The sequence below is a fragment of the Pseudomonas sp. B21-047 genome (assembly GCF_024748775.1).
In the GTDB taxonomy this organism is placed as follows: Bacteria; Pseudomonadota; Gammaproteobacteria; order Pseudomonadales; family Pseudomonadaceae; genus Aquipseudomonas; species Aquipseudomonas capeferrum.
In genome coordinates, this window is record NZ_CP087169.1 from 1,199,252 (window position 1) to 1,423,044 (window position 223,793).

General features: G+C 63.5%; 214 protein-coding genes, 2 tRNA genes, 1 pseudogene and 1 riboswitch (2 of these 218 running past the window's edge). Of the genes and pseudogenes, 127 read left to right on the forward strand and 90 right to left on the reverse strand.

What is annotated here, in order from left to right; translation table 11 throughout:
• The 7 genes from prfB to LOY26_RS05515 form a co-directional block, all read left to right on the forward strand.
• The gene (gene prfB, locus LOY26_RS05485) for a peptide chain release factor 2 (RefSeq protein ID WP_143500723.1) occupies window positions 1-149 on the forward strand; it begins 947 nt to the left of the window's first position. Within the gene, window positions 1-149 belong to an annotated coding region that runs on past the window's edge; the region does not span the whole gene.
• Between the two features lie 72 nt (window positions 150-221).
• Window positions 222-1,724, forward strand: coding sequence for a lysine--tRNA ligase (gene lysS, locus LOY26_RS05490; RefSeq protein ID WP_033700926.1), 1,503 nt, complete (start codon window positions 222-224; stop codon window positions 1,722-1,724).
• 143 nt (window positions 1,725-1,867) lie between these two features.
• Window positions 1,868-2,572, forward strand: coding sequence for a TetR/AcrR family transcriptional regulator (locus LOY26_RS05495; RefSeq protein ID WP_186654680.1), 705 nt, complete (start codon window positions 1,868-1,870; stop codon window positions 2,570-2,572).
• Between the two features lie 30 nt (window positions 2,573-2,602).
• Window positions 2,603-3,151: a lipoprotein gene (locus tag LOY26_RS05500; protein WP_033700924.1), complete on the forward strand. Its 549-nt coding sequence runs from the start codon at window positions 2,603-2,605 to the stop codon at window positions 3,149-3,151.
• A 33-nt stretch (window positions 3,152-3,184) separates the two neighbouring features.
• A complete protein-coding gene (locus tag LOY26_RS05505; RefSeq protein WP_033700922.1) occupies window positions 3,185-4,462 on the forward strand; it encodes a flavohemoglobin expression-modulating QEGLA motif protein in 1,278 nt (425 codons plus the stop codon).
• Window positions 4,434-5,357, forward strand: a complete 924-nt coding sequence (locus LOY26_RS05510; RefSeq protein ID WP_047581562.1) for an alpha/beta hydrolase — start codon at window positions 4,434-4,436, stop codon at window positions 5,355-5,357. Before LOY26_RS05505 ends, LOY26_RS05510 begins: the two co-directional genes overlap by 29 nt.
• Window positions 5,354-5,680, forward strand: coding sequence for a hypothetical protein (locus LOY26_RS05515; RefSeq protein WP_033700920.1), 327 nt, complete (start codon window positions 5,354-5,356; stop codon window positions 5,678-5,680). The genes LOY26_RS05510 and LOY26_RS05515 overlap by 4 nt, the downstream gene beginning before the upstream one ends.
• A 153-nt stretch (window positions 5,681-5,833) precedes the next feature.
• Here the strand turns inward: LOY26_RS05515 and LOY26_RS05520 are convergent, their stop codons facing one another.
• The 4 genes from LOY26_RS05520 to LOY26_RS05535 all read right to left on the reverse strand — a co-directional run bounded on the left by LOY26_RS05520 (window position 5,834) and on the right by LOY26_RS05535 (window position 8,309).
• Window positions 5,834-6,118, reverse strand: a complete 285-nt coding sequence (locus LOY26_RS05520) for a type II toxin-antitoxin system Phd/YefM family antitoxin (protein ID WP_258714472.1) — start codon at window positions 6,116-6,118, stop codon at window positions 5,834-5,836.
• Window positions 6,119-6,435: 317 nt separating this feature from the next.
• Window positions 6,436-7,224: an OmpA family protein gene (locus LOY26_RS05525; RefSeq protein WP_033700919.1), complete on the reverse strand. Its 789-nt coding sequence runs from the start codon at window positions 7,222-7,224 to the stop codon at window positions 6,436-6,438.
• Between the two features lie 50 nt (window positions 7,225-7,274).
• Window positions 7,275-7,688, reverse strand: coding sequence for a DUF4398 domain-containing protein (locus LOY26_RS05530; RefSeq protein ID WP_186654392.1), 414 nt, complete (start codon window positions 7,686-7,688; stop codon window positions 7,275-7,277).
• A gap of 276 nt (window positions 7,689-7,964) precedes the next feature.
• The gene (locus LOY26_RS05535) at window positions 7,965-8,309 is read right to left on the reverse strand and encodes a pilin assembly protein (RefSeq protein ID WP_186654394.1); all 345 of its coding nucleotides are present in this window, start codon (window positions 8,307-8,309) and stop codon (window positions 7,965-7,967) included.
• Window positions 8,310-8,490: 181 nt separating this feature from the next.
• Here LOY26_RS05535 and ppc point away from each other — a divergent pair, with 181 nt between their 5' ends.
• The 7 genes from ppc (at window position 8,491) to LOY26_RS05570 (ending at window position 15,643) form a co-directional block, all read left to right on the forward strand.
• Window positions 8,491-11,118, forward strand: coding sequence for a phosphoenolpyruvate carboxylase (gene ppc / locus LOY26_RS05540; protein WP_258714473.1), 2,628 nt, complete (start codon window positions 8,491-8,493; stop codon window positions 11,116-11,118).
• Window positions 11,119-11,375: 257 nt separating this feature from the next.
• Window positions 11,376-12,026 carry an adenylate kinase gene (gene adk, locus LOY26_RS05545; protein WP_186654400.1) on the forward strand — a complete coding sequence of 217 codons (651 nt, stop codon included), beginning with the start codon at window positions 11,376-11,378 and terminating at the stop codon, window positions 12,024-12,026.
• 86 nt (window positions 12,027-12,112) lie between these two features.
• A complete protein-coding gene (tsaB, locus tag LOY26_RS05550) occupies window positions 12,113-12,787 on the forward strand; it encodes a tRNA (adenosine(37)-N6)-threonylcarbamoyltransferase complex dimerization subunit type 1 TsaB (RefSeq protein WP_033700915.1) in 675 nt (224 codons plus the stop codon).
• A gap of 131 nt (window positions 12,788-12,918) precedes the next feature.
• The gene (locus LOY26_RS05555) at window positions 12,919-13,215 is read left to right on the forward strand and encodes a hypothetical protein (protein ID WP_186654412.1); all 297 of its coding nucleotides are present in this window, start codon (window positions 12,919-12,921) and stop codon (window positions 13,213-13,215) included.
• A 3-nt stretch (window positions 13,216-13,218) separates the two neighbouring features.
• Window positions 13,219-14,088 carry a DUF72 domain-containing protein gene (locus tag LOY26_RS05560; protein ID WP_033700913.1) on the forward strand — a complete coding sequence of 290 codons (870 nt, stop codon included), beginning with the start codon at window positions 13,219-13,221 and terminating at the stop codon, window positions 14,086-14,088.
• 28 nt (window positions 14,089-14,116) lie between these two features.
• On the forward strand, window positions 14,117-14,947 hold the full coding sequence (locus LOY26_RS05565; RefSeq protein ID WP_186662965.1) for an oxaloacetate decarboxylase: 831 nt from the start codon (window positions 14,117-14,119) through the stop codon (window positions 14,945-14,947).
• A 6-nt stretch (window positions 14,948-14,953) separates the two neighbouring features.
• Window positions 14,954-15,643, forward strand: a complete 690-nt coding sequence (locus LOY26_RS05570; RefSeq protein WP_258714474.1) for an extensin family protein — start codon at window positions 14,954-14,956, stop codon at window positions 15,641-15,643.
• A gap of 12 nt (window positions 15,644-15,655) precedes the next feature.
• On the opposite strand, the gene LOY26_RS05575 is transcribed toward LOY26_RS05570, so the two are convergent.
• On the reverse strand, window positions 15,656-16,276 hold the full coding sequence (locus LOY26_RS05575) for a hypothetical protein (RefSeq protein WP_033700909.1): 621 nt from the start codon (window positions 16,274-16,276) through the stop codon (window positions 15,656-15,658).
• 103 nt (window positions 16,277-16,379) lie between these two features.
• Between LOY26_RS05575 and LOY26_RS05580 the strand changes: the two genes are divergently transcribed.
• Window positions 16,380-17,156 (forward strand): class I SAM-dependent methyltransferase, encoded by a 777-nt coding sequence (locus LOY26_RS05580; protein WP_258714475.1) that lies wholly within the window; start codon window positions 16,380-16,382, stop codon window positions 17,154-17,156.
• Window positions 17,157-17,191: 35 nt separating this feature from the next.
• Here LOY26_RS05580 and LOY26_RS05585 read toward each other — a convergent pair whose 3' ends face one another.
• A complete protein-coding gene (locus tag LOY26_RS05585; RefSeq protein ID WP_186654423.1) occupies window positions 17,192-17,833 on the reverse strand; it encodes a TetR/AcrR family transcriptional regulator in 642 nt (213 codons plus the stop codon).
• 293 nt (window positions 17,834-18,126) lie between these two features.
• Between LOY26_RS05585 and LOY26_RS05590 the strand changes: the two genes are divergently transcribed.
• A complete protein-coding gene (locus tag LOY26_RS05590; RefSeq protein ID WP_186654426.1) occupies window positions 18,127-19,227 on the forward strand; it encodes an efflux RND transporter periplasmic adaptor subunit in 1,101 nt (366 codons plus the stop codon).
• 6 nt (window positions 19,228-19,233) lie between these two features.
• Entirely contained in the window at window positions 19,234-22,299 is a 3,066-nt protein-coding gene (locus tag LOY26_RS05595; protein WP_186654428.1) for an efflux RND transporter permease subunit, read from the forward strand.
• A gap of 76 nt (window positions 22,300-22,375) precedes the next feature.
• Here the strand turns inward: LOY26_RS05595 and LOY26_RS05600 are convergent, their stop codons facing one another.
• From LOY26_RS05600 to plsB, 3 genes are all read right to left on the reverse strand, one after another.
• Complete coding sequence (locus LOY26_RS05600; RefSeq protein ID WP_258714476.1) at window positions 22,376-23,065, reverse strand: DUF4197 domain-containing protein; 690 nt, start codon at window positions 23,063-23,065, stop codon at window positions 22,376-22,378.
• Between the two features lie 33 nt (window positions 23,066-23,098).
• A complete protein-coding gene (locus LOY26_RS05605; RefSeq protein WP_033700902.1) occupies window positions 23,099-23,497 on the reverse strand; it encodes a YbaY family lipoprotein in 399 nt (132 codons plus the stop codon).
• A gap of 76 nt (window positions 23,498-23,573) precedes the next feature.
• A complete protein-coding gene (gene plsB, locus LOY26_RS05610; protein ID WP_033700901.1) occupies window positions 23,574-26,060 on the reverse strand; it encodes a glycerol-3-phosphate 1-O-acyltransferase PlsB in 2,487 nt (828 codons plus the stop codon).
• 232 nt (window positions 26,061-26,292) lie between these two features.
• On the opposite strand from plsB, the gene LOY26_RS05615 reads away from it, so the two are divergent.
• A complete protein-coding gene (locus tag LOY26_RS05615) occupies window positions 26,293-26,502 on the forward strand; it encodes a cold-shock protein (RefSeq protein WP_027595776.1) in 210 nt (69 codons plus the stop codon).
• A gap of 90 nt (window positions 26,503-26,592) precedes the next feature.
• Here the strand turns inward: LOY26_RS05615 and LOY26_RS05620 are convergent, their stop codons facing one another.
• The 4 genes from LOY26_RS05620 to LOY26_RS05635 all read right to left on the reverse strand — a co-directional run bounded on the left by LOY26_RS05620 (window position 26,593) and on the right by LOY26_RS05635 (window position 31,636).
• Window positions 26,593-26,970 (reverse strand): hypothetical protein, encoded by a 378-nt coding sequence (locus LOY26_RS05620; protein WP_258714477.1) that lies wholly within the window; start codon window positions 26,968-26,970, stop codon window positions 26,593-26,595.
• A 17-nt stretch (window positions 26,971-26,987) separates the two neighbouring features.
• The gene (locus LOY26_RS05625; protein WP_258714478.1) at window positions 26,988-27,800 is read right to left on the reverse strand and encodes a putative RNA methyltransferase; all 813 of its coding nucleotides are present in this window, start codon (window positions 27,798-27,800) and stop codon (window positions 26,988-26,990) included.
• Window positions 27,800-28,951, reverse strand: a complete 1,152-nt coding sequence (gene dapE / locus LOY26_RS05630; RefSeq protein ID WP_186662969.1) for a succinyl-diaminopimelate desuccinylase — start codon at window positions 28,949-28,951, stop codon at window positions 27,800-27,802. The genes LOY26_RS05625 and dapE overlap by 1 nt, the downstream gene beginning before the upstream one ends.
• Window positions 28,952-29,044: 93 nt before the next feature.
• Window positions 29,045-31,636 (reverse strand): glycosyltransferase, encoded by a 2,592-nt coding sequence (locus LOY26_RS05635; protein ID WP_033700895.1) that lies wholly within the window; start codon window positions 31,634-31,636, stop codon window positions 29,045-29,047.
• Window positions 31,637-31,769: 133 nt separating this feature from the next.
• Between LOY26_RS05635 and tcdA the strand changes: the two genes are divergently transcribed.
• Window positions 31,770-32,579, forward strand: a complete 810-nt coding sequence (gene tcdA / locus LOY26_RS05640; protein WP_095064085.1) for a tRNA cyclic N6-threonylcarbamoyladenosine(37) synthase TcdA — start codon at window positions 31,770-31,772, stop codon at window positions 32,577-32,579.
• Between the two features lie 95 nt (window positions 32,580-32,674).
• Here the strand turns inward: tcdA and LOY26_RS05645 are convergent, their stop codons facing one another.
• The 6 genes from LOY26_RS05645 to LOY26_RS05670 form a co-directional block, all read right to left on the reverse strand.
• Window positions 32,675-33,085 (reverse strand): SufE family protein, encoded by a 411-nt coding sequence (locus tag LOY26_RS05645; RefSeq protein ID WP_186662970.1) that lies wholly within the window; start codon window positions 33,083-33,085, stop codon window positions 32,675-32,677.
• A complete protein-coding gene (locus tag LOY26_RS05650; protein WP_186654462.1) occupies window positions 33,082-34,287 on the reverse strand; it encodes a cysteine desulfurase in 1,206 nt (401 codons plus the stop codon). Before LOY26_RS05650 ends, LOY26_RS05645 begins: the two co-directional genes overlap by 4 nt.
• 78 nt (window positions 34,288-34,365) lie before the next feature.
• Window positions 34,366-35,400, reverse strand: a complete 1,035-nt coding sequence (dapD, locus tag LOY26_RS05655; RefSeq protein WP_186654464.1) for a 2,3,4,5-tetrahydropyridine-2,6-dicarboxylate N-succinyltransferase — start codon at window positions 35,398-35,400, stop codon at window positions 34,366-34,368.
• Between the two features lie 42 nt (window positions 35,401-35,442).
• Window positions 35,443-35,790 (reverse strand): ArsC family reductase, encoded by a 348-nt coding sequence (locus tag LOY26_RS05660; protein ID WP_077068598.1) that lies wholly within the window; start codon window positions 35,788-35,790, stop codon window positions 35,443-35,445.
• 118 nt (window positions 35,791-35,908) lie between these two features.
• On the reverse strand, window positions 35,909-36,208 hold the full coding sequence (gene graA, locus LOY26_RS05665) for a type II toxin-antitoxin system antitoxin GraA (RefSeq protein ID WP_186662972.1): 300 nt from the start codon (window positions 36,206-36,208) through the stop codon (window positions 35,909-35,911).
• Window positions 36,209-36,216: 8 nt separating this feature from the next.
• Window positions 36,217-36,495 (reverse strand): type II toxin-antitoxin system RelE/ParE family toxin, encoded by a 279-nt coding sequence (locus tag LOY26_RS05670; RefSeq protein WP_186654474.1) that lies wholly within the window; start codon window positions 36,493-36,495, stop codon window positions 36,217-36,219.
• Window positions 36,496-36,732: 237 nt separating this feature from the next.
• Between LOY26_RS05670 and LOY26_RS05675 the strand changes: the two genes are divergently transcribed.
• The gene (locus tag LOY26_RS05675) at window positions 36,733-38,379 is read left to right on the forward strand and encodes a Na+/H+ antiporter (protein ID WP_186662974.1); all 1,647 of its coding nucleotides are present in this window, start codon (window positions 36,733-36,735) and stop codon (window positions 38,377-38,379) included.
• Window positions 38,380-38,416: 37 nt separating this feature from the next.
• On the opposite strand, the gene dapC is transcribed toward LOY26_RS05675, so the two are convergent.
• Genes dapC through map (LOY26_RS05690) form a run of 3 tightly spaced genes read right to left on the reverse strand, consistent with a single transcriptional unit; the run spans window position 38,417 to window position 43,158 of the window.
• The gene (gene dapC / locus LOY26_RS05680; RefSeq protein ID WP_033700888.1) at window positions 38,417-39,613 is read right to left on the reverse strand and encodes a succinyldiaminopimelate transaminase; all 1,197 of its coding nucleotides are present in this window, start codon (window positions 39,611-39,613) and stop codon (window positions 38,417-38,419) included.
• 22 nt (window positions 39,614-39,635) lie between these two features.
• Window positions 39,636-42,338: a [protein-PII] uridylyltransferase gene (locus LOY26_RS05685; RefSeq protein WP_033700887.1), complete on the reverse strand. Its 2,703-nt coding sequence runs from the start codon at window positions 42,336-42,338 to the stop codon at window positions 39,636-39,638.
• 37 nt (window positions 42,339-42,375) lie between these two features.
• Window positions 42,376-43,158 (reverse strand): type I methionyl aminopeptidase, encoded by a 783-nt coding sequence (gene map, locus LOY26_RS05690; protein WP_033700886.1) that lies wholly within the window; start codon window positions 43,156-43,158, stop codon window positions 42,376-42,378.
• A gap of 346 nt (window positions 43,159-43,504) precedes the next feature.
• Here map (LOY26_RS05690) and rpsB point away from each other — a divergent pair, with 346 nt between their 5' ends.
• The 23 genes from rpsB to ispD all read left to right on the forward strand — a co-directional run bounded on the left by rpsB (window position 43,505) and on the right by ispD (window position 69,430).
• Window positions 43,505-44,242 (forward strand): 30S ribosomal protein S2, encoded by a 738-nt coding sequence (gene rpsB, locus LOY26_RS05695; protein WP_027595792.1) that lies wholly within the window; start codon window positions 43,505-43,507, stop codon window positions 44,240-44,242.
• A 186-nt stretch (window positions 44,243-44,428) separates the two neighbouring features.
• The gene (tsf, locus tag LOY26_RS05700; RefSeq protein WP_033700885.1) at window positions 44,429-45,292 is read left to right on the forward strand and encodes a translation elongation factor Ts; all 864 of its coding nucleotides are present in this window, start codon (window positions 44,429-44,431) and stop codon (window positions 45,290-45,292) included.
• Between the two features lie 176 nt (window positions 45,293-45,468).
• Window positions 45,469-46,212 carry a UMP kinase gene (gene pyrH, locus LOY26_RS05705; RefSeq protein WP_016392310.1) on the forward strand — a complete coding sequence of 248 codons (744 nt, stop codon included), beginning with the start codon at window positions 45,469-45,471 and terminating at the stop codon, window positions 46,210-46,212.
• Window positions 46,209-46,766: a ribosome recycling factor gene (gene frr, locus LOY26_RS05710; RefSeq protein ID WP_186654479.1), complete on the forward strand. Its 558-nt coding sequence runs from the start codon at window positions 46,209-46,211 to the stop codon at window positions 46,764-46,766. Before pyrH ends, frr begins: the two co-directional genes overlap by 4 nt.
• A 15-nt stretch (window positions 46,767-46,781) precedes the next feature.
• On the forward strand, window positions 46,782-47,537 hold the full coding sequence (uppS, locus tag LOY26_RS05715; RefSeq protein ID WP_186654481.1) for a polyprenyl diphosphate synthase: 756 nt from the start codon (window positions 46,782-46,784) through the stop codon (window positions 47,535-47,537).
• Window positions 47,537-48,352: a phosphatidate cytidylyltransferase gene (locus LOY26_RS05720; protein WP_186654483.1), complete on the forward strand. Its 816-nt coding sequence runs from the start codon at window positions 47,537-47,539 to the stop codon at window positions 48,350-48,352. The genes uppS and LOY26_RS05720 overlap by 1 nt, the downstream gene beginning before the upstream one ends.
• Window positions 48,349-49,539 (forward strand): 1-deoxy-D-xylulose-5-phosphate reductoisomerase, encoded by a 1,191-nt coding sequence (ispC, locus tag LOY26_RS05725; protein WP_033700880.1) that lies wholly within the window; start codon window positions 48,349-48,351, stop codon window positions 49,537-49,539. The genes LOY26_RS05720 and ispC overlap by 4 nt, the downstream gene beginning before the upstream one ends.
• A gap of 60 nt (window positions 49,540-49,599) precedes the next feature.
• Window positions 49,600-50,952, forward strand: coding sequence for an RIP metalloprotease RseP (rseP, locus tag LOY26_RS05730; RefSeq protein WP_258714479.1), 1,353 nt, complete (start codon window positions 49,600-49,602; stop codon window positions 50,950-50,952).
• Window positions 50,953-51,026: 74 nt separating this feature from the next.
• Window positions 51,027-53,375, forward strand: coding sequence for an outer membrane protein assembly factor BamA (gene bamA, locus LOY26_RS05735; RefSeq protein WP_186654487.1), 2,349 nt, complete (start codon window positions 51,027-51,029; stop codon window positions 53,373-53,375).
• A 44-nt stretch (window positions 53,376-53,419) separates the two neighbouring features.
• On the forward strand, window positions 53,420-53,923 hold the full coding sequence (locus tag LOY26_RS05740; protein ID WP_027595800.1) for an OmpH family outer membrane protein: 504 nt from the start codon (window positions 53,420-53,422) through the stop codon (window positions 53,921-53,923).
• 1 nt (window position 53,924) lies between these two features.
• The gene (lpxD, locus tag LOY26_RS05745) at window positions 53,925-54,980 is read left to right on the forward strand and encodes a UDP-3-O-(3-hydroxymyristoyl)glucosamine N-acyltransferase (RefSeq protein ID WP_033700876.1); all 1,056 of its coding nucleotides are present in this window, start codon (window positions 53,925-53,927) and stop codon (window positions 54,978-54,980) included.
• 113 nt (window positions 54,981-55,093) lie between these two features.
• On the forward strand, window positions 55,094-55,534 hold the full coding sequence (gene fabZ / locus LOY26_RS05750) for a 3-hydroxyacyl-ACP dehydratase FabZ (RefSeq protein ID WP_008094893.1): 441 nt from the start codon (window positions 55,094-55,096) through the stop codon (window positions 55,532-55,534).
• Complete coding sequence (gene lpxA, locus LOY26_RS05755) at window positions 55,531-56,307, forward strand: acyl-ACP--UDP-N-acetylglucosamine O-acyltransferase (protein WP_033700874.1); 777 nt, start codon at window positions 55,531-55,533, stop codon at window positions 56,305-56,307. The genes fabZ and lpxA overlap by 4 nt, the downstream gene beginning before the upstream one ends.
• A 1-nt stretch (window position 56,308) precedes the next feature.
• Window positions 56,309-57,436 carry a lipid-A-disaccharide synthase gene (lpxB, locus tag LOY26_RS05760; RefSeq protein ID WP_047581622.1) on the forward strand — a complete coding sequence of 376 codons (1,128 nt, stop codon included), beginning with the start codon at window positions 56,309-56,311 and terminating at the stop codon, window positions 57,434-57,436.
• A 1-nt stretch (window position 57,437) separates the two neighbouring features.
• Entirely contained in the window at window positions 57,438-58,061 is a 624-nt protein-coding gene (gene rnhB / locus LOY26_RS05765) for a ribonuclease HII (RefSeq protein ID WP_033700872.1), read from the forward strand.
• Window positions 58,062-58,168: 107 nt separating this feature from the next.
• The gene (dnaE, locus tag LOY26_RS05770; protein WP_186654489.1) at window positions 58,169-61,693 is read left to right on the forward strand and encodes a DNA polymerase III subunit alpha; all 3,525 of its coding nucleotides are present in this window, start codon (window positions 58,169-58,171) and stop codon (window positions 61,691-61,693) included.
• A gap of 105 nt (window positions 61,694-61,798) precedes the next feature.
• A complete protein-coding gene (locus tag LOY26_RS05775; protein ID WP_033700869.1) occupies window positions 61,799-62,746 on the forward strand; it encodes an acetyl-CoA carboxylase carboxyltransferase subunit alpha in 948 nt (315 codons plus the stop codon).
• Between the two features lie 55 nt (window positions 62,747-62,801).
• Entirely contained in the window at window positions 62,802-64,085 is a 1,284-nt protein-coding gene (tilS, locus tag LOY26_RS05780; RefSeq protein WP_258714480.1) for a tRNA lysidine(34) synthetase TilS, read from the forward strand.
• Between the two features lie 268 nt (window positions 64,086-64,353).
• Window positions 64,354-65,982: a CTP synthase gene (locus LOY26_RS05785; protein ID WP_033700866.1), complete on the forward strand. Its 1,629-nt coding sequence runs from the start codon at window positions 64,354-64,356 to the stop codon at window positions 65,980-65,982.
• A 3-nt stretch (window positions 65,983-65,985) separates the two neighbouring features.
• A complete protein-coding gene (kdsA, locus tag LOY26_RS05790) occupies window positions 65,986-66,831 on the forward strand; it encodes a 3-deoxy-8-phosphooctulonate synthase (protein WP_033700864.1) in 846 nt (281 codons plus the stop codon).
• Window positions 66,832-66,985: 154 nt separating this feature from the next.
• Window positions 66,986-68,275 (forward strand): phosphopyruvate hydratase, encoded by a 1,290-nt coding sequence (gene eno / locus LOY26_RS05795; protein WP_033700863.1) that lies wholly within the window; start codon window positions 66,986-66,988, stop codon window positions 68,273-68,275.
• Between the two features lie 169 nt (window positions 68,276-68,444).
• Window positions 68,445-68,726 carry a cell division protein FtsB gene (ftsB, locus tag LOY26_RS05800; protein ID WP_004375443.1) on the forward strand — a complete coding sequence of 94 codons (282 nt, stop codon included), beginning with the start codon at window positions 68,445-68,447 and terminating at the stop codon, window positions 68,724-68,726.
• Window positions 68,723-69,430 carry a 2-C-methyl-D-erythritol 4-phosphate cytidylyltransferase gene (gene ispD / locus LOY26_RS05805; RefSeq protein ID WP_186654500.1) on the forward strand — a complete coding sequence of 236 codons (708 nt, stop codon included), beginning with the start codon at window positions 68,723-68,725 and terminating at the stop codon, window positions 69,428-69,430. The genes ftsB and ispD overlap by 4 nt, the downstream gene beginning before the upstream one ends.
• Before the next feature lie 2 nt (window positions 69,431-69,432).
• Here the strand turns inward: ispD and LOY26_RS05810 are convergent, their stop codons facing one another.
• Window positions 69,433-70,329 carry a LysR substrate-binding domain-containing protein gene (locus tag LOY26_RS05810; protein WP_186654503.1) on the reverse strand — a complete coding sequence of 299 codons (897 nt, stop codon included), beginning with the start codon at window positions 70,327-70,329 and terminating at the stop codon, window positions 69,433-69,435.
• 107 nt (window positions 70,330-70,436) lie between these two features.
• Between LOY26_RS05810 and LOY26_RS05815 the strand changes: the two genes are divergently transcribed.
• The 8 genes from LOY26_RS05815 (at window position 70,437) to rpoS (ending at window position 77,583) form a co-directional block, all read left to right on the forward strand.
• Window positions 70,437-71,549 carry an S-(hydroxymethyl)glutathione dehydrogenase/class III alcohol dehydrogenase gene (locus LOY26_RS05815; protein ID WP_033700860.1) on the forward strand — a complete coding sequence of 371 codons (1,113 nt, stop codon included), beginning with the start codon at window positions 70,437-70,439 and terminating at the stop codon, window positions 71,547-71,549.
• Window positions 71,550-71,557: 8 nt separating this feature from the next.
• Entirely contained in the window at window positions 71,558-72,412 is an 855-nt protein-coding gene (gene fghA, locus LOY26_RS05820) for an S-formylglutathione hydrolase (protein WP_258714481.1), read from the forward strand.
• A gap of 64 nt (window positions 72,413-72,476) precedes the next feature.
• Window positions 72,477-72,950: a 2-C-methyl-D-erythritol 2,4-cyclodiphosphate synthase gene (ispF, locus tag LOY26_RS05825; RefSeq protein ID WP_033700858.1), complete on the forward strand. Its 474-nt coding sequence runs from the start codon at window positions 72,477-72,479 to the stop codon at window positions 72,948-72,950.
• Complete coding sequence (truD, locus tag LOY26_RS05830) at window positions 72,947-74,005, forward strand: tRNA pseudouridine(13) synthase TruD (RefSeq protein WP_047581644.1); 1,059 nt, start codon at window positions 72,947-72,949, stop codon at window positions 74,003-74,005. Before ispF ends, truD begins: the two co-directional genes overlap by 4 nt.
• The gene (surE, locus tag LOY26_RS05835; RefSeq protein ID WP_033700856.1) at window positions 73,993-74,742 is read left to right on the forward strand and encodes a 5'/3'-nucleotidase SurE; all 750 of its coding nucleotides are present in this window, start codon (window positions 73,993-73,995) and stop codon (window positions 74,740-74,742) included. Before truD ends, surE begins: the two co-directional genes overlap by 13 nt.
• A gap of 35 nt (window positions 74,743-74,777) precedes the next feature.
• Window positions 74,778-75,416 carry a protein-L-isoaspartate(D-aspartate) O-methyltransferase gene (locus LOY26_RS05840; RefSeq protein WP_186654682.1) on the forward strand — a complete coding sequence of 213 codons (639 nt, stop codon included), beginning with the start codon at window positions 74,778-74,780 and terminating at the stop codon, window positions 75,414-75,416.
• A 193-nt stretch (window positions 75,417-75,609) separates the two neighbouring features.
• Window positions 75,610-76,467: a peptidoglycan DD-metalloendopeptidase family protein gene (locus LOY26_RS05845; protein WP_047581647.1), complete on the forward strand. Its 858-nt coding sequence runs from the start codon at window positions 75,610-75,612 to the stop codon at window positions 76,465-76,467.
• A gap of 108 nt (window positions 76,468-76,575) precedes the next feature.
• Window positions 76,576-77,583, forward strand: a complete 1,008-nt coding sequence (rpoS, locus tag LOY26_RS05850) for an RNA polymerase sigma factor RpoS (RefSeq protein ID WP_033700853.1) — start codon at window positions 76,576-76,578, stop codon at window positions 77,581-77,583.
• A 500-nt stretch (window positions 77,584-78,083) separates the two neighbouring features.
• On the opposite strand, the gene fdxA is transcribed toward rpoS, so the two are convergent.
• Both fdxA and mutS read right to left on the reverse strand, forming a co-directional pair.
• Window positions 78,084-78,407, reverse strand: coding sequence for a ferredoxin FdxA (gene fdxA, locus LOY26_RS05855; protein WP_027595821.1), 324 nt, complete (start codon window positions 78,405-78,407; stop codon window positions 78,084-78,086).
• A gap of 140 nt (window positions 78,408-78,547) precedes the next feature.
• Window positions 78,548-81,121, reverse strand: coding sequence for a DNA mismatch repair protein MutS (gene mutS, locus LOY26_RS05860; RefSeq protein WP_033700852.1), 2,574 nt, complete (start codon window positions 81,119-81,121; stop codon window positions 78,548-78,550).
• 184 nt (window positions 81,122-81,305) lie between these two features.
• Here mutS and LOY26_RS05865 point away from each other — a divergent pair, with 184 nt between their 5' ends.
• From LOY26_RS05865 to recX, 4 genes are all read left to right on the forward strand, one after another.
• Window positions 81,306-82,373, forward strand: coding sequence for a hypothetical protein (locus LOY26_RS05865; RefSeq protein WP_186654513.1), 1,068 nt, complete (start codon window positions 81,306-81,308; stop codon window positions 82,371-82,373).
• Window positions 82,374-82,427: 54 nt separating this feature from the next.
• On the forward strand, window positions 82,428-82,910 hold the full coding sequence (locus tag LOY26_RS05870) for a CinA family protein (protein WP_033700850.1): 483 nt from the start codon (window positions 82,428-82,430) through the stop codon (window positions 82,908-82,910).
• Window positions 82,911-83,013: 103 nt separating this feature from the next.
• Window positions 83,014-84,081, forward strand: coding sequence for a recombinase RecA (gene recA, locus LOY26_RS05875; RefSeq protein WP_033700849.1), 1,068 nt, complete (start codon window positions 83,014-83,016; stop codon window positions 84,079-84,081).
• A gap of 22 nt (window positions 84,082-84,103) precedes the next feature.
• Complete coding sequence (recX, locus tag LOY26_RS05880) at window positions 84,104-84,574, forward strand: recombination regulator RecX (protein ID WP_186654519.1); 471 nt, start codon at window positions 84,104-84,106, stop codon at window positions 84,572-84,574.
• Between the two features lie 307 nt (window positions 84,575-84,881).
• Here the strand turns inward: recX and LOY26_RS05885 are convergent, their stop codons facing one another.
• A complete protein-coding gene (locus LOY26_RS05885) occupies window positions 84,882-86,000 on the reverse strand; it encodes an LOG family protein (RefSeq protein ID WP_033700846.1) in 1,119 nt (372 codons plus the stop codon).
• Window positions 86,001-86,304: 304 nt separating this feature from the next.
• Between LOY26_RS05885 and LOY26_RS05890 the strand changes: the two genes are divergently transcribed.
• Entirely contained in the window at window positions 86,305-86,517 is a 213-nt protein-coding gene (locus tag LOY26_RS05890) for a hypothetical protein (protein WP_033700845.1), read from the forward strand.
• A 9-nt stretch (window positions 86,518-86,526) separates the two neighbouring features.
• Here the strand turns inward: LOY26_RS05890 and LOY26_RS05895 are convergent, their stop codons facing one another.
• Window positions 86,527-86,946, reverse strand: a complete 420-nt coding sequence (locus tag LOY26_RS05895) for a quorum-sensing-regulated virulence factor family protein (protein ID WP_033700844.1) — start codon at window positions 86,944-86,946, stop codon at window positions 86,527-86,529.
• A gap of 217 nt (window positions 86,947-87,163) precedes the next feature.
• Between LOY26_RS05895 and LOY26_RS05900 the strand changes: the two genes are divergently transcribed.
• From LOY26_RS05900 to LOY26_RS05910, 3 genes are all read left to right on the forward strand, one after another.
• On the forward strand, window positions 87,164-87,874 hold the full coding sequence (locus LOY26_RS05900) for a tRNA-uridine aminocarboxypropyltransferase (RefSeq protein ID WP_033700842.1): 711 nt from the start codon (window positions 87,164-87,166) through the stop codon (window positions 87,872-87,874).
• A 223-nt stretch (window positions 87,875-88,097) separates the two neighbouring features.
• Window positions 88,098-88,748, forward strand: coding sequence for a response regulator transcription factor ErdR (gene erdR, locus LOY26_RS05905; protein WP_027595831.1), 651 nt, complete (start codon window positions 88,098-88,100; stop codon window positions 88,746-88,748).
• A gap of 73 nt (window positions 88,749-88,821) precedes the next feature.
• A complete protein-coding gene (locus LOY26_RS05910; protein WP_027595832.1) occupies window positions 88,822-89,184 on the forward strand; it encodes a diacylglycerol kinase in 363 nt (120 codons plus the stop codon).
• Here the strand turns inward: LOY26_RS05910 and finR are convergent.
• Window positions 89,181-90,107, reverse strand: coding sequence for a LysR family transcriptional regulator FinR (gene finR / locus LOY26_RS05915; RefSeq protein WP_033700841.1), 927 nt, complete (start codon window positions 90,105-90,107; stop codon window positions 89,181-89,183). The two genes, LOY26_RS05910 and finR, sit on opposite strands and share 4 nt — an antisense overlap.
• 120 nt (window positions 90,108-90,227) lie before the next feature.
• On the opposite strand from finR, the gene fpr reads away from it, so the two are divergent.
• Window positions 90,228-91,007, forward strand: coding sequence for a ferredoxin-NADP reductase (gene fpr / locus LOY26_RS05920; protein ID WP_033700840.1), 780 nt, complete (start codon window positions 90,228-90,230; stop codon window positions 91,005-91,007).
• Between the two features lie 89 nt (window positions 91,008-91,096).
• Here fpr and LOY26_RS05925 read toward each other — a convergent pair whose 3' ends face one another.
• Together LOY26_RS05925 and LOY26_RS05930 are read right to left on the reverse strand one after the other, a co-directional pair.
• Entirely contained in the window at window positions 91,097-91,591 is a 495-nt protein-coding gene (locus LOY26_RS05925) for a SprT family zinc-dependent metalloprotease (protein ID WP_186654522.1), read from the reverse strand.
• Window positions 91,592-91,731: 140 nt separating this feature from the next.
• Window positions 91,732-92,331: a Yip1 family protein gene (locus LOY26_RS05930; protein WP_033700838.1), complete on the reverse strand. Its 600-nt coding sequence runs from the start codon at window positions 92,329-92,331 to the stop codon at window positions 91,732-91,734.
• 262 nt (window positions 92,332-92,593) lie between these two features.
• Here LOY26_RS05930 and ttcA point away from each other — a divergent pair, with 262 nt between their 5' ends.
• Window positions 92,594-93,418 carry a tRNA 2-thiocytidine(32) synthetase TtcA gene (gene ttcA / locus LOY26_RS05935; protein WP_033700837.1) on the forward strand — a complete coding sequence of 275 codons (825 nt, stop codon included), beginning with the start codon at window positions 92,594-92,596 and terminating at the stop codon, window positions 93,416-93,418.
• A gap of 4 nt (window positions 93,419-93,422) precedes the next feature.
• On the forward strand, window positions 93,423-94,094 hold the full coding sequence (locus tag LOY26_RS05940; RefSeq protein ID WP_186654525.1) for a DNA-3-methyladenine glycosylase I: 672 nt from the start codon (window positions 93,423-93,425) through the stop codon (window positions 94,092-94,094).
• A gap of 30 nt (window positions 94,095-94,124) precedes the next feature.
• Here LOY26_RS05940 and LOY26_RS05945 read toward each other — a convergent pair whose 3' ends face one another.
• Genes LOY26_RS05945 through arsC form a run of 3 tightly spaced genes read right to left on the reverse strand, consistent with a single transcriptional unit; the run spans window position 94,125 to window position 95,486 of the window.
• On the reverse strand, window positions 94,125-94,538 hold the full coding sequence (locus LOY26_RS05945) for a DUF2069 domain-containing protein (protein WP_186654529.1): 414 nt from the start codon (window positions 94,536-94,538) through the stop codon (window positions 94,125-94,127).
• Complete coding sequence (gene wrbA / locus LOY26_RS05950) at window positions 94,531-95,136, reverse strand: NAD(P)H:quinone oxidoreductase (protein ID WP_033700833.1); 606 nt, start codon at window positions 95,134-95,136, stop codon at window positions 94,531-94,533. Before wrbA ends, LOY26_RS05945 begins: the two co-directional genes overlap by 8 nt.
• Window positions 95,133-95,486, reverse strand: a complete 354-nt coding sequence (arsC, locus tag LOY26_RS05955) for an arsenate reductase (glutaredoxin) (protein ID WP_033700832.1) — start codon at window positions 95,484-95,486, stop codon at window positions 95,133-95,135. Before arsC ends, wrbA begins: the two co-directional genes overlap by 4 nt.
• Window positions 95,487-95,571: 85 nt before the next feature.
• Between arsC and LOY26_RS05960 the strand changes: the two genes are divergently transcribed.
• Window positions 95,572-96,036, forward strand: coding sequence for a TlpA disulfide reductase family protein (locus LOY26_RS05960; RefSeq protein WP_033700831.1), 465 nt, complete (start codon window positions 95,572-95,574; stop codon window positions 96,034-96,036).
• Window positions 96,037-96,069: 33 nt separating this feature from the next.
• Here the strand turns inward: LOY26_RS05960 and LOY26_RS05965 are convergent, their stop codons facing one another.
• From LOY26_RS05965 to LOY26_RS05980, 4 genes are read right to left on the reverse strand one after another with little or no spacing between them, the layout of a single operon-like run.
• Window positions 96,070-96,474, reverse strand: a complete 405-nt coding sequence (locus tag LOY26_RS05965) for an META domain-containing protein (RefSeq protein WP_186654544.1) — start codon at window positions 96,472-96,474, stop codon at window positions 96,070-96,072.
• Window positions 96,471-96,908, reverse strand: a complete 438-nt coding sequence (locus tag LOY26_RS05970) for a hypothetical protein (RefSeq protein WP_033700828.1) — start codon at window positions 96,906-96,908, stop codon at window positions 96,471-96,473. Before LOY26_RS05970 ends, LOY26_RS05965 begins: the two co-directional genes overlap by 4 nt.
• A 31-nt stretch (window positions 96,909-96,939) precedes the next feature.
• Entirely contained in the window at window positions 96,940-97,929 is a 990-nt protein-coding gene (locus LOY26_RS05975; protein WP_186654546.1) for a 2-hydroxyacid dehydrogenase, read from the reverse strand.
• A 48-nt stretch (window positions 97,930-97,977) separates the two neighbouring features.
• On the reverse strand, window positions 97,978-100,734 hold the full coding sequence (locus tag LOY26_RS05980; protein WP_033700825.1) for a response regulator: 2,757 nt from the start codon (window positions 100,732-100,734) through the stop codon (window positions 97,978-97,980).
• 195 nt (window positions 100,735-100,929) lie between these two features.
• On the opposite strand from LOY26_RS05980, the gene LOY26_RS05985 reads away from it, so the two are divergent.
• The 7 genes from LOY26_RS05985 (at window position 100,930) to LOY26_RS06015 (ending at window position 109,185) form a co-directional block, all read left to right on the forward strand.
• Window positions 100,930-101,646 carry a response regulator transcription factor gene (locus LOY26_RS05985; RefSeq protein WP_186662985.1) on the forward strand — a complete coding sequence of 239 codons (717 nt, stop codon included), beginning with the start codon at window positions 100,930-100,932 and terminating at the stop codon, window positions 101,644-101,646.
• A 3-nt stretch (window positions 101,647-101,649) separates the two neighbouring features.
• The gene (locus tag LOY26_RS05990; protein ID WP_186662986.1) at window positions 101,650-103,047 is read left to right on the forward strand and encodes a sensor histidine kinase; all 1,398 of its coding nucleotides are present in this window, start codon (window positions 101,650-101,652) and stop codon (window positions 103,045-103,047) included.
• An 87-nt stretch (window positions 103,048-103,134) separates the two neighbouring features.
• The gene (gene cysM / locus LOY26_RS05995; protein ID WP_186662987.1) at window positions 103,135-104,034 is read left to right on the forward strand and encodes a cysteine synthase CysM; all 900 of its coding nucleotides are present in this window, start codon (window positions 103,135-103,137) and stop codon (window positions 104,032-104,034) included.
• Window positions 104,035-105,393 carry a 23S rRNA (uracil(1939)-C(5))-methyltransferase RlmD gene (gene rlmD, locus LOY26_RS06000; RefSeq protein WP_258714482.1) on the forward strand — a complete coding sequence of 453 codons (1,359 nt, stop codon included), beginning with the start codon at window positions 104,035-104,037 and terminating at the stop codon, window positions 105,391-105,393.
• Between the two features lie 96 nt (window positions 105,394-105,489).
• Window positions 105,490-107,730, forward strand: a complete 2,241-nt coding sequence (gene relA, locus LOY26_RS06005) for a GTP diphosphokinase (RefSeq protein WP_033700819.1) — start codon at window positions 105,490-105,492, stop codon at window positions 107,728-107,730.
• A 57-nt stretch (window positions 107,731-107,787) separates the two neighbouring features.
• Window positions 107,788-108,621 (forward strand): nucleoside triphosphate pyrophosphohydrolase, encoded by an 834-nt coding sequence (gene mazG, locus LOY26_RS06010; RefSeq protein ID WP_095064094.1) that lies wholly within the window; start codon window positions 107,788-107,790, stop codon window positions 108,619-108,621.
• 24 nt (window positions 108,622-108,645) lie between these two features.
• Window positions 108,646-109,185, forward strand: a complete 540-nt coding sequence (locus tag LOY26_RS06015; protein WP_033700817.1) for a DUF2058 domain-containing protein — start codon at window positions 108,646-108,648, stop codon at window positions 109,183-109,185.
• A 45-nt stretch (window positions 109,186-109,230) separates the two neighbouring features.
• Here the strand turns inward: LOY26_RS06015 and LOY26_RS06020 are convergent, their stop codons facing one another.
• The 4 genes from LOY26_RS06020 to purM form a co-directional block, all read right to left on the reverse strand.
• Entirely contained in the window at window positions 109,231-109,413 is a 183-nt protein-coding gene (locus LOY26_RS06020; RefSeq protein WP_033700816.1) for a hypothetical protein, read from the reverse strand.
• Between the two features lie 173 nt (window positions 109,414-109,586).
• Window positions 109,587-110,297, reverse strand: a complete 711-nt coding sequence (locus tag LOY26_RS06025; protein WP_186654554.1) for a DUF3108 domain-containing protein — start codon at window positions 110,295-110,297, stop codon at window positions 109,587-109,589.
• 8 nt (window positions 110,298-110,305) lie between these two features.
• Entirely contained in the window at window positions 110,306-110,959 is a 654-nt protein-coding gene (gene purN / locus LOY26_RS06030) for a phosphoribosylglycinamide formyltransferase (RefSeq protein ID WP_186654555.1), read from the reverse strand.
• A complete protein-coding gene (gene purM, locus LOY26_RS06035) occupies window positions 110,959-112,017 on the reverse strand; it encodes a phosphoribosylformylglycinamidine cyclo-ligase (protein ID WP_033700811.1) in 1,059 nt (352 codons plus the stop codon). Before purM ends, purN begins: the two co-directional genes overlap by 1 nt.
• Before the next feature lie 385 nt (window positions 112,018-112,402).
• On the opposite strand from purM, the gene LOY26_RS06040 reads away from it, so the two are divergent.
• The 5 genes from LOY26_RS06040 to LOY26_RS06060 all read left to right on the forward strand — a co-directional run bounded on the left by LOY26_RS06040 (window position 112,403) and on the right by LOY26_RS06060 (window position 116,847).
• Window positions 112,403-113,458, forward strand: a complete 1,056-nt coding sequence (locus LOY26_RS06040) for a DUF2066 domain-containing protein (protein ID WP_258714483.1) — start codon at window positions 112,403-112,405, stop codon at window positions 113,456-113,458.
• 12 nt (window positions 113,459-113,470) lie between these two features.
• Window positions 113,471-114,544, forward strand: a complete 1,074-nt coding sequence (locus tag LOY26_RS06045) for an AI-2E family transporter (RefSeq protein WP_186654558.1) — start codon at window positions 113,471-113,473, stop codon at window positions 114,542-114,544.
• Window positions 114,545-114,694: 150 nt separating this feature from the next.
• Window positions 114,695-115,402 (forward strand): DnaA regulatory inactivator Hda, encoded by a 708-nt coding sequence (gene hda, locus LOY26_RS06050; RefSeq protein WP_027595859.1) that lies wholly within the window; start codon window positions 114,695-114,697, stop codon window positions 115,400-115,402.
• 127 nt (window positions 115,403-115,529) lie between these two features.
• On the forward strand, window positions 115,530-116,171 hold the full coding sequence (locus LOY26_RS06055; protein ID WP_033700807.1) for a C40 family peptidase: 642 nt from the start codon (window positions 115,530-115,532) through the stop codon (window positions 116,169-116,171).
• 139 nt (window positions 116,172-116,310) lie between these two features.
• Window positions 116,311-116,847, forward strand: a complete 537-nt coding sequence (locus LOY26_RS06060) for an NlpC/P60 family protein (RefSeq protein WP_033700806.1) — start codon at window positions 116,311-116,313, stop codon at window positions 116,845-116,847.
• Between the two features lie 121 nt (window positions 116,848-116,968).
• On the opposite strand, the pseudogene LOY26_RS06065 reads toward LOY26_RS06060, so the two are convergent.
• Window positions 116,969-117,250 (reverse strand): annotated as a pseudogene (locus tag LOY26_RS06065) (sorbosone dehydrogenase family protein); the annotation flags it as partial.
• 232 nt (window positions 117,251-117,482) lie between these two features.
• Window positions 117,483-117,705: riboswitch (cobalamin riboswitch) on the forward strand.
• A 119-nt stretch (window positions 117,706-117,824) separates the two neighbouring features.
• Between LOY26_RS06065 and cobO the strand changes: the two are divergent.
• The 15 genes from cobO to LOY26_RS06140 all read left to right on the forward strand — a co-directional run bounded on the left by cobO (window position 117,825) and on the right by LOY26_RS06140 (window position 130,327).
• A complete protein-coding gene (cobO, locus tag LOY26_RS06070) occupies window positions 117,825-118,436 on the forward strand; it encodes a cob(I)yrinic acid a,c-diamide adenosyltransferase (RefSeq protein WP_095064096.1) in 612 nt (203 codons plus the stop codon).
• Window positions 118,433-119,728, forward strand: a complete 1,296-nt coding sequence (locus LOY26_RS06075; RefSeq protein WP_186654559.1) for a cobyrinate a,c-diamide synthase — start codon at window positions 118,433-118,435, stop codon at window positions 119,726-119,728. The genes cobO and LOY26_RS06075 overlap by 4 nt, the downstream gene beginning before the upstream one ends.
• Complete coding sequence (bluB, locus tag LOY26_RS06080) at window positions 119,725-120,375, forward strand: 5,6-dimethylbenzimidazole synthase (protein WP_186654565.1); 651 nt, start codon at window positions 119,725-119,727, stop codon at window positions 120,373-120,375. The genes LOY26_RS06075 and bluB overlap by 4 nt, the downstream gene beginning before the upstream one ends.
• Window positions 120,372-121,280, forward strand: coding sequence for an adenosylcobinamide-phosphate synthase CbiB (cbiB, locus tag LOY26_RS06085; RefSeq protein ID WP_033700800.1), 909 nt, complete (start codon window positions 120,372-120,374; stop codon window positions 121,278-121,280). Before bluB ends, cbiB begins: the two co-directional genes overlap by 4 nt.
• A complete protein-coding gene (gene cobD, locus LOY26_RS06090; protein WP_186654569.1) occupies window positions 121,273-122,265 on the forward strand; it encodes a threonine-phosphate decarboxylase CobD in 993 nt (330 codons plus the stop codon). The genes cbiB and cobD overlap by 8 nt, the downstream gene beginning before the upstream one ends.
• On the forward strand, window positions 122,262-123,716 hold the full coding sequence (locus tag LOY26_RS06095) for a cobyric acid synthase (protein ID WP_186654572.1): 1,455 nt from the start codon (window positions 122,262-122,264) through the stop codon (window positions 123,714-123,716). Before cobD ends, LOY26_RS06095 begins: the two co-directional genes overlap by 4 nt.
• A 1-nt stretch (window position 123,717) precedes the next feature.
• Entirely contained in the window at window positions 123,718-124,239 is a 522-nt protein-coding gene (cobU, locus tag LOY26_RS06100; RefSeq protein ID WP_258714484.1) for a bifunctional adenosylcobinamide kinase/adenosylcobinamide-phosphate guanylyltransferase, read from the forward strand.
• Window positions 124,236-125,291, forward strand: coding sequence for a nicotinate-nucleotide--dimethylbenzimidazole phosphoribosyltransferase (gene cobT, locus LOY26_RS06105; RefSeq protein WP_186654574.1), 1,056 nt, complete (start codon window positions 124,236-124,238; stop codon window positions 125,289-125,291). Before cobU ends, cobT begins: the two co-directional genes overlap by 4 nt.
• A complete protein-coding gene (locus LOY26_RS06110) occupies window positions 125,288-125,854 on the forward strand; it encodes a histidine phosphatase family protein (protein ID WP_186654576.1) in 567 nt (188 codons plus the stop codon). Before cobT ends, LOY26_RS06110 begins: the two co-directional genes overlap by 4 nt.
• A gap of 1 nt (window position 125,855) precedes the next feature.
• Window positions 125,856-126,590: an adenosylcobinamide-GDP ribazoletransferase gene (locus tag LOY26_RS06115; RefSeq protein WP_258714485.1), complete on the forward strand. Its 735-nt coding sequence runs from the start codon at window positions 125,856-125,858 to the stop codon at window positions 126,588-126,590.
• Between the two features lie 174 nt (window positions 126,591-126,764).
• A complete protein-coding gene (locus tag LOY26_RS06120; protein WP_258714891.1) occupies window positions 126,765-127,880 on the forward strand; it encodes a glycoside hydrolase family 5 protein in 1,116 nt (371 codons plus the stop codon).
• A 60-nt stretch (window positions 127,881-127,940) separates the two neighbouring features.
• Window positions 127,941-128,345: a MarR family winged helix-turn-helix transcriptional regulator gene (locus LOY26_RS06125; RefSeq protein WP_047581691.1), complete on the forward strand. Its 405-nt coding sequence runs from the start codon at window positions 127,941-127,943 to the stop codon at window positions 128,343-128,345.
• A gap of 62 nt (window positions 128,346-128,407) precedes the next feature.
• Window positions 128,408-129,610 (forward strand): MFS transporter, encoded by a 1,203-nt coding sequence (locus LOY26_RS06130; RefSeq protein ID WP_189673128.1) that lies wholly within the window; start codon window positions 128,408-128,410, stop codon window positions 129,608-129,610.
• A complete protein-coding gene (locus tag LOY26_RS06135; protein ID WP_258714486.1) occupies window positions 129,607-129,729 on the forward strand; it encodes a hypothetical protein in 123 nt (40 codons plus the stop codon). Before LOY26_RS06130 ends, LOY26_RS06135 begins: the two co-directional genes overlap by 4 nt.
• A gap of 46 nt (window positions 129,730-129,775) precedes the next feature.
• Window positions 129,776-130,327 carry a glutathione peroxidase gene (locus tag LOY26_RS06140; protein WP_033700789.1) on the forward strand — a complete coding sequence of 184 codons (552 nt, stop codon included), beginning with the start codon at window positions 129,776-129,778 and terminating at the stop codon, window positions 130,325-130,327.
• Between the two features lie 15 nt (window positions 130,328-130,342).
• Here the strand turns inward: LOY26_RS06140 and LOY26_RS06145 are convergent, their stop codons facing one another.
• Window positions 130,343-130,603, reverse strand: coding sequence for a DUF2798 domain-containing protein (locus tag LOY26_RS06145; RefSeq protein WP_186654582.1), 261 nt, complete (start codon window positions 130,601-130,603; stop codon window positions 130,343-130,345).
• 115 nt (window positions 130,604-130,718) lie between these two features.
• On the opposite strand from LOY26_RS06145, the gene LOY26_RS06150 reads away from it, so the two are divergent.
• Window positions 130,719-131,648 (forward strand): LysR family transcriptional regulator, encoded by a 930-nt coding sequence (locus LOY26_RS06150; protein WP_033700787.1) that lies wholly within the window; start codon window positions 130,719-130,721, stop codon window positions 131,646-131,648.
• A 41-nt stretch (window positions 131,649-131,689) separates the two neighbouring features.
• Here LOY26_RS06150 and LOY26_RS06155 read toward each other — a convergent pair whose 3' ends face one another.
• The 3 genes from LOY26_RS06155 to LOY26_RS06165 form a co-directional block, all read right to left on the reverse strand.
• On the reverse strand, window positions 131,690-132,955 hold the full coding sequence (locus LOY26_RS06155; protein WP_186662997.1) for an OmpP1/FadL family transporter: 1,266 nt from the start codon (window positions 132,953-132,955) through the stop codon (window positions 131,690-131,692).
• A 146-nt stretch (window positions 132,956-133,101) separates the two neighbouring features.
• Entirely contained in the window at window positions 133,102-133,584 is a 483-nt protein-coding gene (locus tag LOY26_RS06160; protein ID WP_047581696.1) for a hypothetical protein, read from the reverse strand.
• Window positions 133,585-133,833: 249 nt separating this feature from the next.
• A complete protein-coding gene (locus tag LOY26_RS06165) occupies window positions 133,834-134,058 on the reverse strand; it encodes a hypothetical protein (RefSeq protein WP_033700783.1) in 225 nt (74 codons plus the stop codon).
• Between the two features lie 952 nt (window positions 134,059-135,010).
• On the opposite strand from LOY26_RS06165, the gene LOY26_RS06170 reads away from it, so the two are divergent.
• Both LOY26_RS06170 and rmuC read left to right on the forward strand, forming a co-directional pair.
• Window positions 135,011-135,430, forward strand: coding sequence for a tetratricopeptide repeat protein (locus LOY26_RS06170; RefSeq protein ID WP_186654586.1), 420 nt, complete (start codon window positions 135,011-135,013; stop codon window positions 135,428-135,430).
• A gap of 213 nt (window positions 135,431-135,643) precedes the next feature.
• A complete protein-coding gene (gene rmuC / locus LOY26_RS06175) occupies window positions 135,644-137,017 on the forward strand; it encodes a DNA recombination protein RmuC (protein WP_186654687.1) in 1,374 nt (457 codons plus the stop codon).
• Here rmuC and LOY26_RS06180 read toward each other — a convergent pair.
• Together LOY26_RS06180 and LOY26_RS06185 are read right to left on the reverse strand one after the other, a co-directional pair.
• Window positions 136,989-140,465, reverse strand: coding sequence for a hybrid sensor histidine kinase/response regulator (locus tag LOY26_RS06180; protein ID WP_033700781.1), 3,477 nt, complete (start codon window positions 140,463-140,465; stop codon window positions 136,989-136,991). The genes rmuC and LOY26_RS06180 overlap by 29 nt on opposite strands.
• Window positions 140,466-140,532: 67 nt before the next feature.
• A complete protein-coding gene (locus LOY26_RS06185) occupies window positions 140,533-140,685 on the reverse strand; it encodes a hypothetical protein (RefSeq protein WP_186662999.1) in 153 nt (50 codons plus the stop codon).
• A 143-nt stretch (window positions 140,686-140,828) separates the two neighbouring features.
• On the opposite strand from LOY26_RS06185, the gene LOY26_RS06190 reads away from it, so the two are divergent.
• The gene (locus tag LOY26_RS06190; protein ID WP_186654588.1) at window positions 140,829-142,706 is read left to right on the forward strand and encodes an MFS transporter; all 1,878 of its coding nucleotides are present in this window, start codon (window positions 140,829-140,831) and stop codon (window positions 142,704-142,706) included.
• Between the two features lie 10 nt (window positions 142,707-142,716).
• On the opposite strand, the gene sugE is transcribed toward LOY26_RS06190, so the two are convergent.
• The 3 genes from sugE to rdgC all read right to left on the reverse strand — a co-directional run bounded on the left by sugE (window position 142,717) and on the right by rdgC (window position 145,155).
• A complete protein-coding gene (gene sugE, locus LOY26_RS06195) occupies window positions 142,717-143,034 on the reverse strand; it encodes a quaternary ammonium compound efflux SMR transporter SugE (protein WP_033700779.1) in 318 nt (105 codons plus the stop codon).
• Between the two features lie 114 nt (window positions 143,035-143,148).
• Window positions 143,149-144,114 (reverse strand): bile acid:sodium symporter family protein, encoded by a 966-nt coding sequence (locus tag LOY26_RS06200; RefSeq protein ID WP_033700778.1) that lies wholly within the window; start codon window positions 144,112-144,114, stop codon window positions 143,149-143,151.
• A 120-nt stretch (window positions 144,115-144,234) separates the two neighbouring features.
• Entirely contained in the window at window positions 144,235-145,155 is a 921-nt protein-coding gene (gene rdgC, locus LOY26_RS06205) for a recombination-associated protein RdgC (protein WP_033700777.1), read from the reverse strand.
• Between the two features lie 217 nt (window positions 145,156-145,372).
• On the opposite strand from rdgC, the gene LOY26_RS06210 reads away from it, so the two are divergent.
• Window positions 145,373-145,448, forward strand: a tRNA-Val gene (locus LOY26_RS06210).
• A gap of 13 nt (window positions 145,449-145,461) precedes the next feature.
• Window positions 145,462-145,538, forward strand: a tRNA-Asp gene (locus LOY26_RS06215).
• 147 nt (window positions 145,539-145,685) lie between these two features.
• Here LOY26_RS06215 and map (LOY26_RS06220) read toward each other — a convergent pair.
• Window positions 145,686-146,462, reverse strand: a complete 777-nt coding sequence (map, locus tag LOY26_RS06220) for a type I methionyl aminopeptidase (RefSeq protein ID WP_186654591.1) — start codon at window positions 146,460-146,462, stop codon at window positions 145,686-145,688.
• Between the two features lie 279 nt (window positions 146,463-146,741).
• Here map (LOY26_RS06220) and LOY26_RS06225 point away from each other — a divergent pair, with 279 nt between their 5' ends.
• The 4 genes from LOY26_RS06225 (at window position 146,742) to pcaQ (ending at window position 155,019) form a co-directional block, all read left to right on the forward strand.
• Complete coding sequence (locus tag LOY26_RS06225; protein WP_258714487.1) at window positions 146,742-150,773, forward strand: bifunctional nitrate reductase/sulfite reductase flavoprotein subunit alpha; 4,032 nt, start codon at window positions 146,742-146,744, stop codon at window positions 150,771-150,773.
• 241 nt (window positions 150,774-151,014) lie between these two features.
• A complete protein-coding gene (nirB, locus tag LOY26_RS06230; RefSeq protein WP_186663002.1) occupies window positions 151,015-153,567 on the forward strand; it encodes a nitrite reductase large subunit NirB in 2,553 nt (850 codons plus the stop codon).
• Entirely contained in the window at window positions 153,567-153,929 is a 363-nt protein-coding gene (gene nirD, locus LOY26_RS06235) for a nitrite reductase small subunit NirD (RefSeq protein WP_033700771.1), read from the forward strand. Before nirB ends, nirD begins: the two co-directional genes overlap by 1 nt.
• Before the next feature lie 157 nt (window positions 153,930-154,086).
• Window positions 154,087-155,019, forward strand: a complete 933-nt coding sequence (gene pcaQ / locus LOY26_RS06240) for a pca operon transcription factor PcaQ (protein WP_033700770.1) — start codon at window positions 154,087-154,089, stop codon at window positions 155,017-155,019.
• On the opposite strand, the gene LOY26_RS06245 is transcribed toward pcaQ, so the two are convergent.
• The 11 genes from LOY26_RS06245 to LOY26_RS06295 form a co-directional block, all read right to left on the reverse strand.
• Complete coding sequence (locus tag LOY26_RS06245; protein WP_186654598.1) at window positions 155,010-156,356, reverse strand: TolC family outer membrane protein; 1,347 nt, start codon at window positions 156,354-156,356, stop codon at window positions 155,010-155,012. The two genes, pcaQ and LOY26_RS06245, sit on opposite strands and share 10 nt — an antisense overlap.
• Window positions 156,326-157,897 carry a DHA2 family efflux MFS transporter permease subunit gene (locus tag LOY26_RS06250; RefSeq protein WP_258714488.1) on the reverse strand — a complete coding sequence of 524 codons (1,572 nt, stop codon included), beginning with the start codon at window positions 157,895-157,897 and terminating at the stop codon, window positions 156,326-156,328. The genes LOY26_RS06245 and LOY26_RS06250 overlap by 31 nt, the downstream gene beginning before the upstream one ends.
• Window positions 157,894-158,958, reverse strand: coding sequence for an HlyD family secretion protein (locus LOY26_RS06255; protein ID WP_186663004.1), 1,065 nt, complete (start codon window positions 158,956-158,958; stop codon window positions 157,894-157,896). The genes LOY26_RS06250 and LOY26_RS06255 overlap by 4 nt, the downstream gene beginning before the upstream one ends.
• A 73-nt stretch (window positions 158,959-159,031) precedes the next feature.
• On the reverse strand, window positions 159,032-159,832 hold the full coding sequence (locus LOY26_RS06260; RefSeq protein ID WP_186654604.1) for a DUF3050 domain-containing protein: 801 nt from the start codon (window positions 159,830-159,832) through the stop codon (window positions 159,032-159,034).
• A 41-nt stretch (window positions 159,833-159,873) separates the two neighbouring features.
• Window positions 159,874-160,845, reverse strand: a complete 972-nt coding sequence (locus LOY26_RS06265) for a fatty acid desaturase (RefSeq protein WP_186663005.1) — start codon at window positions 160,843-160,845, stop codon at window positions 159,874-159,876.
• Between the two features lie 10 nt (window positions 160,846-160,855).
• A complete protein-coding gene (locus LOY26_RS06270) occupies window positions 160,856-161,683 on the reverse strand; it encodes an SDR family oxidoreductase (RefSeq protein ID WP_033700762.1) in 828 nt (275 codons plus the stop codon).
• A complete protein-coding gene (locus LOY26_RS06275; RefSeq protein ID WP_047581711.1) occupies window positions 161,680-162,825 on the reverse strand; it encodes an isobutylamine N-hydroxylase in 1,146 nt (381 codons plus the stop codon). The genes LOY26_RS06270 and LOY26_RS06275 overlap by 4 nt, the downstream gene beginning before the upstream one ends.
• 4 nt (window positions 162,826-162,829) lie before the next feature.
• On the reverse strand, window positions 162,830-163,273 hold the full coding sequence (locus LOY26_RS06280; RefSeq protein ID WP_047581713.1) for a type II toxin-antitoxin system RatA family toxin: 444 nt from the start codon (window positions 163,271-163,273) through the stop codon (window positions 162,830-162,832).
• A 9-nt stretch (window positions 163,274-163,282) separates the two neighbouring features.
• Window positions 163,283-164,539 (reverse strand): aspartate aminotransferase family protein, encoded by a 1,257-nt coding sequence (locus LOY26_RS06285; RefSeq protein WP_258714489.1) that lies wholly within the window; start codon window positions 164,537-164,539, stop codon window positions 163,283-163,285.
• A 3-nt stretch (window positions 164,540-164,542) separates the two neighbouring features.
• Window positions 164,543-165,616, reverse strand: coding sequence for an SDR family oxidoreductase (locus tag LOY26_RS06290; RefSeq protein ID WP_033700757.1), 1,074 nt, complete (start codon window positions 165,614-165,616; stop codon window positions 164,543-164,545).
• Between the two features lie 189 nt (window positions 165,617-165,805).
• Complete coding sequence (locus tag LOY26_RS06295) at window positions 165,806-166,543, reverse strand: AraC family transcriptional regulator (protein WP_033700755.1); 738 nt, start codon at window positions 166,541-166,543, stop codon at window positions 165,806-165,808.
• A gap of 269 nt (window positions 166,544-166,812) precedes the next feature.
• On the opposite strand from LOY26_RS06295, the gene LOY26_RS06300 reads away from it, so the two are divergent.
• The 4 genes from LOY26_RS06300 (at window position 166,813) to LOY26_RS06315 (ending at window position 169,114) form a co-directional block, all read left to right on the forward strand.
• A complete protein-coding gene (locus tag LOY26_RS06300; protein WP_047581718.1) occupies window positions 166,813-167,589 on the forward strand; it encodes an FKBP-type peptidyl-prolyl cis-trans isomerase in 777 nt (258 codons plus the stop codon).
• A gap of 280 nt (window positions 167,590-167,869) precedes the next feature.
• Window positions 167,870-168,310, forward strand: a complete 441-nt coding sequence (locus LOY26_RS06305; protein WP_033700753.1) for a YkvA family protein — start codon at window positions 167,870-167,872, stop codon at window positions 168,308-168,310.
• A 100-nt stretch (window positions 168,311-168,410) separates the two neighbouring features.
• Window positions 168,411-168,749: a helix-turn-helix transcriptional regulator gene (locus LOY26_RS06310; RefSeq protein WP_033700751.1), complete on the forward strand. Its 339-nt coding sequence runs from the start codon at window positions 168,411-168,413 to the stop codon at window positions 168,747-168,749.
• Window positions 168,746-169,114 carry a hypothetical protein gene (locus LOY26_RS06315; RefSeq protein WP_033700749.1) on the forward strand — a complete coding sequence of 123 codons (369 nt, stop codon included), beginning with the start codon at window positions 168,746-168,748 and terminating at the stop codon, window positions 169,112-169,114. The genes LOY26_RS06310 and LOY26_RS06315 overlap by 4 nt, the downstream gene beginning before the upstream one ends.
• Before the next feature lie 70 nt (window positions 169,115-169,184).
• On the opposite strand, the gene LOY26_RS06320 is transcribed toward LOY26_RS06315, so the two are convergent.
• Entirely contained in the window at window positions 169,185-171,266 is a 2,082-nt protein-coding gene (locus LOY26_RS06320; RefSeq protein ID WP_186663006.1) for a carboxy terminal-processing peptidase, read from the reverse strand.
• A gap of 139 nt (window positions 171,267-171,405) precedes the next feature.
• Here LOY26_RS06320 and LOY26_RS06325 point away from each other — a divergent pair, with 139 nt between their 5' ends.
• Window positions 171,406-172,368: an NAD(P)H-quinone oxidoreductase gene (locus tag LOY26_RS06325; protein ID WP_033700747.1), complete on the forward strand. Its 963-nt coding sequence runs from the start codon at window positions 171,406-171,408 to the stop codon at window positions 172,366-172,368.
• Between the two features lie 35 nt (window positions 172,369-172,403).
• Here the strand turns inward: LOY26_RS06325 and LOY26_RS06330 are convergent, their stop codons facing one another.
• The 6 genes from LOY26_RS06330 to LOY26_RS06355 all read right to left on the reverse strand — a co-directional run bounded on the left by LOY26_RS06330 (window position 172,404) and on the right by LOY26_RS06355 (window position 177,695).
• Window positions 172,404-173,057: an HAD family phosphatase gene (locus LOY26_RS06330; RefSeq protein WP_186654614.1), complete on the reverse strand. Its 654-nt coding sequence runs from the start codon at window positions 173,055-173,057 to the stop codon at window positions 172,404-172,406.
• 12 nt (window positions 173,058-173,069) lie between these two features.
• The gene (locus LOY26_RS06335; protein ID WP_186654617.1) at window positions 173,070-174,059 is read right to left on the reverse strand and encodes an ABC transporter ATP-binding protein; all 990 of its coding nucleotides are present in this window, start codon (window positions 174,057-174,059) and stop codon (window positions 173,070-173,072) included.
• Between the two features lies 1 nt (window position 174,060).
• Complete coding sequence (locus LOY26_RS06340) at window positions 174,061-174,852, reverse strand: ABC transporter permease (protein WP_186654619.1); 792 nt, start codon at window positions 174,850-174,852, stop codon at window positions 174,061-174,063.
• On the reverse strand, window positions 174,842-175,681 hold the full coding sequence (locus LOY26_RS06345) for an ABC transporter permease subunit (RefSeq protein ID WP_033700742.1): 840 nt from the start codon (window positions 175,679-175,681) through the stop codon (window positions 174,842-174,844). Before LOY26_RS06345 ends, LOY26_RS06340 begins: the two co-directional genes overlap by 11 nt.
• Window positions 175,678-176,484 carry an alkaline phosphatase family protein gene (locus tag LOY26_RS06350; protein WP_033700741.1) on the reverse strand — a complete coding sequence of 269 codons (807 nt, stop codon included), beginning with the start codon at window positions 176,482-176,484 and terminating at the stop codon, window positions 175,678-175,680. The genes LOY26_RS06345 and LOY26_RS06350 overlap by 4 nt, the downstream gene beginning before the upstream one ends.
• A 146-nt stretch (window positions 176,485-176,630) precedes the next feature.
• Window positions 176,631-177,695, reverse strand: a complete 1,065-nt coding sequence (locus tag LOY26_RS06355; protein WP_033700740.1) for an ABC transporter substrate-binding protein — start codon at window positions 177,693-177,695, stop codon at window positions 176,631-176,633.
• A gap of 328 nt (window positions 177,696-178,023) precedes the next feature.
• Here LOY26_RS06355 and LOY26_RS06360 point away from each other — a divergent pair, with 328 nt between their 5' ends.
• Window positions 178,024-178,737, forward strand: coding sequence for a UTRA domain-containing protein (locus LOY26_RS06360; RefSeq protein WP_186654624.1), 714 nt, complete (start codon window positions 178,024-178,026; stop codon window positions 178,735-178,737).
• Window positions 178,738-178,746: 9 nt separating this feature from the next.
• On the opposite strand, the gene LOY26_RS06365 is transcribed toward LOY26_RS06360, so the two are convergent.
• From LOY26_RS06365 to minC, 7 genes are all read right to left on the reverse strand, one after another.
• The gene (locus tag LOY26_RS06365) at window positions 178,747-180,900 is read right to left on the reverse strand and encodes a mechanosensitive ion channel family protein (RefSeq protein ID WP_033700737.1); all 2,154 of its coding nucleotides are present in this window, start codon (window positions 180,898-180,900) and stop codon (window positions 178,747-178,749) included.
• Between the two features lie 44 nt (window positions 180,901-180,944).
• Window positions 180,945-181,112 carry a hypothetical protein gene (locus LOY26_RS06370; protein ID WP_167334464.1) on the reverse strand — a complete coding sequence of 56 codons (168 nt, stop codon included), beginning with the start codon at window positions 181,110-181,112 and terminating at the stop codon, window positions 180,945-180,947.
• Between the two features lie 144 nt (window positions 181,113-181,256).
• Window positions 181,257-182,546: a M18 family aminopeptidase gene (locus LOY26_RS06375; RefSeq protein ID WP_033700736.1), complete on the reverse strand. Its 1,290-nt coding sequence runs from the start codon at window positions 182,544-182,546 to the stop codon at window positions 181,257-181,259.
• Between the two features lie 88 nt (window positions 182,547-182,634).
• A complete protein-coding gene (locus LOY26_RS06380; protein WP_033700735.1) occupies window positions 182,635-183,270 on the reverse strand; it encodes an RluA family pseudouridine synthase in 636 nt (211 codons plus the stop codon).
• A gap of 151 nt (window positions 183,271-183,421) precedes the next feature.
• Window positions 183,422-183,676 (reverse strand): cell division topological specificity factor MinE, encoded by a 255-nt coding sequence (gene minE, locus LOY26_RS06385; protein ID WP_003252572.1) that lies wholly within the window; start codon window positions 183,674-183,676, stop codon window positions 183,422-183,424.
• 3 nt (window positions 183,677-183,679) lie between these two features.
• A complete protein-coding gene (minD, locus tag LOY26_RS06390; RefSeq protein ID WP_033700734.1) occupies window positions 183,680-184,492 on the reverse strand; it encodes a septum site-determining protein MinD in 813 nt (270 codons plus the stop codon).
• A gap of 99 nt (window positions 184,493-184,591) precedes the next feature.
• Window positions 184,592-185,344 carry a septum site-determining protein MinC gene (minC, locus tag LOY26_RS06395; protein WP_186654631.1) on the reverse strand — a complete coding sequence of 251 codons (753 nt, stop codon included), beginning with the start codon at window positions 185,342-185,344 and terminating at the stop codon, window positions 184,592-184,594.
• Between the two features lie 111 nt (window positions 185,345-185,455).
• On the opposite strand from minC, the gene LOY26_RS06400 reads away from it, so the two are divergent.
• On the forward strand, window positions 185,456-186,391 hold the full coding sequence (locus LOY26_RS06400; protein WP_186654633.1) for a lipid A biosynthesis lauroyl acyltransferase: 936 nt from the start codon (window positions 185,456-185,458) through the stop codon (window positions 186,389-186,391).
• Window positions 186,392-186,416: 25 nt separating this feature from the next.
• Window positions 186,417-187,559, forward strand: coding sequence for a patatin-like phospholipase family protein (locus LOY26_RS06405; protein WP_186654636.1), 1,143 nt, complete (start codon window positions 186,417-186,419; stop codon window positions 187,557-187,559).
• Window positions 187,560-187,676: 117 nt separating this feature from the next.
• On the opposite strand, the gene LOY26_RS06410 is transcribed toward LOY26_RS06405, so the two are convergent.
• Window positions 187,677-188,420 carry a VacJ family lipoprotein gene (locus LOY26_RS06410; protein ID WP_408980766.1) on the reverse strand — a complete coding sequence of 248 codons (744 nt, stop codon included), beginning with the start codon at window positions 188,418-188,420 and terminating at the stop codon, window positions 187,677-187,679.
• A gap of 73 nt (window positions 188,421-188,493) precedes the next feature.
• Window positions 188,494-189,792 (reverse strand): serine/threonine protein kinase, encoded by a 1,299-nt coding sequence (locus tag LOY26_RS06415; protein WP_033700729.1) that lies wholly within the window; start codon window positions 189,790-189,792, stop codon window positions 188,494-188,496.
• A gap of 190 nt (window positions 189,793-189,982) precedes the next feature.
• Between LOY26_RS06415 and LOY26_RS06420 the strand changes: the two genes are divergently transcribed.
• Window positions 189,983-190,345, forward strand: a complete 363-nt coding sequence (locus tag LOY26_RS06420) for a hypothetical protein (protein WP_033700728.1) — start codon at window positions 189,983-189,985, stop codon at window positions 190,343-190,345.
• Between the two features lie 13 nt (window positions 190,346-190,358).
• Here LOY26_RS06420 and LOY26_RS06425 read toward each other — a convergent pair whose 3' ends face one another.
• The gene (locus LOY26_RS06425; protein ID WP_186654645.1) at window positions 190,359-191,927 is read right to left on the reverse strand and encodes a beta (1-6) glucans synthase; all 1,569 of its coding nucleotides are present in this window, start codon (window positions 191,925-191,927) and stop codon (window positions 190,359-190,361) included.
• 197 nt (window positions 191,928-192,124) lie between these two features.
• Between LOY26_RS06425 and LOY26_RS06430 the strand changes: the two genes are divergently transcribed.
• The 3 genes from LOY26_RS06430 (at window position 192,125) to LOY26_RS06440 (ending at window position 195,120) form a co-directional block, all read left to right on the forward strand.
• Complete coding sequence (locus tag LOY26_RS06430; protein WP_033700726.1) at window positions 192,125-192,985, forward strand: glycine betaine ABC transporter substrate-binding protein; 861 nt, start codon at window positions 192,125-192,127, stop codon at window positions 192,983-192,985.
• Between the two features lie 162 nt (window positions 192,986-193,147).
• Complete coding sequence (locus LOY26_RS06435) at window positions 193,148-193,459, forward strand: DUF485 domain-containing protein (protein WP_033700725.1); 312 nt, start codon at window positions 193,148-193,150, stop codon at window positions 193,457-193,459.
• Window positions 193,456-195,120 (forward strand): cation acetate symporter, encoded by a 1,665-nt coding sequence (locus LOY26_RS06440; protein WP_033700724.1) that lies wholly within the window; start codon window positions 193,456-193,458, stop codon window positions 195,118-195,120. Before LOY26_RS06435 ends, LOY26_RS06440 begins: the two co-directional genes overlap by 4 nt.
• A 67-nt stretch (window positions 195,121-195,187) precedes the next feature.
• Here LOY26_RS06440 and LOY26_RS06445 read toward each other — a convergent pair whose 3' ends face one another.
• The gene (locus tag LOY26_RS06445; RefSeq protein WP_012271016.1) at window positions 195,188-195,340 is read right to left on the reverse strand and encodes a DUF3309 family protein; all 153 of its coding nucleotides are present in this window, start codon (window positions 195,338-195,340) and stop codon (window positions 195,188-195,190) included.
• A gap of 206 nt (window positions 195,341-195,546) precedes the next feature.
• On the opposite strand from LOY26_RS06445, the gene LOY26_RS06450 reads away from it, so the two are divergent.
• Both LOY26_RS06450 and csrA read left to right on the forward strand, forming a co-directional pair.
• Entirely contained in the window at window positions 195,547-196,356 is an 810-nt protein-coding gene (locus tag LOY26_RS06450; RefSeq protein WP_258714490.1) for an SDR family oxidoreductase, read from the forward strand.
• 120 nt (window positions 196,357-196,476) lie between these two features.
• The gene (gene csrA, locus LOY26_RS06455; protein WP_033700722.1) at window positions 196,477-196,665 is read left to right on the forward strand and encodes a carbon storage regulator CsrA; all 189 of its coding nucleotides are present in this window, start codon (window positions 196,477-196,479) and stop codon (window positions 196,663-196,665) included.
• A gap of 3 nt (window positions 196,666-196,668) precedes the next feature.
• Here csrA and LOY26_RS06460 read toward each other — a convergent pair whose 3' ends face one another.
• From LOY26_RS06460 to mnmC, 5 genes are all read right to left on the reverse strand, one after another.
• Complete coding sequence (locus LOY26_RS06460) at window positions 196,669-196,896, reverse strand: YheU family protein (protein ID WP_258714491.1); 228 nt, start codon at window positions 196,894-196,896, stop codon at window positions 196,669-196,671.
• A gap of 87 nt (window positions 196,897-196,983) precedes the next feature.
• Entirely contained in the window at window positions 196,984-198,171 is a 1,188-nt protein-coding gene (locus LOY26_RS06465; RefSeq protein WP_186654670.1) for an osmoprotectant NAGGN system M42 family peptidase, read from the reverse strand.
• A gap of 86 nt (window positions 198,172-198,257) precedes the next feature.
• The gene (gene ngg, locus LOY26_RS06470) at window positions 198,258-200,003 is read right to left on the reverse strand and encodes an N-acetylglutaminylglutamine synthetase (protein WP_186654672.1); all 1,746 of its coding nucleotides are present in this window, start codon (window positions 200,001-200,003) and stop codon (window positions 198,258-198,260) included.
• A gap of 3 nt (window positions 200,004-200,006) precedes the next feature.
• Window positions 200,007-201,794, reverse strand: coding sequence for an N-acetylglutaminylglutamine amidotransferase (locus LOY26_RS06475; protein WP_186654674.1), 1,788 nt, complete (start codon window positions 201,792-201,794; stop codon window positions 200,007-200,009).
• Window positions 201,795-202,010: 216 nt separating this feature from the next.
• Window positions 202,011-203,978: a bifunctional tRNA (5-methylaminomethyl-2-thiouridine)(34)-methyltransferase MnmD/FAD-dependent 5-carboxymethylaminomethyl-2-thiouridine(34) oxidoreductase MnmC gene (gene mnmC, locus LOY26_RS06480; protein WP_258714492.1), complete on the reverse strand. Its 1,968-nt coding sequence runs from the start codon at window positions 203,976-203,978 to the stop codon at window positions 202,011-202,013.
• 121 nt (window positions 203,979-204,099) lie between these two features.
• Between mnmC and pap the strand changes: the two genes are divergently transcribed.
• Window positions 204,100-205,593, forward strand: a complete 1,494-nt coding sequence (gene pap, locus LOY26_RS06485) for a polyphosphate:AMP phosphotransferase (protein WP_047581747.1) — start codon at window positions 204,100-204,102, stop codon at window positions 205,591-205,593.
• A 130-nt stretch (window positions 205,594-205,723) separates the two neighbouring features.
• Window positions 205,724-206,689 carry a DMT family transporter gene (locus LOY26_RS06490; protein ID WP_258714493.1) on the forward strand — a complete coding sequence of 322 codons (966 nt, stop codon included), beginning with the start codon at window positions 205,724-205,726 and terminating at the stop codon, window positions 206,687-206,689.
• Between the two features lie 37 nt (window positions 206,690-206,726).
• On the opposite strand, the gene LOY26_RS06495 is transcribed toward LOY26_RS06490, so the two are convergent.
• Window positions 206,727-208,121 carry a class II fumarate hydratase gene (locus tag LOY26_RS06495; RefSeq protein WP_186659270.1) on the reverse strand — a complete coding sequence of 465 codons (1,395 nt, stop codon included), beginning with the start codon at window positions 208,119-208,121 and terminating at the stop codon, window positions 206,727-206,729.
• Window positions 208,122-208,276: 155 nt separating this feature from the next.
• On the opposite strand from LOY26_RS06495, the gene LOY26_RS06500 reads away from it, so the two are divergent.
• The 7 genes from LOY26_RS06500 to LOY26_RS06530 all read left to right on the forward strand — a co-directional run bounded on the left by LOY26_RS06500 (window position 208,277) and on the right by LOY26_RS06530 (window position 216,048).
• Window positions 208,277-208,801 (forward strand): DUF2059 domain-containing protein, encoded by a 525-nt coding sequence (locus LOY26_RS06500; RefSeq protein WP_033700711.1) that lies wholly within the window; start codon window positions 208,277-208,279, stop codon window positions 208,799-208,801.
• A 10-nt stretch (window positions 208,802-208,811) separates the two neighbouring features.
• Window positions 208,812-209,108, forward strand: coding sequence for a BolA family transcriptional regulator (locus LOY26_RS06505; RefSeq protein WP_033700710.1), 297 nt, complete (start codon window positions 208,812-208,814; stop codon window positions 209,106-209,108).
• Window positions 209,109-209,224: 116 nt separating this feature from the next.
• On the forward strand, window positions 209,225-210,157 hold the full coding sequence (locus LOY26_RS06510; protein ID WP_186659271.1) for a rhodanese-related sulfurtransferase: 933 nt from the start codon (window positions 209,225-209,227) through the stop codon (window positions 210,155-210,157).
• 3 nt (window positions 210,158-210,160) lie between these two features.
• Window positions 210,161-210,793, forward strand: a complete 633-nt coding sequence (locus LOY26_RS06515) for a DsbA family protein (RefSeq protein ID WP_033700707.1) — start codon at window positions 210,161-210,163, stop codon at window positions 210,791-210,793.
• A complete protein-coding gene (locus tag LOY26_RS06520; RefSeq protein ID WP_033700706.1) occupies window positions 210,786-212,618 on the forward strand; it encodes an ABC transporter ATP-binding protein in 1,833 nt (610 codons plus the stop codon). The genes LOY26_RS06515 and LOY26_RS06520 overlap by 8 nt, the downstream gene beginning before the upstream one ends.
• 125 nt (window positions 212,619-212,743) lie before the next feature.
• Entirely contained in the window at window positions 212,744-215,200 is a 2,457-nt protein-coding gene (locus LOY26_RS06525) for an EAL domain-containing protein (RefSeq protein WP_186663012.1), read from the forward strand.
• Window positions 215,201-215,262: 62 nt separating this feature from the next.
• Window positions 215,263-216,048, forward strand: a complete 786-nt coding sequence (locus LOY26_RS06530; RefSeq protein WP_258714494.1) for a TenA family transcriptional regulator — start codon at window positions 215,263-215,265, stop codon at window positions 216,046-216,048.
• 66 nt (window positions 216,049-216,114) lie between these two features.
• Here the strand turns inward: LOY26_RS06530 and LOY26_RS06535 are convergent, their stop codons facing one another.
• The 3 genes from LOY26_RS06535 to ubiG are packed head-to-tail and all read right to left on the reverse strand — an operon-like array spanning window position 216,115 to window position 218,270.
• The gene (locus LOY26_RS06535) at window positions 216,115-216,855 is read right to left on the reverse strand and encodes a YciK family oxidoreductase (RefSeq protein WP_186659275.1); all 741 of its coding nucleotides are present in this window, start codon (window positions 216,853-216,855) and stop codon (window positions 216,115-216,117) included.
• 42 nt (window positions 216,856-216,897) lie between these two features.
• Window positions 216,898-217,569, reverse strand: coding sequence for an N-acetylmuramic acid 6-phosphate phosphatase MupP (gene mupP / locus LOY26_RS06540; RefSeq protein ID WP_186659278.1), 672 nt, complete (start codon window positions 217,567-217,569; stop codon window positions 216,898-216,900).
• Between the two features lie 2 nt (window positions 217,570-217,571).
• Complete coding sequence (ubiG, locus tag LOY26_RS06545) at window positions 217,572-218,270, reverse strand: bifunctional 2-polyprenyl-6-hydroxyphenol methylase/3-demethylubiquinol 3-O-methyltransferase UbiG (RefSeq protein ID WP_033700701.1); 699 nt, start codon at window positions 218,268-218,270, stop codon at window positions 217,572-217,574.
• Window positions 218,271-218,380: 110 nt separating this feature from the next.
• On the opposite strand from ubiG, the gene mtnA reads away from it, so the two are divergent.
• The 4 genes from mtnA to pheA all read left to right on the forward strand — a co-directional run.
• Complete coding sequence (gene mtnA / locus LOY26_RS06550; protein WP_186659291.1) at window positions 218,381-219,457, forward strand: S-methyl-5-thioribose-1-phosphate isomerase; 1,077 nt, start codon at window positions 218,381-218,383, stop codon at window positions 219,455-219,457.
• A gap of 302 nt (window positions 219,458-219,759) precedes the next feature.
• The gene (gene gyrA, locus LOY26_RS06555) at window positions 219,760-222,522 is read left to right on the forward strand and encodes a DNA gyrase subunit A (protein ID WP_186659293.1); all 2,763 of its coding nucleotides are present in this window, start codon (window positions 219,760-219,762) and stop codon (window positions 222,520-222,522) included.
• Window positions 222,523-222,646: 124 nt separating this feature from the next.
• Window positions 222,647-223,732, forward strand: a complete 1,086-nt coding sequence (gene serC / locus LOY26_RS06560) for a 3-phosphoserine/phosphohydroxythreonine transaminase (RefSeq protein WP_186659296.1) — start codon at window positions 222,647-222,649, stop codon at window positions 223,730-223,732.
• On the forward strand, window positions 223,732-223,793 hold the beginning of the coding sequence (gene pheA / locus LOY26_RS06565; RefSeq protein ID WP_033700696.1) for a prephenate dehydratase. It continues 1,033 nt past the right edge of the window; 62 of the gene's 1,095 nt are visible here — the first part of the coding sequence; it begins with the start codon at window positions 223,732-223,734; its stop codon lies off the right edge, out of view. The genes serC and pheA overlap by 1 nt, the downstream gene beginning before the upstream one ends.

Consider the following 223,793-nt stretch of genomic DNA (forward strand, 5'->3'; position numbering starts at 1 on the left):
TCGGTTGGGGCCACCAGATCCGCTCGTACGTGCTCGACGCGTCGCGGATCAAGGACCTGCGCACCAACGTTGAGCGCAGCGACTGCAACAAGGTGCTCGACGGCGACATCGACGAATACCTCGAAGCCAGCCTGAAACAGGGCCTGTAAGCTTCACTCCTGCTGAGAAGACCCTCGCCTGCGGGCGAGGGCAATGAATTCCCTGATGGAAGATGTGACCACATGAGCGACCTCAATAGCGCACCGCAAGACCTGCAACAGGAAGAAAACGCCCTGATCGCCCTGCGCAAGGAAAAACTTGCCGCAGAGCGCGCCAAGGGCAATGCCTTCCCCAATGACTTCCGTCGCGACAGCTACTGCAACGACCTGCAGAAGCAGTACGCCGACAAGACCAAGGAAGAACTGGAAGCTGCAGCGATTCCGGTCAAGGTTGCCGGGCGCATCATGCTCAACCGTGGCTCGTTCATGGTCATCCAGGACATGACCGGCCGTATCCAGGTCTACGTCAACCGCAAGACCCTGCCAGAAGAAACCCTGGCCGCCGTCAAGACCTGGGACCTGGGCGACATCATCAGCGCCGAAGGCACCCTGGCCCGTTCCGGCAAGGGCGACCTGTACGTCGAGATGACCAACGTGCGCCTGCTGACCAAGTCGCTGCGTCCGCTGCCCGACAAGCACCACGGCCTGACCGACACCGAACAGCGCTACCGTCAGCGTTACGTCGACCTGATGGTCAACGAAGAAACCCGCCACACCTTCCGCGTTCGCTCGCAGGTGATCTCGCACATCCGCAAGTTCCTGATCGAGCGCGACTTCCTCGAAGTCGAAACGCCGATGTTGCAGACCATCCCCGGCGGCGCCGCGGCCAAGCCGTTCGAAACCCACCACAACGCCCTGGACATGGCCATGTTCCTGCGCATCGCGCCGGAGCTGTACCTCAAGCGCCTGGTGGTCGGTGGCTTCGAGAAAGTCTTCGAGATCAATCGCAACTTCCGTAACGAAGGCGTTTCAACCCGGCATAACCCCGAGTTCACCATGCTCGAGTTCTACCAGGCCTACGCCGACTACAACGACAACATGGACCTCACCGAGGAACTGTTCCGCGAGCTGGCGCAGCTGGTGCTGGGCAGCACCGACGTACCGTACGGCGACAAGGTGTTCCACTTTGGCGAGCCGTTCGTGCGCCTGTCGGTGTTCGACTCGATCCTCAAGTACAACCCCGAGCTGACCGCCGCCGACCTGCAGGACGTCGACAAGGCCCGTGACATCGCCAAGAAAGCCGGTGCCAAGGTGCTCGGCCATGAAGGCCTGGGCAAGTTGCAGGTGATGATTTTCGAAGAGCTGGTCGAGCACAAACTGGAGCAGCCGCACTTCATTACCGAATACCCGTTCGAAGTCTCGCCGCTGGCCCGTCGCAACGACGACAACCCGGCCGTGACCGACCGCTTCGAGCTGTTCATCGGTGGCCGCGAGATCGCCAACGCCTACTCCGAGCTCAACGATGCCGAAGACCAGGCCGAGCGCTTCCTGGCCCAGGTGGCCGAGAAAGATGCCGGTGACGACGAAGCCATGCACTACGATGCCGACTTCGTCCGTGCCCTGGAGTACGGCATGCCGCCGACCGCCGGTGAAGGCATCGGCATCGACCGCCTGGTGATGCTGCTGACCAACTCGCCGTCGATTCGCGATGTGATCCTGTTCCCACATATGCGTCCGCAGGCCTGAGTGATCTGAGAAAGCCGCCTCTAGGGGCGGCTTTTTCGTGCCTGAAGCTTTATGTTGTCAGTGCGCGCTTTTTCGCGGGTAAACCTGCGCAAGGGCCGTCGCAGCCAGCACACCGTCCGTGAGGTAACCCCGTGTCCCCCGTAATCGCCCCGCAAGGCGCCGCCGGCATCGCCACCGCCGTCGCCGAAAGCGTGCAATACCAAGGCCGCAAGACTGCCCGCCAAGGCAGCGAGCAGCGCCGCCAACTGATCCTCGACGCCGCCATGCGCATCGTCGTGCGCGATGGTGTACGTGGTGTGCGCCACCGCGCGGTGGCCGCCGAGGCAGGTGTGCCATTGTCGGCCACCACCTATTACTTCAAGGACATCGAGGACCTGCTCACCGATACCTTCGCCCAGTACGTCGAGCGCAGCGCCGCCTACATGGCCAAGCTCTGGGCCAACACTGAGGTAGTGCTGCGCCAGATGCTGGCCCAGGGTGATGGCAGCCCGCAGGCGAGGGCGCGGCTGGCCGACGAAGTGGCGCGCATGACCGCTGACTATGTGTCCCGCCAGTTGCTCAATCGCCGCGACTTCCTCATGGCCGAGCAGGCGTTCCGCCAGGAGGCGCTGCTGTGCCCACGTCTGGCCGAACTGGTGTGCGCCCACGAGCAGATCCTTCTGCACGGTACCCGACAGTTGCTGCAGGTGGTCGGGTCGCGGCAACCGGAACAGGACGCCCAGATGTTGACGGCGATTATCGAGCAGATGGAATATCAGGGCCTGCTCAAGGATGCGAACGCGCAAGCCGATGGGCAGATGCTCGCTATGCTTACCCGTTACCTGCACCTGGTGTTGGCATTGGCCTGAGCACAGACCTGAATTTTCAAGGAGAACCTGATGAAAGCCTGGCGTGTGGTGTTGTTGACTCTGTCATTCCTGCTGCTAGGCGGTTGTCTGGTGACCTTTCACGAGCCGTTGCCGAGCAACCAGGCCGCGCCCAAGGCTCTGCTCGGCAAATGGAGCAGCAAGGACGCCTGGGGCGAGCCGCTGAAACTTGCGATCAGCCGCAGTGGCGGCGATGCCTACAAGGCCGTGGCCACGGCCAAGGGCAAGGCCCCCGAAGCGTATGTGTTCACCGTGTCGCGCCACGGCAATCGCTGGTACCTCTCGGCCGGCGTGCCCAAGCGCCTGGGCGGTAATTTCCTGATTGGCGGTTTCGAAGTCATCGATGGCAAGGAACTGGTGGTGTACAACCTCGATGTCGAGCAGGTGCAGCAGGCTGTCGAGAAGAAAGAACTGACTGGGCGCAGCACCGAGGTGCCGGAAGACAATGGTGAGGGCGTGCTGATCGACAGCCCATCGGCGCGGGTGCTGGCCTATCTGGACGACCCGGCCAACTCCGACCTGTTCGTCGAGGTGGCGCGCTTCCAGCGCAGCGGCAAGTAGTTGCCTGTACTGCCCTCTAGCAAGGAGTCCTCAGTGGACGAGTACCAACAGACCATCCGTGCACTGTCCGACCGCATCGTCGCGGCGCAGACCCCCATTCGTGTGCTCGACGCGGTGAAGTGGGACGACAACATCCGCCACGGCTTCCTCAAGGCCAAGGGCAAAGAGCCACCTGCCGTAGACCGCGCCTATTACCAGTCGCGCCCGTTGTCGTTCGACTCCAGTGCGGTCAAGGCCGAATTCCAGAGCATCGAGCGCGACATCACCCGCCGGCTGGGCCAGTTCAACCCGGTCGGGCAGATCATGCGGCGCATGTGCAAGGAGTACCGCATGGTGGTGCGCATGCTCGAGGCGCGTGGCACCGAAGACTTCGGGCTAATCTCGCAGGAGCTCTACGGCGCCGCCTCCGACGCCTTCCATGCCGGTGACCCGACCCTGGCCGACCTGGGCCTGATGCTTTCGGACTACCTGAACAACATCGATGGCCGTGGCGACCTCAAGGACGAGCCGAAGAACCTGACCGCCAAGGAGGCCGTGGACATCCTCCAGCGCCGCCTGAACAAGGTGTTCGGCGAGGCCGAAGAAACTATCCGTGTGTTCGAGTCCGACGGCATCGTCGCCGACGCAGCGGCGGGGGCCGACTACATCAAGGTGCGCGCCGACGCCATGTTCAACAGCCGCGACGTGCGTGCGCTGGAGGTGCACGAGGGGCTGGTGCATGTCGGCACCACGCTCAACGGCCTCAACCAGCCGATCTGCACCTTCCTGGCCAAAGGGCCACCCTCGTCGACGGTGACCCAGGAAGGGCTGGCGATTCTCATGGAGGTGATTGCCTTCGCCTCTTACCCCAGCCGCCTGCGCAAGCTCACCAACCGCACGCGCGCCATCCACATGGTCGAGGAAGGCGCCGATTTCCTCCAGGTATTCGAGTTTTTCCGCGCCCAGGGCTTTGAAATGGCGCAGAGCTACAGCAACGCCAGCCGGGTGTTCCGCGGCTCGGTGCCCAATGGGCTGCCATTCACCAAGGACTTGTCCTACCTCAAGGGCTTCATCATGGTTTACAACTACATTCAGTTGGCCGTGAAGAAGGGCAAGCTCGAGCAGATCCCGCTGCTGTTCTGTGGCAAGACCACCCTGGAAGACATGCGCACCCTGCGCCAACTGGTCGAGGAAGGGCTGGTGGAACCGCCCAAGTACTTGCCCGAACAGTTCCGTGACCTCAACGCGCTGTCGGCCTGGATGTGCTTCTCCAACTTCCTCAACCACCTGAGCCTGGATCGCATTGAAGCCGACTACGCGAACATTCTCTGAGCGCTGCCGCCTGCTGGTACTCGGTGTGCTCCTGCTGGGCCTGAGCGGGTGCAGCAGCCTGCTGTTCTACCCCGAGCCGGGCCAACCGTTCACGCCGGAACGGGCCAAGCTGGAATACCGTGACGTTACTCTGACCACCGCCGACGGTTTGCGCCTGCATGGCTGGTGGCTGCCGGCCAAGGCCGGTGTCGAGGTCAAGGGCACGGTGTTGCACCTGCATGGCAACGGCGGCAACCTGGCCGGCCATCTGGGGGGCAGCTACTGGCTGCCGGAGCAGGGCTACCAGGTACTGATGGTCGACTACCGGGGTTATGGGCTGTCTCAGGGCAAACCGGGTTTGCCGGAGGTCTACCAGGACATTGCGGCGGCCATGGGCTGGCTGGACCAGGCGCCCGAGGTCAAGGGCAAGCCACTGGTGCTGCTGGGGCAGAGCCTGGGCGGCGCCATGGCCATCCACTACCTGGCGGCCCACCCCGAACAGCGCCAGCGCTTCAGCGCGCTGGTGTTCGATGGCGTGCCGGCCAGCTACCGTGCGGTCGGGCGGTTTGCCCTGAGTACGTCGTGGATGACCTGGCCGTTGCAGGTGCCGCTGTCGTGGCTGGTGCCCGACAGTGACAGTGCGATCCGTTCGGTCGAGCGCCTGGACGGCCCGCCGAAGCTGTTCTTCCACAGTATCGACGACCACCTGGTGCCGATGGACAACGGCATCCGCCTGTACCAGCACGCGCCACCGCCGCGGGTACTGCAACTGACCCGTGGCGGCCATGTGCAGACCTTCGCTGACCCGGTGTGGCGCCAGGTAATGCTGCGCTTTCTGGACGACCCGAGTCATTTCAACGGCCTACGGCGGCTTGCCGAAGTGCCCAATTACCCTGACGAGAAGAACAAGCAATGAGTGAAGAACGCAACGCCATCCCGCTGATCCTGACCGGCGTCGGCAGCATCATCGTGACGGTGGGGGCCCTCTGGTACTACGGTTACCTGCATTTCGCCAAGCCTGAAGACGCCCTGTTGCTGCAGGATTTCACCATGCTCAAGACCCTGCCAGGCGAGGATTACAAAGTCTCGCTCGACCCGGCCCCACAGGTGGCCCAGTGCGTGGACGGTGTGCTGGTGCTGTTCGATACCCAACAGAAAGGCCTGACCGGCGTGCTGGTCGACGACCGCAAGCGTGCGGTGCGCTGCATGGGTGAGGACACACCGCAGCAGGTGCAGTGAGCTGCGATCTGTGCTTCTGCACCGGCCCTTTGTGGCGTCGAACCGCCGCGTAAGTGCGGGTGCCGGCAACGACATCCCTTGAGTTTTCGCGCAAACTGGATCTGCAATTGGCTTTCCAGTTTTCTGAATTCTTTCTGTGCCCGGATATTGAATTCAAGACCGTGTTTTTTTTCTGCCTTCGGCTTCAGCGATGAGCTCATCGATATCTACTTTCACTGTGGGCTCGCCACGTCGCTGGCGTACCAGCTCAGCCAACTGCATGTCGTCGATCAATTCCATCATCGCTTCGTAGCGTTCTGGAGGTACCGCATAGAACGCCGGCTCGTTGCGATTGAGGATGACCACCGTTTCACCAGCAGCTTCACGGATCGTGCCCATTGGGTCCTTTTTCAGGTCTGTGATGGATGCTGCCAGATCGGCTAGAACCGGGTATGTCATAGTTGTATCAACCCGTGAATGAAGCTATTGATGACACTATTCTAGGTCCTTGGTAAGTGCTTTTAAAGGTGCTTTCAACTTTGCGGGCAAATAAAAACCCCGCCATCAGGGCGTAATGCTGTTCACTTAGGGCTGCTGCGCAGCCCATCGCGGCACAAGGCCGCTCCTACAACGTCAGCGTAAGCCAATATTCAGGGGCTCACGCGGATACTGTAGGAGCGGCCTTGTGCCGCGAAAGGGCCGCAGAGCGGCCCCCGGCGAACTTAAGTGAACAGCATTACGCCATCAGGGCGGGATTTATATGCAGCTAGCCAGCCTTACTGCGCCTGGCTCACCGAGCGCGGTGCCACCGGCTGGTTGTCGTTGGAGATGGTCACCTCTACCCGACGGTTCTGTGCACGGCCCGAGTTGCTGCCGTTGTCAGCCACCGGGTACTCCTTGCCATAGCCCTGAGCGACGATGCGTGCCGGGTCTACGCCTGCACGTACCAGCGCCATGCGCACGGCAGCGGCGCGGCGCTCGGAGAGGGTCTGGTTGTAGTTGGCCGAACCGACGCTGTCGGTGTAGCCCTCTACGATCACCTTGCGCTCCGGGTTTTCCTGAAGGAACTGGGCCAGTTTGGTCACGTTGGGGTAGGCGTTGCTCTTGAGCACGGCCTTGTTGAAGTCGAACAGCACGTCGCCGAAGGTGACCAGCGTACCGCGGTCGGTCTGCTTGGCATTGAGGCTGTCCTGCAGCTTGGCGATCTGCGCATCGCGGGCATCCAGTTTGGCCTGGGCGCGTTGGGCGGAGGCGTTTTTCAGTTCGCCTTCGGCGGTGCGCAGGGCGATGGTCTGCTTGGCGACCTCGACCCGCTGGTTGGTCAGATAGGCGAGTTGGTCGACCTTTTTCTGGTCCTCGCGATCCATGTAGGCCTTGTCGGCTTTGTTCAGCCAGTCCTGGGCATCCTTGGTTTCCAGCGCCGCGACCTTGCTCGACTGCGGGTCGCTCTGCAGCGCGGAGAAGTTGGTGCGGGCCGACTCAAGGTTGGCGTTCGGGTCGTGCGAGCAGGCAGCAAGACCGACGCTCAGGGCCAGCAGGGCGGGAATCATGACGTGTTTGCGCATAGTGTTCATCCTTTGATCGAGTGCGAAGGCTAAGGGAAGTCGGGCAGGGCTCACTGAGCGCTGCGCAGGCCTTCCTCACGTACGTCCTGAACGCCCTGGCGGGCATCCTGCACGGCCTTCTGGGCCTTGGCCGCCTGAGCCTTGCGTTCGGCGAGGCGGGCGTCCCATTCGGCTTGTTCGGCCAGACGCTTGGCGTCGTCGTAGTTCTTGTCATGCATGGCGATTTCAGCCTGCTTGAACTTGTCCTGGGCCGCTTTCATTTCAACGGCGGCGAACTCGGTACCGCCGGCACTGACGGCAGAGTTCACGGCGGACTGGGTAACGGCATACTGCTCGGTGGGCGGGTTGCCCGCACAGCCGGCCAGGACCAGGCTACTGCCCAGGGCCAGCGCGGCCAGCTTGAACCCGCGCACATGAGTGGATGAGGGTTTGAAAGTGCGGGTCTTCATGGTGGTCAGCTCCATTGGATCACTCCTGATAACGACGATGTCCGTAGCAGTCCATCGCTTATTCCCTGACAGTTGCCGTGTACTTCAGCTGAACGGTGCACGAGGGCAGTGTGCAGGGTTTTAGCGTGATGGCTATTTGCTCGGACTCGGGCGTTTTTCGAATAGTTCAGAAAAAAGTGCCGTTGACGGATAACTTTTTCTGACTGATTGGTCAGTGAGGTTTACCTGGAACTTTCAGCGCCATGGGCGGTATTCCGGGCCTTGCAGGCCCGGAAACAGGGGGTGGGGTGGTTATGTTTCGCTGTCATCAGCAGTGCTGCTGAGTTCCTGCAGGTGACGGCGAGACAACGACAGAAAACGCGGGGTAGGGCCGATGTCTTCGAACAGTGGGTCACCTTCTTCATCGGTGGCGATAACCTGGCGCCCCTGTACATAAGGGAAGCTGGCTTCCAGTTCCTCAAGGGCTGCCGCCACCAATTCGCCGAGCAGTTCTTCGGCGGTACGTTTGGGGTACATGTCGATCAGCGCGGCCAGGCGCGCCTCCGACTCCAGGTCCAGATGCAGTACATGGCCGGTACGGCTCAGGGTACCTGCGGCATTCTGTTCCCAGTGCTGGGCGAGTTCACGGATTTTCATGATGACCTCTGTCAACGCCTCGAAAGGCTGCATTGCATCGGAGTGCTCTGCTTGCACTTTAGTTTGCTTTGCCGATCGCGGCTTGGCTGGGGCGCTTGCCATCGACGCTTGGCTGTGGGCACTCTTGGCCCAGTGCTGTTTCCTGAACGAGTGCGCCAAGGCTGCGCCACAGAGAGGGCCAATGACCGATATCGATGTGCGTTTGCGTGAAGATGTCCATGTGTTGGGGGAGTTGCTCGGCGAAACCATTCGTCAGCAGCACGGGGATGCGTTTTTGCAGAAGATCGAAGCCATTCGTCACAGCGCCAAGGCCGACCGCCGGGTGGCTGGCGAGCAATTGAGCTCGACCCTGGCGGACCTGGCCGATGAAGACTTGCTGCCAGTGGCCCGGGCGTTCAACCAGTTTCTCAACCTGGCCAACATGGCCGAGCAGTACCAGTTGATCCGCCGTCGCGATGCTGACCAGCCAGAGCCATTCGAAGCGCGGGTGCTGCCCGAGCTGCTGGCACGCCTGAAGCAGGCCGGGCATGGCAACGACGCCTTGGCCCGGCAGTTGGCCAAGCTCGATATCCAGCTGGTGCTGACGGCCCACCCCACCGAGGTCGCGCGCCGCACCTTGATCCAGAAGTACGATGCCATCGCCGCTCAGTTGGCAGCCCAGGACCATCGCGACCTGACCCCTGGCGAGCGCCAGCAGGTGCGCGAGCGCCTGCGCCGGCTGATCGCCGAAGCCTGGCACACCGAAGAGATCCGCCGTACCCGGCCCACCCCGGTGGACGAGGCCAAGTGGGGCTTTGCGGTGATCGAACATTCCTTGTGGCAGGCCATCCCCAACCACCTGCGCAAGGTCGACAAGGCGCTGCACGATGCCACCGGGCTGCGCCTGCCGCTGGAGGCCGCACCGATCCGCTTCGCCTCCTGGATGGGCGGCGACCGCGACGGCAACCCCAATGTCACGGCCGCAGTCACCCGCGAAGTGCTGTTGCTGGCGCGCTGGATGGCGGCCGACCTGTTCCTGCGCGATATCGACGCCTTGGCTGCAGAATTGTCCATGCAACACGCCAGCAGCGCGCTGCGTGAGCGGGTCGGCGACAGCGCCGAACCTTACCGCGCCGTGCTCAAGCAATTGCGTGAGCGCCTGCGGGCGACCCGCGCCTGGGCGCATGCCGCCTTGACCAGCAGCCAGCCCGCCGGTGCCGAAGTGCTGGTGGACAACCGCGACCTGATCGCGCCGCTGGAGCTGTGCTATCAATCGCTGCATGAATGCGGCATGGGCGTGATCGCCGAAGGGCCGCTGCTCGACTGCCTGCGCCGTGCCGTGACCTTTGGCCTGTACCTGGGGCGCCTGGACGTGCGCCAGGACGCTGCCCGGCACCGCGATGCCCTGACCGAGATCACCGATTACCTGGGCTTGGGGCGCTACGCCGAGTGGGATGAAGAGCAACGTATCGCGTTCCTCCTGGCCGAACTGAAAAACCGCCGGCCGCTGCTGCCGGCGCACTTCCAGCCCCAGGCGGAAACCGCCGAGGTGCTGGCCACCTGCCGGGAGATTGCGGCGGCGCCGGCCGCTTCGTTGGGCTCCTATGTCATCTCCATGGCCGGTGCCGCGTCGGATGTGCTGGCGGTGCAACTGCTGCTCAAGGAAGCCGGGCTGACCCGCCCGATGCGCGTGGTACCGCTGTTCGAGACCTTGGCCGACTTGGACAACGCCGGCCCGGTGATGCAGCGCCTGCTTGGCCTGCCGGGCTATCGCGCCGGCCTGCGCGGCCCGCAGGAAGTGATGATCGGCTATTCCGACTCCGCCAAGGACGCCGGCACCACGGCAGCCGCCTGGGCACAGTACCGGGCCCAGGAAAACCTGGTGCGCATCTGCCGCGAGCATCAAGTCGAGTTGTTGTTGTTCCACGGCCGTGGCGGCACCGTTGGCCGTGGCGGCGGCCCGGCGCACGCGGCGATCCTGTCGCAGCCACCGGGCTCGGTGGCTGGGCGGTTCCGCACCACCGAGCAGGGCGAGATGATCCGCTTCAAGTTCGGTTTGCCTGGCATTGCCGAACAAAACCTCAACCTGTACCTGGCGGCCGTGCTGGAGGCCACCTTGTTACCGCCACCCCCGCCGCAGCCTGCCTGGCGTGAGGTGATGGACCAACTGGCTGCTGATGGGGTGCAGGCGTATCGCAGCGTGGTGCGTGACAACCCCGATTTTGTCGAGTATTTCCGCCAGTCGACGCCGGAGCAGGAGTTGGGGCGCCTGCCTTTGGGCAGCCGCCCGGCCAAGCGCCGCGCCGGCGGCATCGAGAGCCTGCGGGCCATCCCGTGGATCTTCGGCTGGACCCAGACGCGCCTGATGCTGCCAGCCTGGCTGGGCTGGGAAACCGCCTTGAACAATGCCTTGCAACGCGGCCAGGGCGAACTGTTGGCGCAGATGCGCGAACAATGGCCGTTCTTCCGCACCCGTATCGACATGCTGGAGATGGTGTTGGCCAAGGCCGATGCTCAAATCGCCGAGGCCTACGACGAACGTCTGGTGCAACCGGACCTGCTTCCTTTAGGTGTGCACCTGCGCGACCTATTGTCGCAGTCCTGCCAGGTGGTACTGGGCTTGACCGGGCAGCCGGTGCTACTGGCGCACAGCCCCGAAACCCTGGAATTCATCAGCCTGCGCAACACTTACCTGGACCCGCTGCACCGCCTTCAGGCCGAGCTGCTGGCGCGTTCGCGCAGGCGCGAAGCCGCTCTGGACAGCCCGCTGGAGCAGGCCTTGCTGGTCACCGTGGCGGGCATCGCCGCGGGCCTGCGCAACACCGGCTGAGGCCGCGTCTGGTTTGCCAGGCGCAGGTGTGAGGAGGGAGGCCATCAGGAATGGGGAGGGCGGTTGCGCCGAGCGCAACCGCTTGCCGGGCAGGTCGCAAGTGGCGCATTCCTGCAACTTTGGGACGCTTGTCTGGCTGCCGGGCGCTGTGTATCTTGAGCAGCCTTCTGACCGATTTATGGTCATACCCGATTTTCCGGACTTGGCCCTGGTTGCCGAATCCATTGAATTTCATAAAAAAATTTGAGGAGCACGAGATGCGCGTAATTCTGCTGGGAGCTCCCGGGGCCGGTAAAGGTACTCAGGCAAAGTTCATCACCGAGAAGTTCGGTATTCCACAGATCTCCACCGGTGACATGCTGCGTGCCGCCGTCAAGGCCGGTACCCCGCTGGGCCTGGAACTGAAGAAAGTCATGGATGCCGGCCAGCTGGTCTCCGACGATCTGATCATCAGCCTGGTAAAGGAGCGCATCGCCCAGCCGGATTGCGCCAACGGCTGCCTGTTCGACGGCTTCCCACGGACCATTCCGCAAGCCGAAGCCATGGTCGCCGCCGGTGTCGACATCGACGCCGTGGTCGAAATCGCCGTTGACGATGAAGAAATCGTTGGCCGTATGGCCGGTCGCCGTGTGCACCTGGCCTCGGGCCGCACCTACCACATTCAGTACAACCCGCCGAAAGTGGCAGGCAAGGACGACGAGACCGGCGAAGACCTGATCCAGCGCGACGACGACAAGGAAGAAACCGTGCGTCATCGCCTGTCGGTCTACCACACCCAGACCAAGCCGCTGGTCGAGTTCTACCAGAAGCTGTCGGCTGCAAATGCTGGCAAGCCGAAGTACAGCCACATCGAAGGTGTCGGTTCGGTCGACGCCATCACCGCCAAGGTACTGGCAGCCCTGAGCTGATCCATCGCCTTGCATCACAACGGCCCGCTTGCGGGCCGTTGTCGTTTATACTGGCGCTCTTTTCCCTGCACCTGGAAACCCGTTCGATGACCACCCTGCTGGCCCTGGATACCGCCACCGAAGCCTGTTCCGTCGCCTTGTTGCATGACGGCAAGGTAACCAGCCATTACGAGGTGATCCCACGTCAGCACGCGCAGAAGTTGCTGCCGATGATCAAACAGCTGCTGGCTGACTCGGGTGTGGCCTTGAATGCGCTGGACGCCATCGCGTTCGGCCGTGGCCCGGGGGCCTTCACCGGCGTGCGGATCGCCATCGGTGTGGTCCAGGGCCTGGCGTTCGCCCTCGAGCGCCCGGTGCTGCCGGTGTCCAACCTGGCCGCGCTGGCGCAAGGTGCGTTGCGCGAGCAGGGTGCGCAGCACGTGGCGGCCGCCATCGATGCGCGCATGGACGAGGTGTACTGGGGCTGCTACCAGGCCAGCGCTGGCGAAATGCGCCTGGTCGGCCAGGAAGCGGTACTGCCGCCCGAGCGCGTGGCGCTGCCCGACGCCAGCACCGCCGAGTGGTTCGGTGCCGGTACCGGTTGGGGCTATGCCGAGCGCCTGGCTGTGCACGTCGCCGCCAGCAATGCGGCGGCGTTGCCCAATGCCCTGGATATCCTCAGCCTGGCCAGCTTTGCCTGGGCGCGCGGCGAAGCGATCGGCGCCGAGCAGGCGCAACCTGTGTACTTGCGCGATAATGTAGCGACACCCAAGAAGCGCTGAGTGTTGTTCGTCGGTTATCGCCGATGACGCTAAAACCTTTCTCGCGAACTGTGGTCCAGTTATCACTCAAGCATTAGCGACGTAACTCTGATGCTGCTAAATTGCCATCATCGGTTCTGAGTGTTCACGCCATGCGTATCGACGGTTTCTCATCGCAGTCCTACCCGATCAAGCGCACACCGCGCAAAGCGTCGGTGCGCGATGAGGCCATCGAAGATGCCGACATCATCGACAGCGGCGAGCAGGGTGAGCTGGCCCAGGAGGCGGCCGTTCGCCGTCGCAGCGGTGGCCTGCCAGCCCGTCAGCAAGACATGATCTTCCCTCGCGCCCGTGACCGGCGTACCGCCACTGCGTTGGCGAGCTACCTGAGCACGGCCGGTTTTACCGATTGGGACATGGAAGTACTGGGGCTCGACCTGTACATTTGAGGGATGATTCCTTCTCTTCTGCCTTATTTTCTGGGTTGTCCGTCATGGAGCGAAAACGCCTGGCGCGACTACCTGTACCCCGCCGATGCCCGAGCCGCTGAGTACCTTGGCCTGTACAGCCAGGTGTTCAACGCGGTCGAAGGCAATACCACCTTCTACGCCAGCCCCGCACCCGCCACCGTGGCACGCTGGGCGCAGACGATGCCGGCGCACTTTCGTTTCACCGCCAAATTCCCCCGCGAGGTCAGCCATGGGGGAGACCTGCGCGATCAGCTGGACGCGGCCGCTGCCTTCACCCGTTTGATGGCACCGCTGGGTGAACGGGTATCGCCTTACTGGCTGCAGTTGCCTGCGTTATTCGGGCCTTCGCGCCTGGCAGAGTTGAGCCATTTTCTGGATCAAGTGGGTGTGCCGTTGGCCGTCGAAGTGCGCAACGAGGCTTTTTTTGCGCGCGGTGAAGAGGAGCGGCAGCTCAACCGGCTGTTGCTCGAGCGTGGTGTCGAGCGCATCTGCCTCGACCCGCGGGCGTTGTTCAGTTGCACCTCGCGCGAGCCCGCCGTGCTGCATGCCCAGGCCAAGAAACCCAAGGTGCCGCCACGCCCGGCCGCCTTCAGCCAGCATCCGCAGGTACGTTTTATTGGCCATCCGCAGCTTGAAGCCAACGAAGCCTTCCTGACGCCCTGGGTGGCCAAGGTGGCCAGTTGGGTCGAGGAAGGTCGTAGCCCCTACATCTTCCTGCACACCTCGGATAACCGCCTGGCCGCGGCGTTGGCCCAGCGTTTTCATCAACGTCTGATGCAGCGCCTGCCTGGCCTTGCACCTTTGCCGGAATTGCCACGCGCCCCTGAGGTCGAACAACTGGGACTACTCTGACCACTCCTGACTGCCTGAGGTTGAGACCATGGATGTGCAAACCCTGCGAGCCGAAGCCTTCAAGGCACTGCACGAACGCGACAGGGCCTTCGTCATCCCCAACCCGTGGGATGCCGGCTCCGCCAAGCTGCTCGCCAGCCTGGGCTTCGAGGCGCTGGCCACGACCAGCGCGGGCCTGGCGTTCAGCCTGGGCCGACCGGATGCCGAAGGTGCCTTGAGCCTGGACGAAACCCTGGATAACGCCGGGGCTATTGTCGATGCCACGGCCTTGCCGGTAGCCGCCGACCTGGAGAACGGCTTCGGCGACCTGCCCGAAGACTGCGCACAGAGCATCCTGCGGGCCGCCGAGGCGGGTCTTGTAGGGGGTTCCATCGAAGACGCCAGCGGGCGCAGTGAAGCCCCTATCTATGACCATGGCCTGGCTGTGGAACGCGTCCGCGCGGCGGTTCAGGCAGCGCGTAGCCTGCCGTTTCCGTTCACCCTGTGCGCCCGGGCAGAAAACCTGCTGCACGGGCGCCTGGACCTGGATGACACCATCCTGCGCCTGCAAGCTTATGCCGAGGCCGGGGCCGATGTGCTCTACGCGCCAGGGCTGCGCACCGTCGAAGAAATTCGCGCGGTGGTGCAGGCGGTGGCGCCCAAGCCGGTCAATGTGCTGATGGGGCTGGCGGGCGTGACCCTGAGCGTCAACCAGTTGCAAGACCTTGGGGTGCGCCGCATCAGTGTCGGCTCGTCGCTGGCCCGTGCGGCGCTGGGGGCTTTCCACCGGGCCGCGTTGGAGATTCGTGACGAGGGTACGTTCGGCTACGGTGAACAGGCGCTGCCCTTTGCCCAGCTCAACGACCTGTTCCGCCGCTGAATCGCCATGCGTGCCTTGCTGGTACTGTTGCTGGGCCTGTCACTGCTGGCAGGCCTGGCCTGGCATTTTGACTGGCGCCTGCCGGCTGCCTGGAACCCCTGGGCGCCGCTGGACGTGCGCCAGCCGCCGAACCTGCTCACCACCTTCAAGCTGTCGCGCCTGCGCGATGACCCCGCGCTATGCCGTCAGGCACTGGAAACCAGCGATCTGCGGTACCGGGGGCAAGCCGACAGCCCGGCCTCGGCCAATTGCCCGCTGCGCAACGTATGGCGCATCGAGGGCGGTCAGGCGCGGCTCAGCAGCAGCTTCCTGGCCAGTTGCCCGTTGGCGGTGGCTTACGCGCTGTTCGAGCAGCATGGGCTGCAACCGGTGGCGCAGCGGGTATTGGGGCAGCGGGTGACGCAGGTCGACCACCTGGGCAGTTTTGCCTGCCGCAATGTCTATCACCGCAAACAAGGCCGGCTCAGTCAGCACGCCACCGCCAATGCCCTGGACATCAGTGGTTTTCGCTTGCAGGACGGGCAGCGCATCGTACTGGCTCGGGACTGGCAAGCGGGGGGGCAGAAAGCTGATTTCCTACGTCAGGTGCAGCAGGTGGCCTGTGAACGCTTCAGTACCGTGCTGGGGCCAGACTACAACGCCGCGCACCACAATCACTTCCACCTCGATATGGGCCGCTGGCAGATCTGCCGCTGAGCTTGCGCAACCTCAGGCGTGAACGCGAACGTTGTTCAGCACCACCGGGCGCGCCCAGTGGATGTCGAACGCCAGGTCATTCTGCTGCTTGGCCAGCGTGGTTTCGTCGAAAGGCTCGGGGGCCGGGTCCAGCAGGTTCGTCTCGAACTCGGCGATAGGCAGGAACAGCGGGCGCGGGGAGGGGCCTGGGCCGGGCTCGGCAAGCGGGTGACCCTGGCTCATGACCACCGGGCGCAACCAGCTGTTGCTCAGGTCGAGTTCACGCTGCTGCTCTATCAGCTCGATGGCGCTGAACGGCTCGGCGGCGGGCTCCAGCAGGTTAGCTTCCAGTTCGGCCTTGGGCAGGAACAGTGGCTCGGGCGGTGCGATTTCGGTGTCGTGCACCGGCAGCGCACGCTGGGCATCGATCAGCGCCAGCGCCCTGGCACCGCCGACCGGCTCGCCGCTGTGCTGATCGTACTGGACGAACGACTGGCTGACGCTGTCCGCTTCCTCTGCCTGTTGCTCGGCCATGGCGCGGGCAAAGAAATCCTGCCACAGGTGGCTGACGCCCCCGAGTGTCTGGGTATTCTGTTGACCGTAGTGGCCGACAGGCGACAGGTAGGTCAAACCGATGGGAAGAGTATCTGTCATGGCAGTCGCGCGCGTTGTGCTCTGGCAGAATAGCGGGATATTGCCTGTATCGGCCGTGGTTGCCGATTCATAAGGGCGTGGTTTGATTTTTTAGGTGTGGACGATGGAAGAGCAAGGCACGGGTATCAGGGTCGAAGCGATGTCGGCAGAGTATGCGCAACAGGCTACGGCGTGGGCCGAGCGCCTGGGCCTGCCGCTGCAGGACGATGCCGCGGGTTTCGCCGTGCAGGTGGGCGCTGAAGGCTTGCAGATCCACCAACTGGGCCCGCAGGCGCCTGGGCCGGTGCGGGTGGACTTCGTCGAAGGCCAGGCCGCGCATCGGCGCCAGTTTGGCGGTGGCAACGGCCAGATGATCGCCAAGGCAGTGGGCATCGCCCAGGGTGTACGACCGCAGGTGCTCGATGCCACGGCAGGGCTGGGCAAGGATGCATTTGTGCTGGCCAGCCTGGGGTGCCAGATGACCCTGATCGAACGCCAGCCGCTGATTGCCGCATTGTTGGAAGACGGCCTGGCGCGGGCGCGGGCGGATGACGAGGTGGGCCCGATCGTTGGGCGCATGTGCCTGCTGACCGGCAACGCCATCGAGCGCATGCGTGCCTGGGAAGGGGAGCCGCCGCAGGTGATCTACCTCGACCCGATGTTCCCGCACCGGGACAAAAGCGCGCTGGTGAAGAAGGAGATGCGCGTATTCCGGCCACTGGTCGGTGATGACCTGGATGCCCCGGCCTTGCTAGAAGCCGCTTTGGCGCTTGCCAGCCACCGGGTGGTGGTGAAACGGCCACGCAAGGCGCCGATCATCGACGGGCCGAAGCCAAGCCACAGCCTGGAGGGCAAGTCGAGCCGGTATGACATTTACCCGAAGAAGGCCCTGAAGGCCTGACCGGAATGCATGCCGATTCGTGTGTTGTCGGCCAATCAGGGGTGGAAGGCGCGTATGAACACCCCCACCACCTCCCGCACATGCGCCTCGGCTTCATCCCCTTCCAGCGGCCCGGCGCAGCCGAGCAGCAACCGATAATCCGGTGCGCCCTTGACCAGGCAGAAGAAGTGCTCCGCCGCGCGCAACGGGTTGTCGATGCGCAGTAACCCGCGCTCATCCGCCCCGCGCAGCAGCGCTTCCATTCCCGCCAGCACGCGCTTGGGCCCAGCTTCGTAGAAGTACTCGCCAAAGCTTGGGTCCAGGCTGCCTTGGGCCATGATCAGGCGGCTGAGCTTAACTGCTTCGTCACTGCTGATCAGCGCCTGGAAGTTACGGGCAATGGTCAGCAGCACCTCGTCCACCGGTGCCCCCTCGGGGTACTCGAACAGCAGGTCCGGTAGCTGGATCTGGCAGGTGGCCATGACCGCCGAGCAGAACAGCGTCTGCTTGTCGGTGAAGTGGCTGTACACCGTGAGTTTTGAAACACCTGCCGCCGCAGCGACCGCATCCATGCTGGTGTTGGCATAGCCAAGGCTGAGGAACAGTGTCTTGGCCGCTTCGAGGATCGCCTCGCGTTTGGCCAGGTCCTTGGGCCGGCCTGGTCCGATGGGTGCGTCGTTGGGCATTGGAGTCTGCATCTTGTTGAAGAGTCGCCCATCTTAGCGGGTCGGACGCCTTTCGGTGAAAGTGTCCATGCAATACGTGCTGTCTGTCACTGGACAGTTGTGTTGGGGCGGGAGGTGTTTGGCGGGGGATTTATAGCGCTTTTGAGATCGAGCGCCGCCCGCGCGGCGCTCGATCTCACAGGCGCCAGAGGCCTCAAGCCCCACCTTGCAAAAACCACCACAGACACCCTTCCCGGCGCCGATTCCCTGATTTAATATACCCGTCAGTATAAATATTCGATGTGCTCTTCGCGAAAGGATTCATCATGTTGCGCCATGCCTTGTCCATCGCTCTGCCCACTGCCGTCGCGCTGCTCCTTGCGGCGTGCGGCCAGGAAGCCGCGCCACCTGCCGCGCCGCGCCCGGCACTGGTGATTCAACCACAGCCGGCCGAAGCAGCTGCCGACAGCTACCCCGGCGAAGTGCGCGCGCGCTTCGAACCGGAGCTGGCCTTCCGCATTACCGGCAAAGTCAGCAAACGCCTGGTCGAAGAGGGCCAGCGGGTCAAGGCCGAGCAGCCGCTGGCCGAGCTGGACCCACAGGATGTGCGCCTGCAACTGGAAGCCAATCGTGCCCAGCTGGCCGCCGCCGAGGCCAACCTGTCGCTGGTGCGCGCCGAGCGTGACCGCTACCAGAAGCTGCTGGATCGGCAGATGGTCAGCCACTCCCAGTACGACAATGCCGAAAACCTGTACCGCGCTGGCATGGCCCGCCTGAAACAAGCCAAGGCCGAGTTCGATGTGGCCGGCAACCAGGCCGAGTACGCAGTGCTGCGTGCGCCGCAGGCCGGTGTCATCGCCAAGCGCCAGGTCGAAGTCGGCCAGGTGGTCGCGGCCGGGCAGACCGTGTTCACCTTGGCCGCAGACGGCGAGCGTGAGGTGGTCATCGGCCTGCCGGAGCAGCAATTTTCCCGTTTTGCCGTGGGCCAAGGCGTCAGCGTGGAGCTGTGGTCGCACCCAGGCGAGCGCTTCGACGGGCGTATCCGTGAACTCTCGCCGGCAGCCGACCCACGTTCGCGAACCTTCGCCGCACGCATCGCCTTCACCTCGGCCAAGGCGCCCGCCGAGCTGGGCCAGAGCGCACGTGTTTTCATCGCCCATGAAGGGCTGATCCCACTGGCAGTGCCGTTGTCGGCGGTCACTGCAGAAAACGGCCAGGCCTATGTCTGGCGGGTCGGCCAGGACCGCCGCCTGGAGCGCACGGTGGTGCGCCTGGGGCCGTATGGCTCTGACAGTGTACCGGTGCTCGAAGGCTTGAAACCGGGCGACTGGGTGGTCGCCGCCGGGGGCCATGTGCTGCGCGAGGGGCAGGAGGTGCGCCCCGTGGATCGCACCAACCGTGTAGTGAACCTGACGGCCAAGGAGTAAGTCCCGATGGGTTTCAACCTTTCCGCCTGGGCGCTGCGCAATCGCCAGATCGTACTGTTCCTGATGATCCTGCTGGCTGCCATTGGCGCCATGTCCTACACCAAGCTGGGCCAGAGCGAGGACCCGCCGTTCACCTTCAAGGCCATGGTCGTGCGCACCGTGTGGCCCGGCGCCACCGCCGAGGAAGTGTCGCGCCAGGTCACCGAGCGCATCGAGAAGAAGCTGATGGAGACCGGCGAGTACGAGAAGATCGTCTCGTTCTCCCGACCGGGCGAGTCGCAGGTGACCTTCATGGCCCGCGACTCGCTGCATTCCAAGGATATCCCGGAGCTGTGGTACCAGATCCGCAAGAAAGTCGCGGACATCCGCCACACCTTGCCGCCGGAAATCCAGGGCCCGTTCTTCAATGACGAATTCGGCACCACGTTCGGCAATATTTACGCGCTGACCGGCACGGGCTTCGACTATGCGGTGCTCAAGGACTACGCCGACCGCATCCAGATCCAGCTGCAGCGGGTCAAGGATGTGGGCAAGGTCGAGTTGGTCGGGCTGCAGGACGAGAAGGTCTGGATCGAGCTGTCCAACCTCAAGCTGGCGACCCTCGGCGTGCCACTGGAAGCCGTCCAGCAGGCCCTCCAGGAGCAGAACGCGGTCAGCACGGCGGGCTTCTTCGAGACGCCCAGCGAGCGCCTGCAACTGCGGGTCAGCGGCCGCTTCGACAGTGTCGAGCAGATTCGTCAGTTCCCGATTCGGGTGGGCGATCGCACCTTCCGCATTGGTGACGTAGCCGAGGTGCACCGCGGCTTCAACGACCCACCCGCGCCGCGCATGCGCTTCATGGGTGAAGACGCCATCGGCCTGGCCGTGTCGATGAAGGACGGCGGCGACATCCTGGTGCTGGGCAAAGCCCTGGAGGGTGAGTTCGAGCGCCTGGCGCGCAACCTGCCGGCCGGTATGGAGCTGCGCAAGGTCTCTGACCAGCCGGCTGCAGTCAAGGCCGGCGTCGGTGAGTTCGTCCAGGTACTGGTCGAGGCGCTGGTCATCGTCCTGCTGGTGAGCTTCTTCTCTTTGGGCTTGCGCACCGGGCTGGTGGTGGCATTGGCCATTCCGTTGGTACTGGCCATGACCTTTGCCGCCATGCACTACTTCGGCATCGGCTTGCACAAGATTTCGCTCGGTGCGCTGGTGTTGGCGCTGGGCTTGCTGGTGGACGACGCGATCATTGCCGTGGAGATGATGGCGATCAAGATGGAGCAGGGCTACGACCGGTTCAAGGCGGCCAGCTATGCCTGGACGAGCACGGCCTTCCCCATGCTGACCGGTACCTTGATTACCGCTGCCGGCTTCTTGCCGATTGCCACGGCGGCGTCGAGCACGGGCGAGTACACCCGTTCGATCTTCCAGGTCGTGACCATCGCGCTGCTGACCTCCTGGGTTGCGGCGGTGGTGTTTGTCCCTTATCTGGGCGAACGCCTGCTGCCGGACCTGGCCAAGCTGCATGCTGCCCGTCATGGCAGCGATGGGCATGCGCCGGACCCTTACGCCACGCCGTTCTATCAGCGCGTACGGCGTGTGGTCGAGTGGTGCGTGCGGCGTCGCAAGACCGTCATTCTGCTGACCCTCGCAGCGTTCGTCGGCAGCATCCTGCTGTTCCGCTTCGTGCCGCAGCAGTTCTTTCCGGCGTCCGGGCGCCCAGAGCTGATGGTCGACCTGAAGCTGGCCGAGGGCGCGTCGCTGGCCAATACCGCCGAGCGGGTCAAACAACTGGAGGTGCTGCTCAAGCAGCAGGACGGCATCGACAACTATGTGGCCTATGTGGGCACCGGGTCGCCGCGCTTTTACCTGCCGCTGGACCAGCAGCTGCCGGCTGCCAGCTTTGCCCAGTTCGTCGTGCTGGCCAAATCGATGGAAGAGCGCGAACGGCTGCGCAGTTGGCTGATCGATACCGTCGACCAGCAGTTCCCCGACTTGCGCGCCCGCGTCACGCGCCTGGAAAACGGCCCACCCGTGGGTTACCCGGTGCAGTTCCGGGTGACCGGCGAGCATATCGAGAAGGTGCGCGCCCTGGCCCGCGAAGTGGCCGACAAGGTGCGCGAGAACCCGCACGTGGTAAACGTGCACCTGGACTGGGAGGAGCCAAGCAAGGCGGTGTTCCTGGCCATCGATCAGGACCGCGCCCGCGCCCTTGGCGTGAGCACCGCGCACCTGTCGAGCTTCTTGCGCAGCTCGCTGACCGGCACCACGGTCAGCCAGTACCGCGAGGACAACGAACTGATCGAGATCCTGCTGCGCGGCACGCAGAAAGAGCGTGGCGACCTGGCTAACCTGGGCAGCCTGGCGCTGCCCACCGACAACGGCCAGAGCGTGGCGCTGTCGCAGGTAGCGACCCTGGAGTACGGCTTCGAAGAAGGCATCATCTGGCACCGCAACCGCCTGCCAACGGTGACCGTGCGTGCCGACATCTACGATAAGGAGCAGCCGGCGACCCTGGTGCGACAGATCGAGCCGACGTTAAGCGACGTCAAGGCCAAACTGCCGGATGGCTACCTGCTCGAGGTGGGCGGTACCGTGGAAGATTCCGAGCGCGGGCAGAAATCGGTGAATGCCGGTATGCCGCTGTTCATCGTGGTGGTGTTGAGCCTGTTGATGATCCAGTTGCGCAGTTTCTCGCGCACGGTGATGGTGTTCCTTACCGCGCCCCTGGGGCTGATTGGCGTGACCTTGTTCCTGCTGGTGTTCCGCCAGCCGTTCGGCTTCGTGGCCATGCTCGGCACCATTGCCCTGGCCGGGATGATCATGCGCAACTCGGTGATCCTGGTGGATCAGATCGAACAGGACATCGCCTCGGGGATGGAGCGTTGGCAGGCGATCATCGAGGCTACGGTACGGCGCTTCCGGCCGATCGTGCTGACGGCACTGGCGGCGGTGCTGGCGATGATCCCGTTGTCGCGTAGCGTGTTCTATGGGCCGATGGCGGTGGCGATCATGGGCGGGTTGATCGTTGCGACGGCGTTGACGTTGCTGTTCTTGCCGGCGTTGTATGCGGCGTGGTTCAGGGTCCGGAAGGGCTGAGGCCGCTGGGAGGGCTTTGCCCTCCTTTCGCGACACAAGGCCGCTCCTGCGCAGGAGCGGCCTTGTCGTCTTGGCATCACAGTGCGCCAAATACCTTTTTGGCCAGGCTGGTAGCGGCCTCGGCCGGGTTCTGGCGAATGCTCTGCTCCTGCTTGGCGATCATTTCAAACAGGCCATCCAGGGCCTTTTCGGTCACGTAGCTCTCGACATTGGCGCTCTTGGCACTGCCCAGCCCCAGGGCTGAAGCTTGACCGGCAAAGTTGTTGTATTGCTGAACCACGCCAACCTTGTCGGTCGCTGCCTTGACGATCGGCAGGAACTTGGCGCGGATCTGCTCGCGGCTGCTCTTGTTCAGGTACTGGGTGGCAGAGTCGTCGCCACCGCTGAGGATGCCCTTGGCATCGGTCACGCTCATGTTCGTCACCGCATCCACCAGGATTGCCTGGGCTTGCGGTACCGCCGCCTCTGCGGCCTTGTTCATGCTGTCTTCCAGGGCTGTAACCTGGTCACCCTTGCCGAACATCTTCATGGCCTTGGCGGCCTTGCCGAGGTTGCCCGGCAACTCGATGCGCACGTCCGGGTTGTTGCTGAAGCCGCCGGGGGCACTCAGCTGCTTGACGGCAATCTGCGCGCCCTGGGTCAGGGCGTCTTTCAGGCCACCGCTGGCGTCCTTCTGGGTCAGGTCGCCAAGCGACAGGGCCAGCGCGCTGGCCGACAGCAACAGGCCGGCGCACAGGGCGGTGAAACGCAGGGAGGAGCGAATCATGAAGCTTTCCTTTTGAACAGAAATAGGCGGGTATCAGCGCACGGGGTCGACTTTGACCCGTACTGGCTGCACGTCGCTGCCATCCAGCGTGACGCCGTGATGCTCGGTGTTGATGAACAGCAGCTTGCCGTCCAGTTCGATACGGGCACTCACCGCATAGCGGTGGCCAGGCTTGACCTGGGCCGGGTCGTAGGTGAGGTGGAACGGCAGTGGCACGTTGCCTTTGACCGGGCCGGCCTGGCGCGCCAGGGTGACGGCAGGGGCGTCCATCAGCGACACATCCTGCAGCTCCACGCTGAGGGTGGCGGTGGGTGGCAGGGCGATGCGCTGCAGGTAGAAGACTTCACCCTCAAGGCTCGCCTGGGGCGACGGGGTGTGGCTGGAGCAGGCTGCGAGCAGGGATGCACAACACAGCATTACGAGCTTTTTCATGGAATCTCCGTTGTCCGTGGCGTTGGCTTGTGGCCAACGCCAAGGACTTTAACGGATTTGCGCGGTAGATGAAGCCTTAGAGGGCCGAAGTTTCCAGGGCATCGTCGCGATGCAAGGCTACCTGGCGGATCGACAGCCGCAGCTCTGCCGAGAGCACACGCTTGGCGACCCCTTCGGCCAGCTCGGCGAGCTTGTCGTGATAGCCCAGCTTGCCTTGCGCGTCCGCTTGCAGCACCCCTTGCTCGATCAACGTCTGGATGAAGTGGCGGAACAGGCTCTTGTCGAAGAACTCCGGGGCATTCAGGCCATGCAGGATCGACAGGCGCTGGGCCATCATCACGCAGAGGTCTTCCAGTGCTTCGGCGCTCAGGCTGTGTTGGCCGCTGTTGAGCAGCAGCGAGGTGGCCATGTAGAAGCGCTGCAGGGTCTGGGTGATGTTGCGGGCCAGCAAGGTCAGCAACACGAACGGGCGCGAGCTGGGGGCCGGGCGCAGGTATACATCGTTTTCCTGGCGCAGCAGCCCTTGCGCGACCAGCGCCGCCAGCCATTGGTCGATCACCTCGTCCAGTTGCTCGGGTGCCCAGCGCAGGAACAGCTCGGCCTGCAGGTATGGGTACAGCGCTTTGACATACTGGCCAAGCAGTTCACGGCTCATCCGCGAGCTGCTGAGGAAGAAGCTCGCCAGCAGCGCCGGCAGGGCGAAGATATGCAGGACGTTGTTGCGGTAATAGGTCATCAGCACCGCATCGGCTTCATCCAGGTACAGGATGCGGCCCAAGGCGTCCTTCTGCTCAGCCAGCAGCTTCATGCCCTTCACGTGCTCGATCAGCGCCATGCCGTCGCCCTCGGGCAAGGTGGTGTGGGGCGAATACGGTACTTGGCGCAACAGCGCCAGGTACAGGTCGAGCACGCGGCACAGGGCGCGTTCGTCGAGGGCGTGACGGCTGGTGGACAGAAGCGCCAGGGCCACCAGGTTGACCGGGTTGATCGCCGCAGCCCCATTGAGGTGGCGGGCTACGGTTTCACCCAGGCGTGTGGTGGTTTCATTCAACCAGGCTGGGCGGAACTGCGGGCCATGCTCCTGCTCGCGCCAGCCGGGTTGCTGTGCATCGAGAAAGCCGGCCAAACGGATCGGCTCGCCAAAGTTGACATAGACCTGGCCAAAACGCTGCTTGAGCGCGCTGAACACCTTGAAGATGTCGAAGATCGATTCCTTCTTCTTGCTGGCGCCGCGCAACTCGCCCAGGTAGGTGCGGCCTTCGAGCACGCGCTCGTAGCCGATGTACACCGGCACGAAGACGATCGGCGTGCGCGAAGAGCGCAGGAAGCTGCGCAGGGTGATCGCCAGCATGCCGGTGCGCGGCTGCAGCATGCGCCCGGTGCGCGAACGGCCGCCTTCGACGAAGTACTCCACCGGGAAGCCCTTGCTGAACAGCGTGTGCAGGTACTCGTTGAACACAGCGGTATAAAGCGGGTTGCCCTTGAAGGTACGGCGCATGAAAAAGGCCCCGCCACGGCGCAGCAGGCTACCGACCACCGGCATGTTGAGGTTGATGCCGGCCGCCACGTGCGGTGGGGTGAGGCCGTTTTTGAACAGCAGGTAGGACAGCAGCAGGTAGTCGATGTGGCTGCGGTGGCAGGGCACGTAGACGACTTCGTGGCCAGGGGCGATGCCCTGCACCTGCTCGATGTGGTTGACCTTGATGCCGTCGTAGATCTTGTTCCAGAACCAGCTCAGTACCACTTCAAGGAAGCGGATCGCGGTGTAGGTGTAGTCCGAGGCGATCTCGTTGCCATAGCGCAGTGCCTGGGCTTCGGCCTTGGCCAGCGGGATGCCCTCACGCTCGGCCTCATCGCTGATGGCCTGGCGCACCTGCGGGGCATGGACCAGGCCTTTGACCAGGTTGCGTCGGTGCGAGATGTCCGGGCCGATGACTGCCGTCTTGAGGTTGCGAAAGTGCACGCGCATCAGGCGCTGGGCCATGCGCACGGTGCGTTCATGGCCTTTGTTGTGCTGCACCAGTTCGCGCAGGTGGATCGGGGCAGAGAACTGCACGCGGGTCTTGCGCCCCAGTATCAGCACGGTCAGCAGCCGGCGCAGGCGCCCGGTGACCGCCCAGCTGTCGGCGAACAGCAGCTTCCATGGGCTGGACTCACTGGCGGGGGTTTGGCCCCAGAACACGCTCACCGGGATGATCTGCGCATCTTCCTCGGCATGCTGGCTTACCGCTGCGACCAGGCGTTCGAGGGTGGGCGGGGCGCCGCTCTTGTCCTGGCGGCCCAGCCAGTCGGGGTCGGGTGTCAGGTAGAAGAACGCCGCCGGTTCCTGCAATGTGCCCACGGCCACCGGTAGCACCGGGCGTGGCAGCCCCGCTTTGGTGCATTCGCGGTCGAGGACTGCCAGGTCAGTCAGTGAGGGCGAAGGCAGGGCATAGAACACCGGGCGGCTGCGGTCGAGCTTGAGCGTCAGCGACGACTGGTTGATGGTCTCGGAGCGCACCCACAGGTACAACAGGCGACGCAGGGCGCCGAAGATCAGGCGGCGCAGGGGGGAACGGGTCATGGGGTGTGTGCCCTGGGAATGATTTTCAGGTGAGTATCCAGCCATTTAGTCTGCCGTATGTGCGTAAGTTCAGCAAAAATCGGCAAAAAGTGGAGGCGTCATCAATTTTTTTTAATCTGTGTCATATACTCGGCCTGCCACTTGCAGGATATTTCGGCAAGCGGCGTCGGCACGTGGTGATGACTGCGTGCCTACAAGGCGATCTTCACAATAAAAATCCGGAGTAGTTCAGATGTCGTCTCGTGAGACTGGGAATGTAAAGTGGTTCAACGATGCCAAGGGCTATGGCTTCATTCAACGCGAAGGTGGTGCGGATGTGTTCGTCCACTATCGCGCGATCCGCGGTGAGGGGCATCGTACCCTGGTCGAAGGGCAGCAGGTCGAGTACGCCTGCGTGCAGGGCCAGAAAGGCCTGCAAGCCGAGGACGTAGTAGGGCTCTGAGCCTCAAGCTGTAAGCCTCAAGCTGCAAGTGACCGTGTACTTGCAGCCTGATGCGATTCGTCTTGGCGCTTGCAGCTTAAAGCTTGCAGCTCAAGAAGTGCGCCAGGTGATTTCCTCTTCACCGTCGGCGCTGATGCGGACCCAGCGATCGGCATCTTCTTCACCGTCTTCCTCGACCCAGCCACCCGGTGCGCAGCGGACTTCGACGCCGAGTGCGGCGTGCGCCGCGCGGGCGCAGGCGATGTCATCAGCCCACGGGGTCTGCTCGCTTTCCAGGTAGAGGCTGTTCCATTTCCCCACAGCCTTGGGTAACCAGGTGACTGGAATGTTACCGGCCTTGCACTTGAAGGTCTGGCCTTTCTGCTGCCACTCGCTGCACGGGCCCACGGCCTGGGCCAGCCAGTCGGCAATCTGCTTGTGGTCGACGTCGGCGTCCTTCAGGTAAATCTCGATATCAGGTTGGCGCATAAGGGCTCCGGGTGTGCTCAGTCTTGGCGCACGAAATAGTCATAACGCATGGAAACCGTGACCTCGAACGGCTCGGGCTGGTCGATCACCTGTGCCCGTTTTTCGGCGCTGGCGCGCCAGCCGTGCGGGGTCATGGCCAGCAGGTCGGCGCGTGCCTTGGGCGCCGCGAGGCTCAGGCGGAACTCGAGGGTTTCGCTGTGCGCGTGAGCCATGCCCTCCGGCACCAGGGCCAGGTGCTTGTCATCGGCATACGGACGCACTTCATCGTAGAGCACTTCGCGCAGCTCCATCAGGTGGCCGCTGGTCGGGCCGACCCGCATCAAGCCGCCACCGGGGCTGAGCAGGCGTTTGGCTTCGGCCCAGTCCAGCGGGCTGAACACGCTGGCGATGAACTGGCAGCTGGCATCTGCCAGGGGCACGCGGGCCATGCTGGCGACCATCCAGGTAATCGCTGGATCACGCCGGCAGGCGCGCTTGACCGCCTCGCGCGAGATGTCCAGGGCATAGCCGTCGGCATCGGGCAGGGCGTTGGCGAGCTGCGCGGTGTAATAGCCTTCACCGCAACCGATGTCCAGCCAGGCACCGGGCCGGCGCTCGGCGGCCAGCTCGGCCAGGCGGCTGGCCACCGGGGCATAGTGGCCGGCGTCGAGGAAGTCGCGACGGGCTTCGACCATGGCCTGGTTGTCACCGGGGTCACGGCTGTTCTTGTGCTGCACCGGCAGCAGGTTCAGGTAACCCTGGCGCGCACGGTCGAAGCGGTGGCCCGCAGGGCACACCACGCCGTTGTCGAGCGGTGTCAGGGCTGCCTGGCAGAGGGGGCAGGCGAGCATCAGGCGAGCAACCGGACCAGGGTCTGGTAGTAGATCTCGGTCAGCAAGTCGAGGTCGCTGGCCAGGATCCGCTCATCGACCTGGTGAATGGTGGCGTTGACCGGGCCGAGTTCGACCACCTGGGTGCCCATGGTGGCGATGAAGCGGCCGTCCGAGGTGCCGCCACTGGTGGAGGGGTGGGTATCACGGTCGGTGACGGCCTTGATGCTGGCCGACACGGCATCGAGCAACTCGCCCGGTTCGGTGAGGAACGGCAGGCCAGACAGCGCCCACTCGACGCTCCACTCAAGCTGATGCTTGTCGAGGATCGCCGCTACCCGCTGTTGCAGGCCTTCGACGGTCGACTCGGTGGAGAAGCGGAAGTTGAACAGCGCGGTCAGTTCGCCGGGTACCACATTGGTGGCGCCAGTGCCGGAGTTGAGGTTGGAGATCTGGAAGCTGGTCGGCGGGAAGAAGGCGTTGCCTTCGTCCCAGTGTTCGGCCGCCAGTTCTGCCAGGGCGGGGGCGGCGAGGTGAATCGGGTTGCGCGCCAGGTGCGGGTAGGCCACATGGCCTTGCTTGCCACGTACGGTCAGCTTCGCGCCCAGCGAGCCGCGGCGGCCGTTCTTGACCACGTCGCCGAGCAGGTTGGTGCTCGAAGGCTCGCCGACGATGCACCAGTCCAGGCGCTCGTTGCGCGCTTTCAGGCGCTCGACCACGGCCTTGGTGCCGTGGTGGGCCGGGCCTTCTTCGTCGCTGGTGATCAGGAAGGCGACCTTGCCGCGGTGGCCCGGGTAGTCACGCACGAAACGCTCGCTGGCCACCACCATAGAGGCCAGGCTGCCTTTCATGTCGGCGGCGCCACGGCCGCAGAGCATGCCGTCGGCGTCGATCAGCGCTTCGAACGGCTCATGCTGCCACTGCTGCACCGGGCCGGTCGGCACCACGTCGGTGTGGCCGGCGAAGCACAGCACCGGGCCTTCCTGGTTGCCATGGGTGGCCCAGAAGTTGTCGACGTCCTCGATGCGCATGGGTTCGAGGGTGAAGCCCACGGCGCCCAGGCGACTCATCATTTGTGCCTGGCAGTCGGCATCGACGGGGGTGACCGAGGGGCGACGGATCAGGTCGCAGGCCAGTTGAAGGGTAGGCGAGAGCTCGGCAGGGGCCGTCATGGGGAACTCCGGGGCAAGGCAAGGCGGAAAAACGAGGGGCGTTATCTTATATCAAACAAGCGGGCCGATGGGGCGCAAAGCGCCCCCGGATTTTCAGGCCTGCTGTGGCTGCGCAACCTTGTCCGCAGGCTTTGGCAGCGAAGACAGCAACGCCATCACCAACGCCGCCAGATACGGCAACGACTGCACCAGTAACATCGCCACCCAGAAGCGCATGTCCGAGCTTGGCAGCCCTTGCACCAGGAAGATGCCCAGTGCCGCGCCCCAAAGCAGCAACATGATGAACAGCTCTTCACGCGCTTCGGAGAGGGCCACCAACACCCCGTGGCTGTCGGCGTTCTTCGGCGTGCGGAAGAACGGCATGCTGCTGGTGAAGAACCCGTACAACACCGCCTTGGCGATGGTGTGCGACAACGCCAGCCCCGCCAGCGCCGCGGCGAAGGCATCCTTGAGGTTGACCCCGACCGCCCGGCGGTACAGGAAGATGATCTTGCCGACCTTGAAGAAGAACAGCGCCAGGGGCGGGATGGCGAAAATCATCAGCGGCGGGTCGACCCGGTGCGGGACGATGATCATCGCCGCCGACCACAGCAATGCGCCGACGGTGAAGAAGATGTTCATGCCGTCGGCCACCCACGGCAGCCAGCCGGCCAGGAAGTGGTAGCGCTGGCCACGGGTCAGCTCGCTGCCCTTGCCGCGCAGCAGGGCGCCGGCATGGTGCTTGATGATCTGGATGGCGCCATAGGCCCAGCGGAAGCGCTGCTTCTTGAAGTCGATGAAGGTGTCGGGCATCAGGCCCTTGCCGTAGCTGTTGTGGGCGTAGGCGGCCGACAGGCCTTTCTCGAATACCCGCAGGCCCAGTTCGGCATCCTCGCAGATGCACCATTCGGCCCAGCCGAGTTCTTCCAGGACTGTGCGGCGGGTCATGGTCATGGTGCCGTGCTGGATGATCGCGTCACGGTCGTTGCGGGTCACCATGCCGATGTGGAAAAAGCCCTTGTATTCGCTGTAGCACAGCTTCTTGAAGGCGCTTTCGTGCTGGTCGCGATAGTCCTGTGGCGACTGCACCACGGCGATCTTCGGGTCGGCGAAATGCGGCACCATGTGCTTGAGCCAGTTGCGGTCGACGCAGTAGTCCGAGTCGATCACCGCGATCACTTCGGCGTCCTTGGCGGTGTGCGGGAGCAGGTAGTTGAGTGCGCCGCCCTTGAAGCCGGCCAACGGCGCGACGTGGAAGAACTTGAAGCGCTCGCCAAGCTTCTCGCAGTGCGCCTTGAGCGGCTCCCACACGGCCGGGTCCTTGGTGTTGTTGTCGATCACCAGCACTTCATAGTCGGGGTAATCCAGCGCGGCCAGGGCATCGAGGGTCTGCTTGACCATCTCGGGCGGCTCGTTGTAGCACGGTACATGCACCGACACCTTGGGCCGGTAGGCGCTGTCGGCCTGCACCGGCAGGAACTCGCGCCGTCGCTTGTGAATCCATACCGCCTCCGCCAGTTCGTGGGCCTCGGTCATCAGCACGATGAACACGCCCAAGGCCCCCAGCGCCAGCAGCACGCCGACGGTCAGGCTGAACCAGGTGCTGTATTGCTGGCTGTAGTCGTAGGCGATCCACACCAGCACCGACCCACACAGGAAGGTGATGAAGGTCAGGAAGGTGCGGCCACGCTGGCGCAAGGCCGAACCGTCGATCAGCAGCACGGCCAGGGCAATCATCGCCAGTACCACAGACGCCACGGCCAGGGCCCGCCACTGCGGGATGGCGACCACGGGGCCATCGAAGTTGAACTTCTGCTGGCGTTCGGCGTTGAACACGCCCCAGTAGGCGCCTACCGAGCCTTCGTCACTGGCTTTCCAGGGCTGGTCGTAGGCCTCGATGACAAAGTAGTTGTAGCCACGGCGGTTGAGGGTGTTGACCAAGGTGCGCAGGTAGATGGCCTGGTCGGCCTGGGTGGCATCGGCACCGCCGCGCATACGGCCGTTGCTTGGCCAGCCGACTTCCGACAGCAGCAGTGGCTTGCGTGGGAACTGCTGCTTGAGCTCGCGGGCGCGGTCGAGCACGAATTCCACCGAGTCCTTCATCGGCACGAATTCCCAGTAAGGCAGGATGTGCGCGGCGATCAGGTCGACGTGCTTGGCCAGCTCCGGGTTTTCCTTCCAGATGTGCCATTGCTCACTGGTGGTGACCGGCACCTTGACCGCCGCGCGTACCCGGTCCAGGTATTGGATCAAGGCTTGTGGGGTGACTTCTTCGCGGAACAGCGCCTCGTTGCCCACCACTACCCGCACCACACTGCGCGAGGTGTTGGCCAGTTCAATGGCGCTGGCGATTTCGCGCTCGTTGCGCTCAAGGTCCGGGCTGATCCAGATACCCAAGGTCACCCGCAGGCCGAATTCTTCGGCCAGGCGCGGGATATCGGCCTGGGTGCCCTCTACGGTATAGATGCGGATGCTGTCGGTCAGCTTGCTCATCTGCTCCAGGTCCTGGCGCATCTCGTCGTCGTTGGGGTATTGGCCCTTTTGCGGGCTTTCGCCCAGACGGAACGGCGAATACGAGAAGCCGGAGATCTGTTCCGGCCAGGCAGGCGCGGACACCGGGCGGTTGATCAGCGCCCAGAACCCGGTAAATAGCGCAGCGATGGCCAGGACCACGACCAGGTTGAGGCCGAATTTGCGTGATGACATTGTCGTCCAAGTCTGTCGAATTGAGTGAATATTAAAGCAGGATTGGTAGGCACTTTCCTAACGATGGAGGCTACGGGCGCCATTGGCATATAATGCGCGCCGTTTTTTGGGGTATGAGCTTCGGGGTAGCAAGATGAGCACAGAAGATCCACGCTTCGCCGGCGTTGCCCGGTTGTACGGCGACGATGGCCTGCAACGGCTGAAGTTGGCCCATGTAGCTGTCGTCGGTATCGGCGGGGTCGGCTCTTGGGCGGCCGAAGCATTGGCCCGCAGTGGCGTGGGCGAAATCACCCTGTTCGACCTCGACGATGTCTGCGTCAGCAATACCAACCGCCAGGCCCATGCCCTGGAAGGGCAGGTGGGCCGGCCCAAGGTCGAAGTCATGGCCGAGCGCCTGCGGGCGATCAACCCGGCGTGTACGGTGCATGCGGTAGCTGACTTCGTGACCCGCGAAACCATGGCCGAGTACATCACCGAAGGGCTCGACTGTGTCATCGACTGTATCGACAGTGTCATGGCCAAGGCCGCACTGATCGCCTGGTGCAAGCGCCGCAAGATCGCCATTGTCACCACCGGTGGCGCAGGTGGGCAGATCGACCCGACGCAGATCCAGGTCGGAGACCTCAACAAGACCTTCAACGACCCGCTGGCCTCGCGGGTACGCTCGACCTTGCGCCGCGACTACAACTTCTCGCGCAATGTCAGCCGCAACTACGGTGTGCCCTGTGTGTTTTCCAGCGAGCAGCTGCGCTACCCCAAGGGGGATGGCAGCGTTTGCCTGCAGAAGAGCTTCGTCGGTGAAGGCGTGCGCCTGGACTGCTCGGGCGGGTTTGGCGCGGTGATGATGGTGACTGCGACCTTTGCCATGGTGGCGGCGAGCAAGGCCGTGGAAAAGCTGGTGGCAGGTGCCCGGCGGCCTTCGGAGCGGGTCAAGCCCGAGTAAGGCGCACGATCTGTGCAGCATTTTTCGCCCGTTAACTCATTGACGAGCGGGTTCTTGTGGGTGCGGGCTTGCCCCGCGAAGCATCCGACGCCGATTCAACTGACAGAAACCAGCTCGGCCATGCGCTGCAACACCGCATGTAGCCCATTGCTGCGCGAGGGTGACAGCTGCCGTTCTAGCCCTAGCTGGTTGAACCAGGCCCGCAGATCCAGGTCAGCCAGCTCGCTGCTGGCCAAGCCCTGCACCCGCACCAGCAGCAACGCCAGCAGCCCGCGCAACAACCGTGCATCGCTGCTGGCCTTGAACTGCCACTGGCCGTCATGCTGCTCAGCCACCAGCCACACCAGGCTTTCACAGCCATGCACGCGGTTGCGCTCGCATTTGTCCGCATCGCTCAGCGGCTCAAGCCGATCACCCCACTGCATCAGCAGCCGTGCACGTTGTTCCCAGCCACGGGCCTGTTCAAACTGTTCCAGTGCTTCGCGGGCAGGTGTCGGCACATTCATCGCAACAACTCCAGCCCTTGATCCAGCGCCTCGAAGAAGCGCTGCAGGTCATCGCTGTCGTTATACAGCCCCAGCGACACTCGAATCGCCCCCTCCAGCCCCAGCCCCTTGAGCAGCGGCATAGCGCAATGATGGCCGGCACGTACGGCGATGCCTTGTTCGGTCAGCAGGTGGGCGATGTCTGCGTTATGCACCCCCTCGATGACGAAGCTGGCCAACGCCGTCTGCGGTGCACCGAGCACCCGGATGCCATCGCGGTCGGCCAGGCCACGCAGCAAGTGCTGGTGCAAGCTGGACTCATGCCGTTCGACCGCATGGGCATCGAGGCTGGCCAGGTAATCGAGTGTCGCGCCCAGGCCGATAACACCTGCGATGGGCGGGGTTCCGGCTTCAAACCCCAGTGGCGCGGGGCGGAAGCTGGCACTCTGGTACTCGGCCAGTTGCACCATTTCACCGCCAAATTGCCAGTGACGCAGCAACGCCAGCGCCTGGCTGCGGCCGTAGAGCACGCCGACACCTTCCGGGCCGTACAGCTTGTGGCTGGAAAACACGTAGTAATCGCAGGCCAACTGCTGCACATCATGACGGCCGTGCACCACGCCTTGGGCGCCATCGACCACGGTCAGCGCGCCTTGGGCCCGGGCGTGGGCCAGCAAGGCTGGCAGCGGTTGCCAGGTGCCGAGCACGTTGGACAGCTGGCTGACCGCCAGTACCCGCGTGCGTGGCCCGATCAGTTGCAGTGCCTGGTCGAGGTCGATACGGCCCTGCACGTCCAGCGGCAGAATCACCAGGCGCAGGTTGCGTCGCCGGGCCAGCTGTTGCCAGGGCAGCAGGTTGGCATGGTGCTCCAGGGCGCTGACGGCGATTTCGTCGCCGGCTTCGAAGCGGTGTTCCAGGCCGTAGGCCAGCAGGTTCAAGGCCGAGGTGGCGCCGTGGGTGAAGATGATCTGCTGCGAGTCGGCGGCATTGAGCCAGGCGGCAACCTTGTCGCGGCTGGTTTCGAACGCTTGGGTCGCCAGTGCGCCGGGCAAGTGCTGGGCACGGTGCACGTTCGCCGCGCCATGGCCGTAGTAATGGCTCAGGGCATCGAGCAGGGCTTGCGGTTTCTGGCTGGTGGCGGCGCTGTCCAGGTAGGTCTGGTGCTGCCGTTGCAGGGCGTCGATGGCGGGGAAATCGGCACGCCAGGGGGAGGGCTGGAACATGTTCGCGGGGCCTGGAATGAAAAACGGGTCTGGCATTACGCCAGACCCGATCTTATCACTTCAAACCGTGGAAGGTTCTCAGTTATGGGCGTGCAGCGCCTCGTTCAGCTCGATGGCCGACTTGTGGGTCTTGCACTCCACAGCGCCGTTCAGCGAGTTGCGGCGGAACAGCAGGTCGGTCTGGCCGGCCAGGTCGCGGGCCTTGACCACTTTGACCAGCTCGTTGTGCTCGTCCAGCAGGTTCACCTTGGTGCCGGCAGTGATGTACAGGCCGGCTTCGACGGTGTTGCGGTCGCCCAGCGGGATGCCGATACCGGCGTTGGCGCCGATCAGGCAGCCTTCGCCAACCTTGATGACGATGTTGCCGCCGCCGGACAGGGTGCCCATGGTCGAGCAGCCGCCGCCCAGGTCCGAACCCTTGCCGACGAACACGCCTGCCGACACGCGGCCTTCGATCATGCCCGGGCCTTCGGTGCCGGCGTTAAAGTTGACGAAGCCTTCGTGCATGATGGTGGTGCCTTCGCCGATGTAGGCGCCCAGGCGCACACGGGCGGTGTCGGCGATGCGCACGCCGGCCGGGACCACGTAGTCGGTCATTTTCGGGAACTTGTCTACCGAGAACACTTCCAGCAGCTCGCCCTTCAGGCGCGCTTCCAGTTGCAGTTGGGCCAGCTCGGCCAGGTCGACGGCGCCCAGGTTGGTCCAGGCAACGTTCGGCAGCAGCGGGAAGATGCCGGCCAGGCTCACGCCGTGCGGCTTGACCAGGCGGTGCGACAGCAGGTGCAGCTTGAGGTAGGCCTCTGGGGTCGAGGTCAGCGCTGTGTCTTCGGCCAGCAAGGTGGCGACCAGCGGCTTGTGGCTTTCGGCCAGGCGGGTCAGCAGGGCGGCCTGGGCGGCATCGACACCTTTCACGGCTTCGGCCAGTTGCGCCGCTTGCCCGTTGCTGAACGCAATGGCCTGGTTACCGCCTTCGTAGCCCAGGATCGGGGCAACGGCGGCGATCAGGTCGGCGCTTGGGTTGACCAGAGGTTGGGCGTAGAAGACTTCCAGCCAGGTACCCTGGCGGTTCTGGGAGCCGACACCGAAGGCCAGGCTGAACAGAGTATTGGACATGTGATTACCTCGTGCGAAATAGGGTATTGAGCGGTGACGGGCTCAGGCCAGTGCGGCGGCGTACAGGTCCGGCTTGAAGCCGACCAATGTGCGCGTGCCAAGGTCGAGTACCGGACGCTTGATCATCGACGGCTGGGCCAGCATCAGTTCGACGGCCTTGGCTTGGTCAATGTCGGCCTTGCTGGCGTCGTCGAGCTTGCGGAAGGTGGTGCCGGCACGGTTGAGGATGACTTCCCAGCCGTGTTCGTCGCACCAGCGGTTCAGGCTGTCACGGTCGATGCCTTGGGTCTTGTAGTCGTGGAATTCGTAGCCGATGGCTTTGTCTTCGAGCCAGGTGCGCGCCTTTTTCATGGTGTCGCAGGCTTTGATGCCGTAGAGCGTGTAGGTCATTGTGTACATTGAGGCCACAGGCTGCCCCAATCTCTCCATTTTCGAATGTCAGTCGCGGGATTATGCGTGAACGATCCTCGCGGCGCCACGCCCGTGGCGCCCCTGATCAGGGTGTGTCTCAAGCGACCAGGCGCTGTACCGACCCGATGATCTCGTCGCCATGTCGCTGTTCGGCAGTTCGCAGATCAAAAGTACTCTGCAGGTTGAGCCAGAATTCAGGGGTGGTATCCAGGCAGATGGAAAGACGCAGCGCCATGTCGGCAGACACGCCGCCCCGTTCGCGCAGGATATTGTTGACAGTTGGCGTGGCGACGCCCAGCGCCCTTGCCAACGCGGCAGCACTGAAGCCCATTTCTTTCTGAAAGTCCTCACGCAGGACTTCACCGGGATGTATTGGACGCATACCGTTCTTGAGCATGATGCACCTCAATGGTAATCGACTATTTCAACGTTAACCGGACCGTTTTCGGTCCAGATAAAGCACAAGCGCCACTGGTCATTGACGCGAATACTGTGCTGGCCGTCCCGATTGCCGCTCAACGGCTCGAGACGGTTGCCAGGTGGCGAGCGAAGGTCCCGCAGCGCTGCTGCGGCATCGAGCATGGCGAGTTTGCGCTCCACAACAGACTTGATATCCGACCATCGCTGCGTCTTTCCAGTGGTAAAGAGTGCTTCCGTGTCAGCACAACTGAAGCTTCGAATCATCGGGCTTAATGCTTAACGTTATTCGTTATGCGTGAGTATACGTTTATACGGCATCATTTCAAGTCTGCGGGCGCGCATCGGCATCGATACGATAGCCAAGTATCATCATGTTACATATTCAGCCGCTACCTGCGACTATCGTGCAGCGGCCTCGTTTCAGCAGTCCCCGCTAACATATTGTTTCGTGGCGATGTTTCGCCTTGTTTGAGTTCTGGTTCACAAAGGAAGCTTTAACGGATGCAGTCAGCCTATACCGTCCTCATCCTGCTGACGCTGGTAAGCGTGTCAAAACTGGTCGGCCGAATCATTCCGCTGCCGCTGCCCTTGGTGCAGATCGCCGCCGGTGCCTTGTTAGCCTGGCCGACCCTGGGCCTGCACGTGGCCCTTGACCCTGAACTGTTCCTTTTCCTGTTCCTGCCACCGCTGCTGTTTGCCGACGGCTGGCGCATTCCCAAGCGCGAGCTGTGGCGCATTCGTGGCCCAGTGGTGGCGCTGGCCGTGGGCCTGGTGCTGTTCACCGTGGTGGGCGCTGGTTACTTCATTCACTGGCTGCTGCCCAGCATCCCGCTGGCAGTCGCCTTCGCTCTGGCGGCCGTGCTGTCGCCGACCGATGCCGTGGCGGTCTCGGCCATCGCCCAGGACCGCTTGCCGACACCGCTGATGCACATGCTGCAGGGCGAAGCGTTGATGAACGATGCCTCGGGCCTGGTGACGTTCAAGTTTGCCCTGGCCGCAGCGATTACCGGGGTGTTCTCGTTGGCCGATGCCAGCTTCAGTTTCGTCCTGGTTGCCCTCGGCGGCCTGGCGGTCGGCGTTGCGCTGAGCTGGCTGATCGGCCGGCTGCGCACCTGGATGATCGCGCGGGGCTGGGACGACCCGGCTACGCACGTGGTGTTCATGCTGCTGCTGCCCTTTGCCGCTTACGTACTGGCCGAGCGCCTGGGTGTGTCCGGCATCCTCTCGGCGGTAGCTGCCGGCATGATGCAGAGCTGGCTCGACCTGCTGCCACGCCAGACCAGCACCCGCCTGCTCAACCGCAGCGTGTGGTCGTTGCTGGAGTTTGCCTTTAATGGCTTGATCTTCCTGCTGCTCGGCTTGCAGTTGCCGGACATCATCAAGGCCGTGGTGAGCCACGAGCCCACCGTGTGGCCGACCCTGGCCTGGCGCTGCCTGGATGTGCTGGCGATCTTTGCCGCGTTGATCCTGCTGCGGTTCATCTGGGTGCAGAGCATCTGGCGGGCCATCGGGGTGGTGCGCCGTTGGCGCGGCAAGCCGGCGTTGGTGCTGATGCCAACGGCGCGTTCCTGCTGGTTGCTGACCCTTGGTGGCGTACGCGGTGCGGTCACCTTGGCCGGTGTGATGTCGGTGCCGCTGCTGATGGGGGCGGGCAAGGCCTTCCCCGAGCGTGACCTGCTGATTTTCATTGCGGCCGGGGTGATCCTGTTGTCGCTGATCAGTGCCTGTATCGCCTTGCCGATCTTGCTGCGCGGTGTGACCAAAAGCCCCGACGAGCGCCTGCATCAGGAAGTACTGGAAGCCTGGCGACGTACCGCAGAGGCTGCGATTCATGCGCTGGAGGCGGAGGAGGTAATCGACGCCAATGCACCGCAGGATGCGGCCCAGGCGACCTTGGCAACCGAGCTCAAGGCGCGGCTGATGGCGGAGTACCGCGACGAGCTGAACAGTTACAACGACACGGCCGAGGCGCGGGCCCTGGCTGAGCAGATGGACTTGCTTGAGCGGCGTTTGCGCTTGCGTGCGCTGCGGGCGCAGCGTCTGGAGTTGTACAACCTGCATCGCCAGCACCTGGTGGGCGATGAGGTGGTGCGGCAGGTGCTGGGGGAGTTGGATATGAGCGAGGCGAACCTGGGGGCCATCAGGTAGGTAGCGAAAGGGGCGCCAAGCGCCCCCTTCAGCTCAATCAGCGATTCTGCAGGAACGCGCGAATTCGCTCAGCCGCCTCGATGCATTCGGCCAACGGCGCAACCAGCGCCATGCGCACCCGGCCAGCGCCTGGGTTGACGCCATCCACTTCACGCGACAGGTACGACCCGGGTACCACGGTCACATGCTCGGCTTCGAACAGGTCGCGGGTGAACGCAGCATCGCAGCCCGGTACCTTGGCCCACAGGTAGAAGCTGCCATCGGGCCGCTGCACATCCATCACCGGCTGCAGGATATCCAGCACGGCAGCGTACTTGGCCCGGTACTGGTCACGGTTGTCGCGCACATGCGCCTCATCCTGCCAGGCCGCGATGCTGGCCAGCTGGGTTTGCACGGGCATGGCGCAGCCGTGGTAGGTGCGGTACAGCAGGAAGGGTTTGATGATTTCGGCATCACCTGCCACGAAGCCCGAGCGCAGGCCAGGCAGGTTGGAGCGCTTGGACAGGCTGTGGAACACCACGCAACGCTTGAAGTCGCTGCGGCCAAGCTCGGCGCAGGCGCTGAGCAGGCCCGGGGGTGGCGCGTCTTCGTCGAAGTACAGCTCGCTGTAGCACTCGTCGGCGGCAATCACGAAATCGTGCTCGTCGGCCAAAGCGATCAGTTTCTTCAGGGTGTCCATCGGCACCAGCGCGCCAGTGGGGTTGCCCGGCGAGCACAGGAACAGGATCTGGCAACGCTGCCAGACATCCGCTGGCACGGCATCGAAGTCCGGGTTGAAACCGTTGTTTTCAAGGCACGGCAGGTAATGCGGGGTGGCACCTGCCAGCAGGGCCGCGCCTTCGTAGATCTGGTAGAACGGGTTCGGGCTGACCACCAGGCCATCATCGGCGCGGTTGACCACGGCCTGGGTGAAGGCGAACAGCGCTTCACGGGTGCCGTTGACCGGCAGGATGTGGCGGTCGGCATCCAGCCAGCCGGCCGGCACGCCGAAACGACGTTCGCACCACTGGCCGATGGCCTGGCGCAAGGCTGGCAGGCCGAGGGTGCTGGGGTACACCGCCAGCTTGTCGAGGTTGTCGGTCATGGCCTGGGCGACGAACGCTGGCGAGGCGTGCTTGGGCTCGCCGATCGACAGGGCGATGGCGCGTTTGTCCGCCGCAGGCTTTACGCTGCCCAGCAGGGCACGGAGTTTCTCGAACGGGTAGGGCTGAAGCTGGGTCAGGGCATGGTTCATCGGCGCAAGGTCTCGTCAATCGTTAAAAGGTCACGCGGGTAGGGCTGGCATCGCTCGCCTGGCCGGCCTGCAGCTGCTGCACGATAGCCTCCTGCAGGCGGCTGCACAGCTGCGGGTCGGACAGCGGCTGGTTGTCGGCGTCGGTGATGAAGAACACGTCTTCCACGCGCTCGCCAAGGGTGGCGATCTTGGCGTTCTGCAGCGACAGATCAAACTCCAGGAAGATGCGCCCGATCCTGGCCAGCAGGCCCGGGCGGTCGGGGGCGGTGATCTCGAGGATGGTCACCGGCCGCTGGGCATCGTTGAGGATGGTGACCTGCGGCGGGAAGTTGAAGTGCTTGAGCTGGCGCGGCACCCGGCGCTGAATGATCGTCGGATAGTCCTCGGGGTTGCGTAGCGCTTCGGTCAGGCCGTCGCGAATCTGTTTGACCCGCTGCGGGTTGTCGCCGATCGAGCCACCGTCGTTGTCGAGCACGATATAGGTGTCGAGGGTGAACTGGCTGCTCGAGGTGATGATCCGCGCGTCATGGATGTTCAGGTTGAGCTGCGACATGGCCGCCACGGTCACGGCGAAGAAGTCGTGTTGGTCGGGGGCATAGATGAAGATCTGCGTGCCGCCCTCGAACTCGCGCGAGGTGGTTTCCTTGATCAGCACCAGTGGCCCACCGTCAGCGGGCTGCTGGAGGATGGCGTCACTGTGCCAGGCCACGTCGGCAGCGGTGTGCTTGAGGAAGTAGTCGTCACCCAGTTGCGACCAGAGCTGCTCCACGTCGTCCGGGTCGGTGCCCTCGCGGATCAGGATGTCCAGTGCCGCGCTCTGGGTCTGGCGAATCTGCTCTTCACGGTCCAGCGGGTTTTCCAACCCACGGCGCAGCGCGCGCTTGGTTTCGGTGTAGAGCTGGCGCAGCAGGCTGGCACGCCAGGAGTTCCACAGGCTCGGGTTGGTGGCGTTGATGTCGGCCACGGTCAGCACGTAGAGGTAGTCCAGGCGGGTTTCGTCACCCACGTGCAAGGCGAAATCGTTGATCACCTGCGGGTCGGACAGGTCCTTGCGCTGGGCGGTGGTGGACATCACCAGGTGGTTCAGCACCAGCCAGACGATCAGGCGGCTGTCCCAGGCGGGCAACTGGTGGCGCTCGCAGAACGCTTGCGCGTCCACCGCGCCCAGCTCCGAATGGTCACCCTGGCGGCCCTTGCCGATGTCGTGGTAAAGCCCGGCCAGGTAGATAAGCTCGGGTTTGGGCAGGCGGCCCATGAGCTTGCTGGCCAGCGGGAATTTTTCGGAAACCGGCGTGTACTGCAGTTTGCGCAGGTGCTTGATCAGGTTGAGCGTGTGCGCATCGACCGTATAAATGTGGAACAGGTCATGCTGCATCTGCCCGACGATCAGGCCGAACTCCGGCAGGTAGCGGCCAAGAATGCCGTAGCGGTTCATCCGCCGCAGGTTGCGGTGGATGCCGATCTCGCACTTGAACAGCTCGATGAACAGGCTGGTGTTGCGGATATCGTGGCGGAACGTTTCGTCGATCAGGTGGCGGTGTTCGCGCAGCAGGCGCACGGTGTCGGCACGTACACCTTTGATCTCCGGGTGCTGGGCCATCAGCACGAAAATTTCCAGCATGGCGAATGGCGTGCGCTTGAACACGTTCGGCTTGGTCGCTTCTATATAGCCGTCGTGCAGGCGGAAGCGCGCATTCAGCGGCTGAGTAGTGCCACTGTCCTCGTCGGCGAGGATGACTTCCTCGAAGTGCTGGATGATCAGGTCGCACAACTGGCTGATGCTCATCACCACCCGGTAGTACTGCTGCATGAACTGTTCAATCGCGCGCTTGGGGTTTTCGTCGCTGTAGCCCAGCAGCGCGGCGATGCTGCGCTGGTGATCGAACAGCAAGCGGTCTTCGGCGCGCCCGGCCAGCATGTGCAGGGCATAGCGCACTTTCCACAGGAAATCCTGGGACGAGGCCAGCAGTTCGTTCTCGCTTTCCAGCAAGAAGCCTTCGCCTGCCAGTGCGTGCAGGTTCAGGGTGCCGTATTGGCGGCGGGCCACCCACAGCACGGTCTGGATGTCGCGCAGGCCACCGGGTGAACCCTTGACGTTGGGCTCAAGGTTGTACTCGGTGTCGTTGTACTTGTGGTGGCGGGCCTTGAGCTCGGCACGCTTGGCCAGGAAGAACTCCTTGCTCGGCCACATGTGCTCGGTGCTGGTGACTTCGAGCATGCGCTGGCGCAAGGCTTCGGGGCCGGCAATCGTGCGGCTTTCCATCATGTTGGTGATGACCGTGAGGTCCGCACGCGCCTGTTCGGCACATTCGTCGACGGTGCGCACGCTCTGGCCCACTTCCAGGCCGATGTCCCACAGCAGGGTAAGGAAGCGCTCGATGGCCTCGCGGTACTGCTCGTGCTCGGCGGCGCCCAACAGGATCAGCAGGTCGATGTCCGAATGCGGGTGCAGTTCACCGCGCCCGTAGCCGCCCACTGCGACCAGGGCGATACCGTGCTGGTCGCCCCAGTCGAACTGGTTCCAGGCCTGCTGCAGGATGTTGTCGACGAGCCAGGCGCGGTCCTCGATCAGCCGGCGGATCTCGCGGCCATCGCGAAAACGCTTGTCGAGCACCTCGCCAGCCTGGCGGATGGCTTTCTTGAAGGCGGTGATAGGGCTCGCCTTGAGGGCCAGTTCCGCCTGGAACTGGCCGCGGTCGAACAGCTCGGGATCCACCTGGGGCATTGCGTCGCGTTCCTGTCGTGGGGTGCCTGGCGCGGACTCAGGCCGAGGTGCGCGCGATGGTGTCGTCCTTGCGCAGGGTAAAGATCTCGTAGCCGGTAGCGGTCACCACCAGGGTGTGCTCCCACTGGGCCGAGAGCTTGCGGTCCTTGGTGATGGCGGTCCAGCCGTCGCCCAGCACCTTGGTGTCGGCCTTGCCCTGGTTGATCATCGGCTCGATGGTGAAGGTCATGCCTTCTTTGAGTTCCATGCCGGTGCCGGCGCGGCCGTAGTGAAGAATTTGCGGTTCTTCGTGGAACACCTTGCCGATGCCATGGCCGCAGAATTCGCGCACCACCGAGAAGCCGTTCTTTTCAGCGTGCTTCTGGATCACTTCGCCGATGTCGCCCAGGCGGCAACCAGGCTTGACCAGTTCGATGGCCTTGTACATGCATTCCTGGGTGACCTGGGACAGGCGCTCGGCCCACACGGGTACCTTGCCGACGTGGAACATGCGGCTGGTGTCGCCGTGATAGCCGTCCTTGATCACGGTGACGTCGATGTTCAGCGTGTCACCGTCCTTTAGTGGCTTGTCGTTGGGGATGCCGTGGCAGACCACATGGTTGATCGAGGTGCAGATCGACTTGGGGTAGCCCTTGTAGTTGAGCGGCGCCGGGATGGCCTGCTGGACGTTGACGATGTAGTCGTGGCACAGGCGGTCCAGTTCTTCGGTGGTGACACCGGGCTTGACGTGCGCTTCGATCATTTCCAGCACGTCGGCGGCCAGGCGGCCGGCGATGCGCATCTTCTCGATGTCTTCTGCGGTCTTGATGGTGACGGTCATTACAGGCTCTCTACGGCGCCGTGCACGGCGCGAACAAACGGGAAAGGCCGGATTCTAGCAGAGCAGGGCGGCAATCGGTCGGGATAAAGGCGGCCAAGCTGCTGTCTATAGAGGGCATTCTGGCCTGAAAGCCTGGGTGCTGCAAAAGCCGCTGACGGACGCAACAGTATTCGGGTTCCGTTCGCTCGCGGTCTGTGGTATAAAATGCGCCGCTTTCGGGGTAGACCCCGTTAGCCTTAAACCCACACACGTGTCGACACGATGACCTGGGTGCCCCGAATTGCAGAATTTGCGGGTTGGTCATTGGGATGCGTGGAGGCCCAACCCGACTTACCAAGGAACTACCATGTCCCAAGTCAACATGCGCGATATGCTGAAGGCCGGTGTGCACTTCGGTCACCAGACCCGTTACTGGAACCCGAAAATGGGCAAGTACATTTTCGGCGCGCGTAACAAGATCCACATCATCAACCTGGAAAAAACCCTGCCGATGTTCAACGAGGCTCTGGCCTTCGTAGAGCGCCTGGCCCAGGGCAAGAACAAGATCATGTTCGTCGGCACCAAGCGTTCCGCCGGCAAGATCGTCGCCGAGCAAGCTGCTCGTGCCGGTTCGCCATACGTTGACCACCGCTGGTTGGGCGGCATGCTGACCAACTACAAAACCATCCGTGCTTCGATCAAGCGTCTGCGCGACCTGGAAACTCAGGCCGAAGATGGCACCTTTGCCAAGCTGACCAAGAAAGAAGCCCTGATGCGTTCGCGCGATCTGGAAAAGCTGGACCGCAGCCTGGGTGGTATCAAGGACATGGGCGGCCTGCCTGATGCCCTGTTCGTGATCGACGTTGACCACGAGCGCATTGCTATCACCGAAGCCAACAAGCTGGGCATCCCGGTTATCGGCGTTGTCGATACCAACAGCAGCCCGGAAGGTGTTGACTACATCATCCCAGGTAACGATGACGCCATTCGCGCTATCGAGCTGTACATGACTTCGATGGCTGACGCCATCATCCGCGGCCGCAACAACGTTGCTGGCGGCACCGAAGTCTACGCTGAAGAAGCGGCTGCACCTGCTGCTGAGTAATTGACGCCTGGCGTCTACTTGGCACGCAAAAAGGGGGCTCTGCCCCCTTTTTGCCACCTTGAAATCCTGCTGTCAGCAACGGCCCCGCACTATGGGCCTGCTGAGACGAAAACAGCGGATTTGCAGAATTGAACGCCCGTGACGAGCGGGTGGAATGGTTGAAAAACTTTCCAAGAGGATTTTGAAATGGCAGAGATTACTGCGGCGCTGGTCAAAGAACTGCGCGAGCGTACCGGCGAAGGCATGATGGATTGCAAGAAGGCGCTGACCAAGGCCGGCGGCGACATCGAAAAAGCCATTGACGACATGCGTGCCTCCGGCGCCATCAAGGCTGCCAAAAAGGCTGGCAACGTTGCTGCTGAAGGCGCTATCGCCATCAAGGCCGACGAAAAGTCCGCCGTTCTGCTGGAAGTGAACTCGCAGACCGACTTCCTGGCCCTGCAAGACGACTTCAAGAACTTCGTTGCTGAAAGCGTCGAGCAAGCCTTCGCCGAGAAGCTGACCGATGCCGCTCCGCTGATCGCTTCCCGTGAAGCGGCTCGCGAAGCCCTGGTTGCCAAGGTTGGCGAGAACGTCAACATCCGTCGCCTGGTGCGCGTTGAAGGTGACGTTGTCGGTACCTACCTGCACGGCAACAAGATCGGTGTTGCTGTTGTGCTGAAGGGCGGCGACGTTCAACTGGCCAAAGAAATCGCCATGCACGTGGCTGCCAGCAACCCAGAGTTCCTGCTGCCATCGGAAGTCTCGGCTGAGGCTATCGAGCGTGAGAAGGCGGTCTTCCTGCAACTGAACGAAGACAAGATCAAAGGCAAGCCTGAGAACATCGTCGAGAACATGATCAAAGGCCGTATTTCCAAGTTCCTGGCCGAAGCCAGCCTGGTTGAACAGGCCTTCGTCATGAACCCGGAAATCAAAGTCGGCGAACTGGCCAAGAAAGCCGGCGCTGAAATCGTTTCCTTCACCTACTTCAAAGTAGGCGAAGGCATCGAGAAGCCGGTCGACAACTTCGCTGAAGAAGTTGCTGCTCAGCTGGCTGCTGCCAAGCAGTAAGACAGACCCGTCTGTCGCCCCAAAGAGGCTGCCCGCTCACGCGCGCAGCCTCTTTGTCAAAGCGGGAGTGGTTTTCAGAACCGTTCCTCGCTGACGCAGTCGCTGCGTCACGTTAGAGTTACACGCAGGCTCAAACAGCCCGCAGAATTTTACAAACGCCGCAGGAGAGATTCGCAATGGCTCAGCAGGGCAGTGGTTATCAGGCTCGCTATAAACGCATTCTACTCAAACTTAGCGGCGAGGCCCTGATGGGCTCGGAAGAGTTCGGGATCGACCCCAAGGTCCTGGATCGCATGGCGCTGGAGGTCGGCCAGCTGGTCGGCATCGGTGTTCAGGTAGGTCTGGTAATCGGCGGTGGCAACCTGTTCCGTGGTGCGGCGCTCAGTGCAGCCGGCATGGACCGCGTCACCGGTGACCACATGGGCATGCTGGCGACCGTGATGAACGCCCTGGCCATGCGCGACGCGCTGGAGCGGGCAAACATTACCGCCATCGTCATGTCGGCCATTTCCATGGTTGGCGTAACCGATCACTATGATCGCCGCAAAGCCATGCGCCACCTCAATGCCAAAGAGGTCGTGATCTTCGCTGCCGGTACCGGCAACCCGTTCTTTACCACCGACTCCGCCGCTTGCCTGCGCGCCATCGAAATCGATGCCGACGTGGTATTGAAGGCAACCAAGGTCGATGGTGTATACACTGCAGATCCATTCAAGGACCCGCATGCCGAGAAGTTCGATCATCTGACCTACGATGAAGTGCTGGATCGCAAGCTGGGTGTGATGGATCTGACGGCAATCTGTCTGTGCCGCGACCACAAGATGCCGTTGCGCGTCTTCAACATGAACAAACCCGGCGCCTTGCTGAACATCGTGCATGGCGGCGCGGAAGGAACTCTGATCGAGGAAGTTCAAAAATGATCAACGCTATCAAGAAAGACGCCCAGGACCGCATGGGCAAGTCCATCGAGGCGCTGGGTCGCCACCTGGCAGCTATCCGCACCGGTCGCGCCCACCCAAGCATCCTGGACAGCGTCAAGGTGACTGCCTGGGGTAGCGAGATGCCGCTGAACCAGGTGGCTGCGATTTCCGTCGAAGACGCCCGCACCCTGAAAATTGTCGCCCACGACAAGAACCTTAGCGCAGCCATTGAAAAAGCCATCCTGACTTCCGACCTGGGCCTGAACCCGTCCAGCGCCGGTACCACCATCCGCGTACCGATGCCGGCCCTGACCGAGGAAACCCGCAAGGGTTACACCAAGCAGGCCAGCGGCGTTGCCGAAGATGCCAAGGTTGCCGTGCGTAACGTGCGCCGCGATGCCCTCGCCGACCTGAAGAAGCTGACCAAGGACAAGGAAATCAGCGAAGACGAAGAACGTCGCGCTGCTGACGAGATCCAGAAGCTCACCGACAAGTTCGTCGCTGACATCGACGCGGCGTTCAAAGCCAAGGAAAAGGACCTGTTGGCCGTTTAAGGCCGAGGTTTTTTAATGGAAAAGACCAAGCCAGCGGCGCCGTCCTCGGTGCCGCGACACGTCGCGATCATCATGGATGGCAACAACCGTTGGGCGAAGAAGCGCCTGTTGCCCGGTGTTGCCGGGCACAAGGCTGGCGTCGATGCCGTTCGCGCGGTCATCGAAGTCTGTGCCGAATCGGGGGTCGAGGTCCTGACCCTGTTCGCCTTCTCCAGCGAGAACTGGCAACGCCCCGCCGAAGAGGTCGGTGCGCTGATGGAGTTGTTCTTCTCGGCCCTGCGCCGTGAGGCTCGCCGCCTCAACGAGAACAACATCTGCTTGCGCATCATCGGCGATCGCTCACGCTTCCATCCCGAGCTGCAGGCTGCCATGCGTGAGGCCGAAGCGCTGACCGCCGGCAACAAGCGCTTCATCCTGCAGATCGCGGCCAACTACGGCGGCCAGTGGGACATTGCCCAGGCTGCCCAGCGCCTGGCGCGGGAAGTACAGGCCGGCCATCTGCGCCCGGACGACATTACGCCGGGTCTGCTGCAAACCTGCCTGTCCACGGGCGAGTTGCCGCTGCCCGACTTGTGTATCCGTACCGGTGGCGAGCGGCGCATCAGCAATTTCCTGCTGTGGCAGCTGGCCTATGCCGAGCTGTATTTCTCCGACCTGTACTGGCCGGACTTCAAACACGAGGCCATGCGCAATGCCCTGGCCGATTTCGCTTCGCGCCAGCGCCGCTTCGGTAAGACCAGCGAGCAGGTCGAGGCTGGAGCTCGTGCTTAATGCTTAAACAACGCATCATTACCGCGCTGATCCTGTTGCCGGTCGCGCTGGGTGGCTTCTTCCTGCTCAATGGTGGGGATTTCGCCCTGTTCATCGGCTTCGTGGTCACCCTCGGGGCCTGGGAGTGGGCGCGCCTGGCCGGTTTGATGGCCCAGCCGCTGCGCATTGCCTATGCCGCCGTCGTCGGCGGTGCGCTGATGCTGCTGCACCTGATGCCTGACCTGGCGCCCTGGGTGCTCGGTGCGTCGGTGATCTGGTGGGCACTGGCTACCTGGCTGGTGCTGACCTACCCGCGCAGCAGCGAACTGTGGGCCAGTGCGGCCTGTCGCCTGCTGATCGGCCTGCTGGTATTGCTACCGGCGTGGCAGGGCCTGGTGCTGCTCAAGCACTGGCCGCTGGGCAACTGGCTGATCCTGTCGGTGATGGTGCTGGTATGGGCCGCCGACATCGGTGCCTATTTCTCCGGTCGGGCCTTCGGCAAGCGCAAGCTGGCGCCGCAGGTCAGCCCGGGCAAGAGCTGGGAAGGCGTCTATGGCGGCCTGGCCGTCAGCCTGGTCATCACCCTGGCAGTCGGTATCAGCCGCGACTGGGGCATCGGCCAGATTTTGCTGGGTCTGCTGGGCGCAGCGCTGGTGGTCATGGCCTCGGTGATCGGTGACCTGACCGAAAGTATGTTCAAGCGCCGTTCCGGCATCAAGGACAGCAGTAACCTGCTGCCCGGCCATGGTGGCGTACTTGACCGCATCGACAGCCTGACCGCAGCCATCCCGCTGTTTGCGGTGCTGCTGTGGGCTGCCGAATGGGGTGTGATGTGAGTGCGGTGCAACGCATCACCGTGCTTGGCGCCACAGGCTCCATTGGCCTGAGCACGCTGGATGTGATCGCGCGTCACCCCGAGCGTTACTCGGTTTTCGCATTGAGCGGTTACTCGCGCATCGATGAGCTGCTGGCGTTGTGCGTGCGCCATCGTCCCGAGTTTGCGGTGGTGCCAAGTGCCGAGGGGGCTGCACGTTTACGTGACGGCCTGGCGGCAGCGGGTTGTGCCACGCAGGTGCTGGAAGGCGAGGCGGGGCTGTGCCAGGTGGCTGCGGCGGCGGAAGTGGATGCGGTCATGGCGGCAATCGTGGGCGCGGCCGGGCTGCGACCGACCTTGGCGGCCGTCGAGGCGGGCAAGAAGGTGCTGCTGGCCAACAAGGAGGCGCTGGTGATGTCTGGCGCGCTGTTCATGGAGGCGGTGCGGCGCAGTGGTGCCGTGCTGTTGCCGATCGACAGCGAGCACAATGCGATCTTCCAGTGCCTGCCGGGTGACTATGCCCGTGGCCTGAGCCAGGTGGGTGTGCGCCGCATCCTGCTCACCGCGTCGGGCGGCCCGTTCCGCGAAACACCGCATGCGGCGCTCGCCGATGTCACCCCGGAACAGGCCTGCGCCCATCCCAACTGGTCCATGGGGCGCAAGATTTCCGTGGATTCGGCCAGTATGATGAACAAGGGCCTGGAGTTGATCGAGGCGTGCTGGTTGTTCGATGCCTCGCCCGCCAAGGTCGAGGTGGTGGTGCACCCGCAGAGCGTGATCCACTCGCTGGTGGATTACGTGGACGGTTCGGTCCTCGCCCAGTTGGGTAACCCCGACATGCGCACGCCTATCGCCAACGCGCTGGCCTGGCCAGAGCGTATTGATTCCGGGGTTGCCCCGCTGGACTTGTTCGCCATCGCGCGTCTGGATTTCCAGGCCCCTGACGAACAGCGCTTCCCTTGCCTGCGCCTGGCGCGGCAGGCTGCCGAGGCCGGCAACAGCGCGCCCGCAGTGCTCAACGCGGCCAATGAAGTGGCGGTCGAGGCATTTCTGCAGCGGCGTATCCGCTTCCCGGAGATCGCGGGTATGATCGAACAGGTGCTCGATCAGGAGCCCGTAGTGCCACTGGCATCGTTGGACGCGGTATTTGCCGCCGACCAGCGTGCCCGGGAGTTGTCCCGCGAGTGGTTGAGGCGTCACGGTCACTGATGCAGGCCTGCCAGGGCTTGTGCGAAACGTCGTTCTGCTGAACGTCATCTGGAGAAAGATATGACTGCGCTCTACATGATTGTCGGCACCCTGGTGGCGTTGGGTGTTCTGGTCACGTTTCACGAATTCGGCCACTTCTGGGTGGCCCGACGCTGCGGCGTCAAGGTGCTGCGTTTTTCGGTAGGCTTCGGCACGCCGCTGCTGCGCTGGCATGATCGGCAGGGTACCGAGTTCGTGGTGGCAGCGATCCCGCTGGGTGGCTACGTCAAGATGCTCGATGAGCGCGAAGGCGATGTACCGCCTGCGCTGGCCGACCAGTCGTTCAATCGCAAAACCGTGCGTCAGCGCATTGCCATCGTCGCAGCAGGGCCGATTGCCAATTTCCTCTTGGCCATCGTGTTCTTCTGGCTGCTGGCCATGCTCGGCACCCAGCAGATCCGCCCGGTCATCGGTGGGGTCGAGGTAGACAGCCTGGCAGCCTCGGCAGGCCTGGCCGCCGGTCAGGAAATCGTATCCATCGATGGCAAACCGACCAGCGGTTGGTCAGCGGTCAACCTGCAACTGGTGCGCCGCCTGGGCGAGAGCGGCACCCTGCAGGTGGGCGTGCGCGATGAAGGCGCCAGCGCCGAGCGTCAACTGCAGATCAAGCTGGACCACTGGCTGAAAGGCGCTGACGAACCGGACCCTATCCAGTCCCTGGGCTTGCGCCCCTGGCGCCCGGTGATCGTGCCGGTGTTGGCCGAAATCGAATCGAAAGGGCCGGCCGCAGCGGCGGGCCTGAAGACGGGTGACAAGTTGCTGGCCATCGACGGTGCGGTCGTCACCGAATGGCAGCAGGTGGTCGATGCCGTACGCGCCCGCCCGCATGCCAAGGTGGTGGTACGTGTCGAGCGCGACGGCGCTGCCCTGGATGTGCCGGTAACCCTGGCGCAGCGGGGTGAGGGCAAGGCCTCGGGCGGCTACCTGGGGGCAGGGGTAAAAGGTGGCGAATGGCCTGCCAACATGCTTCGCGAAGTCAGCTATGGCCCGCTGGAAGCGGTAGGCGAGGGCTTGTCGCGCACCTGGACCATGAGTGTCCTGACCCTCGAGTCGCTGAAGAAAATGCTGTTCGGAGAGCTCTCGGTAAAAAACTTGAGCGGACCGATAACCATTGCTAAAGTGGCGGGCGCTTCAGCCCAGTCCGGCGTGGGGGATTTCCTGAATTTCCTGGCCTACCTGAGCATAAGCCTGGGGGTTCTTAACCTGCTGCCCATTCCAGTACTGGATGGGGGGCATTTGCTGTTTTACCTGGTTGAGTGGGCGCGCGGTCGTCCGCTGTCGGACCGGGTACAAGGTTGGGGGGTCCAGATCGGTATCAGTTTGGTCATAGGGGTGATGTTGCTCGCCCTGATCAACGATCTGGGTCGACTTTAAAAGCTTCGCTCAATTGCGAACCCGCCGTCTTTTCGCGGCGGGTTGTTTATTGCCAGTTGGAATAAAAGGACTTCATGAAACGTCTGCTGCTAACTGCGGTCCTCTCCGCACTGATGATCGCTGAAGTTCACGCCGAGTCCTTCACCATCTCCGATATTCGTGTCAACGGCCTGCAGCGGGTATCCGCCGGCAGCGTCTTCGGTGCCTTGCCCCTGAACGTGGGCGACCAGGCCGACGATCGGCGCCTCGTGGACTCGACCCGTTCCCTGTTCAAGACCGGTTTCTTCCAGGACATCCAGCTGAACCGCGATGGCAATGTCCTGATCATCAACGTGGTCGAGCGCCCGTCGGTGTCGAGCATCGAGATCGAAGGCAACAAGGCGATCAGCACCGAAGACCTGATGAAGGGCCTGAAGCAGTCGGGCCTGGCCGAAGGTGAAATCTTCCAGCGCGCCACCCTCGAAGGTGTGCGTAACGAGCTGCAGCGCCAGTACGTGGCCCAGGGCCGCTACTCGGCCGAGGTCGACGCCGAAGTTGTGCCGCAGCCGCGCAACCGCGTCGCGCTGAAAATCAAGATCAACGAAGGCACCGTCGCCGCCATCCAGCACATCAACGTGGTGGGCAACAACGTCTTCGACGACGAAGAGCTGTCGCAGCTGTTCGAGCTGAAAACTACCAACTGGCTGTCGTTCTTCAAGAACGACGACAAGTACGCCCGTGAAAAACTGTCCGGTGACCTGGAGCGTCTGCGTTCCTACTACCTGGACCGCGGCTACATCAACATGGATATCGCCTCTACCCAGGTGTCCATCACGCCAGACAAGAAGCACGTCTACATCACCGTCAACATCAACGAAGGCGAGAAGTACACCGTCCGTGACGTGAAGCTCTCCGGTGACCTCAAGGTCCCTGAAGACCAGGTCAAGTCGCTGCTGCTGGTGCAGCCGGGCCAGGTATTCTCGCGCAAGGTGATGACCACCACGTCCGAGCTGATCACTCGTCGCCTGGGTAACGAAGGCTATACCTTCGCCAACGTCAACGGCGTGCCGCAGCCCAACGATGAAGACCACACCGTCGATATCATGTTCGTGGTCGACCCGGGCAAGCGTGCCTACGTCAACCGCATCAACTACCGCGGCAACACCAAGACCGAAGACGAAGTGCTGCGTCGCGAGATGCGCCAGATGGAAGGCGGCTGGGCTTCGACCTACCTGATCGACCAGTCCAAGACCCGTCTTGAGCGTCTGGGCTTCTTCAAGGAAGTCAACGTCGAAACGCCACCGGTGCCTGGCACCGATGACCAGGTCGACGTCAACTACAGCGTCGAAGAACAAGCCTCCGGCTCGATCACCGCCAGCGTCGGTTTCGCCCAGAGCGCCGGCCTGATCCTCGGCGGCTCGATCAGCCAGAGCAACTTCCTGGGTACCGGTAACAAGGTGTCCATCGGCCTGACCCGTTCCGAGTACCAGACCCGATACAACTTCGGCTTCGTCGACCCCTACTTCACTGCCGACGGCGTCAGCCTGGGCTACAACGCCTTCTACCGCAGCACCGACTACGACGACCTTGATGTCGACGTTGCCAGCTATGCGGTCGACAGCCTTGGCGCCGGCGTCAGCCTGGGTTACCCGATCAGCGAGACCTCGCGCCTGACCTACGGCCTGAGCGTGCAGCAGGACAAGATCAAGACCGGCAAATACACCGTTGACGAGATCTTCAATTTCCTCGAAGAAGAGGGCGATAGCTTCCTCAACTTCAAAGCGTCGATCGGCTGGTCCGAGTCGACCTTGAACAAAGGCGTGTTGGCTACCCGTGGTCACTCCCAAAGTTTGACCCTGGAATCCACCATTCCGGGCAGCGACCTGTCGTTCTACAAGCTCGACTACCGTGGCCAGCTGTTCAAGCCGATCAATAACGACTACACCCTGCGCCTGCACACTGAACTGGGCTATGGTGATGGTTTCGGTGGCACTTCCGGCCTGCCGTTCTACGAGAACTACTACGCGGGTGGCTTCAACTCCGTCCGTGGTTTCAAGGACAGCAGCCTGGGCCCGCGCAGCACGCCGAGCAAGGGTACCAACCCGGGCACTATCGAAGACCCGGATCAGGACCCGCTGCCGTTCGGTGGCAACGTGCTGGTCCAGGGTGGTGTAGAACTGCTGTTCCCGCTGCCGTTCGTCAAAGACCAACGTTCGCTGCGCACTTCCGTGTTCTGGGACGTGGGTAACGTGTTCGACACCAATTGCGGTTCCAAGCCTGATTGCGCCAAGGTCGGTTTCTCGGACATGGCCAGCTCCGTGGGCCTGGGTGTGACCTGGATTACTGCGCTGGGCCCGTTGAGCTTCAGCCTGGCGATGCCGATCAAGAAACCGGACGACGCCGATACCCAGGTGTTCCAATTCTCTCTGGGCCAGACCTTCTAAGGTCGGCCCTTGCATAACGACAACGGTTTATCCAGGAGTGCATCGTGCGTAAGTTGACTCAACTGGCCATCTTGGCCGCGGCGCTGGTCGCCACCCCGGCTTTCGCCGAAATGAAGGTTGCCGTCCTGAACTATCAGATGGCCCTGCTTGAATCGGATGCCGCCAAGAAGTACGCGGTCGATGCCGAGAAAAAATTCGGCCCGCAACTGACCAAGCTCAAGAGCCTGGAAAGCAGCGCCAAGGGCATCCAGGACCGCCTGATCAAAGGCGGCGACAAGATGCAGCAGCAGGAGCGTGAGCGCCTGGAGCTCGAGTTCAAGCAAAAGGCCCGCGACTTCCAGTTCCAGTCCAAGGAACTGAACGAAGCCAAGGCCGTTGCTGATCGCGACATGCTCAAGCAGCTCAAGCCCAAGCTGGACGGCGCTGTCGAGGAAGTGATCAAGAAGGGCGGTTTCGACCTGGTCCTCGAGCGTGGCGCGGTCATCGATGTCAAACCTCAGTACGACATCACCCGCCAAGTCATCGAGCGCATGAACCAAGCCCGTTGATATGACCTTGACCATGACGCTTGGCCAGCTGGCCGAAGCCCTCGGGGCCACCCTCAAGGGGCCCGAGGCGCTGCAGATTACCGGGCTGGCCACCTTGCAGGAGGCCGGGCCCGGTCAATTGAGCTTCCTCGCCAACCCGCAGTACCGCAAATTCCTGGATAACAGCCAGGCGGCAGCGGTACTGCTGAAGGCTGCGGATGCTGAAGGCTTTGCCGGCAACGCACTGATCGTCGCTGATCCGTACCTGGCCTATGCACGCATTTCCCATCTGTTCGATCCCAAGCCCAAGGCTGTGGCGGGAGTTCATCCCAGCGCCGTGGTAGCTGAAGATGCGCAGGTGGATGCCAGTGCCAGCATCGGCCCCTTTGCGGTCGTCGAGAGCGGTGCGCGGATTGCGGCCAATGTCAGCATCGGTGCTCATTGCGTGGTCGGTGCCCGCTGCGTCATCGGCGAGGGTGGTTGGCTGGCGCCACGGGTCACCCTGTACCATGACGTGACCATCGGCAAGCGTGTCGTCATCCAGTCGGGTGCGGTGATCGGTGGCGAAGGCTTCGGCTTCGCCAACGAGAAGGGCGTGTGGCGCAAGATTGCCCAGATTGGCGGCGTGACCATCGGCGATGATGTGGAAATCGGCGTCAATACAGCCATTGACCGTGGTGCGCTGTCGGACACGCGCATTGCCGACGGGGTCAAACTCGACAACCAGATCCAGATCGCCCATAACGTCCAGATCGGCGAGCACACGGCCATGGCGGCCTGTGTTGGTATTTCCGGCAGCACCCGCATCGGTAAGCACTGCACCATTGCGGGCGGTGTCGGCATGGTGGGCCATATTGACGTCTGTGATAACGTTTTCGTGTCTGGCATGACCATGGTGACCCGATCGATCACCGAACCGGGTGCCTATTCTTCCGGCACAGCCATGCAGCCATTGGCTGACTGGCGCAAGAGCGCCGCGCGTATCCGCCACCTGGACGACATGGCCAAGCGTCTCCAGCAGGTGGAAAAGCGCATCGATACCGTGACCTCAGGTGGCCAGCCGGCATCAGAAGGCTGATACCATTCCCTGAGCAAGAGTGAACAGACGCTAGCTGGCTCCTCTTTGGACTGCAAAAGGAGCGCGTGGTCAGCACCTGCGCTCCCTATTCTTATTACAGGCTTCCCCCCGAAATGATGGACATCAACGAGATTCGCGAATACCTGCCTCACCGTTACCCGTTCCTGCTGGTGGACCGCGTGACGGATCTGGACTTCGAGGCCCAGAGCATTCGTGCCTACAAGAATGTCAGCATCAACGAGCCGTTCTTCAATGGCCATTTCCCGGCCCACCCGATCATGCCGGGCGTTCTGATCATCGAGGCCATGGCCCAGGCGGCCGGTATTCTCGGTTTCAAGATGCTTGATGCCAAGCCGGCTGACGGCACCCTGTACTACTTTGTCGGTTCCGACAAACTGCGTTTCCGTCAGCCGGTATTGCCGGGTGACCAGCTTGTGCTGGAAGCCAAGTTCCTCAGCCGCAAGAGCATGATCTGGAAATTCGAATGCCGCGCCCTGGTCGACGGCAAGCCTGTATGCTCGGCACAGATCACCTGCGCGGAACGCTCCCTATGAATTCGATTGATCCACGGGCCATCATCGACCCATCGGCCAAGCTGGCCGATGGTGTCGAGGTGGGCCCGTGGTCGATCGTGGGCCCCGATGTCGAAATCGGGGAGGGCACCATCATTGGCCCGCATGTGGTGCTCAAAGGGCCGACCCGTATCGGCAAGCACAACCGTATCTACCAGTTTTCCTCGATCGGCGAAGACACCCCTGACCTCAAGTACAAGGGTGAGCCGACCCGTCTGGTGATTGGCGATCACAATGTGATCCGCGAGGGCGTGACCATTCACCGCGGTACCGTTCAGGACCGTGCCGAAACCACCCTGGGCGATCACAACCTGATCATGGCCTATGCGCACATCGGTCACGACAGTGTCATCGGCAATCATTGCATTCTGGTGAACAACACCGCGTTGGCCGGGCATGTGCACGTCGGCGACTGGGCGATTCTGTCGGGGTACACCCTGGTGCACCAGTACTGCCATATCGGTGCTCATGCGTTTTCTGGCATGGGTACGGCGATCGGCAAGGACGTGCCGGCCTTCGTCACGGTGTTCGGCAGCCCAGCCGAAGCCCGAAGCATGAACTTCGAAGGCATGCGCCGCCGGGGTTTCAGCGACGAGGTCATTCATACCCTGCGGCGTTGCTACAAGATCGTCTATCGCCAGGGCCTGACCGTCGAAGATGCAATCAAGGCGCTGGACGAGCCGGCAGCCCAGCACCCCGAGGTCGAGCTGTTCCGTCAGTCGATCCTGAATTCCGCACGCGGCATCACGCGCTGACATGGCCCAGCTTTGCGTAGCCCTGGTCGCGGGTGAGGCCAGCGGCGATATTCTCGGTTCCGGCTTGATGCGCGCCCTCAAGGCCCGCCATCCCGACGTACGGTTCATCGGCGTTGGCGGCCCCTTGATGGAAGCCGAAGGCCTGCAGTCCTACTTCCCCATGGAACGCCTGGCCGTGATGGGCCTGGTCGAAGTGCTGGGGCGCCTGCGCGAGCTGCTCAAGCGCCGTAAACTGCTGATCCAGACGCTGATCGCCGAAAAGCCCGATGTGTTTATCGGCATCGACGCCCCGGATTTCACCCTCAATATCGAATTGAAATTGCGTCAGGCCGGCATCAAGACCGTGCACTACGTCAGCCCTTCCGTGTGGGCCTGGCGGCAGAAGCGCGTACTGAAGATCCGTGAAGGCTGCGACCTGATGCTGACACTGCTGCCGTTTGAGGCGCGGTTCTACGAAGAGCAGGGTGTGCCGGTGCGCTTTGTCGGTCACCCGCTGGCCGACACCATCCCCCTCGAAGCGGATCGGCAGGCGGCGCGCAGTGAGCTTGGCCTGGGCCATGGCCCGGTGGTTGCACTGATGCCAGGCAGCCGTGGCGGTGAGGTCGGGCGCCTGGGGGCGCTGTTCCTCGATGCGGCCGAGCGCTTGCGCGAGCGGGTGCCAGGTGTGCGCTTCGTACTGCCGTGTGCCAATGCCGCGCGGCGCGCCCAGGTCGAGCAGATGCTCGAAGGGCGCGAGCTGCCGCTGACCCTGCTCGACGGCCAGTCGCACCAGGCCTTGGCGGCCTGTGATGCGGTGCTGATTGCGTCAGGTACCGCCACCCTGGAGGCCCTGCTGTACAAGCGGCCCATGGTGGTGGCCTACCGCCTGGCGCCGCTGACCTACTGGATTCTCAAGCGCCTGGTGAAAAGCCCCTACGTGTCGTTGCCCAACCTGCTGGCCCAGCGTGCGCTTGTGCCTGAGCTGCTGCAGGATGACGCCACCAGCGAAGCCCTGGCGCAGACCTTGGCCCCCTTGGTGGCCGACGGCAGCCAGCAGACCGAACGTTTCGACGAGATTCACCGCACCCTGCGCCGGGACGCCTCCAACCAGGCGGCCGAGGCGGTGCTGGCTTTGCTCAAGGACCGCTGACATGCAAATAGGACTGGATTTCAACCTGGTCGAAGACCTGGTCGCCGGTGTCGATGAAGTCGGCCGTGGCCCGCTGTGCGGGGCGGTGGTCACCGCTGCCGTGATCCTCGATCCGGCACGGCCGATTCTGGGCCTGAACGATTCGAAGAAGCTCACCGAAGCCAAGCGCGAAGCGTTGTTCGACGAAATCTGCGAAAAGGCACTGAGCTTTTGCATTGCCCGCGCCGAGGTCGACGAAATCGACCGCCTGAATATCCTTCAGGCCACCATGCTGGCGATGCAGCGCGCGGTCGAGGGCCTGCACGTTACGCCCAAGCTGGCACTGATCGACGGCAACCGTTGCCCGAAACTCGCAGTGCCCGCGGCGCCGGTGATCAAGGGCGATAGCCAGGTGCCGGCGATCGCGGCGGCGTCGATCCTGGCCAAGGTGACACGTGACCGGGAGATGAGCGCGTTCGAGCTGATCTACCCCGGTTATGGCATCGGTGGGCACAAGGGCTACCCGACGCCGGTACACCTTGAGGCCCTGGCGCGGCTTGGGCCGACGCCCATTCATCGGCGTTCCTTCGCGCCTGTGCGGGCGGCCTGGGAAGCGCGTGAAGGCGTTGTCGATTCCTTGATTTAGCCTGTCAGTGCCGCTGCGCGGCCCTTCGCGGGGCTGCACAGTAGCCGCAAAATACCCTCGCTTTTACGCTACAATCCCGCCCTTGTCGTTCTGCTACAGGATCATCCATGTCGGTTCCCTTCGTTCACCTTCGCGTGCACTCCGAATTCTCGCTGGTCGACGGTCTGGTGCGGATCAAACCGCTGGCCAAGGCGCTGGCGGGGATGAACATGCCGGCGGTGGCGATCACCGACCAGAGCAACATGTGCTCGCTGGTGAAGTTCTACAAGACCGCCATGGGCGCCGGGATCAAGCCGATCTGTGGTGCCGACCTGTGGCTGGCCGGGGCCGACCCGGAAGCACCGTTGTCGCGCATCTGCTTCCTGGCGATGAACCCCACGGGCTACCGCAACCTCACCGAGCTGATTTCGCGGGGCTGGGTCGAAGGCCAGCGCAATGGCCTGGTGATTCTGCAGCGTGAATGGATCGCCCCCGCCAGCGAGGGCCTGATCGCCTTGTCCGCCGGCAAGGAAGGTGACATCGGCGCGGCGCTGCTGGGTGGCAGGGTTGAAGAGGCCGAAGCGCTGCTGCGCGATTGGCTGGGCATGTTCCCCGAGCGCTTCTACGTCGAAGTGCAGCGCACCAACCGCGCGCGCGACGAAGAATACGTGCACGCCGCCGTGGCTCTGGCCGACAAGGTTGGCGCACCGCTGGTGGCGACCAACGATGTGCGCTTTATCAAGCAGGCCGACTACGATGCCCACGAAACCCGTGTCTGCATCGGTGAGGGCTGGACCCTGGACGACCCGCGTCGCCCGCGTAACTACAGTGACCAGCAGTACCTCAAGAGCTCGGACGAAATGGCCGAGCTGTTCAGCGACCTGCCCGACGCCATCGCCAACACCGTCGAAATCGCCAAGCGTTGCAACATCCAGGTGCAGTTGGGCAAGCACTTCCTGCCCGACTTCCCCACGCCCAACGGCATGGGCATCGACGATTATCTGCGCCATGTCTCCCATGAAGGCCTGGAGGAGCGCCTGGCGGTGCTCTGGCCCAAGGAGACCACGCCAGACTATGAAGAAAAGCGCCAGGTCTACCTGGACCGCCTGAAGTTCGAGCTGGATATCATCATCCAGATGGGCTTCCCGGGCTACTTCCTGATCGTTATGGACTTCATCAAGTGGGCCAAGAACAACGGTGTGCCGGTGGGCCCGGGCCGGGGTTCGGGTGCCGGTTCGCTGGTCGCCTACGTGCTGAAGATCACCGACCTCGACCCGCTGGCCTACGACCTGCTGTTCGAGCGCTTCCTCAACCCTGAACGTGTATCCATGCCCGACTTCGACGTCGACTTCTGCATGGATGGCCGCGACCGGGTCATTGAATATGTGGCTGATGCCTACGGGCGTAACGCGGTCAGCCAGATCATCACCTTCGGTACCATGGCCGCCAAGGCGGTGGTGCGCGACGTGGCGCGGGTGCAAGGCAAGTCCTACGGCCTGGCCGACCGCCTGTCGAAGATGATCCCCTTCGAAGTCGGCATGACCCTGGAGAAGGCCTACGAGCAGGAAGAAATCCTGCGTGACTTCCTCAAGGGCGACGAAGATGCCCGCGAGATCTGGGACATGGCCCTCAAGCTCGAGGGCGTCACCCGTGGTACCGGCAAACACGCCGGTGGCGTGGTAATCGCCCCGACCAAACTCACCGACTTCTCGCCGATCGCCTGTGACGAAGAAGGCGGCGGCCTGGTGACCCAGTTCGACAAGGACGATGTCGAGGCCGCCGGGCTGGTCAAGTTCGACTTCCTCGGCCTGCGCACACTGACCATCATCAAGTGGGCGATGGAGACGATCAACCGTGAGCAGGCCAAGCAGGACCTGCCGGACCTGAACATCGACTTCATTCCGCTGGATGACCGCAAGACCTACGAGCTGCTGCAAAAAGCCGAGACCACGGCGGTGTTCCAGCTCGAATCGCGCGGCATGAAGGAGCTGATCAAGAAGCTCAAGCCGGACTGCCTGGAAGACCTTATCGCACTGGTGGCGCTGTTCCGCCCGGGCCCGCTGCAGTCGGGCATGGTGGACGACTTCATCAACCGCAAGCACGGCCGCGCCGAGCTGGCCTACCCGCACCCGGATTACCAGTATGACGGCCTGCAGCCGGTACTGGCGCCGACCTACGGCATCATCCTGTATCAAGAACAAGTGATGCAGATTGCCCAGGTCATGGCCGGCTATACCCTGGGCGGTGCCGACATGCTGCGTCGTGCCATGGGTAAGAAAAAGCCCGAGGAAATGGCCAAGCAGCGCGGCGGTTTCATCGAAGGTTGCGCCAATAACGGCATTGATGGTGACCTGGCAGGTAACATCTTCGACCTGGTAGAGAAGTTCGCCGGTTACGGTTTCAACAAATCTCACTCTGCCGCCTATGGCCTGGTGTCGTACCAGACCGCCTGGCTCAAGACCCACTACCCGGCGCCGTTCATGGCGGCGGTGTTGTCGGCGGATATGCACAACACCGACAAGGTGGTGGTGCTGATCGAGGAAGTGCGCAGCATGAAGCTGCGCCTCGACGCGCCCGATGTGAACACCTCCGACTTCAAGTTCACCGTCAACGACGATGGCCGTATCGTCTATGGCCTGGGCGCGATCAAGGGTGTGGGCGAGGGGCCGGTCGAAGCCATCGTCGAAGTGCGTGCGCAGGGCGGGCCGTTCAAGGACCTGTTCGATTTCTGTGAGCGCGTCGACCTCAAGCGCGTCAACAAGCGCACCCTCGATGCGCTGATCCGCAGTGGTGCACTGGACCGCCTCGGCCCGTACTTCCATGACGAAATCAAGGCCTACCAGGCCAACATCGACCGCAACCGCGCAACCTTGCTGGCGGCGCTGGAAGAGGCGGTCAAGTCTGCCGAGCAGACCGCACGTACCGCCGACAGTGGCCATGTCGACCTGTTCGGCGGGTTGTTCGTGGAGGCCGATTCGGACGTCTATGCCAACCACCGCAAGGTCCGCGAACTCACCCTCAAAGAGCGCCTCAAAGGCGAGAAGGACACGCTTGGCCTGTACCTCACCGGCCACCCGATTGATGAGTACGAAAGCGAGATTCGCCGTTTCGCCCGCCAGCGCATCATCGACCTGAAGCCGTCCCGTGAGTCGCAGACGATCGCCGGCATGATCATTGCCTTGCGGGTAATGAAGAACAAGAAGGGTGACAAGATGGGTTTCGTCACGCTTGATGACCGCTCTGGGCGTATCGAGGCGTCGCTGTTTGCCGACTCCTTCATGGCTGCCCAGTCACTGTTGCAGAACGATGCCATGGTCGTGGTCGAAGGCGAGGTCAGCAACGATGACTTCTCCGGTGGCCTGCGCCTGCGGGTCAAGCAGGTGATGACCATGGAAGATGCCCGCACGCGTCTGGCCGAAAGCCTGCGCCTGAAAGTCGCCCATGACGCGCTCAAGGGCGACCGCCTGAACTGGCTGGGTGAGCTGATCACCCGACACCGCGGCGGCTGCCCGATCACCCTGGAGTACACCGGCAGTGACGCCAAGGCCATGCTGCAGTTCGCCGATGAATGGTCGATCGACCCGGCGGACGGCCTGATTCAGGCGCTGCGTGACCAGTTCGGGCGTGAGAACGTCTTCCTGCAATATCGTTGAATCGACGAATTTTAATCTCGACCTGAATGCGCCCGATCCCTTAAGGTAGGGCGCCAAACGGATCAACCGGCCGGCCGCCTGGCCGTAGACCCAAGACGGATGCCTATGAACCCGAATTTCCTCGATTTCGAACAGCCGATTGCCGACCTGCAAGCCAAGATCGAAGGGCTGCGCCTGGTGGGTAACGACAACTCGCTGAACATCAGCGATGAAATTGCCCGTCTGCAAGACAAGAGCAATACCCTGACCGAAAGCATCTTCGGCAACCTGACCAGCTGGCAGATCGCCCGCCTGGCCCGTCACCCGCGTCGTCCATACACCCTGGACTACCTGCAGCACATCTTCACCGAATTCGAAGAGCTGCACGGTGACCGCCACTTCTCTGACGACGCCGCGATCGTGGGCGGCACCGCGCGCCTGGATGGCCAGGCGGTGATGGTCATCGGCCACCAGAAGGGCCGTGAAGTGCGTGAGAAAGTGCGCCGCAACTTCGGCATGCCACGCCCAGAGGGCTACCGCAAGGCGTGCCGCCTGATGGAAATGGCCGAGCGCTTCAAGATGCCGATCCTGACCTTCATCGACACACCGGGCGCCTACCCGGGCATCGACGCCGAAGAGCGCAACCAGAGCGAAGCGATCGCCTGGAACCTGCGCGTCATGGCGCGCCTGAAGACGCCAATCATCGCCACCGTGATCGGTGAGGGTGGTTCTGGCGGTGCGCTGGCCATTGGTGTGTGCGATCAGCTGAACATGCTGCAGTACTCCACCTACTCGGTGATCTCGCCAGAAGGTTGCGCTTCGATCCTGTGGAAGACCGCCGACAAGGCTGCCGATGCCGCCGAGGCCATGGGCATCACGGCCGAGCGCTTGAAGAGCCTGAACATCGTCGACAAGGTGATTCAGGAGCCGCTGGGCGGCGCCCACCGTGACCCGGCGCAGATGGCGGAAAGCATTCGTGCCGACCTGGTGCAGCAGTTGGACATGCTTGGCAAGCTCGATAATGACGCGCTGTTGGCCCGTCGCTACGAGCGTCTGATGAGCTACGGCCTCTGATGCATCACTGGGGCCGCTTTGCGGCCCCAGCGATTCCAAGCCGTGTGAGGCCCTCATGCTCAACCTCACCCCCTGGCTTCAAGCCCCCGCCTGGCACATCGCTTTCTCCGGCGGCCTCGACTCCACCGTCCTCCTGCACCTGCTGGCCGATTACGCCCGTACTCACCCAGCGCCTCCTCTGCACGCCATCCATATCCATCATGGCCTACAGCCTGCGGCTGACGCCTGGCCTGCGCACTGCACGCATGTCTGCGCGACGCTAGGCATCCCGCTCAGCGTGATACACGTCCAGGTCGCGCCCGGTGCCAGCCTCGAGCAGGCTGCCCGCGATGCCCGTTACGCGGCATTCAAGCAACGGCTCGGCCCCGGTGAAGTGCTATTCACCGGGCAACATCGCGAAGACCAGGCAGAAACCTTGCTCTTTCGTCTGTTGCGCGGCAGCGGCCTGCGCGGTTTGGCCGCGATGCCGGCCCAGCGGGCGCTGGGGCAGGGCACCCTGACCAGGCCATTGCTCGGGATTGCGCGCCAACAGTTGCAGGCGTATGCCCAAATCCAGGGGTTAAGCTGGATTGAAGACCCCTCTAACAGCGACACCGCCTTTGCCCGCAACTATTTGCGCGGCAAAGTGTTCCCCGTGCTGCAGCAGCGTTGGCCGCAGGCCAGCCAGAACCTGGCCCGTTGCGCCGAGCACCTGGGTGAAGCGCTGGGGCTGCTGGATGAAGTGGCCCAGGCCGATCTGGCCAAGGCCGGGGAGGGCGCTGCTGCGCCCTGGGCGCGGCTGGATTCCCTCGACCTTGCAGTGCTCACGGCGCTGACGCCCGCTCGTCAGCGCAATGCCCTGCAATACTGGCTCAGCGTTCGCACCCGGTTGCCCGACGCGCGTCACTGGGCTGGCTGGGCCGATCTGCGTGATGCCGCAGCCGACGCCCAGCCGGTCTGGCGCCTGGCCGACGGCCGGTTGCTGCGCAGCAACGGCCGTATCTGGTGGTTGAGCGGTGACTGGTTGCAGGCACCGCAAGGCGAGTTCGCCTGGCCCGAGCCCTCTGAGGTGCTGACATTGCCAGGCAACGGCAGTGTGCGGTTGACCACGCCCCTGCCCCTGGCCGGGCTGTGCATCCGCTATCGCCAGGGCGGTGAAGTGCTTGAACTTGCAGGGCGCGGTCGGCGCGACTTGAAGCGTTTGCTCAACGCGCTGCAGGTGCCGTATTTCGTGCGTGCGCGCCTGCCGTTGCTCTATCAGGGCGAGCGCTTGCTGGCAGTGGCCAATCTGCCCGAACTCGGTCAGGCGGATTGCCAGCTGCATTGGCTGTCTCCGACGAACGCGCAAGGTTTGAGCTGAAGGGTACATTCCGGTAGACTACCCTCCCTTCTTGATACAACTTCTGTGCGTTCCTCGAAAACACAGCAGTTGCCGATTACCACGCAGTTTTTTGCTGGGCTGATTCTGGAAATGACGAGCGAGCTCCATGCCGGGGATACCCTGGTTTGTACAGACGCGGCAGTTTTTCGAGATGCACTGTGATTGACGCAGGTGATCGGGGGCTTCGGCCTTCCTTCGCTTTCTCCGGCGGCGCTGGCCGCCTTAACGCAGACTTCTAGGGTTTTTCATGACGCGCTACATATTCGTCACGGGCGGTGTTGTTTCTTCATTGGGGAAAGGCATTGCCTCGGCTTCCCTGGCGGCCATCCTGGAAGCGCGGGGGCTCAAGGTCACCATGCTCAAGCTGGATCCGTACATCAACGTCGATCCTGGCACCATGAGTCCGTTCCAGCACGGTGAAGTCTTCGTCACCCATGATGGCGCCGAGACTGACCTTGACCTGGGCCACTACGAGCGGTTCATCCGCACGACCATGACCCAGAACAACAACTTCACCACTGGCCGCATCTACGAGCACGTGCTGCGCAAAGAGCGTCGTGGTGACTACCTGGGCGCGACCATCCAGGTCATCCCGCACATCACCGACGAGATCAAGCGTCGCATCATCAAGGGTGCCGGCGATGCCGACGTGGCCCTGGTGGAAATCGGCGGTACCGTCGGCGACATCGAGTCGCAGCCGTTCCTCGAGGCCATCCGCCAGTTGCGTTTCGAAGTCGGCGCCAAGCGCGCGATGCTGATGCACCTGACGCTGGTTCCGTACATCGCCACTGCTGGCGAGACCAAGACCAAGCCTACCCAGCACTCGGTCAAGGAGCTGCGCTCCATCGGCCTGCAGCCTGACGTGCTGGTATGCCGCTCCGATCACCCGATCGACAGCTCGTCGCGTCGCAAGATCGCCCAGTTCACCAACGTTGAAGAGCGTGCGGTGATTGCGCTGGAAGACGCCGATACCATCTACAAGATCCCGGGCATCCTGCATGCTCAGGGCCTGGATGATTTCGTCACCGAGCGCTTCGGCCTGCAGTGCAACAGCGCCGACCTGTCCGAGTGGGACAAAGTGGTCGACGCCAAGCTCAACCCAGAGCACGAAGTGACCATCGCCATGGTCGGCAAGTACATGGAGCTGCTGGATGCGTACAAGTCGCTGATCGAAGCGATGAGCCACGCCGGCATCACCAATCGCACCAAGGTCAACCTGCGCTACATCGACTCCGAAGACATCGAGAACCAGGGCACCAGCCTGCTCGAAGGCGCCGATGCCATCCTGGTACCGGGCGGTTTCGGCCTGCGCGGTGTCGAAGGCAAGATCACTGCGGTGCAATACGCCCGTGAGAACAAGGTGCCGTACCTGGGTATCTGCCTGGGCATGCAGGTTGCCGTGATCGAGTTCGCCCGTAACGTGATGGGCTGGAAAGACGCCAACTCCACCGAGTTCGACCGCAACAGCGGCCACCCGGTCGTCGGCCTGATCACCGAGTGGGCCGATGCCACCGGTGCCGTCGAGACTCGCACCGAAGCGTCCGACCTTGGCGGCACCATGCGCCTGGGCGCACAGGATTGCCAGATCGTCTCGGGTTCCAAGGTTCACGACTGCTACGGCAAGGACGTGATTACCGAGCGTCACCGTCACCGCTACGAAGTGAACAACAACCTGCTGCCACAGCTGCTCGACGCCGGCCTGGTGGTCTCCGGTCGTTCCGAAGACGGCGCGCTGGTGGAAGTGGTCGAGTCCAAGGACCACCCATGGTTCGTCGCCTGCCAGTTCCACCCGGAGTTCACCTCGACCCCGCGCGACGGCCACCCGCTGTTCAGTGGCTTCGTCAAGGCAGCCCTGGCTCAGAAGAACAAGGCCTGATCAATGACCCAGAAGATCATTCGCGTCGGTAACATCGAGATCGCCAACGACAAGCCGTTCGTCCTGTTCGGCGGCATGAACGTTCTGGAGTCCCGTGACCTGGCCCTGAAGGTCTGCGAAGAGTACGTGCGGGTGACCGAGAAGCTCGGTATTCCGTACGTGTTCAAGGCCAGCTTCGACAAGGCCAACCGTTCGTCTGTGGCGTCCTACCGTGGCCCGGGCATGGAAGAGGGGCTGAAGATCTTCGAAGAGATCAAACGCACCTTCAACGTGCCGGTAATCACCGACGTGCACGAGCCCTACCAGGCCGAGCCGGTGGCCAAGGTCTGCGACATCATCCAGTTGCCGGCCTTCCTGTCGCGCCAAACCGACCTGGTGGTGGCCATGGCCAAGACCGGCGCGGTGATCAACATCAAGAAGGCCCAGTTCCTCGCACCCCAGGAGATGAAACACATCCTGGCCAAGTGCGAAGAGGCCGGTAACGATCAGTTGATCCTCTGCGAGCGGGGTTCGAGCTTCGGCTACAACAACCTGGTAGTGGACATGCTCGGTTTCGGCGTCATGAAGCAGTTCGAGTACCCGGTATTCTTCGATGTGACCCACGCCCTGCAAATGCCGGGCGGCCGCTCGGACTCTGCCGGTGGCCGCCGCGCGCAGGTCACCGACCTGGCCAAGGCCGGCATGAGCCAGGGCCTGGCTGGTCTGTTCCTCGAGGCCCACCCCGATCCGGACAACGCCAAGTGCGATGGTCCATGCGCCCTGCGCCTGGACAAGCTGGAGCCGTTCCTGGCCCAGCTCAAGCAATTGGACGACCTGGTGAAAAGTTTTCCGACGGTAGAAACCGCGTAAAGCTCATTTCTCGGGTAAAGTACCGCCCGTTCTCTCCCTGACCGTTTGGTCAGGGAGTGCTTTTATCAGGCCTGCCTGCTGCATACCCCGCCTGGTGAAGTGCAAGGATTTCCTAAGCTGCGTTGTTTTCGTCAATTCTGGAGTGCTTACAACAATGGCAAAAATCGTCGACATCAAAGGTCGTGAAGTTCTCGATTCGCGTGGCAACCCCACCGTGGAAGCCGATGTACTGCTCGACAACGGCATCATCGGTAGCGCTTGCGCGCCGTCCGGTGCTTCCACCGGCTCGCGCGAAGCGCTGGAGCTGCGTGATGGCGACAAGAGCCGTTACCTGGGCAAGGGCGTGCTGAAGGCCGTCGCCAACATCAACGGCCCGATCCGCGACCTGCTGCTGGGCAAGGACCCTTCCGACCAGAAGGCTCTGGACCGCGCCATGATCGACCTGGACGGTACCGAGAACAAAGCCAAGCTGGGCGCCAACGCCATCCTGGCTGTTTCCCTGGCTGCCGCCAAGGCCGCTGCCCAGGACCAGGACCTGCCGCTGTACGCGCACATCGCCAACCTGAACGGCACCCCGGGCCAGTACTCGATGCCGGTTCCGATGATGAACATCATCAACGGCGGCGAGCACGCCGACAACAACGTCGATATCCAGGAGTTCATGGTGCAGCCGGTTGGCGCCAAGACCTTCTCCGACGGCCTGCGCATGGGCACCGAAATCTTCCATCACCTCAAGGCGGTACTGAAGGCTCGCGGCCTGAACACTGCCGTTGGTGACGAAGGCGGCTTCGCGCCGAACCTGGCTTCCAACGAAGACGCCCTGGCCGCCATCGCTGAAGCCGTGGAAAAAGCAGGCTACAAGCTGGGTACCGACGTGACCCTGGCCCTGGACTGCGCGGCTTCCGAATTCTACGAAGACGGCAAGTACAACCTGTCCGGCGAAGGCAAGTCGTTCGACGCCGAAGGCTTTGCCGACTACCTGAAAGGCCTGACCGAGCGCTTCCCGATCATCTCGATCGAAGACGGCCTGGACGAGTCCGACTGGGCTGGCTGGAAGATCCTCACCGACAAGATCGGCGAGAAGGTGCAACTGGTCGGTGACGACCTGTTCGTGACCAACACCAAGATCCTCAAGGAAGGCATCGAAAAGGGCATCGGTAACTCGATCCTGATCAAGTTCAACCAGATCGGTTCGCTGACCGAAACCCTGGAAGCCATCCAGATGGCCAAGGCTGCCGGCTACACCGCGGTGATCTCGCACCGTTCCGGTGAAACCGAAGACTCGACCATCGCCGACCTGGCCGTGGGTACTGCTGCTGGCCAGATCAAGACCGGTTCGCTGTGCCGTTCCGACCGCGTTTCGAAGTACAACCAACTGCTGCGCATCGAAGAGCAACTGGGTGCCAAGGCGGTTTACCGTGGTCGTACCGAGTTTCGCGGTTAAGCAAGAGATGGTAAAAAGACAGCAGCCGGAGCTGTAGGAACATTCGTACTGAATGTTCCTACACTTCCAACGGGTTTCTGTCGACGAAGCCTGGCCTCGGCCAGGCTTCGTGCTATTCGAGGCCCCGAAGTGAACAGTACGCGGCGGTCTTTTTAACCTGGATACCTTGATGCGCAGTCCCTATTGGTTGTTCCTCGTTCTGCTTCTGCTGTTGGGTGGCCTGCAGTACCGCCTTTGGGTGGGCAACGGCAGCCTGGCGCAAGTGACCGAGCTCAAGCAGCAGATCGCCGAGCAACATGCCGAAAACGAGCGTCTGCTTGAACGTAACCGCGTGCTTGACGCAGAAGTCCTGGAGTTGAAGAAAGGTATGGAGACCGTGGAAGAACGGGCTCGTCATGAATTGGGGATGGTCAAAGAGGGCGAAACCCTCTTCCAGTTGCCGCAAAAATGACTGATACATTACCGGCCTTCTGGGCCGTGATTCCTGCTGCGGGCGTTGGTGCCCGCATGGCTGCCGACCGCCCCAAGCAGTACCTGGAGCTGGCCGGGCAGACTATTCTCGAGCACAGCCTCGACTGTTTTCTTGGCCACCCCACGCTCAAGGGCATGGTGGTCAGCATTGCCGAAGATGACCCGTACTGGCCTGGCCTGCGCTGCGCCAGCGACCCGCGCATCCAGCGCGCGGCGGGTGGCCGCGAGCGCGCCGACTCGGTGCTCAACGCCTTGCTGCTGCTGCATGCGCAAGGGGCTTCGGACAACGACTGGGTACTGGTGCACGATGCTGCGCGACCGAACCTTGCGCGTACCGACCTGGACAAACTGTTGTCAGCGTTGGCCAATGACCCTGTTGGCGGCCTGTTGGCAGTACCGGCGCGCGATACATTGAAGCGTGCCGATGCTACGGGCCGGGTCACGGCCACCGTAGACCGCAGCACCATCTGGCAGGCCTATACACCGCAGATGTTCCGCCTCGGCGCCTTGCACCGAGCGCTGGCCGAGTGCCTGGTTTCCGATGTGGTGGTCACTGACGAGGCGTCAGCCATCGAATGGTCCGGCCAGGCGCCGCGGCTGGTCGAGGGCCGCAGCGACAACATCAAGGTGACCCGGCCGGAAGATTTGGAGTGGTTACGCCAGCGCTGGGCTGGGCGGCGCTGAAGTCAGCCCAGTCGATACTCCGGCAACCCCGCCAGCCCTTCTTTCAGGTAATCCACCAACCGCCGAACCTTCGGCGACAGATGCCGTTGCTGTGGGTACAGCGCCCACACTGCCGTATTCGGTGGCTGATGCGCCTCCAGCAGGGATACCAGCGCACCACTGTTGAGGTGCTCCAGCACGTAATAGTCCGGCAACTGGCACAGGCCCATCCCCAGCAAAGCCGCGTCCAGCACGGCTTGCCCGCTGTTGCAGCGCCAGTTGCCCTGCACCCGCTGGCTGATCTCGCGGCCGTCCTGCAGCAGCGCCCACAGGTCCGAACTGCCAATCAGGCAGTTGTGCCGGGCCAGTTCCGACAGGCTGTGCGGCCGACCGTAGCGCTCCAGGTAAGCCGGCGAGGCGCACAGGAACATGCGCCGCGGTGCCAGGCGGGCGGCAACCAGCCTGGAGTCGGCCAGCCGGCCAAGGCGAATGGCCAGGTCCATGCCTTCATGCAGCAGGTCCAGCGTGCGGTTGCTCAGTTCCACTTCAACCCGCAGTTGCGGGTACTGCGCCATGAAGCGCGTCACCAGTGGCACGATGAAGCGCTCGCCATAGGCCACTGCACAGGTCATGCGCAGCAAGCCCTTGGGCTCGCTGGCCAGGTCGCCCATCGCGCGCAGGGCTTCTTCACGGCCATCCTGCAGGCGTTGGCAGTGCTGCAGGAACGTCTGCCCGGCTTCGCTCAAGGTGACGCGCCGGGTGCTGCGGTACAGCAGGCGCGTCTGCAGGCGCTCCTCCAGCCGCGCGATCTGACGGCTGATATGCGAGGACGACACACCCAGGCGCTCAGCTGCGGCGGTGAACTGACCAGACTCGGCCACCGCAACGAATTCGTCGATGCCTTCCCAGCGGCTGCTCATTGATTATCCCTGCTTGGCAATAATGTTTTGTCTTTGACTGGATTATTCATCAAAAAAGCATGAATTACACTGCGAGACTGAACTGACCTTCTGTCTGGAGACCTTTGATGATCAAGTCCCGTGCTGCCGTAGCCTTCGAAGCCAAGAAACCCCTGGAAATCGTCGAAGTGGACGTGGCCATGCCCAAGGCTGGCGAAGTGCTGCTGCGCGTGGTTGCCAGCGGTGTCTGCCACACCGACGCCTACACCCTGTCCGGTGCTGACCCGGAAGGGATCTTCCCCTCGATCCTTGGCCACGAAGGTGGCGCGATCGTCGAGGCGGTGGGCGAGGGCGTGACCTCGGTGGCCGTGGGCGATCATGTCATTCCGCTCTACACCCCGGAGTGCGGCCAGTGCAAATTCTGCCGTTCGGGCAAGACCAACCTGTGCCAAGCCATTCGCGCCACCCAGGGCAAGGGCCTGATGCCCGACGGCACCACGCGCTTCTCCTACAAAGGCCAGCAGCTGTTCCACTACATGGGCACGTCGACCTTCTCCGAGTACACCGTGCTGCCGGAAATTTCCGTGGCCAAGATCCAGAAGGAAGCCCCGCTGGAGAAGGTCTGCCTGCTCGGTTGCGGCGTCACCACCGGTATCGGTGCCGTGCTCAATACCGCCAAGGTCAAGCCCGGTGATACCGTGGCCATCTTCGGCCTCGGCGGCATCGGCCTGTCGGCGATCATTGGCGCAGTCAAGGCCAAGGCCTCGCGCATCATCGCCATCGACATCAACCCGGCCAAGTTCGAAATCGCCCGCCAGCTGGGTGCCACCGACTGCATCAACCCGAAAGAGTACGACCGCCCGATCCAGGAAGTGATCGTCGACCTCACCGACGGCGGCGTGGACTTCTCCTTCGAGTGCATCGGTAATGTGCAACTGATGCGCGCGGCCCTGGAGTGCTGCCACAAGGGCTGGGGCGAGTCGGTCATTATCGGTGTTGCCGGTGCCGGCCAGGAAATCGCCACCCGTCCGTTCCAGCTGGTGACCGGTCGCGTCTGGCGCGGTTCGGCGTTCGGTGGCGTGCGCGGGCGCAGCGAGCTGCCAAGCTACGTCGACATGGCCGAGAAGGGCGAGATCCCGCTGGATACGTTCATCACCCACACCATGGGCCTGGAAGACATCAACAAGGCCTTCGACCTGATGCATGAAGGCAAGAGCATCCGTAGCGTGATCCACTTCTGAGGTCTGCCATGAGCCTGGACAACATCTCTTGCCAGAAGAGCTTCGGCGGCTGGCACAAGCGGTACCGTCATCACTCCAAGGTGCTCGGCTGCGACATGGTGTTTGCCGTGTACCTGCCGCCACAGGCCGAACAGGGCGCGAAGCTGCCGGTGCTGTACTGGCTCAGCGGCCTGACCTGCACCGACGAGAACTTCATGCAGAAGGCCGGCGCCCAGCGCCTGGCTGCCGAGCTTGGGCTCATCATCGTCGCACCCGACACCAGCCCGCGTGGCGAGCAGGTGCCCGGCGACCCCGACGGCGCGTGGGACTTTGGCCTGGGGGCCGGCTTCTACCTCAATGCCACCCAGCAACCCTGGGCGCAGCATTACCGCATGCATGACTACGTGGTGGAGGAGCTGCCAGCCCTGATCGAGGCGCACTTCCCGGCGTCCGACCAGCGCAGCATCAGTGGCCACTCGATGGGGGGGCATGGCGCATTGGTGTGTGCCTTGCGCAACCGGGGGCGCTACCGCTCGGTATCGGCGTTTTCGCCCATCAGCAACCCGATGGATTGCCCGTGGGGCGAAAAGGCCTTCAGCCGCTTCCTGGGTGACGATCGTGCACGCTGGCGCGAGTGGGATGCCAGTGTGCTGCTGGCGGAAACGCCTGCAGGCAGCTGCCCACCGTTGCTGGTGGATCAGGGCGACCGTGACGACTTCCTCGAGAAGCAGCTCAAGCCCGAGGCGCTGGAGCAAGCGGCGCGCAAAGGTGGGCATGAGCTGACCCTGCGTCTGCAGCCTGGCTATGACCACAGCTACTACTTCATCGCCAGCTTCATCGACGCGCACTTGCGCCATCACGCGGCGGCACTGGGGCGGGTATAAGCGCAGCCCCAATACGGCACAAAGCAGGTAGAATCACGCCCTGACTCAATCAGGGCGTTTTTCTATGCGTATTGGCCATGGCTACGATGTGCACCGTTTCTGTGACGGTGATTTCATTACCCTGGGCGGGGTCCGTATCCCCCACAAACATGGCCTTCTGGCCCACTCCGACGGTGACGTGCTGCTGCACGCCCTCAGCGATGCCTTGCTCGGTGCCGCTGCGTTGGGTGACATTGGCAAGCACTTCCCCGATACCGACCCACAGTTCAAGGGCGCCGACAGCCGTGCGTTGTTGCGCCATGTGGTCGGCATCGTCCAGGGCAAGGGCTGGAAGGTGGGCAACGTCGACGCCACCATCGTCGCCCAGGCACCGAAAATGGCGCCGCACATCGAGACCATGCGCCAGTTGATCGCCGAGGACCTGCAGGTGGAACTCGACCAAGTCAACGTCAAGGCCACCACCACCGAGAAGCTGGGCTTCACCGGCCGTGAGGAGGGTATCGCCGTGCACGCGGTGGCCCTGCTGCTGCCAGCATGACCGAACTGGAACTGCTGGGCCCGCGCGCATCGGGCGAACCCCTGGGGACTGCGGTACTCAAGGCCGTGGCTGAAGACTTCCAGGTCGACGAGGTGCTGGACATTCCGTTGTCCGGCCAAGGTGAGCACCTGTGGCTGTGGGTTGAAAAACGCGACCTCAACACCGAAGAAGCCGCCCGCCGACTGGCTCGCGCCGCTGGCGTACCGGCCCGTTCGATCAGCTATGCCGGGCTCAAGGACCGCCAGGCCCTGACCCGCCAGTGGTTCAGCCTGCACCTGCCCGGCAAGGCCGACCCCGACCTGTCGCGTGCCGAGGATGCCAGCCTGCGCGTGCTCAAACAGGTACGCCACCAGCGCAAGCTGCAGCGTGGCGCGCATTCGGCCAACGGCTTCACCCTGCGCCTGACCGGCCTTGCCGCCGATCATCAGGCGCTGGACGCGCGCCTGGAAGCGCTCAAGCAGCACGGTGTGCCGAACTACTTCGGCAGCCAGCGCTTCGGCCATGCTGGTGGCAATGTCCACGACGCGCTCGACTGGGCCGCACGCAAAGCCCTGCCCGAGCAGCGCAACGTGCGTTCGCGCCTGCTCTCGGCGGGGCGCAGCTACCTGTTCAACCAGATCCTCGCGGCCCGTGTTGCAGACGGTAGCTGGGCACGTGCGCAGGTCGGTGACCTCCTGGCATTCACCACTAGCCGTAGTTTCTTTCCTGCTACAGAGCAGGAATGTTCAGATCCGCGGCTGGATATTCTCGATCTGCATCCCACCGGTGCGTTGTGGGGCGAGGGCGAAACGCCCGCCGCAGGCGCCACTGGCGAGTTGGAAGCGGCAATTGCGGCACGGCAGCCGGCACTTTGCCATTGGCTGGCCCAAGCGGGCATGGATCACGAACGGCGCATTCTGCGGCTCCCTATTGGCGGCCTGACGTGGCATTATCCGGAGCCTGATATCCTGCAACTGGAATTCGTCCTTCCGGCCGGATGCTTCGCCACTGTAGTAGTGCGCGAAGTCGTGGATCTGGTGCCGGCAGGGCAGACGGACAGCCCATGCGTATTCTGATTTCGAACGACGACGGTGTTACCGCACCAGGCCTCGCCGCGCTGCATGCTGCGCTGGTGGATTACGCCGAGTGCGTGGTAATTGCCCCGGATCAAGACAAGAGCGGCGCCAGCAGTTCGCTGACGCTGGACCGGCCGCTGCATCCGCAGACCCTGGCCAACGGCTTCATCAGCCTCAACGGCACGCCGACCGACTGCGTGCACCTGGGGCTCAACGGGCTGTTGGCGCAGACGCCGGACATGGTGGTGTCGGGGATCAACCTGGGGGCCAACCTGGGCGACGACGTGCTGTATTCGGGCACGGTCGCCGCCGCGCTGGAAGGCCGCTTCCTGGGCAACACGTCGCTGGCGTTTTCGTTGCTGTCGCGCCAGCCCGACAACCTGCCCACCGCAGCCTACATCGCCCGGCGCCTGGTGGAGGCGCAGTCGCGCCTGCAGTTGCCGCCGCGTACCGTGCTCAACGTCAACATTCCCAACCTGCCGCTGGAGCATATCCGTGGCATCCAGCTCACCCGCCTCGGTCACCGGGCGCGGGCGGCGGCACCGACCAAGGTGGTCAACCCGCGCGGCAAGGAAGGTTACTGGATTGCCGTGGCTGGTGATGCGGAGGACGGTGGCCCTGGCACGGACTTCCACGCGGTGATGCAAGGCTACGTATCGATCACCCCGCTGCAACTCGACCGCACCTTCAACGATGCTTTCGAACAGCTCGACGGTTGGCTGGAGGGCCTGCTCTGATGCGCGAGGACGATATGCTGCGCCGGGGTATCGGCATGACCTCCCAGCGCACCCGGGAGCGGCTGATACAGCGCCTGTGCGAAGAGGGCGTGTCGAACACCAAGGTGCTCGACGCGATCCGCCGTACCCCGCGCCACCTGTTCGTCGACGAGGCCTTGGCGCATCGCGCCTACGAAGACACCGCACTGCCTATCGGCCACAACCAGACCATCTCGCAGCCGTTCATGGTGGCGCACATGAGCGAACTGCTGCTAGAGGCAGGGCCGCTGGACAAGGTGCTGGAGATCGGCACTGGCTCGGGTTACCAGACGGCGATACTTGCCCAACTGGTCGAGCGGGTGTTCTCGGTGGAGCGCATCAAGGTGCTGCAGGATCGCGCCAAGGAGCGCCTGGTGGAGCTGAACCTGCGTAACGTGGTGTTCCGCTGGGGGGATGGTTGCGAGGGCTGGCAGGCGTTGGCACCCTACAATGGCATCATCGTCACCGCAGTGGCGCCCGAAGTGCCACAAGCACTGCTCGACCAGTTGGCGCCAGGCGGGCGCATGGTGATTCCGGTGGGCCCGGCAGGCGAGGCGCAGCAGTTGATGCTGATCGTGCGCGAGGAACACGGGTTCTCCCGGCGTGTCCTCGGGGCCGTGCGCTTCGTGCCGTTGCTCAATGGTCCGCTGGCCTGAACCACGGAATATTTACGGCAGCGACGAATTCTTGCGCTATCGCCCTGTCTATCTGGCGGGGTGATTCGCTATGGCGCTGCCGGTAGCGGGCTTTTGCAGCCGCCCACCTAATGCAGGTGGGCTCGGTTATAATTGCAACAATATTGCATTTCTTATCGTTATTTCGGTATTCGGCACCATGAGGGGAGCGCGGGTGGGGCACACAGGCATTCGGCAGCGCAAGGATTGGGCGGGTTTCAAGCTTCTGGTGCTTGCACTGGCCATGGGCACCTTGCTGGCGGGTTGCTCCAGCACCAGCTCGACGAGTGCGCGGGTGGTCGACCGTAACAATGCAGCGCCCAAGCGGCCGACGGTGACCTCCGGGCAATACATCGTCAAGCCGGGCGATACGCTGTTCTCCATCGCCTTCCGTTATGGCTGGGACTACAAGGAGCTGGCTGCCCGTAACGGCATCCCGGCGCCGTATACCATTCGCCCCGGCCAGCCGATTCGATTCAGCAGTGGTTCCACGGGCAGCACCACGGTGGTGTCCAGCCCGTCGTCCTCGAGCAAGACCACGGTCATCCGTCGGCCTGTTGGCAGCGCCGGCAGCGCACCTGCCAGTACCACCAAGCCGGCAACCACGGCCCCGACAACCCCTGCGCCGGTGGTGGCTACCGTGCCGGCTGCAGAGCGTGCGGTAGGGGGCTGGACCTGGCCGGCCAACGGCGTGCTGATTGGAAAATTTGCTTCAAACGGTAGTTTGAATAAAGGCATTGATATCGCCGGTGATTTGGGACAGCCTGTTTTTGCTGCGTCTGGTGGTGCAGTGGTCTACGCCGGGAGTGGCTTGCGGGGCTACGGCGAGCTGATCATCATCAAGCACAGCGATACCTACGTCAGTGCCTACGGTCACAACCGCAGGCTTTTGGTTCGGGAGGGGCAGCAGGTCAAGGCTGGGCAGTCGATTGCTGAAATGGGGTCCACGGGCACTGATCGGGTGAAGCTGCATTTCGAGATTCGCCGCCAGGGCAAACCCGTCGATCCACTCCAGTTCCTGCCACGCCGTTGATTGTTGTACCCGGCCTGTTCCTGTGATGTAGAGGGGACAGGCTCCAGCGCTGCCAGGGATACAGGTGCCGCTCGAGTCTGAGTTCGAACTCAGCAAAGGACTATAACAATGGCTCTCAATAAAGAAGCGCCGGAGTTTGACATCGACGATGACGTCCTCCTAATGGAGACGGGCATCGTTTTGGAAACGGATGTGGTGTCAGACGAACCTGCTGTACCTTCGGTTCGGACCAGGGCCAAGTCCGGCTCTTCGCTCAAGCAGCACAAGTACATCGATTACACTCGGGCACTTGATGCTACCCAGTTGTACCTCAACGAAATCGGCTTCTCGCCTCTGCTGTCGCCGGAGGAGGAAGTGCATTTTGCGCGCCTGTCGCAAAAAGGCGACCCCGCCGGCCGCAAGCGCATGATCGAAAGCAACCTGCGCCTGGTTGTCAAAATTGCCCGTCGTTACGTGAATCGCGGCCTGTCGTTGCTCGACCTGATCGAGGAAGGCAACCTGGGGCTGATCCGCGCGGTCGAGAAGTTCGACCCGGAGCGTGGTTTCCGTTTCTCGACCTATGCGACCTGGTGGATTCGCCAGACCATCGAGCGGGCGATCATGAACCAGACCCGCACCATTCGCCTGCCGATCCATGTGGTCAAGGAACTCAACGTTTACCTGCGTGCCGCGCGGGAGCTGACCCAGAAGCTCGACCACGAGCCTTCGCCAGAAGAAATCGCCACCTTGCTGGAGAAGCCTGTCGCTGAGGTCAAGCGCATGCTGGGGCTCAATGAGCGGGTTTCGTCGGTGGACGTTTCCCTTGGCCCAGACTCGGACAAGACGCTGCTCGATACCCTCACCGATGACCGCCCGACCGACCCGTGTGAGCTGCTGCAGGATGACGACCTGTCGCAGAGCATCGATCAGTGGTTGGGAGAGCTGACCGACAAGCAGCGCGAGGTGGTAGTGCGTCGCTTTGGTCTGCGCGGGCACGAGAGTAGCACCTTGGAGGATGTTGGCCTGGAGATCGGCCTGACCCGTGAGCGTGTACGGCAGATCCAGGTAGAGGGGCTCAAGCGTCTGCGCGAGATCCTCGAGAAGAACGGTCTGTCCAGCGAGTCGTTGTTCCAGTAACACGCTGTTCGCAAGCACAAGACGCCCCGATAGTTCGGGGCGTTTTTGTATGCGCGCAACAGCACTGCTGCACCGTATCTGCCAGCCGGCATTGTGTAATGCGCCACCCCAGTAACATTGCGTGTAAGCGATTGCTTACTTGTTGTGTAAGCAATCTATGCAACCATCAGTAAATCATTGTCGTTTTCAGATCCGGTTTAATCTTAACTCATTGAAAAACATGATTTATTTGGATGCGAGGAAATGTGTCCACGGCAATATCCTGTGAGGTTCTGCGGTTGTCTGCCCCCCTGAAATCGCTAGTATTCGAACTGTGCACACGGACATGCACAGGCTTTCAGGGAGAAGGCCAAGGACATCGCAAGAAGCGATTTCATCAGGACGATGTTTGGGACAATCAGGGACTACGGAAAAAATGTGGGCGGGTCAAACCGCCCCTTTTTTTTGCCTGCTGAAAATGAAAAAAGGCCCGCATGGGCCTTTTTCGTTTCCGGGCGCTATCAGCGCTCCAGGTCTGCAATCTTGCCAGTCTTGCCATCCCATTCTTCAGCGTCGGGCAGGGCGTCCTTACGCTCGGTGATGTTTGGCCAGATTTCCGCCAGTTCGGCGTTCAGCTCGATGAAGTTCTCCATGCCCGATGGCACTTCGTCTTCCGAGAAGATGGCTTGCGCTGGGCATTCCGGCTCGCACAGTGCGCAGTCGATGCACTCGTCCGGGTGGATGACCAGGAAGTTCGGGCCTTCGTAGAAGCAGTCCACCGGACAGACTTCCACGCAGTCGGTGTATTTGCATTTGATGCAGTTGTCGGTGACGACGAAGGTCATTTCTAGTTCTCTCCTCAGGCGACGGCGGCGGCCCTTCCTCTCAGGGCCGCGCGGTTTACGGGTATGTGGCTGCAGGCCAGGCTAATAACCTGCAGCACCAGCAAACCGCGGCGGATTCTACCAGCTTGTAGTGGGCGCCGTTATAACAGGTTCTTTAGTTGATATAGCATTTCGATAGCTTGGCGCGGGGTCATGTCGTCCAGGTCCAGCTTGCCCAGCTTCTCGATGGCCGGGTGTGGCAGGCTGGCGAACAGATCGCTCTGGTGCGGGACGTGTAGCGCGTCCTTGGCCTTTGTGCTGTGCGGCTGCTCGTGCGGCAGGCTCGCCGTTTCCAGGCGGCCCAGGTGCTCGCGGGCACGCTGGATCACGGCAGTGGGCACCCCGGCCAGTTGGGCCACGGCCAGGCCATAGCTTTGGCTGGCAGGGCCTGGCAGTACGTGGTGCAGGAAGACGATTCGCTCGTTGTGCTCGGTGGCATTCAAGTGCACGTTGGCCACCAGCGGTTCGCTCTCCGGTAGTACCGTGAGTTCGAAGTAGTGCGTGGCGAACAGCGTGTAGGCGCGCAGCTGGGCCAGGCGCTCGGCGGCGGCCCAGGCCAGCGACAGGCCGTCGAAGGTGCTGGTGCCGCGGCCTACTTCGTCCATCAGCACCAGGCTGCGGTCGGTGGCGTTGTGCAGAATATTGGCGGTTTCACTCATCTCGACCATGAAGGTCGAGCGCCCGCCGGCCAGGTCATCACTGGAGCCGATACGGGTGAAGATACGGTCCACCAGCGACAGCTCGCACTGGGCTGCCGGTACGAAGCTGCCGATGTGCGCCATCAGCACGATCAGTGCGGTCTGGCGCATGTAGGTGGACTTACCGCCCATGTTCGGGCCGGTGATGATCAGCATGCGGGTGCTGTTGTCCAGGCCCAGGTCGTTGGCCACGAACGGCGTGGTCAACACTTGCTCGACCACCGGATGCCGGCCCTGTTCGATGCGCAGGCACGGCTCGTCGACGAAGCGGGGGCAGTTCAGGTCAAGGTTCAGTGCGCGCTCGGCGAGGTTGCTCAGCACGTCCAGCTCGGCCAGGGCGGCGGCGCTGTCCTGCAGCGGTGCCAGGTGGCTGATCAGGGTTTCGAGCAAGGCATCGTAGAGCATCTTCTCGCGGGCCAGGGCGCGGCTCTTGGCCGACAGTGCCTTGTCCTCGAACGCCTTGAGCTCCGGCGTGATGAAGCGCTCTGCGCCCTTGAGGGTCTGGCGGCGAATGTAGTCGCCCGGAGCCTGTTCGGCCTGCTTGGTCGGCAGTTCGATGAAGTAGCCGTGCACGCGGTTGTAGCCGACCTTGAGGTTGGCAAGGCCGGTACGGGCCTTCTCGCGGGCTTCCAGGTCGATCAGGAACTGGCCAGCGTTCTCGCTGATCGCCAGCAGCTCGTCCAGCTCATTGTCGTAGCCGGCCTTGAGCACGCCGCCGTCACGGATCACCGCCGGCGGGTTGTCGACCACTGCCCGCTCCAGCAGGCTGGCCAGCTCCGGGTAGGTGCCGGTGATGGCCGCCAGGCGCGCCAGGTGCGGCGCTTCCAGTTCGGCCATGGCGTTCTGCAGCTCGGGCAGGGCGCCGAGGGCATCACGCAGGCGGGCGAGGTCGCGTGGGCGGGCATTGCGCAGGCCGATACGGGCGAGGATCCGCTCGATATCGCCGATTTCCTTGAGCTGCGGCTGCAGCTTTTCGAAGCGGTAGCCGTCGAGCAGGCAGCGGATAGAGTCCTGGCGCGCCTGCAGCACCTTGAGGTCACGCAGCGGGCGGTTCAGCCAGCGGCTCAGCAAGCGGCTGGCCATGGCGGTTTGGCAGCGGTCGATCACCGACTGCAGGGTGTTGTCGCGCCCGCCCGCCAGGTTGATGTCCAGCTCCAGGTTGCGGCGGCTGGCGCCGTCGAGGATCACCGTGTCGTCCAGGCGTTCGTGGCGCAGGCTGCGCAGGTGCGGCAGGGCGGTACGCTGGGTTTCCTTGGCGTAGGTCAGCAGGCAGCCGGCAGCGCCAATGGCCAGGGTCAGCTTGTCGCAGCCAAAGCCCTTGAGGTCTTTGGTTGCGAACTGCTGGCACAACGCCTTGCGTGCCGAGTCGCGGTCGAAGTCCCAAGGCGCACGGCGGCGCGCGCCGGGGCGCTTCTCGGCGGGCAGGTCGCGCGGCCAGTCGTCGGGGATCAGCAGCTCGACCGGGTTGATCCGTTCGAGCTCGGCCAGCAGGTTTTCCCAGCCCTTGATCTCCTGCACGCTGAAGTTGCCACTGGTGATATCCAGCACCGCCAGGCCAAACAGGCGCTCATCGCCCAGCAGCGCGGCGATCAGGTTGTCGCGGCGCTCGTCGAGCAGCGCTTCGTCGCTGACCGTGCCGGGGGTGATGATGCGCACCACCTGGCGTTCCACCGGGCCCTTGCTGGTGGCTGGGTCGCCAATCTGCTCGCAGATCACCACCGATTCGCCGAGCTTCACCAGTTTGGCCAGGTAACCTTCGAGCGAATGGAAGGGAATGCCGCACATGGGGATGGACTGGCCCGCCGACTGACCGCGCGCGGTCAGCGTGATATCCAGCAGTTTCGCGGCTTTCTTCGCATCTTCGTAGAAGATCTCGTAAAAGTCGCCCATGCGGTAGAACATCAGCTGGTCCGGGTGCTGGTGCTTCAGCTTCCAGTACTGCTGCATCATCGGGGTGTGTGCGGAGAGATCAGACATTCAGGGCCTTACAGCGGGTGATCTGGTTGGCGATGGTAAAACCGGCAATGGTACAGGCTTTTTCATCCAGATGCAGGCGGCTGCGGTAGGGCATGTGCGCGCAGTTCGGCGGGCAGTGATGGAGCTTCGCCGATTACTCCACTAGAATGCTCGGCCTTTTTGCCTGCCCCCAGCCGTGACGTAGATGAACCTGTCCAGCAGTGTCCCTTATGTAAAGCAACAGCTGATCTACCTCCTTTATGGTGAGCGCCGGATTTATCAGCTGGAGGCCAAGTTCAGCATCCTCACAGCCCTGGCTCGCTGCAAGCCGGCCGAGCTGCCGGTGATCCGTGTGCTGACCGACCAGCCGCAGGCCTTCGCAGGGTGGCCCGTCGAGGTGATCGCGCTGGATGAGCAGACGCTGCACGCCTGGACCGGGGACGGTGGCTACACGCATCGGCGCAAGGCCTGCGCCATTGCCTATGCCGGGCAATGGGCGGACAAGACGGTGTTCATCGATACCGACACGGTCTTCCTGCAAACGCCGCAGAAGCTGTTCAGCCAAGTAGATGTCGGGCAGTACCTGGTGGACGAAATCGAGATGAGCTGGGCCGAGGCGTCACGCAGTGACTACTACCGGGGCTTCACCACAGGGCTTGCCCGTGATGGCGCTGCGCCGGCCGACGAGCTGCTGCTGTGCAACAGCGGCGTCATGGGCTTTACCCGTGACAACGCCGGTATCGCCGAGCGTGCGATCCAGCGTATCGATGCATGGACACCCTACGCGCAAGCGTTGCACACCATCGAGCAGATCGCTTTCTCGTTCGAGTTGCACGGTGCGCAGATCAACCAGGCGCGTGGCGTGATCAGCCACTACTTTGCAATGAAGCAATACATCCACGCCATCCTCGAGATCTTCTTCGCCCGTCACGGTGAACATTTTGCTGCCAAGATGCCTGGCCTGGCCTTGAAGGTGCCGGCGCATCGCCCGGTGCCGTCCTGGCTCAACCGGCTATCGGTCAAGTGGAGCCTCAAGCGCGTGCCACCAGAGCTGCGCGGTATCGGCCGCAAGCTTCTTTATGGCAGTGTCATCGGCAGTGACGATTACCAGCGTGCTTGCAAGGTGATCTGGTGGCGTTCGGCGATCGAGGACATGCGCAAGCTGGGCGGCCTGGATTGGACCCAGGAGTGGCCAGCCGGGCTGCCTCGCCTTGGGCCGCGCGACGAGCTTGCGTTCAGTGCGATTGCCCGGGACAGCCTGAAGGTTTCCTGAGGCTGTACTGGTCATGGGGTGGTAGGGTAGTGCCCAGTCTTCAAGGAGCCTGACATGGACCCGATCACCACGCTTGCCGCCCGCCTGGGCGAACACCTGCGCCGCTTCAACGCCCAGGTGACCACTGCCGAATCCTGCACCGGCGGCGGCATCGCCGAGGCCATCACCCGCATTCCCGGCAGTTCGGCCTGGTTCGAAGCCGGCTACGTGACCTACTCCAATGCCCAGAAAACCCGCCAGCTGCGGGTGCCCGAGGCGCTGTTCGGCCAGGTGGGTGCGGTCAGCCAGGAAGTGGTCGAAGCCATGGCCCGGGGGGCGCAAGCCGCCAGCGGCGCACGGTTTGCGGTGGCGGTGAGCGGGGTGGCTGGGCCAGACGGTGGCTCGCCGGCCAAACCGGTGGGCACCGTGTGGCTGGCCTGGGCCGATGGCAGCCATGTCTTCAGCGAACGCCGCCAGTTTGACGGCGACCGCGATGCGGTGCGCCGACAAACGGTGATCGCCGCGCTAGACGGCTTGTTACAGCTTGGTGCCGAGTAAATCGACGACAGGGGTTTGCTCGCGCGCTTCGCTGTGGAATAATACTGGCTACTTATACAGGTATTCCGGCCATCAGGGCCAAGTCGAACACGTGAGGATTTCAATGGACGACAACAAGAAACGCGCCTTGGCTGCGGCCCTGGGTCAGATCGAACGCCAATTCGGCAAGGGCGCGGTCATGCGCATGGGCGACCACGAGCGCACTGGCATCCCGGCCATCTCCACCGGTTCCCTGGGCCTGGACATTGCCCTCGGTATCGGCGGCCTGCCAAAAGGCCGTATCGTCGAAATCTACGGCCCGGAGTCCTCGGGTAAAACCACCCTGACCCTGTCGGTCATCGCCGAAGCCCAGAAGAACGGCGCCACCTGCGCCTTCGTCGACGCCGAGCACGCCCTCGACCCGGAATACGCCGGCAAGCTGGGTGTCAACGTCGACGACCTGCTGGTTTCGCAGCCGGACACTGGCGAGCAGGCCCTGGAAATCACCGACATGCTGGTGCGTTCCAACGCGGTTGACGTGATCATCGTCGACTCCGTGGCTGCTCTGGTCCCCAAGGCCGAGATCGAAGGCGAGATGGGTGACATGCACGTGGGTCTGCAGGCCCGTCTGATGTCGCAGGCGCTGCGCAAGATCACCGGTAACATCAAGAACGCCAACTGCCTGGTCATCTTCATCAACCAGATCCGTATGAAGATCGGCGTGATGTTCGGCAGCCCGGAAACCACCACCGGTGGTAACGCCCTGAAGTTCTACGCCTCCGTGCGCCTGGACATCCGCCGTACCGGCGCGGTCAAGGAAGGCGACGAAGTGGTCGGCAGCGAAACCCGCGTCAAGATCGTCAAGAACAAGGTCTCGCCGCCGTTCCGTCAGGCCGAGTTCCAGATCCTCTACGGCAAGGGCATCTACCGCAACGGCGAGATCATCGACCTGGGTGTTTCTCAGGGGCTGGTGGAGAAATCCGGTGCCTGGTACGCCTACCAGGGCAACAAGATCGGCCAAGGTAAAGCCAACGCCGCCAAGTACCTGGCTGAGAACCCGGCCATTGGCGCCGAGATCGAGAAGCAGATCCGCGAGAAGCTGCTCAAGGCTGGTGCTGCCGCCGAAGCAGGCAAGGCTGCCGCAGTCGAGGCCAAGGCCGACGACGTGGCTGATGCCGAAGCCGGTTATTGATAGCGGTTGTAGTTAGCCGATTATGTCCGCCGTACTCGACACCCCCGTCGCCATTCGGCGGACAGCCATGGACCTGCTCGCGCGACGTGAGCATGGTCGCGTCGAGCTGACGCGCAAGTTGCGTCAGCGCGGCGCTTCGGATGAGTTGATCGAGCCTGAGCTCGACCGGCTCGCCGAAGAAGGGCTGCTCAGCGAAGTCCGCTACCTCGAAAGCTTCATCCGGTATCGCTCCAATTCCGGCTATGGCCCTGCGCGTATACGCGAAGAGCTTGGCCAGCGCGGCCTGGCGCGTGGCGATATCGATCAGGCATTGCGTGAAAGCGGTGTGGACTGGGCGCAGCGGCTGATGGATGTCTGGCAGCGCAAGTTTGCCGGCCAGCGCCCCCATGATCCCCGCAGCCGTGGTCAGCAGACCCGCTTTCTGGCCTACCGTGGTTTCTCCATGGAGATGATCAGCCGGTTGCTTAGTGGTCGCGACCTCGACGATTACTGAAACCTCACGGTTCCCTGTAGGAGCGGCCTTGCGTCGCGAAAGGGGCGCGTAGCGGCCCCAGGTTCTGTGTCGTTGCAGAGGGGCCGCTGCGCAGCCCTTTCGCGACCTCGACGATTACTGAAACCTCACGGTTTCCTGGAGCGGCCTTGCCGGGGCGCCGGACCGGTCGGAAAGGGGCGCGTAGCGGCCCCAGGTTCTGTGTCGTTGCAGAGGGGCCGCTGCGCAGCCCTTTCGCGACGCAAGGCCGCTCCTACAGAGGCCGCGATATTCGCAGAGGCCGATTTACCCCTACCCGGCGGTGGGTGGTTCAATTGACCTTCAACGCCTCCCTGGCCCGCTGGGTCGTGTGCATGGGCTGCGGCTTGGCCCAGTTCTCCGGCAGGTTGATGAAGTCCACCAGCTCGCGCAGCCGGCCCTGGTCGCGGCCGTTGAAGGCGAACGACAGCCGGGTCAGGTGGCTGAAGTTACCTACCTCATGCTCCGCGCCGCTGTCGGCGTGCTGGTGGTACTTGCCACTCAGGCGCAAATCGGCGAAACCTTCCTGAATGTCATACAGCGCAGCCTCGCTGAGCGGGTGATGCATGCGGATCACGAACTGGTTCTTCAGCCAGCGGCTGGAGTGGTAGTTGCTGTAGAACTGGTTGATTTCCTCCACCGCCTCATCGGCGCTGTGCACCAGGCGCACCAACTTGAGGTCGCTGGGCAGGATGTAGCGGTTCTCTTCGAGCTGGCGGCTGATGAAGGCCAGGCAATCGCGCCAGAAGCTGCCACCGGGTGAGTCGAGCAACACCACCGGCACCAAAGGGCTCTTGCCGGTCTGGATCAGGGTGAGCACTTCGAGTGCTTCATCCAGCGTGCCGAACCCGCCCGGGCAGAGCACCAGGCCATCGGCTTCCTTGACGAAAAACAGCTTGCGAATGAAGAAGAAGTGGAAGGGCAACAGTTTGTCGGTGCCGTCCACCGTGGGGTTGGCATGTTGCTCGAAGGGCAGGGTGATGTTGAAGCCCAGGCTGTGTTCGCTGCCGGCCCCTTCGTGGGCTGCAGCCATGATGCCACCACCGGCGCCAGTAATGACCATCAGGTCGGAGCGGGCCAGGGTGGCGCCCAGCTCGCGGGCCAGGGCGTACATCGGGTGTTCCAGTGGCGTTCGGGCCGAGCCGAATACTGTCACCTTGCGTCGGCCCTTGTAGCGTTCCAGGGCGCGGAACGAGTGGTCCAGCTCGCGCAACGCCTGCAGGGTGATCTTGGCACTCCAGCGATCGGTGTCGTCGTGGGCCATGCGCAGGATGGTCAGCATCATGTCGCGGTACAGGGGCAGATTGGGGCTGTTCGGTGCAACGAGTTGCAGTTGTTCGTCGATCTTGCTCAGGTCGATGTTGTTGTCCCTGAAATGATTGAACAACAGCTCATTGGGTTGGTAAGGCATTCAACGTCTCCTTCTGCAGCAAAACCTCTGACCGGGTCGATGGGGTCTCCCGGCCGCGACACTGCATGCGTCGCTGGCTGCTGATGCTCGAGTGTGCAGTTCGAGCGTTGCAGTAGGCCTTCACGGCCAGGGTGCAGTAGCAATCAATCCATCTCGTCGATTCGGGTGTACTCGATATCAATCTAGACCCTCGCGCCTGATCGTGCCGCAGTCATTGCAGCCGCCGCTGGTCGGCGCGCACCCAATGGCGCTGAGGGTTTGGTTAACTGGGGAAGCGAAACGTATCGATGCAGGAGGTGGCGGTATGCATCGCTTGATCATCGAGGTGGACCAGCAGCTCTATCAGCAGCTGGAAAATGCGGCGCAGGTGCACCACCTGAGCCTTGAGGCAGAGTGTCGTCGCAGGCTTTCGGAGCTGGAGTGCCAGTCACGCTATCTACAGGCGCTTCTGGCAGAATTGCGCGCCGATGCCGAAGAAGAGCAGTGGCGCGCGCCTGATGACCAGCGGGTGGTCTAGGTCATCGGTTTACTTCTTTTTGTTGCCCGCAACGCAGCTGGCGGCATCGAATGCCTGGTCCATGACTGGTTGGTTGGTCTTGTACACCGTGAAGCGATAGACCATCACAGCGCCCTTGGACATCAGGTTACGGTAACCGCTGTTACGGCAAACGCTGTCTCCCAGTTGGCTGCGGACTTGTTCCGGGTTGCCCTGCATGCGCTCGGCATGGCTTTGGCGCACGCTCAGGTGGTTGACCAGGGCCTTGCCTTCGACGGTGTAGCCTTGGTCGAGGATGTCTTCGTTGACGGCGCGGGGCGTGCCGACGCTGCTCTCTTTGGCGACCTTTTGCAGCATCTTGTTCAGATCGTAGTCCTGCTTGGACGCCGCCTGGGCCGCCAGGGGCAGGGTGAGCAAAAGGCTCAAGGTCGGGACGATAAGGCGCAGCATGTATCTCTCCTGGTTCATTGACTGGCGGTTTGACATGCGCCGGCAGGTGGCGTTCCCTGAGGGTCGCTTGACGGCTGGTCGGGTGCGCCAAAGTGTCGATTATAAGGGGCCGGCCAGTCCCGCTGCACGGCAAATGACGCCCGCTCTGGTAGACTTGCGTTTTGAGTTTCCGAGCCCTCGCAGTGTCCATCTTCAACCTTTCCAAAGGCCTGCCAGCATGAGCCACGCGGTAGCGCGCCTGCGCGCCGAACGCCTGGCCCGCAGCAACAAGCCGTTCATTGCCCGGGGTTCTCGGGCCGTCCGTTGCCCGCAATGCCGGGTCATTGCCAGCCATTGCCTGTGTGCCTGGAAGCCCCGGGTGCCGGCGGAGTCGGGTGTGTGCCTGTTGATGCACGACACTGAGCCACTCAAACCGACCAACACCGGTTGGCTGATTGCCGACCTGGTCGAGGACACCTCGGCCTTCGGCTGGCAGCGCACTGCAGTCGATGACAACCTGCTGGCGCTGCTCGAACAGCCTCAATGGCAGCCCTATATCGTCTTCCCCGGCGAGTTCGTTGCCCAAGAGCGGGTAGTCAACCAGGTGGTGCGCGAGCCCGGTAAACGGCCGTTGTTCATACTGCTCGACGCCACTTGGACCGAGGCGCGCAAGATGTTTCGCAAGAGCCCCTACCTGGACCGTTTCCCGGTGCTGAGCCTTGAAGCCGAACAGATGTCGCGCTACCGCTTGCGCCGTTCCAAGCGTGACGACCACTTCTGCACGGCGGAAGTGGCCGCCATGTGCCTGGAACTGGCTGGCGATCAGCGTGCCTCGCAGGCCCTGGACGCCTACCTGGACGTGTTCAGCCTGCACTACCTGAGCGCCAAGCGGCATTTGCCGCTGGACGAGCAGGACGACGCGCATCAGCGTTTGCATACCTTCCTATAGTCCAAGGGGCAGTGATGCCGGATTGGTTCATAATGACGGGGCTGGCAGCCAGGGTGGGCGAGGACGGCAGGGCAATTGTCTTGACCACCCCGACCGTGCTCGGCATCCTTGGCGCCGATTCGGGCACGCCGAAAATGCTGTTACCCCGGACTTTGCCGTGCCTTTCCGCCAAGCGCCCTGACTACCCCGCACGCGCCTGGCACAGAACAGGATCCTTAGATCGATGGCCACTTACGAAATCCTGATTGCCGATGACCACCCGCTGTTTCGTGGCGCCCTGCGCCAGGCTGTTACCCTGGGCCTTGGCGCCGATGTACGCCTGGTTGAAGTTGCGAGCATTGCCGAACTGGAAACCCGCCTGAGCGAGAAAGCCGACTGGGATTTGGTGCTGTTGGACCTCAACATGCCGGGCGCCTATGGCTTCTCCGGGCTGGTACTGTTGCGTGGGCAATACCCGCAGATCCCCGTGGTGATGGTATCGGCGCAGGAAGAAGCAGCGGTTGTGGTCAAGTCGCGCGAATTTGGCGCCAGTGGCTTCATCCCCAAGTCCAGCCCGCTGGAAGTGATTCAGGACGCCGTGCGCAAGGTGCTGGACGGCGAGGTCTGGTGGCCACCGCAGGCGTTCGAGAAAGTCGACGTTTCGGCTGAGGCCAAGGCCGCCAGCGAAGGGCTGGCCAGCCTCACGCCGCAGCAGTTCCGCGTACTGACCATGGTTTGTGAAGGTTTGCTGAACAAGCAGATCGCCTACGAGCTCAGCGTCTCGGAGGCCACCATCAAGGCCCACGTGACGGCGATCTTCCGCAAGCTGGGCGTGCGTACTCGCACCCAGGCGGCCTTGTTGCTGCAACAACTTGAATCGGTTGCCAGCCACTAACTGCCTGCCTCTTCACGCTTTTTTGACCCACGCTGGATTAGTCTGCCGGCCTTTTATCGGTGAAGTGACGCACATGTCGCCATTCAAAGGCCAGACCGGCCTCAAACGCATCTTCAACGCCGCCGGCTATTCGCTGGACGGCTTGCGCGCCGCCTTCAAGGGCGAGGCCGCGTTCCGTCAGCTGGTCCTGCTCAACGTGCTGCTGATCCCGACGGCCTTCTGGCTGCCGGTCAGCCGCGCAGAGCGGGCGATCATGATCGCGGTGTGCCTGCTGGGCCTGATCGTCGAGCTGTTCAACTCGGCGGTGGAAGCCGCCATCGACCGTATTTCGCTTGAGCGCCACCCCTTGTCGAAAAACGCCAAGGACATGGGCAGCGCTGCGCAACTGGTGGCGCTGACCATGGTTGCCCTGGTCTGGGGTGTGATTCTGCTCTAGGCGATTGGTGGCAGCACGATCTCGTCACTGCGGGTAAAGCCCGCGGTGAAGTTGCGGCACAACTCAAGAAACTCGCGCATGGCCGACGTCTGGTACTTCTGCTTGTGCCAGATGAAGTAGAACTGGCGCATCAAGTCCAGCTCCGGCGTTTCCACCGGTACCAGGCTGCCGCGGCGGAACGCATCGCGCAGGGCCAGGCGCGAGATGCAGCCGATGCCCAGGCCTGATTCCACCGCGCGCTTGATGGCCTCGGTATGTTCCAGCTCCAGGCGGATGTTGAGGTTGGCGCGATGATGGCGCATGGCCTGGTCAAAGGTCAGGCGTGTACCGGAGCCCTGCTCGCGAAGAATCCAGGCTTCCTGGGACAATGTCTGGATATCCGCGTGGCCTAGCGTCGCCAAGGGGTGTTGTGGCGCGCAGAACACTACCAGCTCGTCCTCGACCCAAGGCTGAACTTCAAGGTCAGGGTGGTTGCAATCGCCTTCGATCAGACCCAGATCAATTTCGTAGTGGGCGACCTGGTGCACGATATGCGCAGTGTTCTGCACGTGCAGCTTGACCTGGCTTTCCGGGTGCACCTGCATGAAGCTGCCGATCAGCAGGGTCGCCAGGTAGTTGCCGATGGTCAGTGTGGCGCCGACCGCCAGCGAACCGAAGGCGGACTTGCCATTGAGCAGGTCTTCGATTTCCTTGGCCTGGTCGAGCAGGGCCACGGCCTGCGGCAGCAGTTGATGGCCCAGGGCGTTGAGGCTCAGGCGTTTGCCGGCGCGATCGAACAGCTGACAGCTGGATTGGCGCTCAAGCTCGGTGATGGAGGTGCTGGCAGCCGACTGCGACAGCGACAGCAGGCCGGCGGCTCGAGAGACGCTTTGATGCTGGGCCACGGCGACGAAGACTTGAAGCTGACGGAGTGTGAATCGCATATCTATATAACCGATAACACATATCTTGATAATTCAGTTAACAGATATTGTCGCTGCCCCTAAACTATCGCGCAACTGCGCGTTTTGCGCGCGCTGCGTCTTTCTTCAGGAGCCCCATCGATGAGCAACATGAACCACGAACGTGTCCTCAGTGTGCACCACTGGAACGACACTCTGTTCAGCTTCAAGTGCACCCGTGACCCGGGCCTGCGCTTCGAGAACGGTCAGTTCGTGATGATCGGCCTGCAGCAGGAAACCGGTCGCCCGCTCATGCGCGCCTATTCCATCGCCTCGCCGAACTGGGAAGAGCACCTGGAGTTCTTCAGCATCAAGGTGCCGGACGGCCCGCTGACTTCCCAGTTGCAGCACTTGAAGGAAGGCGACGAGATCATCATCAGCAAGAAGCCTACCGGTACCTTGGTCCTCGACGACCTGAACCCGGGCAAGCACCTCTACCTGCTGAGCACCGGCACTGGCCTGGCCCCTTTCATGAGCGTCATCCAGGACCCGGAAACCTACGAGCGCTTCGAGAAGGTGATCCTGGTTCACGGCGTGCGTTACGTGAACGAGGTGGCCTACCGCGAGTTCATCACCGAGCACCTGCCGCAGAACGAGTTCTTCGGTGAGTCGGTACGCGACAAGCTGATCTACTACCCGACCGTGACCCGCGAGCCGTTCGAGAACCAGGGCCGACTGACCGACCTGATGCGCAGCGGCAAACTGTTCAGCGACATCGGCCTGCCGCCGATCAACCCGCAGGACGACCGCGCGATGATCTGCGGCAGCCCAAGCATGCTGGATGAGACCAGCGAAGTGCTGGACAGCTTCGGCCTGAAAGTCTCCGCCCGTATGCGTGAGCCGGGTGACTACCTGATCGAGCGTGCCTTCGTCGAGAAGTAAGGCGCAGGCTGGTACGAAAAAGGCGACCCTCGGGTCGCCTTTTTTTTGCTGCTGAGGGAGGTGCTGTTTGCGGGGGAGGTCGGTGTGGGCTATTCGACGCGCGTCTCGCCGCTGTACACCAGAATCTCCCGGCAGCGCTTGCACAGGTACCGTCGCCCCTGGCGCACCAGCTTGTGCCGCTGTGCGGTAAACGGGAAATCACCTTGCGGGCACGGGCAGCGATAGATGTAGCGGGTTACCACGCGCCGTTGCACTTCATAGTTGTGGCAACGGTTGGGTGGCAGCTCATACACCCCACGCATGATCAGTTGCCACTCTTCGCCATGGGCCTGGATGCGCTCGCCAAACAGCTGGTGAGCCACCAAGTGCGCCACCTCGTGGGCGACGGTCTGGCGCAGGAAGTCTTCGTGGTTTTCGCGGTACAGCTGCAGGTTGAAGCGCAGCAGGTTCTCGTGCAGGTGGGCAACGCCGGCCTTCTGGCCGCGCAGTTTGAAGCTGACTTCCGGGCGCGGGAAGGGGCGTTTGAAGAAGGTTTCGGCTTGCTGGTAACAGGTTTCGACGCGTTGTCTGAGCAGCTCTGGCATGGCGGGGTAATTCTCCTTGCCGGGCATTATGCCGCAAGCCTTGGCGGCTTGCCGAGCCACCGGTCAGCGCACAGCCAGAGGCCGCCTTGCGGCGGCCTCTGGTTGATGCCCCAGTGTTGGTTGGATCTCGTTGGGTTGCTCTAGTTGGTGTAGACGGGCCCCACGCCCAGTCCCCAGATGATCACGGTCGCGGCCATGATCGCCACCAGTACCACAAGGCCTACCGCCAGCACCGAGCTGGAAAACAGGAAGCCTTCATCGGATGGAATGTTCATGAACGTCGGCAAGCCGACATACAACAGGTACACGGTGTAGCAGATGGCTGCAGTGCCGAGCAGCATGCCCAGCCACAGGTGCGGGTAGAGCGCCGCCAGGCCGCCGAGGAACAACGGCGTGGCGGTGTAGGTGGCGAAGGCAATGCACTGCGCCATGGACGGGTTGGCATCGTAGGTGCGCGCCATCCAGTGGATGAACGCGCCCATTACCGCCACCCCGGCGAGCATCGCCAGGTAGGACATGATGCTCATCCAGATAGCGCTTTCCATGGTCAGCATCACTGCCGGCCGGTCGCCAATCACCCAGCCGACCTGGGTGGTACCGATGAATGCGGAAACGGCAGGGATCGCCGCCAGGATCAAGGTGTGCGTCAGGTACATGTGGCTGATGGATTCTTCTTCGCCACGAATTTCCCGCCATTCCTGATCGGGATGGGTAAACAGCCCCACAACGTGATGAATCATGCCGATCACTCCTCTCAATGTTGCCAAACGCCCCCCAGATGGAGCGCAAGCGGCCCGAGGCCCGAACACCAATGCAAGCGGTAATGTGGCCTTATGTCGCAGTATAGGAAGCCGTTACCTGCACAAACCGCGCTTTTTAGAGCAAATTGCGCTGTAAGACCGCCTGCTGATTACCTTGAAGTCTTTATCGGAATGCCTACAGCGCCGCGCGGTTTGTGCGTAAAATAGCCGGCTTTTGTCACACCTCGCGGATCCAAGCGCTATGGGCACCCTCTCGGTCAACCAGAACAAACTGCAAAAACGCCTGCGTCGTCTCGCTGGCGAAGCCATCACCGACTACAACATGATCGAGGATGGCGACAAGGTCATGGTCTGCCTGTCCGGCGGCAAGGACAGCTACACCATGCTCGACGTTCTGTTGCACCTGCAAAAGGTGGCGCCGATCTCGTTCGAGATCGTGGCGGTGAACATGGACCAGAAGCAGCCCGGCTTCCCCGAGCATGTGCTGCCGGCCTACCTCAAGACCCTGGGCGTCGAGTACCACATCGTCGAGAAAGACACCTACTCGGTGGTCAAGGAACTGATCCCCGAAGGCAAGACCACCTGCTCGCTGTGCTCGCGCCTGCGCCGTGGCACCTTGTACACCTTCGCCGACGAAATCGGCGCGACCAAGATGGCGCTGGGGCACCACCGCGACGACATGGTCGAGACGTTCTTCCTCAACATGTTCTTCAATGGCTCGCTCAAGGGCATGCCACCCAAGCTGCGTGCCGACGATGGCCGTAACGTGGTGATCCGCCCGCTGGCCTACTGCAGCGAGAAGGACATCCAGGCCTACTCGGACATGCGCGAATTCCCGATCATCCCGTGCAACCTGTGCGGCTCGCAGGAAAACCTGCAACGCCAAGTGGTCAAGGACATGCTGGTGGAGTGGGAGCGCAAGCACCCGGGCCGTACCGAGAGCATCTTCCGCGCCATGCAGAACGTCGCGCCGTCGCAGTTGGCGGACCGCAACCTGTTCGATTTCACCAGCCTGAAGATCGACGAAAGCGCCACGCCGCGTTTTCTCGACGTGCTGAACATCTGACCCCATGCGCGATTACCAGTGGCTGCATGAGTACTGCCTGAATCGCTTCGGCTCGGCCCAGGCCCTTGAGGCCTTTCTGCCGCAGCCACGCACGCCTGCGCAACTGCGTGGCATCAGTGACGATCGCTACCTGTCGACCTTGGCCCTGCGCGTGTTCCGCGCCGGGCTCAAGCACAGCCTGGTGGATGCCAAGTGGCCGGCATTCGAGCAAGTGTTCTTTGGCTTCGATCCGCACAAGGTGGTGCTGATGGGCGCCGAGCACCTGGAGCGGTTGATGCAGGACGAGCGCATCATCCGCCACCTGGGCAAGCTCAAGAGCGTGCCGCGCAATGCGCAGATGGTGCTTGATGTGGCAAAGGAGAAGGGCAGTTTCGGCGCGTTCATCGCCGACTGGCCGGTGACCGACATCGTCGGCTTGTGGAAGTACCTGGCCAAGCAGGGCAACCAGTTGGGCGGCTTGTCGGCACCGCGCTTCTTGCGCATGGTCGGCAAGGATACGTTTATCCCTACCGACGACATGGCCGCCGCGCTGATTGCGCAGAAGGTGATCGACAAGCAACCGACCAGCCAGCGAGACCTGGCCTTGGTGCAGCAGGCGTTCAACCAGTGGCACGAAGAGAGCGGGCGGCCGTTGTGCCAGTTGTCGGTGATGCTGGCGCATACCGTCAACCACTGAAATTGCGGGGGCTGCAAAGCAGCCCTGAACTCAAGCCCCTTCGCCCGCCAGGCGCCGCTCATGCTGGAACTTCCAGCGCACGAACAGCAACGCACTGACGAACAGCCCCAGGCTCACGATCACCTCAATCCAGCCAAACACCGCCCGCGCCGGGTCGAACGCCGCCAGCACCCCCTTGATGAAGTAGATGTTCACCACAAAGCAGGTCCAGGCATGCGCCCGGGCACTGCCCGTGAGCATACCCGGCAGCAGCAACAGCAGCGGCACCAGCTCGACCGCCAGAATTACCTCGACCCGTGCCCCGTGCAAGTTGGCGAACCACAGGTTGTTCGCCACCAGCAACGCGATCAGCCCAAAAAAGCAGGCCAGGCTCAACGCCCGCGTCAGGCGCAGGCGCGGTGCCAGCCAGTCCAGCGGAGGCAACACCTTGGGCTTTCTAGCCACGCGCGGCCTCCAGGGCCTTGGCCGTGGTTGCCAGGCGTTGGCCGAGGGCGCGGCACAGGGTGATTTCGTGCTGATCGAGCTCACGCTTGCCGTCGGCACCGGCATGGTGGCTGGCGCCGTACGGTGTACCGCCGCCACGCGTTTCGAGCAATGCCGACTCGCTGTAGGGCAGGCCCATCACCAGCATGCCGTGGTGCATCAGCGGCAGCATCATCGACAGCAGGGTGGTTTCCTGGCCACCGTGCAGGCTGGCGGTGGAGGTGAACACCCCAGCCGGCTTGCCGACTAGCTCACCGCCCAGCCACAGGCTGCTGGTGCCGTCGAGGAAGTACTTCAGCGGCGCGGCCATGTTGCCGAAGCGGGTCGGGCTGCCCAGCACCAGGCCGGCGCAATGGCGCAGGTCGTCGAGGGTGGCGTACAGCGCGCCGCTGGCCGGGATGTCCGGGGCCACGGCTTCGCATTCGGTAGAAATCGCCGGCACCGTGCGCAGGCGTGCCTCCATACCGGCCATTTCGATACCGCGGGCGATGTGCCGGGCCATCTCGCTGGTGGAGCCATGGCGGCTGTAATACAACACCAGGATGAAGGGCTGGCTCACGGCAGGATCTCCAGCACCTTCTCCGGCGGGCGGCCGATCACGGCGCGGTCGCCGGCCACCAGGATCGGCCGCTCGATCAGCTTAGGGTGCTGAGCCATGGCGTCGATCAGTTGCGCGTCGGTCAGGGCCGGGTTGGCCAGGTTCAGGTCCTTGTATTCGTCTTCGCCGGTGCGCAGCAGCTGGCGCGGGGCGATCCCTAGCTTGCCGAGCAGGGCTGCCAGGGTGGCGGTGTCCGGCGGTGTCTCGAGGTAGCGCACGATGGTTGGCGTCAGGCCACGGGCTTCGAGCAGTTCCAGCGCGCCGCGGGATTTAGAGCAGCGCGGGTTATGATAGAGCGTCAGGTCAGTCATGTCGGGTCGCATCCAGCTGGGTGTGGCGGCTATTCTAACCGCAGCGACTGAACCATTTGCTTGAAACTTCGAGAAGGATTGACCCATGGCAAGGCGTTTGGCAGCAGTACTGGCCATCACCGCGAGCCTTTTGCTCGGTGGTTGCGGTGCCGACTACGGCGTGGACCAACACGGCAACACGGTAAAGGCCGAGCAGATCGAGGGGCACTGGCTGGTGCTCAACTACTGGGCCGAATGGTGCGGCCCGTGCCGTACCGAAATCCCTGAACTGAACGCGGCGGCCAAGCAATGGGCAGCGGACGGTATCAAGGTGGTTGGGGTGAACTTCGATGGCTTGCAGGGCCAGGACCTGAAGCAGGCTGCCGACACCTTGGGCATCGGCTTTACCGTGCTGGCGCAGGACCCGGCCGAGCGTTATGAGCTGCCACGCAGCGAGGCGCTGCCGGTGACCTACATCATCGATGACAAGGGCAAGGTGCGTGAGCAACTGATGGGTGAGCAGACCCTGGAAGGGCTGCAGGCCAAGATCAAGGCGCTGAAGGGCGCTTGATGTAAATGGGGCTGCACAGCAGCCCCATTACCTTCAGCCTTCCTCAGGCCAGAACCGCAATGGCTTGCCCTCGGCCGGCCAGAAGCGCAACTGCTCCACCGGCGACACATCCCAGCGCTGTACGGTCTCTAGCGCCTGCAAGAAGCGTTTTTCCTGCTCCATCAGCGCCGGTGCGCACAGTTTGCGGGTTTTGCCGACCTTGCCGAAGCTCAGCTGCTCGCCGTCCAGCGTATAAGGTGCAAACCAGTGGTTGCAGCCACCATTGCCATACGCGCGACCATCACTGGCCAGGGTCAGGGTGAGGTGGCTGTAGTCAATCAGCGGGCGCTCGCCGATCCACTCCAGCACATAGCTGCGCTCCTGCTGCAGCTTCGACGGTTGCGCGGCGCAGCCGAGCAGGCTGGTGGCAATCAGCACGCCGGTCAGCAGATTTTTCACGCAGCGCTCTCCTGGCAACGCGGGCACAGGTGCTTTTCGCCACGGCTGGCCCAGCCCAGCTCAGCGATACGTGCGCTGGCAGCCGGTTGGCGGGCTTTCTTGCCCAGCTTGGCGTCCACCGCGAACTCGAAATCCAGCAGTGCGTCGCACTGGTCGCACGCGACCTGCCAGTTGAGGATTTCCAGTTCGTTGAACACCGGGCCGCTGGCCACGGCGACCCACTGGCCGCGCGGGTTGATCAGGTGTCGCACGCTTTCCACGGACAGGCGCATGGACAAGTCCTTGCTGCCCTTGAGGGTGACCAGCAAAGTGTCGCCCTTGTGCATCGAACCGCCGTTGCCGGTCACCTGATAGCGGCCGGGTACCAGGGCGCGGCACTCGATCAGGGTGTGTTGCGGGTTGAATAGGGTGTAGCGGAAATCGTGCTCGACCATGGGTCCTCCAGAAATGCCGCGTATCCTAGCATTAACCCAATACCAGATTCTGTGGATTGCCTGCCATCCAGCAGTTGATGTTGTCCAGCGTGGTGGTGGCGATGGCGTCCAGGGCTTCGCGGGTCAGGAAGGCCTGGTGGGCGGTGACGATCACGTTGGGGAAGGTCAGCAGCCGGGCCAGCACGTCGTCTTGCAGTGGCAGGTCGGAGCGGTCTTCGAAAAACAGCTGGGCCTCTTCCTCGTACACATCCAGGCCAAGGTAGCCGAGCTGGCCGCGCTTGAGCGCGTCGATCAGGGCCGGGGTGTCGACCAGGGCTCCTCGGCCGGTGTTGATCAGCATCGCCCCGGGTTGCAACTGCGCGAGGCTCTGCGCGTTGATCAGGTGCCGGGTGTGCTCGGTCAGCGGGCAATGCAGGCTGATGATGCGCGCTTCGCGCAGCAACTCGGGCAGTGCCAGGTAGCGGGCGCCGAGGGCCAGCAGCTCCGGGTTGGGGTAGGGGTCGTAGGCCAGCAACTGGCAGCCGAAGCCGGCCATGATGCGGGCGAAGGCAACGCCGATCTGGCCGGTGCCGACCACCCCGACGGTCTTGCCGTGCAGGTCGAAGCCGGTCAGGCCGTGCAAAGTGAAGTCGCCTTCGCGGGTGCGGTTGTAGGCCCGGTGCAGCCGCCGGTTGAGGGCGAGGATCAGGGCCACGGCGTGCTCGGCCACGGCGTGTGGCGAGTAGGCCGGTACCCGTACCACGGCCAGACCCAGGCGTTGGGCGGCGTTCAGGTCGACATGGTTGTAGCCCGCCGAGCGCAGGGCGATCAGGCGCGTGCCGCCCGCAGCCAGGCGCGCCAGCACCTGGGCGTCGAGTTCATCGTTGATGAAGGCGCAGACCACCTCGTAGCCATCGGCGAGGGGCGCGGTGTCCAGGGTCAGGCGGGCAGGCTGGAAGTGCAGGTCCAATAAAGTGCCGGCGGCGGCCTGGGTAAAACTCTCCTGGTCGTAGTGCTGGCTGCTGAACAACAGGGCGCGCATGGTCGGGCTTCCTTTGCGAGGGGCTGGGTATTGTAGCCGCCTGGCCTGTCAGGCATTCAGGTGAGCCTGACAGGCCAGCCGGTTGATCGCGCTGTCCAGCTCATCCAGTGCCTGCTGTGCAAGCGGATGCTCCTGTTTGAGCAAGGTCTCGCTGCGCTGGCATGCCGCCCGTAGTTGCGGCACGCCGCAATAACGCGAAGCGCCGTTGAGGCGGTGTACCTGCTCGATCAGCGTGGTGTGATCGTGCGCTTCACGCGCAGCGCGTATCGCCTCGCGATCGGATTCCAGCGACGCCAGCAGCATGGCCAGCATGTCGGCCGCCAGGTCGGGCTTGCCGGCTGCCAGGCGCAAGCCCTCCTCGGGGTCCAGCACCTTCAGTTCGTCACTGTTGGCCAGTTGTTCTGCCAGGCGTTCCTGCTGTGGCATGCCAAGGCTCAGGCCGGTCCACTTCATCACCACCTGGGCCAACTGCCGCTCGCTGATCGGCTTGGTCAGGTAGTCATCCATGCCGGCATGCAGCAGGGCGCGTTTCTCGTTGGCCATGGCATGCGCGGTGAGGGCGACGATCGGCAGCGGGCTGCCGTTCTGGGCGTTTTCCCACAGGCGGATCTGCTCGGTACAGGCGCGGCCATCCATGCCGGGCATCTGCACGTCCATCAGCACCAGGTCGAACGGCTCGTCCTGTACTGCCTGCACCGCCGCGTAGCCATTGTCCACCGCCAGTACCTCGGCACCGAGGTCTTCGAGCAGGGTCTGCACCAGCAGCAAGTTGGCCGCATTGTCATCAACGCAGAGGATCTTCGGCTGGCGCTGGCCGCTGTGGACGTTTGGCTCGCCGAGCGGGCGACGTGGCTGCACCAGCTCCAGCAACAGCCGACGCAGCTTGCGCGTACAGGTCGGTTTGGACAGCAACTGGCCGTGCCCATTGGGCAGGTAGGGGTGATACAGCGCCTGCTCGGTGGTCGGGCACAACACCACGCATTGGCATTGGTAGCGCTCAAGGTGCAGGTGATATTCCCCGAGCTGCTCGGGTGTGAGGTTGCCCAGGTTGGCGCCGAGCACCGCGAAGTCGAAGGGGTGGCCAGCCTGGTGGGCGGCCTGCACGGCATGCAGCAACTGATCGAAAGAAGCGAACAGGCTCACGCTCAGGCCGCAGTCCTCAAGCTGATGCTCCAGTGCCTGGCGCGCCAGCTCATGGCTGTCGACGATGGCCGCGCGCCGCCCCAGCAGCGGTTGCAGCGGCAGGTCTTCGGCATCGTCGTGGGCCTTGGGCAGGTTGAGGCTGATCCAGAACTGCGAGCCTTCACCCGGCGTGCTGTCGACGCCGATCTCGCCGCCCATCTGCTCGATCAGGCGCTTGGAAATCACCAGGCCCAGGCCGGTGCCACCGGGCTGGCGAGCCAGCGAGTTGTCGGCCTGGCTGAAGGCCTGGAACAGGGTGCGCACATCCTGCGGAGACAAGCCGATACCGGTGTCCTGCACGCTGATGCGAAGCTGTGCGCTGTCTTCGCGTTCGTCCTCGAGCATGGCGCGCACGACGATCGTGCCTTCGCGGGTGAACTTGATGGCGTTGCTCACCAGGTTGGTGAGGATCTGCTTGAGGCGCAGTGGGTCGCCGACCAGTGAAGACGGGGTGTCACGGTAGATCAGGCTGAGCAGTTCGAGCTGCTTGGCGTGGGCGGCAGGGGCGAGGATGGTGAGGGTGTCCTGGACCAGGTCGCGCAGGTTGAACGGAATGCTGTCGAGCACCAGCTTGCCGGCCTCGATCTTGGAGAAGTCGAGGATCTCGTTGATGATCCCCAGTAGGTTGTCGGCGGACTTCTCGATGGTGCTCAGGTAATCCAGCTGGCGCGGCGTCAGTTCGCTTTTCTGCAGCAGGTGGGTGAAACCGAGGATGCCGTTGAGCGGGGTGCGGATCTCGTGGCTCATGTTGGCCAGGAACTCCGACTTGATCCGGCTGGCCTCCAGGGCTTCCTTGCGGGCCATGTCCAGCTCGATGTTCTGGATCTCGATGGTTTCCAGGTTCTGGCGCACGTCCTCGGTGGCCTGGTCGATGCTGTGCTGCAACTCTTCATGGGCGCTGTGCAGGGTCTCGGCCATGCGGTTGATGCCGCGGGCCAGCTCGTCCAGCTCATGGCTGCCCATGGCCGGCAGGCGTTCGTCGAGGTGGCCGTCCTTGAGCTGATTGACCGTGTGCTTGATGCGTTTGATCGGGTCGTTGATGGTGCGGCTCATGCGCAGGGCCAGCAGGCCGCTGAGGGCCAGGCAGGCGAGGATCAGCAACAGGCTGGTGAACAGGTTGCGGTAGCCCCGCAGCAGGGTGCCGTCATGCGACAGTTCGATTTCGACCCAGCCCAGCAGGCGTTCGGCCTCGGCTGGCACCGCATCGGTGGCCAGGTCGCGGTGGTGGCCGAAGACCGGCATCAGGTAGCGGGTGGCATCATTGCCGGTGCGTTGCAGCAACTGGGTGCCGGTGCCGCCGCTTGGCGGCTGGTTGAGCATGCTCGGGCCGGCATGGGCCAGGCGCGTGCGGTCCGGGGCAAGGAAGGCAACGGCGCGCACATCGGCTTGCTCCAGGGTCTGTGCGGCAATCCGCTCCAGTTGCGCGGGCGCCAGGCGGGCCATGGCGGGCGCAGCCAGTGGCGCCAGTTGCTCGGCGATCATCTTGCCGCGTTGCAGCAGCTGGGTGCGCAAATCGCTTTGCTGCAACCAGGTGAAATAACTGCCCAGTACCAGCGCCATCAGGCCGGCAGGCAGCAGGGCCAACAACAGGACCCGGCTTCTGATTCCCAAACGATCGAGCACACTTGCCTCCTGTCATGTGCCTGGACGCCGTCAACCGCGTGACGGACCAAGCCGGGAAGTTACTCCGCCTGTTCCGGTATTGCACTCATTTGTCTGTCTTTTCGTGGCCTTGGCAAGGCATTGGTCGCAGGGCGGTTGCTTACAGCCGAGCGGATGCTCAATAATTGCGCAATTGAGAATGCATGGCAGTTGCTAATGAATCCCGTAGCTATTCACACCTCCAACATCCTCGCGATCGAGGATGACCCGGTGCTGGGCGCCTATCTGCACGAAGAGCTGCAGCGGGGTGGTTTCCAGGTGACCTGGTGCCGCAATGGCCTCGAAGGCCTTGAAACGGCAGGCCGTCAGGCCTTCGATGTGGTGCTCATGGACATCCTGCTGCCTGGGCTCAACGGCCTGGATGCACTGGCCCAGTTGCGCCTGCGCAGCGCCACGCCGGTAATTCTGATGTCGGCGCTGGGCGCCGAGGCCGATCGTATCAGCGGTTTTCAGCGGGGCGCCGACGACTACCTGCCCAAGCCCTTCAGCATGGCCGAACTGCAGGTGCGCATCGAGGCGATCCTGCGGCGTGTGGCCCTGGAGCGGCGTCATCAGCCGCAGCAGGAAGCCGTTTCAGGCGGTTTGCAGTTTGACGAAGCGCTCAGCGATGTACGGCTCGAAGGGCGCCTGGCCGGCCTCACCCCGAGCGAATACCGGCTGCTCGAGATCCTCAACCGCAACCTGGATGAGGTGCTGAGCAAACCCTTCCTTTATCAGCAGGTTCTGCAGCGGGGTTACTCGCGGCATGATCGCAGCCTGGACATGCACGTCAGCCAGATTCGCCGCAAGCTCAAGGGCATCGGCTACCAGGAGCGGCAGATCCGCACCGTCTGGGGCAAGGGCTACGTGCTCAGCGCCAGCGAAATGGAGTAGGCCATGCTCGACCGCCATTCACTGTTCTGGAAGCTGGCCATTCTGTTGGTGGGCTTCTGCCTGCTGATGATCGGCCTGAGCTACACCTGGGGCCGGCACATGGAAACCCAGAACGCCTTCCTTTCCGAGCCGGCGCGGCAGTTGCTGCGCGGCTACGCGGCCGAGGCCGAACGGGCCTGGCGTAGCGGCGGGCGAGCAGGGCTGGACCAGTGGGTGGGCGAGATGCACCAGCGCGAGCGCGGCTGGGTCGGCGTGCTCGACAGCAACCTGCGGCCGCTCGACAGCGCCACCCTGCGCCCCGATATCATGCAAAGGCTGACGCGCCTGCGCAGCGTCGACTGGCCCATGAGCCGGCGCAGTGTCGACCAACCTTGGCTGCGCATTCCATTCCCGGGGGCGCCGGAGCAGGGCATGCTGGTGATCGAGCTGCCCGAACGCCTCAACCCCGGCCAGTACCGCGTACTGTGGCGGGTGGTGACCAACGGCATCATCCCTGGCCTGTTCACCCTGCTGCTGTGCGTGGGCCTGTACCGCATGCTGATCGTGCCGCTCAACCAGTTGCGTGAGCAGGCCAATGCCTGGCGCGCCGACCAACTGTCGGCGCGCCTCGACCCGCGCACCATCGCCCGGCATGACGAGCTTGGCGAGCTGGCCCGGGCGTTCGACCAGATGGCCGACCGGCTACAGGGCACCGTGGCCCTGCAGCAGCAGATGTTGCGCGACCTGTCCCACGAAATGCGCACGCCGCTTAGCCGGCTGCGTGTGGCCTGTGACGGCGAAACCGACCTGCAGGGCCTGCGCGAGCGGCTGGCGCGTGAGGTGGACTGCATGCAGCAACTGGTCGAGGGCACCTTGCAGCTGGCCTGGCAAGACGCCGAGCGCGCGCCGATGAACCTGGAGCCGATCCAGGTCCAGGCGCTGTGGGACCTGCTCGCCGAAGATGCCAGTTACGAAAGCGGCTGGTCACCCGCGCGGCTGCGCTGCGAACTGCCCGCCAGTTGCTGGGTGCAAGGCAACCTCAATTACCTGGCCCAGGCGCTGGAAAACCTGCTGCGCAATGCCATCCGTCACTCGCCGGCCGACGGCCAGGTGCGCCTCGGCGGGCAGCGCGAGGGCAACCACTGGTGGCTGTGGCTGGAGGATGAAGGCCGGGGCGTGGCCGAGGAGGACCTGGAACGGATCTTCGCGCCGTTTTCCCGGCTGGATGGTTCGCGCCCCGGCGACGGCGGGTTCGGCTTGGGGTTGAGCATTGCCCGCAGCGCCATCCAGCGCCAGGGCGGGACCTTGTGGGCGGAGAATGGCAAGCGGGGCCTGCGCTTGTGGATGCGCCTGCCCGCGCATGAACCCGTTGGCCGCGAACAGGACGACAAGCGGCCGCAGCGCACCGCTTATAGCGTGTAGCTATATGCATCACAGATTGCGTGATATGGCCGGGAAAGGTTTGCCGGTATGATAGGCGCCCCTGCCGTCCGGATTGTGAAATACGCCATGACCTTGCAGTACCCAACCATCGCCGATTGCGTCGGCAATACGCCCCTGGTTCGCCTGCAGCGCATTGCCGGAGAGACCAGCAACACGCTTCTGCTCAAGCTCGAAGGCAACAATCCCGCCGGCTCGGTCAAGGACCGCCCGGCGCTGTCGATGATCTCCCGCGCCGAACTGCGCGGCCAGATCAAACCTGGCGACACGCTGATCGAGGCCACCTCGGGCAACACCGGCATCGCCCTGGCGATGGCGGCAGCGATCAAGGGTTACAAGATGATCCTGATCATGCCGGACAACTCCACCGCCGAACGCAAGGCCGCCATGACGGCCTACGGCGCCGAGTTGATCCTGGTGACCAAGGAGGAGGGCATGGAAGGTGCCCGTGACCTCGCCGAGAAGCTGCAGGCCGAAGGCCGCGGCCTGGTGCTCGACCAGTTCGCCAATGGCGACAACCCGATCGCCCACTACAACAGCACCGGCCCGGAGATCTGGCAGCAGACCCAGGGCAACATCACCCATTTCGTCAGTTCCATGGGTACCACCGGCACCATCATGGGCTGCTCGCAGTACCTCAAGGAGCAGAACCCGGCGGTGCAGATCATCGGCCTGCAGCCGATGGAAGGCTCGGCTATCCCGGGCATCCGTCGGTGGCCGGAGCAATACCTGCCGAAAATCTTCGACGCCAGCCGCGTGGACCGCGTGGTTGACATGTCGCAGCAGGAAGCCGAAGACATCACCCGCCGCCTTGCCCGTGAAGAGGGCATTTTCTGCGGCGTGTCTTCCGGCGGTGCGGTCGCGGCGATGCTGCGCCTGTCTCGCGAGGTGGAAAACGCGGTAATGGTCGCAATCATCTGCGACCGTGGTGACCGATACCTGTCCACTGGCCTGTTTGACCCGAGCTAAATGTCCAAGAAGAAAAGCAACAGCGGCCTGCGCTTCCAGCCAGCCGGTGGCAACCGTAGCCCTCAGGTTCCCGTGGGCAAGAAACAGCGCCTGGATATCGAGCGCCTGGCCGGTGACGGCCGTGGCATCGCATTCCATGAAGGGCGTACCTGGTTCGTCAGCGGCGCGTTGGCCGGTGAGGCCGTCGAGGCCCGCGTGCTCAATGCCCGCGGCAAGGTGGTGGAGGCGCGCCTGGAACGCGTGCTGCAGGCCAGCCCCGAACGGCGCGAGGCGCCGTGCCGGCACTATGCCCGCTGTGGTGGCTGCAACCTGCAGCATTTGCCCCACGAAGGGCAACTGGCGCTCAAGCAGCGCACGCTGGCCGAGCAACTGCAGCGGGTTGCCGGCCTACAACCCGACGCATGGGCCGCCCCGCTGAGCGGGCCGGAATTCGGCTACCGGCGCCGGGCGCGGGTAGCCGTGCGCTGGGACATCAAGGCGCGTCAGCTGGAAGTCGGCTTCCGTGCCGAAGCCAGTCAGGAGATCATTTCCATCGACGAATGCGCGGTGCTGGTACAGCCCTTGCAGTCGATTCTGCGTCACTTGCCGACCGCCTTGCGTGCGTTGAGCAAACCGCAGGTAATCGGCCATGTCGAGCTGTTCAGCGGCACTGCCGAAGCCGTGCTGGTACGCCATGTCGCGCCGCTGGCGGAAGATGACCTGGCACGCCTGCAGGCATTTTGCAGGGAGGCCGGGGCGCAGCTCTGGCTGCAGGGTGAAGGTGAGCCGGCGCCCGTGGATACGGCCGCGAAACTGGGCTTTGCCCTTGAGCCCTGGCAGTTGGAACTGGCCTGGCGCCCCGGCGACTTCGTGCAGGTCAACGCGCAGGTCAACACGGCGATGATCGAGCAGGCCCTGGCCTGGCTCGCACCCACGGCCGACGAGCGTGTGCTGGACTTGTTCTGCGGCCTGGGCAACTTTGCCCTGCCGCTGGCCCGCCAGGCCCGTGAAGTGGTGGCGGTGGAAGGTGTACAGGCCATGGTCGATCGGGCTGCGGCCAATGCCCGAAACAACAATGTGCATAACGCACGGTTTTTTCAGGCCGATTTATCGCAGCCTTTGGCAGGTGCCGAATGGGCCGCCGAAGGCTTTTCTGCGGTACTCTTGGATCCACCGCGCGACGGTGCTTTCGAGGTGGTGCGAGATATCGCCCGCCTCAAGGCCAAGCGGCTGGTCTACGTATCGTGCAACCCGGCCACGCTGGCGCGAGACGCCCAGGTGCTGGTCGGTCAGGGGTACCGGTTAAAAAGGGCCGGGATTCTCGACATGTTTCCTCAGACGGCGCATGTCGAGGCCATGGCGTTATTCGAGGCGGGCTAGCAGACTGGCCCGTTGGTGGGGTTGCCAGGGAATGGCGGCCACACAGTGGAAGCCTGCGTACCCGCGTGGTGCGCTGTATGGAAAGGTAAAACAAAGATGGTACAGGTGAGAGTGCACCAGCCGGTCAACACCGACGGCAGTATCAATCTCGAAGCATGGCTGGATCATGTGGTAAGCGTCGATTCGGCCCTGAATCGCGCGGAACTCAAAGAAGCCTGCGAGTTCGCTCACGAAGTCGAGAGAAAGGGTAACCCTGCCAAGCATTCCTGGGCCGACGGTACGTCCAGCTTCCAGGCGGGCCTGGAGATCGCCGAAATTCTCGCCGACCTCAAGCTCGACCAGGATTCGCTGGTAGCGGCCGTCATCTATCGCTCGGTGCGCGAAGGCAAAGTGACCTTGGCCGAAGTCAGTCAGCGCTTTGGGCCGGTGGTGTCCAAATTGATCGACGGCGTGCTGCGCATGGCGGCCATCAGTGCCAGTCTCAGCCCGCGCCAATCGTTGGTGCTGGGCTCCCAGGCGCAGGTCGAGAACCTGCGCAAGATGCTCGTGGCCATGGTCGACGATGTGCGCGTGGCGCTGATCAAGCTGGCCGAGCGCACCTGTGCAATCCGCGCGGTCAAGGCTGCCGACGACGATAAACGCCTGCGTGTCGCGCGCGAAGTGTTCGACATCTATGCACCACTGGCTCACCGCCTGGGTATCGGTCACATCAAGTGGGAGCTGGAAGACCTGTCTTTCCGTTACCTCGAACCCGACCAGTACAAACAGATCGCCAAGCTCCTGCACGAGCGCCGGCTGGACCGCGAGCGCTTCATCAGCGACGTGATGAACCAGTTGCAGAACGAACTGCTGGCCACCGGCGTGAATGCCGATATCAGTGGCCGGGCAAAACACATCTATTCGATCTGGCGCAAGATGCAGCGCAAAGGCCTGGAATTCAGCCAGATCTACGATGTGCGCGCAGTGCGCGTGCTGGTGCCGGAGATCCGCGACTGCTACACCGCATTGGGCATCGTTCATACGCTGTGGCGGCACATCCCCAAGGAGTTCGACGACTACATCGCCAACCCCAAGGAGAACGGCTACCGCTCGTTGCACACGGCGGTGATCGGCCCCGAGGGCAAGGTGCTGGAGGTGCAGATCCGTACCCATGGCATGCACGAGGAAGCCGAACTGGGCGTGTGCGCGCACTGGCGCTACAAGGGCACCGACGTCAAGCCCAGCTCCAATCACTACGAAGAGAAGATTTCCTGGCTGCGCCAGGTGCTCGAGTGGCATGAAGAGCTGGGTGACATCGGCGGCCTGGCCGAACAGCTGCGGGTCGACATCGAGCCTGACCGGGTCTATGTGTTCACCCCCGACGGCCATGCCATCGACCTGCCCAAGGGCGCCACACCGCTGGACTTCGCCTACCGCGTGCACACCGAAATCGGTCACAACTGCCGCGGCGCCAAGATCAACGGGCGTATCGTGCCGCTCAACTACAGCCTGCAGACGGGCGAGCAGGTCGAGATCATCACCAGCAAACACGGCAACCCCAGCCGTGACTGGTTGAACTCCAACCTGGGTTACGTCACCACCTCGCGGGCACGGGCGAAGATTGTCCATTGGTTCAAACTGCAGGCACGCGACCAGAACGTGGCGGCCGGCAAGACCTTGCTCGAACGTGAACTCAGCCGCCTGGGCCTGCCCCAGGTGGACTTCGAGCGCCTGGCCGAGAAGACCAACGTCAAGACCGCCGAAGACATGTTCGCCTCGCTGGGTGCCGGTGATCTGCGCCTGGCGCACCTGGTCAACGCCGCCCAGCAATTGCTCGAGCCCGAGCGCATCGAGCAGATCGAGCTGGTGCAACGCAAGCCCACCGGGCCGCGTACCGGCAAGCGCGGCGATATCCAGATCCAGGGTGTCGGCAACCTGCTGACGCAGATGGCCGGCTGCTGCCAGCCGCTGCCAGGCGATGCCATCGTCGGCTATATCACCCAGGGCCGGGGTGTGAGCATCCACCGCCAGGACTGCGCTTCGGTGCTGCAACTGGCAGGCAAGGAGCCAGAGCGGATGATCCAGGTCAGTTGGGGGCCGATCCCGGTGCAGACCTACCCGGTCGACATCGTCATCCGTGCCTACGACCGCCCAGGCTTGCTGCGTGACGTGTCGCAGGTACTGCTCAACGAGAAGATCAACGTGCTGGCGGTCAACACCCGCTCGAACAAGGAAGACAACACGGCGTTGATGTCGCTGACCATCGAGATTCCAGGCCTGGATGCGCTTGGGCGCTTGCTGGGGCGGATCTCGCAGTTGCCGAACATCATCGAGACGCGGCGTAATCGTACGCCTTGAGACTGGGGTGGCAGCTTCGCGGGTTCACCCGCGAGCAGCCACCACCGGAGGACCTTAATGACCTACACCCTCGAAGACCTGCTGCACCTCATGGCCCGCCTGCGTGACCCGCAACATGGCTGCCCGTGGGATTTGCAGCAGGACTACGCCAGCATCGTCCCGCACACCCTCGAAGAAGCCTACGAGGTCGCCGACACCATCGAGCGCGGCGATTTCGAGCACTTGCAGGGCGAGCTCGGCGACCTGTTGTTCCAGGTGGTCTACTACAGCCAACTGGCCCGGGAAGAGGGGCGTTTCGCCTTTGACGGGGTGGTCGACAGCATCACCCGCAAGCTGATCCGCCGCCACCCGCACGTATTCCCCACCGGCGAGCTGTACGCACCGGTGGGCACGCCCAGCCTGAGCGAGGCCGAGGTCAAGTTGCGCTGGGAACAGATCAAGGCCGAAGAGCGCGCCGAAAAGAGCGAGCCTGAACAGCTGTCGCTGCTCGATGATGTGCCTGCGGCATTGCCGGCGCTGTCGCGGGCAGCCAAACTGCAGAAGCGTGCGGCCACGGTCGGTTTCGACTGGCCTGACGCATTGCCGGTGCTGGACAAGGTCCGCGAGGAGCTGGATGAAGTCCTGCAGGCCATGGCCGACGGTGATGCCGATGCGCTACAAGACGAGGTCGGCGATCTGCTGTTCGCCACCGTCAACCTGGCCCGCCACCTCAAGCAAGACCCGGAGCATGCCCTGCGCCGCGCCAACCGCAAGTTCGAGCGACGTTTCCGCTTTATCGAACAGGCATTGCGCGACAGCGGTCGGCCCATCGAAGATTGTAGCCTTGACGCGCTGGATGCCCTTTGGGGTGAAGCCAAACGTCAGGAAAAGAACCTGCCCAGCTGCGGCTGAGCTGTTGCATAAGTGAGTGAATTCATGAGCCTTTCCCTTCGCGACCAATTGCTCAAAGCCGGTCTGGTCAACCAGAAACAGGTCTCGCAGACCAACAAAGCCGAAAAGAAACAAAAGCGCCTGGAGCACAAAGGCCAGGTCGAGGTGGATGACACCCAGCAGCGCCTCGCCAAGGAAGCCATGGCTGACAAGGCCAAGCGTGACCAGGAGCTGAACCGCCAGCAGCAGGAAAAGGCCGAGCAAAAGGCCCGCGCCGCGCAGGTCAAGCAGTTGATCGAAGCGACTCGCCTGCCCAAGCTCAACAGCGAGGACTACTACAACTTCGTTGACGACAAAAAGGTCAAGCGCATTGCTGTCAATGCCCTGATGCGCAGCAAGCTGAGCAATGGCTCGCTGGCGGTGGTCTCCTTCGCTGGCGGCTACGAGGTGATTCCGCGTGAGGCGGCGGTGAAGATCCAGGAGCGCGACCCGCATCGCGTGCTGCTGCTCAACACCCACGTTGAAGAGGCCAACGAGGATGACCCTTATGCGGCTTACAAGATCCCTGACGACCTGATGTGGTAAGCATGAAAAACCCCGCCTAGGCGGGGTTTTTTTTTGAAGGCGGTGTCATTGCGTGGCGCGCAGGTTTTCCAGGTCTTCGAGCTCTACCCGATACTGGTGGGCTTCATGTTCGTTGTGGAACATTCCGACCAGTTGGCCCTGCTGGTGCACATCCCAGATCCGCACGCCAGCGGCCAGGCCTTCGTGGGACATTTTCGATTCGTCGCGTTCGGTTACTTGGACTGTCATCGGTAAACTCCACTTTTCAGTTGGCTGCGGCACTGTGTCGCAGGTCTTCTTTATAGAGTTTGTTAGCAGCCTAAGTAAATAAAACGGGCATGAAACAAGTTTCATGTAAGGGTGGCCAGGCAAAAAGAAGCCCCGCACAAGGCGGGGCTGCAGGTGCTTCAGGCTGCGGTTGATCAGTTACCCTTCACCGGCTTGCCATCGACCGTGCCATCCTGCAGCACGATCACATACTCCTTGCCATCGGTTTCGACCTGGCGCAGTTGCACCAGCAGGTAGTCCCAGTTCTTGGCGAACCACAGCTCGGTGATGCGCTTGCTTTGGCTCGGGTCGCGCACGCGCTCGACCTTGACCGCATCGACCTGGCCGGTCTTGGTGGTGACCTTCTCGGTGCCCAGTACGCGGAAGTCGTAGGTGTCGATCTCGTCACCATCGACCACCTGGTAGGTCATGCTCTTCTTGCCGGCGGCCACGTCATGCTGCAGCGCCAACTGGTAGGACGACTTGTCCAGCACGCCGCGGTTGAGCGGCAGGCTGACGGCATCGCCACGGTCGCTACCGGTGACTTTCTTGCTGTTCCAGTCGAAGTTCAGGTCGACCTTCTTCGCCTTGCCCAGGCCGCCACGTTCGAAGTGATACTTCTGCGGCAGCAGGGTGTCGTTTTCCAGGCGCAGGGTGCTTTGCTCGGTCAGGCTGGCGATCATCATGGAAGCCCGGAAATTGAGGTCCCAGGTACCATTGGCATTCTTGACCAGGCTGCGTTCGGCGGTGCCGCTCATGGGCAGCTGCTTCCAGTCGGCGGTGTAACTGGCCGAGAAAGGCTTCAGATCAGCTGCCTGGAGGGGCAGGGCGAGCACGGCGAGAGCCAAAAGCAGGGCGCGACGCATAAATTCTCCTAGGGTCGAATCAAGTGACCGCTGGCCGCCAGAGGCTGGCCATCCAGTAACGCACCGTGTTCACCCAGACGCAAGCGTCCTTCGGCGAACCAGTGCACCGCCAGCGGGTAGATCTGGTGTTCCTGGTGGTGAACCCGCTGGGCCAGGCTTTCAGCGGTGTCGTCCGACGTCACCGGTACCACAGCCTGTACGACCAGTGGGCCGCCATCGAGTTCCTCGGTGACGAAGTGTACGCTGCAGCCATGCTCAGCGTCGCCTGCCTCCAGGGCCCGGCGATGGGTATGCAAGCCCTTGTATTTGGGCAGCAGCGACGGGTGGATATTGAGCAGGCGGCCCTGATAGTGGCGCACGAAACCGCCACTGAGGATGCGCATGAAACCGGCCAGCACCACCAGGTCGGGCGCAAAGCCGTCGATGCGTGCCATCAGCGCCGCATCGAAGGCTTCGCGGCCGTCGAAGCCGGTGTGGTCCACTACGGCGGTATCGATGCCAGCGGCTGCAGCGCGCTGCAGGCCGTAGGCATCGGCGCGGTTGGAAACCACCGCACGGATGCGCACCGGGCTGTCTTCACTGCGGCAGCTGTCGATCAGGGCTTGCAGGTTGCTGCCGGAACCCGACAGCAGTACCACTACATTGCAGGTCTTGCTCGGCATCAGTGTGCCTTGAGGTTCTGCAGCTCGACCTGGGCGGCGCCTTCGGCGGCCTGCTCGATGCGGCCGATGACCCAAGGCTGTTCGCCTTCTGCACGCAGCACGTTCAGGGCGTTTTCGACCTGGTCCTGGGCCACGCAGATGACCATGCCGACGCCGCAGTTCAGTACGCGGTGCATTTCATGCTCGTCAACGTTGCCTTGTGCCTGCAGGAAGTCGAATACCGCCGGGCGCTGCCAGCTGGCCACGTCGACCACGGCCTGGGCGTTCTTTGGCAGTACGCGCGGGATGTTGTCCAGCAGGCCGCCACCGGTGATGTGGGCCATGGCCTTGACTGCGCCGGTCTGCTTGATCAATTGCAGCAGCGGTTTGACGTAGATGCGGGTCGGCGCCATCAGCAGGTCGGTCAGTGGCTGGCCGTCGAGCTGGGTGTTTTCGATGTCGGTGCCGGACACTTCGAGGATCTTGCGGATCAGCGAGTAGCCGTTGGAGTGCGGACCGGAAGACGGCAGGGCGATCAGCGCGTCACCGGTGGCAACCTTGGAGCCGTCGATGATCTCGGCCTTTTCCACGACGCCGACGCAGAAGCCGGCCAGGTCGTAGTCTTCGCCTTCGTACATGCCAGGCATCTCGGCGGTTTCGCCACCGACCAGCGAGCAACCGGCCAGTTCACAGCCGGCACCGATGCCGGTGACTACGGTGGCGGCGACGTCGACGTTGAGCTTGCCAGTGGCGTAGTAGTCGAGGAAGAACAGCGGCTCGGCACCGCATACCACCAGGTCGTTGACGCACATGGCGACCAGGTCCTGGCCGATGCTGTCGTGCTTGTTCAGGTTCAGGGCAAGGCGCAGCTTGGTGCCGACGCCGTCGGTGCCGGAGACCAGAACCGGCTGCTTGTAGCCGGCCGGGATCTCGCAGAGGGCGCCGAAGCCGCCCAGGCCACCCATGACTTCAGGGCGTGCGGTGCGTTTTGCCACGCCCTTGATGCGTTCGACCAGTGCTTCGCCGGCGTCGATGTCTACACCGGCGTCCTTGTAGCTCAGGGAGGGTTGCTTGCTCATTGATCCAGGCCTTTAGGAGGGAGGGATTCTTAAAAACGACCATGACGGCCAAGGCCGGCTGTGTAAGCGGCGGCTGCCTGAAACGTCAGAGGTCTGCGAAGGCGCGCGATTTTATCAGGGTTGCCGTGCAGCGGCCATCCTCAGGCCGACGGGCAGGGCTCGAAAGCGTTAAAAAGGTGATGGGGGGAGGGGGCTTGCTTGGTTTTTTTGGGAGCAGAGGTAGGGTTTGAGGTTTGTGTGCTCTACAAATTCCCACGGCCTGCGCCTGGCAGTCACGCGCCCCCCTGTATAAGGTGTAGCCATAGAGGAGCATTTTTCGTTCCACCGCGGTCACAACCTGCACGTTAACGGCCCGTTTCACCTAGTTTCTGGACAGGAATCCTTCATGCATCTTCTCAAAAATCTGGCAGCGGGATGCCTTGCCCTGGTGGCTGTCGCCGCCCAGGCCGAAACCGTCTCCGGGCTCTACCAAGTGCGTGAGCCGCTTGCAGGGCAGGGCGCCGAAGCCCGTACCCAGGCAACCGGCAAGGCCCTCGATACCTTGATTCTGCGCCTGACCGGCGACCCGAAAGCGGCGCAAAACCCGGCTTTGGCGGAGTTGCGCAAGGACCCGCAGCAAATCATCAACCAGGTCGGTACCGAAGCCGGCCCGCCCGAATCGGTGCTGGTCGAGTTCGACCCCGGCAGTACCGAACGTGCCTTGCGCAAGGCCGGCCTGGCCCTGTGGGGCAGCAACCGGCCATCGATCATCGGCTGGTGGCTCAACGACAGCGTCGAAGGTAGCAACCTGGTCGGCGACGGCCAGGCCACTGCCCAGCCACTGCGCCGTGCAGCCCAGCACCGAGGCTTGCCATTGCGCTTGCCGCTGGCCGACCTGCAGGAGCAACTGGTGGCCAACGCCAAGCAAATCGAGGCCAGTGACCCAGCGCCGCTGCGCGAAGCGTCCGAGCGCTACGCGGCCGATGCACTGCTGGCGGTCCACGCCCATGAAACGGATGGCAAATGGCAAGGCAAATGGCAGTTGTGGGTGGGGGACCAGCGCGAGCAGGGTAATGCCGAGGGCGCCGACCAGGCGGCCTTGGCCGACGCGGTGATGCTGGCGGTGAGCAGCCGCCTGGCGCCGCGCTATGTGACCCGCCCTGGTGCCAGCAGCCAGTTGCAGCTCCAGGTGCAGGGGATGAACCTGCAGCGCTACGCCGAATTGAGCCGGGTGCTCGAACCGTATGGCGCGCGACTGAAGATGGCCGAAGGCAGCACGCTGACCTACGGTGTCACCGCCAACCGCGAACAATTGCGTGCCCAACTGGGGCTGGCCAAGCTGCAGGAAGTGCCGGCCGAGCAGGCCCCCGCTGTACCCGCGGTCCCCGCGCCTGCACCTGGCGCTGCCGCAGAGCAGCCCGCAGTGCCCAAGCCGTTCGACGGCCTGCGTTTTCGCTGGTAAGGAGTACCGACCGTGACCGATATGCGCCGCTGGATCTGGCTGGGTGCGGCACTGCTGTTCGCCGTGCTGCTATATAGCTTGCACAACATTCTTGCCCCCTTTCTGATCGGTATTCTGCTGGCTTATCTGGCAGACCCTCTGGTTGACCGCCTGGAGCGCCTGGGGCTGTCACGCACCTGGGGCGTGGTGGTGGTGTTCAGCCTCTTCACCCTGCTGTTCATGGCCCTGCTGCTGGTGCTGGTGCCGATGCTGGCCAAGCAGCTGCTGCGCCTGTACGAGCTGGCGCCGCAGATGCTCGACTGGTTGCAGCATCAGGCGTTGCCTTGGGTGCAACACCGCCTTGGCCTGGCCGATGGCTTCTGGAAGTTCGACAAGATCAAGGCAGCCATTGGCGAGCACATGGGCCAGACCACCGACATCGTCGGCATCGTGCTGTCCCAGGCGACGGCTTCGAGCCTGGCCTTGATGGCCTGGCTGGCCAACCTGGTGCTGATCCCGGTGGTAGGGTTCTACCTGCTGCGTGACTGGGACCTGATGATGGCCAAGTTGCGCAGCCTGCTGCCGCGCCAGCGCGAGTCGCAAATAGTGGGGTTGGCGCAAGAGTGCCATGAAGTCCTGGGCGCGTTCGTCCGCGGCCAATTGATGGTGATGCTCGCGCTGGGCGTCATCTACTCGGCAGGGCTGATGCTGGTGGGGCTCGAACTCGGCCTGTTGATCGGCATGCTGGCGGGGTTGGCAGCCATCGTGCCGTACATGGGCTTCATCATCGGTATTGGTGCGGCGTTGGTCGCCGGCCTGTTCCAGTTCGGTGGCGACCTGTATCCGATGCTGGGCATCGTTGCGGTGTTCATGGTCGGCCAGGCGCTGGAAGGCATGGTGCTGACGCCGTTGCTGGTGGGCGACCGTATCGGCTTGCACCCGGTGGCAGTGATCTTCGCTATTCTTGCCGGTGGCGAGTTGTTCGGCTTCACCGGTGTGCTGCTGGCGCTGCCGGTGGCGGCAGTGATCATGGTGCTGCTACGTCATGTACATGATCTGTACAAAGATTCGGACATGTATGACGCCGATGTCGATCCGCAGTTGTAAATTACCCAGTCAGACCGAGCAGAGCAGGTCGCAAGCCTTTGATTTTGCTTGTGCTCTTCTGCTCCCTGATTGTGCCGTCCGCGTTGCGGGTATAGACTTTGCACACTGTCCACCAAAGGCCCCCTGTGGTCCCAGCGACCGCCCGCGAGCATGAAACCACCGATCCAGTTGCCCCTGGGTGTGCGCCTGCGCGATGACGCCACCTTCATCAACTACTATCCGGGCGCCAATGCTGCGGCATTGGGCTACGTCGAGCGCCTATGCGAAGCCGACGCCGGCTGGACCGAGAGCCTCATCTACCTGTGGGGCAAGCAGGGTGTCGGCCGCACCCACCTGTTGCAGGCCGCCACCCACCGCTTCCAGCAGTTGGGCGAACCCGCCGTTTACCTGCCGTTGGCGCAACTGCTCGAGCGCGGTGTCGAGTTGCTCGATCACCTCGAACAGTACGAGCTGGTGTGCATTGACGACCTGCATGTAATTGCCGGCAAGGCCGACTGGGAAGAGGCCATGTTCCACCTGTTCAATCGCCTGCGTGACAGTGGCCGTCGTTTGCTGCTGGCGGCCTCCAGCTCGCCGCGCGAGCTGCCCATCAAGCTCGCCGACCTCAAGTCGCGGCTGACCCTGGCACTGATCTTCCAGATGCGTGGCATGTCCGATGAAGACAAGCTGCGTGCCTTGCAGTTGCGTGCCTCGCGCCGTGGCCTGCACCTCACCGATGAGGTCGGGCATTTCATCCTTACCCGCGGTACCCGCAGCATGAGCGCACTGTTCGATCTGCTCGAACGCCTCGACCAGGCATCGCTGCAGGCGCAGCGCAAGCTGACCATCCCTTTCCTGAAAGAAACCCTGGGCTGGTAAGCCCCTGAAAATCCTGGGCTAGAGCGGCAAAACGAAAAAGTCACATCTTTTTCGATAAAATTTGCAAATGGCCATGATAGAGGGCATAGTTTCCTCCTTCTAAAGGATTACAGACACGGTCGTGCCCATGCTAAAGCGCTTCGCACCCCTCGTGCCCCTCGCACTCGTGACCCTGCTTTTCGGCTGCGCGGCCCAAGGCCCGGTATCCCAGCCCCAGGATCACACCCCGATCGACGCCCAATCGGCGTTCAAGGCCAAAGCCTCGCCTTCGTCCGTATTCGGCGAACCGGAAGAGCTGGCCACCGAAGATGATCTGGCGGCCTTCTCCAGCAACAGCAAGCCTTATCAGCTGCCGGTTCTGGCTGACAGCATTCTCGAGCGCGGCATGGCGTTGATCGGCACACGCTACCGCTTCGGTGGTACCTCGGAGAAGTCAGGCTTCGATTGCAGCGGCTTCATCGGTTACCTGTTCCGCGAAGAAGCCGGCATGACCTTGCCGCGTTCGACGCGTGAAATGATCAACGTCGATGCCCCGAAAGTGGCCCGTAACAAGCTCAAGCCAGGCGACCTGCTGTTCTTCAGCACCAATGGCCGCGGCCGGGTCAGCCATGCCGGCATCTACTTGGGTGACAACCAGTTCATCCACTCCAGCAGCCGCCGCAGCGGTGGTGTGCGCATCGACAGCCTCGGTGATCGCTACTGGAGCAAGACCTTCATCGAAGCCAAGCGAGCCTTGGCGATGGCGCCGACCAACATCGCGCGCAACTGATACCCCGATGATGTACCGTGCCACGGCGGCGATGCTTTAAAAAAAGCTCGCCGCCGTGCGCATTTACAGAAAGCGTCTAATCTAAATTCTCAACACTTTTCGGCTGCGGTCCAGCGGTCTCAGACAGGATGTTCTGGCCATGGTAATGATGGCGCGCTTCGCATTCCTCTCCCTGGTGGCATTGCTTGCTGCCTGCTCCAGCCGCGCGCCTGCGCCGGCCCCTGTGGTCAAGCCGCAGGTCTCCTACAGCCAACTGCCTGATGCTTCGCCGATTGCCGACGACGTGTTGATCCGCGCGATCGGGCTGGTGGGCACGCCTTACCGATGGGGCGGCAATACGCCTGACTCCGGGTTCGATTGCAGTGGCCTGATCAAGTATGTCTATCGGGATGCCGCTGGCATCAGCTTGCCGCGCTCGACGCGGGAGATGATCGTCATGCGTGCGCCGACCGTGGATGCGAAGGCGCTGCAGTCAGGTGACCTGGTGTTCTTTGCCACCAGCGGCGGGTCGCAGGTCAGCCATGCCGGCATCTACGTGGGGGAGGGGCGTTTCGTGCACGCACCGTCCACCGGTGGCACGGTGCGTCTGGACTACCTGTCCAACAGTTACTGGGCCAAGGCTTACCTGCAGGCCAAGCGGGTGATTCCCCAGGGGCATCTGGCGCAGAACCCCTGATCGCCTGAAGGCGGCCCGGCAAGGCCGCCTTGACTCACCGTTACCGCGCAGCGCTCACCCGCCAGATCATATTGCCCACGTCATCCGCCACCAGCACCCCACCGCGCTGATCGTTGATCACGCCCACTGGCCTGCCCATGGCCCAGCCACGCAGTCCTCTGCCGTCTTCGGGTTTTGGCGGCGCATTGGTTTCGGCTACCAGCACGACACCGTTGGGCAGTACATAGAGCCAGCGTGGGTGGTCGAGTTTGTCGGCGAAGGCCGCTACCTGCGTGCCCGTTGCAGCCTTGGGCTTGCCGCCGTCCGGCCAGCCGATGGCAGGGGCGATGTTGATAGTCGGAATCAGCGTTGCATGGGGTTCTGGCAACTGCGGCGAGGGGCCACTGCCTTCGCTGACGTTCAACAGCGCTGGTCGCCGCAGCCTACCAGGCAGGCACTGCTCGCCCAGGGTAAGACGTAGCCGATGTGGCGCATGTTCAATGCCCTCAGGAGATGATCTTTCATTATTCAGAGCATGGCGCAGCATGACTGGTTCAGCCCCGGGGCGAACAACACCCGGCTGCGCAAGGCCATGCTCAGTGGTTATCTTCGTTCCTGCGCCCCGTTCGATTGACGCTCCCGCCCCAACCCTCTAACCTTCGCGGCGTGTTTCAGGTGCCCTGCCAGCCTCGACTGAGCAGGGTGAAACTGGGAAGCCGGTGGGCGCCAGCAAAGGCGCGATTCCGGCGCTGCCCCCGCAACGGTAGGTGAGTCAAAGGTCGCGCACAGCCACTGGATGCCAGCATCCGGGAAGGCGCGCAGGCCCGGGCCAAGGCCCGCTCGCAAGCCCGGAGACCGGCCTGATACAGCCAACGGCATCACGGAGGGTGATGCGCGGTGCACCGTGGCCTACGGCCACTGCTCCTGCGCGCTCTGTGTCTGCCTGCCTATCGACCTGTCGCCGCCTTTCGCGTGGCGTCAGCCTGCGGAGACCCCTGATGAGCGAACCCACCGAACGCGACGAACGCCACTTGGCGCGCATGCAGCGCAAAAAGGCGATCATCGACGAGCGTATCGCCAATTCCCCCAACGAATGCGGCCTGCTGCTGGTGCTGACGGGTAATGGCAAGGGCAAGAGCAGCTCAGCTTTCGGCATGCTCGCCCGTGCCCTGGGCCATGGCATGCAGTGCGGCGTGGTGCAGTTCATCAAAGGCCGCAACAGCACTGGCGAAGAGCTGTTCTTCCGGCGTTTTCCCGAGCAGGTGCGTTATCACGTGATGGGCGAAGGCTTTACCTGGGAGACCCAGGACCGCCAGCGTGACATCGCCGCCGCTGAGGCCGCTTGGGCGGTGTCGCGCCAGCTGCTGCAGGACCCGACCGTGCAGTTCGTGGTGCTCGATGAACTCAATATCGCCCTCAAGCATGGTTACCTCGACCTCGACCAGGTGCTGTCCGACATCCAGGCCCGCCCGCCGATGCAGCACGTGATCGTCACCGGTCGCGCGGCCAAGCCTGAAATGATCGAGCTGGCCGACACCGTCACCGAGATGGGCATGCTCAAGCACGCCTTCCAGGCGGGTATCCGTGCGCAGAAAGGCGTCGAACTGTGACTCAGATGCGACACTGCCCGGCGGTATTGATTGCAGCGCCGGCTTCCGGCCAGGGCAAGACCACCGTCACCGCCGCCTTGGCCCGCCTGCACCGTAACCTTGGGCGCAAGGTCCGGGTGTTCAAATGCGGGCCCGACTTTCTCGACCCGATGATCCTCGAACGCGCCAGCGGCGCGCCGGTCTACCAGCTCGACCTGTGGATGATCGGCGCCCAGGAAAGCCGCCGCCTGCTGTGGGACGCAGCCGGGGAGGCCGACCTGATCCTGATCGAAGGGGTCATGGGGCTGTTCGACGGTACGCCGTCGAGCGCGGACCTGGCGCGCCACTTCGGCGTGCCGGTGCTGGCGGTAATCGACGGCACGGCCATGGCCCAGACCTTTGGCGCCCTGGCCCTGGGGCTGGCGCGTTACCAGACCGACCTGCCGTTTGCCGGTGTGCTGGCCAACCGGGTCGGCAGCCTGCGCCATGCGCAGCTGCTCGAAGGCAGCCTGACCGAGGGGTTGCGCTGGTATGGCGGCCTGTCGCGTGAGCGCGGTATCGAACTGCCCAGCCGTCACCTGGGGTTGGTCCAGGCCAGCGAACTGAACGACCTGGATGCCCGCCTGGATGCTGCGGCCGAGGCGCTGGGTGCCAGTTGCGATGCTGCTTTACCCCCGCCGGTGGCGTTTGCCGAGCCCGAGCCACAGCCGGCCGCCGCGTCATTGGCCGGTGTGCGCATTGGCGTGGCCCGGGACGAGGCGTTTGCCTTCACCTACGGTGCCAACCTCGACCTGCTGCGCAACCTGGGCGCGCAACTGGTGTTTTTCTCGCCACTGCATGACCGTGAACTGCCAACCGTGGACAGCCTTTACCTGCCGGGCGGCTACCCCGAACTGCACCACCACGCGTTGGCGGCCAATACCGCCATGTGCGCGGCGATCCGTGACCATCATGTACAGGGCAAGCCCCTGTTGGCCGAATGCGGCGGCATGCTCTACCTGCTCGACGCACTGACCGATGTGGCGGGGGAGCGTGCCGAACTGCTCGGCTTGCTGGCGGGCGAGGCGACCATGCAGAAACGCCTTGCAGCCCTGGCCTTGCAGGCCGTGGAGCTGCCGGAAGGTACCCTGCGCGGGCATACCTACCACCATTCCCTGACCAGCACCGAGCTGACACCGATCGCCCGTGGCCTGAGCCCCAACGGCGGGCGTGGCAACGAGGCGGTGTATCGCCTGGGACGCCTGACGGCATCCTACGTGCACTTCTACTTCCCCTCCAACCCTGACGCGGCGGCGGCGCTGCTGCGACCATGAGCCAACACGCTTTCAGCGACGCCGAGCGCGCCGCCGTGTACCGGGCCATCGGCGAGCGCCGCGACATGCGTCATTTTGCCGGTGGCGAGGTGGCCCCGGCGCTGCTTGGTCGCCTGTTGGCCGCGGCGCATCAGGCCCCCAGCGTCGGGCTGATGCAGCCCTGGCGGTTCATCCGTATCACCCAGCGTGGCCTGCGCGAGCGCATCCAGGCGCTGGTCGAGGAGGAGCGGGTACGCACCGCCGATGCCCTGGGTGAACGGGCCGATGCGTTCATGGCCCTCAAGGTCGAAGGCATCAACGATTGTGCTGAGCTGCTGGTGGCCGCCTTGATGGACCAGCGCGAGCCGCACATCTTTGGCCGTCGCACCTTGCCGGAAATGGACCTCGCCTCGCTGGCCTGCGCCATCCAGAACCTGTGGCTGGCGGCGCGAGCCGAAGGCCTGGGGATGGGCTGGGTGTCGTTGTTCGACCCGCTGGCCCTGGCCGAGCTGCTGGGCATGCCTGCCGGCGCCAAGCCGGTGGCCGTGCTGTGCCTGGGGCCTGTGACCGAATTCTATCCGGCGCCAATGCTGGTGCAGGAAAACTGGGCCGAACAACGCCCTTTGAGTGACATGCTTTATCACAACCAATGGGGAGAGCGGCCATGAGCGTTGCTTTGCTGACCGTGGCCGGGGTGGCCCTGGATGCCTTGCTGGGCGAGCCGCAACGGCGTCACCCACTGGTGGCGTTCGGCAACATGGCCGCCAACCTGGAGCGCCGCCTGAACGCTGGCGGGCGCGGTTGGCGTAGCCACGGGGTGAGCGCCTGGTTCATTGCCGTGGTGCCGCTGACCCTGGTCGCACTGATCCTGTCCTGGTTGCCGTACATCGGCTGGCTGGTGGACGTGCTGGCGCTGTATTGCGCCCTGGGGCTGCGCAGCCTTGGCGAGCATGTGTTGCCGGTGGCCAACGCGTTGCGCCAGGGCGACCTGGAAGAGGCACGGCGGCGGGTCGGCTACCTGGTCAGCCGCGAAACCCGCGAGCTGGACGAGCCCGCCGTGGCCCGGGCAGCCACCGAGTCGGTGCTGGAGAACGGCAGCGATGCCGTTTTTGCCGCACTGTTCTGGTTTGTGCTGGCCGGCGCGCCCGGTGTGGTGTTGTACCGGCTGAGCAATACCCTGGATGCCATGTGGGGCTATCGCAACGAGCGCTTCGAGCGGTTTGGCTGGTGCGCGGCGCGTATCGACGATGTGCTCAACTATATTCCCGCAAGGCTGGTGGCGCTGACCTACGCGCTGCTCGGCAAGACCCGCCTGGCCCTGGCCTGCTGGCGCAACCAAGGGCCACTGTGGGACAGCCCCAACGCAGGCCCGGTGATGGCAGCCGGTGCCGGCGCGCTGGCGGTCGAACTTGGCGGCCCGGCGGTGTACCACGGTGAGCTGCACGAGCGGCCGCGCCTGGGCGAAGGGCCGATGGCCGATGCCGACGCCATCGAGCGCGGCTGGAGCCTGGTGCAGCGGGGTGTGTGGCTGTGGGTACTGGTGATTTGCCTGGGGGCTTACTGGAATGCTTGAACACGGTGGTCGTCTGCTGCGTGCGGTGCATCAATACGGCATCGCGCGTGAACATTGGCTCGACCTGTCCAGCGGCATCGCCCCTTGGTCTTACCCGATCCCGCCGATCCCCCTCGACGCCTGGGCGCGCCTGCCGGAAACCGAAGACGGCCTGGAAGAGGCCGCGCGGCAGTATTACGGCACTCGCCAGCTACTGCCGGTAGCCGGCTCGCAGGCCGCGATCCAGGCCTTGCCGTTGTTGCGCCCGGCTGGCCGGGTCGGCGTGCTGACCCCTTGCTACGCCGAGCATCCGCACGCCTGGCAGCGGGCAGGGCATCAGTTGCTGGAGCTGGATGAAGCCGAAGTCGAGGGCGCGCTCGACAGCCTCGATGTGCTGGTGCTGGTCAACCCCAACAACCCGACCGGCCGCCAGGTCAGCCGCGAGCGCCTGCTCGACTGGCATGGCCGCCTGGCAGCCCGCGGAGGCTGGCTTGTGGTCGACGAAGCGTTCATGGACAACACCCCCGCTCATAGCGTGGTCGACTGCGCCGAGCGGCCAGGCCTGATCGTGCTGCGTTCGTTTGGCAAGTTCTTTGGCCTGGCCGGTGTCCGGCTGGGCTTCGTGGCGGCTCAAGCAAGCCTGCTGCAGCGCCTGGCAGAGCTGCTCGGCCCTTGGACTGTCAGTGGCCCGACGCGGGTGCTGGCCCAGGCCTGTTTTGCCGACCACACCGCCCACCTGTTGCAGATCGACCGCTGCGCCGCCAGCAGCCAGCGCCTCGCGGCCTTGTTGCGCAGCACCGGCCTGGCCCCGAGCGGTGGCTGCGACCTGTTCCAGTACGTGCGCAGCGAACGTGCCGCGCACCTGCATGACTTTCTCGCCCGGCGCGGCATCCTGGTTCGCCTGTTCGCGCTGCCAGCCGCCGTGCGCCTGGGCTTGCCTGCCTGCGCTGCCGACGAACAACGCCTGGCCCAGGCCCTGGCCGACTATCAAAAGGAAACGGCATGACCACGCTCATGGTGCAAGGCACCACCTCCGATGCCGGCAAGAGCACGCTGGTGACCGCGTTGTGCCGCTGGCTGCTGCGCCAGGGCGTCGGCGTGGTGCCGTTCAAGCCGCAGAACATGGCGCTCAACAGCGCGGTGACCGCCGACGGTGGCGAGATTGGCCGGGCCCAGGCCGTGCAGGCCCAGGCTTGCCGGCTGGCGCCGCACACTGACATGAACCCGGTGCTGCTCAAGCCCAACAGCGACACCGGCGCCCAGGTGATCATCCACGGGCGCGCGGTCACCAGCATGAATGCAGTGGCCTATCACGACTACAAGGCCATCGCCATGCAGGCCGTGCTGGCCTCGCACCAGCGCCTTAGCGCTGCGTACCCGGTGGTCATGGTCGAAGGCGCAGGCTCGCCTGCGGAGATCAACCTGCGTGCCGGCGACATCGCCAACATGGGCTTTGCCGAAGCGGTGGACTGCCCAGTGATTCTGGTGGCCGACATCAATCGCGGCGGGGTCTTCGCGCACCTTGTAGGCACCCTCGAATTGCTGTCGCCGAGTGAGCAGGCACGGGTCAAGGGCTTTGTCATCAACCGCTTTCGCGGAGATATCGCCCTGCTTCAGCCGGGCCTGGACTGGCTGGAAGCGCGCACCGGCAAGCCGGTGCTGGGCGTGTTGCCGTATGTCACCGACCTGCACTTGGAGGCCGAGGACGGCATAGATGTACGCCAGGCAGCCAAGCATGAGCGTGTATTGAAGGTGATCGTGCCGGTGTTGCCGCGCATCAGCAACCACACCGACTTCGACCCGCTGCGCCTGCACCCACAGGTCGACCTGCAATTCATCGGGCCAGGCCAACCGATACCGCCTGCGGACCTGATCATCCTGCCCGGCTCGAAAAGCGTGCGTGGCGACCTGGCGCAGCTGCGCGAGCGCGGCTGGGATACCGCCATTGCCCGCCACTTGCGCTACGGCGGCAAGCTGATTGGTATCTGCGGCGGTTTGCAGATGCTCGGGACGCAGGTGCACGACCCGCTGGGGCTGGAAGGGCCGGCGGGCTCCAGCCCAGGGCTGGGGCTGCTCGAATACGCCACGGTGCTGGAGGCCGACAAGCAACTGCGCAACGTCACCGGTACCTTGAACTTGGAACAGGCGCCGGTGTCCGGCTACGAAATCCATGCCGGCGTTACCCAAGGCGCGGCCTTGGAACAGCCTGCCGTGCAGCTTGGAGACGGGCGCTGCGACGGTGCCATCAGTGCCGACGGGCAGGTTCTCGCTACGTACCTGCATGGCCTGTTCGAAGGCAGCGAGTCGTGCGCCGCGCTGTTGCGCTGGGCCGGGCTGGCGGACGCACAGACCATCGACTACCAGGCCCTGCGCGAACGTGACATCGAGCGCCTGGCGGACCTGGTGGAAAAGCACCTGGACACCGCGCACCTGCGCACACTGTGTGGAGTCGCCTGAAATGCGCAACCTGATCCTTGGTGGCGCGCGCTCCGGCAAGAGCCGCCTGGCCGAACAGTTGGCCAGCCACAGCGGCCTGCCGGTGACCTACATCGCCACCAGCGAGCCGCTGGACGGCGAAATGAACGAACGCGTGCGCCTGCACCGCCAGCGCCGGCCTGCCGACTGGGGGCTGATTGAAGAGCCCCTGGCGCTGGCTGCCGTGCTGCGCCGCGAAGCAGCCGCAGGGCGTTGCCTGCTGGTGGATTGCCTGACCCTGTGGCTGACCAACCTGCTGATGCTCGACGACGACCAGCGCCTGGCCGAGGAGCGTGATGCGCTGCTCGACTGCCTTGAGCAGTTGCCGGGTACCCTCATTCTGGTCAGCAACGAAACCGGCCTGGGTGTGGTGCCCATGGGCGAACTGACCCGGCGCTATGTCGACCAGGCCGGCTGGTTGCACCAGGCCGTTGCCGAGCGCTGTCAGCGCGTGGTACTGACCGTGGCTGGCCTGCCCCTTATGCTCAAAGGACCTGCACTATGACTCAAGCCTGGTGGCGTGACGCCTGCCAACCCCTCGATAACGCCGCCATGGACCAGGCCCGCGCCCGTCAGCAACAGCTGACCAAACCTGCCGGTTCGCTCGGCCAGCTGGAAGGTCTGGCTGTGCACCTGGCGGGCCTGCAAGGCCGTGAGCGACCCACACTGGACCAGCTGGCCATCACCATTTTCGCCGGTGACCACGGCGTGGTCGAGGAAGGCATTTCAGCCTACCCGCAAGCGGTGACCGGGCAGATGCTGCGCAACTTCGTCGGCGGTGGCGCGGCGATCAGCGTGCTGGCCCGCCAACTGCACGCCAGCCTGGACGTGGTCGACCTCGGTACCATCGACCCTGCGCTGGAGCTGCCCGGCGTGAGGCATTTGCGCCTGGGCGCCGGCACCGCCAACTTCGCCCGCCAGCCCGCGATGACCGAGCGCCAGTTGCAGGCCGCGCTTGAGGCGGGCCGTGACAGCGCCCTGCGGGCGGCCGCACAGGGTGCGCAGTTGTTCATCGGCGGCGAAATGGGCATCGGCAACACCACCGCCGCCGCCGCCCTGGCCAGCAACCTGCTGGGTTGCCCAGCCCGTGAGCTGAGCGGCCCGGGCACTGGCCTGGACACCGCCGGTGTGCGGCACAAGGCCGAAGTCATCGAGCGTGCGCTGATCCTGCATGGTCTGCGCGCGGACGACCCGCTGCAGGCGCTGGCATGCGTTGGCGGTTTCGAGATCGCCGCCTTGGCCGGCGCCTACATCGCCTGCGCGCAAGAGGGTATCGCGGTGCTGGTGGACGGCTTCATCTGCAGTGTCGCCGCACTGGTGGCGGTGCGCCTCAACCCGCAGTGCCGGGCATGGCTGCTGTTTGCCCACCAGGGCGCGGAGCCAGGGCACAAGGCCCTGCTCGAAGCACTGCAGGCCGAACCGCTGCTGGCGCTGGGCCTGCGCCTGGGTGAGGGCAGCGGTGCCGCCCTGGCGGTGCCTTTGCTGCGCCTGGCCTGCGCACTGCACGGGCAGATGGCGACGTTTGCCGAGGCCGCCGTGGCGGACCGCCCGGCATGATCCTCGACCTGCTGCGCCACGGCGAAACGGAGCAAGGTGGCCTGCGTGGCAGCCTTGACGATGCCCTGACCGAAAAGGGCTGGGCGCAGATGCGTGACGCCGTCGCCGAGGCTGGCCCATGGCAAGTGCTGGTCAGCTCGCCCTTGCAGCGTTGTGCACGGTTTGCCGACGAGTTGGGGGCACGGCTACACCTGCCGGTACAGCGCGAGGCGTGTCTGCAGGAGCTGCATTTCGGTGATTGGGAAGGGCGCAGCGCGGCGCAGATCATGGAAGACCAGGCCGACGCCCTGGGGCGTTTCTGGGCGGATCCTTACGCGTGTACGCCGCCCAACGGTGAGCCGGTCGAGGCGTTTGCCGAGCGCGTTCTGGCTGGCGTCGAGCGGCTGGGCCAGCAGCATGGCGGCAAGCGTGTGCTGCTGGTCACCCACGGCGGCGTGATGCGCCTGTTGCTGGCCCGGGCGCGTGGCATGCCCAGGGAACACTTGCTGCAGGTGGAAGTTGCCCACGGCGCATTGGTCCGCCTGGTGCTGCGTGACGACGGCCAATGGGCCGAGGCGCACTGACATGCTGGCGTTCTGGATTGCCTTGCAGTTCCTCAGCAGCCTGCCGGTGCGCTTGCCCGGTATGCCCGAACCACGCCAGGTGGGCCGCTCGCTGTTGTGCTACCCCCTGGTAGGGTTGCTGTTCGGCCTGCTGCTGTGGCTGGCCAGCGATCTTCTGCACAGCGCGCCCACGGCCCTGCATGCAGCGCTGCTGCTGACGCTCTGGGTGTTGCTCAGTGGCGCACTGCACCTGGACGGCTTGGCCGACAGCGCCGATGCCTGGCTCGGTGGTTTCGGTGACCGTGAACGCACGCTGCAGATCATGAAGGACCCCCGCAGCGGACCGATTGCCGTGGTGACCCTGGTGCTGGTGCTGCTGTTGAAATTCTGCGCCTTGTGGGCATTGGTCGAGCATGGGGTGGGGGTGGAACTGATCCTGGCGCCGGTGGTTGGCCGGGCGGCGATGCTTGGCTTGTTCCTCTGCACGCCTTACGTAAGGCCCGGGGGGTTGGGGCAGGCGCTGGCCGAGCATTTGCCACGTGCTGCTGCCGGGTGGGGCTTGATGGGTAGCGCCGTCTTGTGCCTTGCCGTTGGTGGTTGGCCCGTGATCTGGGTGCTGGTGGCGGTGCTGGGCGTGTTCGCCTGGCTGCGGCACGTCATGTGCCGGCGTCTGGGCGGCACGACCGGCGATACCGCCGGGGCGATGCTGGAGTTGCTGGAGCTGACCGTGGTGGTGGGGCTGGCACTCGCTCTCTGAGCGACTGCAGCAGGGCGAAGAAACTTCCAGCAACGTAACCGCAGCCACGCCCATCATGGACTTGGGTTTATCATCGGCCTCCCATTCACGCGGCCAGGGAGGCCCCTTGTGCGCCATTGGATTTTTGCCAGCCTGTTTGCTTTTCTCGCCTTGCCCGTCACCGCTGCTGATCTGATCAGCTTCTGGGATACGCCCCGCCACGGCGGCAACAGTTTCAATCGGCTGGCCCCCGACCAAGCCTACTTCAATGCCTTGCGTGCCTATGGCGCTACCTGGGTTCGGCTGTCTTATGACAAGTGGCAGCCGGCGCAGCGCGACTTCCTGCTGGGTAGCGCTGATGACTATCAAGGCCTGGCCGCAACCGATCTGGTGCAGCTGCGGGCTGTGCTCGACCGTGCTCATCTGGCCGGGCTCAAGGTCGTCATTGCCCCCCTTTCCCTGCCTGGCATGCGTTGGTCGCAGAACAACCAGGGCCAGTTCGACGACCGCCTCTGGCAAGACAAACGCTACTGGTCGCAGGCCGCTGCGTTCTGGCGGGACCTGGCGCGTGAATTGAAGGACCATCCCGCCATCGCGGCCTACAACCTGATCAATGAACCTGCGCCTGAAAAACAGGGCGGTCTGGCCGAACATGCTGCCCCTGAGCAGATGAAGCGCTGGTATGCACAAGCGCAAGGTACCGCCCGTGACTTGCCAGCGCTGTATGAGCAGATGGTGGCGGCGATCCGTGAACAGGACCCAGACACACCGATCATGGTCGATGCAGGCTGGTATGCCGCCGCCGATGCTTTTGGTTACTGGCCCGCGCCGCTGACAGACAGCCGGGTGCTGTACAGCGTACACATGTACGAACCCTATTCCGCCACCAGTGCGCCGAACATGACGCGCAAGCAACCCTTTGCCTACCCCGGCCCTGTACCGTTCGCCGGGCAGACGCAGCAGTGGGATGGCCAGCGTGTGCAGCAATACCTGCAACAACCGCTGGCCTGGAGCGAAGCGATGCACGTGCCACGCTCACGCCTGGTGGTGGGGGAGTTCGGTTGCATGCGCCGGTTGCCAGGCTGCCAGCGCTACCTGGAAGACGTTCTTACAGTGCTGGACAGCAATCAGTTGCACTGGGCGTTCTACAGCTTCCGTGAAGACAGTTGGGATGGCATGGACTACGAGCTGGGCAGTGCCAAGGTGCCGTGGCGCTACTGGCAAGCCATTGATCAGGGCGCGCCGGACCCTCTGGCACGCAAGGCTACGGCGGAATTCGAGCCGATCAGCAAACGCCTGAAGCCTGAATGACCTTTCGCTGATAGTTGAAATTTCTTGCAACACTCATGACGCGGGTATATACACGTATCCATGTTGACCAGTGAATGCATCTGCACCCATTTACGTCGAGCCGCCCGTGGGGTGAGCCGGCATTATGACGAGGCCCTTGCCGGCTTCGGCGTCAATGTCGCCCAGTTTTCCCTGTTGCGCCACTTGCAGCGCCTCGACCGCCCCAGCATTACCAGCTTGGCCGAGGCCATGGGCCTTGAGCGCAGCACCTTGGGGCGCAACCTGCGGGTGCTGGAAGCCGATGGCCTGGTGGCCTTGGCAGGCGGCGACGACCAGCGCAACCGTGTGGTGCTGCTGACCGAACCAGGCAAGGCGCTGTTGCAGGCGGCTTACCCGGCCTGGGAGCAGGCTCAGGAGCTGCTGGTCGAGCGCCTCGGTGTTGGGCAGCGCGATGAGTTGGTACGTCTGCTGGAACAGTTGGCCTGAAGTGATACGACTATAAGCGGGTATATACCCGTAAACCTTGCGATGTGCTGGAGATAACGACAATGACTTCGGTGTGGCGAACCAGCGGGTGGGTACTGATGGGGGCAGCGCTGATTCTGGCGCTGTCCTTGGGTGTGCGACACGGTTTTGGCCTGTTTCTGGGGCCGATGAGCGCCGACTTTGGCTGGGGGCGTGGGGTGTTCGCCTTCGCCATCGCCTTGCAGAACCTGGTTTGGGGGGTGGCGCAGCCGTTCGCCGGTGCCTTGGCCGACCGCCTGGGAGCGGCGCGGGTGGTGATCATCGGCGGCATCCTGTACGCCGTCGGGTTGATCCTGATGGGCATGGCCGATTCGCCCTGGTCGTTGTCGTTGAGTGCGGGGCTGCTGATCGGCATCGGCCTTTCCGGCACCTCGTTCTCGGTCATCCTGGGGGTGGTCGGGCGCGCCGTGCCTGCCGAGAAACGCAGCATGGCGATGGGGATTGCCAGTGCTGCCGGTTCATTCGGCCAGTTCGCCATGTTGCCAGGCACGCTTGGCCTGATTGAGTGGTTGGGCTGGTCTGCTGCGCTGCTGGTGTTGGGCCTGCTGGTGGCATTGATCGTGCCGCTGGTCGGCATGTTGCGCGACCGCCCGTTGCCTAGCCATGGTGCTGAGCAGACCCTGGGCCAGGCCCTGCGTGAGGCCTGCTCGCATTCGGGGTTCTGGTTGCTGGCGCTGGGTTTCTTCGTTTGCGGCTTCCAGGTGGTGTTCATCGGGGTGCACCTGCCAGCCTATCTGGTCGATCAGCACCTGGCAGCCACCACGGGCACAACGGTGCTGGCCCTGGTTGGCCTGTTCAACATCGTCGGCACCTTCACCGCCGGCTGGCTGGGTGGGCGCATGTCCAAGCCGCGCCTGCTCACTGGGTTGTATCTACTGCGCGCGGTGGTGATCGTGTTGTTCCTCTGGGCGCCTGTGACCCAGGCCAGTGCCTACCTGTTCGGCATCGCCATGGGCTTGCTGTGGTTGTCTACCGTACCGCTGACCAATGGCACAGTGGCGACGTTGTTTGGCGTGCGCAACCTGTCGATGCTGGGCGGTATCGTGTTCCTGTTCCACCAGTTGGGCGCCTTCCTGGGTGGCTGGCTGGGCGGGGTGGTGTATGACCGCACGGGCAACTACGACCTGGTCTGGCAGATTTCGGTACTGCTCAGCCTGCTGGCTGCGGCGCTCAGTTGGCCGGTACGTGAGCGCCCGGTCGCCCGCCTGCAGGCCCAGGCCGCATGAACCGCTACTTGGTCCAAGGGCTGCTGGCCGCCGCCGCTGTCGCTCTGCTGGCGCTGGTAGGGTGGGGCTGGCACAAGGGTGGGCTGGCGTTGATGCAACTGGGCATGAGCGTTTGTTAAGCGCTACCCTGCAAGTTCATGGATTGTCTTGCCGGAGAAACGAACGATGCGTGCACATTGGTTGATGGTGCCTGTGCTGGGCCTGCTTGCCGCCACGTCGAGCTGGGCTGCGGATTGCCCCGCCTTGTTGCAGGGCAGCCTGCCGGAGTTGCGTGGCAAGGGGCAGGTCGACCTGTGCCAGCGCTTTGCCGGCAAGCCGCTGGTGGTGGTCAATACGGCCAGCTATTGCGGGTTCGCGCCGCAGTTCGAGGGGTTGGAGGCAACGTACAAGGCGTACCACGAGCAGGGGCTGGAGATGCTCGGTGTACCGTCCAATGACTTCAAGCAGGAAGACCCCGATAGCGAAAAAATTGCCAACGTCTGCTACGCCAATTATGGCGTGACCTTCACCATGACCAAGGCCCAGGCGGTACGCGGCAAGGATGCGATACCGCTGTTCAGCGAGCTGGCAAACCAGAGCAGTGCGCCGAAGTGGAACTTCTACAAGTATGTGGTGGACCGCAAGGGCAAGGTGATCGGCAATTTTTCCAGCCTGACCAAGCCGGATGACCCTGCCTTCAGGGCTGCGATCGAGAAGGCCATCGCATCGCAGCCGTAGTGCTATTCCTTCGATTCAATGAGGGTGAACAGTGATCGCCACCAGCCGCACCACCAGCGGCCTGACCATCAACACGCAGACAAACGCCACCGGCATGGCCAGTTGGTAAGCCTTCAGCACATTGCCCAGGTACTGCGGATTCACCCCCGCATTGGCGGCCGTGATCACAAAGCACATCAACAGCGCCATGATCGATGACATGTAGAACGCGAAAACGTAGGGTGTGGCGCTGGGGCGCAGTTTGCGCCGGCTGCGTGTCGGGGACAGGTTGTTCATGCGAACTCCAGAACAGTAAGTGAGGGCGCAGGTTAGCAATCACCTCTGCAGGGTTTGTAGACCACCGTGGTTGAGTTCTTTATAAAGAGATTCTTACGAATCCAAAGGGCGCAACATGGACCTGCTCAATGCCATTCGCAGCTTCATCAAGGTGGTCGAAGCCGGTAGCATCGCTGCAGGTGCACGCAACCTGGGGCTAAGCCCGGCGGCAGTGAGCCAGAACCTGGCGCGGCTTGAAGCGCATCTGCAGGTACGCTTGCTCAGCCGTACCACGCGCAGCATGGCGCTGACGCCGGCGGGTACGCTCTATTACGAGCGGGTCAGGCAGGTAGAGCGTGATCTGGCCCAGGCCGAGCTGGCCGTCACCACGCCCGACAGTGAGCCCCAGGGCCGCCTGTGCATTGCGTCGACCTCGGCCTTCGGTCGCCATGTGCTGGCGCCGTTGATCCCGGCATTCAGTGCCCGTTATCCGCAGCTTTCGATAGAGTTGGTAACGACTGATCGGCGGGTCAACCATGCGCGCGAAGATGTGGATGTCAGCCTGCGCATCGCCCCGCAATTGGAAGACCAACTGCTGGCCAGGCACATCGCGCGTATCCCCTTCATTTGCTGCGCCTCGCCCGGTTACTTGGCCAGCGCCGGTGTACCTGCCACGCCCGAAGCCCTGCGCGAGCACCGCTGCCTGGTGTTCCGTTACCCGGTGGATGGCCGCTTCCTGCGGTGGGGCTTCATGCGCGACGGCATGCGTTTCGAGGCGGAGTTCGGCACCGTGCTGATCAGCGACGATATCGATGCCCTGACCCAGATGGCGCTTCACGACGGCGGGATCACCCGGCTGGCAGCCTTCATCGTTCAGCCTTACCTGGCCACGGGCGAACTGGTGCCTTTGTTCGAATACAGCGACAGCGGCCAGGCCTATGCCCAGACCGAGCCGATGGATATCTACCTGTGCCTGGCCGATCGTTTCGCCATGACCGCCAAAGTACGTGCCTTCACGGACTACCTGCGCGAATGCCTGGGTGACAGCTGGCAGGTCCAGGCATGAAAAAACCGCCACAAGGGCGGTTTCTCCATGCGCGGGATGACTCAGAAGCGGTAGGTAAGGGAGGCACCGACGCCATGAGCGCTGTTCTCGTACTTGGCCTGGTAGCTGCCTTTGCTCGCGCTGACCTGGTTGACCTTGGTGTCTTCCTCCCACAGGTAGGAGTAGGCCACGTCGATGGTCATGTCTTCGTTCGGGCTCCAACCCGCACCCAGGCTGAACACCTTGCGATCGCCAGTCGGGATGCGCGGTGAACGGTCGTGGTTGTTGGTTGGCGACTGGTCGACGGTGAAGCCGGTACGCAGCACCCACTCCTTGTTGACCTTGTAGGACGCGCCGATGGCGTGTGCCCAGGTGTCGTGCCAGTTCTGCTCTTCGGTGATGGTCTGGAACGCGGAACCGGCCAGCGGCGCTGGCACATCGTTTTGCACGGTGATGTCTTTCAGGCGGCTCCAGCGGGTCCAGGTGCTGCCTGCGTACAGGGTCCACTGGTCGTCGAGTTCGTGGGTGACCGAAAGGTCGACGGACTCTGGCGTCTTGATCTTCAGGGTGGCGTCGAACTTGTTACCGTTGAACGGCCCGATCAGCGGGGTGCTGACGCGGGTCTTGCCTTCGAGCTTGTAGTCGACCATCGAGTGGTAGGTCAGGCCGACGCGGGTGCTGTCGGTGGCCTGGACCAGGATACCGATGTTGTAACCCACGGCGGTGTCGTCGCCTTTGATCTTCACTTCACCATCGTTGCGGCCAGGGGTGAAGGGGTTGATCAGGCTCGAACCCAGTTCACCCTTGATGCGGTTGATGGTTGGGCCGAAACCGATCGAGACCTTGTCGTTGAAGGCGTAGCTGATGGTTGGCTGGAAGGTCACGACCTCGACGTGGCTCTTTTTGCCCCAGTAACGGGCGGCATCGTCGCTGCCGTAGTCGGTCACCAGGCCAAAGGGCACGTACACGCCGAAACCGACGCTCCAGTGATCATCGATCGGCTTGACGTAGTACCCCATCGGTACGCCGACCAGCGGCACCATGTCACCGTCGGTTTCCCCCCCGAGGTTACTGCCACGGCCCGAGATATCGGACTTGGCGATGACGGCGGCGCCGCCCACGGTGATCTGTTCGCGTTTGAGGCGGGACATGCCGGCCGGGTTGCCAAACACGGTGCTGGCATCATCGGCAGAAGAAGAACGTCCCGCGAAACCTGTCCCCATGCTGCTGATGCTCTGTTCGTTCAGGGCAAAGCCGCTGGCGAGCAGTTGGCTGGAAGCAAGCGCAACGGCTACGCCGAGGGAGGTTTTGAGCATTACTTTTTTCATTATTAGAAACTCCTTGGGATCTCCGGGGCGAAAAGCTACCAACAAATCGCGCGCCGCGCTATAGCCTCAATCACAGGAGATAGAGCGGTTTTGTAGGACAATCCGACCAAAATTCCATTTTTTCCAGTAATGCTGTAGGGCGTTTCCTAAGATGCCTGAGGCAATCTCTGATCTATGCAGGTGTGCCAGGCTTGAGTGAAGTCGCGCAGGCGACCCTGGGGGTGGAAAACCTGCCGCCAGATACGCGCCAGGCCCAGCAGGTCGTCAGCCGCCGGTAGCGCCGTGGCTTGGGCTTCGACAAGCATCCAGGCAATGGCGGTGGAGTAGCGCAGGTTTACCGTGAGTTCAAGGTGGGGGCCGCCGAGAAAGGCGTGTTGGCTGGCCAGGCCACGGACCAGGCTGGCGAGGTCCGGATCGCGGGCGAGATACTCGTCCCAGAGCGCCTGGTGGCGGGTTTCGCCGATGCGGTAGAGGCCATGGCCACGTCGGTCGTGCAAGGCTGAGCCGAGTGCCGACTGGCTGGCGGCAATGCCCAGTAACAACGCTTCGGCGCTAGGGCAGTGACGGTTCAGGTAGACCAGGGTTGGCCGGATCACATACAGACACAATTCATTCGCAGCGATACCCATAATGCCCTCGAGCAAGTAAGGGCCGGACGGGCGCTGGAGCTTGGCAGCTGGTGAATGATCAGGCCCGCCGGAAGCGGCTAGCACCGCTCGAGTTGAAGTGTAGTGTGATAATCGTGGTGTAAAGAGCTGTTTTTAAATCGATTGCTGCCTGACGTCCTTGGCTATATGCCGTGCGGCAATTACGCCAAGAACGATCGGGCAGGGTGTCGAAACAGCGATTCAGCGCTTGAATAGCGAGGTATTCGCCGCTCACGCAGTGAGCGACTGACGCGTCCGGGCGATTACCGCCTGCAGGGGTTCCTTGCGGCTGTACTGATCGGCGTACAGGCGTTCGGTATGGCAGGCGACGCCGTGTTCGTCCACCAGGGTAAAGCTGAAGCTGCCCTTGCGAGGGGCAACGATAAGGCACTTCAACGGCGAGAAGGCCTGGGAGAGGGTGCCAATGGCAGCCTGAATGTGCGGATGAGTTTGCATATTATTGGAGGTTCCTGCTTTAAACACGGAGGATATGATCCGTGCATGATAGAAACGTTCCAGTGACGCCTTTATTAAGGGACGAACGAACCTGACTGGAACAAAGCAGCCAGAGGGAGCGCAATCAAATAGTGGGCGCTTGGGCTGACTGGTAGGTACTTCAGAGGGCAGGCAGCACACCGGGGCCAAGGTTCTAGGCCATCGGGGTGGGATCCTGATCAATCTGCTAGGTGATTCGAGCTTGGGCAGCGTATGGCTGGCGAAGGAATCATCGAGTGGGCCGGTCCTGGTTTCAGCAGGCTTCGCTGTTGGGGGAGCGATTCTGCAAGGACGCTTAAGGCCAATTGACTTTCAGCTTGGTACTAACGAGGTGCACCTTACCGAAAAAAAAACGGTTTGGCAAGTGCTTCTGCAAGGGTGCAGGTTAGCCGAGCAGTATGGCGCTTCTTTCGCAGGCTGTGAAGAGGGGTAAATGGCTGGCATTGGCGTGGATGTACTCATTTTGTGCATTCAAACGAAGGCTTGTGGTGCACTTGTGCACATTTGGCGCGCAGGCTGTAACACGGCGGCAACAGGTTCCAAGCGCCTCGCCAATGACTTGACTGGGAAGCTAAGTCAATGAAAAAAAACACTAATTTTTGCTGGTGAAAAAATCGTCAGTTTGACTGGAGCCCCCAGTTTACGGGGGTTTTGGGGGCACCGAAGGGGGTTGTCCACCGAGTTATCCACAGGAACTGTGGATTGTCCCGAGCGCTTGCTCTAGGACGGGCGTGCCAGCAAACCAGGGAACTGTCTGACAATCTTCGGGCGCCCGTAGGCCGGTTGGTCATCCACTTGAAAACGTCAAGAAAAGATCATCGAAATTATTCTTCAATCCTCCATAAATCGACAGGCCATGCCCGGAAAAATGGAGTAGAGTGGCGCGCCTTTCGAGTTACCTTTCCTGTTGCTCATGAAGTTTCGCGGTAAACACCTCGCCAACCCGGCTGACACGTCGTCAGTGCCCCCACCCAAACGCTTTTCCCTGAAAGTGGCCCTATGGCTGCTCGACAGCCCGCGCTTGGGTGACAAGCCTCAGGTCAAGCATCTGGCTGGTCGCCTGCTGAAACAGCCGGCACGCCAGGGCGTCGTGGTAGCCCAGAGCCGGTTGGGGCAGATGCTGTGCCGTGATTGCGGCAACGCCCGTGACCGGCGCATCGGCCACGAACTGCTGCGTCAAGCCGCCCGTGCCGGTGATCGGCGCGCACAGCTGGAGTATGCAAGGTTATGCCAAGCCAACGCGCCCGAGCAGGCCCGCTACTGGCTGGAACTGGCGGCGGCGCAGGGCTCGCAGGAAGCGCGGCGGCTGCTGGGGCAGTGGTTTTCAGGCTGAGCGCTGCTTGGCTACTAGCGGCCCTTATGCGGGCGCAGGCAACCTGCCTCCCAGGCTGATAAGCTGCGCAGCATTCATCAAGGTTCGATCGGGGTAACCATGACAGTGGATCTGGCCAGCATTCTGCTGGGCTTGGTGGTGGGTGCAGTGCCCTGCCTGGGTTGGCTCATGCAGGTGCAGCGTCGCCATGGGGCCCGGCAGGGTGAACAGGCCCTGCTCGAAGAGCGCCTCAACGCCGCCCAACTGTCCCTGGCCGGGCTGCAGGCGCAACTGGAGGCCGGTCGCGACGAGATCAGCGACCTCAGCGAAGCCAACACCGTCAAGCAAGCCCAGCTGGCAGCCCAGGGCCGTGAACTGGAGCTGTTGCAGATCGACCGCGACAACGCCCGCGATGCCGCCCACGCCTGGAGCCTTGAACGCGCCAACCGTGAAGCCGAGCTACGGCGCCTGGAAGCCCAGGCCGCACGGCTGGGCGCCGAACTGCGCGAGCAGCAGGAGAGCCACCAACAGCGTCTCGAAGACCTGCAAGAGGCCCGCGATACCCTGCGTGCGCAGTTCTCCGACCTGGCCACGAAAATCTTCGACGAGCGCGAGCAACGCTTTGCCCAGACCAGCCAGCAGCACCTGGGGCAAATGCTCGACCCGCTCAAGGAACGCATCCAGGCCTTTGAGAAGCGCGTCGAGGAAAGCTACCAGCAGGAAGCACGCGAGCGTTTCTCGCTGGGCAAAGAGTTGGAGCGCTTGCAGCAGCTCAACCAGCGCCTGTCCGATGAAGCCACCAACCTCACCCAGGCCCTGAAAGGCCAGAAAACCCAGGGCAACTGGGGCGAGATGATCCTTGAGCGGGTACTGGAGCACGCCGGCCTTGAGAAGGGCCGCGAGTACCAGACCCAAGTCAGCCTCAAGAGCGCCGATGGCGAACGCTTCCAGCCCGATGTGCTGATCATGTTGCCCGGCGACAAGCAGGTGGTGGTGGACGCCAAGGTCAGCCTCACGGCGTACCAGCAGTTCGTCGGCAGCAACGACGAGGCCGCGCTCAAGCAGCACGTGCAGTCGTTGCGCAGCCACGTCAAAGGCCTTTCGAGCAAGGACTATAGCCGCCTCGAAGGCTTGCACAGCCTGGATTTCGTGCTGCTGTTCGTGCCCATCGAGGCCGCCTTCTCGGCAGCCCTGCAGGCCGAGCCCAACCTGTTCCAGGAAGCCTTCGACCGGCACATCGTGATTGTCAGCCCGACCACGCTGCTCGCCACCCTGCGGGTGATCGACAGCCTGTGGAAGCAGGAACGCCAAGGCCAGAACGCCCGCGAGATTGCCGAGCGCGCCGGTTGGCTGTACGACAAGTTCGTGCTGTTCATCCAGGACCTGGACGAACTGGGCAGCCGCTTGCAGCAGGTAGACAAGGCCTATGCCGCAGCGCGCAACAAACTGTGCGAGGGGCGTGGCAACCTGGTCAGCCGCTCCGAGCAGCTGAAGTTGCTTGGCGCCCGTGCCAGCAAGAGCCTGCCGGCAGACCTGCTGGAACGGGCGCTGTCCGATGAAACCCCGGCGGGCGAAGCGCTTACTGAACCAGGCTCAGATGCCGATTGAGCAGGGCGCGCAAGGCGGCCGGCTTGACCGGCTTGGCCAGGTAATCCAGGCCTGACGCATGCACCAGGGCGATGGTCTCTTTACTGCCGTCGGCGCTGATCACCACCCCAGGCACCGGCTCGCCCAGCCGTGCGCGTAGCCAGCCCATCAGTTCGGTGCCGGTTTCGCCGTCGTCCAGGTGGTAGTCCACCAGGGCCAGGTGCGGGCGCATGCCCTTGGTCAGCAAAGCCTCGCATTCGGCGCGGTTGCGCGCGGTCCAGACCTGGCAGCCCCAACGGCTGAGCAGGCTGTTCATGCCGATCAGGATGCTGTCTTCATTGTCGATGCACAGCACGTTCAGCCCGGCCAGCGGCTGGCCAGACTGTTCCACCGGCGCACTCGGTGCGGGTGCCGCCTGGCGGGCAATCGGCACGCTGACGCGGAACACCGTGCCTTTGCCGGGCCACGAGCGCACTTCGAGCGAATGGCCGAGCACCCGGCACAGGCCATCGGCGATCGCCAGGCCCAGGCCCAGGCCTTTCTCGGCGCGGGTCTGGTGGCTGTCCAGGCGTTTGAATTCCTGGAAAATCTCCTGCAGCTTGTTGTCGGCGATGCCGGGGCCACGGTCCCAGACTTCCAGCCACAGGCGCTCACCCTGGCGACGGGCACCGAGCAGAATCGGGCTTTTGCCATAGCGCAGGGCGTTGGTCAGGAAGTTCTGCAGCACCCGGCGCAGCAGTTTGATGTCGCTGTCGACCCGCAGGCGGCTGCCGCGCAGGCGGAACTCCAACCCTTTTTCGGCGGCCAGTACCTTGAACTCGGCACCCAGGGTGTCGAACAGCTCATTGAGGGCGAACGGCTTGGCGTCCGGGGTGATCTTGCCGTTCTCCAGGCGCGAGATGTCCAGCAGGTCACTGATCAGTTCTTCGGCCGAGCGTAGCGAGCTGTCCATGTGCTGCACCAGTTGCTGGGCCTCGTCATTCATGCCTTCGGCCTGCTGCGACAGGGCGGCCGAGAACAGCCGCGCGGCGTTCAGCGGTTGCATCAGGTCGTGGCTGACCGCGGCCAGGAAGCGGGTCTTGGACTTGCTCACGGCTTCGGCCTGGCTCTTGGCTTCGGACAACGCCTGGTTGAGCTGCGACAGCTCATGGGTGCGTTCCGCCACCCGTTGCTCCAGGCCCTCGTTGGCATCGCGCAGCGCCTGTTCGGCTTCGCGGAACGGGGTGATGTCGGTGAAGCTCATGACAAAGCCGCCGCCGGGCATCGGGTTGCCGATCAGTTCGATGACCCGGCCGTTGGGGAACAACCGCTCGGAAGAATGCGCACGACCCTGGCGCATCCAGTGCAGGCGCCGGGCCACGTGCACCTGCGCCTCGCCTGGGCCGCACAGGCCGCGCTCGGCGTTGTAGCGGATGATGTCGGCAATCGGGCGGCCCACGCTGATCAGCCCGTCAGGGTAGTTGAACAGTTCCAGGTAACGGCGGTTCCAGGCCACCAGGTGCAGGTTCTGGTCGACCACGCTGATGCCCTGGTTGATGTTTTCGATAGCGCCTTGCAGCAGCGCGCGGTTGAACTGCAGCACCTCGCTGGCTTCGTCGGCGATGCGCACCACGTCTTCGAGCTGCATGTCGCGGCCTTCGATGGCGGCCTTGACCACGGCGCGGGTCGACGAGGTGCCAAGCACGCCGGCGAGCAGGCGTTCGGTGTGTTCGATCCAGTCGCCGTCGGCGTTCTGGTTGGGGTTGAAGCCTTTGCCCTGGCGGTAGGCGAAGCGGATGAAGCTCTGCCGGGCACGTTCTTCGCCGACGAAGCGCGAGGCCAGGGTCAGCAGGTCGTCGATCTGCACGGCCAGCAGCGGTTTGCTGCTGGGCCGGGCGCTGGTCTGCTGGCCGATGAAGCGCCCGGCCTGCCAGTGTTCCGACACCCGCGTGCGCGACAGCACCGAAACCCAGGCGAACAGCGTGAAGTTACCCGCCAGCGACAGCACCACGCCTTGGGTCAGCGGGCTGATCGGCAGGTTCAGCGGGTTGCCATGCAGCCACGCCAGGCCCGGGAACAGCGCCAGCGACCAGCCCACGCTATGGGCGGCAATGGGCAGCACCAGGGTGTAGAACCACAGGAAGATGCCGGCGGCCAGGCCTGCGAACACGCCGCGCCGGTTAGCCTGCTTCCAGTACAGCGCGCCGAGCATGGCCGGGGTGAGCTGGGTCACGGCGGCGAAGGCGATCTGGCCGATGGTCGCCAGGCTTGCGGTGGAGCCCAGCAGGCGGTAGCTGACATACGCCAGCAGCAGGATGACCACGATGGTCACCCGGCGTACCGAGAGCATCCAGTGGCGGAAGGCTTCGAATGGCCGCTCGGCATTATTGCGGCGCAGCAGCCAGGGCAGCAGCATGTCGTTGGAAACCATGGTCGACAGGGCCACGGCCTCGACGATGACCATGCCGGTGGCGGCCGAGGCACCGCCGATGAAGGCCAGCAGGGCCAGGCTCGGGTGGGCTTCGGCCAGGGGCAGGCTGATCACGAACGAGTCGGACATCACCGTACCGGGCAACAGCATCTGCCCGGCCAGGGCGATCGGCACCACGAACAGCGCGGCCAGGGCCAGGTACATCGGGAACACCCAGCGGGCCAGGCGCATGTCCTGCGGTTCGATGTTCTCCACCACGGTGACATGGAACTGCCGCGGCAGGCAGATGATCGCCATCATGGCCACTGCGGTCTGCACCACCATCGAGGGCCAGTTGATGGTCTCCTGCCAATAGCTTTCCAGCTGGATCGACTGGCGTGCCTGGCTGAACAGGTCGTCGAAGCCGTCGTACAGGTTGAACACCACGAAGATGCCCACGGCGAGAAAGGCCAGCAGCTTGATCAGCGACTCGAAGGCGATCGCCAGCACCATGCCGCGGTGGTGCTCGGTCACATCCAGGCTGCGCGTGCCGAACACGATGGCGAACAGCGCCAGCACCAGCGACACCACCAGTGCGGTGTCTTGCACCCGGGTGCCGGTGGCATCGGCATTGGCACCGATTAGCAGGTTGACGCCCAGCACGATGCCTTTGAGCTGCAAGGCGATATAGGGCAGCACGCCGACCAGGCAGATCAGCGCCACCACCACCGCCAGGGTCTGCGATTTGCCGTAGCGCGCGGCGATGAAGTCGGCGATCGAGGTGATGTTCTGCTGCTTGCTGATCAGCACCATCTTCTGCAGTACCCAGGGTGCGAAGATCATCAGCAGCACTGGGCCCAGGTAGATCGGCAGAAATGCCCAAAGCTGTTCGGCGGCCTGGCCGACCGCGCCAAAGAAGGTCCAGCTGGTGCAGTACACGGCCAGCGACAGGCTGTACACCCAGGCACGCAGCTTCGGCGGCAACGGTGTGCTGCGGCGGTCGCCATAGAAGGCGATGGCGAACATGATGGCCATATAGGCCAGGGCGACCACGGCGATCAGCCCGCTGGACAACGACATGAAAACTCCGGAGCAAAAAAAATAACGCGGTCCCGATCAACCAGTCTGGCACGCAGGCGGCGGTTCGTCAGCGCAGACGATGGTCGCAGTGGCGAGTCGTCGCAGGGCGTTGCTCAAGCGGCAGCGCCAACATCAATGCCTGCGGGTGCCCATCCAGTAGAACACTGCCGCCAGTATCACGGCGTGCGGCCGCTGGGTAGTGCTTGACGGCGGCGAGCATTGCCATGTCCTTGTCGTACGGGTCTGCCGGGTATCAGCATAAGGCAGCAGAGGGCTTGCCAGCAGCAGCTTTTACCCTGCAGATTTGTGGCTTTCTGCGCCCGGCGCGCCTCCAACGCTAAAAGCCCCTCAGGAACAAGGACGATGAGTCATCCCTCGCAATTCACCTTGCTCGGCAAGCGGCGCTTCCTGCCGTTTTTCATCACCCAGTCGCTGGGTGCGTTCAACGACAACCTGTTCAAGCAGTCGCTGATCCTGGCGATCCTGTTCAAGCTCAGCCTGGGCGACGGTGACCGTTCGATCTGGGTCAACCTGTGCGCCTTGCTGTTCATCCTGCCGTTCTTTCTGTTCTCTGCACTGGGTGGGCAGTTTGGCGAGAAGTTCGCCAAGGACGCGCTGATCCGTGCGATCAAGCTGGCCGAGATCGGCATCATGGCCATTGGCGCACTGGGCTTTATCACCAACCACCTGGCGCTGATGTTGGTAGCCCTGTTTGGCATGGGCACCCATTCGGCGCTGTTCGGGCCGGTGAAGTACTCGATCCTGCCCCAGGCCCTGCGTGAAGAAGAGCTGGTGGGTGGCAACGGGCTGGTGGAGATGGGCACCTTCCTGGCCATCCTGGCCGGCACCATCGGCGCGGGTGTGATGATGTCGTCGGGCAGCTATGCCACGGTGGTGGCGGGTGGCGTGGTCGGCACGGCCGTGCTGGGCTACCTGGCCAGCCGCTGGATCCCGCGGGCGGCCGCCGTGTCGCCGCAGATGCAACTGGACTGGAACATCTTCAAGCAGTCCTGGGTAATCCTGCGCATGGGCCTGGGGCAGACGCCTGCGGTGTCGCGCTCGATCGTCGGCAACTCCTGGTTCTGGTTCGTCGGCGCCATCTACCTGACCCAGATCCCGGCGTATGCCAAGGACTGGCTGCACGGCGACGGCACGGTGGTCACCCTGGTGCTGACCCTGTTCTCGGTGGGCATCGCCCTCGGTTCGCTGCTGTGCGAGCGGCTGAGCGGGCGCAAGGTGGAGATCGGCCTGGTGCCGTTCGGCTCGTTTGGCCTGACCCTGTTCGGCCTGCTCTGGTGGTGGCATTCCGGCGATGTGCCGGCTGCGCCTGTGCCGCACGACTGGTTGACGCTACTGGGCATGAGCCAAGCCTGGTGGATTCTGTTGTCGATCGTGGGGCTCGGGGTGTTCGGCGGCTTCTATATCGTGCCGCTGTATGCGCTGATCCAGGCGCGCACGGCCGAGGACCAGCGGGCTCGGGTAATCGCTGCCAACAACATCCTCAATGCCTTGTTCATGGTGGTGTCGGCGGTGCTCACCATTGTGCTGCTGGGGCTGGCCGAGCTGAGCATCCCGCAGCTGTTCCTGGTGGTGTCGTTGCTCAACATCGCGGTCAACGCCTACATCTTCAGCATCGTGCCCGAGTTCACCATGCGCTTTTTGATCTGGCTGCTCAGCCATTCGATGTACCGCGTGGAGCACCGCGACCTCGAACGCATCCCCGACGAAGGTGCGGCGCTGCTGGTGTGCAACCATGTCTCGTTCGTCGACGCCCTGCTGCTCGGCGGCGCGATCCGCCGTCCGATCCGCTTCGTCATGTACTACAAAATCTACAACCTGCCGGTGCTCAACTTCGTGTTCCGCACCGCAGGCGCCATCCCGATTGCCGGGCGCAGCGAGGATGAGGCCACGTACGAGCGCGCCTTTGCGCGCATCGCCGAATACCTGGCGGCGGGTGAGCTGGTGTGCATCTTCCCGGAGGGCAAGTTGACCGGCGACGGCGAGATCGATGCGTTCAAGGGTGGGGTCAGCCGCATTCTCGGTGAAACCCCGGTGCCGGTGATTCCCCTGGCGTTGCAGGGGCTGTGGGGCAGCTTTTTCAGCCGTGATCCGGGCAAGGGGTTTTTCAAGCGCTTGTGGTCGCGGGTGACCATCGTGGCCGGCGCTGCGGTCCCGGTGGAGGCTGCGCAGCCTGAGTTGTTGCGCGAGCAGGTCAGCCGCTTGCGCGGCGACCTGCGTTAAGCGGGCATGGTCAGCTGGCGCTGACTTTCAGGCCAATCAGGCCACAGATGATCAGCGCCACACTGACCAGCCGTACCAGGGCCATGGACTCGCCGAACAGGATGATCCCGGCGATCACCGTGCCCACGGCGCCAACGCCGGTCCAGATGGCGTAGGCGGTGCCCAGCGGCAGTTCTTTCATGGCCAGGCCCAGCAAGCCCAGGCTGATGACCATGGCGCCGACGGTAAGCACGGTGGGGAGCGGGCGGCTGAAGCCGTCGGTGTACTTCAGGCCTACCGCCCAGCCGACTTCGAACAGGCCGGCGAAAAACAGGATGATCCAGGACATAGGTGCCTCCATTGTTGCCAACGATGGGGCCGTCCCCGGAATGGTCACGCGGTGCGTCGTGAGGCCGTCCCCACAGTGGGCAATAGGGTGCACATTTTCTGATGGCTGGGCAAGTCAGTGCCTGGCAGGTTCGCCACGTTCATCTACCGGCAAAGGCGCTTCCATACGGCGGAACCAGGTCGACAGCAGCGCCCCCGAAATATTGTGCCAAACGCTGAACAGCGCGCTCGGCACCGCCGCCAATGGCGAGAAATGCGCCGCCGCCAAGGCTGCCCCCAACCCTGAGTTCTGCATGCCCACCTCCAGTGCCAGCGACTTGCGCTGGGCCAGTGGCAGTTTGCAGAGCTTGCCGGTGAGGTAACCCAGCAGGTAGCCGAAGCTGTTGTGCAGCATCACCACGGCCATGATCAGCAGGCCCGACTCGGCGATTTTCGCCTGGCTGGCCGCCACCACCGCACAGACGATCATGACGATGCTCACCACTGACACCAGTGGCAACACCTGCACCGCCGCCTGTACCCGCGCGCCCAGCAGGCGCTGGGCCAGCACGCCGAGCACGATCGGCAGCATGACCAGCTGCAGGATCGACCAGAACATGTCCATGAACGAGACCGGCAGCCAGGCCGAGGCCAGGAACCAGATCAACGCCGGGGTCAGCAGCGGGGCGAGCAGGGTGGTGACGGCGGCAATCGCCACCGCCAGCGCCAGGTCGCCCTTGGACAGCCAGACCATCACGTTCGAAGCCGTGCCGCTAGGGCAGCAGCCGACCAGGATCACGCCCACGGCAATCTCGGGCGGCAGGTGGAACAGCTGGCACAGCAGCCAGGCCATGCCCGGCATGATCACGAAGTGCGCCACCACCCCTAGCATCACCCGCCAGGGCTGGCGGGCGAGGGCGGCGAAGTCATCGAGCTTGAGGGTCAGGCCCATGCCGAACATCACCAGGCCCAGCAACGGTACGATGGCCACTTTCAGGGCGATGAACCATTGCGGTTGCAGGAAGGCCAGCACGGCGAACACCAGCACCCAGAGGGCAAAGGTATTGCCGACGAAGCGGCTGAGGGCGGCGAGGGCACGCATGGGCAGGTCCTTGTACTTATAGAGATGCAGTTTTCGAGAGCCTCTTCGCGGGGCGAGCCCGCGAAGAGGCCGGTACTGGCTGAGAATACGTCCCAGCCCAGCCCCGACATTTCATGCCACTCAGACCCCTTGCGGAATCTCCTCCCCACCCAACGCCTCGAACAGCACCGGCAGGAATTCGGTAAAGGTCATCATCATCAGCAGGAAGCTGGCATCGAACTGCTGCTGGGCTTCATCGCCGCCATCCTGTTCTGCCTGCTCTTGCAGCAGCTCCTCGAACTTCAGGCGCTTGATGACCATTTTGTCGTCCAGCACGAACGACAGTTTGTCCTGCCAGGCCAGGGCCAGCTGGGTGACCACCTTGCCGGTGCTCAGGTGCAGCTGGATTTCTTCGCTGGTCAGGTCCTGGCGCTTGCAGCGCACGATGCCACCGTCTTCGGCGGTGTCGCGCAGCTCGCACTCGTCCAGTACATAGAAGCCTTCGGCGGCTTGCTGCGACTTGACCCAGTCGGTCATGGTGGCAACGGGTGCGATCTTCACGGTTGCCGGGCGTACCGGCAGCGAGCCCATCACTTCACGCAGGGTCGACAGCAGGTCTTCGGCACGCTTGGCGCTGGCCGAGTTGACCAGGATCATGCCCAGGCGCGGCGCGATGGCGGCGAAGATCATCGAACGACGAATGAAGGCGCGCGGCAGGAAGGCCTGGATGATCTCGTCCTTGATCTGGTCGCGTTCCTTCTTGTAGACCTTGCGCATCTGCTCGGTCTCGATCTCTTCGACCTTTTCCTTGACGGCGTCATTGACCACGCTGCTTGGAAGGATACGTTCTTCCTTGCGCGCGGCGATCAGCAGGAACTCGCCGCTGACGTGCACCAGGGGAGCGTCTTCGCCCTTGCCGAACGGCGCGACGAAGCCATAGGTGTTCAGCTCCTGGCTGGCGCAGGGACGGGCCGGCTTGCTGGCCAGGGCGGTTTCCAGCGCTTCGGCGTCGAATGGAACATCCTGGGTCAGGCGGTAGGTCAGCAGGTTCTTGAACCACATGAGGGGCAATCTCTCCTTAATGCATAAGGCGGGCATTATTCTCCGAGCAGTGGTTCCCGTCCAACCCTGTCAGAGGGCCAGCACCTATATATAGAAGAAGAAAAGACCAGCGTTGCTAGGTCTTTGAAAGGCTTCGAAAATTTTTTTAAAAAAGTCGAAAAAAGTGCTTGCCAGGGTGGGGGCTCATCCGTAGAATGCGCGCCACACCGAGACGAAAGGGTGATTAGCTCAGCCGGGAGAGCATCTGCCTTACAAGCAGAGGGTCGGCGGTTCGATCCCGTCATCACCCACCACTCGATGTATAGCGCAGCGGTAGTTCAGTCGGTTAGAATACCGGCCTGTCACGCCGGGGGTCGCGGGTTCGAGTCCCGTCCGCTGCGCCATATTCAACTTCCAGGGCCCACTGAACACCCGGAAGTTACAGGAAAAGCGACCTTAGGGTCGCTTTTTTTGTTTGTGCTTTTTGAGGCGTTCTGCGGTTCAGCACGGCCCCTGTGGTAGCGGGCCGGCGTTGGCGGTGCAAGGCCGCATCAACGCATGCGTTCTTCCTCGCGCAACGTCAGCACTTCAACCCCTGCTTCGGTCACCGCCACCGTATGTTCCCACTGCGCCGACAGCGCATGGTCGCGGGTAATCACCGTCCAGCCATCCTTCAAGGTCCGAGTGCCACGCCCGCCTTGGTTGATCATTGGCTCGATGGTAAACACCATCCCGGGCTTGAGCTTCATGCCCATGCCGCGCTGGCCAAAATGCAGCACCTCGGGCCCTTCGTGCATCTGCTGGCCAATGCCATGGCCGCAATACTCGCGCACCACGCTATAGCCGGCTGCCTCGGCATGTACCTGGATGGCATGGCCAATGTCGCCAAGCGTCGCCCCGGGGCGCACTTGCTCGATGCCTTTCCATAGCGCGTCGTAGGTCGTTTCGACCAGCCGACGTGCCTCGTCGTTGATCGGGCCAATGCAGTACATCTTCGACGAATCGGCGATGTAGCCGCCTTGTTCAAGGGTGATGTCGACATTGATGATCGACCCCTCGTTGAGCACCTCATCCGCCTTCGGCATGCCGTGGCACACCACGTGGTCCACCGAGGTATTCAGGGCGTAAGGGAAACCGTACTGGCCCTTGCTTGCTGGCCGAGCCTTGAGCGTTTCGACGATATAGCGTTCGGCGTGGTCGTTGATCTGCATCGTGGTCACGCCGGGGCGTATGAAGCCATCGAGTTCAGCGAACACTTGGGCCAGCAACCGGCCGGCGTTGCGCATCAGGTCGAGTTGGGCGGGGGTTTTGAGGATCACCTGGGACATGGGGAGAAGGCAGTAACTCTGGCAAAAATGTGCCCCAGCATAGCGCCATGGGCCTTCGCGGTGCCACCGCATGGTGCGGCAAGCCGTCCCCGCACGGGCGCGCTGCCTTGCCAGCGAAGAGGCCCGCACAGCTGGCCCGCTAATTGCTGACTGACCCCTACCCAGGGCAATCAATGCCGATTGCCCGCACCTCTTCACGACAAAGGCGCCGTGTTGCCCCGCTTGCCATGCAAGCCGGGGCAGCCGGCGCCTTTTGCGTTTCCCCAAGGAGACCGGCCCATGAGCAGCAGCGAAGTACGCAGTGTCTGCCCCTATTGCGGCGTCGGCTGCGGCATCGTCATGCGCGTTGCCGATGGCAAGGTCAGCAAGATCAGCGGCGACAAGCAGCACCCCAGCAACTTTGGCCGCCTGTGCACCAAGGGCCTGACCGCGCACGTGCCGCTGACCGCCGCCGGGCGCATGGAGGATGCCTACCTGCGTCAGCAGCGCAGCCAGCCGCCGGTGCGCGCCAGCATGGACCAGGCCATTGCCGCCACCGCCGCGCGCCTGCGCGGCATCGTTGACCAGCACGGCCCGGATGCCGTGGCGCTGTATGTGTCCGGGCAGATGTCGCTGGAGGCCCAGTACCTGGCCAACAAACTGGCCAAGGGCTTTATCCGCACCCGCCATATCGAGTCCAACTCGCGCCTGTGCATGGCCAGCGCCGGCAGTGGCTACAAACTGTCGCTCGGTGCCGATGGCCCACCTGGCAGTTACCAGGACTTCGAGCACGCCGACGTATTCCTGGTCATCGGCGCCAACATGGCCGACTGCCACCCGATTTTGTTCCTGCGTCTGCTGGACCGGGTCAAGGCCGGCGCCAAGCTGATCGTCGTCGACCCGCGGCGCAGCGCCACCGCCGACAAGGCCGACCTGTTCCTGCAGGTACGCCCCGGCAGCGACATGGCCTTGCTCAACGGCCTGTTGCATCTGCTGCACCGCAACGGCCACACCCACCCCGACTTCATCGCTCGCCACACCGACGGCTGGGACGAACTGCCAGCCTTCCTCGACGACTACAGCCCCGAGCGCGTGGCCGCCATCACCGGGCTGGCCGAGGCCGACATCATCAAGGCCGCCGAATGGATCGGCCGTGCCAACGACTGGATGAGCTGCTGGACCATGGGCCTGAACCAGAGCATCCACGGTACTTGGCACAGTAACGCCCTGTGCAACCTGCACCTGGCCACCGGCGCTATCTGCCGCCCCGGTAGCGGGCCTTTCTCGCTGACCGGCCAACCCAACGCCATGGGCGGCCGCGAGATGGGCTACATGGGGCCCGGCCTACCAGGCCAGCGCTCGGCGCTGCTGGAAGGCGACCGCGCGTTCGTCGAACAGCAGTGGCAACTGCCACCAGGCAGCCTGCGCAGCGAAGGCGGCGAGGGTACGGTGGCGCTGTTCGAACAGCTGAAAGCAGGGGACGTGAAAGCCTGCTGGATCATCTGCAGCAACCCGGTGGCCAGCGTCGCCAACCGCCAGCAGGTGATCGACGGCCTGCGCCGGGCCGAGCTGGTGATCTCCCAGGATGCGTTTCTCGACACCGAGACCAACCGCTACGCCGATATCCTCCTGCCTGCGGCACTGTGGGCCGAAGGTGAGGGCGTGATGATCAACAGCGAGCGCAACCTCACCTTGATGCCACGCGCCGTGGCGCCTCCTGGCCAGAGCCTGCCGGACTGGCAGATCATCGCCCGGGTGGCCTGCGCGATGGGCTATGCCGACGCGTTCGATTACGCTGATGCCGAAGCGGTGTACGACGAGATTCGCCGCTTCCATAACCCCGCTACCGGCTACGACCTGCGTGGCATCGGCTACACCGACCTGCGTGCGCAGCCGCGCCAGTGGCCATGCGCACCAGGGCGTGACAGCGACCGCAGCCCATTGCGCTACCTGAACGATGGCAGCAGCCAGACGCTGCTGCACGACGCCCAGGGCCAGCGCCCGGCGCTGGCGTTCCCCACCGCCAGCGGCAAGGCCCGCTTTTTCGCTCGGCCCTGGTTGCCGGCAGCGGAGTTGCCGGATGACGCCTACCCCCTGGTGCTCAACACAGGCCGCGTGCAGCACCAGTGGCACACCCTGACCAAGACCGGCAAGGTGCCGGCGCTGAACAAGCTGGAGCCTGGCCCTTTCATCGAAATCCATCCCGAGGACGCCGCACGGCTTGGCATCGCCGAAAAGGACCAGGTGGCCATTCGCTCGCGCCGTGGTCAGGCCGTGCTGCCGGCGCGCATCAGCGACCGGGTGATGCCAGGTAACTGCTTCGCGCCGTTTCACTGGAACGACCTGGTCGGCGAGCAGTTGGCCATCAATGCCGTCACCTGTGATGCGGTCGACCCACTGTCGCTGCAGCCCGCCTTCAAACACTGCGCCGTGGCCCTTGAGCGGGTTGCCGGCGAACGTATCGACGCCCTCGACCTGAGCGGCGCCACTGCCCACCCGGAGTCTGCCCACATGCCGACCGCCACCCTGTCTCGTCTGCTTGGCCTGGACAACCTGCCGGCCCCGGCGCTGGCCGAGCAAGAGCGCCATTACCTGCAGGGCTTCTTGCTTGGCTTGGAGCAGGCCCGCGTCGAGGGTGTGCCAAGCCTGCCGGCTAGCGCGCCAATGGCCGCTAACCGACGGTGGTTCGTTGACGGCCTGCTGGCGGGCGTGTTCGCGCAGCCTTCGGCGCTGCCCAGCCGGGCGCTGGAGGCGCCGCAGCACCAGGTGCTGTGGGCCTCGCAGACCGGTAACGGCGAAGCGCTGGCCGAGCGCTGTGCCGAGCGCCTGCGTGGTGCTGGCTTGGCGGTGCGCCTGAATTGCATGGATACACTCAGCCCGCAGCAGTTGCGCGGTGCTGCCAGTGTGGTGCTGATCGCCAGTACCTTCGGCGATGGCGACGCGCCCGACAGTGCGGCGCTGTTCTGGCAGGCACTGCAAGGCGAGGAGGGCGTCCACTGCGCCGATGTGCCCTATGCCGTATTGGCCCTGGGCGATTCCAGTTACGACCAGTTCTGCGGGTTTGGCCGCAAGCTCGATCAGCGCCTGGCCGAGCTGGGTGGGCGGCGCCTGCTGCAACGGGTGGATTGCGAGCCGGATTACGATGAGGCATTCGCCACCTGGCTCGACGCCTTGTTGGCGCAGTTGGCTGACGCCGCCGCGCCCCAGGCCAGTGGCGCGCCTTCGCCTGCGCAGGCCTGCAGCAAGCAGCAGCCATGGTCGGCCACCTTGCTGGAGAACCGCGTGCTCAATGCCCCGGGTGCCCGTAAGGAGACGCGCCAGTTGGTGTTCGACCTGGCTGGCAGCACCTTCAGCTACCAGGCCGGCGACGCCCTGGGCGTATGGCCGCGCAACTGCCCGGCGCTGGTCGAAGAGCTGCTGGCGCTGATGCGGCTCGATGGCCAGGCCCTGGTCGAGGTCAAAGGCCAGGCCGCACTGCCGCTGGCCGATGCCATGGAGGCGCACCTGGAAATCGCCAAGGTCACCCCGGCGCAGTTGCAGGTGTTCAGCCACAGCGCCGATGCCCTGCGCCGGTTGCTCCAGCCCGAGCACAAGGCCGAGCTGCAAAACTGGTTGTGGGGGCGGCAGTTGGCGGATGTGCTGCGCGAGTTCCCCCAGGACCTGCCCTTGGCCACCTGGCTCGACCTGTTAAAACCCTTGCAGCCGCGCCTGTACTCGATCAGCTCCAGCCCGTTGGCGCACCCTGGCCAAGTTCACCTGACCGTCTCGACGGTGCGTTACGGGCAGCGCAAGGGCGCTTGCTCGACCTTCCTCGCCGACCGCGCGCACGGCATCAAGGTGGCGATCTTCCCGCAGGCCTCGAAGCATTTTCGCCTGCCCGAGGACGATAACGTGCCGGTGATCATGGTTGGGCCGGGCACCGGCATCGCGCCGTTTCGGGCGTTTCTTGAAGAACGAGAAGCGCGCGGGGCACGCGGGGGCAACTGGCTGTTTTTCGGCGAGCAGTATGCGGCCAGCGACTTCTATTACCAGGCACAGTTGCAGGCATGGCAAGCGACAGGCCACTTGCGTCTGGATACCGCGTTCTCCCGCGACCAGGCCGAGAAAATCTATGTGCAGCAGCGCCTGCACGAGCAAGGCGCCGACCTTTGGCGCTGGCTGGAGGCGGGTGCGTACTTTTATGTGTGCGGTGATGCCCAGCGCATGGCCAAGGATGTGGACAGCGCGCTGCGCAGGGTCGTCGCCGAGCACGGCGGCATGAGTGAGGCCGCGGCGGATGCGTATGTTGAAGGGTTGAGCAAGGCCAAGCGTTATCGGCGCGATGTGTATTGAGTGCACCGGGATGGGGATGGGTGCACCTTGGCTGTGCGGTTTTTTCTGGAATGTCCGATGACTTTTCTGGCCCTGTCGCGTTTGAACAGGCGATACAGCATTTGGCACATTCCCTGCTTTATCACGTTCACAACACGCCCCACTGATCAACGGCGATCAACCAGGGGCACACCCTGATGAGTACAGGCAAAGGCGCCTGGAGCTTCCGCTCCAGGCGTTTTTTTTTGATCGAGGATCGGCTATGACGGCAACAGCGAACGGCAGGCAACGAGAGCAACTGGTGATTGTCGGCAACGGCATGGTCGGCCACCACTGCGTCGAGCAATTGATCGAGCGTGGCGCCTTGCAGCACTTCGAGGTGCGAGTGTTCGGTGAAGAACGCCAGCGTGCCTACGACCGTGTGCACCTCTCCGAATACTTCGGCGGCAGCTGCGCCGAGACCCTGGCGATGTGCGAGCAGGGTTTCTACCCCAGCCAAGGCGTGCACCTGCACCTGGGCGAAGCGGTGGTGGAGATCGACCGCACGCGCCGCGAGGTGGTTACCCCCCAAGGCCGCTACGCGTACGACCAGTTGATACTGGCCACCGGCTCCTACCCGTTCGTCCCGCCGATCGAAGGGTCCAGCGGCAACGCTCGCCTGGTCTACCGCACCCTCGACGATCTCGATGCAATCCGCGCCGCCGCCAGCAATGCCCAGCGTGGCGTGGTGGTGGGTGGCGGCCTGCTGGGCCTGGAGGCGGCCAATGCACTCAAGTCCCTGGGCCTGGAAGCGCATGTGGTGGAGTTTGCCCCACGCTTGATGCCGGTGCAGCTGGACAGCGAGGGCGGTGCGGCGCTCAAGGCACAGATCGAGGCCCTGGGCGTGGGCGTGCACTTGTCCCGCGCCACCCAGTCGATCAGTGCCGGTGAGGGCTATCGCTACCGCATGAACTTCGACGGCGGCGAACACCTGGAAACCGACCTGATCGTGTTCTCCGCCGGCATCCGCCCGCAGGACGCCCTGGCCCGCGCATGCGGGTTGGACATTGCCGCGCGAGGCGGGGTGGTAGTCGACAACCACTGTCGCACCAGCGATGCGCGCATCTTCGCCATCGGCGAGTGCGCCTCGTGGAACGGCAGCGTGTTCGGCCTGGTTGCGCCGGGCTACAGCATGGCCCGTAACCTGGCGGCGCTGCTGGCGGGGGATGCTGCGGTCGCCTTCACCGGTGCCGACATGTCGACCAAGCTCAAGCTGCTGGGCGTGGATGTCGGCTCGATCGGCGATGCTCATGGCGCCACGCCGGGCTCGCGCAGCTACCGCTTCATCGACGAAGCCAACGCCGCCTACCGCCGGCTGGTGGTGGATGCCAGCGGCAAGCATGTGCTGGGCGCGGTGCTGGTGGGTGACAACAGCTACTACGACACCCTGTTGCAGTACGCGCAGAACGGTATAGCCCTGCCTGCCGACCCGGCCGCGTTGATCCTGCCACAAACGGGCGGCGCGCCGGCCCTGGGTGCCGATGCCCTGCCCGACAGCGCGACCATCTGCTCGTGCCACAACGTCAGCAAGGGCGCGGTCTGCGCCGCCATCGACAGCGGCTGCAGCGACCTTGCCTCGGTCAAGGGCTGCACCAAGGCGGCCAGCGGTTGCGGCGGCTGCGCGGCCTTGCTCAAGCAGGTGTTCGAGCACGAACTCACGGCCCGCGGCGTGACGGTCGACAAGAGCCTCTGCGAACACTTTGCCTACACCCGCCAGGAGCTTTACGGGCTGGTACGGGTTGGCGGTATCCGCACTTTCCATGACCTGCTCGTGCGCCATGGCAAAGGCCATGTCGGCTGCGCTATCTGCAAGCCGGCGGTGGGCAATATCCTTGCTTCGTGCTGGAACCAGCCGATCATGGACCCGGCGCTGGTACCGCTGCAGGACACCAACGACACGTTCATGGCCAACATGCAGAAAAACGGCACTTACTCGGTGGTGCCGCGCATACCGGGCGGTGAAATCACCCCCGACAAGCTCATCGTCATTGGCCAGGTGGCCAAGAAGTACGACTTGTACACCAAGATCACCGGCGGCCAGCGCATCGACCTGTTTGGGGCCCAGTTGCACGAACTGCCGCTGATCTGGGGCGAGTTGATCGAGGCCGGCTTCGAGACGGGCCATGCCTACGGCAAGTCGACCCGCACGGTGAAGTCATGCGTGGGCAGCACCTGGTGCCGTTATGGCGTGCAGGACAGCGTGGCCATGGCCCTGCGCCTGGAGGACCGCTACAAGGGCCTGCGCAGCCCGCACAAGCTCAAGTTCGCGGTATCCGGCTGCACCCGCGAATGCGCCGAAGCGCAGAGCAAGGACATCGGCGTGATCGCCACCGACAAGGGCTGGAATCTCTACGTCTGCGGCAACGGCGGCATGCGCCCGCGCCACGCCGAGCTGTTCGCCACCGACCTGGACGACGACACCTTGGTACGCCTGATCGACCGCGTGCTGATGTTCTACATCCGCACCGCCGACAAGCTGCAACGCACCTCGGTATGGCGCGAAAACCTGGAGGGCGGGTTGGCCTACCTCAAGCAGGTGATCCTCGACGACAGCCTGGGCCTGGCAACCGAGCTGGAAGCACAGATGCAGCATGTGGTCGATCACTATGAATGCGAATGGGCCAACGCCCTCAACGACCCGGAAAAGCTCAAGCGCTTCCGCACCTTCGTCAACGACCACCGCGCCGACCCGGACGTGCACTTCGTCCGCGAGCGCGAACAACGCCGCCCTGCTGCAGCGTTGCACCTGATCCCCACTGTCGAGGAGGCTGTCTGATGAACCTGTCAAATACTGCTGTAGCGCACCAACCCAACTGGCAAACGGTCTGCCAGGCCCGCGACCTGGTTGCCGATTCCGGCGTGGTGGTGTGGCACGAGGGTGCCCAGGTGGCGCTGTTCTATCTGCCAGGGCAGGAGCAGGCGTTGTATGCGCTGGACAACCGTGACCCGCGCTCGGGGGCCAACATCATCGGCCGTGGGCTGGTGGGGAGTGTGCAGGGCCAGCTGGTGGTGGCGGCGCCGCTCTACAAGCAGCATTTCAGCCTGCACAGCGGGCATTGCCTGGAGGATGCCGCGCAGCGGCTGCGGGTGTGGCCGGTGCGGATCAATGGTGAAGCGGTGGAGCTGGCGGTGGCGTGATGAATTGTTGAAGCCCCGGACGCTGTTCGCCGTTGGATTTTCGCCGTATGGGAGATCGAGCGCCGCCCGCGCGGCGCTCGATCTCCCTGGCGACAAAAATGCTGCGGCGAGCACTATAAAAGCTGCCCACTCCCCCCAATGCGGTAAGCTTCAGGCCATGAACCTCGACACCCGCATCAAGTACCGCCACCTGCTGTGCTTCCTGGAGATCGCCCGGCAGGGCAGCCTGGCCAGGGCTGCAGACAGCCTCGCGATCAGCCAGCCAGCGATTTCCAAGACCCTCAAGGAACTCGAAGAGCTGCTGGAAGCACGCCTGTTCGAACGCAGCCGGCACGGCGTCGAACTGACCCCGGCCGGCACTCGCTTCATGCGCTACGCCGGGCCCAGCGTACAGGCCCTGCGTGATGGCGTGAGCAGCCTGCGCGGCGAAGCACGGGCGCCGTCACAAGTGCGCATTGGCGTGCTCTCTACCGTCGAGGGCTTGTTGATGCCCGAAGTGCTGTGCCGCCTGCATCAGCGTCATGAGGCGTTGCTGATCAGCGTGGTGACCGGGGCCAGTGCGCAGTTGCTCGGGCAGTTGCGCCTGGGTGAACTGGAGCTGGTGGTCGGGCGCATGACCGACAGCCCGCAGATTCAAGGCCTGTCGTTCGAGCACCTGTACAGCGAGTCGATGAGCCTGGTCGTGCGGCCGGGGCACCCGCTGCTGGCAACTACGCCAGTGGAGCGGGCGCAGGTAGGGCGCTATCCGCTGGTCTTGCCACCCCCCGGCACCACCATTCGCCAGCACGCCGACAGCCTGTTCGTTCAATGTGGTGTGCAGCTGCCGGCGCAGCGCTTGGAGACCTTGTCGTTGGCCTTGAGCCGCCGCTATCTGCTGGGCAGTGATGCCGTGTGGGTGGCACCGCGCGACGCCGTGCTGATCGACCTTGGCCGTGGCGAACTGGTCGAACTCGACCTGGGCGTGCGCGAGCCGGGCGGCTCGGTCGGCATCTGTCGCAATGCCGCCTTGCCGCAGAGCCTGCCGGGGCAGTGGGTGTGCGAGGTGCTGCGCGAGGTGGCGGGGCAGTACCGCGAGGGTAGCTACCCTTGAACCCGTGCTGTCAGCAGGGCACTGAGCGCCTTGAGGTTGTCATCGCTCAGGCTGCCGCTGGCCGCCATCAGGCGTAGCTGCGCCTGCAAGATGGCATAGCGCTGGCGGGCCAGTTGCAGGCGGGTGCGGGTTAGCTGCTGCTCGGCATCCAGCACGTCGCTGCTGATGCGCGCGCCTGCCTCGAAGGCGTGCGTGGTGATCCGCAGGTCACTCTGGCTGGAGCGCAGGGCCTGTTGCAGGGCCTGGTACTGGCTGATGCCGCCCGTCAGGTTGAGGTAGGCCTGGCGCGCCATGAAATCAGCTTCGCGCCGTGCATCTTCCAGCTCATCTTCGGCCGCGCCCTGCAGGGCACGCGCCTCGCGGGTACGGCTCTGAGTACCGCCACCGGCATACAGCGGCACGCTCAGTTGCACGCCAACCACCGTCTGGGTGTATTTCTCCTCGGGTACGGTGACGTCGTAAAGGCTGCCACCGACCGAGGCAAAACGGCCATGCGCGGCCACCAGGTCGAGGGTTGGCAGGTGGCCGGCTCGTTGTTTTTCCACTTCCTGCTCGGCGATCAGTTGGCGCACCTCGGCGGCCTGCACCTTCAGGTTGTGCTGGCGTGCCTGGTCGGTCCAGGCATCCAGCCGGGCCGGTTGCGGGCCACTGAACGCCACCTCGTCGTCGAGCCTGGCCAACTCGCCCGGCGTGCTGCCGGTCAGCCTCGCCAATGCCTGCTGGTTGAGGCGCAAGGCATTGCCGGCGGCAATCTGTTCGGCCTGCGCCAGGTCGTAGCGGGCCTGGATGCGCTGCACTTCGTTTTCGGTCCCCGAGCCCTCGCGCCGAAAGCGCTGTGCCTTGTCCAGCTGCTGGCCAAGGGTCTGCATTTGCTGGCGGCTGGTGCCCAGTTGGTCTTCGGCAAGCAACAGCTCGAAGTAGGCGTCGGCCACGCGCAGTATCAGGTCCTGGCGTGCGGCCAGCAGGTCGATTTCGCCCGCCGTTGCCAGGGCCTTGCCCTGTTCATGGCCGATGACGTTCTGCCAGCGTAGCAGGGGCTGGATCAATACCAGCGCGTAGGCATTGGAGTTGTCGCGGTTGCGGCTGGCCGCCCCGCTGTGTTCGCGGTCGACCCAGGCTGCGCCGCTTTCCAGGGACAGGTGCGGCAGCAACGTGGCCAGCCCCTGCGGGGCCTTTTGCGCGGCCGCCAGCTGGCGTTGCTGGGCGGCGGCATAGGCCATGTCATGCCCCAGGGCCTGCTGGTAGGTCTGGTACAGGTCGCGGGCCTGTACGGGGCTGGCGCAGACCAGCGCCAGTATCAGCACCGCTAGGCGGATTCGTGTGCATTGTCCGAGCACGTCGCGGACTCCTTTGCAAGTGAGGGCTTGTGTTGGCGGGGGTTGCGCATCAGTAGCACCATCGGGACGCCGATCAGCATCACCGCACCGAGCAGGCCGAAGAGCATGCTGAAACCGAGCATCTGCGCCTGCTCCCGGGCCTGGACGAAGGCCAGCAGGGCGTTGGCCTGGTCAGCGCCGAGCAGCTCGGTGGAGAGCCGCCGCGGGTCGAGGCTGGCCAGGTCCCAGCCGCTGGTGACCAGGCGGTTTTCGTCGACATGCTCGGCGAGCTGCCGGTAGCGCTCCCAGGAAAAACGCGTGAGCAGGGTGGCGGCGATGGCGATACCGACGCTGCCACCGAGCTGGCGCATCAGGTTGAGCACGCCCGAACCTACCGAGATCAGCTGTACCGGCAGTTGGCGCATGGCCAGGTTGGTCAGCGGCACGAAGATCATGCCCAGGCCGAACCCCCGGATGATCAGCGGCCAGTACAGTGTGTCGGGGTTGCTCTGCAGGGTGAACTGGGTATGCAGGTACATGGCGTAGCCGTAGACCAGGATGCCCACGCAGATGAAGTAGCGCTCATCGATGCGGTTTTCCTGCGACAGCTTGCCGATCACCAAGGTGCTGACCGCGCTGGCCAGGGCCCCAGGGAAGATCACCAGGCCGCTCTGGTAGGCACTTTGTTCGAGCAGCGTCTGCAGCAGCAGGGGCACCATGAACAGCGTGCTGTACAGGCCGAAACCGACGCAGAAGGCGCACACCGAACCCAGCAGGAACTCGCGGTTGTTGAACAGCGCCAGGTTGACGATCGGGTTACTCACCCGCCGCTCCCAGTAGCAGAAGCCCACCAGGCCAAGCAGCGCCAGGGCCAGGCACAGCAGGCTCAGGTCCGACTCCAGCCAGTCCCAGTGCTCGCCGCGCTCCAGCAGGATCTGCAAGCTGCCGACACCGACGGCAAGCAACAGGAAACCCAGGTAGTCGATGCTCTGCGGGCGTCGCTCGTTGGGCGAGTCGCCCACGCACAGCCAGGCCAGCAGCAGGGCCAGCGCACCAATGGGCAGGTTGATCAGGAAGATCCAGTGCCAGGAGAACTCATCGATCAGGTAGCCCCCCACCGACGGGCCGAGGGTCGGCCCCATCATCACCCCGACGCCATACAAGGCCATGCCTGAGCTGACCTTCTCTTTGGGGAACACGTCATAGATGATCGCCTGCGAGATGCCCAGCAGGCCGCCCCCGGCCAGGCCTTGTATCACGCGCCACAGCACCAGCTGCCAGAGCTCCTGGGACACGGCACAACCGAGCGACGCCAGCACGAACAGCGCCGACGACACCAGGTAGTAGCGGCGCCGGCCAAACCAGGCAGACAGCCAGCCGCTGGCTGGCAGGATCACCACATTGGCCACGATGTAACCGGTAGAGATCCAGGAGATTTCGTCCACCGACGCGCCAAAGCTGCCCATCAGGCTTGGAATGGCGACGTTGACGATGGTCACGTCGAGCAGCTCCATCATCGAGATCAAGGTAACCGTCACGGCCACCAGCCAGGGCGACTTCATAGTACCTGCCCGCTGTCGCGGGTATCGACCTCGACGAACACGCTCATGCCTTGGCTAAGTGCCTGTTGCATGGCCGTGGGCAGTTGCCGGAACTCGATCCGTGCCTGGATGCGCTGCACCACCTTGGTGAAGTTGCCGGTGGCGTTCTCCTGCGGCAGCAGCGAGAACCGCGCACCGGTGGCCGGTACCAGGCTGTGCACCACACCCTCGAACTGCTGCCCGGGAAAGGCGTCGACGCTGATGCGTGCCGGTTGGCCGACCCGTACTCGGCCGATCTGGGTTTCCTTGAAGTTGGCCACCACCCACATGCGCTCGGTGCTGACCAGGCTCAGCAGCTTTTGCCCGGCCACCACGAATTGCCCAGGCTGCACATCCTTGTGCACGATGACCCCGGCCCGTGGCGAGGCCTGCCGGGTATCCTGCAGCTCGATACGGGCCAGGGCCAAGGCCGATTCGGCTGCCTTGATCCGGTACTCTTCCACCTTCAGTGCCGCCTGGTTGGCCAAGGTGCCTTCACGGGCGGCGGTGGAGTTGTTCCGGGCAGCCTGCAATTGATGGTTCAGGGCATCGAAGCGCGCGCGCGCGGCTTCCAGGTCCTGGGTGCTGACCACCCCCTGCTCGGCCAGCCGTTGCGTACGCCGATAGTCGCTGCGGGCCTGCTCGGCGTTGGCCACCAGTTGTCCGATGGTGGCCTGTGCTGCCTGGCTGCGTGCGGCGGCACTGCGCACCTGGCTGTCCATCAGGCCAGGCATGCCGCCCTGGCCTGTGGCGACCAGCGCGCCCAGATAATTGGCTCGGGCCTGTTCGAGCCGCTGCTGGTATTCGTCCTCACGCACCTGGAACAGCAGGTCTCCCTGCTTCACCCGGGTGTTCTCGTGCACTGGCACTTGTACCACCACGCCGCTCAGCCTGGCCCGAATAGGGATGATCACGCCTTCCACTTCGGCGTTGTCAGTGCTGACGTACTGCTTTGCGTATTGCCAGCGTTGCAGCCCCAGTACGGCCAGGCCTGCGATGACCAGCACCGATACTGCCAACTTGGTGTACTTGCCTTTCACCATGTCACACGCTCTCGTCCTTGTCGTTTAAGGCCATTGCCCCTTGCCTGCGGCCTGCGCAGGCAAGGGGCAATGCTCAGCTGGCTGCCGCCACGCAAGTGGCTTGCGCAGTCGCGGTGGCGCGCTGGTTGAGCAGTTCGAACACGCCGTCCCACAGCACGGTACGGGCCACCAGCGCATCGGCTGCACTCTTGGCCAGCGCTTGTTGCTGCGCGGGTTCGCTGACGATCTCGGCGATGATGCGTTTGGCCGCCGGGCCGTGATCGTCACCGTCCATCTCGATGTGGCGCTTGAGGTAGTAGGTCAGCATCGGCACGCTGGCTTCCTCGATCGCCCAGCGCTGCAGCAGGCCGCCGAACATGTCGGGGATGATGTCCTCGCGGCCGAAGAAGAAGTACGCCAGTACCTGCTCGGTCGAGCCGTGAAGGGCAACGTCGAGGGTCTTGCTGACGAATACCTTGGCCGGCAGCGGGATGTCGACGTTGGTCAACGCCTGGGCCAATGGCACGCCTGCTTGCAGCAGGGCCTGGAATTGACGGAACGGGCCAGTGTCGGCGCCAATCTCGTCCATGGCGCTGAGGTACAGGTCCAGGTGGCTGATGAAGCCGCCGCCAGGGTGCTCGTCGGTTTCTTCGCCGGTGACGATCTCGTTGATCAGCCGCGCGGCAATGATGTGCCGCGGCGGCAGCCAGGGCAGGCTGACGCAGGTCAGGTCGCGCTGGATACGCTTGAGCAGGGTCATGAAATCCCACACGGCGAACACGTGGTTCTCCATCAGCAGGCGCACGTCATCCAGCGAGCTGATCCTGGCGAACAGGGGGTGTGCCAGCAGGGTGCGGCGTTCATTTTCGATCATTGCATCAACATCAAAAGACATACTCGGCTCCTTGAGTGTGGGGGCGGTGTACCGGGCGCTAATTACTGCCCGGGGCGGCCTGGCGGTGGCATTGCTTGCCAGGCGCCGGCATAGGGGAAACGTGCCTTGCAGTAGCGCAAGGCGCCGAAGAAACGCGGTTCGAGCAGCGCCTGGCGGCCTTCGTACCAACCGCTGGCGAGCAGTTGGCGGTGCAGCCGTGGCAGGCGCCAGCACGGCACCCGTGGGTACAGGTGGTGCTCCAGGTGATAGTTCGAACCCAGGTGCAGCAGGGTGCTCAGCCAGGCGGTGCGCGAGCGTGCCACCGGCCGGTCGACGCAGGCCTCGAAGGCATGCTCCTGATAGGCGTTGAGCGCGGAAATCAACAAGGCCAGCAACAGGCACCCAGCCATCGCCGGCAGCAGCACCGGCCACTTCGTCGCCAGCGCCAGCCACAGCGCCGGCCACAGCAGTTGGCAGGCCAGATTGACCCTGGCCAGCAAGCGGATCTGCTTGTCCGGAAGCGGCAGCGTGCCTTCGACCTTGGCGCCGGGCAGGGCCAGGCGCACGGTCTGCAGCAGGTACCAGGCGGTGGCATGCAGGCGTGACACCAGCAGCCGGGTCACGGCCAGGCGATAGCGCCGCAACAGGCGCCAGTCCGGGTCCTTGGGGCCGCCGTTATGGCGATGGTGCTGCCAGTGGTCGACGAAGTAGCCGGTGACGCAGAAGCCGGTCAGCATCGAGCTCAGCAACACCGCCAGCATGCAGCTGTACAGGCGATTTTCGCTAAGGTTGAAGTGGAAGCCCTCGTGGCCCAGGATGCCCTGCAGAAACAGGCCGTAACCCGCCGGCAGCAGCAGTGGAAGGGCCAGCGGCCATGCCTGCGGCAGCTGGCTGAGGGTCTCCACCAGTACTGCCAACGGGACGGCGAACAGCAGCAACGCATAGCCGACCACCCAGGTGGTTTCCAGCGCCGACGGCTTGAGCAGGCTGCGGTCCGGGCGTAGCGTGGGCTTGTCCAGTGCCAGTTGCGTCATCGGCCTGTCCTCAGTCGATCAGTTCGGGCTTGAGCGACAGCTGCCCGGCGTTGCTCAGGCGGCGCAGGCGCAGGCTGATGAACGCGTCGACCACGCTCGGCAGCCAGCGGGCGGTGTACATGGCCACGCTGCCGAGGAAGGTCAGGCCACGGTTGCGCAAGCCACGCTGGGTGCAGGCACGTACCAGGCCATTGCTGGCGTCATCGAGTTTTTCTTCCAGCGACAGCAGCACGCGCTCGCCGCGCTTGAAGCTGACCAGGCGCTTGACCGACAGGCCGACCCGTTCGGCCGGGTCGTGAATGGCCGTGTCGATGAACCCAGGGAACACCGTTACCACGTCCAGTTGCCCGGGGTACTGCATACGCAGTACATCCGAATAGGCACTCATGGCCCGTTTGCTGGTGGCATAGGCGGCGACGTAGGGCGCGTTCACCAGGGCAAACAGCGATGACACGTTGACCACCTTGCCCTGCGTGCGCAGCAGCGCCGGCAAGAACCGCGAGGTCAACTGCCAGGGGGCCAGCAGGTTGATTTCCAGGGCGCGGCGCACGTCGTCGTTAACCCCCGTCTCGCCGCGCTCCAAGGTCAGCACCCCGGCATTGTTGACCAGGATGTCGATGTCGCCGAAGCGCTCCAGGATCGAGGCGGCGGCTTCGTCCAGGCGCTCGCGGTCGCACAGGTCGAGCAGGTAGTAGGCATCGAAGTTGAGGGCCGTGTGCGGTTCGAGCCGGTCGATGCCGATCACGGTTGCACCTTGCTGCTTGAGCTTGCGCGCGGTTTCCAGGCCTAGGCCGCGTGCCGCGCCGGTGATGACGACGATCTTGTTGAGCAGTTTCACAGGGTGACTCCATTGGCAATGCTGAAGGTAGCGCCATGCAGGTAGCGGTCGAGGTTGGCCGTCATGCTGAAACGCCCGGGAGGGTGGAACTGCAGGCCACGGGTGCTGGCCAGCCAGTCGCAACTCAGGTTCGAGCGGATGAAGGCCAGGCCACCGAGCATCTGGTGGGCCAGGTCGGAGGCGCTGGCCAGTTGCTGTTCGATGCCGTAGCGGGTCAGCAGCAGGCGCGCGAGCAAGTCATCGGCGTCGCCTTGCAACTGATCGACCTCATGCGCCAGGCCCTCCAGGGCGCTCAGGCACAATTGCAGTTGGCAGGCCAGTTGCACCCGCTGCTGGTCGCTCCAGCGGCGCTCGTCGATTGCCCGTTCCACCAGGCCCATGCAGGCCCCCAGGTAACTGGCGCTGATCAGCAGCTCGAACCAGATGAAACCGATGGTCTGTACATCGCCCAGCTGCGACTTCAACCCGGCGGAGAAGATCATCTTCTCGCTGACGTACACATCCTCCAGGCGCAGCTCCAGGCTCTGTGCACCGGCCAAGGCGCTGTTGCCCCAGAACGGGTGGTGGCTGATGCCCGGTGCGGACGCGGGGATGAGGGCGATCATCAGCTCTTCGCCGTGCTCGCTGGCACGGCTGAAGCTGGCGGTCAGCAGGTCCATCGAGCGGGTCAGGCTGCACGGTTGCTTGCTGCCGCTCAGGCGTACGCCGTCGGCCAGTTGCAAGGCTTCCATGCCGGCATCGAGGATGCCGCCACCGGGCACGCCCTCAGCGAAGCCGGACGCCAGCAGCAGGCGCTGCCGGGCGATGGCTGACAACAGCAGGCCTTCGGCGCCTGTGCCCTTGGCGGCAACCGCGACCAGGCTGGCCACGGAAAACTGATGCATGGTGCTGGCCACGGCCAGCGAGGGCGACAAGGCGCCGAGGGCAAGCTGCACATGCAGCGCTTCGCGCGCGCTGGCCCCCAGGCCACCGCCAGCCCCGGGCACCAGCAAGGCAACCGGCCCGTTCTGCTTGAACCAGTCCACCACCGGGCTGCCTGCCGCCTCGCGCTGCTCGAATGGCAGTTCTGTCAGCAGGTCGGCGAAGCCTGGGGCAAAGCGGTTCAGGGTTTGCCTGGCGTTTTGCAGGAGTGGCAACGGCATGGCATCAATCCTTGATCTGGCTGTTCGGGAACAGGCCACTGATGATGGCGCTGATGTTGTCGTGGATGGCTTGCCGCGCTACCGGGTCGAGCATGTCGGCAAGCATCGGCAGGCCCAGGTCGAAGCACGAGCGGAAGGCAATGCTGGCGCCCTCGGCGGTTTCGCTGACTTGCCAGGAGCCGGAGAAGTGGTCGATGTCGCCTGCGGTCTGGCGGAAGTGGATATGCAGGTTGTCGGGGTCGAAGACATCGCGTTCCTGCCACTTGAGAATGCCGCTGTGGAAGTTCACCTCCCAGTTGCTCAGCACCTCGTGCTCATGGATCGATTCGATCTCGATGTTGCGCACCGATTCGCACAGCTGGGGGTAGAGGCTGAAGTTGCTGATGGCGGCGTAGACCTGTTCGGCACTCTGGCTGGGAACATGGGCGGTCAGGCTGACTTCTTTCATTTCGGTGTCCTATTCGAAGGTGCGGGCAAGGGCGCGGGCGAAACCGCCAAGCAGCCATTCAACGTCGCTGTCGCTGTACAGGGCTGGCGGTGTCAGGCGGATTACCCGGTGATCGTTGAGCGAATGGTTGACCACGATGCGTTGGTCGATCAGGTGCATGACCATGTTTGCCGCCAGCCCGGCGTCGACGAACTCGAGGCCGAGCAGCAGGCCGGCGCAACGCAGCTGCACCTGTGCGCCGCGCGGGTGTTGCCGCAGCACGGTCTGCAGGCCCAGCTGCAGGCGTTGGCCCAGGGCTGCGGCGCGCTCCACCAGCTGTTCGCGCTGCATCACGTCGAGGGTCGCCATCACTGCGGCCATGGCCAGCGGGTTGGCGCCGAAGGTGGAGGTGTGCATCAACGGGTTGCGGTTGAGCGGCGCCTGCATGTCGGCGTTGCAGACCATGGCGCTGACCGGCACGCAGCCACCGGACAGGCTTTTGCCGACCAGCAGGATGTCGGGCACCACTGCCTCGTGGTCGCAGGCCCACCAGCGACCGGTGCGGCCCAGGCCAGACTGGATTTCATCGGCAATCAGGATTGCGCCGTACTGGTCGCACAGTTTGCGCACCTGCTGCAGGTAGCCGGCCGCAGGCACGATCACCCCGGCTTCGGCCTGTACCGGCTCAAGGATCACGCAGGTGCGTTCGGGTTGTGCCTGCAACTGCAGGCGTAGCGCCTCGGCATCGCCAAAGGGCACGAAATGGCTGTCGCCCAGGCGGTCGGCGAACGGTGTGCGATACAGAGCCCTGCCGGTGACCGCCAGTGCGCCAAGGGTCTTGCCGTGGTAACCACCCTGGGTAGAGATCACGTGCTGGCAGCCATTGAGCCAGGCCAGCTTGAGCGCCGCCTCGGTGGCTTCGGTGCCGGAGTTGCAGAAGTACACATACTGCAGCGGGTCAGGGCATACCGCAGCCAGGGCCCCAGCGGCCTGGGCCTGGAACGGGTTGAGCATCAGCTTGCTGGCCATCGGATGGCTGTGCAACTGGCGGCTGACTTGCTCGACGACCTGCGGGTGCGAATGCCCGAGCAGGAACACGCCATAGCCTCCGGCATCCAGGTAGCGATGGCCGTCCATGTCGAACAGATAGACGCCTTCGGCACCCACCTCGATAGGCAGGTTCATCATCGAGGCCAGGCGGGCATAACCCGCATTGACATGGTCACGGTACTGCGCGCGCACGCGCTCGGCATCAAGCCCTTCGGGCAGGGGGGTGAAGCTGTTCATCGTTCAGGCCTCCATGGCCAGTTCGCCACGGCGCTCGCCCGCTGCTGGAATCTTCAGCATGCGTTGCATGGCCGAAAGCTTGGGCGCCAGGCATGCCAAGGTAAGCGCCAACTCCTGGCGCGGTGAGCGCTGGGCCAGGCGCTGGGCCGGCAACAGTTGCTCCAGGGAGCTGGGCAGCGGCTGCAGCAGGCTGGCGTAGCGGCACAGTTGGGTCGCCCGGCCGAGGGCTGCGCGGATGTTCTCTTCGAGGGCCGGCAGGAACACCGGGCGTACCAGGCGTTCGTAGATGTCCGGGTTCATGCAGCGCGGGCGCTGGAAGGGTGTGCTCTGGTCTTGCATTTGTTCGCACATGAGGTCGAGCAGGGTGCGGATATCCAGCGCCTGTGGGCCGTTGGTGAGGAAGTAGTCGTCACCGATCAGGCGCTGATCCAGGGCACTGGCGATGCCGGCAGCTGCCACGTCGCGGGCGATGACATCGACACGGCCGCCCTCAGGGCAGGGGATGATCGGCAGGTAGCCCGACATCATCAGCCCCATGGTCAGGTGAAAGCCCTGCAGCATGGGCATGTGGCCGCTGTGGCTGTCGCCGATGATGATCGACGGGCGAAAGATCGAAACCGGTACGCCGGCCTCACGCACCAGGGTCTCGGCTTGGCGCTTGACCACTTCGTACGGGGTCGAGGGCATCACCCCTGGGTGGTAGTCACAGGGGTGGGTGAAGGCAGTGCTGATGTGGTACAGCGGTACGTCGGCATCGCGGACAAACTGCAGCACCTGCTCGGTGCCTTGGTAATTGACCGAGAACACCGCTTCGGCATGGCCATCCAGGCGGGTAATGGCCGCGCAGTGGATGACCCAGTCGACTCGTTTGGTCAGCGCCAGGTAGTCCGCGTGGGACAGGCCCATGTGCGGTTGGCAGATGTCACCGCGCAGGGTTTCGACCCCAGGGTGGCGAATGCTGCTGCGCCGGGTCAGGCAGACCAGGTGATAGCGCTCGGCCAGTTGGTCGATCAGGGTATCGCCCAGTACACCGGCTCCGCCGGTAAGGAAAACGGTCAGCCGCGTTTGTCCAGACATGGACTAGCACTCCTTGCTCGCTAGGTTGATGAAGTGGCCCGTCTGCCTGGCAGCCGCAAGGGGGCCAAGGAACCGGAGCGATTAAAAAAGCCGACCTGTGTGCCTGTGTTTCAGTGGCAACGGCCGGCAAGCGGCCCTGCGCCTGGGTGGAGACCCCGATCGGCGCGGGCTGGAGGGGATGATGGCGATTTAGAACTGCTGATTCTTGAACGAATCGCTTGTATTGCGCAGTACCACGGCGACGCGGCTGGGCGACATGCCGACCATGCGCCGCATCATGCGGGTGAGGTGGGCTTGGTCAGCGAAGCCGCCGGCGATGGCGGCATCGCTGAGGCTGGCGTCGTGGGCAAGGGCATGGCAGGCACGTTCGAGCTTGCGCCAGATGATCCATTGCGACAGTGGCACGCCCATCTGGTGCGTGGCGAAAAAGCGCAGGCGTGGGCTGGACAGGCCTACCGCGCTGGCCGCGCGCGACACCGCGCCGATGCCCGCCCAGTCCTGGCGCAGCAGGTGCAGGGCATTGGACAGGCGTGGGTCGAAGCTGTCGGGGGGCACCAGCTTGAGTTCCAGGGCTGCGACTACCTCATCGAAGTTGGCCGCCTGGCGCACGCAATCGACGATGTCAGGGCTGACCGCTGCCTTGCCGCTCTCGTCGAGCAGGGCTTTCAATGCGCGGCCAAGCGGCGCGTCCGGGTAGAAGTAAAGGAAGGCAACGCGGTCGGCGTTGGGCAACGAGCGATGGTCGACGGAGGGCCCGATCAGTACCCCCGGTGCACTGAGGGTATGGTTACCGAACTCCACGGTGATGTCGTAGCGCAGGCCGATGCACAGCTGGATGGCGACGTGGGCGTGGGCTGCGGTTTGGTCGGTCTTGCCGGTGTAGCCCAGCCAGTAATCACCGAAAGTTACTGCTCCGTCCCATCTCATTGTGCATCCCTGAAGCCCGTTCTAGAAAGCCTGGCCGCGCCCGGGCCAGCATCCTGAAAGCGGCAGATGATAGCGTTATGGTATATCTTGGTCGATACAAAGCGTAACGAATGATCTTTTGCACTAATTAAGGCTTTTCTGATGCATGCAAGGCTGTTGAACTAATCAGTGTTTACCCGCTCCTATGCCGGTAGCCATTGGTCACGGCCGCCTGCTAAGCTCGCGGCTTTACCCTGATTGCCCTTATGGCGCATGAACAAGGAAATAGCATGAAACAGCATCGTTTGGCGGCTGCGGTTGCCCTGGTAGGCCTCGTATTGGCTGGCTGCGACCAACAGGCCAGCAGCCCCGAGCTGAAGACGCCGGCACAGAAAGCCTCCTACGGTATCGGCCTGAACATGGGCAAAAGCCTGGCTCAGGAAGGCATGGAAGACCTTGACTCCAAAGCGGTCGCGCTGGGCATCGAAGACGCGGTCAGCAAGAAAGAGCAGCGCATCAAGGACGAAGAGCTGGTAGAGGCCTTCACCTCGCTGCAGAAGCGCGCCGAAGAGCGTCTGGCCAAGGCCAGCGAAGAAGCCGCTTCCGCCGGCAAGAAGTTCCTCGAAGACAACGCCAAGAAGCCAGGCGTGGTCACCACCGCTTCGGGCCTGCAGTATGAAGTGATCAAGAAGGCCGACGGCCCGCAGCCCAAGCCGACTGACGTGGTCACCGTTCATTACGAAGGCAAGTTGACCGATGGCAAGGTGTTCGACAGCTCCGTCGAGCGCGGCAGCCCGATCGACCTGCCGGTCAGCGGCGTCATCCCAGGTTGGGTCGAAGGCCTGCAACTGATGCACGTCGGCGAGAAGTACAAGCTGTTCATCCCGGCCGAACTGGCTTACGGCGCCCAGAGCCCGAGCCCGCTGATCCCAGCCAACTCGGTACTGGTATTCGACCTTGAGCTGATCGCCATCAAGGACCCGGCACAACTGCAAGGTGCAGAGCCGGAAGCCGAAGCACCGGCGCAAGCGCCTGCCGAAGCACCAGCAGAAGAACCAGCCAAGTAATACTGGCTGCTTTTGCAGAAAACGCCCCGTCTTGACGGGGCGTTTTCGTTTCGGCGGTAGACGCTTGGAAGAACCTCTGTCGGCTGATACTGTCCGAGCAATAGCAGCGTGATGAAGTAGGATGCTTCTGACGCAAATCGTTTGCGCAACTGAAACGACTGTGTAAAAAACGCCCGATCTGACCGGGACCCTTGCCTAGTGGGCACCTGACGTCAGAAACTTCGCCCTGTTCACAAGGTTATCCACAATAAATGTGGATAACCTCCCTCTCGGAGGCTCCATGAGCGCACCCTGGAATTTCGCCCGTTTCCTGCCGCTGGCCGAGCGCCTGCTCAGCCGCGGGCGGTTACCGGCCCTGCTGTTCGCTGTGGCCCGCAAAGGCCCACGGATCGGTCAGCTGCGCGAGGATGTAAAGCTGCTGCAGTCACTGTGCCTGGCCTGGTGGCGGGGTGAGTACCGCGCCATCAGCCCCAAGGCACTGGTGACCATCGTTGCCGGCCTGCTGTACTTCGTCAGCCCTATCGATGCCATCCCCGACTGGTTGCTGGGGGTCGGGTTCCTCGACGATATTGCCGTGCTGGGCTGGGTGCTGAAAACCGTCGCGGATGAGCTGGGGCGTTTCAAAGCCTGGCGCGACAGCCAGGCGCCAGAGCGGTTGCGGGTGGTGGAGCGCTTGCCGAACTCCCCCGAAGCTTTGCGCCTGGAACGTAATACGCAGTGAAATCAGCCTGAGCTGCACACACTCCCGTACTTGGTAATATAATTGGCATAAGGATTATGCCTATGGATTACATGCCGTAATCCCACGTAAGGGGGTTGTAATGGGTATTCAGGTTATTAGCCGGGACGGTCAGCCCGAGTACGCAGTCGTTCCCTGGGAGCAGTACCAGGCACTGTTGAAGGCAGCAGGGCAGGCGCCTGCCGAGGCAAGCGCCAGTGAAACGCCGGTCAGTGCCGCCAGTGCGCCCTTGCCGGCTTTCAGCGAGGTGGCGCAGATACGTGAGGCGAAGGGCATTGCCCCTGAGCTACTGGCGCGCAACGTCGGTGTCAGCCCGGCCTATCTGGCCATGATCGAATCAGGCGAGCGACAGCCGGACGCCGCTATCCGCCGCGCCCTGGCCTGGCACCTGGGTGTGGCGGGTTGGAGCGAGCCATCATGAGCCAGGTCAGGATCAGCCGCCAGCACTGGCAGAACCTGCTGGACGAGCTTGACCTGGCCCGTCGTCAACGTCATTTGCTGACGTATCGCGCGCTCATCGAGCGCTTGCAATTGCCCAGCCCGGCCATGCAGACCCTGACCGCCGCGTTGGAGTACCTGGCCGTGATCGATGCGCGCGCCGAGCAGCCGTTGCGCAGTTCGCTGGTCATCAGCCAGGGCGCCAGCCGCCTGCCGCGTACCGGGTTTTTCGAGTGCGTCGAGCGGCTGGGCCGTTTTGCCGGGCCGGTTGATGGCATGGAGGCGGCGTCGTGGCATGCCTCGGAAGTCGTCAGGGTATTTGAGTACCCCTATCCGGAAACCGCCTGACAGCCACCGCTCCTACAAAAAGGGCCGGGTGTTTTCACACCCGGCCCTTTTTGTTAAACAGCGCAGCACATCAGTGCTTGGCCACCTGCGAGCTGGCGCTCAGGTAGTCGAGCAGGATGCGCCCCGTTTCGGACAGGTAGGCGTCGTCTTCCGGCTTGGTGGTTTCATCCTCGGCCGGCAGCGCGTCCTCGTCTTCCTTCTTCAGCTCCTTGAGCGGCTCTTCGCCCTTGGCCTTGCGGCGGATGTTCTCCAGGGCCAGTTGCTTGCCCTCGATCTCATCGTGGCGGGCACGGCGGTCCTGTTCGTTGAGGCTGACGGTTTTCTCGCTCATCAGCTTCTGAGCCAGGGCCAAGCGGTCGCGGATGTAGGTGAACTCGGCATCCTTGACGCTGCGCGCTTCATGCTGCGCCTTGAGCTGGGCCAGGTACGGCTTGAACGGGTCGGCCGCAGGCTTGACCACCGGGCGGATGGTGTCCCACGGCATGGCCTCGGGCAGGGCGCTCTCGCCGATTTCCTTGGTGTCGATGATCGACGGGTAGTCGATGTCCGGCAGTACGCCCTGGTGCTGGGTGCTCTGCCCGGAAACCCGGTAGAACTTGGCCAGGGTCAGTTTCAGTTCACCATGGTTGAGCGGCTGAATGGTCTGCACGGTGCCTTTGCCGAAGGTCTGGCCACCGATGATCAGTGCGCGGTGGTAATCCTGCATGGCGCCGGCGAAGATCTCCGAGGCCGAAGCCGAGAGGCGGTTGACCAGCAGTGCCAGCGGGCCTTTGTAGAAGGCGCCCGGGTTTTCGTCCTCGAGCACGTCGACGCGGCCGTCGCTGTTGCGAACCAGCACCGTCGGGCCCTTGTCGATGAACAGGCTGGTCAGCTCGGTGGCTTCCTGCAGGGAGCCGCCGCCGTTGTTGCGCAGGTCGATGACCACGCCGTCGACTTTCTCTTTCTGCAGTTCGGTGAGCAGTTTCTTCACGTCGCGCGTGGTGCTCTTGTACTCCGGATCCCCGGCACGGTAGGCCTTGAAGTCCAGGTAGAAGGCCGGGATCTCGATAATGCCCAACTTGTAGTCACGGCCATCCTGCTTGAGCTTGAGCACCGACTTTTTCGCCGCCTGCTCTTCAAGCTTGACCGCCTCGCGGGTGATCGAAACGATCTTGCTGGTCTGGTCGCTCGGGGCATTGCTTGCCGGGATAACCTCCAGGCGTACCACCGAGCCCTTGGGGCCGCGGATCAGCTTGACCACTTCGTCCAGGCGCCAGCCGACCACGTCGACCATTTCCTTGTTGCCCTGGGCCACGCCGATGATCTTGTCGGCCGGGGCTACCTGCTTGGTCTTGGCCGCAGGGCCTGCCGGCACCAGGCGCACGATCTTGACCTGGTCGTTGTCGCTTTGCAGCACCGCGCCGATGCCTTCGAGCGACAGGCTCATGTTGATGTCGAAGTTTTCCGCGTTGTCTGGCGACAGGTAATTGGTGTGCGGGTCGTAGGACTGGGCGAAGGTGTTGATGTAAGCCTGGAAGATGTCTTCGGCACGGGTCTGGTCCAGGCGCGCAAGCTGGTTCTTGTAGCGCTTGGTCAGGGTTTCCTGGATCTGCTTGGGCTCTTTGCCGGCGATCTTCTGGCGCAGTACTTCGTCTTTCACGCGTTTGCGCCACAGGTCGTCGAGCTCGGCCTGGTTCTTCAACCACGGGGCGTCCTTGCGGTCGATCAGCAAGGTTTCCTTGGCGGTGAAGTCGATCTTGTCGACGCCCTTGTTCAGCTCGGCCAGGGCAAAGTCCAGGCGCTGCTTGACGCGGTCGAGGTAACGTTTGTAGATGGTGAAGCCAGGGTCGAGGTTGCCGCTTTTGAGGAAGTCGTCGAACTGCGTCTTCCACTTGTCGAATTCGGCGATGTCGGCTGCGGTGAAGTAGCTGCGCGCCGGGTCCAGCAGCTTGATGTAGCTGTCGTAGATGATCACCGAGCGGGCGTCATCGAGCGGTGGCTTGCTGTAGTGATGGCGCTTGAGCAGCTCAACCACGTTGAGGCTGGCGACGATTTCGTCGCGGTCCGGCTGCAGGCTGTCCCACTTGTTGGCGGCCGCCGCATTGCCGCCGAGCGTGAGGCTGCCCAGGCCGATCATCAGGGCCAGGGCGGTGCTGGGTAGGAAATGCTTCATGCTGATTCGACGTGGAGGCAATTGATCACGCATAGTAGGCCGTCTTTTCCGTTGCCGGTTCCATGGAGCCGGGCAAATACTGCAAAAAGCCTGGGGTAAGCGTCCCCAGGCCCAGTCATGATTCAACTATGGAGGCACTGTGAAGGCATTGCAAGGCGTTGACGGACATGTGGAGTGGGTCGAGGCCGAACGCCCGGCCCTTGACGCCGGCCAAGTACGCATTCGCGTGGCGGCTGCGGGGCTTAACCGCGCCGACCTGTTGCAGATGAAGGGCCTGTACCCGCCACCGCCTGGCGCCAGCCCGTACATGGGCCTGGAGTGCGCCGGGGTGATCGAGGAAGTGGGCCCGGGCGCCGACTGGCGCATAGGCGACCGGGTGTGTGCGCTGCTGGCCAGCGGCGCGATGGCCGAGGAAGTGGTGGTGGATGCCCGCCATGTGCTGCCGGTGCCCGAAGGCCTGAGCCTGCAGGAAGCGGCGGCGCTGCCCGAGGTGTACGCCACGGCATGGTTGAACATCTTCCAGTTGGGTGCTGTCAAGGCGGGCGAGAAGGTGCTGGTGCACGCCGGTGCCAGTGGCGTTGGCTCGGCGGCTATCCAGCTGTGCAAGGCGTTTGGCAACCCGGTGTATGTCAGCGTTGGCTCGCAGGACCGCCTGGCCTATTGCCAGGCCCTGGGCGCTGCCGGCGGTGTGGTGCGTAACGAGAACCTCGAAGCGCTGGAAGGTCTGGGGCCATTCGACGTGATTCTCGACCCGGTCGGCGCCAGTTACGGGCCGCTCAACCTCAAGTTGCTGGCGCGTGACGGGCGCTGGGTGATCATCGGCCTGATGGGCGGGCGCACGTTCGACCTCGACCTGGCGCTGGTGCTGGGCAAGCGCCTGGAGATCACCGGTTCGACGCTGCGTAACCGTGATGATGGCTTCAAGGCCGAGTTGCTGCGCGAGTTGCTGCAGCAGGTGTGGCCGTTGTTCGCCGAAGGGCGTTTGTCGCCGCAGTTGGTGGACACCTACCCGGTGGAATTTGCCCAGGCGGCCTATGCCGAGCTGGAGAGCAACCAGGTGTCGGGCAAGCTGGTGATGGTGATCGACCCGAGTCTGGTTTGAGATTGCTGGGGGCTGCAAAGCAGCCCCCATGATCCTCAAGCCCAGCTCAAGATAGGCCACCCATTGATCTGGGCATGTTCGCGCAACACCGCATCCGGGTTCACCACATGCGGGTGGTCCACCTTCAACAACAGCGGCAAATCGTTGCGCGAATCAGAATAGAAACTCGCCCCCTCCAGGTTCTCCTGTTCCTGATCCAGCCATTCCAGCAAGCGGGTGATCTTGCCCTCACGGTAGGTCAGCACGCCGTGGGTCTTGCCGGTGTACACCCCGTTCACCGCCTCCAGCTCGATCGCCAGGTACTCGTCCACCCCCAGCCGCGCCGCAATCGGCCCAACCAGGTGCGTGCCCGAGGCGGAGATGATCAGGACACGGTCGCCACGCTTGCGATGCTCGGCGATGCAGCGGCAGGCGTCGCCGAAAATGATCGGTTCGATGACGTCTTCCACCCACGGCTGCACCAGGTGTTCAACCTCTTCCAGGGTGCGCCCGGCAATGGGCTCCAGGCTGAAGGCCATGTAGTCCTCCATCTGCAGGTGGCCCTTGCCATAGGCCTCCATCAGCTCATGGTCGCGGCGCAAGAATGCCTTGCCGTCGACCCAGCCCAAGCGGGCCATCTGCTCGCTCCACAGCGAGGCGCAGTCACCGTGGATCAAGGTTTCATCCAGATCGAAAATTGCCAGTGCCATTGTTGCTGTCTCCTAGGCCACTTCACGTAGCGCCGTGGGGTCGATCGACAAGGATACCCGCTGGCCGTCCACATGCAGGTCGGCGGACGAGCGGTTGAGCACATCGACCACCAGTTCCACGTCGCGCACCCGCACCCGGTAACGGATGACGTTGCCCAGCAGGCTATGGCTGCGCACTTCACCGTCCAGCTCGCCATTCAGGCCCAACGTGATGGATTCCGGGCGGATGGCCAGGCGGTTGGCCACCGGGCGTTGCAGCAGGCGGCTGGCGCTGTCTGGGTCGAGCAGGTTGTAGTTGCCGATAAAGCCCGCGGCGAACAGGTCCACGGGCGCGGTATAGAGGGTTTCGGCATCGCCGCTCTGAACGATGCGGCCTTGGTTCATCAGGAAGATGCGGTCAGACATGGTCAGCGCTTCTTCCTGGTCATGGGTGACGAAAATGGTGGTCAGCCCCAGTTCACGCTGGATGGCGCGGATTTGTTCGCGTAGGTGCTTGCGGATGCGCGCATCCAGCGCTGACAGCGGCTCGTCGAGCAGCAGCAGGCGCGGGCGGGTCACCAGCGAACGGGCCAGCGCCACGCGCTGGCACTGGCCACCGGACAACTGGTGCGGGTAGCGCCCGGCGAAGCTGCCCAGCTCCACCAGATCCAGCACCTCACGCACCCGGGCAAGGCTTTCGTCGGCTTTGACCTTTTGCATGCGCAGGCCAAAGGCGACGTTCTGCTCCACGGTCATGTTGGGGAACAGCGCGTAGCTCTGGAAGACCATGCCGATGCCGCGCTTTTGCGGGCTCAGGGGCACGATGTCCTGGCCATCGAGCAGTATGCGCCCGCTGTCCACCGGGGTCAGCCCGGCGATGCAGCGCAGCAGGGTGGATTTGCCGCACCCGGAGGGGCCGAGCAGGGTGACGAATTCGCCGCGTTCGATCTGGCAGTCGATATTCTCGAACACCGGGGTGCCGGCATAGCGTTTGTGCAGTTGCTGTACGCTGACGAAGCTCATGTCAGGTCTTGTCCTTGTTCAGGCGGTTGGCGACCCAGGTGAGTACCAGCACGAAGGCGAAGTACGAGATCACCAGCGCGCTGTTGAAGTGGCCGCTGCTGTTGCGCATGTTGTTCAGGTACACCTGCAAGGTCTCATAGCGGGTGCCGACCAGCAGGTTGGCGAAGACGAACTCGCCGAACAGAAACGAGAACGACAGCAACAGGGCCACCATCAGGCCTTTGCGCAGGTTCGGCAGCACCACCAGGAACGCCGCCTGCCAGGTGCTGGCCCCGAGCAGTTGGGCGGCGTCCATCAGGTCGCGCAGGTTGATCGCCTGCAGGTTGTTGGTGATCGCCCGGTACATGAATGGCAGGGCGATGGTGAAGTAGCAACCGATCAGGATCCACGGCGTGCCGACCATGGCCATCGGCCCGCTGCCGTACAACTGCAGCAGGCCCACCGATGACACCACCGGCGGCACCGCGAAGGGCAGCAGGATGAGGACGTTCATCAGCGCGTCGAGTTTGGGGAAGTGGTAGTGCACCACGAACAACAGCGGCAGGATCAAAACCACCGACAGCAGCAGCGCCCCCACGCACACCAGCAGCGACTGGCCGAAGGCGGCCAGGAAGCGCGGTTCGCTCCACAACGCCACGTACCACTTCAGGGTCAGCCCGCTGGGCAGCAGGCTGGCCGACCAACTGGTGGCCAGGGAGTAAAGCAGGGTGCCGGCCAGTGGCAGCAGCATGATCATGAACAGCAGGTACACCACCATGCGGTGGTAGAGGTTGGAATGGGCATCAGCGCGCATGGTAGCTCCTTTTCAGCAGCCATTGATGAACCACCGTGACCAGCGTCATCAGCGCCACCAGCACCATGGCCAGGGCGCTGGCCAGGTTGGGGTCGAGGCTGATGTCACCGGCCACCAGGCCGGCGATGCGGATCGTCAGCACGTTGAAGTTGCCGGTGGTCAGCGCATAGACGGTGGCGTAGGCACCCAAGGCATTGGCCAGCAGGATGACGAAGGTGCCGAGCAGCGCCGGGGTCAGCACGGGTAGGCCGATATGCCGCCAGTATTGCCAGTGGTTGGCGCCAAGCAGCGCGGCCGATTCACGCCAGTCTTCACGCAAAGCGTCGAAAGCGGGGTACAGCAACAGCACGCCCAAGGGGATCTGGAAGTAGGTGTAGACCAGGATAAGCCCGGTCTTGGAGTAGATGCTGAAGTCTTCCAGCAGGCCGATCTGCTTGAGCAGCAAGGTCAGGGCGCCGTTGAAACCGAGCAGAATGATGAATGCAAACGCCAGCGGCACGCCGCTGAAGTTGCTGGTCATGTTGGCGAAGGCACTGACGAAGTCGCGCAGGCGTGAATCCACCTGGCGTAGCGAGTAGGCGCCGAGAGTGGCGATGACGATGCCGAACAGGCTCGACCAGAAGCTGATCTCAAGGCTGCGTTGCAGGGCCTGCAGGTAGAACTTCGAGGCGAACACCTTGCTGAAGTTCTCTACACCCCAGCCCGCTTCCGACTGCACGCTGTTGATTGCCACCCAGGCCAGCGGGGCGATCTGGAAGATGACGAAGAACACGGCGAACGGCAGCAGGCAGAGCAGGGCAAGGTAACGGCCGCGATGGCTGGCATTCACTTGAGCAGCTCCCGGCACACCGATTTGTCGTGGGCCACGCCGAGCAGTTCGCAGAGGGTCCCACACAACTCGGTTTGCAGCGGTTTGGCTGCAGGGTCGAGGCTGAACCCGTCGCCAAAGACGAACAGCGGGACCTCGCGTTCCTCGGCCAGCAGGCCGTTGTGCGAGCGGTCGTTGTTCATGCCGTGGTCGGCGGTGACCAGCACCTGGTAGCCCTCTTCGAGCCAGCGCGGCAGGTAGTCGGCCAATAGGATATCGGCACTGCGCGCCGCGTTGCGGTACTGGCTGCTGTCCAGGCCATGGCGGTGGCCGACATCGTCGATGCTCATCGGGTGCACCAGCAGAAAATTCGGTGCGTGACGGCGGCGCAGGTATTCGGCGTCGGCCAGCAAGTGCGAATCGGGGTAACGGTCATCCCAGTAGAACAGCCCATGCTGGATCGGCAGCTTGGGCGCATGGGTGTGGCGGTCGCGCTGGGCGTCGAAGGGCGAACGGTTGTATAGCTCGCTCATCCAGTGATAGGCCGCCGCCGCCGTGCCCAGCCCCGCTTCGCGGGCGTAGTGGAACACGCTGCGCTGGTTGGACAAGCGGTTGACGTTGTTGTGCACGATACCGCTGTCGATCGGCGATACGCCGGTGAGAATGCACTCGTACAGCGGGCGCGACAGTGATGGCAGCTCGCATTCGACGCGGTACAGCGCGGCGCGATCGGCCTCGACGTAGGCATGCAGGTGGCCCATGGCATGGTGGGCGACCTGGTGGTTGAGGCCGTCGAGCAGGACCAGGATGACGTTGTGTTGCATGGTGGCTCCAGTCAATAACCGTGTTGCCTGCTTCGCGGGGCAAGCCCGCACCCACAGGTGCACCACAGGGCTCAAGGTTGTGGTGACTCTGTGGGAGCGGGCTTGCCCCGCGAAAGGGTCGGTGGAGGCGCTAGACAGCTACCCCCTTACTCCATCTCGATGATCACTTGCTCGTTCCACATCTGCGGCAGCTTCTTCGAGGTCGCTTCCCAGACTGCGGCATCCTTGATCGGCTGCGCAGCCCCGTACTGGTCGTTGGGCAGCAGCTTGGCCTGCACATCAGCCGGCAACTTCAGGTGCTCGGCGCGGATCGGCCGGGCGTGGCCGATGGCCAGGTTGGTCTGCCCTGCATCACTGAAGATGTACTCACGCGCAAGCTTGGCCGCGTTCGGGTGCTTGGCGTACTTGTTGATGATGGTGGTATAACCCGACGTGACCGAGCCGTCCGAGGGGATCAGCACCTCGAAGCGTTTGGGGTCGATCTGATCACGGTAGCTCAGGCCATTGAAGTCCCACACCACGCCGACCTCCACTTCGCCCTTCTCCAGGGTTTGGATGGTCGGGTTGGCCAGTGACAGGCGCTTCTGCTGGGCCAGTTTGGTGAACAGCTGCAGGCCCGGCGCGATATTGGCTTCGTCACCCTTGTAGGCGATGGCAGCGGCGAGTACGCCGTTAGCGGCCTGGGCAGCGGTGCCGACGTCGCCGATGGCGACTTTGTACTTGCCTTTTTCCAGGTCATGCCAGGTTTTCGGGCGTTCCTCTTCCTTCACCAGGTCTTTGTTGATGATGAACGCGATGGTGCCGGTATAGGCCAGCGCCCAGTGCCCGTCCTTGTCCTTGGCCCACTCCGGCACCTGGTCCCAGGTGCTCGGCTTGTACGGCTGGCTCACGCCCTGGGTCACCGCAATCGGCCCGAAGGCGGCGCCAACGTCGCCGATGTCGGCGCTGGCGTTGTCCTTCTCGGCAGCGAACTTGGCGAGCTCCTGGGCCGAGCTCATGTCGGTGTCGCTGTGCTTGAGGCCATACTTGCTGGCCAGGTCTTCCCAGGTGCCTTTCCAGTTGGCCCAGGCATCGGGCATGCCCACGCTGTTGACGGTGCCTTCCTTGCGGGCGGCGTCTTCCAGGGCCTTGAGGTCGGTGCCGGCGGCCATGGCCGTGGTACACAAGGCGATGGCCGAACCGAGCAGTGACGCCATGAAGAACTTTTTCATCCGAAGCTCCTTGGGTGGGTGCCGTTTGCGATTGTTGTCATGAATGAAGCTGTTGCCGGCGACCTTTGGTCTAGGTCAGCAAACCTTGAGCCAAGGTAGGTCGCTTGCGTGACAGTTTGATGTAGGGAGAGGCCTGAAGCGGTGGCTCCGGTTGCCTGAAAATACAGCGTAGACCAGATCCCAAGCCCTGATTTGCCTGGCTTGGCCCGATTCTGGCAAAGCCCTTGTGGCGCCTTTGTCACAGGATGTTCATCAGCCCTGCCTAGGCTTGCACTACGCTCCAGATGCCCTGTCATGGGGCTGGACTAGTCCAGATAGGTAACCTTTGATGCAGCCAATGCCACCGCGTGCGGTAACAGCCATCTGCCACGCCCTGCAGGAGCAGATCGAACACGGCCTGCTGGCGCCGGGGGGCAAGCTGCCGGCCGAACGCAAGCTCAGCGAGGTGTTCGACACCACCCGCATCACCCTGCGCGAGGCCTTGGCGCAGCTGGAAGCCCAGGGGCTGATCTATCGGGAAGAGCGCCGTGGCTGGTTCGTCGCGCCCCAGCGGCTGACCTATGACCTGATCGAGCGTAGCCACTTTCATGCCATGGTGCGTGATCAGGGGCGGGTACCGAGTACCGAGTTGCTGTCGGCGCGGCTGCAGCCTGCCTCGGCCATTGTCTGCGCACGGCTGCATATGCCGGCGTTGTCCAGTGTGGTGCGTATCTGCCGGTTGCGGCGTATCGATGGGCGGGCGGTGCTGTATGCCGAGCATTACCTCAACCCCGCGTACTTCCCCGGGATTCTTGAGCAGGACCTGGCCCAGTCACTGACCGAGATCTACGGTCGCGTCTATGGCATTGGTTACGGGCAGGTGTGTTTCGAGATCTTGCCCACGGCGTTACCGGTGGACGCAGCAGCAGCGCTGAAGGTGTCGGTCGGCAGCCCTGGGCTGCATATCACCCGGGTCAACAGCGACCAGCATGGGCATCTGATCGACTGTGACCTCGAGTATTGGCGGCATGATGCGATCCGCATTCGTGCCCAGGCCGGTTGAGGGGGGACGCTAGCTGGAGGAACCGGCTTCGCTCATGCCGCCACCGCCCGCCGTCACCACCTGCACCGACAACCGCGGCGTTGCCAGGTCCAGCCCGGCCTCATCCAGCTGGCGCTTCAAGGCCAGGTTGAACGCCCGTGACACTTCCCACTGCTTGATCGGCGCGGTCTTGAAGCGTGCCCGCAAGATCGCCGAGCCCGACTCGAAGCTCTCTACCCCCTGCAGCTCCAGCGGCGACCAGATATTGCGGCGCATCAACGGGTCGTTACGCAGCTTCTGCCCCACCTCGCGGATCAGTGTGATCGCCTGGTCGATGTTCATGCTGTGCGGAATCGCCACGCGGAAGATCGCGTAGCCGAACTCCCGCGAGTAGTTCTTGATGCTCTTGATCTCGCTGAACGGGATGGTGTGCACGATGCCGTCGATGTCGCGCAGGCGCACGGTGCGGATGGTCAGGCCCTCGACCGTGCCCAGGTGCCCGCCGACATCTACGTAGTCGTCGATGGCCAGCGAATCCTCGATGATGATGAACAACCCGGTGATCAGGTCGGCCACCAGTGACTGCGCGCCAAAACCGATGGCCAGGCCGATCACACCGGCACCGGCCAGCAGCGGGGTGACGTTCATGCCCATGTTGGCCAGGGCGACGATCACCGCGATGATGAAGATGGCCACGAACATCACGTTGCGAATCAGCGGCATCATGGTTTGCGCGCGGGCGTTGGCCAGGCCGCGGCGCGAGCGCACCAGCGCATGGTGCACGGCCGTGTCGGCCAAGATCCACACCAGCCAGGCGGCAATCAATGTGCCGGCCAGGCCCAGCAGGCGCAGGCTCACTTCATGGCCGTCGCCCTCGGCGAAGCTGATCATCGACAGGCCCCACACGCGCAGCCCCAGTTCGATGAACAGCAGCCAGATGAACAGGTGCACCAGGGCGTAGGCGAAGTTGCGCAGGCGCTCGGTGTACACCGCCTGGCGCTTGTTGGCGCGCTTGGGGTTGGCGGCGTGGCGGCGCACCAGGCCATTGAGCACCATGCACACCACCACCAGTACCGTGCACATCAGCGACTGGCGCAGGGCGGTGCTGGTGTCGCCGGCCGAGATGAAGGTGGCGAACAGCGAAATGGCTACCAGGATCATCGCCGGTACGAACCAGAAGCTGCCGAGAATCTCGATGGTGTCGCTCAGGGTGCGCCGGGTCAGGCGCCGGTCCAACGGTTGGTTGCGGATCAGGTGGGCGATCGGGCGGCGGAACCGCAGAATGAACAGCCCGGTGCAGATCGCTGCGATGACATTGGCCAGGGTTGCCAGGGCGTGTGCCAGGTGGGTGCCGAGGGCGACGGTCATGCGCGGGTCACTCATGGCTTCGCCGAAGGCTGCAAAGCTGCCGATCAGCCACAGCGGGCGGAAAGCCTGGTGCCGCAGGATGTGCAGGGCGCGGTGGCGGTGGGGGCCGTCGAGCAGCGAGAAGGCGATCACGCAGATGGCTGAGAAGCAGGTGCCCACCACCAGCGCGTACGCCAGCACCATGGCCATGGACTTGCCCAGCGAGGAGGGCAGGGCAAAGCTCAAGTACACGGTGAACACCAGGGCCACCAGCCATGGCCCGAGTTTGCGCAGGGCAAAACGCACCAAGTCCCAGGTCCGGGGGTGCTGGGGCAGTTCTTCGGTGAGGCCGAAGCGTAGCCGTACCCGGTGGCCGACCCAGTTGAAGGCATACGCCAGCAGGCTCCACACGGCGATGATCGCGGCAAAACCGAACAGGATCGCCGGCCATTGGTGCACCGGCACCATCAGTTCGGTCAGTTCCGTCTGGGCTTGGTCGATTTCCATCGACCAGCGGTGGAAGGGGCTGGCGTCGCCGCTGAACTGCCGTTCGAAATCATGCAGCGCACCGCCGATCAGGCCTAATACGCCTTGTTCGACGGTGGGTTGCGATTGCTGGGTGGCGTCGCGCAGTTTTTTCAGGTCGGCCAGCAGCTTGGCACGCTGCTGGTCGTTTTCCAGGTTCTTGATCACCTCGTCCAGCGACTTGCCCAGCGGCTCGGTGGCCGCAGGCTGGGCAGGCGTACCGGCGCCGAGCAGGCTCGGCAGGCCGGCGGCCTGAACCGGGGAGATGAGCAGAAACAGCAGCAGGGACAGGTAACGCAGGAGGGCAGGCACCGGGAAATCTACCTCAGGTCAAACGATTGACCGAGTGTAGAGGTTTATGTGGGCAGTTTCTCCAGGATCTTCCAGCAGGTGAGGCCGAAGATGCCCAGCGTGCCGATCCACATCATCAGCACACCGATGTTGCGCTCGCGCAGGCTGAAGCCGATGGTCAGCAGCAGCAGGAACAGGAACACCGGCACGAACAGGGACAGGAAGGGGGACATGGACAGCAATCCTTTTGCAGTGGGGCCATGTAACAAGCATAGCGGTTAGCAGGCGAAGCGGGTTGATCCGAGGCAGTAGCAAGACCTGTTTCGGCTTCTTCGCAGGCGTGTGCTGTGAAGAAGCCGTCAGTTACACCCTTACACTCAGGGCAGCTCGCGGCTGCGATAGAACGCGGTCAGCACCTTCACCAGGTGCGCCAGGTCGTGGCTGCCGCACAACTCGCGGATCGAGTGCATGGCAAAGGTCGGCAAGCCGATATCGACCGTGCGCACGCCCAGGTGGCTGGCGGTGATCGGACCGATGGTCGAGCCGCAGCCCATGTCGCTGCGCACCACGAAGCTCTGCACCGGCACTTCCTCGGCCATGCACAGGTGGCGGAAGAACCCGGCGGTTTCGCTGTTGGTGGCGTAGCGCTGGTTGTTGTTGACCTTGATCACCGGCCCTGCGTTGAGCTTGGGCCCGTGGTTGCCGTCGTGCCGGTCGGCGTAGTTGGGGTGCACGCCGTGGGCGTTGTCGGCCGAGACCATCAACGAGCGCTGAATGGTGCGCACGTAGGTGTCGCCTTCGGGCAGCAGGCGTTGCAGGGTCTGCTCCAGCATCGGGCCGTCGGCGCCGCAGGCCGAGCACGAGCCGACCTCTTCGTGGTCGTTGCACACCAGCACGCAGGTCTCGTCGCTGTCGGCGGCCAGCAGTGCCTGCAGGCCGGCATAGCATGACAGCAGGTTGTCCAGGCGGGCACCGGCGATGAAGTCACGGTTGATGCCGATCAGCGCGGCATCCTGGGTGTCGTAGAAACTCAGCTCGTAGTCCAGCACCACGTCGGCATTGAGCTCGTGCTCGCGGGCCAACTGCTCGGTGAGCAGGGCGCGGAAGTCGATGCGCTCATCGCCGGCGACCTGGGCCAGGATCGGTGGCAGTTCGTTCTGCGGGTTGATCTGCCAGCCTTCGTTGGCGGTGCGGTTGAGGTGGATCGCCAGGTTGGGGATGACCGCGATGGGCAGCTTGAAGTCGATCAGTTGGCTCTCGACCTTGCCGTCACGGCGGAACGTGACCCGCCCTGCCAGGGACAGATCGCGGTCGAACCAGGGCGCCAACAGCGCACCGCCGTATACCTCTACGCCCAGTTGCAGGAAGCCTTGGCGCTGCAGTTCGGGTTGCGGCTTGACCCGCAGGCACGGGCTGTCGGTGTGGGCGCCGACCATGCGGATACCGCTCAGCAGGGGCGCTTGCTTGCCCAGTTTGATGGCGATGATCGAGGAGTCGTTGCGGGTGACGTAATACCGACCGCCAGGCACCGTGGCCCAGCTGTCGCGCTCGTCCAGGCGCTGGTAGCCGGCAGCCTCGAGGCGCAGGGCCAGGCTGGCAGTGGCGTGGAAGGGCGTGGGGGAGGCCTTGAGGAAATCGATCAGGCCAGTGTTCAGTGCTTCGCGCATAACTCACTCCAGACAGCAGTGGCGCGAGTTTAACGCAGATAGATCACAAATTGTGTCGGGCCAGTCGCGGGCAAGCCCGCGAAGGTCATCAGAAGGGTGCCGGGCACTCGAACTTCAACCGTTCCCCGGAAACCGGGTGGGTAAAGCTCAACATCGCGGCATGCAGGCACAAGCGCTCATGCGCTGCCAGGGCCTCAGGGTTGGCGTACAAGCGGTCGCCCAGCAGCGGGTGGCCGATCGACAGCATGTGCACGCGCAACTGGTGCGAACGCCCGGTAATCGGGGTCAGCTCGACCCGGCAGTAATCGCCGCAGCGTTCCAGGATGCGCCAGAAGGTCAAGGCATGCTTGCCCTGCTCGTGGTCCACTACATGCCGAGGCTTGGTCGGCGGGTCGTAGCGCAGGGGCAGGTCGATGCTGCCGCTGTCCAGCGCCGGCTGGCCCCAGCACAGGGCGGTATAGGCCTTCTCGGTCTCGCGGTCGTGGAACTGGCGCGACAGCTCGCGGTGGCTGTCGGCATCGCGGGCCAGCAGGATGATGCCCGAGGTTTCCCAGTCCAGACGGTGCACGATCAGCGCATCGGGGTAGCCGTTTTGCTGCAGGCGGGTGATCAGGCAGTCCTTGTTGTCATCGGCACGGCCGGGTACCGACAGCAGCAGGGTTGGCTTGTTGACCACCAGGATGGCGGCGTCTTCGTGGAGGATCTGGACGTTTGACAGCGGCATTGCGTGGTCTCGGTTGAATCAGGGGAAAAAAGCGGGGCCGCTTTGCGGCCCATTCGCGGCACAAGGCCGCTCCTGCAGGGGAACTGGAGCCCTTGTAGGAGCGGCCTTGTGCCGCGAATGGGTTGCAAAGCAGCCCCAGCTTTCAGCCAGATCAGCGATCCGGCAGGGTAATGTTCAGCTCCAGAATCGAGCAGCTGCCCTGGTTCTCCAGCTCGATGTGCACATCATCGTTGCCGATGTTCACATACTTGCGGATCACTTCGAGCAGTTCTTTCTGCAGGGCCGGCAGGTAGTCCGGTTCGCTGCGTTGGCCGCGCTCATGCGCCACGATGATCTGTAGACGCTCTTTCGCCACCGACGCGCTGGTCTGTTTCTGTCTGCCACGAAAGAAGTCAAAAAGGTTCATGGTTTACTTGCCTCCAAACAGGCGCGCGAAGAATCCTTGCTTCGGCACTTCGATGAACCGCAGGGGCTTTTCTTTGCCCAGCAAACGGTCGACGGTGTCGCTATAGGCCTGGCCGGCATCGCTCTGGTCGTCGAGGATGACCGGAATGCCCTGGTTGGAAGCCTTGAGCACTGCCTGGGACTCGGGGATCACGCCCTTGAGTTTGATCGCCAGGATGTCGGTAACGTCGTCGATGCTCAGCATTTCGCCTTTTTCGACGCGCTCGGGGTGGTAGCGGGTGATCAGCAGGTGTTCCTTGATCGGCTCTTCGCCGTTTTCGGAGCGGCGCGACTTGCTCGACAGAATGCCCAGCATGCGGTCCGAGTCACGTACCGAGGAAACCTCAGGGTTGGTCACGACAATGGCTTCGTCGGCGAAATACATCGCCAGGTGTGCGCCTTTTTCGATACCGGCCGGGGAGTCGCAGATGACGTACTCGAAGTCTTTCTTGAGCTCCATCAGCACTTTCTCGACGCCTTCCTGGGTCAGCGCGTCCTTGTCACGGGTCTGGCTGGCGGCCAGCACGTACAGATTCTCGAGGCGCTTGTCCTTGATCAGGGCCTGCTGCAGGTTGGCTTCGCCGTTGACCACGTTGACGAAGTCATACACCACGCGGCGCTCGCAGCCCATGATCAGGTCGAGGTTACGCAGGCCGACGTCGAAGTCGACGATGACCGTCTTGTGGCCGCGCAGTGCGAGGCCGGTGCCGATGGCGGCGCTGGTGGTGGTCTTGCCCACACCCCCCTTGCCGGAAGTAACGACGAGAATCTTGGCCAAGGTGTTTCACCCCTAAATAAGTTGGGACAGGTGTCCCAGCAATATGCAAAAAACGGCAACAGGTAAAAAAGTTGCTCTAAAAATGACGGCAAGTATCCGTTAAAGACGGGTGATGTTCAACACGTCACCGGACAGGCTGACTTGCACGCCGGAGCCCCACAGCGGGTCGCGGCGCAGGTCTTCGCAGACCTTGTACTGGCCCGCGATCGAGACCATTTCCGCAGTCATCTGCTGGCAGAAGATGCGCGCTTTGGTGTTGCCCTTGATGCCCGCCAGGGCGCGCCCGCGCATGGCGCCGTACACATGGATGTTGCCATCGGCCAGAAGTTCCGCACCCGGGCTGACCGAACCGGTCACCACCAGGTCGCCACCCTGAGCGTAGATCTGCTGGCCGCCACGCACGGGCGCCGTGATGATGCGCGTCGGGCGCACCTGTGGCTCGACCGCAGGCGCAGGGGCTGGCTCGGGCTGCTTCACCTCAGGCTCTGGCTCCAGCGGCCGCTCGCGGGCACCGGACGGCGGCAGTACCGGCAGGTCGATGGCGATCGCTGCGGCGATGTCTTCGATGCGGTTGGCGCGGATCGCCAGGGTACGCAGGCCATGATGGCGGCAGATACGCATCAGGCCGGGCAGGTCGATCGCGCCTTCGCTGGCCGGCAGTTTGTCCAAGGCCAGCACCAGCGGCGTGTTGCTGAAGAAGTTGGGCGCCTGGGCGACTTTGGCCGCCAGTTGGCGGTCAAGGGCTTCAAGGTCATTGCGCGCCAGTTCCAGCACTGTGATGGCGAGCATGCTGCCCTTGAGCTGGAACACGGAGGCGGTGTCGGGGGTCTGGTTTAGGCTCATGGTCTGCATAGACGGCTTGTTGCGAAAAAAGTGCCCTGACTTATAACGAGAACACCCGTTGCCCGCAACATGCGCTGATCCGTTGTAGAATGCGCGGCCTTTGTCTTTCCGGAAGCCTCAATGGAACGCCCGCGTTTTCGTCCCTATTTCCTCCACCCACGATTCTGGGGCCTGTGGCTGGGCCTGGGCCTGCTGTGGCTGGTAGTCCAGTTGCCGTACCGGGCCTTGCTGTGGCTCGGAAGCGCCCTGGGCGCGCTGATGTACCGGGTGGCCGGTGAGCGTCGACGCATTGCCGCGCGCAATCTGGAGCTGTGCTTCCCGGAGCTGTCTGTCGACGAACGGCGGCGTTTGTTGAAGGCCAATTTCGCCTCTACCGGTATCGCCTTCTTCGAAATGGCCATGAGTTGGTGGTGGCCCAAGGCCAGGCTTGCGCGCCTGGCCCATATCGAAGGCCTCGAGCACCTGCAGGCAGCCCAGCAGGCAGGGCAGGGCGCGATTCTGATGGCCGTGCATTTCACCACCCTGGAAATCGGCGCCGCGCTGTTGGGCCAGCAACACACCATCGATGGCATGTACCGTGAGCACGGTAACCCGCTGTTCGACTTCATCCAGCGCAGCGGCCGTGAGCGGCATAACCTCGACTCGCTGGCGGTGGAGCGTGAGGATGTGCGCGGCATGCTCAAGCTGCTGCGTTCCGGCCGGGCGATCTGGTATGCGCCAGATCAGGACTACGGTGCCAAGCAGAGCCTGTTCGTGCCGCTGTTCGGCATCCCGGCAGCGACCGTGACCGCCACTACCAAGTTCGCCCGTTTGGGCAAGGCGCAGGTCATCCCGTTTACCCAGAAGCGCCTCGAAGACGGCAGCGGCTATCGTTTGGTGATTCACCCGCCTCTGGCAGATTTCCCAGGGGAAAGCGAAGAGGCGGACTGCCTGCGCATCAACCAGTGGATCGAAGGTGTATTGCGCGAGTGCCCCGAGCAGTACCTGTGGGCGCACCGGCGCTTCAAGTCGCGGCCCGAAGGGGCGCCCCGGCTGTACGACAAGAAAAAGCGTTGATCGTTGAGCGGTCAGTGAGGCATCGATGTCCCCAACCACCGGCCTGATCCTCTCAGGCGGCGGCGCCCGCGCCGCCTATCAGGTCGGCGTACTGGCCGGCATCGCCGAACTGCTGCCACCCGGCGCGCCCAATCCCTTCCCGGTCATCGTCGGCACTTCGGCCGGCGCCATCAATGCGGTCACCCTGGCCAGCGGCGCCACCCGCTTTACCGACACCGTGCAAAACCTCACCGCGTTCTGGCAGAACTTGCGCAGCCACCGGGTGCTGCGCAGCGACTGGCCGGGGGTGGTCCGCCAGGCCAGCCGCTTCGTCGGCCACAGCCTGCTGGGCCTGGGCGGCCAGGCGCCGGTGGCGCTGCTCGACAGCAGCCCACTGCGTGCCCTGTTGCAGGCGCAGCTGAACCTGGACGGCATCGGCCATGCCCTGGCCAGCGAACAGCTACGCGCCGTCGCGGTGACTGCATTCGGCTACGAGTCCGGCCAGGCGGTGACCTTCTACCAAGGGCGGGGCACCATTGATGCCTGGTTGCGCCACCGGCGTATCGGCGTACCGACAGCGTTGAGCATCGATCACCTGCTGGCCAGTGCGGCGATCCCGCTGTTGTTCGCGCCGGTCAGGCTGGGGGATGAGTATTACGGTGATGGCGCGGTTCGTCAGTCGGCGCCAATCAGCCCGGCCTTGCACTTGGGGGCCAGCCGGGTGCTGGTGGTCGGGGTCAGCGGCAACCCGCAGCGGCCGTCGCCGCCGCTGCCTACCCAGCGCGTGTTCAGTGGTCAGCAACCGAGCCTGGCGCAGATTGGCGGGCACATGCTCAACAGCACCTTCATCGACAGCCTGGAAGACGACATCGAACTGCTCCAGCGCCTCAATCACCTGAGCCACCTGCTGCCTGCCCACCTCGATGCACGGCGCCTGGGGCTGGCGCCGGTGGAGGTTCTGGTGGTGGCGCCCAGCCAGCCGCTGGACGAAATCGCGGCACGCCACCGGCGCGAGCTGCCAGCGCCGTTGCGGCTGTTCCTGCGTGGGCCGGGGGCGACGCGTACCAGCGGGGCGGGGGTGTTGAGCTACCTGCTGTTCGAGGCCAGCTACTGCAGTGAGCTGATCGAGCTGGGGCGGCGCGATGCCTTGGTCAAGCGGCGCGAGCTGGAGCAGTTTCTGGGGATTTGATGGAGGCAGTGCTGGCCTCTTCGCGGGGCAAGCCCGCTTCCACAGGTCTGGATACAACCCCAAGGGAGTGAAGATCCTGTGGGAGCGGGCTTGCCCCGCGAAGGGGCCGACAACTACTTACTCGGCAATTTGCAACTTGCGCGCCTGGGTATACACATACCGAACCTTCTCATACTCGAACGGCGAGTTGAGCTGCCCATAGCGGAAGTTGGTGGTGTAACGCTTGTCCACCACGCGCAGGGCAAAGATTTCCGGGTGGTCGGTGCTTGCCTCGGCCACGTTCAGGTAATTCACCGCCTGCTCGCCGGCATAGTCCACCACCAGCCCGGTGGTATCGCGCAGGTTTGAAGGGCCCAGCACCGGCAGCATCAGGAACGGCCCGTCCGGCACGCCATAAAAGCCCAGCGTCTGGCCGAAGTCTTCACTCTGGCGGGGCAAGCCCATCTTGGTCGCCGGGTCCCACAGCCCACCCACCCCGATCAGGGTGTTGAACATCAGCCGTGCGGTAATTTCGGCCGAACGCTTGGCCTTGAGTTGCAGCACGCTGTTGAACAGGTTCGGCACATCGCCCAGGTTGTTGAAGAAGTTGCTCACCCCGGTGCGCACGAAGCGCGGGGTGACGTATTGATAGCCGCTCACCACCGGCAGCAGCACCCATTGGTCGAGGCGGTAGTTGAAGTGATAGATGCGCCGGTTCATCGACTCCAGCGGGTCGTAGACGTTCAGCGCCTCCAGCGTGGAGCGCTCGAACTCGCGCTGGTCGAGCCCGGGGTTGAATTTGAGCTCGCGCAGCGGGTCGATAAAACCATCGGATTCAGGTGCCAGCGAGGCGCCGGTAATCGGCGGGTCGGCCTCGATCACGCTGGCCCGCGGTGCGGTCTCTGCGGCCAGGGCGTTGCCGGCGACAAGCAGGGCAGTGGCGAAGAGGAGTTTGTTAACCACGGAAGAACTCCAGCATGGCGTCGCTGTTGACGCGGTAGTTGAGGTTGCCGCAATGGCCGCCATGGGGGTAAAGGGTCAGGCGGTCGCCGAACACCTTGCGCAAGAAGCCGATATCGCCGGGGCCGAGGATGACGTCGTCGGCGTTGTGCATCACGGCAATCTTCGGGCTGTCGCGCAAGTAGTCTTCCAGCGCGTACAGGCTGACCTGGTTGACCAGTTGCAGGATGCTGTTGCCGTCGGTGCGGGCGCGCCACATGGGGATCACCTGCTCGGTCATGTAGCAGTCGAAATCGCACTGCAGGGCACGTTTGAAGAACGGCGTAAGGCTACTGCCCTCGGTGATCGGAAACTTCGGCGGAATGATCAGGCCGCGGCGGTTGATCAGGTCGGAGGTAAAGGCGATGTCCGCTGCCGAAAAACGGAACGAAGTGCCGATCAGCATCGCCATCTGCTCGTTGGACAGGTGCTGGCGTGACTGCTGGAAGTCGTACAGCAGGGCCTCGTTGAGGTCGATGTAGCCTTTGTCCTGGAAGTAACGGGTCAGCTTGGTCAGCATCAGTTCGTAGAAGGTGGTGCTGCGGTCGATGCCCTTGACCTGGGTCTGCACCAGTTTGTCGAGGTTGTTGATCGAGGTGTACAGGTTGACCGGCGGGTTGAGCAGCAGCACGCGCTTGAAGTTGAAGCTGCGCCGGGTTTCGTCCAGGTGGCTGACGAACGCCGCGTCCAGGGCACCGAGGCTGTAGCCGGTGAGGTAGAAGTCGCTGACCGGCAGGCGCGGATGCTGGGCCCGCACGGCCTGCATGACCCGGTACATGTCTTCGGCGTCTTCCTGGCTGATACCGGGGGTGGCGAAGCGCGAGGCCGCACTCATGAAGTCGTAGCTGGTGGGCGAGGACAGTTGCACCACGTGGAAGCCGGCCTGGTAGAACAGTTTTTTCAGGTATTCGTTGATGCTGCTCGAATAGGGCGCACCGGTGCCGGCGATGACGAAGATCAGCGGTGCTTCGCGGTCTTGACGGGCCAGGCGGTACTTGAGTTTTTTCACCGACCAGAAGTTGTCGGGCAAGGTGAATTCTCGCTCGGGGCGCAGGTTGAGGCTGTAGTCGGCCTGGTCGATCTCATCGTCGCTGGGCAAGGTCGGGCGCTGCTCGGGCGGCGTGGTGGCGATGGTTGCCTCGAACGGGTTGGTCAAGGGGTAGCCATAGCTCGCGGCGTCGATGTCCCGCGCCGAAGCGGCCGCAGCCATGAGCAGGCCGCCGAGCAAGGCAGCGAGGCGCAAAGTTCGAAGCATGTAATCCCCCAAAAAGACGCAAGGTGGTGCAATGTGCAGGCTAGGACCACGGCGGCATGGGCAAAGTTGCCAAGTGCGGTGGCCTTTGGTGTGCTCGTTATCTGCAACATAGCTGCTGGATGGTGATTTTGCCTTACAACAGGGCTTGGGCGATCATGCACGATTTCGATTACTGCTATTGGAGAACTGGATGTCTCGTTCGTTGCCGATCGTTGCCCTGCTGTTGTTCCTGCCGTTGTGGCTGGCCGCCAGCTATGGCGTACGTTATGGGCTGATGGAAGATGCGCAGTGGGTGGGGCTGTGTGCCGCGCCCGGTGCGTTCTGGCAGTGCCAGGTGCGTTCGCTGCTGGGGCTGGGCATCCATTTTCAGGTAATCGCCTGGAGTGGGCTCGGCCTGGCGCTGATCGCGCAGGTGGTCGCCGGGCGGGCCGGCAGGTGGCTGGCAGGCGCTGCGCTGGTGTTCGCGATCCCGGCGCTGGTGCTGTATACCGCGAGCATTGCGGTGTTTGCCGTGGTGCTGGCGGGGTTGCGGCTGGTGCGCCAACCCCGCTGACGGGGCGTTGTGGTCACTCGGCCCTGCGCAGTCGCAAACTGCGCCACAAGGCCGCTGTCATCAGCACGCTCACTACCGCCCAGCCCCAGGCCTGCTGGTTCTGCAGGCCTTCGAGGTACAACTGCGGCGCCACCCCCGCCCCTACGATAAACGCCAGCAACGCGGCCTCGGCCCGCCGCGCCAGCACCGGCCGCAGCAGGTAAACCACCGCCGGCAATGCCAATGCAGCGCTGGGGAAACTGCGATAACGCGGGTCGAACACCAGCGCCAGCATGCTCACCGCCGCCGCAAAGCCTGCGGCGAGCAACAGCCAGCCCGCACGGGCCTCGAACCAGGCGAACAGGCGCGCACGCCACCCTTCAGCACGCACCAACGCCAATGCCGCATGGGCCAGCACCAGCAGGTTGAGCCCCACCAGCAGCGCGGCCCACAGCCATTCCCCGGCAAAGCGCGCATGGCTGCGCATCAGCTCGCCCCACAACCCCAGGCAACCCGCGCCAAACGCTGCCAACAACGGCAACAGCACGGCCCCGGCGGTTGTCGCGGGGCGCCCGGCCAGCAGCAGCACGGTCAACATCAACACCGCACTGGCCACCAGCCACTGCGGCCAGTAGGGCAGGTTGCTGACCGGCCCTTCGAGCACGCCCTTGTCCTGCCGGTCGGCATCGTAAAGCCCCCAATAGCCGCCCACGGCGCCTTCGCTGGCACGCTTCCACGGTTGGTCGAAGGCTTCGATCAGGTTGTACTGCCAGCCATGCTGTTCGGCCAGGCTGACGAAGCCGCGGATGAAGCGCGCCTCGTTGACCCGGCTGGGTACTGCGGTTTCGCGCTGGCGGCCTTCGCTGGGCCAGCCGGTCTCGCCGATCAGGATGCCCTTGGGCGCAAAGCGCGTACCGAATACCCGGCGCACCTCGGCGACATGGGCCAGGGCATCGTCGATGCCGCGCGGGTCGTCTTCCCAGTAGGGCAGCAGGTGAATGGTCAGAAAGTCCACGGCAGGGGCCACCTGCGGATGCTGCAGCCAGAATTCCCAGACATCGGCATAGGTCACCGGTACCGTGACCTGGCGCTTCACTTTGGCGATCAACTCGGCCAGGCGCGCGCCGGTGACCTCCTTGCGCAGCAGCGCCTCGTTGCCGACGATCACCGCGCTGACCACGTCGGGGTAGGCGTTGGCCGTGGCAATCAGCAGGTCCACTTCCTTTTCGGTGTCCACCGGGTTGGCGTTGACCCAGGCGCCGAGCATCACCTTCAGGCCATGTTTGCGCGCCAGCAGCGGGATTGCCTCAAGGCCGGTCATCGAGTACGTGCGGATGCACTGGAAACGCTCGGCCAGCAAGGCCAGGTCGGCGTCCATGCGCGCCGGGCGCAGGCGAAACGGCTGGTCGAAGGGTGACTGATCCTTGTCGAACGGCGTATACGAAGCACACTGCAGCTTATGCGTGGGGCTGGCCGCATCGGGCAGCTGTACCGGCTTGCCAAGCCCGTACCAGAGCGCCCCCAGCCCGATCAGGGCAAGCAGGCAGGCAAACAGGTAGAGCGGCAGGTGCAGGCGGGTAGGGCTGGGCATCGGGCGGTCCATCGTCAGGCGCAAAAGGGTAGATAGTAGCCCGGCGCCAAACCTTTGGCATGCAAGGATCGCGCAGGCTGGCGTGAGCCGATGCCGCTAATGGCACAGTGCTGTCGCATATGGGGCGGTTGGATGTCGTTCACGGAGCAGGTTGCTCTTTGTTGCAGGAAGATGATGCAATCTCCGAGACCTGACGAGGGGATGCTTTGATGGCGACTTTGAAGACAGTGCGACGTTTCCTGGGGGCGGGCACCGCCCTGGTATTGGCCATGAGCGCTGCGCAGGCAATGGCTAAAGAAGTAAGCATCGGTTACGTGGATGGTTGGGCCGACAGCGTGGCGACCACCAACGTTGCCGCCGTAGTGATCAAGCAGCAACTGGGCTACGACGTGAAGTTGCAGGCCGTGGCCACCGGCATCATGTGGCAGGGCGTGGCCACCGGCAAGCTCGATGCGATGTTGTCGGCCTGGCTGCCGGTGACCCACGGCGAGTACTGGGCCAAGAACAAGGACAACGTGGTCGACTACGGTGCCAACTTCAAGGATGCCAAGATCGGCCTGATCGTCCCTGAGTACGTGAAGGCGAAGAGTATCGCCGACCTCAAGACCGACGAAAGCTTCAAGCAGAAGATTGTCGGCATCGACGCTGGCTCCGGCGTGATGATCAAGACCGACCAGGCCATCAAGGACTACGACCTGACGGGTTACAAGCTGCAGGCAAGCTCTGGCGCAGCCATGACGGCTGAACTGGGCCGTGCCTACTCCAAGCAGCAGTCGATTGCAGTGACTGGTTGGGTGCCGCACTGGATGTTCGCCAAGTGGAAGCTCAAGTTCCTGGAAGACCCGAAGGGTGTTTATGGCGCTGCTGAAACCGTCAATAGCATCGGTAGCAAAGAGCTGGCGACCAAGGCGCCGGAAGTGGCCGAGTTCCTCAAGAAGTTCAGCTGGCAGTCCAAGGACGAGATCGGCGAGGTGATGCTGGCGATTCAGGAAGGTGCCAAGCCTGAAGCGGCAGCCAAGGATTGGGTGGCCAAGCACCCGGATCGGGTCAAGGAGTGGACCGGTAAGTAAGCGCTAGGATTGTTGATCTTGGGGCTGCGCAGCGGCCCCAAGCTTTGTTACACATATCGCAAAACACTGTTGCATCTAAGACTAAGGTCGTCTGGTTGGCGTCCAACGGCAGCATAAAGTGAAGGTGGGTTCTCCCTGATCTGTGCTGCTAGGACAAAAACAATGAACGACAGCATTTACCTCTCGATACAAAACAGCCCGCGCTTCAAGGAGCTGGTCACCAAACGCGAACGGTTCGCCTGGATTCTCTCGGCGATCATGCTCGGACTCTACTGCGCCTTCATCCTCCTGATCGCCTATGGTCCTCAGATTCTGGGCGCCAAGCTCAGCCCTGAGTCGTCGATTACCTGGGGCATTCCCCTGGGCGTCGGCCTGATCCTTTCGGCATTCGTGCTGACCGCCATCTACGTACGCCGCGCCAACGGCGAGTTCGATGAGCTGAACAAGGCTATCCTGAAGGAGGCGCAACAATGATTCGCCACGCCAAAGCCCTGGCCGTTCTGGCCTGCGGCGTTTTCGCACCCGCCGTGTGGGCCGCCGATGCCCTGACCGGCGAGGTGCAGAAACAGCCGCTGAACGTTTCCGCGATCGCCATGTTCGTGGCCTTCGTCGCCTTTACCCTTGGCATCACCTACTGGGCCTCCAAGCGCAACAAGTCGGCGGCGGACTACTATGCTGCCGGTGGCAAGATCACCGGTTTCCAGAACGGCCTGGCGATTGCCGGTGACTACATGTCGGCGGCCTCGTTCCTGGGTATTTCTGCCTTGGTGTTCACTTCTGGCTACGACGGCCTGATCTACTCGATCGGCTTCCTGGTCGGCTGGCCGATCATCCTCTTCCTGATCGCCGAACGCCTGCGCAACCTGGGCAAGTACACCTTCGCCGACGTGGCCTCGTACCGCCTCGGGCAGAAGGAAATCCGTACCTTGTCGGCCTCCGGCTCGCTGGTGGTGGTGGCGTTCTACCTGATCGCGCAGATGGTCGGCGCCGGCAAGCTGATCGAGCTGCTGTTCGGCCTCGACTACCACGTGGCGGTGATCCTGGTTGGCATCCTGATGTGCCTGTACGTACTGTTCGGCGGCATGCTGGCCACCACCTGGGTACAGATCATCAAGGCCGTGCTGCTGCTGTCCGGTGCCAGCTTCATGGCGCTGATGGTGATGAAGCACGTCAACTTCGACTTCAACACCCTGTTCTCCGAAGCGATCAAGGTGCACGCCAAAGGTGAGGCGATCATGAGCCCTGGCGGCCTGGTCAAGGACCCGATCTCGGCGTTCTCCCTGGGCCTTGCGCTGATGTTCGGTACCGCCGGCCTGCCGCATATCCTGATGCGCTTCTTCACCGTCAGCGACGCCAAGGAAGCGCGCAAGAGCGTGCTCTACGCCACAGGCTTCATCGGCTACTTCTACATCCTCACCTTCATCATCGGCTTCGGCGCGATCTTGCTGGTCAGCACCAACCCGGACTTCAAGGACGCCGCAGGCGCCCTGCTGGGTGGCAACAACATGGCAGCGGTGCACCTGGCCAATGCCGTGGGTGGCAGCGTGTTCCTCGGCTTCATCTCGGCGGTGGCCTTTGCCACCATCCTGGCGGTGGTAGCGGGCCTGACCCTGGCCGGTGCCTCGGCGGTGTCCCATGACCTGTACGCCAGCGTATGGCGCAAGGGCAAGGCCAACGACAAGGACGAGATCCGCGTGTCGAAGATCACCACCATCGCCCTGGGCGTGCTGGCGATCGGCCTGGGTATCCTGTTCGAGAAGCAGAACATCGCCTTCATGGTCGGCCTGGCGTTCTCGATTGCCGCCAGCTGCAACTTCCCGGTACTGCTGCTTTCGATGTACTGGAAGAAACTGACCACCCGCGGCGCCATGATCGGTGGCTGGCTGGGCCTGGTGAGTGCAGTGGGCCTGATGGTGCTTGGCCCGACCATCTGGGTGCAGATCCTCGGCCACGAGAAGGCGATCTACCCGTACGAGTATCCGGCGCTGTTCTCGATGCTGATTGCCTTCGTTGGTATCTGGTTCTTCTCGGTCACCGACAAGTCCAAGGCAGCTGAAAACGAACGTGCGCTGTTCTTCCCGCAGTTTGTGCGTTCGCAGACTGGCCTGGGCGCCTCCGGTGCTGTCTCGCACTGATCGTTGAGGTCATAAAAAACCGCGATACGGGTGATGCCCGTATCGCGGTTTTTTCATTCATGGCCGGCTAGATCATGCCTAGCAACAACAGCACCAGCAGAATCACCAGCACTACGCCGACGATGCCGGATGGGCCGTAGCCCCAGCTGCGTGAGTGTGGGAAGACGGGTAAGCCACCGATCAGCAGCAGGATCAGGATGATGATGAGGATCGTGGTCATGGCGGAGTCCTTGCGTGGTTAGGGGTCAAGGGCCTCGGACTGCTGGCCTCTTGTTAATTCGGACCGGTGCCGCTTGTGAAAGATTCCATTTGCTCGGCACTGACCGCTTGGTCATGCCCGCCCATTCACTACCCTGATGGATCCTGCCGGATGCCAATGCCTTGATTAGACTCGCCTGACAACCCATCAGAACAAGGCCTGCCACCATGCAAAACCGCATCATGATTACTGGCGCCGGGTCCGGCCTGGGTCGCGAGATCGCCCTGCGCTGGGCACACGAGGGCTGGCGCCTGGCGTTGGCCGACGTCAATGAGGCAGGCCTGCGCGAAACACTGGCGCTGGCCCGTGAGGCCGGTGGCGAGGGCTTCGTGCAGCGCTGTGATGTACGCGACTACAGCCAGCTCACCGCCCTGGCCCAGGCGTGCGAAGAGCGCTTTGGCGGCATCGATGTGATCGTCAACAATGCCGGCGTCGCCTCGGGCGGCTTTTTCGCGGAGCTGTCGCTGGAGGACTGGGACTGGCAGATCGCGGTCAACCTGATGGGCGTGGTCAAGGGCTGCAAGGCATTCCTGCCGTTGCTGGAGCGCAGCAAGGGCCGAATCATCAACATCGCCTCGATGGCCGCGCTGATGCAGGGCCCGGGCATGAGCAACTACAACGTGGCCAAGGCTGGCGTGCTGGCGTTGTCGGAGAGCCTGCTGGTCGAGTTGCGCCAGTTGCAGGTGGCGGTGCACGTGGTGTGCCCGTCGTTCTTCCAGACCAACCTGCTCGATTCGTTCCGTGGCCCGAACCCGGCCATGAAAGCCCAGGTCGGCAAACTGCTGGAAGGCTCCCCGATCAGCGCGGTCGATATTGCCGCGTATATCCACCGGCAAGTCGCCGCCGGCGAGTTCCTGATCCTGCCGCACGAGGCTGGACGTCAAGCCTGGCAGCTCAAGTGCGAGGCGCCCGCGCGACTGTATGACGAGATGGCCGAAGTGGCGGTGAAAATGCGCGCCAAAGCCCCGGCGCGATGATCCGTCTGTAGGGGGATTTACCTATGAATGTAGGTCTGTTCTGAATTGCCCTGGAGCCATTGTGTAGCCATCTGTACCCGAGGCAAGCTCCGGTTTTCCCTGTCGCAGGAGGATCGGATCATGCTGGTAATAGGGCGCGAAGTGGGCGAAGTCATCACTATCGGCGATGACATCCGCATCATGGTGGTGGAGACGCGAGACGGGATGGTGCGTTTCGGGATCAGTGCACCGCGCGAGGTGCCAGTGCACCGCGCCGAAGTGTACAAGCGCATCAAGGAGGGTGAGGCGCGCAAGGCTCGTATTGCCTGAAGGTCAGTCCAGCAGTTCGCGTGGCACATCGTGTTTGGCCAGTAACTGGCATTGCTGGCTTTCCGGGTCGAACTGGATGAACGCCTGGCCCTTGGCCAACGCCTGGCGCACGCGCAGCACGCGGGTTTCCAGGGGGGTATCGTCGCCATTGTCGGTGCCATCGCGGGTGACGAAGTCCTCGATCAGCAGGGTCAGGGTTTCGGCTTGCAGTTGGTCGTAGGGGATCAGCATGGGCAGGGGCGATTCTGGGGAATTAAGTGTGTGGGCATGCTACGCGAAAAGTACGAGGGTTTGGGGCCGCTGTGCGGCCCCAGGGGCTCAGCCTTTATTACCAACCAGGCTGTCCACCGCCGGTACCCGGGTATCGCTCTCCATCTGCGCATCGTGCTCCAGCTGGTGGCTGAAGCGTTCGAGCGAGGCATTGGCCGGCTGCGAGTCGCTGGCGAATACCGGTGGGCTCAACAGGTACGCTGACAACAACCGGCTGAGCGCCGCCAGACTGTCGATGTGGGTGCGCTCATAACCGTGGGTGGCATCGCAACCGAACGCCACCAGCGCGGTACGGATGTCATGCCCTGCCGTTACCGCCGAGTGGGCATCGCTGAAGTAGTAGCGGAACAGGTCACGCCTGACCGGCAGCTCATGGTCGCCCGCCAGTTTCAGCAGGTGGCGGGACAGGTGGTAGTCGTAAGGCCCTGAAGAGTCCTGCATGGCCACGCTCACTGCATGCTCGCTGGAGGCCTGCCCTGGCGCTACCGGGGCAATGTCGATACCGACGAATTCGCTGACGTCCCAGGGCAGGGCGCCTGCCGCGCCAGAGCCGGTTTCTTCGGTGATGGTGAACAGCGGGTGGCAGTCGATCAGCGGCTGCTGGCCACTTTCCACCACCGCCTTAAGCGCCGCCAGCAAGGCGGCTACCCCGGCCTTGTCGTCCAGGTGACGGGCACTGATGTGGCCGCTGTCGGTGAACTCGGGCAAGGGGTCGAACGCCACGAAGTCGCCAATCGATACCCCCAGGGCTTCACAGTCGGCGCGGGTGGCGCAATAGGCGTCCAGGCGCACTTCGACGTGGTCCCAGCTCACGGGCATCTGGTCGATGGCGGTGTTGAAGGCATGCCCGCTGGCCATCAGCGGCAACACGCTGCCGCGGAACACGCCAGTGTCGGTGAACACACTGACCCGGCTGCCCTCGGCAAAACGGCTCGACCAGCAGCCTACCGGGGCCAGGGCCAGGCGGCCGTTGTCCTGCACCTGCCGCACGCTGGCACCGATGGTGTCCAGGTGGGCGGACACGGCCCGGTCGGGCGAGCTTTGCCGGCCTTTGAGGGTGGCGCGGATGGTGCCACGGCGGGTCAGCTCGAAGGGGATGCCCAGTTCGTCCAGGCGTTCGGCTACGTAGCGCACGATGGTGTCGGTGAAGCCGGTGGGGCTGGGGATGGCGAGCATCTCCAGCAGGACGCGTTTGAGGTAGTCCAGATCGGGTTCGGGGTGGTGATGTTCAGGCATATGCACTCCTTACCGGCCTCTTCGCAGGTTCACCGCAGCGATAACCTGTGGGCGCGGGCCTGCCCCGCGAAGAGGCCGTTATTGATTCACGCCAACGCCCGGCTATGCGGGAACAGCAGGTCGACAAAGCGCTCGGCTGTTGGCTGCGGTTCATGGTTGGCCAACCCGGCCCGCTCGTTGGCTTCGATGATCACGTAATCCGGGTGCTCGGCATCACGCACCATCAGGTCCATGCCCACCACTGGAATATCCAGCGCCCGTGCAGCCCGCACGGCGGCATCCGCCAGCACCGGGTGCAAGCGCTCGGTCACGTCCTCCAGCGTGCCGCCGGTGTGCAGGTTGGCGGTACGGCGCACGGCCAGGCGCTGGCCGGCAGGCAGCACGCTGCCGTAGTCGAGGCCGGCGGCACGTACGGTGCGTTCGGTCTCATCGTCCAGCGGTATGCGGCTTTCGCCACTGGTCGCGGCTTGCCGGCGACGGCTCTGGGCTTCGATCAGCGCCTTGATGCTGTGCTTGCCGTCACCTATTACCTGCGCCGGGTGGCGAATGGCGGCCGCTACCACTTCGTGACCGATCACCAGGATGCGCAGGTCCTGGCCGGGGTGGAAGCTTTCCAGCAGCACACGGCTGTCGAAACGCCGGGCGTGTTCGATGGCCTGGCTGACGTCGTCATAGGTGGTCAGGTTGACCGCCACGCCCTGGCCTTGTTCGCCATCCACCGGCTTGACCACCACGGCGCCGTGCTCGTCGAGAAACGCCAGGTTGTCGTCGGCATTGCCGGCCAGTTGCTGCACCGGCACGTGCAGGCCGGCGTTGTGCAGGGTCTGCTGGGTCAGCCGTTTGTCCTGGCAGAGGGTCATGCTGACCGCGCTGGTCAGGTCGCTCAGCGATTCGCGGCAACGCACCCGGCGCCCGCCGAGGCTGAGGGTGAACAGCCCGCCTGCGGCATCGTCCACCTGTACCTCGATGCCACGCCGATAGGCCTCGTCGACGATGATCCGCGCATAGGGGTTGAGCCCGGCTTCAGGGCCTGGGCCGAGGAACAATTGCTGGTTGATGCCGTTTTTGCGCTTGACCGCGAAGGTCGGCAGGTTGCGAAAGCCGAGCTTGTCGTACAGGCGCTTGGCCTGGCGGTTGTCATGCAGCACCGACAGGTCCAGGTAGGCCAGGCCTCGGCTCATGAAGTGCTCGATCAGGTGGCGCACCAGCACCTCACCCACGCCAGGGCGGGTGCAGTGCGGGTCGACGGCCAGGCACCACAGGCTGCTGCCGTGCTCGGGGTCGTCAAAGGCCTTGCTGTGGTTCAGGCCCATGACGCTGCCGATCACCGCGTGGGTGTCTTCGTCTTCGGCCAGCCAATACACCGGCCCGCCGAGGTGGCGTGGGGTCAGCAGTTCGGGCTGCACCGGCAGCATGCCACGGGCCTGGTACAGGCCGTTGATCGCCTGCCAGTCGGCGTCACTCTGTGCCCGGCGGATGCGAAAGCCGCGGAACACCCGTTGCGCCTGGCGGTAATCGGTGAACCACAGGCGCAGGGTGTCGGACGGGTCGAGAAACAGCTGTTGTGGCGCCTGGGCCAGCAGCTGCTGCGGCGCCGCCACGTACAGGGCGATGTCGCGCTCGCCGGGGCGCTCTGCCTGCAGCGCCTCGGCCAGGCTGGCCGGGTCCGGGTAGGTGTGGCCGATCAGCAGCCGGCCCCAGCCGCAGTGCAAGGCACGTGGCTGGTCGTGGGGCTCGCTGCCATCGCCGGCCAGGCGCGCCTGCAAGCGCTCGTAGGACGGTGCCTGGCCGCGCAGCAGGCGCTGGCCGTAGGCGATTTCGTGGGCTTTCATCGATCAGATTCCTTGTTCGCTCAGCCACAGGTTGAGCGCCGCCAGCTGCCACAGCTTGGAGCCACGCAAAGGGGTCAACTGGCCGTGCGGGTTGCTCAGCAGGCGGTCGATCATGGCCGGGTTGAACAGCCCACGGTCCTGGCTGGGGTCGGTCAGCAGCTCGCGCACCCAACCCAGCGTTGCGCCTTCCAGGTGCTTGAGGCCAGGGACCGGGAAGTAACCCTTCTTGCGGTCGATCACTTCATGCGGGATCACCCGGCGGGCGGCCTGTTTGAGCACCTGCTTGCCGCCATCGGGCAGCTTGAAGCGCGCCGGGATGCGTGCCGACAGCTCCACCAGGCGGTAGTCGAGGAACGGCGTACGGGCTTCCAGGCCCCAGGCCATGGTCATGTTGTCGACCCGTTTGACCGGGTCATCGACCAGCATCACCGTGCTGTCCAGGCGCAGGGCTTTGTCTACCGGGTCGCGGGCGCCGGGGCGGGCGAAGTGTTCGCGGACAAAATCGCCTGCGGCGTCGCTTTCCAGCAGCCAGGGCGCTTGCACGGTGTCACGGTACTCGGCGTGGCTGCGGTCAAAGAATGCGTCGCGGTAGGCGCCGAAGGCATCCTCTGCGCCGTCGACTTGTGGGTACCAATGGTAACCGGCGAACAGCTCGTCCGCGCCCTGGCCGCTTTGCACGCCCTTGCAGTGCTTGGCCACTTCCCGCGACAGCAGGTAGAAGGCGATGCAGTCATGGCTGACCATCGGCTCGCTCATGGCGCGGAACGCGGCCGGCAACTGGTCGATGATCTCGTGTTCGGCGATGCGCAACTGGTGGTGGCGGGTGCCGTAGTGGCGGGCGATCAGGTCGGAATACTGGAACTCGTCGCCGCGTTCGCCGCCGGCATCTTCGAAGCCGATGGAGAAGGTCGACAGGTCGTCTACGCCGGCCTCGCGCAGCAGGCCGACCAGCAAGCTGGAGTCGACACCGCCGGACAGCAGCACCCCGACATCCACCGCAGCGCGCTGGCGGATCGCCACGGCATCACGCGTGGCGTCGAGCACGCGGGTGGTCCAGCCTTCCAGGTCGAGCTCACGCTCGTCGGGGTGGGCGCCGTATTGCAGTTGCCACCAGGTCTGGCGTTCGACTTCGCCGTGACGGTCGACGCGCATCCAGGTGCCGGGCTCGAGCTTTTGCACATTGGCCAGCAAGGTGCGCGGCGCCGGCACCACGGCGTGGAAGTTGAGGTAGTGGTTGAGCGCCACCGGGTCGATGACCGGGTCGATGTCGCCGCCCTTCAGCAGTGCAGGCAGCGTCGAGGCGAAACGCAGGCGCTCGCCGTTGCGCGACAGGTAGAGGGGTTTGACGCCGAGGCGGTCGCGGGCCAGGAACAGGCGTTGGTTATCGCGCTCCCAGATGGCCAGGGCGAACATGCCGTTGAGCTTGGGCAGCAGGGCTGCGCCCCAGGCGTGGTAGCCCTTGAGCAGCACTTCGGTGTCGCCGTCGGACCAGAAGCTGTAGCCCAGGTCCTGCAGCTCCTGGCGCAGCTCGGGGAAGTTGTAGATGGCACCGTTGAAGGCCAGCGACAGGCCCAGGGTATTGTCGACCATCGGCTGCGCCGAGCCGTCGGACAAATCCATGATTTTCAGCCGGCGGTGGCCGAGGGCGATCGGGCCTTGGCTATGGAAGCCCCAGGCGTCCGGGCCGCGAGGCGCCAGGTGGTGAGTGATGCGCTCCACAGCGGCCAGGTCGGCCGGGCGTGGGGCTTGGTCGATGGGGGTAAAACGTAACTCTCCTGCTAATCCGCACATAAGTCCTTACCGGTTTTTCCGTTGGGGAGGCGGCGCCCGGAAGCAGGCGCCTTAAGGAACTGACCGGGGAGGTTTGCAGGAGTTTTAGATCAATCTGTTATATAGATGGGGTGCTGGGGGCTTGGCTTGGGGGTGTTGCGCCTGTGAGATCGAGCGCCGCGCGGGCGGCGCTCGATCTCACAGGCGCAACTGATCTCCAGCCATGCCCCAACCCATTCACTTACCGCGAATCAACCTGCGCAAGGCAAACCGGTTCGGATGGCACGCTTCAGCCACAGCACGAGGCACCGGCAAAGGCTCGCCACACACCCATGCAGCAATCAATTCGCCCGACAGCGGCGCGGTGATCAACCCCCGTGACCCGTGCCCACTGTTCACATACAGCCCGTCGAGCCAGGGGCAGTCCACTTCCGGCACCTGCCGCGCATCCCTGGCCAGCACGGCAAAGGTTTCGGCGAACACCTGCGGGTCGGCCATCGGCCCGACGATCGGCAGGTAATCGGGGCTGGTGCACCTGAACGCTGCACGGCCCTGCAACTGCTCGGCGTCGAGCGAGGCAATATCCAGTCGCTGTGCCAGGTCGGCGGAGATCTCATCCAGCAATGCCAGGTTGCCTTTATGTTCGGCAACGGTCGGCGCCAAGTCTTCACTGTGGAAGTCGAAGCTGGCGCCCAGCGTATGTTCGCCCTCCCGCGGGGGCGCTACATAGCCGTCTGCGCACACCACCGTGCGCAGGGCACGGCTGCTGTCGGTCGCCGGCAGGCGGGTGATCTGCCCGCGGATGCGCTTGAGCGGCAACTGTGCGCAGGGCTCGAAACGCCGTACATCGGCGGCACCTGCCAGCACCACCAGGGGGGCGCTGGCCAGCAGGCGCTCGCCATCCCAGGCCTGCCACAGGTCATCGACCTTGCGCAGCGCGACCGCCTCATGGTGCACCAGCAGCCGAACCCCGGGGTGCTGCAACTGCGCCAGGCACAGGGCCGGCGGGTGTACCCAGCCGCCTTGCGGGTAGAACAGGCCGCCTGCCGGCAGGGCCACCCCGGCAAGCGCCTCGGCTTCTTCACGGCCCAGCGCGCGCAACAGGTCAGGGTCGAAGGCTGCGGCCAGCTTGCCCTGGCGTTCGGCTTCCTTGCTGTCGAACGCCAGCTGCAGCACCCCACAGGCATCCCAATCGCGGCCACGCTGCAGGCTTTCGAGCTGGCGCCTGGTATAGCCGAAACCGGCCAGGATCATCTGCGAAAGGGCGGTGCCATGGGCGGACAGTTTGAGGTACAGCACCCCTTGCGGGTTGCCGGACGCTTCCCGGGCGGGGGCGTCGTGACGTTCCAGTACCGTAACCTGCCAGCCACGCCTGGCCAGGCTGGCGGCAGTGGCACTGCCCGCCAGCCCGGCCCCGATCACCAAGGCTTCGCGCGGCCCTTCGACACTGTGCGGGCGGCCATACCAGGGCACGTACTGACGGGTGGCTGTCGGCCCAGTGTAGGCGCCGCTCATCACCTCCCACTTCTTGCCGATCCCCGGCACTTTCTTCATGGCGAAGCCGGCTTCGACCAGGCTGCGCCGCACCCAGCCAGTGGTGGTGAAGGTGCCCAGTACGGTGCCCGCGTGTGACAGCCGCGCCAGTTGCGCGAACAGTTCAGGGGTCCACATGTCGGGGTTCTTGGCCGGGGCGAAGCCATCGAGGAACCACACATCGATGTGTGCATCGAGCTGCGGCAGTTGTTCGAGCACATCACCGATCAACAGCGTCAGGGTGACCCGACCGTTGTCGAAGGTGAACTGCTGGAACCCCGGGTGCACCGCCACGTACTGCTCAAGCAATGGCTCGGTAAAAGCAGCCAGCTCTGGCCATAGGCGTACTGCCCTGGCCATGTCGGCGTGGCCGAGCGGGTACTTTTCGACACTGACGAAATGCAGGCGGGCGTCGGCATGGGCGTGTTCGTCAAACAACTGCCAGGCGCAGAAAAAATTCATGCCGGTGCCAAACCCGGTTTCGCCGATCACCAGGCAGGCGTGCGGCGCCAGGTCGGCGAAGCGTTCGCCCAGGCGCGTCTGGCCGAGGAAGACATGTTTGGTTTCTTCGATGCCTTCGTTGACCGCGAAGTACACATCGTCGTACTGCCGCGAATGGGGGCGGCCCTGGTCGTCCCAGTCGATCTGGGCATGCTGGAGGAGGGTGGACATGGTGGGCTCGGTTGCAGCGGATGCCGGGATTTTATGCCATCTACGCTCTTTGCGCAGGTTGCAGCGGCACAGCCACAGCACAAATCCGCTAGTCTTGTTTATCCATTGAAGGAGCCACTGCATGTTCGAATCCGCCGAAATCGGTCACAGCATCGACAAGGAAACCTACGACGCCGAAGTGCCTGCCCTGCGCGAAGCGCTGCTCGAAGCCCAGTACGAGCTCAAGCAGCAGGCGCGGTTCCCGGTGATTGTGCTGATCAACGGCATCGAAGGGGCTGGCAAGGGCGAGACGGTCAAGCTGCTCAACGAGTGGATGGACCCGCGCATGATCGATGTGCTCACCTTCGACCAGCAGACCGACGAGGAACTGGCCCGGCCACCGGCCTGGCGCTACTGGCGGGCGCTGCCACCGAAGGGGCGGATGGGGGTGTTCTTTGGCAACTGGTACAGCCAGATGCTTCAGGGGCGTGTGCACGGGGTATTCAAGGACGCGGTACTCGACCAGGCCATCACCGGCGCCGAACGGCTGGAACAGATGCTGTGCGACGAAGGCGCGCTGATCATCAAGTTCTGGTTCCACCTCTCCAAGAAACAGATGAAAGCCCGCCTCAAGGCGCTCAAGGACGATCCGCTGCACAGCTGGCGGATCAGCCCGCTGGACTGGCAGCAATCCGAGACCTACGACCGCTTCGTGCGGTTTGGCGAGCGCGTACTGCGCCGTACCAGCCGTGACTACGCGCCCTGGCACGTGGTCGAGGGGGTCGACCCTTACTATCGCAGCCTGGCGGTGGGGCGCATTTTACTGGAGAGCCTGCAAGCCGCACTGGCCAACAACCCCAAGGGCAAGCACCACGGCAACGTCGCGCCGTTGGGCCGCAGCATCGACCAGCGCAGCCTGATCGGCGCCCTGGACATGACCCTGCGCCTGGACAAGCAGGATTACCAGGAGCAACTGGTGACCGAGCAGGCGCGCCTGGCCGGCCTGCTGCGCCACAAACACATGCGCCGGCATGCCTTGGTGGCGGTGTTCGAAGGTAACGATGCGGCCGGCAAGGGCGGCGCGATCCGCCGGGTGGCAGCCGCGCTGGACCCACGCCAGTACCGTATCGTGCCGATTGCCGCGCCCAGCGAAGACGAGCGGGCGCAGCCGTACCTGTGGCGGTTCTGGCGGCAGATTCCGGCGCGGGGCAAGTTCACCATCTTCGACCGGTCCTGGTATGGCCGGGTGCTGGTGGAGCGGGTCGAGGGTTTCTGCACCCCGGCCGACTGGATGCGCGCCTACAGCGAGATCAATGATTTCGAAGAGCAGTTGGTGAATGCGGGCGTGGTAGTGGTCAAGTTCTGGCTGGCGATCGACCAGCAGACCCAGCTGGAGCGCTTCGAGGAACGCGAGCAGATCCCGTTCAAGCGCTACAAGATCACCGAGGACGACTGGCGCAACCGCGAAAAGTGGGACCTGTATACCGAGGCGGTGGGCGACATGGTAGACCGCACCAGCAGCGAGATCGCACCGTGGACGCTAGTCGAAGCCAACGACAAACGCTGGGCACGGGTGAAGGTATTGCGCACTATCAACGAGGCGCTGGAAGCGGCATTTGCCAAAGACAAAAAATAGCCCCAGTGGGGGTTCAGCCATGCCGCGGCGGAATGACCTGATGAATTCTTTTCACGGCTGTTTGCCCCGCTGCCACCCGTCAAGCCCGTAGAATCCAACCACCCCCACCACGGGCTTGAACGAGGGCTTTATGCACACCACTTCCGGACGCAGGGTCTATGGCCTGTTCCTGGCACTTCTGACCGCGCTGCTGTGGGGCATCCTGCCGATCAAGCTCAAGCAGGTGCTGCTGGTGATGGACCCGGTCACCGTCACCTGGTACCGCCTGCTGGTTTCCGGTGGGCTGTTGTTCGCCTGGCTGGGGGCCAATCGCCGGCTGCCAGCGTTCGGCAAGCTCGGGCGCAAGGGCAAAGGGCTGGTGGCTGTGGCCGTGCTCGGCCTGATGGGCAACTACGTGCTGTACCTGATCGGCCTCAAGCTGCTCAGCCCTGGCACCGCACAACTGGTTGTACAGGTCGGCCCGGTACTGTTGCTGGTGGCCAGCGTGTTCGTGTTCAAAGAGCGGTTCAGCCTGGGGCAGGGGGTGGGCCTGCTGATTCTGATCGGGGGGTTCGGCCTGTTCTTCAACCAGCGCCTGGAAGAACTGCTGACCTCGCTCGGCGCATACACCACAGGCGTGTTGACCATTTTGCTGGCGACCAGCATCTGGGTGTTTTACGCCCTGAGCCAGAAGCAGCTGCTGACGGTATGGCACTCACAGCAGGTGATGATGGTGATCTACCTGTTTTGCGCCGCGCTGCTCACGCCTTGGGTGCATCCGCTGGAAGCGTTGCAACTGTCGCCGCTGCAGAGCTGGCTGTTGCTGGCCTGCTGCCTGAATACCCTGGTGGCGTATGGTGCCTTCGCCGAAGCCCTGGCGCATTGGGAGGCTTCGCGGGTGAGTGCGACGTTGGCGTTGACGCCGCTGGTGACTTTTGTGGCAGTGGCTATTGCGGCCTGGATGTGGCCGGCGTATGTGCATGCCGAGGACATCAATGCCCTGGGGTATCTGGGCGCGGTGACGGTGGTGCTGGGGTCGGCGTTGGTGGCGCTGGGGCCTTCGTTGGTCGCTGGCTGGCGGGCGAGAAAGGCCCGCCTGGCGCAGGTGCATCTATAACCTGCGCCGCTAAGGGCCAGTAGCGGCAGCCGCTGAATCAGCCCTTGCCGCCCGGTGCCAGCATGTTCTCCGGCCGCACCCACTGATCGAACTGCTCATTGGTCAGGTACTTCAACTCCAGTGCCGCCTCGCGCAAGGTCTTGCCCTCGCCATACGCCTTCTTGGCAATCTCCGCTGCCTTGTCATAGCCGATGTGCGGGTTCAGCGCGGTCACCAGCATCAAACCGCGCTCTAGGTGCGCCGCCATCTGCTCGGCGTCGGGCTCGATGCCGGCCACGCAGTGTCGCTGGAAGTTGCGGCAGCCGTCGGCCAGCAGTTCCACCGACTGCAGCAGGTTGTGGATGATCACCGGTTTGAACACGTTCAACTGCAAGTGGCCCTGACTGGCGGCAAAACCGATCGCCGCGTCGTTGCCCAGCACCTGGCAGGCCAGCATCGACAGCGCCTCGCACTGGGTCGGATTGACCTTGCCAGGCATGATCGAGCTGCCCGGCTCGTTGGCTGGCAGGCGCACTTCGGCAAGCCCCGCACGCGGGCCGGAGCCGAGCAGGCGCAGGTCGTTGGCGATTTTCATCAATGCCACGGCCAGGGTCTTCAAGGCCCCGGCCAGGCTGGTCAGCGGTTCATGGCCGGCCAGCGCCGCAAACTTGTTGGGCGCGGTGACGAACGGCAAGCCGGACAGCGCGGCCAGCTCTGCGGCGATGGCTTCGGCGAAGCCGTGTGGCGCGTTCAGGCCTGTTCCCACGGCCGTGCCGCCCTGGGCCAGTTCACAGACCGGGGGCAGGGTGGCGCGGATGGCGCGCTGGGCATAGTCGAGCTGGGCGACGAAGGCGGAAACCTCCTGGCCGAAGGTGATCGGCGTGGCGTCCATCATGTGCGTGCGGCCGGTCTTGACCAGCTTCTGGTGGCGCGCCGACAGCTCGGCCAGCCCTGCCGACAGCTCGGCGATCGCCGGCAGCAGCTGTTCATGCACCGCCTGGGCTGCGGCAATGTGCATGGCCGTGGGGAAGCAGTCGTTGGAACTCTGCGAGCGGTTGACGTGGTCGTTGGGGTGCACCGGCGTCTTGCCGCCGCGGCCCTTGCCGGCCAGTTCGTTGGCACGGCCGGCGATGACTTCGTTGACGTTCATGTTGCTCTGGGTGCCGCTGCCGGTCTGCCAGACCACCAGCGGGAACTGATCGTCATGCTGACCGTCGAGCACTTCGTCGGCGGCTTGCTCGATCAGCCGGGCGATTTCGGCCGGCAGGTCACCGTTGCGATCGTTGACCCGTGCTGCAGCCTTCTTGATCAGCGCCAGGGCGTGCAGCACCGCGAGGGGCATGCGTTCCTTGCCAATGGCGAAGTTGATCAGCGAACGCTGGGTTTGCGCACCCCAGTAGGCGTCCTCAGGAACTTCGACCGGGCCCAGGCTGTCTGTCTCGATACGGCTCATTCTGCGCTCACTCCTTTGTGGTTCGAAATCGCAGTTTAGGCCCTGATTCGACAGAGCGGTTCCATCGCTCGTCGTCCCCACTTGAGCACATCGCCACCACAGCGCAGAATGCTCATCTCTGAGGTACCCGCCTCCCTCTTTATGAAGGAAATGCAATGACCCGTCTCCGTGTCCTCTGTGCCGCCGTCGCCCTGGCCTGTGCCAGCGGCCAGGTACTCGCTGCCACCGCCAGTCACAACGCTGCCGCCGAGAAATTCCTGACCCTGGCCAACGCCGACAAGCTGGGCACTCCGGTCTATATGCAGGTCCAACAGATGTTCGCCCAGCGCTTTGCCCAGACCAAAGCGCCTTCGTCGAAGCAGCCGGTACTGGAAAGCTACCAGGCCAAGGCCAATGCCGCCCTGGACAACGCCATCGGCTGGAACAAGCTGAAGCCGAAAATGGTCGACTTGTACACCGCGACCTTCACCGAGACCGAGCTCAAGGACCTGGTCAAGTTCTACGAGTCGCCGCTGGGCAAGAAAGTGTTGCGCGAAATGCCAAAGGTTACCCAGCAGTCGGCGCAGCTCACCCAGCAGAGCCTGGAACCAGCAGTGCCGGTGGTCAACAAGCTGCTCGAAGACATGACCAAAGAGCTTGACCCGAACGCTGGCAAGGCTGCCGTCCCCGCCAAGAAGTGAGTAACGCGTGATGAGCATGCAGCACCGCATCGAGCAACAACTGGCAACGCTGGCGCCGCAACACCTGGAAGTGCTCAATGAAAGTCACATGCACAGTCGTGGTCAGGAGACCCACTACAAGGCAGTGATCGTCAGCGAGCAGTTTGCCGGGCTGAATAGCGTCAAGCGCCACCAAAAGGTCTACGCCACCATGGGTGAGCTGATGGGCGAGATTCATGCCCTGGCCATCCACACGTACACTGCCGAGGAGTGGGCCAAGGTGGGTGTTGCACCGGCCTCGCCGGTGTGTGCAGGCGGTGGGCACTGAATCCTTTTTGTTGATCTGGTAGAATCTGCACCATCCGGGGGCCGCTTTGCGGCCCCCTGCTTTTTGTCCAACCCGGTCCGCCCCTTACGAGGGCAACCACCAGGAGATTCAGTTTCATGTCACAACCGATCGTCGTCGCGGCGCTGTACAAGTTCGTCACCCTGCAAGACTACGTCGAACTGCGCGAGCCACTGCTCAAGGCCATGCTCGACAATGACGTCAAAGGCACCCTGCTGCTGGCCAACGAAGGCATCAACGGCACCGTGTCGGCCACCCGCGAAGGCATCGACGGCCTGCTCGCCTGGCTGCGCAATGACCCGCGCCTGGTGGATGTCGACCACAAGGAATCGTACTGCGACGAGCAGCCGTTCTACCGCACCAAGGTCAAGCTCAAGAAAGAGATCGTCACCCTCGGCGTACCGGGCGTTGACCCCAACCAGCAGGTGGGGACCTACGTCGAGCCCAAGGACTGGAACGCCCTGATCAGCGACCCTGAAGTGCTGCTGATCGATACCCGCAACGACTACGAAGTGGCCATTGGCACGTTCAAGGGCGCCGTCGACCCCAAGACCGAAACCTTCCGCGAGTTCCCCGACTACATCAAGGCCAACTTCGACCCGAGCAAGCACAAGAAGGTGGCGATGTTCTGCACCGGTGGCATCCGTTGCGAAAAAGCCTCCAGCTACATGCTCGGTGAAGGCTTCGAGGCGGTCTATCATCTTAAAGGTGGCGTCCTGAAGTACTTCGAAGAAGTACCTCAGGAAGAAAGCCTGTGGGACGGCGATTGCTTCGTCTTCGACAACCGCGTCACGGTGCGTCATGACCTGAGCGAGGGCGAATATGACCAGTGCCATGCCTGCCGCCATCCGATCAATGCAGAGGAACGCGCGTCCGAGCACTACTCGCCAGGTGTGAGCTGCCCACACTGCTGGGACAGCCTGAGCGAGAAGACTCGCCGCAGCGCCATCGACCGGCAGAAGCAGATCGAGCTGGCCAAGGCGCGCAACCTGCCGCACCCGATCGGTTACAATTACAAAGCCGAGGCCTGATGCATGTCTGCACGCCTGCTTTATGTGATGGACCCGATGTGCTCCTGGTGCTGGGGCTTCGCGCCGGTGGCTGCGGCCCTGATCGCCCAGGCACGTGATGCCGGCGTGCCGACCCGCGTGGTGCCAGGCGGCCTGCGCACGGGCGGCAGCGCCCTGGATGCCTCGACCCGCAAGTACATCCTCGAACATTGGCAGGCGGTGGCCGAAGCCACCGGTCAGCCGTTTCGTTTCGAGGGCGCCATGCCCGATGGGTTCGTCTACGACACCGAGCCTGCCTGCCGCGCCCTGGTCACTGCCCGTGAGCTGGACGCCGAGCGCGTCTGGCCACTGCTGGCGCTGATCCAGGGCTCGTTCTACGCGGCCGGCGTCGACGTCACCACCGCGCCGCAACTGGTCGAACTGGCCGAACAGGCAGGCTTTGACCGTGCGGCGTTCGCCGAGGCCTTCGCCCGCGCCGACACCCGTGTGGCCACCGCCGCTGATTTCACCTGGGCGCAGGACCTCGGTATCGCCGGTTTCCCCACCCTGCTGGCCGAGCGCAACGGCCAGCTGGCGTTGCTGACCAACGGCTACCAGCCGCTGGAGCGCCTGCAACCCTTGCTCGGCCGCTGGCTGCAGCAGGCTGCCTGTGCTTGATGTGCCTGGGTCACCCGACCCTGTGCCTGGGAAGCCTCACAGTGCGGCCGATCGCCTGAGCTGGGCGGAAATCCGCCGCCTGGCCCTGCATCACAAGAAAAACCTCTGGTCCGCCAACCTGATTGCCGTACTGGCGGCCTGTTGCAGCGTGCCGATCCCTTTGCTGCTACCGCTGCTGGTGGACGAAGTGCTGCTTGGCAACGGCGATGCTGCGCTGAAGTGGATGAACCAGGTGCTGCCGGCCAACTGGCAGGTGGCCGCTGGCTATATCGGCCTGATGCTGGCGCTGACGCTTTGCCTGCGCCTGGCGGCCCTGGCCTTCAACGTGGTGCAGGCCAAGCTGTTCGCCGGGTTGGCCAAGGACATCGTCTACCGCCTGCGCATCCGCCTGATCGAGCGGCTCAAGCGGATTTCCCTCAAGGAATACGAAAGCCTGGGCAGTGGCACTGTGACCACTCACTTGGTCACCGACCTGGACACCCTCGACAAGTTCGTCGGCGAGACCCTCAGCCGCTTCCTGGTGGCCATGCTGACCCTGACCGGTACGGCGGCGATACTGATCTGGATGCACTGGCAGCTGGCGCTGCTGATCCTGTTGTTCAACCCCCTGGTGATCTACTTCACCGTGCAGCTGGGCAAACGGGTCAAGCACCTGAAGAAGCTTGAAAACGACAGCACCGCGCGCTTTACCCAGGCGCTGTCGGAAACCCTCGACGCCATCCAGGAGATCCGTGCCGGCAACCGCCAGGGCTACTTCCTCGGTCGGCTTGGCCTGCGTGCGCGGGAAGTGCGCGACTACGCCGTGGACTCGCAATGGAAAAGCGACGCCAGTGGCCGCGCCAGTGGTTTGTTGTTCCAGTTCGGCATCGACATCTTCCGCGCTGCGGCGATGCTAACGGTGCTGTTTTCCGACCTGTCGATCGGCCAGATGCTGGCCGTGTTCAGCTACCTGTGGTTCATGATCGGCCCGGTGGAGCAACTGCTCAACCTGCAATACGCCTACTATGCCGCTGGCGGTGCCCTGAGCCGGCTCAACGAGTTGCTGGCGCGTGCCGACGAGCCGCAGTACCCGGCCGCCACTGACCCGTTTGCGGGTCGCGAGACGGTGGGCATCGAGGTTCGCGACCTGCGCTTTGCCTATGCCGAGGAGCCAGTGCTCGACCACCTCGACCTGTCCATCGCCCCGGGCGAGAAGGTGGCCATCGTGGGGGCCAGTGGCGGCGGCAAGAGCACCTTGGTGCAACTGCTGCTTGGCCTGTACAGCGCCCAGGCGGGGACCATCCGCTTTGGCGGTGCCAGCCTGCAGGAGATCGGCCTGGAGACCCTGCGCGAAAACGTCGCGGTGGTGCTGCAGCACCCTTCGCTGTTCAACGACAGCGTACGCGCCAACCTGACCATGGGTCGCGACTGCAGCGACGACGCCTGCTGGCAGGCGCTGCGCATTGCCCAGCTCGACGCCACCATCGCGGCTTTGCCGCAAGGCCTGGATAGTGTGGTCGGGCGCTCTGGCGTGCGCCTGTCCGGGGGGCAGCGGCAACGGCTGGCCATTGCCCGGATGGTGCTGGCCGAACCCAAGGTGGTGATCCTCGACGAAGCCACCTCGGCGCTGGATGCCGCCACCGAGTACAACCTGCACCAGGCCCTGGCACGTTTCCTCGATGGCCGTACCACACTGATCATCGCCCACCGCCTGTCGGCAGTGAAGCAGGCTGATCGGGTGCTGGTGTTCGATGGCGGGCATGTGGCCGAAGATGGCGACCATCAGCAACTGATTGCCGACGGTGGGTTGTACGCCAAGCTATACGGGCACCTTCAGCAAACCTGAGCCCCCCAACAGGCTGAATAGGCTGCCAGGCTGGCATAAAAATCCCCTCCACGCAGATGGCAAATGGCCTACGCTGTGCTTGTCTGGGTTGATTCGAGCCTTATCTGCTCTGTGACAGGGACTCCATGAAGGGACATCGCACTCTAGAAGCGCCGAAGTTGCTCGGTATCATCTGGCCCTTCATCGCCGTCGTGGTTTTCCAGGCGGCGCTGGGCAGTATCAGCCTTTACACGCTCTCGGCGGTGCGCGCCTATGTAGCGGGCGAGAGCTTGTGGTCCAAGGCTCAGAAAGACGCCATCTATTACCTCAACCTGTATGCGGACAACCGGGATGAGGGCACGTACCAGCGCTATCGCCAGGCCATCACGGTGCCCCAAGGCGACCACCAACTGCGTAAGGTACTCGATCAGCCCAACCCAGACCTGAACGCTGCGCGCCAAGCTGTGCTGCAGGGTGGCAACCACGCCAACGATGTCGAGCGCATCATCTGGTTCTATCGCAACTTCCGCAACATCAGCTACATGCAGACGGCCATCGACTACTGGGACATCGGCGACCGCTACCTGGGCCAGCTGGATGTGCTTGCCAGCGAAATGCGCAAAGGGTTTGCCGACGGCCCGGTCGATGCCCGCACCATCAGCGACTGGAAGGCCCGTATCGTCGCCATCAACGAAGGGGTCACCCCGGCCGCCAGGGCCTTCAGCGACGCGCTGGGGGAGGGGTCGCGCATGCTGCTGCATGTGTTGCTGATCACCAACTTGCTCACCGCGCTGGTCCTCATCACCATCGCCTGGCGCCGTTCCAGCAAGTTGCTGGCCCAGCGCCAAGCATTCGCCAGTGCCTTGCAAGCAGAAAAGGAGCGGGCGCAGATTACCCTGCAGGCCATTGGCGATGCAGTCATTACCACCGACGTCGAAGGCAGCATCGGCTACATGAACCCCGCCGCCGAACAGCTTACCCACTGGCAGGCCGGGCAGGCTCAGGGCTTGCCGCTTTCGGCGTTGTTCAGCCTGGTGGACGAACAGGCCGAGGAAGATGGCCGCAGCCTGGTCGAGCAGGTACTCAGCGGCAGCCTCAGGGGTGGCGCCGAGCATGCCAGGCTGATCCAGCGCCTGGATGGCAGCACCGTGTCGATCAACCTGGTGGGTTCGCCCATTGTCAGCGACGGGCAGGTCAGTGGCATCGTGCTGGTACTGCACGACATGACCCAGGAGCGCCAGTACATCGCCAACCTGTCCTGGCAGGCGACCCATGACGCCTTGACCGGCCTGGCCAACCGCCGCGAGTTCGAATACCGCCTGGAGCTGGCGCTCAACGGCCTGGCGCGCCAGGCGGGGCGGCATTCGCTGATGTTTCTCGACCTGGACCAGTTCAAGCTGGTCAACGATACCTGTGGCCATGCTGCGGGTGACGAGCTGTTGCGGCATATCTGCGCCGTGTTGCAGTCCGGCCTGCGTGAAGGCGACACCCTGGCCCGGCTGGGCGGTGACGAGTTCGGCGTGCTGCTGGAAAACTGCCCGCCGGACCAGGCCGAGCGCATTGCCGAGCAGTTGCGCCAGATGGTCCAGAGCCTGCATTTTGTGTGGAAGGGGCGGCCGTTCGTCACCACGGTGAGCATTGGCCTGGTGAACATGGCGCAGGCACCCGGCACCCTGGAAACCTTGCTGCGCGCCGCCGACATGGCCTGCTACATGGCTAAGGAAAAGGGTCGCAACCGGGTCCAGGTGTACCACGCCGACGACAGCGAGCTGTCCATGCGCTTTGGCGAGATGGCCTGGATACAGCGCTTGCACGTGGCCCTGGAAGAAAACCGCTTCTGCCTGTATGCCCAGGAAATCGCCGCGTTGAAGGCCATCGATGGCCCTGGGCATATCGAGATCCTGCTGCGCCTGCATGATGAGAGTGGCCGTACCATCCTGCCCAGCAGCTTCATCCCGGCGGCCGAACGTTACGGCCTGATGACCGCTCTTGACCGCTGGGTGGTGCGTAATGTGTTTCAGGTCATCCGTCAGTGCCTGGATGAAGGCCGCGAAGGGCCATTGTCCATCTGCGCGATCAACTTGTCGGGGTCGAGCATTGGTGACGACAAGTTTCTCGAGTACCTGCAGCGGTTGTTCGTCGAGTACGCCATTCCGCCGCGCATGATCTGCTTCGAGATCACCGAAACCAGTGCGATTGCCAACCTTGGCAGTGCCATTCGCTTCATCAACGAACTGAAAGGGCTAGGCTGCAGGTTCTCGCTCGACGACTTCTGTGCCGGGATGTCGTCGTTCGCCTATTTGAAGCATTTGCCCGTGGATTTTCTGAAGATAGACGGCAGTTTCGTCAAAGACATGCTCGACGACCCGGTCAATCGAGCCATGGTGGAGGTCATCAACCACATCGGTCATGTGATGGGCAAGCGGACCATTGCCGAGTTCGTCGAAACCCCCTTGATCGAGCAGGCCCTGCAGGAAATCGGCGTGGATTACGCCCAGGGCTACCTGATCGAACGCCCCCAGGTGTTCACCTGTGACAGTCTGCAACGCCAACGGATCGCCGCCAGGCCTCTGTTGCAGCGGGCACCTGGCACATTTCGCTAGCTAGACAGCGGCTTTCGCTGACACAAGACGTCCGAAAAATCACATGGATCAAGGAGCTGAAAGTGATTGATGCATTCGTTCGTATCGGGCCACTGATGGACCCCGCCAGTTACCCCCAATGGGCTCAGCAACTCATAGAAGAGTGCCGCGAAAGCAAGCGCCGGGTGGTCGAGCATGAACTGTACGAGCGCCTGCGCGATGGTCGGCTGAAGCCATCGACCATCCGTCAGTACCTGATCGGCGGCTGGCCGGTGGTCGAGCAGTTTTCGCTGTACATGGCCCATAACCTGACCAAGACCCGCTATGGCCGCCACCCTGGCGAAGACATGGCGCGGCGCTGGTTGATGCGCAACATCCGGGTCGAACTCAACCATGCCGACTATTGGGTGCACTGGTGCCATGCCCATGGCATTCACCTGCATGAGCTGCAGGCCCAGGAAGTACCGACTGAATTGAACGGGCTAAACGACTGGTGCTGGCGGGTGTGTGCCACCGAAAACCTGGCGATTTCCATGGCGGCGACCAACTATGCCATCGAGGGCGCGACCGGGGAGTGGTCAGCGGTGGTGTGCGCCAATGACACCTATGCCATGGGCTTCCCCGAGGACCAGCGCAAGCGCGCCATGAAGTGGCTGAAGATGCATGCGCAGTACGACGATGCGCACCCGTGGGAAGCGCTGGAAATCATCTGCACCTTGGCGGGGGAGAACCCGACGCTGGGGTTGCGTACCGAATTGCGCCGGGCGATCTGCAAGAGCTACGACTGCATGTACCTGTTCCTGGAGCACTGCATGCAGCTGGAAGGGCGTCAGCAGGGGCGGGTGCGGCCGGCCTTGGCGGCAGGCTGATCGTCTGTCTGTGCTGGCCTCTTCGCGGGCTTACCGACAAAGAGGCCAGCACAGGCAGCCCACAAATCACTGGGCGTTGAACGCCTGCCCATTCACCCCGGTGCTGTCCGGCCCCATCAGGTACAGGTACACCGGCATGATCTCTTCCGGCAGCGGGTTGTTCTGCGGGTTCTCGCTCGGGTAGGCCTGGGCCCGCATCGCCGTGCGCGTGGCGCCTGGGTTGATGCTGTTGGAGCGCACGGGTGCAACCCCTTCCAGTTCGTCGGCCAAGGTCTGCATCAGGCCTTCGGTGGCGAACTTCGACACCCCGTAAGCGCCCCAGTAAGCCCGGCCTTTGCGCCCGACGCTGCTGGAGGTGAACACCACCGAGGCGTCCTCCGACAGCTTGAGCAGTGGCAACAGGGTGCTGGTGAGCATGAAGGTGGCATCGACGTTGATGTGCATCACGCGCATGAAGTTGTCACCCGACAACTGCTCCAGTGGCGTGCGCGGGCCGATGATCGAGGCGTTGTTGAGCAGGCCGTCGAGGCGCCCGAACTGGTCTTCGATCATGACCGCCAGCTCGTCGTACTGGTGGGGCAGGGCGGTTTCCAGGTTGAACGGAATCACCACCGGTTGCGGGTGCCCGGCGGCCTCGATCTGGTCGTAGACCTCGTTGAGGTTGGCTTCGGTCTTGCCCAGCAGCAGCGTGGTGGCGCCCAGTGCGGCATAAGCCTTGGCGGCAGCGGCGCCGATGCCGCGGCCGGCACCGGTAACCAGGATGACCCGGCCTTTGAGCAGGTCGGGGCGGGCGGTGTAGTCGAACATTGTCTATTCCCTATTTCTATGGGCGGTGCTGGCGCTTGACGCTCAGCAGCCGCACAGCGCGCTGTCGATCACCTTGCGCAGTTCCAGCGGGTGGTCCACCACCACGTCGGCACCCCAGTTGTTGGGGTTGTCTTCTGGATGAATATAGCCGTAGCGCACCGCCGCCGTGCGGGTGCCGGCATCGCGGCCAGACTCGATATCGCGCAGGTCATCGCCGACGAACAGAACGCTGGCCGGGTCCAGGTTCAGGGTCTTGCAGGCCAGGATCAGCGGTTCGGGGTCGGGCTTGCTGTTTTTCACGTGGTCCGGGCAGATCAGCAGCGCCGAGCGCTCGGCCAGGCCCAGGCGTTGCATGATCGGTTCGGCGAAGCGCACCGGTTTGTTGGTGACCACGCCCCACAGCAGGTTGCCTTTTTCGATGTCGGCCAGCAGCTCGCTCATGCCGTCGAACAGCTTGCTGTGCACCGCGCAGTCGCGCTGGTAGCGCTCGAGGAATTCCAGGCGCAGGGCCTCGAAACCTTCGGCCTCCGGGTCCATGGCGAAGGTGGTGGCGACCATGGCGCGGGCGCCACCGGAAATCACCCCGCGGATCAGGTTGTCGTCCACCGCCGGCAAACCGCGTTCGGCGAGCATGGCCTGGCAGATGGCGATGAAGTCCGGCGCCGTGTCGAGCAGGGTGCCGTCCATGTCGAAGAGTACCGCTCGCAAACGCATGCTCATTCCTCGCGCAGGGTCTGGATCATGTAGTTGACGTCGACATCGCCGCACAGCTTGTAGTGCTTGGTCAGCGGGTTGTAGGTCAGGCCGATGATGTCCTTGACCTCAAGGCCGGCAGCGCGGCTCCAGGCGCCAAGCTCCGAGGGGCGGATGAACTTCTTGAAGTCGTGGGTGCCGCGCGGCAGCATCTTCAGCACGTACTCGGCGCCGACGATGGCCAGCAGGTAGGCCTTGGGGTTGCGGTTGATGGTGGAGAAGAACACCTGGCCGCCGGGCTTGACCATGCGGTAGCAGGCGCGGATCACCGACGAAGGGTCGGGGACGTGCTCGAGCATCTCCAGGCAGGTGACCACGTCGAACTGCTCTGGCATTTCTTCGGCCAGCGCCTCGGCGGTGATCTGCCGATACTCCACCTCGACACCGGATTCCAGCTGGTGCAGTTGGGCCACCGCCAACGGTGCCTCGCCCATGTCGATGCCGGTTACCTTGGCGCCACGCAGGGCCATGGATTCGCTGAGAATGCCGCCACCGCAGCCCACGTCCAGCACCTTCTTGCCAGCCAGGCCGACCCGCTCGTCGATCCAGTTGACGCGCAACGGGTTGATTTCATGCAGCGGCTTGAACTCGCTTTCACGGTCCCACCAGCGGTGGGCCAAGGCTTCGAACTTGGCAATTTCGGCGTGGTCGACGTTGCTCATTTAAGAGTCCTCTGAAACTTCGCTAAATTGGGCCGGAGTATACCCGAGCGCTCAAGGCCGAGGGTCGCTATAATCGCCGGCTTTTGATATCCGAACGACGGGGAGAGGCGATGCGCGAGCGACTTTTGGCGGCGGAGAAGGTGACCGCGATCCGCTGGCAAGGCGGCGTTCTGCATCTGCTCGACCAGCGCTTGCTGCCGTCGCAGGAATGCTGGCTGGCCTGCGACAATGTCGCGCAGGTGGTGGCAGCGATCCGTGACATGGCCGTGCGCGGCGCATCGGCCATCGGTATTGCTGCGGCCTACGGCCTGGTCCTGGCCCTGGAAGAACGGCTGGCCGAGGGCGGCGACTGGGAGCTCGACCTGGAAGAGGACTTCCTCAGCCTGGCTGAAGCGCGCCCCACCGCTGCCAACCTGTTCTGGGCGCTGAACCGCATGCGCGAGCGCCTGCAGCGCCTGCGCCCGGAAGACGACGTGCTGGCGGTGCTGGAGGCCGAAGCAGTGGCGATCCATGAAAGCGATCGCGAAGCCAACCTGACCATGGCCCAGCACGGCATCGAGCTGATTCGCCGTCATCAGGGCAATGCCCAGACCCTGCTCACCTACGGCAATGCCGGCGCCCTGGCCAGCGGTGGTTTCGGCACCGCGCTGGGGGTGATCCGTGCGGGGTACCTGGAAGGCATGGTCGAGCGGGTCTACGCCGGCGAGACCCGCCCCTGGCTGCAAGGCTCGCGGCTGACTGCCTGGGAGCTGGCCAACGAAGGCATCCCGGTCACGTTGTGCGCCGATTCGGCCCTGGCCCACCTGATGAAGACCAAGGGCATTACCTGGGTGGTGGTCGGTGCCGACTGCATTGCCGCCAATGGCGATGTGGCGAGCAAGATCGGCACCTATCAATTGGCGGTCAGTGCCATGCACCACGGTGTGCGCTTCATGGTGGTGGCGCCGAGCACCAGCATCGACCTGAACCTGGCCACGGGCGAGGATATCCCGCTCGAAGAGCGCGATGCCGACGAGTTGCTGGATTACGCTGGCACTCGCGTGGCACCGGATGTCGAGGTGTTCAACCCGGTATTCGATGTGACCCCGGCGGACCTGATCGACGTGATCGTGACCGAGCGTGGCATGGTCGAGCGCCCGGATACCGTCAAGCTGGCTCAATTGATGTGCCGCAAGCGCCTGCACTGATCCGGGTGGGGGCTGCGCAGCAGCCCCGGCCATCCCTGCCGCATCACAAAAAAAGTAGGGCCGCTGCAAGCCCCTTTCGCGACGCAACGTCACGGCTACACATCTCCCCACCAGCACCGCCTTTGTGATAACATCCGGCAGTTTCCAAGACCGCCCATCACGGCGGCCAAATTTGCGCAGATCCATGGCACAACTCATTGATTTGTCGTAAGTCGTCGCACCACTGCGCGTCGCGGCGGCGAGCTTCGTTCGGCCCTTGATGGAGCTGCGAAGTTTCACCAGAAAAAGGAATCAGGCTTCTCATGGGCGAACTGGCCAAAGAAATCCTCCCGGTCAATATCGAAGACGAACTGAGACAGTCTTACCTCGACTACGCGATGAGCGTGATTGTCGGGCGAGCGCTGCCCGATGCACGTGACGGCTTGAAGCCCGTGCATCGTCGCGTTCTCTATGCGATGAGCGAACTGGGCAACGACTGGAACAAACCGTACAAGAAGTCCGCCCGTGTGGTCGGTGACGTGATCGGTAAGTACCACCCGCACGGCGACACTGCGGTCTACGACACCATCGTGCGTATGGCCCAGCCGTTCTCGCTGCGCTACCTGCTGGTCGACGGCCAGGGCAACTTCGGTTCGGTGGACGGCGACAACGCTGCAGCCATGCGATACACCGAAGTGCGCATGGCCAAGCTGGCCCACGAGCTGCTGGCCGACCTGCACAAAGAGACTGTCGACTGGGTGCCCAACTATGACGGCACCGAGCAGATCCCTGCGGTCATGCCGACCCGGATCCCCAACCTGCTGGTCAACGGCTCCAGCGGTATTGCCGTGGGCATGGCGACCAACATCCCGCCGCACAACCTCGGCGAGGTCATCGACGGCTGCCTGGCGCTGATCGACAACGCAGAAATCACCATCGATGAGCTGATGCAGTTCATCCCGGGCCCGGACTTCCCGACTGCCGGCATCATCAACGGCCGTCAGGGCATCATCGAGGCCTACCGCACCGGCCGTGGCCGCATCTACATGCGTGCCCGCTCCGAGGTCGAGGACATCGACAAGGTCGGTGGCCGCCAGCAGATCGTCGTCACCGAGCTGCCGTACCAGCTGAACAAGGCGCGCCTGATCGAGAAGATCGCCGAGCTGGTCAAAGAGAAGAAGATCGAAGGCATCACCGAGCTGCGCGACGAGTCCGACAAGGACGGCATGCGCATCGTCATCGAGCTGCGTCGCGGCGAGGTGCCGGAGGTAGTGCTCAACAACCTCTATCAGCAGACCCAGCTGCAGAGCGTGTTCGGCATCAACGTCGTGGCATTGATCGACGGTCGCCCGCGCCTGCTCAACCTCAAGGACCTGCTCGAAGCGTTCGTCCGCCACCGCCGTGAAGTGGTCACGCGCCGTACCGTGTTCGAGCTGCGCAAAGCCCGCGAGCGTGGCCACATCCTTGAAGGCCAGGCGGTTGCGCTGTCCAACATCGACCCGGTCATCGCCCTGATCAAGGCTTCGCCGACGCCGTCGGAAGCCAAGGAAGCGCTGATTGCCACTGCCTGGGAGTCCAGCGCGGTGCAGGTGATGGTCGAGCGCGCCGGCGCCGACTCCTGCCGCCCTGAAGACCTGCCAGAGCAATTCGGCCTGCGCGAAGGCAAGTATTACCTGTCGCCGGAACAGGCCCAGGCGATCCTCGACCTGCGCCTGCACCGCCTGACTGGCCTTGAGCACGAGAAGCTGCTGGCCGAGTACCAGGAAATCCTCGAGCAGATCGGCGAACTGATCCGCATCCTCAGCAGCGCCGAGCGCCTGATGGAAGTGATCCGCGAAGAGCTGGAAGCGATCCGTGCCGAATACGGCGATGCCCGCCGCACCGAAATTCTCAACGCCAGCCACGACCTCAACTACGGCGACATGATCCCGGAAGAAGAGCGCGTGGTGACCATCTCCCACGGTGGCTATGCCAAGACCCAGCCGCTGTCCGCCTACCAGGCCCAGCGCCGTGGCGGCAAAGGCAAGTCGGCGACCGGTGTGAAGGACGAGGACTACATCGAGCACCTGTTGGTCGCCAACAGCCATGCCACCCTGTTGCTGTTCTCCAGCAAGGGCAAGGTGTACTGGAAGAAGACCTACGAGATCCCGGAGGCCTCCCGCGCTGCCCGTGGCCGCCCGTTGGTCAACCTGCTGCCGTTGGAAGAAGGTGAGCGCATCACCGCCATGCTGCAGATTGACCTCGAAGCCCTGCAGCAAAGCGCCGATCCGGATGAAGAGCTGGAAGACGGCGACGACAGCGTGATCGAAGGCGAAGTGGTCGAAGCGGAAGAAATCGACGAAGAAGACGGCGACACCCTTGAGTGGGTGGCTGAGCCGACGGGCGCGTACATCTTCATGGCAACCGCTTCGGGTACCGTCAAGAAAACCCCGCTGGTGCAGTTCGCCCGTCCGCGCTCCAACGGCCTGATCGCCCTGAAGCTTAAAGAAGGCGACACCCTGATTGCCGCGGCCATCACCGATGGTGCCAAGGAAGTCATGATGTTCTCCGACGCCGGCAAGGTGATCCGCTTCGCCGAGAGCGTGGTGCGCGAAATGGGCCGTACCGCCCGTGGTGTGCGCGGCATGAAGCTGGGCAAGGGGCAGCAGATCATTTCGATGCTGATCCCTGAGTCCGGTGCGCAGATCCTTACCGCCTCCGAGCGTGGCTTCGGCAAGCGTACGCCGTTGTCCAAGTTCCCGCGTCGCGGCCGTGGTGGCCAGGGCGTGATCGCCATGGGCACCAAGGGGCGCAACGGTCTGTTGATCGGTGCCATCCAGGTCCAGGAAGGCGAAGAGATCATGCTCATCTCCGACCAGGGCACCTTGGTGCGGACACGGGTTGGCGAGGTGTCCAGCCTGAGCCGTAACACCCAGGGTGTGACGCTGATCAAGCTGGCGGCGGACGAAACGCTGGTCGGCCTGGAGCGTATCCAGGAGCCATCCGAGGAAGAGCTCGACGAGTTGGTCGAGGCGGGCCCGGAAGGTGACGCGCCGGAGGCTGTCGATGATGACGGCGCGGGCGCCGAAGAGGCACCGCAAGAGTAAGCACACGCAACAACCCGAACGGGGCGACCAAGGTCGCCCCGTTTGACTGATTGAGCAGGCCGCTCCTACAGGGGCGGGGCCAGCAAGTGACGATTTGTTCTATTTTGGCAGAGCGAGAGTGGATGTGAGCAAACGAGCCTTTAACTTCTGCGCAGGCCCTGCTGCGCTTCCTGACGCTGTCCTGCAGCGCGCCCAGGCCGAAATGCTGGACTGGCATGGCAAGGGCTTGTCGGTGATGGAAATGAGCCATCGCAGCGACGATTACGTGGCCATCGCCGAGAAGGCCGAGCAGGACCTGCGTGACCTGCTGTCCATCCCCTCCAACTACAAGGTCCTGTTCCTGCAGGGTGGTGCCAGCCAGCAGTTCGCCGAAATCCCACTGAACCTGCTGCCGGAAAACGGTACCGCCGACTATGTTGAAACCGGCATCTGGTCGAAGAAGGCCATCGAGGAAGGGCGCCGTTTCGGCAACATCAATGTCGCCGCCAGCGCCAAGCCCTACGATTACCTGGCTATCCCGGGGCAGAACGACTGGAGCCTGACCAAGAACGCAGCTTACGTCCACTATGCGTCCAACGAGACCATTGGTGGCCTGCAGTTTGACTGGGTTCCCGAGACCGGCGACGTTCCGCTGGTGGTCGACATGTCGTCCGATATCCTCTCCCGCCCGATCGATGTGTCGCAGTTCGGCCTGATCTACGCCGGCGCGCAGAAAAACATCGGCCCAAGCGGCCTGGTGGTGGTGATCGTTCGCGAAGACTTGCTGGGCCGGGCCCGCAGCAGCTGCCCGACCATGCTCGACTACAAGGTCTCGGCCGACAACGGCTCGATGTACAACACCCCGGCCACGTATTCCTGGTACCTCTCGGGCCTGGTCTTCGAGTGGCTCAAGGAGCAGGGTGGTGTCGAAGCGATGGAGCAGCGCAACCGCGCCAAGAAAGACCGCCTGTACGGCTTCATCGACGCCAGCGACTTCTACACCAACCCGATCAGCATCAATGCCCGTTCGTGGATGAACGTGCCGTTCCGTCTGGCCGACGAGCGCCTGGATAAAGCGTTCCTGGCCGGTGCCGACGCCCGTGGCCTGCTCAACCTCAAGGGCCATCGTTCGGTCGGCGGCATGCGCGCCTCGATCTACAACGCGCTGGGCCTGGAAGCGGTAGAAGCGCTGGTTGGCTACATGGCCGAATTCGAGAAGGAGCACGGCTGATGTCCGAACACGAGTTGAAGGCGCTGCGTGTTCGCATCGACAGCCTCGACGAGAAGATCCT

What these genes read in the sequence shown, in the direction of transcription:
- LOY26_RS05565 (WP_186662965.1), top strand. Translation starts at nt 14,117, where the DNA reads ATGGATGTGCAAACCCTGCGAGCCGAAGCCTTCAAGGCACTGCACGAA.
- LOY26_RS06055 (WP_033700807.1), top strand. Translation starts at nt 115,530, where the DNA reads ATGCTAAAGCGCTTCGCACCCCTCGTGCCCCTCGCACTCGTGACCCTG.
- LOY26_RS05885 (WP_033700846.1), bottom strand. Translation starts at nt 86,000, where the DNA reads ATGCCTTACCAACCCAATGAGCTGTTGTTCAATCATTTCAGGGACAAC.
- LOY26_RS06020 (WP_033700816.1), bottom strand. Translation starts at nt 109,413, where the DNA reads ATGACAGTCCAAGTAACCGAACGCGACGAATCGAAAATGTCCCACGAA.
- purM (WP_033700811.1), bottom strand. Translation starts at nt 112,017, where the DNA reads ATGAGCAAGCAACCCTCCCTGAGCTACAAGGACGCCGGTGTAGACATC.
- nirB (WP_186663002.1), top strand. Translation starts at nt 151,015, where the DNA reads ATGACGGCAACAGCGAACGGCAGGCAACGAGAGCAACTGGTGATTGTC.
- LOY26_RS06445 (WP_012271016.1), bottom strand. Translation starts at nt 195,340, where the DNA reads ATGACCACGATCCTCATCATCATCCTGATCCTGCTGCTGATCGGTGGC.
- LOY26_RS05785 (WP_033700866.1), top strand. Translation starts at nt 64,354, where the DNA reads ATGACGCGCTACATATTCGTCACGGGCGGTGTTGTTTCTTCATTGGGG.
- ftsB (WP_004375443.1), top strand. Translation starts at nt 68,445, where the DNA reads ATGCGCAGTCCCTATTGGTTGTTCCTCGTTCTGCTTCTGCTGTTGGGT.
- LOY26_RS06350 (WP_033700741.1), bottom strand. Translation starts at nt 176,484, where the DNA reads ATGCAACACAACGTCATCCTGGTCCTGCTCGACGGCCTCAACCACCAG.
- LOY26_RS06450 (WP_258714490.1), top strand. Translation starts at nt 195,547, where the DNA reads ATGCAAAACCGCATCATGATTACTGGCGCCGGGTCCGGCCTGGGTCGC.
- LOY26_RS05985 (WP_186662985.1), top strand. Translation starts at nt 100,930, where the DNA reads ATGAATCCCGTAGCTATTCACACCTCCAACATCCTCGCGATCGAGGAT.
- LOY26_RS06490 (WP_258714493.1), top strand. Translation starts at nt 205,724, where the DNA reads ATGCACACCACTTCCGGACGCAGGGTCTATGGCCTGTTCCTGGCACTT.
- LOY26_RS05575 (WP_033700909.1), bottom strand. Translation starts at nt 16,276, where the DNA reads ATGACAGATACTCTTCCCATCGGTTTGACCTACCTGTCGCCTGTCGGC.
- LOY26_RS06110 (WP_186654576.1), top strand. Translation starts at nt 125,288, where the DNA reads ATGATCCTCGACCTGCTGCGCCACGGCGAAACGGAGCAAGGTGGCCTG.
- mazG (WP_095064094.1), top strand. Translation starts at nt 107,788, where the DNA reads ATGACCTACACCCTCGAAGACCTGCTGCACCTCATGGCCCGCCTGCGT.
- rnhB (WP_033700872.1), top strand. Translation starts at nt 57,438, where the DNA reads ATGCAAATAGGACTGGATTTCAACCTGGTCGAAGACCTGGTCGCCGGT.
- mnmC (WP_258714492.1), bottom strand. Translation starts at nt 203,978, where the DNA reads ATGTCCACCCTCCTCCAGCATGCCCAGATCGACTGGGACGACCAGGGC.
- LOY26_RS05530 (WP_186654392.1), bottom strand. Translation starts at nt 7,688, where the DNA reads ATGGAGCTGACCACCATGAAGACCCGCACTTTCAAACCCTCATCCACT.
- LOY26_RS05895 (WP_033700844.1), bottom strand. Translation starts at nt 86,946, where the DNA reads ATGCTGCGCCTTATCGTCCCGACCTTGAGCCTTTTGCTCACCCTGCCC.
- LOY26_RS06330 (WP_186654614.1), bottom strand. Translation starts at nt 173,057, where the DNA reads ATGGCACTGGCAATTTTCGATCTGGATGAAACCTTGATCCACGGTGAC.
- LOY26_RS06040 (WP_258714483.1), top strand. Translation starts at nt 112,403, where the DNA reads ATGCATCTTCTCAAAAATCTGGCAGCGGGATGCCTTGCCCTGGTGGCT.
- cobD (WP_186654569.1), top strand. Translation starts at nt 121,273, where the DNA reads ATGCTTGAACACGGTGGTCGTCTGCTGCGTGCGGTGCATCAATACGGC.
- dnaE (WP_186654489.1), top strand. Translation starts at nt 58,169, where the DNA reads ATGTCGGTTCCCTTCGTTCACCTTCGCGTGCACTCCGAATTCTCGCTG.
- erdR (WP_027595831.1), top strand. Translation starts at nt 88,098, where the DNA reads ATGGCCACTTACGAAATCCTGATTGCCGATGACCACCCGCTGTTTCGT.
- LOY26_RS06300 (WP_047581718.1), top strand. Translation starts at nt 166,813, where the DNA reads ATGAAACAGCATCGTTTGGCGGCTGCGGTTGCCCTGGTAGGCCTCGTA.
- cbiB (WP_033700800.1), top strand. Translation starts at nt 120,372, where the DNA reads ATGAGCGTTGCTTTGCTGACCGTGGCCGGGGTGGCCCTGGATGCCTTG.
- LOY26_RS06370 (WP_167334464.1), bottom strand. Translation starts at nt 181,112, where the DNA reads ATGTCCCCCTTCCTGTCCCTGTTCGTGCCGGTGTTCCTGTTCCTGCTG.
- LOY26_RS05940 (WP_186654525.1), top strand. Translation starts at nt 93,423, where the DNA reads ATGCGCGATTACCAGTGGCTGCATGAGTACTGCCTGAATCGCTTCGGC.
- LOY26_RS05865 (WP_186654513.1), top strand. Translation starts at nt 81,306, where the DNA reads ATGAACCTGTCCAGCAGTGTCCCTTATGTAAAGCAACAGCTGATCTAC.
- LOY26_RS06465 (WP_186654670.1), bottom strand. Translation starts at nt 198,171, where the DNA reads ATGCCTGAACATCACCACCCCGAACCCGATCTGGACTACCTCAAACGC.
- LOY26_RS06505 (WP_033700710.1), top strand. Translation starts at nt 208,812, where the DNA reads ATGAGCATGCAGCACCGCATCGAGCAACAACTGGCAACGCTGGCGCCG.
- uppS (WP_186654481.1), top strand. Translation starts at nt 46,782, where the DNA reads ATGGAAAAGACCAAGCCAGCGGCGCCGTCCTCGGTGCCGCGACACGTC.
- mutS (WP_033700852.1), bottom strand. Translation starts at nt 81,121, where the DNA reads ATGTCTGATCTCTCCGCACACACCCCGATGATGCAGCAGTACTGGAAG.
- LOY26_RS06475 (WP_186654674.1), bottom strand. Translation starts at nt 201,794, where the DNA reads ATGTGCGGATTAGCAGGAGAGTTACGTTTTACCCCCATCGACCAAGCC.
- surE (WP_033700856.1), top strand. Translation starts at nt 73,993, where the DNA reads ATGCGTATTCTGATTTCGAACGACGACGGTGTTACCGCACCAGGCCTC.
- finR (WP_033700841.1), bottom strand. Translation starts at nt 90,107, where the DNA reads ATGCGATTCACACTCCGTCAGCTTCAAGTCTTCGTCGCCGTGGCCCAG.
- LOY26_RS05960 (WP_033700831.1), top strand. Translation starts at nt 95,572, where the DNA reads ATGGCAAGGCGTTTGGCAGCAGTACTGGCCATCACCGCGAGCCTTTTG.
- fpr (WP_033700840.1), top strand. Translation starts at nt 90,228, where the DNA reads ATGAGCAACATGAACCACGAACGTGTCCTCAGTGTGCACCACTGGAAC.
- LOY26_RS05900 (WP_033700842.1), top strand. Translation starts at nt 87,164, where the DNA reads ATGAGCCACGCGGTAGCGCGCCTGCGCGCCGAACGCCTGGCCCGCAGC.
- tcdA (WP_095064085.1), top strand. Translation starts at nt 31,770, where the DNA reads ATGAGCACAGAAGATCCACGCTTCGCCGGCGTTGCCCGGTTGTACGGC.
- LOY26_RS05890 (WP_033700845.1), top strand. Translation starts at nt 86,305, where the DNA reads ATGCATCGCTTGATCATCGAGGTGGACCAGCAGCTCTATCAGCAGCTG.
- LOY26_RS06180 (WP_033700781.1), bottom strand. Translation starts at nt 140,465, where the DNA reads ATGTCGTTGTCCAGCGGGCTGATCGCCGTGGTCGCCCTGGCCTATATG.
- LOY26_RS06170 (WP_186654586.1), top strand. Translation starts at nt 135,011, where the DNA reads ATGAAGTTTCGCGGTAAACACCTCGCCAACCCGGCTGACACGTCGTCA.
- LOY26_RS06535 (WP_186659275.1), bottom strand. Translation starts at nt 216,855, where the DNA reads ATGTTCGACTACACCGCCCGCCCCGACCTGCTCAAAGGCCGGGTCATC.
- lpxA (WP_033700874.1), top strand. Translation starts at nt 55,531, where the DNA reads ATGAATTCGATTGATCCACGGGCCATCATCGACCCATCGGCCAAGCTG.
- LOY26_RS05520 (WP_258714472.1), bottom strand. Translation starts at nt 6,118, where the DNA reads ATGACATACCCGGTTCTAGCCGATCTGGCAGCATCCATCACAGACCTG.
- LOY26_RS06260 (WP_186654604.1), bottom strand. Translation starts at nt 159,832, where the DNA reads ATGTCTTTTGATGTTGATGCAATGATCGAAAATGAACGCCGCACCCTG.
- LOY26_RS06375 (WP_033700736.1), bottom strand. Translation starts at nt 182,546, where the DNA reads ATGCGCGAAGCACTGAACACTGGCCTGATCGATTTCCTCAAGGCCTCC.
- tsf (WP_033700885.1), top strand. Translation starts at nt 44,429, where the DNA reads ATGGCAGAGATTACTGCGGCGCTGGTCAAAGAACTGCGCGAGCGTACC.
- LOY26_RS06165 (WP_033700783.1), bottom strand. Translation starts at nt 134,058, where the DNA reads ATGCAAACTCATCCGCACATTCAGGCTGCCATTGGCACCCTCTCCCAG.
- ispD (WP_186654500.1), top strand. Translation starts at nt 68,723, where the DNA reads ATGACTGATACATTACCGGCCTTCTGGGCCGTGATTCCTGCTGCGGGC.
- eno (WP_033700863.1), top strand. Translation starts at nt 66,986, where the DNA reads ATGGCAAAAATCGTCGACATCAAAGGTCGTGAAGTTCTCGATTCGCGT.
- LOY26_RS06135 (WP_258714486.1), top strand. Translation starts at nt 129,607, where the DNA reads ATGAACCGCTACTTGGTCCAAGGGCTGCTGGCCGCCGCCGCTGTCGCT.
- dapC (WP_033700888.1), bottom strand. Translation starts at nt 39,613, where the DNA reads ATGAACCATGCCCTGACCCAGCTTCAGCCCTACCCGTTCGAGAAACTC.
- gyrA (WP_186659293.1), top strand. Translation starts at nt 219,760, where the DNA reads ATGGGCGAACTGGCCAAAGAAATCCTCCCGGTCAATATCGAAGACGAA.
- LOY26_RS05930 (WP_033700838.1), bottom strand. Translation starts at nt 92,331, where the DNA reads ATGATTCATCACGTTGTGGGGCTGTTTACCCATCCCGATCAGGAATGG.
- LOY26_RS05635 (WP_033700895.1), bottom strand. Translation starts at nt 31,636, where the DNA reads ATGTCATCACGCAAATTCGGCCTCAACCTGGTCGTGGTCCTGGCCATC.
- LOY26_RS05500 (WP_033700924.1), top strand. Translation starts at nt 2,603, where the DNA reads ATGAAAGCCTGGCGTGTGGTGTTGTTGACTCTGTCATTCCTGCTGCTA.
- minC (WP_186654631.1), bottom strand. Translation starts at nt 185,344, where the DNA reads ATGCAGACCATGAGCCTAAACCAGACCCCCGACACCGCCTCCGTGTTC.
- LOY26_RS06150 (WP_033700787.1), top strand. Translation starts at nt 130,719, where the DNA reads ATGGACCTGCTCAATGCCATTCGCAGCTTCATCAAGGTGGTCGAAGCC.
- rseP (WP_258714479.1), top strand. Translation starts at nt 49,600, where the DNA reads ATGACTGCGCTCTACATGATTGTCGGCACCCTGGTGGCGTTGGGTGTT.
- LOY26_RS06425 (WP_186654645.1), bottom strand. Translation starts at nt 191,927, where the DNA reads ATGGACCGCCCGATGCCCAGCCCTACCCGCCTGCACCTGCCGCTCTAC.
- minE (WP_003252572.1), bottom strand. Translation starts at nt 183,676, where the DNA reads ATGAACCTTTTTGACTTCTTTCGTGGCAGACAGAAACAGACCAGCGCG.
- LOY26_RS06435 (WP_033700725.1), top strand. Translation starts at nt 193,148, where the DNA reads ATGAACGACAGCATTTACCTCTCGATACAAAACAGCCCGCGCTTCAAG.
- LOY26_RS06255 (WP_186663004.1), bottom strand. Translation starts at nt 158,958, where the DNA reads ATGGTGAAAGGCAAGTACACCAAGTTGGCAGTATCGGTGCTGGTCATC.
- ppc (WP_258714473.1), top strand. Translation starts at nt 8,491, where the DNA reads ATGACCGATATCGATGTGCGTTTGCGTGAAGATGTCCATGTGTTGGGG.
- lysS (WP_033700926.1), top strand. Translation starts at nt 222, where the DNA reads ATGAGCGACCTCAATAGCGCACCGCAAGACCTGCAACAGGAAGAAAAC.
- LOY26_RS06285 (WP_258714489.1), bottom strand. Translation starts at nt 164,539, where the DNA reads ATGAACAGCTTCACCCCCCTGCCCGAAGGGCTTGATGCCGAGCGCGTG.
- LOY26_RS06290 (WP_033700757.1), bottom strand. Translation starts at nt 165,616, where the DNA reads ATGTCTGGACAAACGCGGCTGACCGTTTTCCTTACCGGCGGAGCCGGT.
- LOY26_RS05570 (WP_258714474.1), top strand. Translation starts at nt 14,954, where the DNA reads ATGCGTGCCTTGCTGGTACTGTTGCTGGGCCTGTCACTGCTGGCAGGC.
- LOY26_RS06405 (WP_186654636.1), top strand. Translation starts at nt 186,417, where the DNA reads ATGTCCCCAACCACCGGCCTGATCCTCTCAGGCGGCGGCGCCCGCGCC.
- pyrH (WP_016392310.1), top strand. Translation starts at nt 45,469, where the DNA reads ATGGCTCAGCAGGGCAGTGGTTATCAGGCTCGCTATAAACGCATTCTA.
- ttcA (WP_033700837.1), top strand. Translation starts at nt 92,594, where the DNA reads ATGGGCACCCTCTCGGTCAACCAGAACAAACTGCAAAAACGCCTGCGT.
- LOY26_RS06160 (WP_047581696.1), bottom strand. Translation starts at nt 133,584, where the DNA reads ATGGGTATCGCTGCGAATGAATTGTGTCTGTATGTGATCCGGCCAACC.
- LOY26_RS05560 (WP_033700913.1), top strand. Translation starts at nt 13,219, where the DNA reads ATGATTCCTTCTCTTCTGCCTTATTTTCTGGGTTGTCCGTCATGGAGC.
- ubiG (WP_033700701.1), bottom strand. Translation starts at nt 218,270, where the DNA reads ATGAGCAACGTCGACCACGCCGAAATTGCCAAGTTCGAAGCCTTGGCC.
- bluB (WP_186654565.1), top strand. Translation starts at nt 119,725, where the DNA reads ATGAGCCAACACGCTTTCAGCGACGCCGAGCGCGCCGCCGTGTACCGG.
- LOY26_RS06015 (WP_033700817.1), top strand. Translation starts at nt 108,646, where the DNA reads ATGAGCCTTTCCCTTCGCGACCAATTGCTCAAAGCCGGTCTGGTCAAC.
- LOY26_RS06315 (WP_033700749.1), top strand. Translation starts at nt 168,746, where the DNA reads ATGAGCCAGGTCAGGATCAGCCGCCAGCACTGGCAGAACCTGCTGGAC.
- LOY26_RS05775 (WP_033700869.1), top strand. Translation starts at nt 61,799, where the DNA reads ATGAACCCGAATTTCCTCGATTTCGAACAGCCGATTGCCGACCTGCAA.
- mupP (WP_186659278.1), bottom strand. Translation starts at nt 217,569, where the DNA reads ATGCGTTTGCGAGCGGTACTCTTCGACATGGACGGCACCCTGCTCGAC.
- LOY26_RS06095 (WP_186654572.1), top strand. Translation starts at nt 122,262, where the DNA reads ATGACCACGCTCATGGTGCAAGGCACCACCTCCGATGCCGGCAAGAGC.
- LOY26_RS05515 (WP_033700920.1), top strand. Translation starts at nt 5,354, where the DNA reads ATGAGTGAAGAACGCAACGCCATCCCGCTGATCCTGACCGGCGTCGGC.
- LOY26_RS05535 (WP_186654394.1), bottom strand. Translation starts at nt 8,309, where the DNA reads ATGAAAATCCGTGAACTCGCCCAGCACTGGGAACAGAATGCCGCAGGT.
- bamA (WP_186654487.1), top strand. Translation starts at nt 51,027, where the DNA reads ATGAAACGTCTGCTGCTAACTGCGGTCCTCTCCGCACTGATGATCGCT.
- tsaB (WP_033700915.1), top strand. Translation starts at nt 12,113, where the DNA reads ATGACCACCCTGCTGGCCCTGGATACCGCCACCGAAGCCTGTTCCGTC.
- LOY26_RS05595 (WP_186654428.1), top strand. Translation starts at nt 19,234, where the DNA reads ATGGGTTTCAACCTTTCCGCCTGGGCGCTGCGCAATCGCCAGATCGTA.
- LOY26_RS05910 (WP_027595832.1), top strand. Translation starts at nt 88,822, where the DNA reads ATGTCGCCATTCAAAGGCCAGACCGGCCTCAAACGCATCTTCAACGCC.
- graA (WP_186662972.1), bottom strand. Translation starts at nt 36,208, where the DNA reads ATGCTCAAGAACGGTATGCGTCCAATACATCCCGGTGAAGTCCTGCGT.
- LOY26_RS06200 (WP_033700778.1), bottom strand. Translation starts at nt 144,114, where the DNA reads ATGCGTGCCCTCGCCGCCCTCAGCCGCTTCGTCGGCAATACCTTTGCC.
- ispF (WP_033700858.1), top strand. Translation starts at nt 72,477, where the DNA reads ATGCGTATTGGCCATGGCTACGATGTGCACCGTTTCTGTGACGGTGAT.
- LOY26_RS06305 (WP_033700753.1), top strand. Translation starts at nt 167,870, where the DNA reads ATGAGCGCACCCTGGAATTTCGCCCGTTTCCTGCCGCTGGCCGAGCGC.
- LOY26_RS06320 (WP_186663006.1), bottom strand. Translation starts at nt 171,266, where the DNA reads ATGAAGCATTTCCTACCCAGCACCGCCCTGGCCCTGATGATCGGCCTG.
- LOY26_RS06125 (WP_047581691.1), top strand. Translation starts at nt 127,941, where the DNA reads ATGTTGACCAGTGAATGCATCTGCACCCATTTACGTCGAGCCGCCCGT.
- LOY26_RS05675 (WP_186662974.1), top strand. Translation starts at nt 36,733, where the DNA reads ATGCAGTCAGCCTATACCGTCCTCATCCTGCTGACGCTGGTAAGCGTG.
- LOY26_RS06295 (WP_033700755.1), bottom strand. Translation starts at nt 166,543, where the DNA reads ATGAGATGGGACGGAGCAGTAACTTTCGGTGATTACTGGCTGGGCTAC.
- LOY26_RS05670 (WP_186654474.1), bottom strand. Translation starts at nt 36,495, where the DNA reads ATGATTCGAAGCTTCAGTTGTGCTGACACGGAAGCACTCTTTACCACT.
- dapE (WP_186662969.1), bottom strand. Translation starts at nt 28,951, where the DNA reads ATGACGGCCCCTGCCGAGCTCTCGCCTACCCTTCAACTGGCCTGCGAC.
- frr (WP_186654479.1), top strand. Translation starts at nt 46,209, where the DNA reads ATGATCAACGCTATCAAGAAAGACGCCCAGGACCGCATGGGCAAGTCC.
- ngg (WP_186654672.1), bottom strand. Translation starts at nt 200,003, where the DNA reads ATGAAAGCCCACGAAATCGCCTACGGCCAGCGCCTGCTGCGCGGCCAG.
- hda (WP_027595859.1), top strand. Translation starts at nt 114,695, where the DNA reads ATGAAACCACCGATCCAGTTGCCCCTGGGTGTGCGCCTGCGCGATGAC.
- LOY26_RS06310 (WP_033700751.1), top strand. Translation starts at nt 168,411, where the DNA reads ATGGGTATTCAGGTTATTAGCCGGGACGGTCAGCCCGAGTACGCAGTC.
- truD (WP_047581644.1), top strand. Translation starts at nt 72,947, where the DNA reads ATGACCGAACTGGAACTGCTGGGCCCGCGCGCATCGGGCGAACCCCTG.
- LOY26_RS06380 (WP_033700735.1), bottom strand. Translation starts at nt 183,270, where the DNA reads ATGCCGCTGTCAAACGTCCAGATCCTCCACGAAGACGCCGCCATCCTG.
- LOY26_RS06420 (WP_033700728.1), top strand. Translation starts at nt 189,983, where the DNA reads ATGTCTCGTTCGTTGCCGATCGTTGCCCTGCTGTTGTTCCTGCCGTTG.
- LOY26_RS06130 (WP_189673128.1), top strand. Translation starts at nt 128,408, where the DNA reads ATGACTTCGGTGTGGCGAACCAGCGGGTGGGTACTGATGGGGGCAGCG.
- LOY26_RS05840 (WP_186654682.1), top strand. Translation starts at nt 74,778, where the DNA reads ATGACCTCCCAGCGCACCCGGGAGCGGCTGATACAGCGCCTGTGCGAA.
- lpxD (WP_033700876.1), top strand. Translation starts at nt 53,925, where the DNA reads ATGACCTTGACCATGACGCTTGGCCAGCTGGCCGAAGCCCTCGGGGCC.
- rpsB (WP_027595792.1), top strand. Translation starts at nt 43,505, where the DNA reads ATGTCCCAAGTCAACATGCGCGATATGCTGAAGGCCGGTGTGCACTTC.
- LOY26_RS06225 (WP_258714487.1), top strand. Translation starts at nt 146,742, where the DNA reads ATGAGCAGCAGCGAAGTACGCAGTGTCTGCCCCTATTGCGGCGTCGGC.
- LOY26_RS06515 (WP_033700707.1), top strand. Translation starts at nt 210,161, where the DNA reads ATGTCTGCACGCCTGCTTTATGTGATGGACCCGATGTGCTCCTGGTGC.
- LOY26_RS06430 (WP_033700726.1), top strand. Translation starts at nt 192,125, where the DNA reads ATGGCGACTTTGAAGACAGTGCGACGTTTCCTGGGGGCGGGCACCGCC.
- LOY26_RS06415 (WP_033700729.1), bottom strand. Translation starts at nt 189,792, where the DNA reads ATGCTTCGAACTTTGCGCCTCGCTGCCTTGCTCGGCGGCCTGCTCATG.
- LOY26_RS06190 (WP_186654588.1), top strand. Translation starts at nt 140,829, where the DNA reads ATGAGTCATCCCTCGCAATTCACCTTGCTCGGCAAGCGGCGCTTCCTG.
- recA (WP_033700849.1), top strand. Translation starts at nt 83,014, where the DNA reads ATGGACGACAACAAGAAACGCGCCTTGGCTGCGGCCCTGGGTCAGATC.
- LOY26_RS05810 (WP_186654503.1), bottom strand. Translation starts at nt 70,329, where the DNA reads ATGAGCAGCCGCTGGGAAGGCATCGACGAATTCGTTGCGGTGGCCGAG.
- LOY26_RS05685 (WP_033700887.1), bottom strand. Translation starts at nt 42,338, where the DNA reads ATGCCCCAGGTGGATCCCGAGCTGTTCGACCGCGGCCAGTTCCAGGCG.
- cobT (WP_186654574.1), top strand. Translation starts at nt 124,236, where the DNA reads ATGACTCAAGCCTGGTGGCGTGACGCCTGCCAACCCCTCGATAACGCC.
- LOY26_RS06355 (WP_033700740.1), bottom strand. Translation starts at nt 177,695, where the DNA reads ATGAAAAAGTTCTTCATGGCGTCACTGCTCGGTTCGGCCATCGCCTTG.
- LOY26_RS06115 (WP_258714485.1), top strand. Translation starts at nt 125,856, where the DNA reads ATGCTGGCGTTCTGGATTGCCTTGCAGTTCCTCAGCAGCCTGCCGGTG.
- LOY26_RS06525 (WP_186663012.1), top strand. Translation starts at nt 212,744, where the DNA reads ATGAAGGGACATCGCACTCTAGAAGCGCCGAAGTTGCTCGGTATCATC.
- LOY26_RS06510 (WP_186659271.1), top strand. Translation starts at nt 209,225, where the DNA reads ATGTCACAACCGATCGTCGTCGCGGCGCTGTACAAGTTCGTCACCCTG.
- LOY26_RS05585 (WP_186654423.1), bottom strand. Translation starts at nt 17,833, where the DNA reads ATGCAGACTCCAATGCCCAACGACGCACCCATCGGACCAGGCCGGCCC.
- LOY26_RS06185 (WP_186662999.1), bottom strand. Translation starts at nt 140,685, where the DNA reads ATGCTCGCCGCCGTCAAGCACTACCCAGCGGCCGCACGCCGTGATACT.
- mtnA (WP_186659291.1), top strand. Translation starts at nt 218,381, where the DNA reads ATGCGCGAGCGACTTTTGGCGGCGGAGAAGGTGACCGCGATCCGCTGG.
- LOY26_RS05605 (WP_033700902.1), bottom strand. Translation starts at nt 23,497, where the DNA reads ATGAAAAAGCTCGTAATGCTGTGTTGTGCATCCCTGCTCGCAGCCTGC.
- LOY26_RS06340 (WP_186654619.1), bottom strand. Translation starts at nt 174,852, where the DNA reads ATGCGCGCTGATGCCCATTCCAACCTCTACCACCGCATGGTGGTGTAC.
- LOY26_RS06460 (WP_258714491.1), bottom strand. Translation starts at nt 196,896, where the DNA reads ATGCTGATCCCCTACGACCAACTGCAAGCCGAAACCCTGACCCTGCTG.
- LOY26_RS05620 (WP_258714477.1), bottom strand. Translation starts at nt 26,970, where the DNA reads ATGCGCCAACCTGATATCGAGATTTACCTGAAGGACGCCGACGTCGAC.
- LOY26_RS06500 (WP_033700711.1), top strand. Translation starts at nt 208,277, where the DNA reads ATGACCCGTCTCCGTGTCCTCTGTGCCGCCGTCGCCCTGGCCTGTGCC.
- csrA (WP_033700722.1), top strand. Translation starts at nt 196,477, where the DNA reads ATGCTGGTAATAGGGCGCGAAGTGGGCGAAGTCATCACTATCGGCGAT.
- LOY26_RS05815 (WP_033700860.1), top strand. Translation starts at nt 70,437, where the DNA reads ATGATCAAGTCCCGTGCTGCCGTAGCCTTCGAAGCCAAGAAACCCCTG.
- map (WP_186654591.1), bottom strand. Translation starts at nt 146,462, where the DNA reads ATGTCCCAGGTGATCCTCAAAACCCCCGCCCAACTCGACCTGATGCGC.
- map (WP_033700886.1), bottom strand. Translation starts at nt 43,158, where the DNA reads ATGACCGTCACCATCAAGACCGCAGAAGACATCGAGAAGATGCGCATC.
- rlmD (WP_258714482.1), top strand. Translation starts at nt 104,035, where the DNA reads ATGTCCAAGAAGAAAAGCAACAGCGGCCTGCGCTTCCAGCCAGCCGGT.
- LOY26_RS05625 (WP_258714478.1), bottom strand. Translation starts at nt 27,800, where the DNA reads ATGCTCGCCTGCCCCCTCTGCCAGGCAGCCCTGACACCGCTCGACAAC.
- LOY26_RS05615 (WP_027595776.1), top strand. Translation starts at nt 26,293, where the DNA reads ATGTCGTCTCGTGAGACTGGGAATGTAAAGTGGTTCAACGATGCCAAG.
- LOY26_RS05925 (WP_186654522.1), bottom strand. Translation starts at nt 91,591, where the DNA reads ATGCCAGAGCTGCTCAGACAACGCGTCGAAACCTGTTACCAGCAAGCC.
- LOY26_RS05555 (WP_186654412.1), top strand. Translation starts at nt 12,919, where the DNA reads ATGCGTATCGACGGTTTCTCATCGCAGTCCTACCCGATCAAGCGCACA.
- LOY26_RS05590 (WP_186654426.1), top strand. Translation starts at nt 18,127, where the DNA reads ATGTTGCGCCATGCCTTGTCCATCGCTCTGCCCACTGCCGTCGCGCTG.
- LOY26_RS05525 (WP_033700919.1), bottom strand. Translation starts at nt 7,224, where the DNA reads ATGCGCAAACACGTCATGATTCCCGCCCTGCTGGCCCTGAGCGTCGGT.
- tilS (WP_258714480.1), top strand. Translation starts at nt 62,802, where the DNA reads ATGCTCAACCTCACCCCCTGGCTTCAAGCCCCCGCCTGGCACATCGCT.
- LOY26_RS06360 (WP_186654624.1), top strand. Translation starts at nt 178,024, where the DNA reads ATGCAGCCAATGCCACCGCGTGCGGTAACAGCCATCTGCCACGCCCTG.
- LOY26_RS06495 (WP_186659270.1), bottom strand. Translation starts at nt 208,121, where the DNA reads ATGAGCCGTATCGAGACAGACAGCCTGGGCCCGGTCGAAGTTCCTGAG.
- LOY26_RS06250 (WP_258714488.1), bottom strand. Translation starts at nt 157,897, where the DNA reads ATGAAGTCGCCCTGGCTGGTGGCCGTGACGGTTACCTTGATCTCGATG.
- kdsA (WP_033700864.1), top strand. Translation starts at nt 65,986, where the DNA reads ATGACCCAGAAGATCATTCGCGTCGGTAACATCGAGATCGCCAACGAC.
- LOY26_RS05970 (WP_033700828.1), bottom strand. Translation starts at nt 96,908, where the DNA reads ATGGTCGAGCACGATTTCCGCTACACCCTATTCAACCCGCAACACACC.
- sugE (WP_033700779.1), bottom strand. Translation starts at nt 143,034, where the DNA reads ATGTCCTGGATCATCCTGTTTTTCGCCGGCCTGTTCGAAGTCGGCTGG.
- nirD (WP_033700771.1), top strand. Translation starts at nt 153,567, where the DNA reads ATGAACCTGTCAAATACTGCTGTAGCGCACCAACCCAACTGGCAAACG.
- arsC (WP_033700832.1), bottom strand. Translation starts at nt 95,486, where the DNA reads ATGACTGACCTGACGCTCTATCATAACCCGCGCTGCTCTAAATCCCGC.
- LOY26_RS06400 (WP_186654633.1), top strand. Translation starts at nt 185,456, where the DNA reads ATGGAACGCCCGCGTTTTCGTCCCTATTTCCTCCACCCACGATTCTGG.
- rdgC (WP_033700777.1), bottom strand. Translation starts at nt 145,155, where the DNA reads ATGTGGTTCAAGAACCTGCTGACCTACCGCCTGACCCAGGATGTTCCA.
- dapD (WP_186654464.1), bottom strand. Translation starts at nt 35,400, where the DNA reads ATGTCCAATACTCTGTTCAGCCTGGCCTTCGGTGTCGGCTCCCAGAAC.
- LOY26_RS06335 (WP_186654617.1), bottom strand. Translation starts at nt 174,059, where the DNA reads ATGAGCTTCGTCAGCGTACAGCAACTGCACAAACGCTATGCCGGCACC.
- LOY26_RS05660 (WP_077068598.1), bottom strand. Translation starts at nt 35,790, where the DNA reads ATGACCTACACGCTCTACGGCATCAAAGCCTGCGACACCATGAAAAAG.
- LOY26_RS06440 (WP_033700724.1), top strand. Translation starts at nt 193,456, where the DNA reads ATGATTCGCCACGCCAAAGCCCTGGCCGTTCTGGCCTGCGGCGTTTTC.
- rpoS (WP_033700853.1), top strand. Translation starts at nt 76,576, where the DNA reads ATGGCTCTCAATAAAGAAGCGCCGGAGTTTGACATCGACGATGACGTC.
- LOY26_RS06265 (WP_186663005.1), bottom strand. Translation starts at nt 160,845, where the DNA reads ATGACGCAACTGGCACTGGACAAGCCCACGCTACGCCCGGACCGCAGC.
- cysM (WP_186662987.1), top strand. Translation starts at nt 103,135, where the DNA reads ATGACCTTGCAGTACCCAACCATCGCCGATTGCGTCGGCAATACGCCC.
- relA (WP_033700819.1), top strand. Translation starts at nt 105,490, where the DNA reads ATGGTACAGGTGAGAGTGCACCAGCCGGTCAACACCGACGGCAGTATC.
- LOY26_RS05650 (WP_186654462.1), bottom strand. Translation starts at nt 34,287, where the DNA reads ATGTTCCAGCCCTCCCCCTGGCGTGCCGATTTCCCCGCCATCGACGCC.
- cobU (WP_258714484.1), top strand. Translation starts at nt 123,718, where the DNA reads ATGCGCAACCTGATCCTTGGTGGCGCGCGCTCCGGCAAGAGCCGCCTG.
- fdxA (WP_027595821.1), bottom strand. Translation starts at nt 78,407, where the DNA reads ATGACCTTCGTCGTCACCGACAACTGCATCAAATGCAAATACACCGAC.
- LOY26_RS05645 (WP_186662970.1), bottom strand. Translation starts at nt 33,085, where the DNA reads ATGAATGTGCCGACACCTGCCCGCGAAGCACTGGAACAGTTTGAACAG.
- LOY26_RS05990 (WP_186662986.1), top strand. Translation starts at nt 101,650, where the DNA reads ATGCTCGACCGCCATTCACTGTTCTGGAAGCTGGCCATTCTGTTGGTG.
- LOY26_RS05600 (WP_258714476.1), bottom strand. Translation starts at nt 23,065, where the DNA reads ATGATTCGCTCCTCCCTGCGTTTCACCGCCCTGTGCGCCGGCCTGTTG.
- LOY26_RS06025 (WP_186654554.1), bottom strand. Translation starts at nt 110,297, where the DNA reads ATGCGTCGCGCCCTGCTTTTGGCTCTCGCCGTGCTCGCCCTGCCCCTC.
- recX (WP_186654519.1), top strand. Translation starts at nt 84,104, where the DNA reads ATGTCCGCCGTACTCGACACCCCCGTCGCCATTCGGCGGACAGCCATG.
- LOY26_RS05720 (WP_186654483.1), top strand. Translation starts at nt 47,537, where the DNA reads ATGCTTAAACAACGCATCATTACCGCGCTGATCCTGTTGCCGGTCGCG.
- LOY26_RS05580 (WP_258714475.1), top strand. Translation starts at nt 16,380, where the DNA reads ATGGAAGAGCAAGGCACGGGTATCAGGGTCGAAGCGATGTCGGCAGAG.
- cobO (WP_095064096.1), top strand. Translation starts at nt 117,825, where the DNA reads ATGAGCGAACCCACCGAACGCGACGAACGCCACTTGGCGCGCATGCAG.
- LOY26_RS06140 (WP_033700789.1), top strand. Translation starts at nt 129,776, where the DNA reads ATGCGTGCACATTGGTTGATGGTGCCTGTGCTGGGCCTGCTTGCCGCC.
- fabZ (WP_008094893.1), top strand. Translation starts at nt 55,094, where the DNA reads ATGATGGACATCAACGAGATTCGCGAATACCTGCCTCACCGTTACCCG.
- LOY26_RS05870 (WP_033700850.1), top strand. Translation starts at nt 82,428, where the DNA reads ATGGACCCGATCACCACGCTTGCCGCCCGCCTGGGCGAACACCTGCGC.
- pcaQ (WP_033700770.1), top strand. Translation starts at nt 154,087, where the DNA reads ATGAACCTCGACACCCGCATCAAGTACCGCCACCTGCTGTGCTTCCTG.
- adk (WP_186654400.1), top strand. Translation starts at nt 11,376, where the DNA reads ATGCGCGTAATTCTGCTGGGAGCTCCCGGGGCCGGTAAAGGTACTCAG.
- pap (WP_047581747.1), top strand. Translation starts at nt 204,100, where the DNA reads ATGTTCGAATCCGCCGAAATCGGTCACAGCATCGACAAGGAAACCTAC.
- LOY26_RS06155 (WP_186662997.1), bottom strand. Translation starts at nt 132,955, where the DNA reads ATGAAAAAAGTAATGCTCAAAACCTCCCTCGGCGTAGCCGTTGCGCTT.
- LOY26_RS06280 (WP_047581713.1), bottom strand. Translation starts at nt 163,273, where the DNA reads ATGAAAGAAGTCAGCCTGACCGCCCATGTTCCCAGCCAGAGTGCCGAA.
- fghA (WP_258714481.1), top strand. Translation starts at nt 71,558, where the DNA reads ATGAGCCTGGACAACATCTCTTGCCAGAAGAGCTTCGGCGGCTGGCAC.
- plsB (WP_033700901.1), bottom strand. Translation starts at nt 26,060, where the DNA reads ATGACCCGTTCCCCCCTGCGCCGCCTGATCTTCGGCGCCCTGCGTCGC.
- LOY26_RS06275 (WP_047581711.1), bottom strand. Translation starts at nt 162,825, where the DNA reads ATGCCGTTGCCACTCCTGCAAAACGCCAGGCAAACCCTGAACCGCTTT.
- purN (WP_186654555.1), bottom strand. Translation starts at nt 110,959, where the DNA reads ATGCCGAGCAAGACCTGCAATGTAGTGGTACTGCTGTCGGGTTCCGGC.
- lpxB (WP_047581622.1), top strand. Translation starts at nt 56,309, where the DNA reads ATGGCCCAGCTTTGCGTAGCCCTGGTCGCGGGTGAGGCCAGCGGCGAT.
- LOY26_RS06060 (WP_033700806.1), top strand. Translation starts at nt 116,311, where the DNA reads ATGGTAATGATGGCGCGCTTCGCATTCCTCTCCCTGGTGGCATTGCTT.
- LOY26_RS05975 (WP_186654546.1), bottom strand. Translation starts at nt 97,929, where the DNA reads ATGCGCGCCCTGTTGTTCAGCAGCCAGCACTACGACCAGGAGAGTTTT.
- LOY26_RS06145 (WP_186654582.1), bottom strand. Translation starts at nt 130,603, where the DNA reads ATGAACAACCTGTCCCCGACACGCAGCCGGCGCAAACTGCGCCCCAGC.